The sequence below is a fragment of the Arthrobacter sp. V1I9 genome (genome assembly GCF_030817075.1).
Classification (GTDB): Bacteria; Actinomycetota; Actinomycetes; order Actinomycetales; family Micrococcaceae; genus Arthrobacter.
This window is the reverse complement of the sequence record NZ_JAUSYU010000001.1, coordinates 3,879,602-4,049,210: the sequence shown is the minus strand read 5'-3', so window position 1 is coordinate 4,049,210 and position 169,609 is coordinate 3,879,602. Positions and strand designations below refer to the sequence as shown.

Genomic DNA, 169,609 nt, shown 5'->3' with positions numbered 1-169,609 from the left:
GCTTTGCAAATCAGCGTTTCCGCGATACAAACTCCAGGAACCCGACCCCACCCAAACCGGCACGCCCAAAAGCGAACCATATTCCAGGCTGTTGAAAAAAGGGGGGTTGGCCGCAATCTTTCCGCATCAGCGGCGGCGACTCAGAAAACAATACACGCCCTCGGGCCCCTCCGCAAATCCACCCCCACAACCACCCCACACCCCCCAAAAACCCCGCCCCAACACGGAACCAAAAGGCACACCACCACGACCGGCCAACCCACAACACCACTCAAACAACTATGGACTGGCTCACACCCCCACCACCCCCCAACCACAAACTCTGCTCGTCTTGGTGGATTGCGCAGTCCATACGTGCCGGCTGTTCCTGCCCCCAGGAGATCCGGGACAAGAGCCCGGGTTTATGAGCCCTAAATTGGGCTGAAGCCGGTGTGTGCTTTGACTGCTGAGTTTGTTGTCACGGAATTTGGAGGGCCGGCATCCATCACGGCATTCAAAGCCTGGATCCGCAAAGGCAGAAAGCCCCGACCTGTGATGGTTGGGCCCGCCCCTGGCAGTCTGGCCATGACCCGCGCTCCGACTCCGCCCTCAGTACAGCGACCGGGTTCTCCCCTGCGGCTCGGGGCTCGAGGCTCGCGCCAGGCCGGCCTGGAGGGCCACGTGTCGGCGCGCAGAGGACGCCTGCACGGATCCGCTCTGCCTTGACCGCAGCACGCGCGTCAGAGCCATAATCGAGCGGGGCACCAAAGCGGTGCCGCAAACAAGAGCCGACGGTGGCGCCGCCAAAGCAGAGGAGTCCTCGAATGACAAAGTACCTGATCTCGTTCCCCAGTGAGGCCATGGTGATCCCCGAGGGCGATTTCGAGGCAGTGGTCGAAGCCTCGCATGCCGTCATCGAGGAGGCCAAGGCGGCGGGCGTGTACGTTTTCGGCGGCGGAATCGATGATGAGATAGACCCGGTACGCGTCGCCGGTGACGGCACCGTCACTGAGGGCACGTACCAAGGCCACAAGGTGCCCAATGGCGGCTACACCGTTCTCGAGCTGCCTTCGCGGGAGGCAGCACTCGAGTGGGCCGCGAAGATCGCGGTCGCCTGCCGATGCCCGCAGGAGCTCCGCCAGTTCGGGTACGACCCGGCCAGCTGACGAGGACAACCTGGCTGTTCCTGTCCTTGGTGGCGGGGTGGTGTGTGGTGGTTAAAGGGCTCTTCACGGTTGATGGTGAAACAGGTTCCGTGTCTTGAAAGCTGAAGGGCTCGTAGCCCTGCTGTGATGGATGTTCTCTACGCATTCATCAAGTCAGGAGCTACGAGCCTTGATTGAGCCTACTTCCCCGCGCCCCGATGCTGCCACCGCCATCTTCAACCTGCCCGACTACCGCGTCACCGGTGCCAAGATTCTTGCATTCGGTCAGCGACGGATTCACGTCGATGCCACCGCCGAGGCCGGCTGCCCGTCGTGCGGAGTGATCGGCACCCGCGTGCATTCTCGCCGACCCCAACGCCTGCGTGACATCCCTGTCGCCGGCCCGGTCGAAGTGGTCTGGGCCAAGCGGAGATTCTTCTGCGATGAGTACCTGTGCCCGCGCAGGACATTCACCGAGGAAACAGCCCAGGTTCCGCGCCGGGCACGGTCCACCCGCCGGCTCCGGGACGCCCTGGTAGCCGCAGTGATCGGATCCGGCAGAGCCGCCGCGGAGGCGGCCTCCTCGTTCGGTGTCTCATGGTGGCTGGTGCAGCGGGCTCTGGACTCCGCAGCGTTGACGCTGCCTGACGTCGATGCCCTGGCACCGCGGATGCTCGGCATTGATGAGCACCGCTACCGGTCGATGCGGTTCTTCCGCGACCCAGTCACCAAGGCTTGGAAACGCTACGAACCCTGGATGACCACCATCGTCGATCTGGACACCGGACAAGTCCTGGGAATCGTGGACGGCCGTGACAGTGAGGGCGTCGGCGACTGGCTGTTCGCCCGGCCGCTTCAGTGGCGCCTGGGCGTGCAGGTCGTCGCCATCGACCCCTCGGCGGCGTTCCGCAAGGCCCTGCGGATGTGGCTTCCGCGCACCGCTGTCTCGGTCGACGCGTTTCACCTGGTCAAGCTCGGCAACGACATGCTCACCGAGGTCCGGCAGCGGCTCACCCAGCAGGTCCATGGTCGGCGGGGACGGTCCATCGATCCGGTCTGGGCCAACAGGAGGCTGCTCCTGCGCGCCGGCGACACACTTTCGGACCGGGCACGGGACAGGCTCAACACGGTGTTCACGACTGACGACGCCACGGGGAAGATGCAGGCGGCCTGGCTGGTCAAAGAGCAGCTCCGGACACTGCTAGCCACCGGATCCCTCGCAGACGCGGCCGCTGCAAAAGACCGCCTGAAGGAACTCGTCGAACGTGCCGCGCAACCGGAAACGACCCGGCTCTGGCGCACGGTCTGCCGTTGGTGGAAAGAGATTGAAGTCCTCATCGTCACCGGTGCGACAACAGCAAAAGTGGAAGCCAATAACACCGCGATCAAACACATCAAAAGGACAGGCCGGGGATTCACCAACGCACGCAACTACAAAACGCGTATCCTGTTGCGCAGTGCCGCCAGAACAGCGGCATGAACACCCATCACGGCAGAACGTTCACCACGAACCGTGAAGAGCCGGTTAAAGTGGTGGGGCCCTGACGTGGTGTGTCAGGGCCCCTGGGGTGTTTTTAAGTGTGGGAGGCCCCAACCAGTGACTGGTTGGGGCCTCGACCGAATGGTTGTCCGGCGGTGACCTACTCTCCCACACCCTCCCGGGTGCAGTACCATCGGCGCTGTGGGTCTTAGCTTCCGGGTTCGGAATGGGACCGGGCGTTTCCCCCACGCTATGACCGCCGTAACCCTTGCTCCGCACCCTGGCACCCGGGGCGTGCCCGGGCGGGTGGGAAAATTTTTGGTTACAACATCGCTCCGTGTGTTGGAGCTGTGGTGTTGTTATTCAGTTATCGGTTCTCAAGCAACGGGTTTGTTGTTCGGGAACCACATAGTGGACGCAAGCAGTCTTGTTTATCTTTTACCACCCTCTTGGGTGCAAACCTCTTTTGAAGGATTGGTTTGCGGGGGTGGTGTGTGGTGTAAGTTATCGGCCTATTAGTACCGGTCAGCTTCACGAGTCGTTAGTCCTCGCTTCCACATCCGGCCTATCAACCCAGTGGTCTGGCTGGGGGCCTCTCACACACAAGGTGTATGGAAATCTCATCTTGAAGCGAGCTTCCCGCTTAGATGCTTTCAGCGGTTATCCCATCCGAACGTAGCTAATCAGCGGTGCACTTGGCAGTACAACTGACACACCAGAGGTTCGTCCGTCCCGGTCCTCTCGTACTAAGGACAGCCCTTCTCAAATTTCCTGCGCGCGCAGCGGATAGGGACCGAACTGTCTCACGACGTTCTAAACCCAGCTCGCGTACCGCTTTAATGGGCGAACAGCCCAACCCTTGGGACCTACTCCAGCCCCAGGATGCGACGAGCCGACATCGAGGTGCCAAACCATGCCGTCGATATGGACTCTTGGGCAAGATCAGCCTGTTATCCCCGAGGTACCTTTTATCCGTTGAGCGACGGCCATTCCACAATGTACCGCCGGATCACTAGTCCCGACTTTCGTCCCTGCTCGAGATGTCTCTCTCACAGTCAAGCTCCCTTGTGCACTTACACTCGACACCTGATTGCCAACCAGGCTGAGGGAACCTTTGGGCGCCTCCGTTACTTTTTAGGAGGCAACCGCCCCAGTTAAACTACCCATCAGGCACTGTCCCTGACCCGGATTACGGGCCGAAGTTAGATGTCCAAAGTGACCAGAGTGGTATTTCAACGATGACTCCACCCGAACTGGCGTCCGGGCTTCAACGTCTCCCACCTATCCTACACAAGCCACTCCGAACACCAATACCAAACTATAGTAAAGGTCTCGGGGTCTTTCCGTCCTGCTGCGCGTAACGAGCATCTTTACTCGTACTGCAATTTCGCCGAGTTTATGGTTGAGACAGCGGGGAAGTCGTTACTCCATTCGTGCAGGTCGGAACTTACCCGACAAGGAATTTCGCTACCTTAGGATGGTTATAGTTACCACCGCCGTTTACTGGGGCTTAAATTCTCAGCTTCGCCTTGCGGCTAACCGGTCCTCTTAACCTTCCAGCACCGGGCAGGAGTCAGTCCGTATACATCGTCTTGCGACTTCGCACGGACCTGTGTTTTTAGTAAACAGTCGCTTCCCCCTGGTCTCTGCGGCCCCGATCCCCTCCCACCAGCAAGTGGTGTTCAAGGTTGGGGCCCCCCTTCTCCCGAAGTTACGGGGGCATTTTGCCGAGTTCCTTAACCATAATTCTCTCGATCGCCTTAGTATTCTCTACCTGATCACCTGTGTCGGTTTGGGGTACGGGCGGCTAAAACCTCGCGTCGATGCTTTTCTCGGCAGCATAGGATCACCAAATCCCCCCAAACGGGGGTCCCATCAGATCTCAGGCATCATGAACAGCGGATTTGCCTACCGTTCGCCCTACATCCTTAGACCGGGACAACCATCGCCCGGCTTGGCTACCTTCCTGCGTCACACCTGTTAATACGCTTGCCTCCCAGGATCAGGTCCTGCGCTCCACCAAAACCCTCACACCACAAGGGTGATCGGGCAGGTCTCGGGCAGTTAGTATCCCCTGTTCAGCATGGGCGGTTTTTCGCCGGTACGGGAATATCAACCCGTTGTCCATCGACTACGCCTGTCGGCCTCGCCTTAGGTCCCGACTTACCCAGGGCAGATTAGCTTGACCCTGGAACCCTTGATCATTCGGCGGACGGGTTTCTCACCCGTCTTTCGCTACTCATGCCTGCATTCTCACTCGTGTAGGCTCCACCGCTGGTTTACACCGCGACTTCACTGCCCACACGACGCTCCCCTACCCATCCAGACGCCTGAACCACAAGGGCTTAGCTAATATCTGAATGCCACAACTTCGGCGGTGTACTTGAGCCCCGCTACATTGTCGGCGCGGAATCACTTGACCAGTGAGCTATTACGCACTCTTTTAAGGATGGCTGCTTCTAAGCCAACCTCCTGGTTGTCTTCGCAACTCCACATCCTTTCCCACTTAGCACACGCTTAGGGGCCTTAGTTGGTGGTCTGGGCTGTTTCCCTCTCGACTATGAAGCTTATCCCCCACAGTCTCACTGCTGCGCTCTCACTTACCGGCATTCGGAGTTTGGCTGACGTCAGTAACCTTGTAGGGCCCATTAGCCATCCAGTAGCTCTACCTCCGGTAAGAAACACGCAACGCTGCACCTAAATGCATTTCGGGGAGAACCAGCTATCACGAAGTTTGATTGGCCTTTCACCCCTACCCACAGCTCATCCCCTCCATTTTCAACTGAAGTGGGTTCGGTCCTCCACGACGTCTTACCGTCGCTTCAACCTGGCCATGGGTAGATCACTTCGCTTCGGGTCTAGATCACGCCACTGCAACGCCCTATTCAGACTCGCTTTCGCTACGGCTTCCCCACACGGGTTAACCTCGCGACGTAACACTAACTCGCAGGCTCATTCTTCAAAAGGCACGCCGTCACCAGAATCAGACTGGCTCCGACGGATTGTAAGCACACGGTTTCAGGTACTGTTTCACTCCCCTCCCGGGGTACTTTTCACCTTTCCCTCACGGTACTGGTCCGCTATCGGTCATTAGGGAGTATTTAGGCTTATCAGGTGGTCCTGACAGATTCACACGGGATTTCTCGGGCCCCGTGCTACTTGGGATACTCATCCAGGCGGTACACAACATTTCGGTTACGGGGCTCACACCCTCTCTGGCCGGCCTTTCAAGACCGTTCACCTATGCCTGCACATCACACCCCACCAGCCCGGCAGAACTGGTATGGAAAGTCCCACAACCCCGACCATGCAACGCCCGCCGGCTATCACACATGGAACGGTTTAGCCTGATCCGCGTTCGCTCGCCACTACTAACGGAATCACTATTGTTTTCTCTTCCTGCGGGTACTGAGATGTTTCACTTCCCCGCGTTCCCTCCACGCACCCTATGTGTTCAGATGCGGGTCACCAGGCGACTCGCGCCCCTGGCGGGGTTTCCCCATTCGGACACCCTGGGATCACAGTCCGGTTATCGACTCCCCCAGGCTTATCGCAGATTCCTACGTCCTTCTTCGGCTCCTAATGCCAAGGCATCCACCGTGTGCTCTTAAAAACTTGACCACAAAGATCAAAAAACTACTTCACGAGAGAACCACGAAAACCAACCACACCCAACAACCACCAACCCCGAAAGGTCAGCCATCATCACGCGCAGCCAGATCCAGGTTCATATTCTTGGAAATTGCTTCTTATAAAAGATGCTCGCGTCCACTATGTAGTTCTCAAACAACAACCCCAAACCACACACCCCACACACAAACGTGCATGATCGGTACGGCCAGGAAAACCAGAAACACAAGTCCCGGGCAAAAACCCGGTCCTGTTGCCTCAGGACCCAACAGTGTGCCAAACACCACCCAACAACCCGGACCAGCAAGCGTTCCTGAACCAACCCCCCAAAGGAGATCAACCCGTACTAACCACCAGACCGCGCCACCAGGCACCTATTCATTGATATTCCACCCTTGAGCACCCGCCGCAGAACAAACGTCTGCGCAACGGGCATATACTCCTGACAAACCCCACCACCCACATACATGAGGACGGCGCTTGTAGGTGCTCCTTAGAAAGGAGGTGATCCAGCCGCACCTTCCGGTACGGCTACCTTGTTACGACTTAGTCCCAATCGCCAGTCCCACCTTCGACAGCTCCCTCCCACAAGGGGTTAGGCCACCGGCTTCGGGTGTTACCAACTTTCGTGACTTGACGGGCGGTGTGTACAAGGCCCGGGAACGTATTCACCGCAGCGTTGCTGATCTGCGATTACTAGCGACTCCGACTTCATGGGGTCGAGTTGCAGACCCCAATCCGAACTGAGACCGGCTTTTTGGGATTAGCTCCACCTCGCAGTATCGCAACCCTTTGTACCGGCCATTGTAGCATGCGTGAAGCCCAAGACATAAGGGGCATGATGATTTGACGTCGTCCCCACCTTCCTCCGAGTTGACCCCGGCAGTCTCCTATGAGTCCCCACCATCACGTGCTGGCAACATAGAACGAGGGTTGCGCTCGTTGCGGGACTTAACCCAACATCTCACGACACGAGCTGACGACAACCATGCACCACCTGTAAACCGACCGCAAGCGGGGCACCTGTTTCCAGGTCTTTCCGGTTCATGTCAAGCCTTGGTAAGGTTCTTCGCGTTGCATCGAATTAATCCGCATGCTCCGCCGCTTGTGCGGGCCCCCGTCAATTCCTTTGAGTTTTAGCCTTGCGGCCGTACTCCCCAGGCGGGGCACTTAATGCGTTAGCTACGGCGCGGAAAACGTGGAATGTCCCCCACACCTAGTGCCCAACGTTTACGGCATGGACTACCAGGGTATCTAATCCTGTTCGCTCCCCATGCTTTCGCTCCTCAGCGTCAGTTAATGCCCAGAGACCTGCCTTCGCCATCGGTGTTCCTCCTGATATCTGCGCATTTCACCGCTACACCAGGAATTCCAGTCTCCCCTACATCACTCTAGTCTGCCCGTACCCACCGCAGATCCGGAGTTGAGCCCCGGACTTTCACGGCAGACGCGACAAACCGCCTACGAGCTCTTTACGCCCAATAATTCCGGATAACGCTTGCGCCCTACGTATTACCGCGGCTGCTGGCACGTAGTTAGCCGGCGCTTCTTCTGCAGGTACCGTCACTTTCGCTTCTTCCCTACTGAAAGAGGTTTACAACCCGAAGGCCGTCATCCCTCACGCGGCGTCGCTGCATCAGGCTTGCGCCCATTGTGCAATATTCCCCACTGCTGCCTCCCGTAGGAGTCTGGGCCGTGTCTCAGTCCCAGTGTGGCCGGTCACCCTCTCAGGCCGGCTACCCGTCGTCGCCTTGGTGAGCCATTACCTCACCAACAAGCTGATAGGCCGCGAGTCCATCCAAAACCACAAAAAGCTTTCCACCCCCCACCATGCGATGAGGAGTCATATCCGGTATTAGACCCAGTTTCCCAGGCTTATCCCAGAGTCAAGGGCAGGTTACTCACGTGTTACTCACCCGTTCGCCACTAATCCCCCCAGCAAGCTGGAGATCATCGTTCGACTTGCATGTGTTAAGCACGCCGCCAGCGTTCATCCTGAGCCAGGATCAAACTCTCCGTTGAAGTAAAACAAAAACAGAAACCACCCGGAAACCACGGAAATAACGCAGCAACCAGACAGCAAAAATTTGAAACCAGCTGTAAAAACCAGACCACCCACAGGGGCGGGCAGCCCGATCAATTCAACCAATCACTAAAACAATTGGTATCAACAAACTTGGCACACTATTGAGTTCTCAAACAACAGACACACCCGGCACCACCACAACAACAAGTCAAGGATCGCTCCGGAGCAACTTTTCAAACTTACCCGAACCCCCGAAGCTTTGCAAATCAGCGTTTCCGCGATACAAACTCCAGGAACCCGACCCCACCCAAACCGGCACGCCCAAAAGCGAACCATATTCCAGGCTGTTGAAAAAAGGGGGGTTGGCCGCAATCTTTCCGCATCAGCGGCGGCGACTCAGAAAACAATACACGTCCACAACCCAACCCGCAAATCCACCCCCACAACCACCCCACACCCCCCAAAAACCCCGCCCCAACACGGAACCAAAAGGCACACCACCACGACCGGCCAACCCACAACACCACCCACACACCTATGGACTGGCTCACACCCCCACCACCCCCCAACCCACAAACCCGAAGTGTCAGTTTGAAGTCCGCTTCCCGCGGCTTTAGGCGGTACTGCTCCAGGACGCCGGGGCCACAGGCAGCGGTACCTACACCCCGCAGCGCATGGTCAAGGTACACGTACGTACGCCCGTCGGCCTGTAAGTCCGGGCGGTGGGCCGCCGCATCCAGAACCGTCATGTCATACGGCCGGACAGTCAACGCAAAGGGATCACCGGAAATCACGAGCGTCCTGCCACCCACCTCGAGGGCGGCCGAGCGCACCCCGGACCGGGCACCGCACTCCTGTGGCCGCACGTACTCAACGTCCATGTCGGCCAGGGGATTCGAGAACCAACCCGTCCGCGTCCCCTGCCCCGTGTCCGGATAGCTCTGATGGGGGCCCTGACCGAACCAGCTCACGGTCGCCGTCTCTTTACCCAGCACGAGTTCCAGCCCTATCCGCGCCCATTCCACTTCAAAGCCCCGGTTGACCCACTTGCCGTCAGGCCGGACCTGGGTCCGGAGGCCAACCGTTTGGCCGTCGCTGGTCCAGGTGTAATCCACAAAAACCCCGTACTGCTTGTCCGCAGCACTCACGCGGGTACGGACCGTCAGGGCGTCCCCGCCTTCCGGGCTCGCCCCCGCGCTGATGCCCAGCAGCCGGGCGTGGAGCAGGTCCAGCCGGGCGTCCTTCCATTGCGTGGCGAGCGGGCGCTCATCTGTGCCGCCCCATTCACGGCCGAGGTCGTTGTCTGTAGGCGGCCACCACAACGTCAGCCCCGTCTTCTCCACGGGCAACCCACCAATTGAGGTGGGCATTCCGGTAATCCGGCTGAACACTACAGGTCCCAGGTGAAGTTCGCTGTCCCGGACGAGCACGGGTTCAAGGGTTGCCGGCTGTACTGCGGAACCAGTCTCCCGGACCGATTGCCCCCAAGCGACCTCATGCCCGGCTGAAGCCCATACTGAATCAGCGGCGAGGACTGCACTCACCGTGAGCACCGCCGACTGGCCGTCAGGCAGGCTTGCCGTGAGAGAAGCAACACTGCTTGGGAGCCCCACAAGCGCCTCGGTGGAAGGTGCCACGGACGCGACTTCCACTGTCCCTGCGCCGAGGGTGCCGCCGTCGGCCTCCACCACGTAACGGAAGCTGAAGGTGCCGGTGTCTTTGAAGTCGTGGCTGTTGCGGACGGTAAAGCCGGACCAGTCGGCGGCCACGGTGATACGCAGCGGTTCGATGACCTTTTTGAAGTCCAGAAGCCCGGGCCGGGGGTTGCGGTCAGCATCCACCAGCCCGTCGGTGACAAAGTTGCCGTCGTGGACTTCCTCACCGAAGTCCCCGCCGTAGGCGTAGTGCTCGCCGCCGTCGGGCGACGCGAGGGTGATGCCGTGTTCCAGCCATTCCCACACGAAGCCCCCCATGAGGCGGGGGTACTTCTCGAAAAGATCCTGGTACTCGCTCATCCCGCCTGGGCCGTTGCCCATGGCGTGGACGTATTCGCAGAGCACAAAAGGCATGGCCCGCCGTCGGGCGTCCAACTGGGCGTCTTCCAGTGGCGGCTCTATCCCCTTCCCGATCAGTGCTGTTTCAGCCTGGCTGGCGTACATGCGGGAGTAGACGTCGACGTACGCCGAGGACCAGTCGCCCTCGTAGTGGATTGGCCGGGACGGGTCCCGGTCCTTGGTCCAGCGCGACATGGCGGCGAGGTTCCTGCCGGTGCCGGCCTCGTTGCCGAGGGACCACATGACCACCGCGGGGTGGTTTTTGTCCCGCTCCACCGTGCGGCGCATGCGATCCACGAGTGACGCTTCCCATTGGGGATCGTCGCTGGGGTTCCGGGCCCAGCCAGCGCCCTCAAAGCCGTGCGTTTCGAGGTCGCACTCAAGCACAACGTAGAAGCCAAGCTGGTCCGCAAGCGCCAGGAACTCCGGGTGCGGCGGGTAATGCGACGTCCGGATGGCGTTGATGTTGTGCTGCTTCATGAGCCGCAGCTCGGCCTCCACCACATCCCGGGGCACCACCCTGCCAAGGCGCGGGTGGTGCTCGTGGCGGTTGACGCCGCGCAGCAGGATCCGCCGGCCGTTGACCTTGAACTGCGCGTCTTCGATGGTGATGCTGCGGAAGCCCACCAGCAGGGCAACAGATTCCCCCTCCGTGCTGACTGTTGCCGTGTAGAGCCGGGGCATCTCAGCTGACCACGGCTCGACGGCGGGGACCCGCACCTCGGTGCCGGCGGGGAGTTCCAGGTTCAGTTCCGGAACCCGCACGACGGCGTCAATCGCCTGTCCGCCCCGGCGTGCCTCCACCTTGAGGACGCCGCTGCCGCTGACGTGGTCGAAGTCGGCGTGGACAAAAACGTCATCGACGCCCTCAGATGGACGGGCCTGCAGGGTGACGTCGCGGAAGATGCCGGGGAGCCACCACATATCCTGGTCCTCCACGTAGCTGGCGGCCGAGAACTGGGCGACCCGCACGGCCAGCGTGTTCTGGCCTTCCTCAAGGATCCCGGACACGTCGAATTCGTGGGCCAGTCTGCTGCCTCGGGTGGTGCCGAGTTCCACCCCGTTCAACCAGACCGTTCCGGCAGACTCGATGCCGTCGAACCGCAAAAGTGCCTGCGGAAAGAACTCGGGCCCGGCCTCGAAGACCAGCACATGGTCACCAATCGGGTTGGCCTCCGGCACGTGTGGCGGTTCAACGGCGAACGGGAACTGGACGTTTGTGTACGCGGGAGCACCGTGACCGTGCATGGACCAGCTGGACGGCACGGGCAGGCTTTCGAATCCGTTCAGATCCTCCCCCAGCTGCCAGCCGTCATCAGGTGCCGTTCGGATTCCCCCGCTGAGGCGGAACTGCCACTCCCCGTTGAGTGACAGCTTTGGAGCGTCACTGTTCAGGTAGGCCCGCGCAGGCAGGCTGCCGGTGCCGGGCTCCAGGGAGGACAGCTCCCGGACGTCCTCGGCGCCGAGTTCGAGGCTGGCAACAGGTGAATCCGGGGTGCGTTCCGGGCTGCTGCCGGCCCGCACAGAGGACGATTGAACTGACATGGGCTTCCTTGCTTCATGGGTTTATTGGAGGGTTGCAGGCTGGTCCTAATTCCCCGCCCGCTCTGCGTGAACGTTCACGAACCGCACACTGCAGCCTAGTCGACTTTGCCCGGGCTGAGTAGGGTCAGGCCGACTGACGAAGGACGAGCTGGTGTTGGAGCACCAGCGTGGCACCTTCGCTTCCAGCCTCCACGGTGCCGGTCAACAGGCCATCAACGAGGTCGACGGCGGCCCGCCCCACCGCGCGAAGGTCGAGGGACAGGGTGGTCAGCTCGGGTGTCACGAGCTCCCCCAAAGGGATTCCGTCCATCCCGATCACGGCGCAGTCCCCCGGCACCGTTCTGCCCGCTTGGTGCAGGGCTTTGAGCACCCCTGCTGCCATGAGGTCATTGAACACCAAGAGCCCGTCGATGCCGGCATGCTGTTCAATCATCGATTGCACAGCTGCCCCGGCCGCAGCGGCGGAGTCAGCAGCCTGCCGGACGGTGAGCTCGATGCCGGCGCCAGCTGCTGCTTCTGCGACTGCCCGGCCGCGGGTGGTGGCGGGGCCCTCCTGGTCCGAGTCAAGATAGGCAATCTGTCGGCAGCCGGCTTCCTTGAGCCGTTCCAAGGCAATCCGCGCTCCGTGGGAGTAGTCAAAGGAGATGCCCCCGGCTGCTTGGCCTGACGGGTAGTCGAGCACCACTACCGGGCGCCGGCCCATCAATGCCTGGGCATCACTCGAGCAGGCGCCGAGATAGCCGACCAGGGCATCGACTTGGGGGGCCAGGCGGGTCACGGCGTCCAGGCCGTTCCCGCTGCCGTGGCCAAAGTCATCAACCACCACGTTCCAGCCACGCTGGGTGGCCACTTCCACCACACTGGAGGCGAAGGCAGGGAAGTACGGGTTGGTGAGGTCCGGGATGGCGAGCCCGAGGGAGACCCGGGCGCCCTGCACCAGGCCCTTCGCAAACCGGCTGGGGGTGTAGCCCAGCTCTCCCGCCAGTTGTTGGACGCGCTCACGCGTGGCCTGGCTGATTCCAGACATGTCATTCATGGCGCGGGTCACGGTCTGACGTGAGACACCGGCAGCGGCCGCCACATCAAGAATGGTGGCCCGACGAATGCGCGGCTCGCGGGAACTCGGGGTCATGCCGTAAGTCTAGGCGCCGGCTATGACCCGGCGATCAATAGTGGTTGTGTGGGCCAGGATGAGGGGCTGTTCCTGTCCTTGGTGGCGTGGTGGTGTGTGGTGGTTAAAGTGGTGGGGCCCTGACGTGGTGTGTCAGGGCCCCTGGGGTGTTTTTAAGTGTGGGAGGCCCCAACCAGTGACTGGTTGGGGCCTCGACCGAATGGTTGTCCGGCGGTGACCTACTCTCCCACACCCTCCCGGGTGCAGTACCATCGGCGCTGTGGGTCTTAGCTTCCGGGTTCGGAATGGGACCGGGCGTTTCCCCCACGCTATGACCGCCGTAACCCTTGCTCCGCACCCTGGCACCCGGGGCGTGCCCGGGCGGGTGGGAAAATTTTTGGTTACAACATCGCTCCGTGTGTTGGAGCTGTGGTGTTGTTATTCAGTTATCGGTTCTCAAGCAACGGGTTTGTTGTTCGGGAACCACATAGTGGACGCAAGCAGTCTTGTTTATCTTTTACCACCCTCTTGGGTGCAAACCTCTTTTGAAGGATTGGTTTGCGGGGGTGGTGTGTGGTGTAAGTTATCGGCCTATTAGTACCGGTCAGCTTCACGAGTCGTTAGTCCTCGCTTCCACATCCGGCCTATCAACCCAGTGGTCTGGCTGGGGGCCTCTCACACACAAGGTGTATGGAAATCTCATCTTGAAGCGAGCTTCCCGCTTAGATGCTTTCAGCGGTTATCCCATCCGAACGTAGCTAATCAGCGGTGCACTTGGCAGTACAACTGACACACCAGAGGTTCGTCCGTCCCGGTCCTCTCGTACTAAGGACAGCCCTTCTCAAATTTCCTGCGCGCGCAGCGGATAGGGACCGAACTGTCTCACGACGTTCTAAACCCAGCTCGCGTACCGCTTTAATGGGCGAACAGCCCAACCCTTGGGACCTACTCCAGCCCCAGGATGCGACGAGCCGACATCGAGGTGCCAAACCATGCCGTCGATATGGACTCTTGGGCAAGATCAGCCTGTTATCCCCGAGGTACCTTTTATCCGTTGAGCGACGGCCATTCCACAATGTACCGCCGGATCACTAGTCCCGACTTTCGTCCCTGCTCGAGATGTCTCTCTCACAGTCAAGCTCCCTTGTGCACTTACACTCGACACCTGATTGCCAACCAGGCTGAGGGAACCTTTGGGCGCCTCCGTTACTTTTTAGGAGGCAACCGCCCCAGTTAAACTACCCATCAGGCACTGTCCCTGACCCGGATTACGGGCCGAAGTTAGATGTCCAAAGTGACCAGAGTGGTATTTCAACGATGACTCCACCCGAACTGGCGTCCGGGCTTCAACGTCTCCCACCTATCCTACACAAGCCACTCCGAACACCAATACCAAACTATAGTAAAGGTCTCGGGGTCTTTCCGTCCTGCTGCGCGTAACGAGCATCTTTACTCGTACTGCAATTTCGCCGAGTTTATGGTTGAGACAGCGGGGAAGTCGTTACTCCATTCGTGCAGGTCGGAACTTACCCGACAAGGAATTTCGCTACCTTAGGATGGTTATAGTTACCACCGCCGTTTACTGGGGCTTAAATTCTCAGCTTCGCCTTGCGGCTAACCGGTCCTCTTAACCTTCCAGCACCGGGCAGGAGTCAGTCCGTATACATCGTCTTGCGACTTCGCACGGACCTGTGTTTTTAGTAAACAGTCGCTTCCCCCTGGTCTCTGCGGCCCCGATCCCCTCCCACCAGCAAGTGGTGTTCAAGGTTGGGGCCCCCCTTCTCCCGAAGTTACGGGGGCATTTTGCCGAGTTCCTTAACCATAATTCTCTCGATCGCCTTAGTATTCTCTACCTGATCACCTGTGTCGGTTTGGGGTACGGGCGGCTAAAACCTCGCGTCGATGCTTTTCTCGGCAGCATAGGATCACCAAATCCCCCCAAACGGGGGTCCCATCAGATCTCAGGCATCATGAACAGCGGATTTGCCTACCGTTCGCCCTACATCCTTAGACCGGGACAACCATCGCCCGGCTTGGCTACCTTCCTGCGTCACACCTGTTAATACGCTTGCCTCCCAGGATCAGGTCCTGCGCTCCACCAAAACCCTCACACCACAAGGGTGATCGGGCAGGTCTCGGGCAGTTAGTATCCCCTGTTCAGCATGGGCGGTTTTTCGCCGGTACGGGAATATCAACCCGTTGTCCATCGACTACGCCTGTCGGCCTCGCCTTAGGTCCCGACTTACCCAGGGCAGATTAGCTTGACCCTGGAACCCTTGATCATTCGGCGGACGGGTTTCTCACCCGTCTTTCGCTACTCATGCCTGCATTCTCACTCGTGTAGGCTCCACCGCTGGTTTACACCGCGACTTCACTGCCCACACGACGCTCCCCTACCCATCCAGACGCCTGAACCACAAGGGCTTAGCTAATATCTGAATGCCACAACTTCGGCGGTGTACTTGAGCCCCGCTACATTGTCGGCGCGGAATCACTTGACCAGTGAGCTATTACGCACTCTTTTAAGGATGGCTGCTTCTAAGCCAACCTCCTGGTTGTCTTCGCAACTCCACATCCTTTCCCACTTAGCACACGCTTAGGGGCCTTAGTTGGTGGTCTGGGCTGTTTCCCTCTCGACTATGAAGCTTATCCCCCACAGTCTCACTGCTGCGCTCTCACTTACCGGCATTCGGAGTTTGGCTGACGTCAGTAACCTTGTAGGGCCCATTAGCCATCCAGTAGCTCTACCTCCGGTAAGAAACACGCAACGCTGCACCTAAATGCATTTCGGGGAGAACCAGCTATCACGAAGTTTGATTGGCCTTTCACCCCTACCCACAGCTCATCCCCTCCATTTTCAACTGAAGTGGGTTCGGTCCTCCACGACGTCTTACCGTCGCTTCAACCTGGCCATGGGTAGATCACTTCGCTTCGGGTCTAGATCACGCCACTGCAACGCCCTATTCAGACTCGCTTTCGCTACGGCTTCCCCACACGGGTTAACCTCGCGACGTAACACTAACTCGCAGGCTCATTCTTCAAAAGGCACGCCGTCACCAGAATCAGACTGGCTCCGACGGATTGTAAGCACACGGTTTCAGGTACTGTTTCACTCCCCTCCCGGGGTACTTTTCACCTTTCCCTCACGGTACTGGTCCGCTATCGGTCATTAGGGAGTATTTAGGCTTATCAGGTGGTCCTGACAGATTCACACGGGATTTCTCGGGCCCCGTGCTACTTGGGATACTCATCCAGGCGGTACACAACATTTCGGTTACGGGGCTCACACCCTCTCTGGCCGGCCTTTCAAGACCGTTCACCTATGCCTGCACATCACACCCCACCAGCCCGGCAGAACTGGTATGGAAAGTCCCACAACCCCGACCATGCAACGCCCGCCGGCTATCACACATGGAACGGTTTAGCCTGATCCGCGTTCGCTCGCCACTACTAACGGAATCACTATTGTTTTCTCTTCCTGCGGGTACTGAGATGTTTCACTTCCCCGCGTTCCCTCCACGCACCCTATGTGTTCAGATGCGGGTCACCAGGCGACTCGCGCCCCTGGCGGGGTTTCCCCATTCGGACACCCTGGGATCACAGTCCGGTTATCGACTCCCCCAGGCTTATCGCAGATTCCTACGTCCTTCTTCGGCTCCTAATGCCAAGGCATCCACCGTGTGCTCTTAAAAACTTGACCACAAAGATCAAAAAACTACTTCACGAGAGAACCACGAAAACCAACCACACCCAACAACCACCAACCCCGAAAGGTCAGCCATCATCACGCGCAGCCAGATCCAGGTTCATATTCTTGGAAATTGCTTCTTATAAAAGATGCTCGCGTCCACTATGTAGTTCTCAAACAACAACCCCAAACCACACACCCCACACACAAACGTGCATGATCGGTACGGCCAGGAAAACCAGAAACACAAGTCCCGGGCAAAAACCCGGTCCTGTTGCCTCAGGACCCAACAGTGTGCCAAACACCACCCAACAACCCGGACCAGCAAGCGTTCCTGAACCAACCCCCCAAAGGAGATCAACCCGTACTAACCACCAGACCGCGCCACCAGGCACCTATTCATTGATATTCCACCCTTGAGCACCCGCCGCAGAACAAACGTCTGCGCAACGGGCATATACTCCTGACAAACCCCACCACCCACATACATGAGGACGGCGCTTGTAGGTGCTCCTTAGAAAGGAGGTGATCCAGCCGCACCTTCCGGTACGGCTACCTTGTTACGACTTAGTCCCAATCGCCAGTCCCACCTTCGACAGCTCCCTCCCACAAGGGGTTAGGCCACCGGCTTCGGGTGTTACCAACTTTCGTGACTTGACGGGCGGTGTGTACAAGGCCCGGGAACGTATTCACCGCAGCGTTGCTGATCTGCGATTACTAGCGACTCCGACTTCATGGGGTCGAGTTGCAGACCCCAATCCGAACTGAGACCGGCTTTTTGGGATTAGCTCCACCTCACAGTATCGCAACCCTTTGTACCGGCCATTGTAGCATGCGTGAAGCCCAAGACATAAGGGGCATGATGATTTGACGTCGTCCCCACCTTCCTCCGAGTTGACCCCGGCAGTCTCCTATGAGTCCCCACCATCACGTGCTGGCAACATAGAACGAGGGTTGCGCTCGTTGCGGGACTTAACCCAACATCTCACGACACGAGCTGACGACAACCATGCACCACCTGTAAACCGACCGCAAGCGGGGCACCTGTTTCCAGGTCTTTCCGGTTCATGTCAAGCCTTGGTAAGGTTCTTCGCGTTGCATCGAATTAATCCGCATGCTCCGCCGCTTGTGCGGGCCCCCGTCAATTCCTTTGAGTTTTAGCCTTGCGGCCGTACTCCCCAGGCGGGGCACTTAATGCGTTAGCTACGGCGCGGAAAACGTGGAATGTCCCCCACACCTAGTGCCCAACGTTTACGGCATGGACTACCAGGGTATCTAATCCTGTTCGCTCCCCATGCTTTCGCTCCTCAGCGTCAGTTAATGCCCAGAGACCTGCCTTCGCCATCGGTGTTCCTCCTGATATCTGCGCATTTCACCGCTACACCAGGAATTCCAGTCTCCCCTACATCACTCTAGTCTGCCCGTACCCACCGCAGATCCGGAGTTGAGCCCCGGACTTTCACGGCAGACGCGACAAACCGCCTACGAGCTCTTTACGCCCAATAATTCCGGATAACGCTTGCGCCCTACGTATTACCGCGGCTGCTGGCACGTAGTTAGCCGGCGCTTCTTCTGCAGGTACCGTCACTTTCGCTTCTTCCCTACTGAAAGAGGTTTACAACCCGAAGGCCGTCATCCCTCACGCGGCGTCGCTGCATCAGGCTTGCGCCCATTGTGCAATATTCCCCACTGCTGCCTCCCGTAGGAGTCTGGGCCGTGTCTCAGTCCCAGTGTGGCCGGTCACCCTCTCAGGCCGGCTACCCGTCGTCGCCTTGGTGAGCCATTACCTCACCAACAAGCTGATAGGCCGCGAGTCCATCCAAAACCACAAAAAGCTTTCCACCCCCCACCATGCGATGAGGAGTCATATCCGGTATTAGACCCAGTTTCCCAGGCTTATCCCAGAGTCAAGGGCAGGTTACTCACGTGTTACTCACCCGTTCGCCACTAATCCCCCCAGCAAGCTGGAGATCATCGTTCGACTTGCATGTGTTAAGCACGCCGCCAGCGTTCATCCTGAGCCAGGATCAAACTCTCCGTTGAAGTAAAACAAAAACAGAAACCACCCGGAAACCACGGAAATAACGCAGCAACCAGACAGCAAAAATTTGAAACCAGCTGTAAAAACCAGACCACCCACAGGGGCGGGCAGCCCGATCAATTCAACCAATCACTAAAACAATTGGTATCAACAAACTTGGCACACTATTGAGTTCTCAAACAACAGACACACCCGGCACCACCACAACAACAAGTCAAGGATCGCTCCGGAGCAACTTTTCAAACTTACCCGAACTTCCGCTCCGAATCAAATCCGTGTTCCAGGATTTTTATCGGCGGGAGTTCGTCCCCACCTCGTCAGGAAGCGCTCGAAAGCCCTACCAGGATTTGGTATTGATTTTGGGGGTTTTGGCCGCCCGGGGTAACCAGCTCTTCGCTGTCTCCCTCGCGGCGACTTAGAAAACAATACACCCCCTCGGGCCCCTCCGCAAATCCCCTTTCACTTGGTCCCGTTCCGCGCCATCCCGCGGCAAAAGCGGCCATGGGCATCCAAAGCTGCCATCCGCCGTCGAACTTTCCTACTGTGCCGTGCGACACCCTAATTTCGAAGGGCTCAGTCACCAAGCACAGGCTCAATCATCGGGGCAGGCATGAGCCTTAAACGCAGAAAGGGCCGGCAACCGTGAGGTTGCCGGCCCTTTCTCAAGCAGCTGGTATCAGCAGGGCTGGATTACCAGGAAGACTTGGTGATGCCCGGAAGTTCGCCCCTGTGGGCCATGTCGCGGAGGCGGACACGGGAGATGCCGAACTTCTGGAAGGTACCGCGGGGACGGCCGTCGATGATGTCGCGGTTGCGGACACGGATCGGGGACGCGTTGCGGGGCAGCTTCTGCAGGCCCAAACGGGCTGCTTCGCGTGCTTCGTCGGTTGCCTTTTCGTCAACCAGGGTCTTCTTCAGCTCGAGGCGCTTTGCAGCGTAACGCTCAACGATGACCTTGCGCTGCTCGTTGCGAGCAATCTTGGACTTCTTAGCCATGTTTAGCGCTCCTCTCGGAATTCGACGTGCTGGCGGATCTTGGGGTCGTACTTCTTCAGAACCATGCGGTCCGGATCGTTACGACGGTTCTTGCGGGTTACGTAGGTGTAACCCGTGCCCGCAGTCGACTTGAGCTTGATGATCGGACGTACGTCCTTGTCCTTAGCCACTAGAGCTTCACCCCACGAGCGAGAATGCTGGCGACGACAACGTCGATGCCGCGTACGTCGATGGTCTTGATGCCCTTTGCAGAAACCTGCAGCGTGACATTACGGCGCAGGGACGGAACCCAGTAGCGCTTCTTCTGAATGTTCGGATCGAACCGACGCTTGTTGCGGCGGTGCGAGTGCGAAATGCTGTGCCCAAAGCCCGGCTCGGCTCCGGTCACTTGGCAGTGTGCTGCCATGACTTCTCCTCAAGAATTGAAAGTAATGATCCGCATATCTGCTGCTGGACCATGCTGCTAAGGGCGGCCCAAAAATAAGAGAAGGGCAACGGTTAGTCACGCAACTTGAGCCCCTAACTACCGGCCGCCCTGGAGAAATTACCGGGCAACCGGAGCAATTGCGCACGCTCCGCGCACTTAGCGCCTACCAAGTCTACGAGTTGACGCAATTAAAGACCAATCCGGCCTCGGAGGGTGTATAAGACAACCCGCGATTAGAGCTTGGTGAACTGGGAGTACTTCGGCTTCAGGCCGTCGCCAGAGGACTTCCCCGTAACACGGCGGACAACCCACGGGCCCGCGAACTCCCGCACCCAACGGGCGTTCGCGCGGACGGCCTCCATCCGGCTGAGCTCAGGTACAGGCGTCATCGGCGGAACCTCAAGGGAGTGGTCATGTTCCAGGACGTCCAGCACACGGTTGGCCATGTTGGCGTGCCCCGCGGCGGACATGTGCATCCTGTCCTGCGCCCACATGCCCCAGTCGTAGTACTCGCTGAAGCGCCAGTAGTCCACCAGCAAAGCGCCATGATCGCCGGCGATCCCGCGGACCAGTTCGTTGTAAATGGCCGTGCGCCCGCGGGTGGTACTGAAGACCTTCGATCCCCTGGAGTCGAAGCCGGTAAACATGACTACAGTGGCGCCGGTGGCGCGCAGTTTGGCGATGGCGCCGTCGTACTCCACCAGAAGCTCGTCAATGTCGATCCTCGGGCGGAGGATATCGTTGGCGCCCGCGTAAATGCTCACCAAGGTGGGTTGAAGTTCGACGGCGGCGTCTACCTGCTCAGCCAGAATCTGGCGGAGTTTCCTTCCGCGGATGGCGAGGTTCGCGTACCCGAAGCCGGGGTCAACGGCGCCCAGCTGTTCGGCCACGCGGTCCGCCCAGCCGCGGACACCGTTGGGACGGGTGGGATCGTCGTCGCCCACGCCTTCGGTGAAAGAGTCACCAAGGGCCACGAACCGGGTAGTGAAATCCATTCGGCCAGTTTGCCATCAGTTGCCGGGAGCAAACCAACCGGACGGTGCCTAGTTTTCCCGCAGGATCCAATGGTCGGAGTCCAATCGGCCCACAACCTTTTCGCCGATGCGCGCCAAATCCAACACGTCCTGCTCAGTCAGGGCGTCCAGGAACAGGTCCCGAACGGTCTCAACGTGACCCGGTGCCAGTCCCACAATGGTTGCCATGCCTTCCTCGGTGAGGTGGGCAGTGGTGACGCGGGCATCATGGGGGTGTGGGCGGCGTTCCACCCATCCGCGCTTCTGCAGTTTGGTCACCACATGCGAAAGCCGCGACAAGGACGCGCTGCTGCGCGCGGCAAGCTCGCTCATCGGCAGGAACCGCTCCTCCGCCTCAGACAGCATGGCCAGGACGGTGTAGTCGAAAAGGGACAGTTTCCCCGCTGCGTGGAGCTTGGTGTCGAGGGCCGCCGGCAGGAGCGTATTGATGCTTACCAGTGCCAGCCAGGCACGGCGTTCGTCGGCGGAGAGCCAGCGGGGTTCGGTCATATGCCCATTCTACGAGAAGGGGGCGGTTGATCCTTCAAGTAGCAGCGGTACCGCCGGTAGGCTGGGCGCATGTATGTTGTCTCCCTGAGCTACCGGGTTCCCCAGGACATCGTGGACTTCCACAACGATGCGCATATCGCCTGGCTGAAGAAGGCGTTCGACGACGGCGTGTTCATCGCCGCGGGGCGCAAGGTTCCGCGGACGGGCGGCATGTTGCTCTCCCGGGCCGACCGCGCGACCCTTGACGCCAGTTTGGCCCAGGACCCGTTCTACTCGAATGGTGTTGCCGACTTTGAGGTTGTGGAGTTCCACGCTGCGAGGGTTGCATCGGGTTTTGAGAACCTGCTGGACAGCTAGGACCCGGCACTTCCCGCCCGCTGCTTTGCGGCAACCTTTTTCAGGCCGCCTTTTCGCGGCACCTTGACCGGTTCCGGCCACCGCGGGGTGAGCTGGTCGCCCAACGTGACGCCGCGCAGTTTTCGGCCGAACAGCGGCAGGACCCAGTCGTGGATCCAGCGGCGCTGGTGCTGTTCCCACTCCCGCAGGCTGAGCTTCGCCGGCGGTTCCCAGTCTTTGAGCCGGATCTTGTGCGGCACTCCCAGCTGGTCCAGCACTTGGCCTGCCAGGTACTTGTGGCCGGCCTTGGACATGTGGAGGCGGTCCGCGTCCCACATCCGGCGGTCGTGGAACGCGTCCAGGCACCAGTAGTCCACCAGCACGGCGCCGTACTTGGCCGCAATGGCCCGGACCTGTTCGTTGTAGAAGTTGTTGCGCCTCTTCAACGGCTCGAGGAGCGCCGAAACTTTCACATCAAAGCCGGTGAAAAGCACCAGCGTGGCACCTGTTTCCGCGAGCTGCGCCACGAGCCCCTCGTAGTCGGCCATAAGCACGGCCATGTCCGTCTTCACGTCAAGGATGTCGTTGCCGCCTGCGTAGAGCGTGACCAAGGTGGGACGCATGCCCAGCGCTGGCTCCAGCTGCTCGCCGATGACGTGCCGGAGCCGTTTGCTCCTGATCGCAAGGTTCGCGTACCGCCATCCGGGCTGCGCCTTGGCAAGTTTTTCCGCCACCCGGTCCGCCCAGCCCCGCACCCCATTCGGCAACCGCTCGTCACGGTCCCCGACCCCCTCAGTGAAAGAGTCCCCCAGAGCAACAAACACCCGCCGCCCAGACTCAGGAAGCAAAGGTTGAGGACGCATCAGCCCACGGTAACCACCCAAAGAAAAGCAAGCACGACGCCGGAATGAACAGTTAGTGCGACGGCGTTTGGCTTTCGAGCGCCAAAGGTGAGCGAGCGTTTGGCTTTCGAGCGCCAAAGGTGAGCGAGCGTCGGGTTTGGACGGCAAAAGGTGAGCGAGCGTTGCAGGAAGCCGCATCGGGCAACGACGCACCTAACACCGGCTCAGGGAACCTAGCCCTCGGCTTTGCCCTGCCGCCAGTACCCCATAAAAGCAACCTGTTTCCGGTCAATCCCAACGTCCCGGACAAGGTACCGCCGCATGTCCTTGATGACGGCGGCCTCGCCGGCGATCCAGGCGTAGAAGGGCATGGCTCCGGCGGGCATGTCGGGGTTTTTGGTGGCCTGGATTTCGGCCGTCTCCATCCGCTGGGGAGTCTCCCAGAGGATGTCCACGTCCACGTTGACGTCCTCCGGCTCGGGGCCCGCGCCGCCGTCGGCCGTTTTGATTCCCACCCATCCGGGCACCGGGACTGCCTTCCGTACGGCATCCTGGAGCAGTTCCCCGTGCGGCCGGGACCGTCCGATTGCGGCGCCCCGCGCCAGCCAGGTGATCTCGATGTCCGCAGGTGAGGACAGTTCCTGGAAGTCGCCTGCTTCGGGGACTTCCAGGAACGCGTGGCCGGTCATGTACTCGGGCAGGCTTTCAAGGATGGCGGAGATAGCGGGGATAGCCGTCTCGTCGCCGGCCAGCAGGACACGCTGCGCCAGTCCGGGCCGCCATTCGACGCCGCCGTAGGCCTCCGCGGTGGCGCATTGCGCGGCGCGGTTGTTGGGGCCGATCAGGGTAAGCGCGTCCCCGGGCTTGGCGTTGAGGGCCCAGTTGGCGGCGGGACCGCCGTGGCCCTGGCTGTCGAAGTGCATCACGAAGTCGACGTCGATTTCAGGGTAGACGGTGTCCAAACGGGCCTGGCGGACGGTGTAGGTCCGCATGGAGCCGCGGACCGCCGGGTCCATGGCCAGCCATTCCCGGTACCAGCCGGACGTGCTCATTTCGAAGACGGGCAGCGGCAGCGGGGTGCCGTCTGCCGCGAGGGACGGGATCATGAGTTTGATCCGAAGGTCGAGGGTGTCCCCGTTGACGCCGAAGTCCCGCAGCGAGTACCCGCCGAAGGTGATCCTGCGGAAGTTGGGGCTAAGTTCCTGCACCGAGGAGACGGTGACCTCAAACGCGAGGGTCATCGGCTCGGTGGAGGCTGCGGCAATATCGCGTGTCTTCATGAAACGAGCTCCAGTTCGTTGGCGGGGACGTGGTGTCGGCCGATGGGAATGATCAATGGGGTCCCGGAAACGGGATCCGGGATGACGCGGGACTCGAGGCCGAAGACGTTGCGGACCAGTCCCTCGGTGACTACCTCCTGCGGCGCGCCGACTGCAACCACGGCGCCGCCCTTCATGGCAATCACGTTGTCCGCGTAGCGGGCGGCGAGGTTCAGGTCGTGCAGGACGATGGCCACGGTGGTGCCGCGTTGGCGGTTCAGGTCCGTCACGAGGTCCAGGACCTCCACCTGGTGCGCCAGGTCAAGATACGTGGTCGGCTCGTCCAGCAGCAGGACGTCAGTTTCCTGTGCGAGGGCCATGGCGATCCAGACACGCTGCCGCTGCCCGCCCGAGAGTTCGTCCACGTTCCGCTCGGCAAGGTCCAGCGTCTCGGTGGCTTCCAGCGCGTGCTGCACGGCGAGATCATGTGGGGACAAGTCCCCCTCCCTCCAGCTGCGGAAGAACCCTTGGTGCGGGTAGCGGCCGCGGCCCACGAGGTCGCGGACAACGATGCCGTCAGGAGCGGTGGGGTGCTGCGGGAGCAGGCCAAGGGTGCGGGCCAGTTCCCGCGCCGGAATGGCATGGATGTCCTTGCCGTCCAAGGTCACGACGCCGGCCGCGGGCTTAAGGAGCCGGGACAGGCCGCGGAGGAGGGTTGACTTCCCGCAGGCGTTGGCGCCTACGATCATGGTCACCTTGCCTTCGGGGATCTCGGCGGTAAGCCCGTCCACCACGCAGCGCCGATCGTATTTCAGCGTCAGGTCCTTGGCGTTGAGAACTGCCACGTCAGGCATCCTTTCGGTTGGCCGTGACCAGGAGCCACAGCAGGAACGGGGCACCGAGGGCGCCGGTGATGACGCCCACCGGCAACACCGTGCCGTCCAGCAGCAGGGGTGCAAGGTTGACGGCGGCGTAGTCCGCGGCCAGGACAATAACGGCACCAACCAGGGCCGACGCCGGGAGGCTGGCTTTGCCGGTAAAGCGGCGGGCGATCGGACCGGCCAGGAAGGCGACGAACGAGACCGGGCCGGCTGCCGCCGTCGCGACTGCTGCCAGGGACACGGCGATGATCACCAGCGCCAGGCGCGTGGCACCCACCCGGATGCCCAGCCCGGCGGCGGCGTCGGGGCCGAGTTCCAGGATGCGCAGGGGCCCGGCGATGGCAACCGCGGCGGGGAGCAGGACTGCGAGGGCGACTGCGAGGACCCCTGCGCGGTCCCAGCTGGCGGAGTTCAGGGACCCGTTGAGCCAGACGAGGGCGTCGGCCGCGGTGCGGATGTCCGCCCGGGTCATCAGGAAGTTGACCACCGCATGCAGTGCCGCGGCGATTCCAACCCCGGCCAGGATGAGCCGGTTACCGGCCGCATCGCCGCGGCCGGTTCCGCGAATGGCACCGCTGGAGATGGCGTAGATGATGGCTGCCACACCGAGCGCGCCGGCGAGGGCAGCTCCGGAGACCACCGCGCCCGAGGCACCGAAGATCACAATGGCCACCACGGCGGCAGCGCTGGCGCCGTAACTGATTCCGATGACGTCCGGGCTGGCCAGCGGGTTGCGCAGCATGGTCTGGAACAGGGCACCCGCCAGTCCAAACGCGAGGCCGATCATGGTGCCGATGACCGCCCGCGGCAGCTTGCTCTCCATCACGATGAAGCTGGCGCCGGGTATCTTTTCGCCGCCGGTCAGGTGCGCGAAGAGGATCTTGAAGAAGTCCGGGATGGTCACGGTGTAGCTGCCCAGCAGGACAGACACGGCGAACAGGACCACGACGGCGGCGGCAAGGAAAGCGGTCCGGTTCAGGTGCAGGCCGCGGCGTTGCCCTATCACTTTTGGTCCTTTAGACCCTGTTTTAGCAGCCAAATCTGATAGCGCAACGGTGTTTTTCGATGCGAGCGTCACAGCCCGGCCCCCTTGCCCCGGCGGATCAGCCAGACGAAGACAGGTGCCCCGACCAGGGCGGTCATGATGCCGGCCGGGACTTCGCCGGGCAGGAGCACCACGCGGCCGATGATGTCCGCGCCGAGGAGCAGCACCGGCGCCAGGACCAGTGAGAAGGGCAGTATCCAGCGGTAGTCGGGGCCGGTAAGGAAACGGACCGCGTGAGGGATGACCAGGCCCACAAAAGCGATGGGGCCGGCAAGAGCGGTGGCGGAACCGCACAGCAGCACGATTCCGAGGGCGGTGATGCCGCGGACCAGGCCAACGCGCTGGCCGAGACCGCGGGCGATGTCGTCACCAAGAGCCAGGCTGTTGAGGATGCGCCCGGTCAGGAGCACGATGAGTGCGCCGGCGGCCAGGAACGGGAGTCCGGACAGAATCACGGACCAGTCGCGCCCGGCGATCCCGCCCACCTGCCAGAAGCGGAAGCGGTCCAGGGTGTCCTGGCTGGAAACCAGGATGACGTTCATCAGGGAGTACAGGCCCGCGTTGAGCGCGGCACCCGCCAAGGCGAGCTTGACCGGGGTGGCGCCGTCCCTGCCCAGGGACGCGATGAGGTACACCACGACGGCGGCGGCTGCTGCTCCGATGAAGGCGAACCAGACGTAGCCGGAGAACGTGGCGATGCCGAAGACATAGATGCCGGTGACCACGGCCAGCGCAGCACCGGCGTTGACGCCCATGATCCCGGGATCGGCCAGCGGATTGCGGGCCACTCCCTGCATGGCTGCGCCCGCAAGGCCCAGCGCACCGCCGGCCAGGAGGCCAAGGACGGTGCGCGGGATGCGGGCGTGGACCACAGCATGGTCACCGTTCGCCGGATCAAACTGCGTGAGTGCGTCCCACACGGTGCCCAGAGGAAGGCCCCGGGCCCCGATGGCAAGGGATGCCCCGGCCAACAGCGCTAGTACAACGACGGCGGCCAGCAGCCAGGCGGCGCGCTTCCCCCCGAAAGCGCGGCCGCGGGAAGGACCAACAGGTTCCTTTGCCGGCACCGTGGTGCCGGCAACCCCCTGCCCGGAGGCCGCCGTCGTCGTACTGTGCGTCATGGAAAGGTGCTTACTTCTCTGCGCCGGTGACTTTATCCGCTGCGCTCGCAAGCTGCGGCAGGAACGTGTCAAGGGACCACGGCAGGCTCAGCGGGGAGGCGGCGGAGATGGACAGCGTCAGGGTGTTGTCCGAATCGGCAACCAGTGCGCCGTTCTTGATGGCCGGGATCTGGCTGAGCAGCGGGTCGGCCTTGATGGCGGCAGCGGTGGAAGCGTCCGGAACCCAGGTCACGAAGACGTCGGACTCAAGCTCGTTGGCCTTTTCCGCGGACCACGCGATGAAGAACTCCTCGGAGCCCTTGGACCTGTCTTCAACCACCGGAGCCAGCTTCATGCCAATACCGGAAAGGAAGCGGGGACGGTTGTCGTTGGCGGTGTAGACGTTGACGCCGTCACCTTTGGCGGGCTCGAGGTTGCCGTAGATGAAGCTCTTGCCCTCGATCTGCGGGTACTTGGACACCTTGTCCTTGATGGTGGCCTCGGTGTCCGAGATCAGTTTGGTGGCTTCCGCGTCCTTGCCGAGAGCCTTGCCGATAATGGATGTGGACTCCTGCCACGGGGTGCCGTAGGCCAGTTCCGGGTGGGCAACCACGGGAGCAATCTCGCTGAGCTTCTTGTAGTCCTCTTCGGTGAGGCCCGAGTATGCCGCGAGGATAACGTCCGGGGTGAGCTTGGCGATTTCGGTGAAGTTGATGCCGTCTGTCTCGGAGTACTGAACCGGGGCCTTGTCGGAGCCGGCGCCGGCACCGAGCTTTTCTAGGGCCGCGTCCTTCCAGGGGGTGGAGCCTTGGTCGTTGCCGCCCCACTCAACCTTGGGAACGCCCACCGGTACAACACCAAGGGCAATGGCGACGTCGTCATTGACCCAGGAGACGGTGGCTACCCGCGTGGGCTGTTTCTCGATGGTGGTTTTGCCGAACACGTGCTCGATGGTCACCGGGAACTGCGGGCTGCTGGAACTGGGAGCACTGGCGTCGGTGTTGGAGGACGCGGGGCCCGTGGCACAGGCCGAAAGGGTGAGCGCAGCGGCGGCCAGAACGGCCGTGGCCTTGCCTGCTGATTTGAACAGCGTTCGGCGGGTGGCGCCGGGCCCAGAGAAGAGGGGGGAAGTCACGGAACTCCTTAAGTGAATGAAGCGAACTCAAGTAAGGCTAGCCTACCCTCGCGTCCATTACGCAAGGTTTCCGTAACTTATTCCCCCTCGTGACGAAGGACACAAGAGGAGGGCCTCCCAACTGCCGGGTCAACGGTAGGAGACGCTCATCAGTATCGCCTTCAGGGTTCGGCCTTCAACCCCCCAGTACCAGTCTTTCGCCGCCTCATCGTTAGCAAACGGCGAATCGGTGAACAGCACATCTGCAGTGAGAACGCGGTCCCCGAGCATAATGAGCCCGTCCTGCACCTTCCCGTCAGGCGAGACGGGCAGTCCTGCAGTCAGCCCCATCCGGTAGTGGGCCGCGCCGTCACTGCGATCAACAAAGAACGACGAATGGGGCGTGGGGACAAAGTGCCCCACCAAGCCTGGTACCGGGTCCGTCTCGAGCACGGTCCTGCTGGCGGAGCCCGCCACGATGTCGGCGATCGTCCCGTAATAGATGTTGATCACATCATTACCGCTGGCGTTGTATATGGTCGCCGTCCCGACGTACGGGGACTGTGATGGCTCGAAAACCTCTACCCGCCAGTCCGCCGGATAATCGAAGGAAAGCCGCCCATCAGGGAACTTGAAGGTAGCCAGCCCGGCCGGCGCCGGAGGGGGTGTGGTTGTCGTGGCGACGGGAACGGTCGTAGCGGACACGGTTGCAGGAGGAGCACTCGCGGAGGAAGCGCTGGCTGCCGGTTGGCCGGCAGCCCCTGTGGACGGGTCACCGCTCCCCGCCGGCGCGCCTGCCGCGCAGCCGCCGAGGGCCAGCGCCGCTGCGGCGGTTGCTGCGAGAAAGTACGTAGGGCGATGTGCTGGGCGCATAGGTGTGCCTTTCGAGAGAAGGCCGTCACGGCCGTCGGGCGTCAGACGCAGGTCCCAGCGTTCCACGTCCGCCCATCGGGAGGATGATGGCGAGTATGTGATGCCCATCAGCATGGCACCGGCAAAACGCATCCACTAGCGGTGGGCTAATATATCCATCGATTTGTTATAGCAGGGTTCCCTAGGGTTACAGCTAGCGCAGGATGATGTCCACGGGATTGGCCTCTGACCGCCACGCGCCGTCTTGGCCCGGCCGCGGACGGATGACCGGCGCCGCCAGCACTCCTGACCGGTTGGTGCGCTTGTCACGCAGGATTTCGGTGACGGAACCAAGGTGCCGGGACAGGTCAATGACGTTTTCGGGGGCGGCTAGCAGCAGCTGGAACCCGAATTCGTGCAGCGCCTTGATTCCGGCCCCTGCGAATTCCTCGGACGCCAGCACAAAGGCCTCGTCCATCATCACGGTGCCGTAGGTGGTGAAGCCCTGCTCGGCGATGCCCAGCTGGTAGCTCAGCGCCGCGGCCATGATGAATGCAGTGAATCGCTGGCGCTCACCGCCGGACATGGAACCTGTGTCCGCGTGCATAAAGACCTCGGTCTTCTTTGCCCCGCCCTTTTTGCCCGGCGCGGGCGCGGCAACTTCCCGGTGCTCCTTGCACTGGATGAACAGGTGCCCGCGTACATCCAGCACCTCGGCCCGCCACCGCCGGTCCTCCGGCGCCTGCGAGCCCAGCCGCTTCACCAGGGTTTCCAGGGACTTATAGCGGGCGGTGAGCTCGGCGTCGTCGTCCCTTTCCCCACTCGCACCTTCGGCGCGGGAACCTTCGGACCTTGCCGGCCGCGTGTGCCGCGCCTTCAGGGCGTTCTGGATGGCGTCTTTGAACTGCTTGGCCGTGGGGGGCAGGGTCTGTTTGATGTCCAGTTCCAGGAAGCTGCCCTCGTGGAAGTTAACCTGCGAGAGGATCCCGTTCAGCGGCAGGATGCGGCTGGTGATGGACCGGCGCTCCTCGTCGAGGAGATGCAGCAGCGTGCTGAAGGATTCGTGCGTGCGCTGGTTGAAGAACTGCCGGAACTCCGCCTCTTGGGCGGGCAGGCCGTCGCTCACAATCGCGTGGTACCGCGTCTCGAACTCGCCGGCAGCCCCGATGGTGGTGCCATGGTCGGCAGAGATTGCGCTGCCCCACTCGCGGACGAAGCCCTCAAAAATCCTCGTGAGGCGCTCGGCTGTGGTTTGGCCGCGGGACTCCGCGTTGTGCAGTTCGCCCAGCAGCGCGGTCCGCACGCGGTTGGCGAGGTTTTCCAGCTCATGCATCTCCGTCACGTCGCCGAAATCAGCAAAGTAGGGTTCCAACGCAGCCACGGTAGCGTCCGACGGCGGCGCCTGGGAAAGGCGCCTGCGTGCAGCTTCCAGCAGGGAATCTACAGCGGTCAGTTGCCGGTCCAGGGCCTTGTACTCGCTCTGCAGCACAGCAGCGGCCTCGGTACTGGACTGGTGCTTCTGCCGCACCTCCTCAATAGTGGCCCGGAGGGGCTCCAGGTCTGCCTGCGCGGCGAGGGCATCCTTGAGCCGCTGTTCGATCCTGGCCAACTCCTCGGCCGCAACTGCCGCTGACACCTGTTCCCAGGAGCGGTGGTCCTCGGCAATGCGGCGAAGGGCGTCGAGCTGCCGGCTCATTCCCTGGTGCGAATCCTCACGGGCCTGCGCCAACTCCGCCGCTTTGGCGACCTCCTGCCGCAGGTCCTCCACCTGGCCGGCTACGAGTTCCAGCTTGGCGGCGTTGTCGAACCCGAGGACGTAATCCTGCCGGCTGGTGAAGCGGTCATCCTTCTCCACCGTGTGGCGGTTGCGCTTGACCACGCCGCCAAGGCTGAGGCCGCGGTCCAGCTGTGCCAGCTCATCCGGCTCCTCCACGCACGGGTAGGCAAAGTCAAGTGCGATGCGTTCGCGGATCCAGGCCCCGGCTTCGGCGGCAATGCCCGTGGTGAGGATGTCCAGCTTGGTGAGCAGGTCGCCGTCGTGCACGTCCTCCAGCGCCAGCGCGCCGCCGGAGAGCGGCTTGGACACGTCCACTGCGCGCAAGGCGCCCCGCACGTTGTGGTCGTTGAGATAGCGTGTCACTGCCGCGAAATGTTCGCCGGGTACCAGCAGGGTGGTGGCGAGGTTGCGGAGCGCGCGCTCGGCGGCGGGGCGCCATTTCTCCTCCCCCTCGGCGAGGTCCATCAGTTCGCCGGCGAACGGCATCCGCTCCTCCGGAATGCCTGTCGCTGCCGCGATGGCTGCCCGGTTTTCAATGCTCGACGGCGGCAGCAGCGATTTGCGCGTCTTCAGTGACACGAGCTCCTGCTCAGCCGCCGCCAACTCGCGCTTCTTCGTTGCATGAGCGTCGAAGGCTTCAAAGCGGAGTTCCTGCAAGGCCTGGGAATCGTCCTTGAGCTCGGCCGACCTCACTGCCGCCTGCTCGTGAGCCTGCTCCCAGCCTTCAGCGGTCCACTCCAGCTGGAGGCCGGCGTCGCTCAGGGCCTTGCGCGCCGCTTCCTCCACCTGCTGACGGAGCTTCAGTCCCACCCGGGCGTTTTCCAGCGACTGCTCGATGGCGGAGATGGCGTTGCCGCCCTGGTTGTTGTAATCCGTCTCCAGCTGGCGCAACTCCTTGGCCAGGCCGTCCCGGACCGATCGCTCGGCCCCCAGCTCCTTTGCCTTTGCCTGCGCGAGCTCCTTGAAGCGGGCCAGCATTTTCTCGTGGACCGTGACGGCCAGCTGCTGTTGGTAGGCCTCGAACTCCTCGCCGGCAAGGTCACGCAGCCGGTTCGCGTCCAGCAGCGCCTGCGCGTACTCCCTGTTCAGCCCGGGCACCGGGGCCAGCTGGTCCCGCTGCTGCCGGACGTCCTCCAGACGCTGCCGGATGGACATCAGGTTGCTGAACTCTTCCACGACGTCGTCCGCCGCAGCGAGCGTGGCCGGGGCGTCCAAAACCTGGTCCCGGAAAAAGGTGTTGACGCTGCCGCCCAGGCCCTTGCCCGCCTGGATGACGCGCAGGAGCGGTAGGGCCTGATCCGAGTTGATGCCCAGAAGACGGCGGAAGCGTTCCGCGAAGGCCTTGTGCACGTCGAAGACCTGGGCGTCCGGAAAGATCGTTTCCAGGGCGGCCTTCGTGAACCGTTTGCCGGCGATGCCCTCGAGCGCCTCCAGGTCCAGCGGCTCGTGATCGATCAGATAAAAACGTCCGACGCTCGACTCCGTGCCGTTCTTCGGCAGGTCAAACAGCGCCGACACCGTCACTCGCGTGCCGGCAGCGTTATCAAACGTGAGCGCGACGGCGGACCAGGTGGCACCCGCGCGCTGGAAGGCACTCGCCGAGCCCTCCCCCACGGCCTTGTCGCCCACCTTTCCGCGCATGTACGTGAAGGTGGTCCGCTTGTCCTCGACGGCCCCGCCGGAGCGCTGCGCAGCGGCTTCGTTCGACCTGGGCCTTGCATCGAAAACCCGCAGCATGGCGTCGAACAGCGTGGACTTGCCCACGCCGGAGTTACCCGTGAGCAGCGTGCCGTTGCGGTCCACATGCATCGTGTGCGCCCCGTGGAACGTGCCCCAGTTGACCACCTGCACCAGGGCAAGGCGCATCTGGCCCGGGTTCGTCAGGTCGCCCATCGGCAGCATGCTTGCAATGCTCACTGGGCGTCCTCCTTCGTGGCTGAGTACGACGACGGTGCTGCCGCACCGTCGTCGTGATGGTCATCATCGCCTTCGGAGTCGGCGCCATCCTCGTCGGATGAAGTATCGGCGTCGATGTCCAGCAGCGCTTCGGTGCCGGTGGGGTCTGTTGTGGCTGCCATCAGGGCTTCTATTTGGGCTGGGATGTCGCCGATGTTGTCGAAGGGGAGCGCCAGGGGCAGGGCGTTGGAGATGGTGTAGACGTCGTCCAGGCCGGTGGGGAGGAGGAGTTGGCGGGCCAGGAGCTTCGTGATGGCCCGGTTGACCACGTCCGAGTCTCGGAGCGCGTCCTGCTGGCCTGCGGGCTGGTAGTGCGTGACCAGGTCGGCGATTTCCTCGCGGGTGATGGTGGGATCTGTCTGGGCGGTGACGTGCCGGTCGAGCAGCATGCGCATCCTCAGCAGGACGATGGTTTCCACCCTGCTGAGGGCACGCTGCTGCCTCAGGATGCTGGAGCGGGTGCTGCCTCCGATAGCGTCCGGATCCACCGGGCGCAGGACGGCGATTTTCCGTTCGTGGTCCAGCTGCATCGTGAGGAACAGCTCGGACAGGCGGCTGCGCAGAATCACCTGGTTGTCCAGCAGGACGGTCCAGAGCTTCTCGTCCCGGCCGCCGTCCACGTACGGACCCTTGAGCAGCTTTACCAGCGCCTGCCGCACCTTCATCGACAGCACTCCCGTGTCGCCGGGGAAGAGGGCGGCCCCGTCGATGAAGGTGTCCCGGGGCGTGATGCCGCCGGTGAGTGGTCGCTCATCGGGCGCTGAGCTCGTAGCGTTTGTTACCTCAGTCATCAGGATCTTTCTTGAGCGTGACCAGCGGCAGGTAGGCCCTGCGCGTGGTGCCGTCGATCTGTTCGAAGTCCAGGGCGTCCACAGCCTGGGTGTTGAAGGCCGCGCCTTCGTGCAGGGCGTGCGAGAGGAGCGCCCGGATGGTGTTGATGTGCTGTTCCTCCGGCGGCAGCTGCTGCCACGCCCCGGAAAGGGTGGACGCCCCGGCCATGGCGGAGCGGATGACCTCCGGCTTGGCCTTGCCGGTCCTCGGCGAGCGCACGCGGTCCGAGTCGCTGAAGGCGATGGGGTCAGCGAGTTTGGGCGGTGCGGCGAACTCATCGGGGTCGAAGAGCTTCACCATGGACAGCGACTCGAAACCTGCGTTGTAGAGCACAGGTCCGCGGACGAGGCCCGGACGTTCCCGTTCGTACGGAAGGGACCGGATAGCCTGCTCGGCTTCCCGCAGGACCTGCCGGAGCCGGACGGACTGACGGAAGTCATCGCTTTGGACGTAGGTGTTGAGGCTTTCGCTGAGCTTGCCGTAAATACGCTGGATCTGGCTGTGCTGCTGCCGGAGTTCTGCCACCAGGTTCTTCAGGGTTTCCCGGTCATCCGGTGAGAGGTCGTCTGCGAACTGCCGGCTGAGGACCTCGCCAATCGCCGACCGGAACCTCGACTGCTGCTGCGGGTCCTCAAGGAACGCGGTAAAAGAACGAAAAGTCCTGCCCTCGGGGCTCTGGCGAAGGCGCTTGTCCGCCTCCAGCACCTGCGCCATGGTGGCGCCCTTGGTCAGCGACTCCTCGATGATCTGGTTGCGCAGCCCGCCCACCAGCTCCTCGATCCGGTCGCGCATCTTTTTGTAGTCGGCGGGCAGGCTCGCGGCGAGGTCAAGGATGTTTCCCGCAGCTTCCACGGCGTCGTCGTCATCCAGCAGGCCGTCGAACTCGCCGGAGCTGATGTCCTGGATCAGTTGCTGGCGCTCTTCGATCTCGTCTTCCAGGGACTCCAGGCGGGCGCTCTGGTCCGGGTTGGTCTCGTTGGCGAGCTTCTCGACGTCGCCCAGCAGTGTGCCGAGGCGCGATCCATTCAGGGTGGACCGCTCGCTGGACAGGCTGTCGAGGAACGCGAGCACGCGGGCTGCCGGTTCGGTGACTTCGTAAACGATCTGGCCCGACTGGTTCCGCCGTGTCAGGAACTGCCGGCGCGTCCACTCGTCACCAAACGCCTTCCCGTTGGCGCCGCCTCCCAGCCCTGGCTCCTGCCGGCGGAGCTCCTCAAGGAAGGAGTCGACGTCGGCGTGGAACTCCTCGAGCGGAAGCTGCGGCCGGGTGCGCGTAAAGGATGCCTGGAGCACCGCAATCACCCACGGGGCCGAGCGTGTCAGGGCCCACGCCGGTCCTTTGGTCAGGAGTTCGAGGTCCCGGAGCCGGGCGCTGATGGCGTCAGCCGATGACCTGGCGGAGCGGGGCACACACTCTCCTTGGACTGTTGAGGGGCTGGGGGTGGAGCTCCAAACGGAAAACCGCCAACAACAAGGTTAACGCAGGCGGCCGCGACCGCTCCGTGACCTACTTCGCCGTAATATCTCGATCCAATATCAAGAGCTCTTGAAGCCCGCTGCGGCTCTGGCTGGCCAGCCCGCCTGCCCCTACGCTCATGCTACTGACTTCAATCAAAGCAACATCGCAGCAGCAGGGGGACTTATGCAGTTCGATTTAAGCGCAGTGGAAACCGCCACCTTGGTATTCGCGGGCACACTGGTGTTCGCGTTTATCCTGGCCGCTTTCGTTCTCACCGCAGGACTGGTGGCGCTGGTGCTGCTGGGCACGGGAAAGCTGGGCTGGACAGTGGTTTCCAAGTCGCTCCTGGCCGTGGTCCACGGCATCAACGCCGGCTGGGACCGGCTGGTGCACCACGCCGCCACATTTGACCCCGCCGGGGACTTTCAGGGGCAGTCCTCCCCTAGCACGGGAACCTACCCGCGGGTAATATTGAGAGACAGCTGAAGGGTTCTCCAACCCGGCGGATCCTGGCTAAGAAAGCTATCCGGCCAAGGAGATAACCCATGAGCTCCGCCACTGACAGCCCCTCAAAAACCACCGCCGCCAGTTCCACCAGCAGCCCGGCAACAGACGCACCCCCGGAGGAAACCCCGGTTCCCGCCGGAAAGATCGGCGCCGGTGTCACGGCTGACCAGGCCAGGGCGGTTGCAGAGGCCGCCCGCGAAACCGGTTGGGAACGCCCCAGCTTTGCCAAAGGGCTCTACCTGGGCAGTTTCGACCTCAGCCTTGTCCACCCCTGGCCCGCCCCGAACCCCGCAGACGTGGAACGGGGCGAGGCCTTTATGGCCCGCCTGACGGAATATGCCCGCACCATGGATGGACGGGTCATCGAGCGCGAGGCCAAGGTCCCTGACGAATACCTGCGGGGCTTGGCAGACCTCGGCGTTTTCGGCATGAAGATCCCGGAAGAGTATGGCGGCCTGGGGCTGTCACTGGTGTACTACGGCCGGGCGCTGGCCCTGCTGGGCAGCGTGCACCCCAGCCTCGGGGCCCTCCTTTCGGCACATCAGTCGATCGGCGTTCCCGAGCCGGTCAAGGTTTTTGGCACGCCTGAGCAGAAGCGGGAGTACCTGCCGCGCTGCGCCGCCGGCGCGGTCACCGCATTCCTCCTCACGGAACCTGACGTGGGCAGCGATCCCGCCCGGATGGGCAGCACCGCAACGCCCACGGACGACGGCGAGGCCTACCTCCTGGACGGCGTCAAACTCTGGACCACCAACGGAGTGATCGCCGAACTGGTGGTGGTGATGGCCGTGGTGCCCGCCCGCACGGACCCGGACGGCACCAGGCACAAGGGCGGCATCAGCGCATTCGTGGTGGAGATGGACTCACCCGGCATCACGGTGGAAAACCGGAACTCGTTTATGGGCCTGCGCGGCATCGAGAACGGCGTCACCCGTTTCCACCAGGTGCGCGTCCCGGCAGCCAACCGGTTGGGACGTGAGGGCCAGGGCCTGAAAATTGCGCTCACCACCCTCAACACCGGCCGGCTTTCCATCCCTGGCTTGTGTGTCGGCTCAGGCCGCTGGAGCCTCAAGATCGCCCGCGAATGGTCCAACGCCCGGACGCAATGGGGCAGGCCGGTGGGTGAGCACGAAGCCGTGGGCAAGAAGATCGCTTTCATCGCCGCTTCCGCCTTTGCGCTGGACGCAGTCTTCGAGCTCTCCGCTGAGCTTGCCGACGCCGGTCAGAAGGACGTTCGGATCGAAGCTGCCCTTGCAAAGCTTTGGTCCACGGAGATCAGTTGCCGGATAGCCGACGAACTGGTGCAGATCCGCGGCGGGCGGGGTTTTGAGACGGCCGAGTCGCTGGCTGCGCGCGGAGAGCGCGCGGTACCGGCCGAGCAGCAGCTGAGGGACCTGCGGATCAACAGGATTTTTGAAGGTTCCTCGGAGATCATGCGCCTGCTGATCGCGCGGGAAGCGGTGGATGCCCATCTGGCCGCCGCGGGCGACCTTGCGTCCTTGGACGCGAGCCTGTCGGACAAGGCGAGGGCCGCCGTCGGCGCTTCCGGCTTTTACGCCCGCTGGCTGCCCAAGCTGGTGGCGGGCGCGGGCATGGATCCGCGCTCGTACAGCGAGTTCGGGCGGCTGGCCAAGCACCTGCGGTTCGTGGAGCGCTCGTCGCGGCGCCTGGCCCGGCAGACGTTCTACGGAATGGGCCGGTGGCAGGCGAAGCTGGAACGCAAGCAGGCATTCCTGGGCAGGGTGGTGGACATCGGCGCGGAACTGTTCGCCATGACGGCCTGCTGTTCACGGGCCGAGATGCTGCTGCACACCGCTCCGGAAAAGGCCGCGAGCGCCTACGAACTCGCGGAGGCTTACTGCCAGCAGGCCCGTGTGCGGGTGGACGAGTACTTTGACCAGCTGTGGCGGAATACAGACGACGGCGACCACCTCCTGACCCGGAAAGTGCTCGCCGGGAATTACACGTGGCTGGAGGCCGGCGTCCTGGACCAGTCGGAAGGCACGGGTCCATGGATCGCAGATGCCTCCCCGGGACCCGCCCAAAGGGAAAACCTGCACCGCAACTACCGCTGACGCCACTGGTCACAAGATAGTAAGCATCCTTGCTATCTCCATGGGTGGATGGTTGAGTGGAGCCATGAGCAGCTCAACGGACCCAGAGAACCTGCCCCCACGACGCGCCCGCGAGGACGCGGAGCGAAGCGGAAGCTACCCTGCCGCCGCGGCCGATCACGATGCCACGCGCACCTATGACCAGACGCCGGCGGCCGATGCCACTCCGACCTCTACCTACGAGCGCGTGCCGGACACCCGCACTGGCTCATCCGGTGCCTCTGCGGAACGGGACTATGTCCCGGCAGCCTCCGCACCTGCTGCGGGTCCGAACCTGACAGACCGGCAGACCGCCGTCGCCCGGGAAAAGGAACGGTTCGGCGGCATCAAGGTAGGCTCGGCGTTCTTCGGCTGGCTGACCGCCACGGGCATGGCTGTGCTGCTCACCGCCTTGGTGGCAGCGGCCGGGACGGCTGTGGGCCTCGCCACCAACACTGACGTGAATGAGGCAGTGAACCAGGCAACCTCGAACACCGGCACCGTTGGCCTGGTGGGCATCATCGTCCTGCTGGTCATCCTGCTTCTCTCCTATTACTGCGGCGGTTACGTGGCAGGACGCATGGCTCGCTTTAACGGGGCCAAGCAGGGCCTTATGGTGTGGATCTGGGCGTTGATCGTGGCTGTCCTGGTCTCCATCCTGGGCCTTGTGGCCGGACAGCAGTTCAACGTGCTGGCCAACCTCAACAGCTTTCCGCGAATCCCTGTCAACGAAGGGCAGCTGACCACCACGAGCATTATCGCGGCAGTTGTGGTGGCACTGGTGGCACTGGCTGGTGCCGTACTCGGCGGGCTGGCAGGCATGCGGTTCCACCGCAAGGTGGACAAAGCGGGCTTTACTCCCGATGAGGATTACGACGACGAGTAGTCAGGCGAGGATCTTTCCGTCCACGTAATACCAACGGCCGTCCTCACGGACGAACCGGCTCACCTCATGGTGGGTGCCGCGCTCACTGCCGTGCCGGAACCAGGCCTTGAACTCCACCGTCCCCTCAGCGTCCAGCGGGCCGCCGCGGCTGGTGGAGACGATGTCCAGGCGCCGCCATTGCAGGTCCGGATCAAGGTCCAGGTTCGCGGGAGCCTCCTTTGGATGCCAGGTGCGCAGCAGGTAGGACCCGTTCAGCAGCACGAACGCACTGTAGCGGGAGCGCATCAGCTGTTCTGCAGTGGCTGCCTCTGCCCCGCCGGAGTGGAACCGCCCGCAGCACAGGCGGTATTGCTCGCCGGACAGGCACATGCAGTTTTCGGGTCCCGGGTCTTCAGCCATGACCTGATGCTGTCATATCGGGTAACAGCTTCGAAACAACCCCGGACGCGCCCCTCCGCACGTCGGCACAGCTCCGCAAAACTCCGTATGGTGGAGAAGGAGCTGTTGCCTTGGCAGAGGGTGCAGGTGCGGGCTCGCGGCCGGCAGAGAGGAGAGATGACGTGGAAAATCCGGATACGCTCATCCTCAACCTGACCTTTTTGGGCACGGTGGGAGTGGCTTTCCTGATGTTCCTGGTCCTCTTTTTACTGGGCGTCATCACGCTGGTGCTTGCGGGGATGGGCAGGCTCGCAGCCGTCACCCTGATGGCTTTGTTCGGCCGGCGAACCAGCAGGGAAAGCATCCCCCTCGTCCGCTTGGGCGGACCGTTCAGGACAGCGCACGACGACGGCGCTCCGGCTTCTGTTACGGTCGACCCTGATGCAGGCCCGCCCGTTGCCAAAACCCCTAAAGCCAAACGCCAGCCCCGGGATTGGCGGGGCGCGCTGAAGCCGGCGCACCTGCGTTCGGCGCTGCGCACCGCCGTCGTACATCACCCCGCCGTGACGGCCGCACGGCCCGTGCCTCCCGTCCTTGCCGATGACTGGGCCTCAGCTGTTGCTGAGGCGGACGCAAGGGCAATGGCACGGGCGCGGGCGGCGGCACCGGAAATTAAGCTTTCCGTTCGGGATTTGCCGGATCCCCGCGTGCCTGCGGACAAGGTGGTGGAGGTCGCCCCGCTCGTGGAGTCGGCACTGGACACCCACGGCCCCGGCCGGGTGCCGCGGTCGTTTAAGAAGGCGCAGGCTCCGCGTCCGCTGGCGCCGCTGGACACGGGATCGCTGGTGTCGTTGTCCGGCCGGGCGCAGGTGCAGGCGCTCAAAGCTCGCAAAGACACTGCTACAAAGGGACCTGCTCCCAAGGGCTCTCCGTCCAAGGGCAATCCACAGAAGGGCAAACAGCCCTTACTCTGAGCAACCATCTGGGTTAGCGTGAAACCCATGGAATTCAGATACCTCGGAAACAGTGGCTTCAAAGTCTCGGAAATCACCTTCGGCAATTGGCTCACGCACGGCTCCCAGGTGGAGAACGACGTCGCCTCCCAGTGTGTCAGGGCTGCCCTCGATGCAGGCATCAGCACCTTTGACACGGCGGACGTCTATGCCAACACGGCTGCCGAAACCGTCCTCGGCGAAGCCCTGAAGGGCGAGCGTCGCGAGTCCATAGAGATTTTCACCAAGGTTTTCGGCGCCACCGGCCCCAAGGGCAAGAATGATCTGGGCCTGTCCCGCAAGCACATCATGGAATCCATCAACGGTTCGCTGCGCAGGCTGCAGACGGACTACGTGGACCTGTACCAGGCCCACCGCTACGACTTTGAAACCCCGCTCGAAGAGACGATGCAGGCATTCGCGGACATCGTCCGGCAGGGCAAAGCACTGTACATCGGCGTCAGCGAGTGGTCGGCCGACCAGCTCCGTGCCGGGCACGCGCTGTCCAAGGAGCTCGGTTTCCAGCTCATCTCCAACCAGCCGCAGTACTCCATGCTGTGGCGTGTCATAGAGGCTGAGGTTGTTCCGGCATCGGAGGAACTGGGTGTGTCCCAGATCGTCTGGTCCCCCATGGCCCAGGGCGTCCTCAGCGGCAAGTACCTGCCCGGGCAACCCGCACCGGAAGGCAGTCGGGCCACGGACCAGAAGGGCGGCGCCAAGATGATCGAGCGCTGGATGCGCGACGACGTCCTGGCCGCGGTCCAGGAGCTCAAGCCCATCGCCGAGGAGGCCGGACTTTCCATGCCGCAGCTGGCCGTGGCCTGGGTGCTGCAGAATCCCAACGTGGCCTCGGCGATCATTGGCGCTTCCCGGCCGGAGCAGATCGCGGACAGTGTTGCGGCGGCAGGGGTGACGCTGGAACCCGAGGTGCTGAAGAGGATCGACGACGCCGTCGGCTCCCTCGCCGAACGTGATCCCGAGCAGACCAAGTCCCCGGCCAAGCGGGAACACTAGGTGGCGGGCTCCACCCCGGAACTGCCGGATCTTGCCGTCACTGGTTCCACAGGCGGCCTGGGCGGAATGGTGGCACGCCAGCTCGCCGCGGCCGGGTCCGCCCAGCGCCTGCTGGTCCGTGACGCCGGACGTGCACCTGAACTGGAGAACGCTTCGGCAGTGGTGTGCAGCTACTCCGATGCCCCTGCTGCCAGGACGGCACTGGAAGGCGTCAAGGTTCTGTTCATGGTGTCGGCGGCGGAGACGGAGGACCGGCTGCAGCAGCACCGCGCTTTTGTGGACGCCGCAGCGGACGCCGGCGTGCAGCACGTGGTGTACACGTCGTTCTACGGTGCCGCGCCGGATGCCACCTTCACGTTGGCCCGGGACCACTACGGCACCGAGCAGCACATCCGGGACTCCGGGATGGACTACACGTTCCTCCGGAACAACTTTTACCTTGATTTCCTGCCGCTTCTGGCGGGCGAGGACGGCGTGATCCGCGGGCCCGCCGGAAAGGGTGTGTTTTCCGGGGTTGCCCGGGAGGATATAGCGCACTGCGCCGTAGCGGTGCTGCGCGATCCCGCCATCCACAAAGGCATAACGTACAACCTGACAGGGCCGGAGCAACTCACCCTCGCGGACGCTGCCCGGATCCTCACCGAAGGTACCGGGCGCAGCATCAGCTACCACCCGGAGACGGTAGAGGAGGCCTATGCATCCCGGGCATCGTACGGGGCGCCGCCCTGGCAGGTGGACGCGTGGGTCAGCACCTACACTGCGATGTCAGCCGGGGACCTGGCAGGGATTTCACCCGACATCCATGGGCTGACGGGGCAGGATCCGCTCAGCCTCGCCGAGTTCCTGAAGCAGCCGCAGCTGTAGCGGCGGCTTGCCGCGCTTTGGGCGTTGACGGGTTTGGCGGGCGGGCGTAAACCTGAGGCAGGGGAGCGTCCAGCCCGCCAAGCAGATCCCACGTCAGAATCGCAGCGCCATGACCCAGATCCAGCCGAACCCGTCGTCTACCCGCCAACCCGCAGTGCGCGACGAGCACGCGCAAGCCCCCGCAGACCTTGCAGCAGGACCGACAACAGGGCCACTCACCCCGGAGGAACTCCAACTCGGCGCCCGCAACCACTCCATGCCCCTGGAGGCGCTCCGCCGCGACCTGACTCCCCCCGGGCTCCACTACGTCCTCACGCACTTCGACATCCCCTTTATTGACCCCGCCCACTGGCACCTCCGGATCAACGGCGCAGTAGAGCGTGCCCTGGAGCTGAGCATGCCGGCGCTGCGGAAGGACCCGGCCATCACCGTGCCGGTCACTCTGGAGTGCGCGGGCAACGGCCGGTCCCTCCTGAAACCGCGGCCGCTCAGCCAGCCCTGGGTCCTGGAAGGAGTGGGCACGGCCGCCTGGACAGGGGTTCCGCTCGCATATCTTCTGGGGAAGGCCGGGGTCCTGCCGAACGCCGCCGAGGTGGTCTTCACCGGCGCCGATGCCGGCATCCAGGGCGGCGTCACCCAGCGGTACGCCCGCAGCCTGCCGGTCCATGAAGCGATGCGTGCCGACGTCGTACTTGCCTACAAGATGAACGGCAATGAACTGCCGCCCCAGCACGGTTACCCGCTCCGGCTGGTGGTTCCCGGATGGTACGGCATGACGAGCGTGAAGTGGCTGGAATCCATCGAGGTGGTCACTGCCCCCTTCACCGGCTATCAGCAGGCGGTCGCGTACCGCTATCAGGATTCAGCGGACGACGCCGGGACGCCGGTTTCGCGGATCAGGGTGCGTTCACTGATGGTCCCGCCGGGCATCCCGGACTTTTTCACCCGCAAGCGGGTGCTGCCGCACGGTCCCGTGATGCTGGAGGGCCGGGCATGGTCCGGGCACGCGGCAGTGACTGCCGTAGAAGTGAGCATTGACGGGACCTGGCTGCCGGCGCACCTGGAGGAATCTGCTGGAGGGTTCGCGTGGCGGAAGTGGACACTGCCGTGGGTGGCCGACGCGGGCGAGCATGAGCTGGCGTGCCGCGCCACGGATGCCAGCGGCGCCACCCAGCCCATGGAGCAAAACTGGAACTACCAGGGACTGGGCAACAACGTAGTGCAGCGGATCAGTGTCCGGGTGGAATAGGCGTTTCATCTAAGGCGCAGATGGGCTGATCTGGCTGCCCTCTTGTGGCCGCGGTCTCTGAGCCAGGGTACCGGGGCTATACTCGGTGCCAGCCATGACCAGTCTTCCTTCCTCCCCCGCCAGCGTCCGCATTGATGCGTGGCTGTGGGCCATCCGGTCCTACAAGACACGCTCTGCGGCGACGGCGGCGTGCCGCGCGGGCCATGTGCGGCTGAACGGCAGCCCGGCAAAGGCGTCGGCAACGCTGGTCAGCGGCGACACGGTGACAGTCCGGATGTCCGGTTACGAGCGAATCCTCGAAGTCCGCCGTCTGATCAACAAGCGCGTGGGTGCGGAAGCCGCATCTCACTGCTTCACCGATCACACGCCCCCGCGGCCTGTTGCCCCGGCACTGGGCCTGCCGCAGCGGGACCGCGGCGCAGGCCGGCCCACGAAAAAGGACCGCCGCGAGATGGAACGCCTCCGCGGCGCTTGACCCGAGCTCGACTGGCGTTTCTGGATGACGGGCGTTGCCTCGCCTAGTTTCTGACCCGCGCCCGGACGAGGTTGGCGAAGGGCAGCTTCCCGTACTCCTCAATGAAGGCTGTGTGATACTCGGCCTCGGCCTTGTTCAGGGCTTCGGCGGGCACTTCCTTCCAGGCGATCAGCAACTGCCCGGTGTCCTTGAGTTGCCAGACCAAGCGGCCATCCCAATGCCCCGGCGGCTTGCCCTGCCCGAAGTCCAGGAACTCCTGGACTTGCCGCCGCAGGCCGCGGTTGCCCTTGCTGCCTGGTCCCGCTTTGCCCAGATAAAGAACCGCGGCGGCATCCACCCACTCCGCCGCCAGGGCCGGCTCTGGCAGCGATGGGTCCTTCTTCTTAAAGACCCCGGCGGTGCTTTTCTTCAGGAATACCGGCTGGAACTCCTGCGGGCGCAGGACTGCGAAGACGCCCGTTCCCTGCGGAACCCGCATTACCTCAAGGTCCTTGAAGGGCCTGAAGCCCGCAAAGCCGTCATCTTTCAGGCCCTTCCTGGTGAACTGCATCCCTATATTGAACAGCATCGCTTCGAAGCTGCTGCTTGCTTATCCACATAGGCTTTGAGGCGCCGGTTTTTGTCAGACCCTGCTGGAAGACTTTGGTTATGGAAGCGGATCAGGGGTTGGCGGGAGCAGTTGGGGCAGAGAACCGTGCTGCTCCTTCCATTGCTGATGTCCTTGAGTTGCTGGCTTCCGTTCCTGTCTCTGCCCGGGGATGATTGATCAGCTGCGGGATTTTGAGGATCTGAAGTCCGCGGCCGCAGCTAAGCCGGCGCGGATCGCGGTCGCGTACGACCTCGCAAGGAGGCAGGAGCAGGCTGCTGCAGGTGTCCCGGCCGGTGAGCTCGGCGCCGGAGTCGGGGCCGAAATTGCTCTGGCCCGGCGCGAGTCCCCCGCCCGCGGCGGCAGGGTGCTTGGGTTGGGGAAAGCCCTGGTCACCGAGATGCCCCACACCCTCGCAGCCCTCGAGTCCGGGCAGCTGAACGAGTGGTGAGCCACCCTGGTAGTGAAGGAAACAGCCTGTCTGTCCGCCGAGGACCGGGCCGCCGTGGACGAGGAGATCGCCGCCGACACCGGCACCCTGGCGGCGCCGGTGACCGCGCTATCATCGGAGCGGTCCGGGCAGCCTCGTACCGGCGGGATCCGCAGTCGGTAGTGAAGCGGGCTTCTCGTGCCGTCATTGAACGTACCGTCAGTCTGCGCCCGGCGCCGGACACCATGGCGTACCTGACCGCCCTGGTTCCGGTGGCCCAAGGGGTCGCCGCCTACGCAGCCCTCACCCAGCAGGCAGATACGCTGAAGTCCTCCGGTGACGAGCGTCCCAGGGGCGCCATTATGGCGGACTCCCTCATCGACCGCATCACCGGCACCCCGGCTGGCTACACGGGCATCGACATCCAGCTCGTCATGACCGACCGCACCCTCTTCCAGGGTGACAGCGAACCCGCCAGGCTCACCGGCTACGGAGTGGTCCCCGGCGAGTGGGCAAGGACAGCCATACGGCGCGGGGCCGATGAAACGAAGTCCGAGCTAGATATCTGGCTTCGCCGGCTCTACACGGCTCCCGCTGACGGCGAACTGGTCGGAATGGACTCCAAAGCCCGGCTCTTCCCGCCTGGACTAAAACGCTTCCTGCAAGTACGGGACGACATCTGCCGCACCCCCTACTGCGAAGCGCCCATCCGCCATTACGACCACATCGTCCCCTGGCACAACGATGGGCCTACCACCAGCAACAACGGCCAAGGCCTCTGCGAAGCCTGCAACCACACGAAGGAAGCACCAGGCTGGGCCTCAAAACCTGTCCCGGGCCCGCGGCATACCGTGGAACTCCGCACTCCCACGGGCCATACCTATTGCTCCATCGCTCCGCCCCTGCCGGGCGCTGCCGTGACTGCGGCTGCGAAGGCAACCTCCCGCCGTCGGCGGAAACTGAGGCACCGAGCAAAAGCTGTCAAAAGCACCCGCAGAGCACGACTGGAGGCATGAGAGCATGGTCGACCACAATTTCCCCTGCCCACCCCTTCGCCCAAAAGCGTAGAGTGGCCTAAGACGCCTGATTCTGGACGCCTAGCTGCTGAGGGAGAAATCGTGACGATTGACTGGGACGAAAAAAAGGCCCTGCTACAGGAACCGAACATCGCGAAGGTAACCCAGCTTTGCGACGAACTGATGGAAAAGAAGCCGGGCTCCACTGTCCCCTACATCGACCCGGTCCACGACGAAGATGAATGCCGGATCGTAAGCCTGCAGGTCAGCCCGGGCAAGGGCACCGAATCCGGTTTCGTCTCGCACTACAACGACGACGAAGCCGCACGCCGCGCCACCCAGATCTACGAGCTCGCCGAGCTTGACCCCCGCTACGTCATGCCGTGGAATGCCTACCCGTGGGTCCGCGATCCAGGTATGCCGTCGGCATTGAGCGTGCAGGAAAAGACCGACGGCCTGCGCCCCTTCCGCCAGTTCCTCAAGATCAACTCCCGTGTTTCCGCGATCATTGCCCACGGCACGGACGCCTCAACCTTCCTCACCCTGTTCGAGAAGACCTACCACTCCTCACTGAAGAACAGCGGCATCAAGGTGTACAAGGCCACCGCACTTGGCGGCCGCGCGTTCGCTGTCTCGGACGCTAAACAGGAAGAGCTTCTGGCCAAGAGCGTGGACATTTACAAGGACGCGATGCAGCGGGCAGGTATCCAGCACCTCTGAATTGGTAATGCCAATGCATGTGCTCGACTGGCTGCTGGACTCCGATCCCGCAATCCGCTGGCAGGTCCTCCGTGACCTCACGGACGGTTCAACTGAGGATATTCGGTCAGAGCGGGAGCGGGTTGCGAACCACGGCTGGGGTGCCAAACTCCTCGCCCTCCAGGGCACGGACGGACAATGGGCCGGGGCCACCTATTGGCCGGAGGACGACGATGATCCGGACAACCAGCCGTGGAGGCAAGCGATCGCGCTGGTCCGCGACAACAGCCGCTGGGAGGAGGGCAACCAGCCCTTCTTCGAAGGCGAAGTGGAACCCTGTATTAACGGGATGACCGTTGCACTTGGGTCGTACTTCGGGGAAAAAGTGGAGCCCGTAGTGCAGCGGCTGCTTCGGGAACAGCTCGCTGACGGTGGATGGAACTGCGAGGCAGAGAGAGGCTCCACCCGCTCTTCGTTTCACACCACCATCTGCGTCCTGGAAGGACTCCTCGAGCACGAGAATGCGACCGGCGGAACGGCTGAAGGGCGTGAGGCGCGGCATCGCGGGGAAGAGTATCTCCTGGACCGCGGCCTTCTCAGGCGGAGTTCGACCGGCGAGCTCATCAGCAGGGACTGGTTGCAGTTCTCCTATCCCACGCGCTGGTACTACGACGTCCTCCGTGGACTGGACTACTTCCGGACCGTCGGGGGCACACCTGACGAACGCCTCGAAGAGGCAGTGCAGGTGGTGCGATCAAAGGAGCAGCCCGACGGCAGGTGGTTGCTGGACAAGACCCACCCAGGCAAGGTCCACTTCGAGCTGGAAGACGGTGACGGACGACCAAGCCGGTGGAACACCCTCCGCGCCCTGCGGGTGCTGGGATGGTACGAGGGCGCGTAACTGCTCCCAGCGCCAGCTCAGACTTCCATCAGTCTTCGGCGATGCTTCAACTCCTTGACCCACGCTCTGGTGACCATGTCAGGAAACGGTGAGCCGGCGTCGACGTTACGCTTTTGCTTTGCCCCGCTCAGCCCATTGAAGGCGGTCCCGGACTCCAAGTCCGAGATCAAAGGGCCCGCTGCCTTTAGCGCGATCTCCACAACCTGGACAGCCGCCCGGTCGGTAAGACCCAGCCCTGTGGCCCAGCCAAGGAAGTGGCGGCGCGAAATCCCAGTCCGCTTCCCGTTCATGGTTAGGGCAAGAGTCTTATCGCCGTAAACCACTGTGGAGGGAATGTCGTACATCGGCGCGATCACCCACTCACCGGAGGGCTGCTGAACCATGGAGACGTTTTTGGCATGGAGATCGCCGTTCCCCGTCAGCCATGCGTATGCCGCTTGTATCGCCAAGTTTCGAAGAGCGGGAAGCGGCGCCGAACAGTAGTCTGCGAGCGCACGGCAAACCTGGCCGTACCCTACGTTGTACTTGTCCGCCGGGTAGAGCTTCAGAACTTGGGCCGCGTCTTCCACGGCCAGACGCTGTACGCCGTGGGGCCCGGCTTCCGCGCCTGGCACACGGTCGAAGCGCTCCACCAGCAGTCCAGGCCTGCCCGCGATATCGCGGATCAGCTGTACGGGGCTCAGGGGAATCCGAAGCTTGGCGGCGTAGCGGAACATCACGAATTCGTTTTCCACCACGTGCGGGAACTCGGGTGCGTTGAGTTTCAAGATGAACTGACGCCCTGTGCTGGCAACTGGCACCGAAATCATTCCGGCGGACAACTTGTCCTGCACCCCGGCCAGGGCCACAGGGTCAATCAGGTCCGGGTCACCGAGCAACTGGTCGAAGTCCACCGGCTGTTTTGGGTCCAGTTGCACTGCATGCCCGTCCGGGTTCAAGGGCTCGCCGTGGCCCACAATCTGGACGTCTCCAACAGGATTTCCACCTGCTGCGATGAGCAGGGACAGGTCGTCGTCAGCACTGGTCTTGATGGAACGGCGTAGGGCGTTGAGCCGGCGGCCCTCCGGCAGCAGCCCTGTGAAATAGGGCGGTGCGGCTCCCGCGCTGGACAGCACAGGTTCTGTAATGAGCGGCAGGGAAGTGGCGACGGCGGGTCCCCCTGACGTGAGGTACGCCGGCACATAGCTGAACTTGGTGCCGCCGTCTTGACGTTCAAGCCGAGCGGCGAGCGCACCTGCCTTGTAGATGTCAGCGACGCGGTGCCTCACCTCTCGGAGCCCCCGCACGAAGGCAGCTTCACCAGCGTGTGGGCCGCAGAGCCTGCTCGCGTGGTGATCTTCAGTTCGAGGCCGAGCGTCTCGAGCACCGCGACCAAGGAATCCAGCTGGACGCTCGGCTTTCCCTGCTCGACGAAGCGGACAAACCGTTCGGATACGCCCGCCAGCTGGGCGAGGTCGTGCTGAGTCAGCTTCAGAGACGCACGGCGTGCTCTAATTTCGGCCCCTAAGATTTTGGTAATGCCCCTGGACATGACTCTCCGATAGGTACGATCGTGCCGTTTGCGGTGCTTGTGTCCAGTTTAGTACTGGGAAAAGGCGAAGCCCAAGGCCTCAGCGGTACGATCATGCCGGGGGTTGGGTACAAATTCGAGCCCCAGATGCGCTCCTGCCCGTCCGGCATATTTAGCGCCGCCCATTCAAATGAGGAAAGCCTCAGAACTGCTGCGATCTTAAGCTTTTCTTGAGGAGGCCTTGTGCTTTCATAGGGAACATCTATAGGGCAAGCATTCAGGTTCCTTCAAGGTTCACTCCTCTTCAGCTATGAAGACCTGGCGCAAGGTCCTATAGAAGGCAGTAGATGAAGAATCTGATAATCACCACATTGGCTACCACAGCCTTGGTGGCCGGCTCCGTGGCAGTCGGAGCAGCTGCGAATGAAGACTCCGGGACGGTGGTGCGGGTCATTGACGGCGACACTTTGATCGCGTCGATAAACAACGGGGATCACACTATTCGGCTTCTCAACGTGGATACGCCGGAAACCAAGGACCCCAATCAACCGGTGGAATGCCTCGGCCCTGAGGCCACCGAATACCTGGAAGACCGGCTGCCAAAAGGCACCAAAATTACGCTGGAATTCGACGTCGATCGCCACGACAAATACGGCAGGACTCTCGCTGGTGTCTTCGCTCCGGACGGGTCCCTTGTGAATGCAGAGATTGCACGGGAGGGGCTCGGTATCCCCGTACAGTATGGCAAGAACGTAAAATTCCTACCGCCAGTTCAAGCAGCCTATGAGGAAGCGGGAACCGAGAAGACCGGCCTCTTTTCCGAGGGGATTGACTGCACCCTGCCCGCGCAGCTGGCGCAGACTACAGCGACGCTGGATGCGGCAGCCGCAGCAGCGCCGGCATCAACTTCTGCAGCCGCCGGCGCTGCTGCAGCTCTGCTAGTTACCGACCTTGCCGCCGCTAAATCTCTTAGGGCAGTTTATGCTGCCACCAAGGACGCCAACAGGGCCATCTACTGGGCCGGGCTTTCCGCCGTCGCCACTACGGCGGCCCTCACCACCTTGGACAAAAAGATCTATTCAGCTGAAATGAAGCAAGCCCAAATCAGGTCTCTGCACGCATCATTGATGGCAGCTGAAAAGAAGGCGGAAGAGGAAAGACGAGCCGCGCAAGCACATGCTGCGGCGAAGAAGAAGGCTGCCAAAGAACGAGCAGCCGCGGAAGTGAAGGCTGCTAAGCAGCGCGCGGAGGCCGAAAAAAAGGCCGCTGAAGAACGTGCAGTTGTGGAGAAGAAGGCCGCAGAGGAAGCCGCCCGGCAGGCCGCCATAGAAGCAGAGCGGCTTCGTAGGTTGCCAGCACCAGCGCCATACGTACCCCCCGCTCCCCAGCCCTATGTCCCACCGGCACCAGCGCCCTACGTACCGCCGGCACCCTCCAAGTACACGGGTCCAAGATGTTACGCACCTGGCGGGAAGAGCTGGACCCCCTGCTAAACACCTGAACATCGGGTCCGAGAGCTTGAGTGCTCTTCGGACCCGCTGTCGTATTTGCCGAATCAGGAGGTCGGTTGATCGTCCGAGATGGCGCTCTTGCGGCGTTCCTCGATGCGCTGGGCGACCTGCAGAATGCCGTCCTCCACACCTCCGGTGATGGCCTTTGGCGCCGCCGCAACAGTGCCAGCCGCAGCACCAACAGCTCCGGCCACGGCGCTTCCGGCTGCGTGGCCCAGATTGGACTCAAGCTGAACTTCGAGACTATGGACAGCGGAGCGGATGACCACGGCTGCGGCCAGCATCGCGGGGTTCCCCATGGCTACCCGCGCTAGGGTCAGTTAGCCACCCCCGCATTGACAGCAGCTGTGACCCCTGCCATATTTAAGGCGTGAACCTGTCAGACAGCCGGACAGCAGGACAGCCTGCCCCGTCCCCGCTCGCACGGCTTAGTGCTGCCGAAGCGGTGTTCAACGCAATCCGCGAGGACATCGAAGCGGGACGGCTAAGCGTGGGAAGCAAGCTCAGCTCCGAGGCAACCCTTTCCCAGCAGTACGGGGTCAGCCGGTCAGTCATCCGCGAAGCGCTCCGTTCCTGCACCGCCCTTGGCCTTACGGTGACCAAAACGGGCAAGGGGACGTTCGTCGTCGCCAATAAAGTGGCCAACGACCTCACCCTCGGCCAGTACTCAGCGCGGGACCTCACCGAAGCCCGCCCGCACATCGAGGTTCCGGCAGCCGGACTGGCCGCAGAACGCCGCAGCGACGAAGAGCTGGGAACCCTCCGCCACATCGTTGCTGCGATGAGCACCGAAGCCGATCCCGAGTCCTGGGTGGCCCTGGACTCCAGCTTCCATGCCGCCATTGCCCGCGCCAGCGGCAACAAGGTGTTCGCCAGCGTTGTGGCTGACATCCGCGGGGCCCTGGCCCACCAGTCCGAAACTTTGAACATGGTGGCGGACCGGCAGCATGCCTCAGACCTGGAACACCAGGAGATCCTGGCCGCCATCGAGGCAGGCTCAGCGGAGGCCGCAAGCGCAGCCATGGCCCACCACCTACGCGCCGTCGGCATCGCCCTCGACTCCATCCTGAACAACTAAAACGAGACACCCCACAAGGACCCCATGCCATCCCCTGCGCTTACTGCTGCCCACACTGCCGCGATGCTTCCGCAGCACGCACCCCTGGTGACCGCCATCCGCGACGGCCTCGTCGAAAGCGTGCACTACGGCTCGGCCGTTGCCATTGCAGAAGATGGCTCAACAGTGGCGTCCGCGGGGGATCCCTCGGCGCCGTTCTATCCGCGGTCCTCGCTGAAGCCGCTCCAGGCAGTGGCCATGGTGCGGGCCGGCCTCGAGCTGCCGACGGATCTCCTTGCCCTGGCAGCGGCAAGCCACTCCGGCGCAGCCAAGCACCGCGAAGGAGCCCTGCGGATCCTCGACCTGCACGGGCTCAGCGTCACTGACTTCGAAAACAGCACAGACCTCCCCTATGGCGTCCGCGAGCGCGAGGAATGGCTGCGCGGCGCCGGTGCGGCTACCCAGCTCACCCAGAACTGCTCCGGCAAGCACGCAGCCATGGCCGCCACCTGCGTGATCAACGGCTGGCCGGTCCGCGGCTACCTGGATCCTTCCCACCCGCTGCAGCAGCTCGTGGCCACAACCGTCAGGGACCTGACCGGCGAGGACCCGTCCATTGTCAGCACCGACGGCTGCGGCACTCCCCTGTTTGCCCTCACCCTGCGGGGCATGGCCCGTGCCTTCGGCCTTATCGCGCGTGCCGCCGCGGCCTCCGTTGCCACACCCGACGACGGTGGGCCCGCTCCCCAGAGTGCGGAAGCCGCCGTCGGGCTCGCCATGCAGCAGCACCCGGACATGGTGGCCGGGGAAGGCCGCGACGTCACGGAACTGATGCGCCTGCTCCCGGGCTCCGTGGCCAAGGACGGCTTTGAAGGCGTGCAGCTGGTGGGCCTTGCCGACGGCAGTGCCGTTGCCGTGAAAATTTCCGACGGCGGCGACCGCGCCAGGATGCCCGCCACCGTCAAACTGCTTGAGGCGCTGGGCGTGGACACCGTTCCGCTCTCCGGCATCGCCACCGCCCCCGTGCTGGGCGGCGGCCACCAGGTTGGCCTGCTGCAAGCCACAGACTTCCTTCCCCAACATGCCCTGTCCGCACCCGCCAGCGAAGCCCTGTAAGGACCCCATGACCACCATCGACACCACCACCCTCTCTGAAAAAGATGTCCGGTCCGAACACGACCTGCTCGGTGACCGCGACGTCCCGGCGGACGCCTACTGGGGTGTGCACACCCTCCGGGCCGTGGAAAACTTCCCCATCACCGGCCAGAAGTTATTCTCCAACATGCACCTGGTCCGCGGCCTCGCGGCAGTAAAACTTGCCGCAGCCCGCACCAACCGCGAACTCGGCCTGCTGGACGCCGAACGCTCGGACGCCATCGAGCAGGCCTGCCAGGACATCCTGGACGGCCGGCTTGCCGACCAGTTCGTAGTGGACGTGATCCAGGGTGGCGCCGGGACGTCGTCGAACATGAACGCCAACGAGGTCATCGCCAACCGCGCGCTGGAAATCCTCGGCCACCCCAAGGGCGACTACACCCGCCTGCACCCCAACGACCATGTAAACCTCTCCCAGTCCACCAACGACGTCTACCCCACGGCCGTAAAGCTGGGCACCATCTTCGCCGCCCGGGAACTGCTCGACGCCCTGGCCGAACTTGAGGAAGCCTGCGCGGCAAAGGCGCTGGAGTTCCGCACGGTGGTCAAGATGGGCCGCACCCAGCTGCAGGACGCCGTCCCCATGACGCTGGGCCAGGAATTCGGCACCTACGCCATCACCATCGGCGAGGACCGGCTCCGCCTTGCCGAAGCCGACCTGCTGATCCACGAAATCAACCTCGGCGCCACCGCCATCGGCACCGGGCTCAACGCCCCGGCCGGCTATGCCGAAGCCGCCTGCCGGCACCTCGCCGAGATCACCGGCCTGCCTTTGGTCACCGCCCCGGACCTGATTGAAGCGACCCAGGACGTGGGCGCCTTCGTCCACCTCTCGGGAGTGCTGAAGCGCGTCGCCGTGAAGCTGTCCAAAATCTGCAACGACCTCCGCCTGCTCTCCTCCGGCCCGCGCGCCGGATTCGGCGAGATCAACCTGCCGGCCGTCCAGTCCGGCTCCTCCATCATGCCCGGCAAGATCAACCCGGTGATCCCGGAAGTAGTCTCCCAGGTGGCCTACGAGGTGATCGGCAACGACGTCACCATCACCATGGCCGCTGAAGCCGGACAACTCCAGCTCAACGCCTTCGAGCCCGTCATTGTCCACAGCCTCCACAAGAGCATCTCCCACCTGGAAGCGGCCTGCCGCACCCTCACGGCGCGCTGCATCCGTGGCATCACCGCCAACACGGACCACCTCCGCCGCACGGTGGAGCAATCGATCGGCCTGGTCACGGCCCTGAATCCCCATCTGGGCTATGCGACCGCCACTGCCATCGCGCAGGAAGCCCTCGCCACCGGCAAGGGCGTGGCCGAACTCGTGCTCGAACACGGACTCCTGACGAGCACCCAGCTCCAGGAACTCCTTAGCCCCGAACGCCTCGCCAACCTCAGCAAATAGGACTCCCCATGACAAACTCCCCCATCACGGACCATACGGTTCCGCCCCAGGCGCATGCCTCTGAGGCTGCCCTGCACGCCGAGGACAAGGGTTACCACAAGAACCTCAAGCCGCGGCAGATCCAGATGATCGCCATCGGCGGCGCGATCGGCACCGGCCTGTTCCTCGGCGCCGGCGGCCGCCTCAACGCCGCGGGCCCCTCCCTCGTCATCGCCTACGCCGTGTGCGGCTTCTTCGCGTTCCTGATCCTCCGTGCCCTGGGCGAACTGGTGCTGCACCGCCCGTCCTCGGGCTCGTTCGTTTCCTACGCCCGCGAGTTCTTCGGCGAAAAGGCCGCGTTCGTGTCCGGCTGGTTCTACTGGATCAACTGGGCCACCACCACCATCGTGGACATCACCGCCGCCGCGCTCTACATGAACTTCTTCGGCAACTACATCCCCTGGATGGCTGCCGTCCCGCAGTGGGCCTGGGCCCTGATAGCCCTGGTGGTGGTCCTGGCACTGAACCTGGTCTCGGTGAAGGTGTTCGGCGAGATGGAATTCTGGTTCGCCCTGATCAAGGTCGCCGCCCTGGTGGTCTTCCTTATCGTCGGCACCTACTTCGTCATCTTCGGCACCCCGGTGGACGGCCGGCAGGTGGGCTTCAGCCTCATCTCGGACAACGGCGGCATCTTCCCCAACGGCCTGCTCCCCATGATCATCCTCATGCAGGGCGTGCTGTTCGCCTACGCCTCCATTGAACTCGTGGGCACCGCTGCCGGTGAAACTGAAAACCCGGAAAAGATCATGCCCAAGGCCATCAACTCCGTGGTCTTCCGCATCGCCGTGTTCTACGTTGGCTCCGTCATCCTGCTGGCCCTGCTCCTGCCGTACACCTCCTACGAAAAGGGCGTCAGCCCCTTTGTGACGTTCTTCGGTTCCATCGGCATCCAGGGCGTGGACGTCATCATGAACCTCGTGGTCCTCACCGCCGCGCTGTCGTCCCTCAACGCCGGCCTGTACTCCACGGGCCGGATCCTGCGCTCCATGTCCGTCAACGGTTCCGCCCCCAAGTTCGCGTCCCGCATGAACAAGGCAGGCGTGCCCTACGGTGGCATCGCCATCACCGCCGGCGTGTCGTTGCTGGGCGTCCCGCTGAACTACCTCGTGCCAGCCGACGCCTTCGAAATCGTCCTCAACGTCGCCTCCGTGGGCATCATCATGACCTGGGCAACCATCGTGCTGTGCCAGATCCAGCTTCAGCGCTGGGCAAAAAAGGGCTGGCTCAAGCGCCCCTCGTTCCGGATGTTCGGCGCCCCGTACACCGGCTACCTCTCGCTGCTCTTCCTGGTAGGCGTGCTGGTGATGGTGTTCATCGAATCCCCGCTCACCATGCTTGTCACCGCCATCGCCTCGGTCCTGATGGTCGCCGGCTGGTACGCCTGCCGCAAACGCATCCATGAGATCGCTGAGACCCGCGAAGGCTTTACCGGGATCTCCCCCGTGGTCGCCAACCCGCCGGCGGACACCTTCAAGAAGTAGCCTTACCTCAGGGAGTACGACGGCGGCACCCCAGGTTTTGGAGTTCCAGAACCTGGGGTGCCGCCGTCGTTGTTTTCTGTTCAGTTGCGGGGCTATGGCGAGGGCTTGACCACCAGCGCCGATCCGCCGCCACGCCGCGCTGGCTCGGCCGCCGCCACTGCCCTTCCGTCAGGGAGGAACTCGATGGCTGTGGCTGCGCCGAGTTCAGCAATGGGGCTGAAAGCCGGGTGTCCGTACTCCTTTAGCTGCCTCTCGTACGCCGCGATGAATGCCGGCTCGGCCTGCGGGGTTGCCGAATTCCGCTGCGAGGCCCTCGGCGCGGCAAGTGCGTCCGAGATATCCATGCCGAGGTCAATCCTGTTGATAAGTGTCTGCAGCACTGTGGTGATGATGGTTGCGCCACCTGGAGAACCGAGCGCCACGAACGGTTCGTCGTCCTTCAGTACGATGGTGGGCGACATGGACGAACGGGGACGCTTGCCCGGCTCGATGCGGTTCGGGTCGGTTGCGCTGTACACCGGCGAGAAGTCCGTCAGCTCGTTGTTCAGGATGAAGCCCCGGCCTGGAACCACAATGCCGGATCCTCCGGTCTGCTCGATGGTGAGGGTGTACTCCACCACGTTGCCCCACTTGTCTGAAACGGTGAGGTTGGTGGTGTTGATGTTCTCGGTGTCCGAATTGCCGGAAAGCGCTGCCGGTTCAACGGGGCAAGCGCCGTCGTAAGCGTTGACGGCACCTGCGGCCACAGGTTTCGGGGCCGCCGTCGCCGGGTCAATCTCGCAGGCCCGTTCCTTGCCAAAGACCGGGTCCAGCAGCTCCTCGGTGGGAACATCAACGAATGCCGGGTCACCCACGTACTTGCCGCGGTCGGCGAATGCCAGTGCGCTTGCTTCAAGGTAGTGGTGCAGGACCTTTGGCTTGTCCTTCGCCAAGGCGGGAAGATCGAACACCTCGAGGATGTTCAATGCCTCCCCCACCGTGGTGCCGCCGCTGCTGGACGGCGCCATGCCGTAGACGTCGTAGCCGCGGTAGTTCACGTGGGTGGGATCCTGGTCCAAAGCCCTGTACGCATCAAGGTCTTTGGTTGTCATAACGCCTGCCGGCCCGGGCAGCGTATTGGGATCCGGGTTAGTGGGCGCGTTCCGGACTGTCGTGACGATCTCGTCGGCGATCGGACCTTCGTAAAACTCATCGATGCCCTTCTCGGCCAGCAGCCGGTACGTCTCCGCCAAGTCCGGGTTCTTCAGGACAGAACCGACGACTGGAAGCTGCCCTCCCGGGAGGAACAGCTCAGTGGTTGCGGCGAATGGCCTGAACCGCTCATCGTTTTCATCAGTCTGCTGGCGGAATGTCTCGTCCACTACAAACCCGGCCGTTGCCACGTCAATGGCAGGCCTCAGGGCTTCACCAAGGCTCAGGCTTCCCCACCGGTCCAGCGCCCGCTCCCAGGTGGCCGGCGTACCGGGAACACCCACCGACATGCCGCTGGTTGCCTGCTTGATAAAGGGATACGCCTCGGTAGTGCCGGGCTTAACAAAGGCATCCCGGGGCATACCGGCCGGCGCAGTTTCGCGGCCGTCAATCGTGCTGACCTTGCCCTTCCGCGCGTCGTAAAACACGAAGTAGCCGCCGCCTCCGATGCCGGCACTGTAGGGCTCGGTGACACCGAGGGTGGCTGCTGCGGCAACAGCAGCGTCGACGGCGTTGCCGCCCTTGCTGAGGACTTCAATGGCCGCGGCGGAGGCGTCCAGGTCCACGGTACTCACGGCGCCGCCATAGCCCGTGGCGATAGGGGTCTTTTTGGTCTCCTCGGCAGGCCCGGAGTGGGCAGAGGCCGGGCTGGCCAACGCTCCTGTGGTTACGCTCATTGCCAGCGCCGCCGTCATGGCTGCAAGCCGGCGTCCCAGATTTGGCATGATTGCTCCTGAACCGGTTTGAGTGATGGAGGTCACGCTACTCCTCGGGCAGGGCACTCTCAACGGCTGCTGCTACCCCTTGTCGCGGCCCTTCAGAAGAGCCCCAGCTGCCTCGGTGGCGCCAATCCCGCTCTTCTCTAAGTACCAGGATCGGCGCTGGTGCGGAGTGGATACGCGTCAGGGGTTTTTCCTTGACCCGTGACAGGCTCAGGTCTATCATCAGCCCCATCTCGCCGCTTCAGCGGTGGGTCCAGGTTAAGGAGCATCAGTTTCATGCCGGAATTTATGGATGTTCACCGCAACATGACCGGAATCACCAAGGAGGCATTACAAGCGGCCCACGACGCCGATGTTGCCATTCAAAGCGAGGAAATGGTTGAGTTCAAGTCGGCTTGGGCCGATCCCGACTCAGGCCTCGTTTACTGCCTGTCCGAGGCCCCGTCAGCGGATGCCGTACGCCGTATCCATGAGCGTGCGGGCCACCCCGCGGACGAGGTCCACCCGGTTCCGATCAAGGTCTGAGCGGGCAGCAGAGTCCGACGGCGGCCCGCCAGGTTCCGTCGATACGGAGCCCGGGTGCCGCCGTCGTTCGTTTCGTCAGTCAGGAGGACGGTGATGAACAACCAGGAAGCAAAAATTGTTGTAGGGGTGGACGGCTCCGATTCCTCGGTGCAGGCCCTGCGTCTGGCAGCCCGGCTGGCGCCCGCACTCAACGCGCGGCTCCACGCTGTGGCTTGCTGGGATTTCCCGCAGATTTACGCCGGATACGTTCCGCCGGACTTTGCTGCCTATGAATCAGCCGTAACACAGACCTTGGCCGAGGCCCTCGGCAAAGCGTTCGGACCGGACGTCCCGGCGCACATCACTCAGGAATTAGTCCGCGGCCCTGCGCCCGCCAAGTTGGTCGAAGCCGGCGCTGATGCCGCCATGCTGGTGGTTGGCCGCCGCGGGCACGGAGGCTTCATTGGCATGCGCCTTGGTTCCGTGAGCTCAGCCTGTGTTTCGCACGCTGCCTGCCCGGTCCTGGTGGTGCACACCGACGGCAGCCACCGCCCACACCATCTGTGGAGAAGCTCCAAAGGCAAGGACGCCGCGAAGCTGTAGTCCCGACCCGTCCGGGCGTAACGCAACGCTCCCGCAACTCCCGGCTGCGAGCCGATCCCCTATGCTCAGCAGAGCGCCTTTCGGGCGCCGGCGCCCGAAGGGGTGGTGTTCAGGGAGCAGTTCAACGACGAACCAAAGCGGGAGACGGCATGACCAACTGGCGGATCAGGGACTTCCACTCAGCAGACCTGGACGGGATCCTGCATCTCTGGGAAACCCTCAAGTCCCACAACGTTGAACCCGTATACGCACTTTCCGAGGTCCTCGCGTCCTGCGAAAAGGACCACGCCGTGGTGGCGGTGCAGGGTGACCAGGTGGTGGGCGCCGCCGTCGGACGCGCTGCCCACGACCAGGGCTGGATCGTCTTCCTTGCCACCCTCCCTGAATATCGCGGTCGCGGCATCGGCACCTCACTGCTCGCCGCCGTCGAAAACCGCATGGCCCCGCACGGCTTGAACAAGCTCTCGGCTCTCATGCCGGAATCAGAAACCCGGGTGGAAGCGTTCCTGGGCCGCGGCTTCGCGTTGAAGAAGAACCTGCGCTACTTCGAGCGGACCATCCCCGTCCAACGGCAGGAACTAGGCGCCCTGGGCCAACTCGGCGGCCGCGTCCTGGCCAGGGACCTGTGGGAGAACGTCGCCGGCATGCGCAAGGAAAAGGAACTGCTCGAACGCCGGCTGGTCCTGCCCCTGGCCGAAGCCGACCTCGCCGACGAATTCGGTGTAGTACCGCCGCGCGCCGTCGTCCTCTTCGGCCCGCCCGGCACCGGCAAAACCACCTTCGCCAAAGCCATCGCCTCCCGCCTGGAATGGCCCTTCGTCGAAGTGTTCCCGTCCCGGCTCGCCGCCGATCCGCAGGGCCTGGCCGGCGCGCTGCGCGAGACGTTCCTCGAGATCGCGGAGCTGGAGCACGCCGTCGTGTTCATCGACGAAGTGGAAGAGATCGCCTCCCAGCGGTCCGGGGAGCCACCGTCGCCGCTGCAGGGCGTCACCAACGAGCTGCTCAAGATCATCCCCGCGTTCCGTGAACAGCCCGGCCGCCTGCTGGTCTGCGCCACCAACTTCATCCGCGCCCTGGACACTGCCTTCCTGCGCCATGGCCGCTTCGACTACGTCATCCCCATCGGGCTCCCCGACCGGCAGGCCCGCGAAGCCATGTGGCAGCGCTTCATCCCCGTGCCCGTGGTGGACGCCGTGGACGTGGAACTGCTCGTGGAAAAAACGGAGGGCTTCTCGCCCGCGGACATCGAGTACGCGGCCCGCAGCGCCTCCCAGCGTGCGCTGGAGAACGTTGTCTACGGAAGGCACGACGATGGCGGGGTCGCTTCCGGCGGCACGCTTGCCGATCGCGAGGCGGTGCGGAAGGGCCCCTCCACCCAGGATTACCTCGACGCCATCGGCGATACCCGGACCACCGTCAGCGCCGAAGTGCACCAGGACTTCCTGGAGGACATCGACGCCCTGGGCCGCGTGTAGTTTTGACCTATGTCCTCCAATCCCCTCCGGCATGCCATGGCGCGCATGGGCGGCCGCGATCCGCATGAAAAGCACCGCGCAGCCACGCCGCTTGAACTCTTCTTCGACCTGACCTTTGTGATTGCCTTCGGCGTCGCGGGCAGCCAGTTCGCGCATCAGGTCGCGGAAGCGCACTTCATTCCCGGCCTGATGGGCTTCTCCTTCTCGATGTTCGCCGTGATCTGGGCCTGGATCAATTTCACCTGGTTCGCCAGCGCCTACGACACTGATGACTGGATTTTCCGGGTAGTCACCATGATCCAGATCGTGGGGGTCCTGATCCTTGCCATGGGAATCGAGCCCATGTTCCGCTCGCTGGTGGAGGGCGATCATGTAGACAATGCGGTCATCGTGGGCGGTTACGTGATCATGCGGCTCGCACTGGTGGCCCAGTGGCTGAGGGCGGCAAGGCAGGATCCGGCACGCCGCGAAACATGCCTGCGCTATGCCAGGTACCTCGCGCTGGTGCAGCTCGGCTGGATTGCGGTCCTGATTATTGAGGCCGACGTCCTCACCACATTCCTCATGATTCTGCCCTTGATCGCGCTGGAGATGGCCACCCCCTATGCCGCGGAGCGCAAGGCCAGGACGCCTTGGCACGCACACCATATCGCCGAGCGGTACGGGCTGCTGGCCATCATCGCCCTGGGCGAATGCCTCATCGGCGCGATCGAAACCCTCCGCGCCATCGTTGCCAACCACGGCTGGAGCGTCGACGCGGCGCTGGTCGGCTTCGGCGGAACCGCCCTGGCGTTCGCCATGTGGTGGATCTACTTCATGCTGCCCGCCGGACGGGCACTGCACCTGCGCCGGCACCGGTCGTTCCTGTTCGGGTACGGGCATATCCCCATCTTCGCCGCGATTGCGGCCACCGGCGCCGGCCTGCACGTCGCCGCTTACTACATCGACCACGTGGCGCACATCAGCGCGGCGGTGGCCGTAGCCAGCATTGCGATTCCGGTGGCACTGTTCAAGGGCTCGTTGACCTGGCTGTACAGCGCCATGGTCGGCCCGGACCGCACCGTCATCACCGTGGCCGGCATAGTCCTGGTGGCGCTGGTTGCAGCAGTTGGCCTGGCTGCTGCAGGGGTTTCGGTCCCGGTGTGCCTGCTGGTGATTGTGCTGGCACTCGGCCTTTCAATCGTGGTTGATGAGCGCCGCGGCTCCGAGCGGCTGCATCACGCCCTGGAGAAGCTGGAGGCGGAGACTACCGCTCGCCGCCCGTCCTAGCGTCCGACGCCGCCTCACCCGCGGCATCCGGCTCCTCATAGGACAGGTTCTCGTAATCCGTGGTGTCTTCCTCGTCCAGCTGGTCGTCCAGCTCCTCCAGCAGCCACGGATTCACCCGGGCAAGGATCTTCCGGACCTCCTCCACCTCCACGGCGGCATACAGCACCGGACGCGCATCGCGGTACTTGGTGGCCGGCGGCTTGTCCGGCCATTTCTCAGCCAGCGCCTTGACCCTCTCGGGCAGCGAGTTGTGGGCGTTGTCCGCAATCTTGACCAGGGCGGCGTCATGGTCCTCGGCGATCTCGCGGATCCCGGCCTGGTAGTCGTCCGGGTTGCTGTGCAGCCGGTTCGTGACGCGTTCGATAATCTCCACCGCACGCTCCGAAACGCCCATGTCCAGCAGGGCCTGGCGGGTAATCGGGGTGTCCTCGGCAATGTCGTGCAGATATCCGGCGATCCGGATATCGTCGTCGAAATCGGCAAGGGCGTCACCAACGGCGAGGACATGCTCACGGTAAGGGCGCTTCAGCTTGTCCTTCTGCCGGTTGTGGGCCACCTCGGCAAGGACTTTTGCGGTCTCTACCGTGAATCTGGGCGCCGGGCTCTGCTCCGCGGCCTGCTGGTCTGACATGTCCTAAGCCTAGGCTGAACAGGCCGCCTGGGCTCAACCGGCCTCAGTCATTCCGGGCTACTGCTTGCCATACTTCCGATGAACTGCCTGCTTGCTGACTCCCAGGCACAACGCGATGGCTTCCCAGGACAATCCGGCCTGTCTTGCGCTCCGGACCAGCGAAGATTCGGTCCGGTTCACTTCCTTCTGCAGTTCGGCGACGGCGTGCAGCGCCTCTGCCGGCCCCATTCCATCCATTGATCCCACGAGTGTTTTGATGCGGTCCACCTCCATGGCGTCAACACTAGTTGACGTCACCCAATCCGTCAACGAAGTTTGACGAACCCTGCCGGGACGCGCGGCGAGGGCGGGGCGGGAGCTCAGCGTCCGGAGGGCCGCATCGCACGCCACACCCAGGGCCCGCGGGGCAGGGGAGCCGGATCGAAGGCCCGCACAACTTGTTCAAGCGGCCCAGCCGGCAGGCCCAGCGATGCCAGCAGCCGGTCCCGCACCCCAGCGGCAGAGTTTCCCGCCTCCGCCAGATCCCGCAGCGTCACCGCTCCGTCGCGCTTGGCCAGCCGGACGCCGTCGGCATTCACCACCAGCGGAACGTGCGCATATTCCGGAATGGGAATATGGAGCAGCGAGGCGAGGAATGCCTGCCGCGGGGTGGATGGGAGGAGGTCGTCGCCGCGGACCACCTGGTCGATGCCCTGCTCGGCGTCGTCCACCACCACGGCAAGGTTGTACGCTGGCACGCCGTCGTTGCGGCGCAGCACAAAGTCATCCACCATCGCCGTATAGGCACCGTGCAGCGCGTCATGCACGGTGTACTCGGCGACGTCGGCGCGCAGCCGGATGGCAGCGGGCCGAGTGGAGCGCTTGAACTCCAGTTCCGCGGGGTCGAGGTTGCGGCAGGTCCCCGGATACGCACCCTGCGGTGCGTGTGGTGCAGATGGAGCTTCCTGGATTTCGCGCCGCGTGCAGAAGCATTCGTAGGTCAGTCCGGCAGCCGCCAGCCGAGAGATCGCCTCGGCGTAGAGAGGGGCACGGGCAGTCTGGCGTACCACGTCCCCGTCCCAGGTAACACCGACGGCCTCCAGGTCCCGCAACTGCTCCGCCTCCGCGCCCGCCCGCGCGCGGTCCAGGTCCTCCACGCGGAGCAGGAACTTCCGGCCCGTGGAGCGGGCAAACAGCCAGGCAAGGATCGCGGTCCGAAGATTCCCCACATGGAGTTCGCCGGAGGGGCTAGGGGCAAAGCGGCCTGCGGACGTCATGGATCAACCCTATGCGGGACGGGAAGGTGTGCAGGGACAACACAAGAGCCCCTCAGCTACCGATGACTTCGGGAATCCGACGTCGGTAGCTCAGGGGCTCTTGCCGTGTTTGCAGAATGACCATGGTGTGAACAAGTGTCAATCAGCGGCGGCCTCCTTGCGGGAGGCGGTGTTCAGTCGCCGGGTGGTGTGCCGGGGAGTCTGTAAGCCTTCAGGATTCAGCGGTAGCTTTGCCTTCGTTGCCACAATTTCAGCAGAACCCCTACAGTTGGAACAACAAGCAGCGCCCCCATTGGTCAATCTGACCAAACTCCGCCCACTGCACCGACAGGAACTGAGCAGATTGCAGGAACTGGACGCCACCGACAAGCGCATCCTGAAGGGCCTGGACGAAGACCCGCGCGTTCCCGTCATGGTCCTGGCACAGCGGCTGGGCCTTGCCCGCGGAACCGTGCAGAGCAGGCTGGAACGGATGACAGCGTCCGGAGCGCTGCGCCCGAACAGCAGCAGGGTGCTTCCCGCCGCGCTGGGACGCGGGGTAGCGGCTTCCGTAAGCGCCGAACTGGATCAAAGCCACCTCAACGAAGCCATTGCCGCCCTCCGCAAAATTCCGGAGGTGCTGGAGTGCCATGCGCCGGCCGGAGATACCGACCTGCTGATCCGCGTGGTGGCCACCAGCCCGGACGACCTTTACCGGGTCTCGGAGGAAATCAGGCTGTGCCCGGGCATCGTGCGGACCTCCACCAGCATGTTCCTCCGCGAAGTCATCCCCTACCGCACCACCGGCCTGCTCAACGATTGACAGTCACACCGGCGGGCCGGCGTTGGACTTCAGGTTCTTCATCACCAGGGTGGAGGTCAGCCGCTCAACCCCAGGCAGGGACGTGAGTTCGGCGTCATAGAAGCGCTGGTAGGCAGGCAGGTCCTCAGCGATGACCTTCAGCAGGTAGTCGGGTGATCCGAAGAGCCGCTGGGCCTCCACGATGTTGGGGTTGTCCGCCACCCGGTTTTCGAAGACCTCCATGGTGGAACGGTCCACCTGGCGGAGGGTGACAAACACAATCGCCTCGAATCCCAGCCCTACAGCTGCGGGATCAATGTCTGCGCGGTAGCCCCGAATCACACCCGACTGCTCCAGATCACGCAGCCGCCGGTGGCAGGGAGCCACAGTCAAACCGACCTTCCCGGCGAGCGCAGTGGCGGTCATCCGCCCGTCCTCCTTGAGGTGGCGCAAAATGTTTCTGTCAATGTGGTCAATCACGCAAGAATCTTACCGCCAGAGCGGTCAACCGGGCTAAAAAGGACAGCACTTCCGGGGCGAAAGTATCTAGGGTTTTCCTGACGGACCCGCTGGCAGGAGAAACGATGAACCCCGAGCTGTTTTTGGCCTTTGTGCTGGTTGCCGCCGCCCTGGCCTGCACGCCGGGCGTGGACTGGGCATACTCCATCGCTGCAGGCCTGAGGCAGCGCAGCTTTGTGCCGGCGGTGGCAGGCCTGTGCGGTGGATACGTCCTCCACACGGTGCTGCTGGTGGCCGGGCTCGCTGCCCTGCTCACCGGGATGCCCGGAGTCCTTGGCTGGATCACCCTGGCCGGTGCCGGGTACCTGATGTGGCTCGGCGTGAGTACGCTTCGTTCCTGGCGCGGGGCGAGCTTCTCGGCAGGAGCCGGCAGTGACGCGAACACGCGGCTCCGCTCGTTCCTGCAGGGAATGGGAACCAGCGGCATCAACCCCAAGGGCCTGCTCTTCTACGTGGCACTCGTTCCCCAGTTCGTCAGCACGGAGGCGCCCCTGCCTGTCCCGGTCCAGTCGGGCCTGCTGGGCATGACGTTCGTGCTGCTTGCGGGGCTCGTGTACACCGCCGTCGCCCTCCTCTCCCGGACCCTGCTGCAGAGCCGGCCGGGTGCCGCCCGGATGGTGACCCTGGCAAGCGGAGTGATCATGGTGGCGCTGGGGGCCGTTCTCCTCGGCGAACAACTCCTGCCGCACTTCAATGGTGCCCACGCTGCCGGTGCCTAGCCAGCGAACCTAGTCGTCGCTGAGCTTCTTCCAGTCCTGTTCCCAGATCCGGCGCATCTCCTCGTCCTTGCGGATGGGCACCGGCGCCGCGATCTCCCGTTGCGGCACCGGGTCCTCGTGCCGCCGGCCCCAGTCCCGCGGGTTGAGCGACCTCCGGCTGGAGTCAAGGAGCAGCAGCGCCCGGTCCGTAAGGGCGTCGTTCCGCAGGGTAAGGTGCGTCTTCCGCCGGCGCAGGACCTCTGTAAGGGCCCGGTTCGCCGCCTCCAGCCGGCCCTCCCGCCGCAGCGCCCGGGCCCGGACGATTAACAGGGCGGCCGAGAGATCGTCTGCGTTGAGCAGGCCGTCGGTCCAGTCGATGACTGTCCGGCTGCGGCCCAGGGTCAGCGCCAGCGAGCAGCGTGCCAAGGCCATGGGGAGCGACGGCGGCAGCCCGGTGAGGGCGTCCAGCGCGGCCTCCGTGCGTCCCGTCTCCCGCAACGAGTGCGCCAGTGCCAGGAATACCGACTCCTCGCTGAACAGGACGGGGATCTCCACGCGCTCGGCCAGCTCGATGTTCGTGATGATCCTGGTGAGATAGGTGGACGAATAGCGGTTGGCTTCGTCTTCATTCCTGGTGGTGAGCCCACGCTGGAGAAGTTCCGATGCGCGCAGGTAGCCGCCCTGCTTGTAGACCAGGAGTCCGGCCATGAGGTAGCAGAGGCCGGCCCATCCGGGATAGGCGCGTGCCAGCGTGATCAGCTGTTCGGGCTGGCGGCTGGTAAAGACCGCCTCGTGCACAGCCTTGGCGGGTTTGGGCGGCATCCGTTTCAGCCGGGGAATCTCACCGTCCACGGAAAGCAACGCCGGGTGGCGTCCTCCGAGCACGCCGGTGAGCAGGCCGCCCACTCCCCCCGCGAGGTCATGGACGGGCGTGCGCAGATGGGGCTGGCCGAAGGGTGTGAGGTCACGGCTGTCCCAATAGATCGGTGCAGGGTCCCCGTGCGTCATCGTTCCATGCTAACCGGGACCTCCGACAGCAGGGACCGATCACCGCAGATGCCTGCCCAACACTCCCCGGGCAAGCCGGCACTTGTTGCGGCAGGAGATTTCCGCAAGGCTGGTAAGTGCCCTTAGCAGTTCCACGATCAGCAAGGAGAACGCCGTGCAAATCGATAAGTCCCAGATCCTCGAGCTCCTTCGAAACCAGGGAGACAACGACAAGGCTGCCCAGGCCGAGACCGAGCTGCCGGACCAGGTGGACACCGAGCAGCATGCAGGACTCCTGTCAAAACTGGGCATTAACCCCGCGGACTTACTGGGTAAGCTTCCCGGCGGCCTGGGGGACAAGCTTGGAGGGCTGGGCCTCTAGCTCAGTCTCGTTCCATGAACCACTCGGTGAAGGCGGAAGCCCGCCCCGAGGGGTCCAGCTGGAGGACCCAGAGGTTGTCGTAGGTCGGCCTGTCGCCGGAGTAGGTGGTGACGCCCTGGATAAAGGCGGTGGCGCCGTCCGTGCCCAGCAGTTCCCAGGTGAAGGTCCAGTCCCCGGGTTCATCACGGGCGGCGGTCCACCCCTTAACGATGCCGTCCTGCCCCTGCCACGCGTGAGGGTCATTGGGCCGCGTCTCGTACCGTGCATCCTCGGTGAAAAGGGCGCGGATGTCCTCGGGCTGGTTGCTGGTCCACGCGGCCTGGTACTTTTCCATCCACGCGGACACGTGCTCCCGCGCTGAACTTTGCTCGGTCATGGTGCCGTTCTACGCCCTTGTGCGTATGGGCCGCAAGCGCTTCAGCCGTTGGCGGCGGCGACCCAGACGCCGATCACCCAGGTGCTGGCCGCGAGGCAGGCCAGCCCGAACTCAGCGAGCATTCCCAGCCCTGTGGCTTTGAGGGCAGCCCAGCTGGACGTCGTCGCCGTCCCGATGTTCCGCGTGCGGAGGAATTCGCTGAGCAGCAGGCCCGCGGCAAAACCGACGAAGAGCCCCACCACGGGAATGATGAACATTCCCACCACGCCCGTGACCAGCGCGGCCGCAATGCTTCCGCTGGGTATGGCGTGTTGTTTGAGCTTCCTGCCCGTAAGGACGGCACTGGCGGCCATGCCCGCAACCACAAACACCATGGCGATGGCGAACACCACCCAGCCCGCGGTGCCGGCACCGCCCCAAATGGCCCACGCCAGCAGGCTGGCGCCGATGAGGATGCTGCCCGGAAGCACCGGGATCACGGTGCCTGCCACGCCTACAAGAATCGCCAGGCCGCACAGGACGGTCACCACGGTTTCCGAGTTCATGATCCCCAGTCTATGGTTGAGCCCGCTTAACCCCCGACGGCGGTGCTTCCCTCGCTGAGGAGGCACCGCCGTCGTCATTCCCGTCAGGGTTGGGGCTGCTACTCCGCTTCCACCGCAGCGGCGACTGCCGCGGTGACGGCCGGTGCGACGCGCGGGTCCAGCGGGCTGGGCACGATGTAGTCGGCGGCGAGGTCCTCTGCCGCGAGTTCGGCGATGGCATAGGCGGCTGCGAGCTTCATGGCGGGGGTGATCCGCCGGGCACCTGCGTCCAGGGCCCCGCGGAAGATGCCCGGGAAGGCCAGCACGTTGTTGATCTGGTTCGGGAAGTCACTGCGGCCGGTGGCCACCACGGCGGCATACTTCACTGCAACCTCAGGCAGGACCTCCGGGTCCGGGTTGGAGAGGGCGAACACGATGGCGTCCTGGTTCATCAGGGCCAGGTGCTCCTCGTCCAGCTTCGAGGAGGAGACACCGATGAAGACGTCGGCTCCGGTGAGGGCCTCGGCGGGGCCGCCGTCGACGCCACGGGGGTTGCTGCGGCCGGCGATGTCGGACTTCTTGCTGCCCTGGTCCGCGACGAGATCGGTCCGTGCGCTGTTGATGACGCCGCGGGAGTCCAGCAGGACCACGTCGGTGATGCCGGCGGCGAGCAGGATTTCCGCGACGGCGATGCCCGCCGCCCCTGCGCCGGAGACCACAACGCGTAGGCTCTCCAGCTGGCGGCCGGTCACCTTGGCGGCGTTGGTCAGCGCTGCAAGGGCAACGACGGCGGTGCCGTGCTGGTCGTCGTGCATCACGGGGCAGTCGAGGGCTTCAATAAGCTTTTCCTCCAGCTCGAAGCACCGCGGTGCGGAGATGTCCTCGAGGTTGACTGCGCCGAAGCTGGGGCGCAGGCGCACCAGGGTTTCCACGATTTCGTCCACGTCCGTGGTGTTGAGCACCAGCGGAATGGAGTCCAGGTCGCCGAAGGTCTTGAACAGGGCGGACTTGCCCTCCATCACGGGCAGTGAGGCGCTGGCTCCGATGTTGCCCAGGCCCAGGACGGCGGTGCCGTCGCTGACCACGACCACCAGGCGCTCGGCCCAGGTCAGGGTGCGGGCAAGCTCAGGCTGCTTGTGGATGGCGCGGCTGACTTCAGCCACTCCAGGGGTGTAGGCGATGGACAGGTCGCGCTTGTTGGACAGCGGCACCGTGCTGGCGATGGAGAGCTTGCCGCCCTGGTGGGCGTCGAAGATCTCGGCTTCGCTTAGTGCGGTGGCTGCGGAATTATCAGTGGCTGCGATTGCGTCAATGGACACGTCGTTGTCTCCTGGTGCTCGCCGTGGGCACACGGCACGTGGGGCTCGGGCCCGGACGGGCCTGAGGCGAAAGTGGTGCGGCGGAAAACCCAAGGGTGGCGGGTCCACAGGAGCTGCAGGGATGTGCCCTGTTGCTCCATTTCGACAATGGTAGGCAGCGGGCGGGGCGCTTGCGGGTGACTTGACGGCGGTCCGGCGTGCCAAAACGGTTTTTCACGGCCGATCGTGACTCATGTCACGGCAATAAAGCGGACTTAAGCAGCGATTGGTCTAGACCGATTACGCGCTTTGATGGAGTGTGTAGCTGCCCTCGGTGGCCGGAGCGAGGCGCGCGCAGGCCTTTTTGAGGTCTTCCTCGGCTTCGAAGAGCGAAAGGCGGCGGTTCCGGACAGCCTGGACCAGACCAGTGACAGTCAGCAGGAGCACCCTGGCCGCAGTGGCGTCACCGCAGGCGTTGGCCACAACGTTTTCACTCAGCGCGTCGATTTCGCGCAGCAGGACGGTTGTGTCCCGCTCCGGAAGGTAGACGCCGCGGCTCAAGCACTGCTCCACCGCCGGCTGCATGACCCTCATATGGAAGACCTCCATCACCAATCCGCCCAGGGCCCTGCCACGGAACCGCGAGGCAGTGGTCCGGCCGGCACCCCGCAGCTCCTCAAGCTGATGGCGGTAGAGCGCAAGCATCAGGTGGGTGCTCGTGGGGAAGTAGCGGTACAGGGTACCCAAGGGCACGTCAGCCTTGGCCGCCACCTCGGGCAGCTCCACTGCGTCCAAGCCCTTCCGGGCGAAGCCGGCAGCAGCCTCGAGGATGCGCGCGTAGCGGAGCCGCTGGCGTGGAGCGGAGGGCATGGCTGCCATGGGCGGATGGTCTGGAAAGGTCTCAGGCATCTGTATTCCGGGTTGTGTTTGACAGTGCAGCAGCCGGGAGCGTCCCCATCCCGGACCGCCTGCAATCCGGGTCAACTATACGGCACGGTAGTGTGGCGTAATTAGTCAGTTGCCTTAGTTCCGGCCCCCGGGCAGGGTCAGCGCACGCCCTTGATCTTGACGACGAACACAGCGCCCAGCAGCCCGATTACGGCCGCCGTGGTGAAGAGGGTGCCGTACCCGCCGAACTGCGTCACCGCGAGGAAAGCGAGGCCTGTCGCGAATACTTGCGGCAGCGAGGCGGCCACGTTAATGACCCCCATATCCTTGCCACGGTCCGAGGCCTGCGGGAGCACCTGCGTCAGCAGGGCGAAGTCAACGGCCTGGTAGGCGCCGAAGCCGATGCCTAGGATGCCGGCCCCAATCAGGGCGCCGGTCCACACGGGGAAGAACGCCATGGTGAGGCCTGCCATGGCGATCATGACGGAGGAGGCGATCACGAATGGCTTGCGCTTGCCCACCCGGTCGCTCCACGGCCCCGCGAACACCGCAGTAATCATCACCAACACTGCATAAATGCCAGTAAGGGTCAGGACCCCCAGCGCCGGGTTCTCATGCTTGATGACGTCCGTGAGGAAAAAGATCAGGTACACAATGGTCAGTTGGTTGCAGACGTTGACCAGGAAGCGGGTGAGCCACGCCCACGCGAAGTCCGGGTGGCGGGCCGGGCTGATCCAGAAGCCGCGGAGAAAATTGCCCCACGAGAACGGCGGGCGGAGCTCTCTGGGCAGCGCCGGGTCATTCCGGTGGAACAAGTAGGGCAGCACGGAGAACAGCAGGGCGGCCGCACACAGCCAATAACCCACCATGAAGTTGCCGGAAACCACCGCCCCGAAGACCGCACCGAGGAGGATCCCCGCCGTCTGGCCCAGGGCGGCCAGTCCCCCCACGCCGCCGCGCTGCAGCACCGGCACGCGGTCCGGAATGGCGGCGGTGATGGCTGCGTAGGCCGCGTTAGCGCCCAGTTGGACCAGGCACCAGAACAGAACCAGCAGGGCGACAGCCGTGGCCCCGGACAATGCCAGCAACGCTGCCGTGGCCAGGATGGCACCCGCGAGGACCCAGGGGGAACGCCGGCCGAAGCCTGAGACCGTCCGGTCGGACAGCGCACCGAAGAGCGGATTGGCAACCAAGGACACGGCGGCCCCGCACCCAAGCACGAGGGAGGCGATGGCTTCCTTGTTGGCTTCGTCGATGCCAGTGGCCTGCTGGGCGATAAAGATGTTGATGGGTCCGAAGAACGCGGCGTTTATGCCAACATTGACCAGCACCAGCCCGGTGACCCAGCGCGCGGTGACCTTCTGCGTCGGCTCGGCGAGCGCCGCCGTCGTGGTCCGCGGAACGTCCGGCGGGACCGGTGTGTTGGACAGGCTCATTGCTGGTTCCCCCCGGGGCAGGTGCTGATGCTGGAAATCAGACTATCGTGGGCCTTGCCCGGCGTCTGTGCCGCACGCCGGGGGCAGTTGCGAGCGCGCGGCACCCCGAGGCTCAAAGGAGAACCACATGAACGCTGCTTCTACCCCTGCCATCAACACGGCGGACCTCTACGACGAGCGCGGCGATGAGCTGGCATCCGTTGCGCTGCAGTTCCAGTCCCTGGGCGGCCGTTCCCAATTCAGTGGACGGGTACGAACTATCCGCTGCTTCCAGGACAACGCCCTGGTGAAGTCCACCCTGGCAAACCCGGGCAGCGGCAACGTCCTCGTGGTGGACGGCGGCGGCTCGCTGGGGACGGCTCTGATGGGTGACATGATCGCCGAAAGCGCCGTGGCGAACGGCTGGGCCGGCGTCGTCATCAACGGAGCGATCCGGGACCGCGAGGCGATTGCCCGGCTGGACCTCGGCGTGAAGGCACTGGGCAGCAACCCGCGCAAGAGTGCCAAGGCCGGCGCCGGCGAAGTTGACGTGGACGTGGAGATTGACGGCGTGACCATCCGGACCGGCGTGATGATCTGGTGCGACCCGGACGGGATCCTCGTGGAGCGCTGATCGCCTCCCGGGGGAAAGACCGGGAACTTTTCGCTCCGAGGGAATAGGCCGGGGCGTAGGATAGTTACTGAAAGCAACTATCGCTTGTCCCCCTTCTTTGGAGCACCCATGTCCAAACCCACTGCCGCGCGCGCCGCTGGAGAAGCCCTGACGCAGCGCCAAATTGTCACCGTGATGGTGGGCCTGATGCTGGGCATGTTCCTGGCATCGCTAGACCAGACCATCGTGTCCACGTCCATCTACACCATCGCCAACGACCTGGACGGGCTCTCGCTCCAGGCTTGGGCCACCACCGCGTACCTCATTACCTCCACCGTCAGCACCCCGCTGTACGGCAAGCTGAGCGACATCTTTGGCCGCCGCCCGCTGTACTTGACCGCCATCGTGATCTTCCTGGCGGGATCCCTGTACGCAGGCTCTGTCCACTCCATAACCGAACTGGCTGTGGCCCGCGGCGTCCAGGGCCTGGGTGCCGGCGGCCTGCTGGCACTGGCCCTGACCATCATTGGCGACATCGTGTCCTTGAAGGACCGCTCCAAGTATCAGGGCTACTTCATGTCCGTGTTCGGCGTCTCCTCGGTACTGGGACCCGTGGTGGGCGGCGCGTTTGCCGGTTCCGCCAACATCCTCGGCTTCGAAGGCTGGCGCTGGGTGTTCTTTATCAACCTGCCCATCGGCCTGGCCGCGCTGACTGTGGTGTTCCTGTTCCTGCACCTGCCCGCCAAGCACGTGAAGCAGAAAATCGACTACTGGGGTGCGGCCGCCATCACCCTGGCCATTGTGCCGCTGCTGCTGGTGGCGGAACAGGGCCGCAGTTGGGGCTGGGCGTCCCTGAACTCCTTCCTCTGCTACGGCCTGGGCGTGGTCGGCATTATCTGGTTCCTGCTGGCCGAAAAGCGAGCCGGGGACTACGCACTGATCCCGCTTCGGCTGTTCCGGAACGCCACGTTTGGCCTGTCCTCGCTGCTGAACTTCATCATCGGCATCGGCATGTTCGGGGCCATCGCCATGCTCCCGATGTACCTGCAGCTGGTTAAGGGCCTCACCCCCACCGAGGCCGGCCTGATGATGATCACCTTCACCATCGGCATCCTCAGCGGCTCCATCACGGCCGGCCGCACCATTTCATCGTCCGGCACCTACCGCATCTTCCCCATCATGGGCACGGCCATCCTCACTGCCGCCGCCGTGGCGATGGGACTGTCCCTGGGCGTGGACACCGGCCTGTGGGTTCCGGGACTGATCGCGGTGTTTTTCGGCATGGGGCTGGGCTTCTGCATGCAGCCGCTCACCCTGGCCATGCAGGTGTCCGTGCCGCGCCGGGACATGGGCGTGGGCACCTCCTCCGCCGCGTTCTTCCGCTCCATGGGCGGCGCAGTAGGAACTGCCGTGTTCATCTCCATGCTGTTCAGCCTGGCCGCCGGCCGGATTGCAGACACCATGAAGACAGCACTGGGAAATGCCGACTACCAGGCGGTCCTTCAGGATCCCGCGGTGGCCGCGGACCCCGCCAACGCAAAGCTTTACGAGTTCTTCCGGAACGGGGCCTCCAACGAGTCCCTTAACGACACGAGCTGGCTCCACACCGCCAACAGCACGCTGACCCGCCCCATCACGGAGGGCTTCGCGTACGCGATCGACACCGTGATGCTCACCGCAGCCGTGCTCACCGGCGTCGCCTTCCTGATCAGCTTCGCGCTGCCGAACAAAAAGCTCACGGACCAGAAGGCATCCACCGAGGACAGCGCGGCGGCCATGGCCCACTGAAACGCGCGCTCACTTGTGGCGCGATTTTTCCAGACGCGCGCTCATATTTAAGCGGCTAACGAACCCTCCTGCACCTCAAGTGCGGGAGGGTTCCTCCTTTCCCCGGTGAGTGGTGAGGACGGTCAGCGTCCGACGGCGGCGTCTCCCGCCGTCGTCGTCTTCTGCCTAAGGGGGCGAAAGTCGCCAAGTGGAACCTCGGGCGGTGGCGTGGAACACTGTGTAACGCGTGTGCGCCGGCCAGGTGGCCGGTTCCGCAGCCGACGACGTCCGCACCGCATCCACCGAACCCCAGACCAAGGGAGAACCATGCCCACTGCCCAGGAGCAGACAACCGCCCAGATACCGCGGCGGGTGATCTGGCTGGCGCTTGCAGGTGCGGTGGGCGGGTTCCTGTTCGGTTTTGATTCGTCCGTGGTGAACGGCGCCGTGGATGCCATGAAGGACGAGTTCGCTTTGTCGGAGGCTGTCACTGGTTTCGCCGTGGCCATCGCCCTGCTGGGCTGCGCCGCCGGTGCGTACCTGGCCGGCAAGGTTGCCGACCGCTATGGCCGCATTCCCGCCATGAAGCTGGGTGCGCTGCTCTTCCTGGTCAGCGCCCTCGGCACCGGCTTCGCCTTCAGCGTCTGGGACCTGATTTTCTGGCGCCTGGTGGGCGGGCTGGGGATCGGCCTGGCCTCGGTGATTGCCCCGGCGTACATCTCAGAGATTTCGCCGCGCAAGGTCCGGGGCCGCCTCGCCTCGCTGCAGCAGCTTGCCATCACCACGGGCATCTTCGCCGCCCTGCTGTCTGACGCGCTGTTCGCCACCAGCGCCGGCGGCGCAGACCAGGCGTTCTGGCTGGGGATTGAGGCCTGGCGCTGGATGTTCCTGGCCGCCGCCCTGCCCGCAGTGGTGTACGGCTGGGTGGCCTACACCCTGCCCGAATCCCCGCGCTTCCTGGTGTTCCTGGGCAAGGAGGACGAAGCCCGCGAGGTCTTTGACTCGATCGCTCCTGCCGAGGACACAGACCGGCACATCCGCGAGATCCGTGAAGCGATCGAAGAGGACAAACTGGCCGGCCAGAAGGGTTCGCTGCGCGGCAAGACCTTCGGCCTGCAGGCGGTCGTATGGGTGGGCATCATCCTGTCCGTCCTGCAGCAGTTCGTGGGAATCAACGTGATCTTCTATTACTCCACCACGCTGTGGAAGGCGGTGGGCTTCCAGGAGAAGGACTCGCTCACCATCTCGGTGGCCACCTCCGTCACCAACATCCTGGTCACCCTTGTGGCCATCGCGCTGGTGGACCGCATCGGCCGCCGCCCCATCCTGCTGGCGGGTTCGGTGGGTATGGCCGTGTCTTTGGCTGCCATGGCCCTGGCGTTCTCCTCGGCTGTCGGCTCCGGCTCGGAGATTTCCCTGCCGGGAGCGTGGGGTCCGGTGGCACTGGTGGCGGCGAACGTTTTTGTGGTCAGCTTCGGCGCGTCCTGGGGTCCGCTGGTGTGGGTCCTCCTGGGTGAGATCTTCCCGTCCCGGATCCGCGCCCGCGCCCTTGGCCTGGCCGCCGCCGCGCAGTGGGTGGCGAACTTTGCCATCACGCTAAGCTTCCCGGTCATGGCCGCGGGTTCGTTGCCGCTGACGTACGCCATGTACGCGCTGTTCGCCGCAGCGTCGTTCTTCTTTGTGATGTTCAAGGTGCCGGAGACCAACGGCATGTCCCTGGAGCAGGCCGAGACGCTGTTTGTGGCCAAGGGCTCTAAGAAGGACTAGCAACCTGCACCCCTACTCGGCGCAGTAGGGCACCCTCTAACAGACATTGCACCCCGGAATTCCAGGGTGCAATGTCTGTTTAAGGGTGCCCTGCGGTAGGAGCGAAGCCCGCGGTCAGGCGAAGTAGACGCCGATCCGGTTGCCGTCGATGTCTTCAATCCGGATGTCGATGTCATATACGTCGCGGAGCATTGCCTGCTGCATGATCTGCCGGGGGCTGCCCTGGTGGACCAGCCGCCCGTCCTTCATGGCCAGGATGGTGTCCGAGTAGCAGGACGCGAAGTTGATGTCATGGACCACCAGGACGATGGTTTTCCCGAACTCGTCGGCCAGCCGGCGCAGGAGCCGCATCATCTCCACCGAGTGCTTCATGTCCAGGTTGTTCAACGGCTCATCCAGCAGCAGGTACTGGGTGTCCTGCGCCAGAACCATGGCGATGAACGCCCGTTGGCGCTGGCCGCCGGAGAGCTCGTCCACGAATTTGTCCGCCATGGGCGTCAGGTCCAGGTGGGCGATGGCTTCCTCCACCTTGGCCAGGTCCTCCACCGTGGGCCGGCCGCCGGAGTGGGGAAAGCGGCCAAAAGCCACGAGGTCCCGCACGGTCAGCCGCATGGTCAGGTGGTTCTCCTGCCGCAGGATGGCCATGGTCTTGGCCAGTTCCCGGCTGTCCGTGGAGGCGATGTCCAGCCCGGCCACGGAGACAGCGCCGGCCTCCAGCGGCTGGAGCCTGCTGATCAGTGAGAGCAGAGTGGACTTTCCCGCCCCGTTGGGACCGATGATGGAGGTGATGCCGCCCTGCGGGATCACGCAGCTCACGTCGTCGAGGACTGCCTGGCCGCTGTAGCTCTTGGAGACGTTCCGGACGTCGATCATGGGCGGGCTCCCCGGGTTACGGCCAGGCTTCGGGCGCCGGGCAGAGGGCAGGTCATTTCAAGGACCCTTTCAGGAGGAGGTAAAGGAACAGGATGCCGCCGGCGAATTCGATGACCACGCTCAGGGCCGTGCCGAAGCCGAACACTTTCTCCAGCAGCAGCTGCCCACCCACCAGGGCGACAGCGCCGATCAGCACCACGATGGGCAGCAGCCAGGCATGGCTGAAGCCGCGGCACAGCTGGTAGCCCAGGCTCACCACCAGCAGCCCGAAGAACGTCACAGGCCCCACCAGCGCGGTGGACACCGCCACCAGCAGCGAGCACCCCAGCAGCACGCGCATCACCACTTTGCGGTGGTCCACGCCCACGTTGATGGCAACATCCCGGCCCAATGCCAAGACATCCAGCGTGTGCCGGGCCCGCCACACAAGGGAACAAACAACGGCAACCAGGACCGCCGAGACGCCCAGCAGCGCGGGGTCCACGTTGTTGAAACTGGCAAAAAACAGGTCCTGGAGGATGATGAACTCGCTCGGCTCCATCAGCCGCTGCAGCAGCGAGGACAGTCCGCGGAACAGGCTCCCCAGGATGACACCCACCAGCAGGAGCAGATGGAGGGACCGGGTGGCACCCGTGAACATCCAGCGGTACAGCAGCGCGCTGAATGCCACCATCAGCAGCACTTCGACACCGAACTGGAGCGTAGGCGGGGCCGTCACCACCGCGGCGGCCCCCAGCGTGAAAGCCATGGCCGTCTGCACCAGGATGTACAGCGAATCGAAGCCCATGATGGACGGCGTGAGTATTCGGTTGGCGGTGACGGTCTGGAACAGCAGCGTGGACACACCCACCGCAACGGCCACCAGGAGCATGGCGGCCACCTTCACGGCGCGGCGCGGCAGGATGTAGCCCACGTTGCCCTTGAGTTCATAGAACAGGAAGAAGAGTACGACGGCGGCTGTGGCCGCGAGCAGGACGCCCAGCACCAGGCGGGGCGAGGCGTTGCGGATGGCGGCTTTGAGCTTCTGCGGCATCCCCGCCGTCGGACCTTTTGCGGCCGGCTTCTTCACGGGCGGCAGCAGCGTTGTGCTTTCAGGCATTGCGCTTCCTCAGGATCAGGGCGAGGAAGAGAATGGCGCCCAGCACTGACATCACCATTCCCACGGGGACCTCGTACGGGTAGCGGATGGTCCGGCCGATGCTGTCGCACACCAGCACGAACGCGGCGCCGAAGAGGGCCGTCCAGGGCACGGCGCGGCGCAAGTTGTCGCCGAAGATGAGGGACACGATGTTGGGTACCACCAAGCCCAGGAAGGGAACGGCCCCCACAGTGGTGACCACCACCGCCGAGATCAGCGAGACGATGATCAGTCCCAGCCGCATGGTCCGGCCGTAGTTCAGTCCCAGGTTGGTGGTGAAGTCCTGGCCCATGCCGGCAACGGTGAACCGGTCGGCAGCGAGCAGTCCCAGCAGCATCAGGACGGCGACGATCCAGAGCAGCTCGTACCGGCCCCGCAGGACCCCGGAGAAGTCGCCGATCATCCAGTTGCTCAGGGTCTGCAGGAGGTCGTAGCGGTAGGCGAAAAACGTGGTGACGGCGGCGATGACGCCGCCCAGCATGATGCCCACCAGCGGGATCAGCAGGGTGTTGCGGGCAGGCAGCCGCCGCAGGATGGCTAGAAACAGCGCGGTCCCCAGCAGCGCGAAGGCGCTGGCCACGAGCATCTTCACCAGCACCGGCGCCTGCGGGGCGAAGACCGTGACCACCAGGATCCCCAGGGTGGCGGATTCAACCGTCCCCACCGTGGAGGGCTCCACGAAGCGGTTCCGAGCCATGAGCTGCATGATCAGGCCGGCCACGGCCACCGCCATTCCGGCGAGCAGCACGGCGAGGGTCCGGGGAACACGGGATATCCAGAAGACTTCCACCGTGGCCGGGTCCCCCGCCAGGAGGGCCGGAAGCGAGACGTCGCTGACGCCCACAAACATGCTGGCGGCCGCGAGGACAAGGATCGCAGCTGCGGCCACAGCCAGGCCTGCACTGTGGCGGGCCTGGCTGCGCGTTGCCGGCGCAAACGGGCGCACGGCGGTGGCGGTCATGGGCGTCGAACTGGGTTGGCTGCGTCAGGCCACGGTGTCGGCGACGGCGTCCACCATGGCCTGGACGTTGTTCAGGCCGTAGCCCACGATGTACCAGCCGGCGGGGTCGAGGTTGATGACCTTGTTGTTCTTGGCGGCGTTGGTGGACTGCACGAGTTCATTGTCGAGGATCGGGTTGGCGGCGGAGGCTTCGGTGCCAACCGCGGTGTCGCGGTTGATCACATACAGGATGTCCGGGTTGGCCTGCTTGATGTATTCGAAGGAGATTGCTTCACCGTGGCTGCCGTCAACCTTGACGTCGGCGGCGGTGGGAACGCCGAGGACGTCGTGGATGATGCCGAAGCGTGAGCCGGCGCCGTAGGCGGTCACTTCGCCGCCGGAGGTCAGGACGATCATGCCCTTGCCGGCATTGGCAGCCTTGGCCTTGGTCTCGGCGATGGTGGTGTCCACTGCGGCGAGCTTCTCTTCCACTTCCGCTGACTTGTCGAAGATGGTGCCGAGCTTTTCGGTCTGGGCCTTGAAGCTGTCCAGCGGCTGTTTCGCATCAATGGACAGGTCGATGGTGGGGGCGATCTTGCTCAGTTCCTCATAGGCCCCGGCTGTGCGGCCGGAGATGATGATGAGGTCCGGGTCACCTGCGCTGACAGCCTCAAAGTCAGGCTCCTTCAGGGAACCGATCTTGGTGTACTTCGCGTCGCCGTACTTGCTGAGCGCCTCAGGGTAGGCGGCTTCCGGCACACCTGCGGGCTCGACGCCAAGTGCGTCCAGGGTGTCCAGGACGCCGAGATCGAACGTGAAAACCTTCTCCGGGTTGACGGGGACGTTGGCGGTGTTGCCCTGGGCGTGCTCCACGGTGATGGTGGCCGCTTCCTCGGCGGGCGTCGCCGTCGCGCTTCCTCCGCAGGCGGTGGCGGTCAAAAGTGCCGCTCCCGCCGCAAGTGCCCCCACAAAGCTCGACAGCTTCTTCTTCACGTTTATCTCCGCTCGGCTAATACGTCACAACTTCGTTGCCTAATGAAACAGAGCCTATAAGTAAGGGAAGGCTAACTTCAAAACAGAAGCGACCGTAATCCGTCATAAGTGGGAGAGGTCACACAGAACGACGCCGGCACCGAGGTGAGTGCCGGCGTCGTGATGTGAGCGAGCGTTGGCCAGATGCCCGCGGGATCTGAGCGCGCGTCGCCTTAATAGCTGCAGTAAGTGAGCGCGCGTCGGGGCACGGCGAGGCTTAGGCGGAGGTGCGGGTGACCTCCGCCTGCCGCTCCTCCACAAGTGTGGAGACGGCGTTGAAAAGCGGGTGCCCGGGCTCCAGGCCGGTGATCCGGGCAGTGGCCTCTTCCGGGCTGGACGACGCCAGGATGCCGGCCAGCTCTGTTGCCTCGGCATCAGCAGGATCGGTAAACCGCAGGGCGCCGGCGATGGCGCCCAGGAGCGCCTCCGGCACCACACCGCGTTCGGCCAGTTCCGCGGCCGGTCCGATAAACCGCTCGTGCCGGCTCAGCTTGCGGAGCGGAGCACGCCCCACCCGGTTCACGGTATCGGGCAGGTACGGGTTGGAGAACCGGACCAGGATCTTCTGGACGTAGGCCTCCTGCTCGTCATTGCTGAAACCGTGTTTTGCCACCAGGAGCTGCTTGGTTTCCTCCAGCACCGCCCGGACGTCCTCGGCAACGTCCTGGTCCGCCATGGCGTCGGAAATTTTCTCCAAACCCGCCTCGTATCCAAAGTAGGCAGCCGAAGCGTGGCCGGTGTTGACGGTGAACAGCTTCCGCTCAATGTAGGGCGAGAGCTCGTCCACAAAGGTGGCGCCCGGAATTTCCGGGGCGGCACCGGCAAAGGCGGTGCGGTCGATGACCCATTCGTAGAACGTCTCCACCGTGACGTCCAGGCCCTGGCCGGCTTCCTGGTTGGGGACGATGCGGTCCACGGCGGTGTTGGCGAACACCGCTTTGCCGTCCAGCACCCCGGCGGTGGCACCCGGCTGGGAGGCCACCTCCTTGGCCAGGATGTCCGTGGCGTTAATGGCATTCTCACAGGCCATCACCTGCAGCGGGGCCAGCCCGGTCCCCCTGGCCACGATGCCCCTGGCGATGGCCGGAGCCACGAACTTGAGGATGTGCGGCCCCACTGCGGTGGTGACGATGTCCGCCGTCGCGATTTCCGCGATGAGCTCTTCCTCCTGCGTGTTGGAATTCAATGCCCGGAAGTTGTTCACGGTCCGCACCGCGGGGTTCTCCCCCACTTCGTGTACGGCGTAGCTGTCCGCTGTGGCGAGCTGGTTGATGAGCTCCTCGGCGACGTCGGCGAACACCACCTCGTAGCCTGCGTTGTGCAGGAGCAGGCCCACGAAGCCCCGCCCAATGTTTCCGGCGCCGAAATGTACTGCCTTCACTATGCGTTGACCTTTCCGAAGAGCTCCAGGACCTCGTCCTCGGACGTTGCGGCCTCCAGCCGGGCCACCTGTTCCTTGTTGGTGAAGACCTTCGCGATGGAGGACAGGATGTGCAGGTGTTCGTTGTTGATGCCGGCGACGCCCACGACGAACTTGACCTGCTTGCCGTTCCAGTCGATGCCTTCCGGATAGCGGATCACGGACACTGCGGACTTCCGGATGTGGTCCTTCGCCGCGTTGGTTCCGTGCGGGATGGCCAGGAAGCTGCCCATGTACGTGGACACTGACTGCTCGCGCTCGTGCATGGCCCGGACGTAATCCTCGTCCACGGCCCCGCGGGCCAGCAGCAGCCGGCCGGCTTCGTCGATGGCGGCGTCACGGGTAGTGGCCGTTCCGCGGAGCACTACGCTTTCCCGGGCCAGGATTTCGGCGGTTCCAGTTGCTGACGCTTCGGTTTCGGATGTTCCGACGGCGGTGCCTGCGGCAGCTGCGCCGGCTACGCCCGTCGCAGGTCCAGAGGCGGAGGCTCCGCCCGGCGTTCCCGCACCGGCGTCCGGGCCTTCCGTTGCCACTGAACCTTCGGTGTTGCTATCCCTGACCAGCTCCACGATCTCGTCGTATTCCGGACTGCTCATGAAATTGTCAACGGAGTAGTGGACCGCGCTGGACGTGGCCGGCTTGGCGCGTTCGGTCAGGTCCTGATGGGTGACCACAACGTCATAGTCATCCTTGAGGTTGGCGATGGAGGCGTTGGTGACCTTGACGTCCGGGAAGCCGGCGGCCTTGATCTTGTTGCGCAGCACGGAGGCTCCCATGGCACTCGAGCCCATGCCGGCGTCGCACGCGAAAACAATGTTCCGCACCGGTCCCGCCAGGACACCAACCCCGCCGCCGCCGGCAGCGGCGCCTGCGCCGGTGAGGGTGGACGAAACGGAGCTCTTCTTGCCCTTCATCTGCTCCATCCTGGAGGTGGCAGCGTTCAGGTCGCCCTCGTCGCTGTGGCGGGTGGTCTTCATGATGACCGAGGCCACCAGGAAGGACACCGCCGTGGCCAGCAGGACCGCGAGGATGACGCCGATGTAGCTGTCACGTGAGGTCTGGGCAAGCACAGCGAAGATGGAACCCGGGGCAGCCGGTGCAACCAGGCCGGAGTTGGTGATGGCCAGGGTGGCGATGCCGGTCATGCCGCCGGCGATGGCAGCCAGGATCAGCAGCGGGCGCATCAGCACGTACGGGAAGTAGATCTCGTGGATGCCGCCCAGGAAGTGGATGATGGCGGCACCGGGGGCGGACGCCTTGGCTGCGCCGCGGCCGAAGAACATGTAAGCCAGCAGGATGCCAAGGCCCGGGCCCGGGTTGGCCTCAAGCAGGAACAGGATCGACTTACCCTGCTCCAGTGACTGCTGGACGCCCAGCGGGGTCAGCACGCCGTGGTTGATGGCATTGTTGAGGAAGAGGACCTTTGCAGGTTCGATGAAAATGCTGGTCAGCGGCAGCAGGCCGTTGTTGACCAGGAACTGGACCACATTGCCGGCACCGGCGCTGAACGCCGAGACCACCGGAGCGATCGCATAGAAGCCAAGCATGGCAAGCAGTGCACCCCAGATGCCTGCCGAGAAGTTGTTGACCAGCATCTCGAAGCCGGGGCGGATCTTGCCGTCCCAGATCGAATCGATCTTCTTCATGGTCCAGCCGCCCAGCGGGCCCATGATCATGGCGCCGATGAACATGGGGATGCCGGCACCCACAATCACGCCCATGGTGCCGATGGCGCCCACCACGCCGCCGCGGACGTCGTAGACCATCTTGCCGCCGGTGTAGCCGATCAGGAGGGGCAGCAGGTACGTGATCATCGGCCCCACAAGGCCTGTGTTCGGCACACCGTTTGTCTCGCCGAACCCGCCCAGCTGCGGAACAGGCAGCCAGCCCTTTTCAATGAAGAGAGCCGTGATGAGCCCCCAGGCGATGAACGCGCCGATGTTGGGCATGATCATTCCGGACAGGAACGTCCCGAATTTCTGGACGCCAACCCGCACGCTGGTGCGGGGTTTCGCAACTGTCTCTGTTGCCATGTGATTTCCTAACCGTCATTCCCGCTGCTCCGCAGGATGGTCCGATACTTACAACGACGTACTGGTGGAACTGTGTGGCGCTTTTCAGCCGGCCGGGCTGGTGGAGATCCGGTGAAGCCATTCGAGGAAGAGTTTGAGTTCCGAGCTGGAGAGCTGGTCTGAGTGCGAGGCCTGAAGTGCGGCGTTCAGGGCGATCGCTGCCACCACCACCGAGGATTTTCCGGCGCTGCCCGGGGCCGCGCCGTTGGCGGGCTCCGCGGACACCGCGAAGATCATGGCGTCCCGGGTCATGGTGGACAGTTCTAGGTTCCGGTCGGAGGCGGGTTCCGCAATCAGCATCAGCGTCACGCCCACGTTCGCCGCCAGGATGGACCTGGCCGCCTCCCTGGGCTGGACGTTCAGCTGGCCCGCCACCGCTGCCTTGTTCAACATCTCCTCCATCAGCGCCTCGGCATCGGCAACGATGGCGGGGCGGCTTTCCGGGCGGATATTGCCGAACATCACCAGGTACAGCTCCGGCTGGTTGAGCCCGAACTGCACGTGGTTGTCCCACATTCTCCGGATATCCTCGAGCGGCTGTCCGGAGGGGGCGAAGTCCCTTTCGCCCGCAACATATTCTTCAAACCCTGCGGCGACGACGGCGTCAAACAAGCCTTCCTTGTCACCGAAGTGGTGGTACAGCGTGGGCGCCGTCACCCCTGCCAGTTGCGTGATTTGGCGGGTGGAGACGGGCGCTCCCGCAGAATTTGCCAGCAGTTCTGCCGCTGCACGGAGCAGCCGCATTTTGGGGGGAAGCTGGCCATCCAAACTCATAACCGCTACCCTAGCACCTATAGCATTGCTATATGAACTGAATCACATACAATTTTTTTCAGGCACGTTTCCCGCTTCCGGACGTAGCAGTCCTCCGGCGGACCGGCATGGCGCCGGACAACATCGGCGGGCCTGGCAACCGGCAGAGAATGAGGACCTTCAGTGCAGAACTTCCCAGGAGTAGGCGTCAGTCCAGGCCGCGTTATCGGCACCGTGCGGCAGATGCCCAAACCCATCAGCGAACCTCCCGCCGGCGAACAGCTGGCAGCAGGGACCACCGCCGAGGAAGCCACAGCAGCCCTGAAGGCGGCATCCCAGGCAGTGCATGACGAACTCAAGGCCCGCGCAGCCCACGCCACCGGCGACGGCAAAGCAGTCCTTGAAGCCACGGCGCTGATGGCCAAGGACACCATGCTGATCAAGGGTGCCGCCAAGCTCATTGCCCGCGGCATGTCGGGTGAACGCGCCATCTGGGAGTCCGGTTCCTCCGTCTCGGAAATGCTGCACAACCTGGGCGGCTACATGGCCGAGCGCGCCACCGACGTCCTGGATGTGCGAGCCCGCATCGTCGCCGAACTGCGCGGTGTTCCCGCGCCCGGCATCCCCGCGTCCAGCACCCCCTTTGTCCTGGTGGCCGAGGATCTGGCCCCGGCCGACACCGCCACCCTGGACCCGAACAAGGTCCTGGCCCTTGTCACCGCGGGCGGCGGGCCCCAGTCCCACACCGCCATCATCGCCCGCTCGCTCGGCCTTCCCGCCGTCGTGGCGGCCGTCGGCGTGGACGAACTTCCGGATGGCACCGAAGTGTATGTTGACGGCGCGGCGGGCAGCATCACGTCCGAGCCTGACCAGTCCCTGCTGGCAGCGGCGGAGGCATGGGCGGCCACCGCTTCGCTGCTGGCCGAGTTCAGCGGAACGGGCGCGACGGCGGATGGCCACCTTGTGCCGTTGCTCGCCAACGTGGGCGGCGGCAAGGACGCCGAGGCGGCCGCCAAGCTGGGCGCCCAGGGCGTGGGCCTCTTCCGCACCGAGTTCTGCTTCCTGGAACGGGATACCGAACCCTCCGTGGAAGAGCAGGCCGCGGCCTACAAGAGCGTATTTGACGCCTTCCCGGGCAAAAAGGTGGTCCTGCGGACGCTCGATGCCGGCGCCGACAAGCCGCTCCCGTTCCTGACCGACTCCACGGAGCCCAATCCCGCCCTGGGCGTCCGCGGCTACCGCACGGACTTCACCACGCCGGGCGTCCTGGACCGCCAGCTGGAAGCCATCGCGCTGGCGGAGAAGCAGTCGGAAGCGGATGTGTGGGTCATGGCCCCCATGATTTCGACGGCGGAAGAGGCTGCCCGCTTTGCCTCCATGTGTGCAGATGCCGGCATCAAGACCCCCGGCGTGATGGTGGAGGTCCCGTCCGCTGCCCTCACTGCTGAAGCCATCCTCCGCGAAGTGGGTTTCGCGAGCCTGGGCACCAACGACCTGACCCAGTACGCCATGGCCGCGGACCGCCAGCTTGGCCCGCTCGCCAACCTCAACACCCCTTGGCAGCCTGCAGTCCTGCGCCTGGTCGGGCTGACTGTGGAGGGCTCACGGGCCGAGGGCAGCAACAAGCCCGTGGGCGTCTGCGGCGAGGCGGCCGCGGACCCTGCCCTCGCCGTCGTACTGACCGGCCTGGGCGTGGCAACGCTGTCCATGACCGCCCGGTCCCTTGCCGCCGTTGCAGCGGTGCTGAAGACGGTCACCCTGGATGAGGCGCAGCAGCTGGCCAAGCTTGCCTTGTCTGCCCCCAGCGCCACCGAGGCGCGCGCGTGGGTGCGGGAGAAGCTGCCGGTCCTGGAGGAACTCGGGCTCTGACGCCCCTGGCCCCCGCCGTGATGGCGGGGGGCTCTGTCAGGCCGGGACGCCGAAGCCGTTGACGGCCCTGACCCAGCCGCTGATGGCCTGCGCAGCGGTTTCCGGGGCAGTGTGTTGGAAGACATGGCCTTGGCCCAGGATCTCGGCCATGGTTCCCTGCCGGGCAACCTCGGCGAGCTTCACGCACCAGGGGCGGCGGGCGATGGGGTCTTTGGTGCCGCGGAGCACCAGCACCGGCTGGGTGACCCCCGCGAGCCGTTCCTCCAGCGGGTATTCCATCATTACGGGCAATTCCGTCAGGTACCAGCGCGGGCCTGCCCGGAGGTAGTCGCTGAACACGATGGCGTTCGAGGTCAGCGACTCGCTGAACATCGAATCCCGCGTCAGTGCCATCGCCTGCCTGGCCACCGACTTCCTCCTGGTCTCCACCACCGGGCCCATCAGAACGACGCCGTCCACCCGCTCAGGTTCCTGCAGCGCCAGTTGCACTGCGAACTGTGTGCCCATGGAATGGCCCACCGGGACATAGTGATGGACTCCGGCTTCCGCGAGGACAGCGCTCACGAACGCCGCAAACTCTTCGACCTGCAACTGGCGTCCGGGTTTTGACGACTTCCCGAAGCCGGGCAGGTCGAAGGAGTAGACGTCCGCTTCTTTCGCCAGTTCCTGATGCAGCCGCGCCAGGTAGCGGTGGGAAACACCGATGCCGTGCAGCAGCACATAAGTAGGCCGCGCTCCAGCCTCCCCCGGATGGACGGAGGCGTAGAGCCTTCCCTGTAAACCGCCGGATTGCACGTCTTTGCCATCACCTAATGCCATTAGGCGAGCTTACCGCCGGAGCGCGGGGCACACCGGCAGGCGTGGACGCACCGGTAGGCTGGAGCCATGGCACTGATTGCTCCCAGGATGGCCGGCGCCCTCCCGCCCGAGGAGGCCGTGAAGCTCCAGCAGGCTCTGGCCGGCAGCGACGACATCACCGTTTTTGTGGACGGCACCGTCCACCGCCTGCCGCCCGTGGCGAGGGACGCCGTCGTCGACCTTCTGCAGCGGTTCAGCCGCGGCGAGGCGGTGACCGTGAGCAGCGTGGAGGACATGTTGACCACCTCCAAGGCGGCAGAACTGGCGGGAATTTCGCACACCTACCTCCGCAACATGACGGACCGCGGGGAAATCCCTGTGGAGTACCGCGGCAGCCACCGCCGGATCCCATTGGCGGCGATCATGGCGTGGCTGGAGGGGCAGAAGAAGGACCGGCAGAAGAAGGCTGCTACGGATCAGGCTGCCGGCAATGAGGCCGACGGCGGCTGATCCTCGCGTCAGATCCGGGGCCGAAGTGCCCAGCGGCGCATTTTGAGGGCCGCGTGGAGTTCCAGGCGGGGCAGCCCCTTCAGAGGGTCCACGCCCAACAGCTGGCGGATCCGGCCCAGCCGGTTGTAGATGCTGCTCCGGTGCAGGTGGAGTTTCGCAGCCACATCCTGGACGGAGCCGTCGTTGTCGTACAGCAGTTCCAGGACCGGGATGAGTTCACCGTTGCGGTCGTGGTCCTCGAGCATGCGGAAGTAGACGGATCCAGAGTCAGCCCAGGCGCCGGCCCCTCCTCCGGCAGAGGCCAGGAGCTGATAAACGCCGGTGGACCGGCAGTCCACCAGTTCCCCGAGCTGGGGATCAACGGCAGCGGCCTGCGCAGCCACTTTTGATTGACGGTAGGCCTCGGCGAGCTCCCGCGGCCTGGCAAACCCTTCGCTGATCCCCAGGATGACCCGGTGGACCGGCCGGCCGGAGCGCTTGGCCAACTCCAGCTGGTAATGGACCAGGACCTGCGCATGGTTCGCCCTTCCCGTTGACTCGCGGAACAGCACCACCGAGTGGGTTTCCGTGCCGGCGCTGAAGAGGGTTGCATCCACGCCGATCGTGGCCTGCAGCGCTGCTGACCGGTGGATCAGGGTGGACGCGATGGGATCGGGGCCGCCGGCCCAGCCGTCGGCATCGAGCACACTGACCATCTGCCACGGCCCGCGGCCCTGCACCTCATTCCACCCTGCCACTGCCGCCACCGCGTTTGCTTCCCCGGCACACGCAGCCAGGAACTCCCGCTCACGCCCCCGCCGGAACTCGGACTCCGCGGTGTTCGAGTCGAGCAGCAGCCCGGACAGCATCTCCAACTCGTTGTTGACTGACGGCAATTGGGTGAGGATCGCCGTCGGGTTTTCCTCCACGGAGTCCTGCTGCACCCAGAGATAGCCCACGCGGAAGCCACGAACCATCAGCGGGACACACACACGGCCGAGCATTCCAAGGAGCGGGTTCGCCGGAACCACCACCGGCCGCACCGCTGTCGCAATGCCGTGGGACAGCTGCCAGGCACTCACGTCCGCCGGCACTTTTTTGCTGAGCAGGAAGTTCACGCGCACGCGGTCAGCATGGGACTGGTTCGAGCTGTAAGCCAGCAGCACGCCGTCCAGGTCCTCCAGGGACAGTCCGCGGCCCAGCTTTTGCGCCACCTGCTCTACCAGTTGCTCCACGCCCTGCTGCATGGGCCAACACTACTGCCTTCGCAGCTTGGGGGACGAACGAACACCAGGCGACACCTGACGCTCCGTGACTATACAAATGTCGAGCACGCTAGGACGAAATCGGCGGAATTCCGGGGTTTCTCTGGTGCCCCGCTGACCACACCGTGTCAGCTGGCTCACAAACGGATTTATCGTGGAAATACGCAATCCTTCCGCACTTTCCGGCCTACCGGCCGAGAACCTGGAGCCCACGATGATCATCGGTGTCCCCAAAGAAATCAAGAACAACGAATTCCGGGTAGCCATCACTGCTGCCGGTGTCCACGAGTTCCGCACCCACGGCCACACCGTGCTGGTGGAGCGCGGCGCAGGGCTGGGGTCAGGCATCACGGACGAGGAATACGCCATCGCCGGCGCCGAGATCGTCAATGACGCCGATGACGTCTGGGCCCGCGCGGACATGGTCATGAAGGTCAAGGAACCCATCAAGGCCGAATACCACCGCTTCCGCAAGGGCCTGATCCTCTTTACCTACCTCCACCTCGCCGCCGAGCCCGAACTCACCCGCGAGCTCATCAACTCCGGCGTCACGGCCATCGCTTACGAAACCGTGCAGGAAGGCCGGACGCTTCCGCTGCTGGCCCCCATGTCCGAGGTGGCCGGCCGGCTGTCCGTGCAGGTGGGTGCCTCCTCCCTCATGGCTCCCGCGGGCGGTAAGGGTGTGCTGCTGGGCGGCGTCCCGGGCGTCCGCCCTGCCAAGGTGGTTGTCCTTGGCGCGGGCGTTGCCGGAACCAACGCCGCTGCAATGGCACTTGGCCTGGGCGCCGACGTCACCATCCTGGACATCAACATCAACCGCCTGCGCGAACTGGACGCCCAGTACCAGGGCCGCCTGAAGACCGTGGCATCGAACAGTTACGAAATCGAGAAGTCAGTGGTGGACGCTGACCTGGTGATCGGCTCCGTCCTGATCCCGGGGGCCAAGGCCCCCAAACTGGTCACCAACGATCTGGTGGCCCGCATGAAGCCCGGCTCGGTTCTCGTGGACATCGCCGTGGACCAGGGCGGCTGCTTCGAGGACACCCGCGCCACCACGCACCAGGAACCCACCTACAAGGTCCACAACACCATCTTCTACTGCGTGGCCAACATGCCCGGCGCGGTCCCCAACACGTCCACCTACGCCCTTACCAACGTGACCCTGAGGTACGCCGTGTCGCTGGCCAACCTGGGCGTCAAGGCAGCCTTCGAGCGCGACCCCGCCCTCGCGGCCGGCCTCAACATCGCCGCCGGCCACGTAGCCCACCACTCCGTCTCCGAGGCACACGACCTGCCGCTCGTAGCGGACTGGCACGAACTGGTCTCGGCCTAGTACCCCCTGCTGCCGTCGGGACGGCAGTCATCCAACGCGTGCTGCTCCTTCGTCGCTCTGACGCACGCTTTCTGGATGGCTGCCGTCCCGACGTTTAAGCTCTCGCCGCAGACAGTTCCCTTGCTTGTTCAATGATTTTTAAGGTTTCGACGGCGTCTTCCGGATTGACCGGCAGGGGCAGGGGGGACTTTGCTCCGCCGTCGAGGATCTTGTCCGCCAGCAGCCGGTAGAACTCCGGGTAACTGCCGCGCTCGGTGGGCAGGGCATCCAGGTGGCCGTCACGGCCCAGGAGGCCCGCCCACTCCGGCGCTTCCTCGCCGTACTCTGCGTCGAGGGGGCTGCCGCCCGCCACAATATAGGGCTCCTGCGGGTCCACACCGTTTTTAGTGAAGCCGCCGACGGAACCCAGCACGCGGAACCGCGGGCCCTGCTGCGCGCAGAGCATGTTCATGGTGAGGTGGCTCAGAACCCCGGATTGGTGCTGCAGCACCAGGAACACGTCGTCATCCGCGCGTTCATCCGCGCGCCGGGCCTTCAGCTCCGAATGGACCACGGTTGCGGGACCAAACAGCAGGAGGGCCTGGTCAATCAGGTGGCTGCCGAGGTCGAACAGGACGCCGCCGCCGTCAGCCGCAGTGGCGTGAGCCTTCCAGGCCTTGGCGATGGCGGGGGACCACCGCTCGAACCTCGACTCGAACCTAATCACCTTCCCCACGGCGTCCGCTGCCAGGAGCTTGCGGAGCGTCAGGAAGTCACCGTCCCATCGCCGGTTCTGGAACACCGTCAACACCCGGCCCAGTTGCCGGGCGAGGGCAACAAGCTCCTGCCCTTGCTCGCTCGTCACGGCGAACGGCTTGTCCACCACCACATCCAGCCCGGCCTCCAGCGCGGCCCTGGCCAGCGGGTAGTGCGTCGCCGGCGGCGTGCCCAGCACCACCAGGTCAAGGTCAGCGGCACGCGCAAGGACGGCATCGCCGTCGTGCACTGTCCTCACGCCCGGATACCGGGCAGTGGCCGCCTTCTGCCGTTCCACGTTGGACGTGGCAATGACCTCCAGCGAGTAACGACCGTCGGACCCGATCAGGGGCGCATGGAAGACGCTGCCGGACAGGCCGTAGCCGACGACGGCTGTGCGGATGGTGCGTGGAGCGGCGGAGTCAGTCATAGGGCTACGGTACCCCCGCGCACCGTCGGCCAGACCCCCAGAAGTGATAGAACGTCGCAGGAAAACCCGCAGTAAGTGAGAGAGCATTTGGGATGCGGCGAAGGCCGGCATCCCCTGATGTTCCAGGAGATGCCGGCCTAGCCGTGTTGCCTGTATTCAGTTGAACCTAGTCAGCGCGGGCTGTTACTTCTTTTCCCAGCCGAGGGTGGTCCAGTCCGGAACCTGGGACAGGCTCTGGAACAGGGAGGGGCCGTAGTTCGCCAGGCCGGTGCGGACGAAGGAGATCTGCGGGCCGTTCATGACCACGCCCATGGAGTAGTACTTCGCCATGTGCTCCTTCTCAACCTCCATGGCCGCCTTGTTGCGCTCGGCGTTGTCCTCGATGGACGCGAGGTCAGCGATCTTCTTGTCCAGCTCGGCGTCGCCCAGCTGGTTCTCGTTGGTCTTGGAGTCGTAGTACTGCTTGACGGCGGACGTTGCATCCGCACCTACCGTGTAGCCCGAGACGCTCATGTCGAACTCCCGTGCACCGAGGACCTTGCCAAAATCGGCAGAGGCACGCTGGTCGATGCCAACATCCATGCCGCCAGCCTGGAGCTGCTTCTGCAGGGTCTGGGCGAAGGCGAGGGTGGTGGGATCGTCACCGAAGTTGCTGATCTTGAAGGCGGCGGGCTTGCCGTCCTTCTCCATGATGCCGTTAGAATTCGCGGTGTAGCCGGCGTCCGTCAATACCTTCTTGGCAGCATCCGGACCGGTTTCCTTCACGGGGTAGTTGTCCTGGTAGTACTCGGAGAAGGGCAGCAGCATCATGGAGCCGGAGCTGGGCTCTTCCCAGTTCAGGCCGTTGAAGCGCACCTTGCGCAGGGCCTCACGGTCCACTGCCGCGAAGATCGCCTTGCGGACTGCAACGTCGGTGATGCGCTGGGCGTTCAGGTTCAAGCCGCCGGCGAACAGGCGCTGGCCGCGGCGGACCTCAGCGTCTTTGGTGCCTTCCAACTGCTTGTAGAGGGAGACGGTGTTGGCTGACACGCCGTCGATCTCGCCGTTCTTGAAAGCGGCAATCTGGGCGCTCGTCTCCAGCTGACGGAAGACGACGCTTTCCAGGACCGGCTTGGTGCCCCACCATTTTTCGTTGGGAACCAGGCTCACGGTCTTGGCTGCGGTGTCATACTGGTCCAGCTTGAAGGGGCCCGCCATCCACTCCGGGTGAAGTTCGCCGTTGAAGCCCTCGTTGAAGATCTGCGGCGTATTGACGGCGGGGTGGATCAGGCCAAAGAAGAGGTCCTCCAGCGGATACACCGGCCGGCTGGTCTTGACGATGACTTCTTTGTCGCTGCTGCCGGCCTCTACGGATTCAACAAATTCGTACGACCCGGAAGTGACGATGTCGTAACCGGCATCGGGGCTCTTCAGGATGTTCCAGGTGTTCCGGAAAGCCTTGACGTCAATGGGGGTGCCGTCGTTGTACGTGGCTTTTTCGTTGACCTTGATGGTGATGGTCTGCTTACCATCCTTGACTTCGTTCTTGACCTCCTCGCAGAAGTCCTTGTTGGGCGTGGCCTTGCCCTCGAAGTCGACCTTCCAGCAGCCGCCGATGCCGCCGCCCGAAACCGCAACAGGATTCATCGGGGCCATCAACGCGGAGTTGTCTGCGCTGTTGCCGTTGTTGGAGAAGCCGTTGAAGTCCGGGCCGATGTTGCCCAGGGGCAGGGTGACCTTACCGCCCTGTTCAAGATCAGCTGCAGGCTTCTCATTGACGCTGATGAGCTTGGACAGGTCGCTGCCTGCCTCCTGGCCCTTGGCCGTTTCCGGCCCGGTGGCCCCGCCACCGCCGCCGCCGCAGGCCGTCAGCGCCAGAGCCGCAGCAATGGCTGCCGCTCCGCCGATCTTGTTCAGATTCCTCATGGTGTTCCCTTCGTTGGTGCGGGTGATGATGCTGGTGGGTCGAAAAAACTTAAGGTGCATGGTGGTCCGTCGATTCGTGGACTACCAGCATGTCCTCGTCCAGTTCCCCGTCGGGGAAGAAACAGGCGAAGCGCTGGTCCAGGACCGGCAACGGATGCGCGGCGAGGGCCGGGGCCGCTGCCGAGGGTGCCACCGGTTCCAGTGGAGGTTCCAGGGTGAGGCACTTTTCCTGCTTAGCCGGCGGCAGGGCAGCGAAGACGGGGCAACGGGTGGCGAAGTTGCAGCCCCTGGGGGCGTCCAGCGGTGAGGGCAGGTCTCCCCGCAGGATGATCCGCTCCCTGGTCCGCTCCACCTGCGGGTCCGGCACCGGGATGGCTGAGAGCAGGGCCCGGGTGTAGGGGTGGCGGGGGTTATCGAACACCCGGTCCACTTCACCGATTTCCACGATCTTGCCCAGGTACATCACGGCAACGCGGTTGGAAATGTGCCGGACCACGGAGAGATCGTGCGCCACCATGAGGTAGCTGAGGCCCAGCTCGGCCCGGAGCTTGTCCAGGAGGTTGATGACGCCGGCCTGGACGGAAACGTCAAGGGCGGAGACAGGCTCGTCCAGGACCACCAGCTTCGGGTTCACGGCCAGGGCACGGGCGATGCCGACGCGCTGGCGCTGTCCGCCGGAAAACTGGTTGGGGAAGCGGTTGACGTGGTCCGGCTGCAGGCCCACCAGCTTCATCAGTTCCATGATGCGCTTCTTGATGGCCTGCTTGTCCATCCCAGCGTTCTGGAGCGGTTCGGCGAGCACCTCGTACACGGTGAACCGCGGGTCCAGCGCACCGGTGGGATCCTGGAACACCATCTGGAGCTCGCGGCGCATGGCGGCTTTGGTCCTGGCACCGGCCGCCTGCTTGTTGCTGATGCCGCCTATCACCACCTCGCCGTCCTGGTCCTTGTGGAACTCCATGATTTCCAGCAGGGTGGTGGTTTTTCCGGAACCGGATTCGCCCACAATGGAGAAGCACTCGCCTTCGCGGATGTCGAAGGTGACGCCGTCCACGGCCTTGACGGTGCCGATCCTGCGCTTGAGCAGTGCGCCTTTGGTCAGGGGAAAGTGCTTGCGCACATCCTTGAGCTGCAGGACAGCCGAGCGCTCCCCGCGTGGAATGGCATCAAAACGGGACACCGGCACCGGCGGAGCGGAGAAGACGTCATGGACGTCCACTTCGCCCCCCAAGGCCCCGGACTTGATGCAGGCGGCACGGTGAAGGGCGCTTCCGGGTACCGGCGCCAGCGCAGGCTCGCCGTCCAGGCAGGCGTCGGAGGCCAGCGGGCAGCGGGGCGCAAACGAGCAGCCGGTGGGCGTATGAATCAGGTTGGGCGGCATGCCCTCAATGGGAATCAGCGACGACTTCTGCGCAACGTCCACGCGCGGCACGGCACCGAGCAGGCCCATGGTGTACGGCATCCGCGGGTTGTAATAGATGTCATCCACCGCCCCTGTCTCCACGGGCTTGCCCGCGTACATCACCATGATGTCGTCCGCCATCCCGGCCACCACGCCCAGGTCATGGGTGATCATGACGACGGCGGCGCCCGTCTCCTCCTGGGCGGTATGCAGCACCTCCAGCACCTGGGCCTGGATGGTGACGTCCAGCGCCGTCGTCGGCTCATCAGCAATGAGGACGCGCGGATTGTTCGCGATTGCGATGGCGATCATCACGCGCTGCCGCATGCCGCCGGAGAACTCGTGCGGAAAGGCCCTCAGCCTGTCCCTGGGGCTGGGAATGCCCACCATTGCCAGGAGTTCGACGGCGCGGGCTTCTTTGGCCTGCTTGCTCATCGTGGGATTGTGGATGGTGAGTGCTTCCACGATCTGGGTGCCCACGGTGTACACCGGCGTCAGGGATGACAGCGGGTCCTGGAAGACCATGGCGAGATCGTTGCCGCGGTACCCGCACATTGCTTTGTCGGTGAGGCCCAGCAGCTCCTTTCCTCTAAGCCGGACGGACCCTGAAATCTCGGCCGTGGCGGGCAGGAGTCCCATGATGGCCAGGGACGTAACGGATTTGCCGGAACCCGATTCACCCACGATGCCCAGCGTCTTACCGGGCATAAGGTCAAAATCAACACCACGGACTGCGTGGACCACGCCGTTCTCGGTGTTGAAGCGGACATTGAGGTCCCGGACGGACAGGACTGCGTCCGTAGGGGCGTGCAGCCCGGCGACGTGCAGCCTTTCGACGGCTGACTGGGGCTGCCCGGCGGGTCCGGCGTCAAGGTTGCTGCTCATGAGGACTTCCCCTTGGCTCGGGTCTTGAGGGCTCTGCGTTTCCTGGCGCTGCCGCTTGAGCTGGAGCTGGGGTCGAAAGCGTCGCGCAGGCCGTCATTCATCATGGCCAGCGACCCCGTCAGCAGGAACATCACAGTCAACGGCACCCAGAACATCCAGGGAAAGGTCTGCACCTGCGACGTGGCGCCGCCAATGAGGACACCCAGGCTGACGTCCGGAACTTTGATGCCGATTCCGATGAAGGAGAAGGCCACCTCCGCAAGGACGGCGCCGGTAACGCCGCGGGTGATGTCCAGGACCAGCAGGGAACCGATGTTGGGAACCAGGTGCCGCCAGACGATCCGGCGCGGAGGGACACCCATGTACTGGGCGGCCTTTACGTAGTCGCGCTGCATCAGGGACATCGACAGCGACCGGATCAGCCTGGCGGTGCCCATCCAGCTGAAGACCAGCAGCACGATGATCAGCAGCAGCCAGGAGGGCAGGTCCCGCTTCAGGCCTTCCCCTCCGCCGCTGGTGGCAACCGCCACCACCAGCAGTGCGGGCATCATGATGAGCGCTTCAAGGATGAAGAGCATCACCTTGTCCACCTTGCCGCCGAAGTAGGCCATGGTGCAGCCGTAGACAGCGGCAATGAGGACGGAAACAAGGCCCACGATCAGGCCGATCAGGATGGAGATCCTGGTGCCTTCCACCGTCATGGCGTACAGGTCGATGCCTGCCTGGGACGTTCCGAGGTAATGCTCCGCGGAGGGAGGCATACCGATGTTGAACGGATCGATAGTCTCCTTGTCCCACTGGGTGAAGTAGCCGCCCACAAAGGAGAAGACGGTGAGGGCAAGGAAGATGGCTAGGCCCGCCACGGCCGTCTTATTGCGCATGAAGCGGCGGAAGATAATGGTGTTCTTGCCGATGATGACGTCGGCGTTATCCAGGTGCGCGTCCTGTGCAACGGCGGCAGGGTCTACGGCATTGAGGTTGGTCATGGCTACTGCACCCGCACTCTCGGGTCAACAAGCGTGGTGGCGAAGTCCGCCAGGATGGCCCCCAGGGCGAAGATAACGGAACCGTAGGCCAGCGTGGCAGTGGCGGCGTTGACGTCCTGGAGCGAAATGGCGTCGATGCTCCAGGAGCCCACGCCGGGCCAGGCGAAAATTTTCTCCGCGAAGAAGCCGCCGGCAAAAATGGCCGGGATGGTGAAGGCAATGCTTTGAGCCACCGGAATGAACGAGACCCGCAGGGCATGCCGGGAAATCGCCTGGTTGCGGGTGAGTCCTTTGGCGCGTGCCGTCCGGACAAAGTCGGCGTTGACGTTATCCAGGAGGTACTGCCGCTGCGCAATCTGGTACGAGCCCCAGCCCACCAGCGTGATGGCAATGGTTGGAACAGCGTAGTGCGCCAGCATGTCCACGAACTGAGCCCAGCCCGGTTCCATGCCGGGGGTGGATATGCCGGTGACGAAGAAGATGCGCTCCCCCACCGTTTCGTTGATGTTGATGGCGCCCAACTGCACCAGGAAGTACGCGATGGGGGCAGGCACGATGTAGGCGAGGTAGCTGTAGGACGTGATGACACGGTCCTGGACCTTGTACTGCCGCGCTGCCGAATAGACCCCGAGTGCCACTCCGATGACAAGCGTCAGGATGATGGAGGCCAGGAAGAGCCGGGTGGAAATCCACACCCGGTCCCCGAACTCGGCGTTGATGAAGGCACCGTTCGGGCTGCGGCCCCAGTCCCAGCGGGTGACGATGGCGGTAAGCCATTCCACGTAACGCTCCCATGGGCTCAGGTCCGGGTCCAGGCCCTTGAGGCGCATCGAGTTGGCCACCTGCTCCGGGGTGGGCCGGGGAATGCGTTCCTGTTCAAGCAGCGCGGGCTTGAGGGAGCTGACCGCCAGGAAGTATCCCGCCGAGGTGGTCAGGAAGATCATAAAGACGTACGTGATGCCGCGCTTTGCGAGGTACCTGAGCATGGCGCTGGTTCTACTTCGCCGCCGGCAGCTGAACGGTAAGACCCCGCGGTGTCAGCAGGGGGGCCAGGCTGTTGGGCAAATCAACAATCACGTGCTGGATCCTTCCGTTATCCCCGGGTCAGCGGGGGTTGTGCCGCCTCACCGGGTCCTTGCCAGCGGATAGCTGGCTCCCGCAGCCTCTGGAGGCCTGGCCCTTGTGGACTATGTCGCGGGTCACATTCCAGAGGAAACTATCACAAGCCGCTACCCGAAACGGGCCCGTTGTGGCCAAACCCACCCGCCCGTATCAGATCGTTATGAATAATTCTGTAAATTCAGTGTGACGGGGCGGAAAGAATCAGTTCGGCGTGACCTGCGCAGCGGTGACAACCCGTGTAACAAGCTCCTTCCAGGAGTCACTGAGGCGGTCAGCATCCACGCCATGCACACGGGCCAGGTTCAGGAGCCGGTCCGGAGCCAGCGTGGCCCCCAGGGAACGCGCCATCAGCCAGGGGTCCGCCGCGAAGCCTTCCTCCGTGAGCAGCACCTCGATATGGCGGTACCACAGGGCAGCGGCCGGTACTTCAACCCGGCCCCTTGAGGCATTCTCAGCGGCGAGGACCAGGTCGCCGAACTCCATAACGTAGGCAATCCGTTCAATGCCGAAAGCAACGAGGCGTTCCAGCCCTGGCGCGCCTGGCCCCAAAGGCGGCGGCCCGAACATAAAGCGCGCCTGAAAGGCAGCCTCGGATTCGCTCAGGAGGGTGAGCATAAGTCCGGCCCGGCTGCCAAAGCGGCGGAATACGGTGCCTTTGCCCACCCCGGCATGCTCGGCGAGCCGATCCATGGTGAGGGCTTCTGCCCCGCCTTCGCCGATCAGATCGCGGGCCGCCTCGAGCAGGCGCTCCCGGTTCCGCGCGGCGTCGCTGCGTTCCACCACCTCGCCCGCGGGTAGTCGGGGGCGCATTGGGATGAAGCTCACATTCCACATTCTAGACCCCGGGAATAAGAAGCGGACCGCAGTCCGTTTAGATGGGTGAAGGCACGAACAAGCCTTAGCTGTCACCGGCCGGCGGACCCCTCCCGCCGCCCCTACCCCAGGAGTTTTCATGACCAAGAGCACCGTACTCACCCTCGTCGGCAGCCTCCGCGCCGAGTCCACCAACCAGAAGCTGGCGGAAGCCATCCAGCTGAACGCACCGGAGCAGGTGGATGTTGTCATCCACGAGAACCTGGGAAACATCCCCTTCTACAACGAGGACATCGACGTCGAAGGCCAGGTTCCCGTGGCCGCTGCCGCCCTGCGCGCCGCAGCCAACGACGCCGACACGCTCCTCCTGGTCACCCCCGAGCACAACGGCACGGTCCCCGCCGCGCTGAAGAACGCCATCGACTGGCTGTCCCGCCCCTACGGCGCCGGCGCCCTCACCGGCAAGCCCACCGCCGTCGTCGGCACTGCGTTCGGCCAGTACGGCGGAGTGTGGGCCCAGGACGAGGCACGCAAGGCAGCAGGAATTGCCGGGGCGCAGATCCTTGAGGACGTCAAGCTCGCAGTGCCGGGTTCCATGGTGCGCTTCGCTGAACTCCACCCGAAGGACGACGCAGAGGTTGTGGAGCAGATCAAGGGCGTTTTCGATGCCCTCACAGCTGCCCAGCCTGCCGCCTAAGCAGACTTCCCTGTGCCCGGCGCGGATCACCGTGCCGGGCACCGCTGTTTCCCAGGACCGTTGGTCCGCCGGGAACGCGGGCATCAGCCCGTGCTCTGGCTGTGACATTCAATCGTTGCTAGCGTGACGGAATGAGCCCCTCGAAGACCCCGGCCGAGATCCTCGACATCAACGGCGCAGAGGTCCGCATCTCAAGCCCGGACAAGGTGGTGTTCCCGGAACCCGGGCTCACGAAGCTGGACCTGGTGCGCTACTACCTCACGGTCGCGGACGGTGCGTTGCGCGGCGCCGGCGGGCGGCCCATGGTGCTCAAGCGTTTCCCGAAGGGCATCGACGCCGAACCGTTCTTCCAAAAGCGCGTGCCCGAGAACCGCCCCGAATTTATCGACACCGCAACGCTCCACTATGCGTCCGGAACGTCAGCCGAGGAGGCCGTTATCCGGGACTCCGCAGGCCTTGCGTGGGTGGTGAACCTCGGCTGCCTCGACCTCAACCCACACCCCGTCCGGGCAGAGGACCTGGAGCATCCTGACGAACTTCGGGTGGACCTCGATCCGATGCCGGGGGTCGACTGGGCACAGATCGTGGATGTTGCCTATGTGGCGCGGGAGGTGCTCGACGACATGGGACTGGTGGGCTGGCCGAAAACAAGCGGCTCCCGGGGACTCCACATCCTGGTGCGCATCGCGCCGCACTGGTCCTACCGCGACGTGCGGCTCGCCGCCGAGACCCTCGCCCGCGAAGTCGAGAACCGCGCGCCCGGCCTCGCCACCGCCCGGTGGTGGAAGGAGGAGCGCGGCGAGAGTGTGTTCGTCGACTTCAACCAGAACGCGAAGGACCGCACCGTGGCATCCGCCTATTCCGTCCGGGCCCTCCCCGATGCCCGGGTCTCGACGCCGCTTTCGTGGGACGAAGTGCGCTCCGCCCGTCCCGATCAGTTCACGGTGCGCACGGTACCCGGACGCTTCGCGGACATTGGGGACCCCCATGCCGGCATCAACGAAGCTGCGGGCACACTGGATGGCCTCCTCGCACTGGCAGCCGCGTTGGGCCCTGCTGAGAAAGCGCCGCGCAGCGGTGACGGCTCCGGCCGCCGGCAGTCAGCGATGCCCCTCATCGAGGTGGCACGCACCAAAACCAAACCCGAGGCACTCGCGGCGCTCGACGAATGGAAGTCCAGGCATGCGGACCTGATCCCCGCCTTGCACCCCGCGGACGTGCTCGTGGACGGAATGCGCGGGTCGAGTTCGCTCTGGTACCGGGTCAGGGTAAACCTGCAGCACATCCCCGATGCCGACCGTCCCGCACAGGAGCAACTCATTGCAGACTATGACCCTTGGGCGGGCAAGGAGTGGCCGGGCCGCCCCGGATCCTGAGTCATGTGGCGCGCGCCCGCGTGGTGCTGCCGTGACCAACTCTTGTCCCAACCGGTACCTGGCGGACATCCTTTGGCAGACCGGCCAGCCGTAACGTTAATCCACGGACGTACCGGGACGGGATTGCGGTGCAGCAATGGCAAAAAGGCCAACGGCTGGAAGGCGGATGGCGGGGGTGCGCGCTGTGATGGTGGCATCCGCCCTGTCACTTCCACTGTGGGCGGCCGCCTGCGTCACCCCACCTCTCCAGGACACACCGCCCTCCCCGGCGCCGCCCCTCGTTGACGCCCGCACCACCCCCACCCCGGCAGCCGCGCCCCCTGTACCCGCCCCCCAGCCGCAGGCGCCGCCGCCCGCAACGGCAGTCACGCCCCCGGCTCCTGAGACCAAGGGCGGTGCACCCGCGGCCCCGGCCGAGACCGCACCAGTCGGCACGGCCACAGCACCTGCGCCGGAAGTACCGGCGTCCGAGGATCCCCTTCCTTCCGCGCCGGCTCCATCAGGCAAGGTGGCAGGACCGCAAACTGTGACCGCCTACTACGTACTCCTGGACGACGGCGGCAGCAACGGGGTGCGGTTCGGCTGCAATGACAGCCTGGTGGGGGTTTCCCACCCCAGTTCGGCCGGGGAGGATGCGCTGGCTGCTGCCGTTCGCGCCCTGCTGGACGCGCAGGCTGAGCCAGAACAGTCACAGCAGCCGCCGGAGGTCTATAACGCACTTTCGGAATCCGACCTGAAGTTTCTGTCCGGAAGTTTCGACGGCACCACCGTCACGGTATACCTCGCCGGAACGCTCAGCATGGGAGGGGTCTGCGACCTTCCCCGGGTGGAAGCGCAGCTGACCCATACTGCGGTTTCGGCGGTGGGGGCAATCCGGGCGGAAATCTATGTCAACGGGCTGACCCTCGCTGAGGCCCTGAGGCTGGACTGACCGTTCCACCACCGCAGGTACCGGGCGTGCATGGTGACTCAACAGCTGTTGCCTCAGCAGCAACACTCGGCTGTATCCTGTTTGTTGTGAGCCACGAGACACTCGACGCCGCAGCACGGACGCTGCCTGCCGAAGCCATTGACGCCATCGAACGGGCGGCGACGTCCGCCCACCGCCATGAGGAACTCTTCTCAGAGCGCGCCGCCAACATCCGGCAGTCCGCCGTCAGGGATGTCTTCGACATATCTTTGCGCCCCGGGCTGGTTTCCCTTGCGGGTGGAAGCCCCTACCTGCAGTCCCTCCCCCTTGACCGGCTTGCGACCACCGCAGCAGCCATCATTGCCGAGGACGGACTGACGGCCCTGCAGTACGGCGGAGGCCAAGGCACGGAGGAGCTTCGCGCCCAGATCTGCGAAGTGATGGCCGCCGAGGGCATCGTGGACGCGCTGCCCCAAAACGTGGTGATTACGGCAGGGTCGCAGTCAGCCCAGGACGTTGCCACCAAGGTTTTCTGCAATCCCGGGGACGTGGTGCTGGTGGAGGACCCCACGTATGTGGGCGCGCTGAACACCTTCGAGGCCTACCAGGTGCAGGTTGAAACAGTGGAGATGGACCGGGGACGGCCTGGTTCCGGATCTCCTTGAGGCCAAGATCGCGGCCCTGCAACTGGCCGGCAAGAGCGTGAAGTTCCTGTACACCATCCCCAACTTCAACAATCCCTCCGGAATCACCCTCGCCCGCGAGCGGCGGCAGCAGGTGGTAGATATATGCCGCAACGCGAATATTCTTGTCCTTGAAGACAACCCTTACGGCCTCCTGCGTTTTGATGGCGAACCACTGGCACCACTGCGCGCCGGCAACCCCGGGGACGTCATCTACATGGGGTCCTTCTCGAAGATCTTCGCCCCCGGCCTTCGCATCGGCTGGGCCCTGGTGCCCGAGCACCTGCAGCGCCGCTACTACCTGGCAGCGGAAGCTGTGACCCTGTGCCCGCCTGCACTCAACCAGATGCTGGTATCTGCCTACCTGCGCGACTTTGACTGGCGGGGCCAAATCGAAACGTACCGCGGACTGTATGCAGAGAGGTGCCGCGCCATGCTCGCAGCCCTTGAGGCCCACATGCCTGCCGGGACCAGCTGGACCAGCCCGGAAGGCGGATTTTTCGTCTGGGTGACGCTCCCGGAAGGGGTGGACACCTACCCGTTGCTGCAAAAGGCGATCGACGCCGGTGTGGTGTTTATCCCCGGAGCCGCCTTCACGCCGTCGGACGAGCCGTCCAATAAGCTGCGCCTGGCCTACAGCGCCGTGCCGCCGGAAGCCATCACTGAAGGCGTTCGGCGCCTTGCGCCGGTACTGCGGGAAGCCATAGCGGAGCTGTAGCCTTGGGCTCACTGACTTAAGCCGCACACACAAAGCAAAGGAGCAACACATGAGCGGAATCATCGTTGTAGGGGTTGACGGCAGCGGTACGGCCAAGAAGGCAGCGGAGTCCGCACGGGACCTCGCCGCAGCACTGGGCGCCTCGCTTCACGTGGTCTCAGCCTTCGACAGCGACCGCACCGAGGTCTTCGGCAGCGGCAGCGACCAGTGGATTGTGTCCGACGCCGATGCCGCCGAGCACGTAGCGCGCACCGTCGCGGATTCCCTCGGCCGGGACATCAAGGTGACTTACTCGGCAGCCCGCGGCCGCCCGGCGGACGCCCTCATCAAGGAGGCCCTCCGGATGGAGGCCCGCATCATCGTGGTGGGAAACCGCAGGATGCAGGGCATCGGGCGCGTCCTCGGAAGCGTTGCCAACAGCGTGGCCCACAACGCTCCCTGCGACGTCTACATCGCCAACACCTACGACGCCGACTAGCCCGGATAGGGTCACCATGGGGCGGCATTCCCCCGCCCCATGGTGTCCGTTCTCACCCTAAAAGCAGGGTTTTGGAGCTGAAGCCGGGGATAAAATTGGATAAGCCCTCAATGGTGCGGACATCCGGCATTCACCATTTTCAAGGGGCTCCATTGATAACTCTCCAGCGCCGCCAGCTCGTAGGGCACGACATCCTCCTGGCCCGCCACGGAAACCACATCTGTTCCATGCGCGTTGACCGCAGCAGCGGCAGGGTGGTGGCGCTGCTGGACGACGGGACCGTTGACAGCGCACCGAACCTCATTGCCCCGGGCCTCGAACTTCCCGCCACGGTGGGCAGCGTACTGCGTGAAGACTGGAAGATTCTGGCCGCCTCCGGGGCGGTGGCCGCGGGAATGTGTGCATTGATGGTGACAGCAGCGGTTGCGCTCGGATCAATGACGGATCCAACCACTATTGAGATGCTCTCGGCCTACACCATCTATTAGGCCTCCCTGGGTTAGGAGACCATCCAGCCCTGCAGGACCCACCAGATCCCGGCCATCACCACGCCGCCGAACAACGAGCCGGCAACCACCTGCGCCACCGTGTGGGCGCGCAGCACCACCCGGGACCAGCCGACGGCGGGGATGAGCAGCAGCAACGGAAGCCACGGCGCCCCGAGCATCAGAACCGCAATCACAGCGGACGAGGATATGGCGGCAGCGTGCCCGCTGATTTTCCAGAACGGGCTGACTGCTGCCAGGACCACCACGCGCCGCCCACCACACCAAGAACCATGGCCACAACGCTTTGCGGAGCCCCGACAGCATTCAGGACCAGCAGTCCGGCCGCGATGGAGGCCAGCGCCATCAGCAGCACTGGTGCCCGCTGCTTGCGGTCGCTGACGTGATGGTCGGTGACTTTACCCAGTTTCACCAGGACCAGCAGCAGCAACAGCGGGATCACGCAGACGAACAGGGCTGCCAACGCACCGTAGGCCATGGTTCCGGGAAAGCCGGCCTGGGTCAGCGGGCTGATCAACAGCTGCACGCTGACCACCACTGGTGGCTGGAGCGTCTCCGTGATCCATCTGGCTGTCCTGTTTTTGGCACGGATGGCGCCGGCGTTCATCACCATGTTGTCGGTTTCCTAGTCCAGCAGCAGTGCCGGTTCCTCCAGGATGGCGGCGACGTCGGCCATAAAGCGGGCGGACAGGTCGCCGTCCACCACGCGGTGGTCGAACGAACCGCCAAGGGTGGTGATCCAGCGGGGAATCACTTCGCCGTCCAGGACCCAGGGCTTCTGCTTGATGGTTCCGAAGGCGACGATCGCCACCTCGCCGGGGTTGATGATCGGCGTACCTGTGTCAATGCCCAGCGCCCCAATGTTGGTGATCGTGAGCGTGCCGCCCTGCATCTCCGCAGGCTGTGTTTTTCCGGCCCTGGCGGTGGTGGCGAGGTTGTTCAGGGCCAGCGCCAGCTCCTTCAGGGAGAGGTCCTGGGCGTTCTTGATGTTCGGGACCATCAAGCCGCGGGGAGTGGCCGCTGCGATTCCCAGGTTCATGTAGTGCTTGACCTGGATTTCGGCGGTGCCTTCGCCGTTGTCCATCCAGGTGGCATTGACGCTGGGGTTACGCGCGGCCGCCCAGATCACTGCCTTTGCGAGGATGAGCAGCGGCGATACCCGGATGCCTTCGAAGTCGCGGGAGGACTTGAGCCTCTTGACGAACTCCATGGTGCGGCTGGCGTCCACGTCCACAAAGATGCTCACGTGGGGTGCCGAAAATGCCGACTCCACCATCGCCTTCGCCGTGGCCTTGCGGACGCCCTTGACGGGAATCCGTTCTATCCGCTGGTCCTGCGGCTTTCCTGCCTTGCCCCAGAACCCGTCCGCCTTGTCCAGCTCTGCGTCGCGCTGGGCCTGGTAGCTGACCAGGTCCTCGCGCGTCACCTCGCCGCGCAGGCCGGTTGCCACCACGTCTGCGAGGTCGATGCCGAGGTCGCGGGCGATCTTGCGGACCGGCGGCTTGGCCAGGACCTTGTTCACGAGGCCGGTGATGGCCCCACCAAAGGTGGGCCGGTTGTCCATCCCTTCGGCGGACCGGGCCTCGTCATGCGCCGCCACCTCAGCCGGCGTGTGGGGCTGGACAGGCTCCACCTCGGGAGCGTTGACCGTCAGGGAACCGGCGGCAGGTGCCGCCTTCCGCGGGCGGCGCTTGACGGCGTCGGCCTTGGGACCCGAGCCCACCAGCGGACCGCCGGCCAGGGCACTGTCTGTTGAGCCGGCGTCGGGCGCTTCATTTTCTGCCGGCAGCTTGCCGTAGAGCGGCTGCACCGGGGTCTCCGGGGCCCGCACGTCCGCGGGCGTGGGATCGCCCGCGACGTCATCGCTGACGCTGATGATGGCCGTGCCGACGTCGATGGTCACCCCTTCCGGGACCAGCAGATCCGTGACGGTCCCGGCAAAGGGGGACGGCAGTTCCACGATCGACTTGGCAGTTTCGATCTCGCACAGGACGTCATTGATGGCGACGGCGTCACCGGGCTTGACCTTCCAGGAGACAATTTCCGCCTCGGTGAGGCCCTCGCCTACGTCAGGCAGGTTGAACTTGTTGAGAGTCATGGTGTCCTCAGTAGGTGAGGGCGCGGTCCAGCGCCTCGAGGATGCGGTCGATGTCCGGAAGGTAATCTTCCTCCACCTTGGCAACGGGATAGGGCATGTGGAAGCCACCTACGCGGATCACGGGCGCCTCCAGGGAATGGAAGGCCCGCTCGCTGATCCGGGCCGCGATTTCACCGCCGATACCGCCGAAGGTGGGCGCCTCATGGGCCACGATCAGGCGCCCGGTCTTTTCCACCGAGGCGGTGACGGTATCGAAGTCAAGGGGCGAGATGGAGCGCAGGTCAATGACCTCAACGCTGCGTCCGTCCTCCTCCGCGGCGTTGGCCGCAGCCAGGGCCACCGGAACCAGCGGGCCATACGCCACGATGGTGGCGTCTGCCCCCTCCCGGAGAACGTGGGCCTTGAAAGGGTCATCCGCCCGGCCCGGTGACTGGACGTCAACGTCACCCTTGAGCCAGTAGCGGCGCTTGGGCTCGAAAACGATCACCGGATCCTGGCACTCCACAGCCTGCTGGATCATCCAGTAGGCATCATGCGGGTTGGACGGCGTGATGATGCGCAGGCCTGCCGTATGGGCGAAGAGCGCTTCCGGGGATTCCGAATGGTGCTCCACGGAGCCGATGCCTCCGCCGTAGGGGATGCGGATGACCACTGGAACGGTGAGGTTGCCGTTGCTGCGCGCGTGCATCTTGGCCAACTGGGTGGTGATCTGGTTGAAGCCCGGGAAAACGAAGCCGTCGAACTGGATTTCGCATACCGGCGTGTAGCCGCGCAGTGCGAGGCCGATCGCGGTGCCGATGATGCCGGACTCTGCGAGCGGGGTGTCCACCACGCGGTCCGGGCCGAACTCGCGGATCAGCCCGTCCGTCACGCGGTACACGCCGCCGAGGGCGCCGATGTCTTCGCCCATCAGCAGGGATTTCGGGTTGTCCGTCAGTGCTGCGCGCAGGCCCTCATTGATGGCCTTTGCGATGGTCATGGTGGTCATCAGTGGCCTGCCTCTTGGGACGCCGGGGCTGTTACTGCCTGCCGTTCTTCTGCCTGCCCTTCGCCTGCAAAACCCGCTGAGTACTCCTCAAACCAGGCCAGCTCCTCTGCCACCAGGGGGTGGGCCTCCACGTAGGTGTTGGCGAAGGCGGACCGGATATCCGGCGTCTCGAGGTCGTGCGTGGTGCGCCGGACGTAAGCTGCGAGCTCGTCACCGTCGGCCTTGACCTTGGCGAAGAACGCTTCGTCAGCCAGGCCTTCCGCACGCAGGTATTTCTCCAGGCGTACCAGCGGATCCTTGGCCCGCCAGGCATCCTCCTCCGCTGACTCGCGGTATTTCGTGGGGTCGTCCGCCGTCGTATGCGCACCCACCCTGTAGGTGAAGGCCTCGATCAGGACGGGGCCTTTGCCCTGGCGTGCGTGCTCCAGCGCCCATTCGGTGACGGCGTGCACGGCAATGACGTCGTTGCCGTCCACCCGGATGCCGGGGAAGCCGTAGCCCTTGGCCCGGTTGGACAGCGGCACCCGCGTTTGCACGTTGGTGGGAACGGAGATGGCCCAGTGGTTGTTCTGGCAGAAGAACACCACGGGGGCGTTGTAGGAGGACGCAAACACCATGGATTCGTGGACGTCCCCCTCGGAGCTCGCGCCGTCCCCAAAGTAGGCGATAACTGCCGCGTCCGGTTCTGAAGTGGGCGCACCGGAGGCGGCAGAGTTGGCGGCGGCAAGCTTCTGGTCCCGCTGGATGCCCATGGCGTAGCCCACTGCGTGAAGCGTCTGCGCCGCCAGGACCAGCGTGTACAGGTGGAAGTTGGTGTCCTTGGGGTTCCAGCCGCCGTTGGAGACCCCGCGGAACTGGCGCAGGAGCTCGGCCAGGTCCACATTGCGGGTCAAGGCGACGCCGTGTTCCCGGTAGGTGGGAAAGATGTAGTCCTGCGGCTGGCTGGCACGGCCCGAGCCGATTTGGGCGGCTTCCTGGCCGGTCAACGGAACCCAGAGCGCCAACTGGCCCTGGCGCTGCAAGGCGGTGGCTTCGACGTCGAAGCGGCGGATGGCAGCCATGTCAGCGTAGAGTCCCTGGAGTTTCTCCGGGGTGAGTTTCTCGGCGTATCCGGTGAAGACGGGATCAAAGCCGAGTTTCCCGTCAGGGCCGAGGAGCTGGACCATCTGCGCCGGGGGTTCGCCCATGATGGCTTCGGCATCAGCCTCGCGCTGGTCGTCTACAGCTGTTCCGTCGAACTCGGTGGCAGGCAGATGTGTGCCCATACCGTCTCCTTGCTTGCCGCATCCGGATGCGGATGCAATGTCGCTGGGATATATGCCGCAAAAGGAATGAATTCCTGCTGCGGCATATATAATGGCTTACTGATCCTAACTTTATCTTCAGTAAGTAACCGCGGGGCTACTTGTTAAGTGCTAGGAAGCGCGTGGGGCCTTTGTATAGTTGGCACACAGCTTGAGGAACCGCGTATTTGCTTCGGTCTCGCCGATGCTTACCCGCACTCCCTCCCCGGGAAACGCCCTGACGGACAAGGCCTGCGTAGCCGCCAGGTCTGCGAATCCGGCGCTGTCGGCTCCAAGGTCCAGCCAAACGAAGTTGCCCTGCGCGTCCGGAACAGCCCAGCCCAGATTCCTGAGCCCCACCGTAACGCGTTCCCGCTCATCCACGAGTTTTTGTACCCTCTCTACAACTTGCGGGTAATTCTGCAGGGAAATAATTGCGGCAGTTTCTGCAATCTGCGACACGGCGAACGGCGTGGCAGCGACCCTAAGGTGTTGAGTCAACCCGGGGTTGGAGATGCTGTAGCCAACCCGCAGGCCGGCAAGCCCGTGGGCCTTCGAGAAGGTCCGGAGCACAACCACGTTGGGGTACTTGCGGTAGAGCGCAATCCCGTCCGCCGCCTCCGCGTCCCGCACGAACTCCTGGTAGGCCTCGTCAACCACCACCACCACGCCTGCCGGCACAGAGCGGATAAACGCCTCTGTCTCGGCGGCTGTCAGCGCAGGGCCCGTGGGATTGTTTGGGGTGCAGAGGAGGATCACCTTGGTGCGGGCTGTAACTGCTGCAGCCATCGCCTTGAGGTCGTGGCGGCCGCCGGCAGCCAGGGGAACGGGGACACCCTGCGCACCCGAGAGGCCAACGCTGATGGGATACGCCTCAAAGGAGCGCCACGCGTAAACCACTTCGTCGGGTTCGCCGTCTTCGTTCCGCCCCGCGAATGCGGCCAGCAGCTGGTTCAAAGCCCCCAGGCTGCCTGCGCCAGTGACGATATCCTCGGCGGGAACATCCAGGAATGCGGCCAGCTCTGTGCGGAGCCTGCTGCTCAGAGGATCAGGGTAGCGGTTGAAATCTGTCTGCTGCGCAATTGCCTCAACGACCGCAGGGATCGGGGGCAGCGGGTTTTCATTCGAGGACAGCTTGTAACTGGCCAGTCCGTCCACGGCGACAGGCGGTTTGCCGGCGGCGTAGCGGGGCAGTTTTGCCACCACAGGGCGCGGCTGGATGCCCCCGGCGAGGGTCTCTGATGACGTCATGGAGACCAGCCTACTTCTCCGGCCGCACTGCGTAACGCGGCATTCCTGCGCGAACTGCGCTCCACGGCACGCACTGGGCCGGTGGTGGGTGGACGGGCACTGCACCCGTCCACCCACCTGTTCCTTCCATCTTGCCAGCCAGGGCCTCCCTACACCCGCGGGGTGCTGTCTGCCCGGGTGCCCGCCAGCTGGGGAGCCCAGCCGTCGGTTCCGTGGAGGTAGGCCTCCACGGTGAACTCCTTCGCCAGTGCCGGTTCAAGCTGCGGCCTGCCGGCGGTGACACGGGACCCGGGGCCGTTGTTGTTGAACTCGTGGAACCGGGCTTCCCGCCAGGAAAACCCGCTCATGTCTGTCCACGGAACGCTGGAAATGTGCGCATCCAGCCACGAATCCCGGATCAGCACCTGGGCGATGGCGTCCACGTCACCGCTGGGGTGCCAGGGCCGGCCGAGGTGGACGGATCCCGGTGCAGCGTCGGACACAAAGCGGCAGCCCGTGAACAGGAACCCGTGCTTGATTCCAATATTCAGGCTGCCGGCCGAAACGTAGCCGTTGTTGCTGCTTGATCCGCGGTCCAGGGAGCGGACTTCGGTTCCGGAGAAGACCGCCGTGCCCCGGCCGAAGATGAAGTCCACGTCGCCTTCGATATAGCAGTCGCGGAAGAAGAACCGCGCCTGTACGCCGCGGGACGGTGAATCAACCAGCAGCGTGTCCTGGTTGCCCAGGCACCGGACGTTGCTCAGAACTGCACGGTCTCCCGTCAGGAAGAGTGCCACTGCCTGCCGGTTCTTCATGTCCTGGTTGGCGGCCTCGTCAAAGTCGTTGCTGAACGTGAGGTTTGCGGCCCTAAAGTCCGGCCCGTCAATCCGTACGCTGGCACTTCCACCCGTGCCATAGGGTCCGGTGCCATCTGGCTTGGGCGTGCCGGAGGCGTTGTTGTAAACCAACACAACATCCTTCGCCCTCTCCCCCTGCCCCAAAAACGAGATTCTGGGCTTGCTGGCCGGCACCCTGATGGCCTCCCGGTAGATGCCTGGCTGGATCCGGATGTGGGTCCGGCGGGTGCTGCCTTCGGGCACCGCGTCGATGGCCGCCTGCACCGTCGGGAACGCCTGCCCCTTGCCCACGCTGACAATAGCGGGCCTATCCACGGGCCGTTCGCTTGGCCAGTAGATGCCGGCGATGGCGTCCAGTCTGGCGTCGAGGTGCTGTAAGTACCCAGGCGGCAGTGTCTGTTGTGACCGGAGTTCCGAGGCAACCAGCCGGGCCACGGCCAGGGCCCCTTCCGCCTGGAAATGCGTATTATCTGTCACGCCTTGCGGATACTGCGGATACTGGCCCGGCGAGGCATACAGGAAGTGCGACTTGGTTCCCTCGGCGCCGAGCTTCTGCCAGAGGCCCTTGGAGGACGCGGTGAGGTCCACAAGCGGGGTGCCGGTGGCAGCTGCGAGTTCCCGCACTGCCTGGGGGTACGCACCATGGGAGTCCTGGGCGACTCCAAGGGCGCTGAACCGGCGGCGTTCCACCGGGGTTATCAGTACAGCCTTCGCGCCCCGGCCCTCGGCACCATCGATGTACTTCTGCAAATACTCCTTGAAGGTGGTCTGCGGGTCGGTGCCCCTGGCCGGGTCTTCAACCTTTTCGTCGTTGTGCCCGAAGGAGATGAGCAGGTAGTCGCCAGGCTGGAGGAGGGCCACCACCTCGTCCAGCAGGCCGGCGTCCGCGAAGCTCTTGGACGAAGCGCCGGACCACGCGTAGTCGAAAACGTCGGCCTGTGGCCCTACCAGCAACGGGAGCGCCTGCCCCCAGCCGGCCCGTGGACGTTCCGAGTGCTGGTAAGCGGAGGACGTGGAATCGCCCACCACGAAGATTATTGGCCTGGTGCGGCCCTGCGGTGGTACCGCTGCGGACCCGTCCGTGGCCTCGGAGCGCGTAGCCCCGGGCCCCGCGAGCCCTGCGGCAGCAGTGAGGGCTCCTGCGGCCACTGCCGCCAGCATCGAGCGGCGGCTGGGTTCGAAACGGCGCATCAGCGAGCATCCCCCGCCGCGAAGACGGGCCCGACGGCGTCCGCCAGGAGGGCGGGAACGGCCTGGGCTGCGTTTACGTGCGTCCGCAGCACTGGTGTCCAGGTACCGTCGGCACCCAACTGCCTGTCAGCAGGCGCGGCAGCGTTATAGGCTGCGCGAAGGTCAACGATCTTGCCGTTGACCGCATTTCCGCTGGTGCTGATGACCTTCCCCTTGAAGTAGGAGATCAGGGACTCCGCCGGAATGTCCGCCGGGAGGGTGAAGGCATTGGCCTCGGCGTACAGGTGGGATTCAACGCCGGTACCGAAGGTGTACCCGTACGGGATTTCCGAATCGGTGGTGGTTTTGAAGTGGTTGTTGTAAACATCCACCTGGCCGTAGCGGACGCGGGGTGCCCGCTGTCCGACGTTCTCGAATACGTTGTGGTGGATGGTGACCCGCAGCTTACCGGCATCTCCCCGGTTGGTGGAGTCCGTGGACCCGATGAGCAGGAGTTTGTCGTGCTCCGAGAACCGGTTGTAGGACATCGTCACCAGGTCCGAGCCGTTGGTGACGTCCACTGCTCCGTCATGGACCTGGTACGGCCTGCCGAAGTAGCTGGGCTGGGCGCTGTCCAGGTTGGGCTCATCGGTGAAGTGTGAGTGGTCCACCCAGACGTGCTTTGAGCCGTTGATGATCTGCAGCAGGTCATACTCGCTGTTCCAGTTACCGGTGGCACCGTCCGTGGGGTCCCACGACGGGAAGCAGTCGGCGGCGTCCCGAACCGCGAGGTTCCGGACGATGACGTTTTCGGCGCCATTGACCCTCAGGGCTGCACCCGTGATGCTGCTGTCCGGGTCGGCACCCACGATGGTGGTGTTGCTGGGGATGTCCCACCGGATTGCGGCGGCCTGCTTGGATGCCGCCAGCCGCCGGGCGTTCTCCTGTGGGCCCTCCGGCTCCTTCGCAGTTCCGTACCGGACCGGGTCGAAGTCGTAAAGGTACTGGGCGAGTGAGTAACCGGTACCGCTGGCGTAGTCTTCACAGCTGATCGGTGAGCCGTCCGCGCTGGCGTTGGCCGCAATGTCCCCGTGGACCCTGATGATTTTGGGTTCGCTGCCGGTGGCGAGGGCTGCGAGAAGCTGTCCCTTGTTGGAGACGTCGTAAATCCGGTCATCCGCTGCGGCCGAGCCGCCGGTGGTGCCGGCTCCCAGGGCTGCCCAGCCGTCATTGGGTGCGAGTACCTGGCGTTCAAGAACCTGGCGGGCGGTCTGGGCAGTTGGATCCGCTTGTGGCGAGGGAGCTGCTGACGAATGGGCAGGGACTGCGACCAGGGATACGGCGATGGCCGCCGCGACCGATATGGGCACTAATGGCATCTTTTGACGCATGATCTCTCTTCCTCCATTGGAATGAACCACGCTTCGGTGCCGGCCCGTGGAAACGGACGGCATCTGCAGAAAGCGATTTCTCAACTACGGGAAACCGGTTTCTAACTGTCAAGGGTTTAGTTGATTTTTGACAGCCTCTTACCTTGGAAGTCATCTCGGGACCTGCTGGTCCCGTCTCGGGCCAAACAGGCAAAAGAGGCCAGCGGTAGGGCCGAAAACCCTGCAAGGACGCTCAGGGACGTGTGCAACCATTGGCCTATGCGACTGATTGCGCGGGTACTGATCAACGGCCTTGCCCTCTGGGTGGCGAGCTGGATACTGCCAGGGCTGGAGATCTCCAGCTCCGCAGCCACCGATGCAGTGGCAAAAACCGGTGTGACGCAGGGGACGGACACCATCGGAATCGTTCTCGCCTACCTGTTCATCGGCGTTATCTTCGGTTTGGTGAACGCCTTGGTCCGCCCGCTGGTGAGTCTCCTCGCGCTGCCAATCACCATCCTGACCCTCGGCCTGTTCACTATCGTCATCAATGCGGCGATGCTTTACCTGACATCCTGGATCAGCAGCTACACCCCGGTTCGATTCACCATTGACTCCTTCTTTTGGACTGCCATTCTGGCTGCCATCATCATCACCCTGATCTCGCTGGTTGCGGGGCGCATTACCGGAACCCGGCGGTAGCTGGGAACTTGTGGCGCTGCGCCGGGCTTCACCGCGCTGCGCGGAGTTCCACGCCAGCCCTCGCTACCGTCCGCCATATTCGCGCTCCTGCCTGCGGGTGTCTGCCGTGTGGAGACTTTGCCCGGGAGTCGTGGCCCGGGTGAGGGAGAAACGGGTGGCAGTGGCTGCGCCGCCCGCTCCAATCACAGCGCCCAACGCGGCCGTGGATGCCACCAGCGAGGGATCGTTGCTCGCTGAAACGAGCCGGGCACCGTCCTGGTAACCGGCAAGCTGGTGGCCGGGACCGATTCCGACGCGCTCTCCCGTCTGAAGGTACAGGTCATTGGTCATTGTCGCCGTGACCTGGTTTTTGGTGTCCCGGTTGGCTGCGCCGTCGGTGCCGGGTACCCAGTCGGCTCGATGCTCCAAGTGGAGCGTGCTGACGTCCGAACCCGGCGTGATTCCCGCGACCGGCGATCCCGCGGTCAACACGTACTTCAGGTTGTATTCATCCTAAAAGTCCTCGTTCGCTGCCAGATTCATGGCGTGTATGCCTCCCTGGCTGTAGCCGACACCCACAACCGGGGCTCCTCTCTCGGCGCCGGCTTCCTTCAGTGCCTCCCGTATGGCCACATTGACGTTTGCAGAAGCGTTTCCTACTCCTTCCACTATCCCGTTCAGGCCAAATGGATTCTCGTCCACACCGTCGAGTTGCGTGCCGGGAATCACCACCACGTAGACCTTTTGCCCTCCGTTCTCGATCTCGATGACTTCAACGAAGCCGCCGCCGCGTTCATCAATGAGTTGGATCCGCGCAAGCAGCCCGGCAGGAGAAGGATCAAGATCGATGGGAATACGTTCCTCCCGCCGGACCTCAAGCGGGCGGGGCCGCATTCCTGGAAATGCACCTTCCACCAGGGCCGTGAGGATGGGGGTGGCCGGCCCCACACCTGTGGTCATGTCCTCAAGTGCTTGTCTGCTAAGGACGCCTGTCCTCCAGAAGTCCGCGTGACTTTCCAGCTTAGTTCCCAAATCCCAGATGCCAACCGTGCGGGTCGTGGCCGCAAAGGCCTCAGCCACTTCGTACTCCTCCGTGCAGGCGCGGACCTGGCCGCTGATTCGCTGCAGCTCGGTGCGCACTGCCTGGACACTCCGCCCGGACTCACCCACCGAGCCCAGGGCCACGGTCCCGGACCAGCGGGGCAGGTTTTGGAAGGGAACCAGGTCCTCCCAAATCCGTCGGACTTCAACCTCCAGCTCGGAGAGTGCGCCCGCCAGGTCATCCAGCTTCTTCGCGCCCGCTGCCAACTCTTCCAGCTGGAAGCTTATGCCGCCCACGCCGCCGCGGATGGTGAGGATCCCGTCATCGGGAGGACTGAACACTCTGATCGGGCCGCTGCCCGACGGCACAACCTCGGCCATCAGAAGCTGCCCGGATAGGCGCAGCCAGCGGTAAAGGTCTCGCGGGCATGCCGCTCCACAGCAGCCTTTGCTTCAATCAGCGCTTCCAGCGCACGCCGCAAGGCGGCAGACTGCAGTGAAACCGTGTCGCGGTAAGCACGGCCGGCCGGTGACTCCCATTCCAGCAACTGAACATCCCGGAAGCCGGCCAGCACCTCCTCTCCGCGGCCAACGCAGAATGCTATGCGGCCCGCCAACTGCTCCACTTGCGAAGCGCGCAGCATGTCCTGCTGCAAATCCACCCCTGCCAGTTGGTTTCCCATCACTGTTCCCTCTCCAGAAGCAGCCTGCACCCACGGCGCCGGCCAACACGCCCTTGCCTGGAATGAACGCTACGGAGGACAGCCCACCGGCCCTACCACCGCCGTCACCTATGTGGACAAGTAACGTCCCGGGAAGGGCTAAAGCCGCCGCGGGAGTTCATGAAAGAATCAGCACATGCCTGAAACCGCCGCCACAGCTGACACCCGTACGCCCTCAGGACGCCTGGCCCTCGCCGCGTCCCCGGAAAAAATCGCGCTCGGCCCGTTGGACGGCCGCTACCAGTCCGCCGTCGCCCCGCTGGTGGATTATTTGTCGGAAGCCGCGCTCAACCGCGACCGTGTGGCAGTGGGAAGTTGAATGGCTCATCCACCTGACCGGCAACAACGTCCTTCCGGGCGCCGGTCCCCTGACGGCCCGGCAGCAGGACCAGTTGCGCGCCATCGTCACCGAGTTCGACAGCAATTCAGTGGCGGAACTGGCCGACATCGAAGCCGTAACGGTCCACGACGTCAAGGCCGTGGAGTACTACATCGGCCGCCGCCTCCCGGCCATTGGCATCGAAAACCTCACGGCCATGGTGCACTTCGGCTGCACCTCCGAGGACATCAACAACCTCTCCTACGCGCTGGGTGTCAAGGGCGCTGTGGAGGACGTGTGGCTTCCGTCGGCGCGCGCACTCGTGGCCCAGATCAGCAAGATGGCCCTGGACAACCGCGCCGTCCCCATGCTGTCCCGCACCCACGGACAGCCCGCCACTCCAACCACCCTCGGCAAGGAACTAGCGGTCATCGCGCACCGCCTGACGCGGCAGCTGGACCGGATCGAGAAAACCGAATACCTGGGCAAGATCAACGGCGCCACCGGCACCTACGCGGCCCACGTTGCATCCGTTCCCGGCGCCGACTGGCAGCAGGTGTCCAGATCCTTCGTGGAAGCCCTGGGATTGAGCTGGAATCCGCTGACCACGCAGATCGAAAGCCACGACTGGCAGGCGGAACTCTATGCAGACGTCGCGCGCTTCAACCGCATCCTGCACAACGTCTGCACGGACATCTGGAGCTACATCTCCATCGGCTACTTCGCCCAGATCCCGGTTGCCGGCGCCACCGGATCCTCCACCATGCCGCACAAGGTAAACCCCATCCGCTTCGAAAATGCCGAGGCGAACCTGGAGATCTCCTCCGGGCTGCTGGACGTGCTGGGCTCCACGCTGGTCACTTCACGCTGGCAGCGCGACCTCACCGACTCCTCGAGCCAGCGCAACATCGGTGTGGCGTTCGGCCACTCGCTGCTGGCCATTTCCAACGTGGCCAAGGGCCTGGAGCGGCTGGACGTTGCGGAGGACGTCCTGGCCGGGGACCTGGAGACCAACTGGGAAGTCCTGGGTGAAGCGATCCAGATGGTCATGCGCGCCGAGGCAATTGCCGGGGTCGAAGGCATGGACAACCCCTACGAGCGGCTCAAGGACCTTACCCGAGGACAGCGGGTGGACGCAGCCCGCATGCAGGAATTCGTCCAGGGCCTTGGCCTTTCCCCCGAAGCCGAAGCGCGGCTCCTGGCGCTGACGCCCGGCAAGTACACCGGCATCGCGGACCAGCTGGTGGACCACCTGAGGTAGAAGTACGACGACGGCGCCGGGCTGACAAGGCCCGGCGCCTTCTTCCCCCCCTTCCTCGTGGCCCAGCAGGCGGCCCGCCTCAAAGTGCGAAACTGGAGGCATGAAGCTGCTCCTGATCCGCCACGGGCAAACCCCGGGCAACGTGCTCGGACAACTGGACACCGCCCACCCAGGTCCCGGACTCACCGAGCTGGGTGAGCGGCAGGCGGAGGCCTTGGCCCGTTCGCTGGCCAACGAACCAATCGAGGCACTTTATGCCTCCACGCTGGTGCGAACGCAGATCACCGCGGGGCCGCTGGGCCGGCTGCACAGCCTTGACGTCGAAGTGATGGACGGCCTTCATGAAATCGAAGCCGGGTCACTGGAAAAGCTGACGGACCACGAATCGCACAAGCGGTACATGGGGACAGTGATTTCCTGGGCAGCCGGGGATCTTGACCGGCGGATGCCTGCCGGGCCGGACGGCCATGATTTCTTCGAGCGGTTTGATGCCGCCATTGCCCGCGTTCTCGAACGTACGTCCGGGGAGCAGGCAACGGCAGCAGTCATCAGCCATGGTGCAGCCATCCGCACGTGGGCCGGACGCCGGGCCCAGGACGCAGACCACGAGTTCGCTGCGAAGCATGTGCTGGCCAATACCGGGATCGTCGCATTGGAGGGTGATCCGGACAGCGGGTGGCGGCTGATCCATTGGGACGGCAGCCCGGTGGGCGGACTGGCACTTGCCGATCCGACCGCGGAGGACCCGATGGGACGGAATGTGGCGGAGCCCTAAACCAGCTGCCTGATCCGGCGGGCCGGGAAGACCGCCATTCTCCGGCAGGCGCTGTTGGTCTGCTGGTCTGCCGGAGGTACAAGCCTCTCTGCCATAACTGCCGCCTCATCCGCCGTCGGCCGCGCAGCGCTGTCCATTGCGGTCAGCGCGCTGAGAAAGGTGCACCATCCCGGCCCCAGGGACTCCGGGATTTCGGGACTCCGCAGTGTCCTGGCTACCAGGGATTCTATGGCTGTGCCGGGAAAGGCCCTGGCGCCTGTGAGAAGCTCCAGCAGGACCAGACCCATGGCGTAGACGTCCCAGGAAGCCTGGGCTGGTCCGCCCGAAGCCTGCTCGGGGCTCATGTAGTGCACCGTTCCGGACGAAATGCCTGGCTCGGGAGCCGCACCGGCAGCAACCGCAATGCCGAAATCGATGATGCGCACCGGACTCCGTCGCAGGCCGCTGAGCATCAGGTTGGCGGGCTTAATGTCCCGGTGGACAAGCCCCTGTCCATGCAGGTGGGCAAGCGCTCCGAAGAGGCCGCGGGCCCAGCCGGCAACGTCACCGGGGCGGGGCAGGCCGGTGCGGGTTGCCGCGGCCAGGCTTGCGCCGAGCGCCAGTTCTTCAACAAGGAACGGACGGCCGGCGAGGGGGGTCGCGGCAGGGATGATGGACCGGCTGATGAATCTGATGATGGAGGGGTGGTTCATTCCTGCCAGGACGGCGGCTTCATTACGGATCCGCTCGAAGTGCTGTTCCGAGTCGCCAACGGCCACCTTGACGGCAACATCAGGACCACCCTCAAGGTCGGCAGCGCGGAACACCTCTGCCAGCGAGCCCCGGCCCAAGCGTTCTTTGAGCTCGTAACGGCCAGCCACCACCACCTCCCGGGAAGGAAGGCCAGCACCGCGATGCTGCGGTGCCGCGGCGGTGGAAGTCATGCGGAGAGGGCCGCAGTATGCACCGCTCCCGGACCAGCACCCAGGTCAGGGGAAGCGTAAGGCGAGAAAAACCAGGCGTCGAGCTGAAACCCGCAGCCGCAGCGCCAAACCGGAGGCAGCTGGACAGGCCCGCCGCCGTCCGGCTCGAAGCTGTAACCGACGGCGGCCGGCCCCACAGCAGGCGTCACCAGTTCCATGGCCGTTCCGCAGTGCACGGCGGCGCCGTCCGCATCCTCCGCGCTGTCCTGCGAAGCCTTGTTGGACAAGGCTGCAGGGGCGCCAAGCTCTGTAAAAGTTACCAAGACACTCACGACTCCAGCTGAGGGAATTTTCCAAGACCGATCGTAAGCATACATATTACTAGCCCATCTAGCTAGTCCCGCTAGTTACTTCTGCTCGTGCCCTTTATCAACGTCCGCAAGGGCATCAGTCATCCGTTGCAGGAAACCGATCACGATATGCGCCTCGTCAGCAGTCAGCTCTTCCGCAACCGCCATCATGCGCCGGTGCATCGCCCCCAGGGTCACCCGGACTTCCTTATCGGATTCCACTGTTGGCACCACCACCACGGAGCGGCGGTCCGTTGGGTGGGCCTCACGCCGTACGTGGCCGCTGCCCACCAGCCTGTCAATCAGCGAAGTGGTGGACGCGCTGGTAATCCCGAGGAATTGACTCAGGTCCTTCGGCGCCGTCGCCTTACCGGAGGCCTGCATTCGCAGGAGGTAGCGCAGGGCGAGGATGTCCGTCTCGCCCATGCCCATGGAGTCGCGGGTGGACCTCCGTACGGCCGTCTCAGCAGCACGATAGTCCCGCAGGGACTTCAGGACTGCCGCGCTGTACTCCAGCTGCCCGTCCGGCCCATACCAATAGCCAGAGCCTTCATTACCGGTTGAACCCATAAAAACATTCTAGTCCAGCATGTATCTAGACAACCAAGCGAGTTGGAATTAGGCGTTCTCCCAGCGCTTACCGGGCAGAAACAAGAGCGTAACCCCACCCTTCTACGCTAGGTGTGCATATCCCTTCGGCGAATCGAGGCAGACATGCAAACCAACCCGCGCCTGAACATCCGGCAGGTTGCCTGGTCCAACCCGGTGGGCGCGGACCTGCGCCGCGCGCAACAGGCCGAACTCGATGCCCGCTTTGGTACCCCTGACCATGAACCCGGCAGCCCGCCGTCGGACGCTGACTGCGCTGTGTTCCTGGTGGCGTATGACAAGGGATCCGGTCAGCCTGTTGGCTGCGGCGGCTTGCGGCTCCTGGATGACATGACAGCAGAGATAAAGCGCCTGTACGTTCTCCCCTACACACGGGGGTCAGGCGTAGCCAGCTCCATCCTGGCAGCCCTGGAAGCGGAGGCCTTCAAGCAGGGGATCGCCCGGATCAAGGCGGAAGCCGGTTCCGCCCAGCCCGACGGGCGGAACTTTTACGAGAACTCCGGCTTCGAGCCCGTTCCGAACTTCGGTGCCTACGCCGGCGTGAAGCACTCCTACTGCTACGCCAAGAGCATCAACGCCCGCAGCGCTGCCCACACTGCCATGGCGTAGTGCGGGCGCGACCGGGACGTGTGGACGAAACCGTCACACTCGGTGCTGCCGGCGCCGCCCGGCTAACCTCGGGCCTATGGAATCAGCAGACATCACCTTCCGCACCCGAAAGTGGGTCCGGCCTGAGGATCTCAATGCCAACGGCACCCTTTTCGGCGGCAGCCTGCTGAAATGGATTGATGAGGAAGCGGCGATCTACGCCATCCTCCAGCTCGGCAATGGACGCGCCGTCACCAAGTACATCTCGGAAATCAACTTCGTCAGCTCTGCGGTCCAGGGCGACCTGATCGAGATGGGCCTGACCGCCACCCGGTTCGGCCGGACGTCCTTGACCATGCGCGCCGAGGTCCGGAACATGATCACGCGGCAAAGCATCCTCACCATCGAAGAGATTGTTTTTGTGAACCTGAGCCCTTCAGGCAAGCCGGAGCCCCACGGCTACACCGACATCACCTACGACCGGGACCGGATCCCGACGCATCACCTGACAGACACACTCCAGCAGGACTGACGGCGGAGCAGGACTCAGGGCAGGTATCGCCACAGAGCAGGGACGGCCGACGGCGGCGCGGCAGCTGCAGCATTTACCTTTCGTTCACGTAGGCGGCACCAGCCGTTCCTGCAACTGGACCAGAGTGGACAGCCCGGCTGTTTATCGAATCGATAGCAAGACAGCCCGACTTTTGGCTTGCCCGGCTATAGGCTGGCCGGACATGCTCCGATTCCAGTCCAGAAATGAGTCCTGATCGTGCGTAAATTCCAGACTTTGGTTGCCGCGGCCGTCGCCGCCACCCTCCTCGCCGGATGTGGCGGCGGAGGTACAGCAACACCAGCGGCCTCCGGTGACGCCTCGTCGGCACCGGCAGGCGGTTCAGGGGAGACCCTTGTTGTCTACACCAACTCCAACGGCGAAGGCCGCGGCGAGTGGTGGACCCAAAAGGCCGCCGAGGCGGGCTACAAGATCGAGATTGTGGGTGCCGGCGGCGCAGACGCCACCAACAAGCTGATCGCGGAAAAGAACAACCCCATCGCCGACGTGGCTTTCGGCCTGAACAACATGTACTTCTCGCAGGTTAAGGCCCAAAACGCCCTCGAGCCGTATGAGCCTGCCTGGGCCGGCGAAGTGGACAAGGAACTGGGTGACGGCGAGACCTATTGGCCGCTGGTCAAGCAGGCCATCCTCCTGGGCTACAACTCGGACAAGCTTTCCAAGGACGCCGCCCCGCAGGACTGGACGGACCTGTGGACAAAGGACGAGCTCAAGGACCGCTACGAGCGCGTCACCGGCCTGGGTACTGCCACGGCGCAGCTGGTCTTCGCCGGCATCCTAAGCCGCTACCGGGATGACGCCGGCGATCTCGGCATTTCAGATGAAGGCTGGAAGCAGGTTGAGCAGTACTTCCAGAACGGAAGCCCCGCCGTCGCCAAAACAGACCTTTTTGCCCGCATCGCCTCCGGTGAAGTGGACATGGGACAGATGCCGTCCTCGATCATCGCCGAGCGGGAAAAGTCCTTCGGCGTCAACGTTGAAACCGTGATTCCCTCCGTCGGAGTACCGCTAGCCGTGGAGCAGATCGCCTTGGTGAAGGGCACCGAAAAGAAGGAGCAGGCGCAGAAGTTCATCGACTGGTTCGGCAGCGCCAAGATGCAGGGCGAGTTTGCCAAGAAGTTCAACTCCATGCCGGTGAACAAGGCTGCCGAAGCAGAAGCCAACCCGGAGGTGGTGGCCTTCTTCGCAGACCTCAAGCAGCAGGACATCGACTGGGAATTTGTCCAGGAGAACATGGGCGCCTGGGTGGAGAAGATCGAGCTCGAGTACATGACATAGGACCCGCTTACCCGCCATCCCACCCGCTTCCCAGACAGGTTTGCCATGATCCGCTTGGACAACATCAAAGTGACCTTTGGTGACTTCACCGCCATCCCGCACCTGGACCTGCACGTCCAGCCCGGAGAGTTCTTCACCCTGCTGGGTCCGTCAGGGTGCGGGAAGACGACGGCGCTCCGCACCCTGGCGGGCTTTATCCAGCCTTCCGGGGGGAGTGTCCATGTGGACGGCAAGGATGTGACGCGGCTTCCGAGCGACAAGAGGCAGGTGGGCATGGTGTTCCAGAACTATGCCCTGTTCCCCAGCATGAGCGTGTGGGAGAACATCGCGTTCGGGCTGCGGGTGCGGAAGGAGAAACCGGCGGACAGCGACCGCCTGGTCCGCGACATCGCAGGGCGAGTGGAGCTCAGCGATGAGCAGCTGTCGAAGAACGTGGCAGAGCTGTCCGGAGGTCAACAGCAAAGGGTGGCAGTAGCGCGTGCACTGGTGCTGCGGCCCAAGATCCTGCTGCTGGATGAGCCCCTGTCCAACCTGGACGCCAAGCTCCGGCACCAGCTGCGGCAGCAACTCAAGGACCTGCAGAGCCAATTTGGCATCACCACCGTCTATGTCACGCACGACCAGGACGAGGCACTGGCGATGAGCGACCGCGTGGCTGTTTTCAACAAGGGCGTGGTGGAACAGGTGGGCACCCCGCAGGAGATCTACGATCACTCGGCCACCGAGTTCGTGTGCAACTTCATCGGGGACAGCTCCGCATTGACACCGGAGTTCGTAGCGGAGCTGAACCGGCTCGCCGGGGCAGGGCTCAGCACGGATGCCAATTCCTATCTCCGGGTGGAAAAGGCGTCCCTGAGCCCTGCGGCGGACGGGAGCGGCGCCGTCGGACTTCCCGGGACGGTGATCTCCCGCACCTACCACGGCCTCCACAGCCGGTACGTGGTGCGGAGCCATGGCGCGGACATCCGTCTGCTGGTCCGGGAGGACGGCGCAGCCCACCCCGGGCCCGGCACGGAAACCACCGTCTACGTCCAGCCTGCCCATGTCCTGCAGTACCACCCCGGCACCGGCACCGCCCTCACACGGGAAGACCAGGCGGTAGCCCTGTGACGGGCGGGACACCGGCCCGCAGCATGGCCCGCTCCCCCTTCGTCCTGGTCGTTGGGGTTGTGCTGACCTGGTTCATCGCGGCGTTCCTGGTGTGGCCCAACGTCAACGTCCTGATCGCCACCTTCTTTCCGGACGGCAATTTCTCCGGCCGGGCTGCAGAGAAGCTTTTCTCATCGCAGCGCGCCATGACAGCCCTGGGGAACAGCTTCCTGCTGGCGGTGGCGCTGTCCGTCACGGTGAACCTGGTGGGGATTTTTATTGTCCTCGTGACGCATTACTTCCGGATCCGCGGCTCCAGGATCCTCTTCCTGGGCTACGCCTCCACCTTTATCTACGGCGGCATCGTGCTGGCAGCCGGTTACAAATTCATCTACGGGGACAAGGGAATTGTCACGTCGCTGCTGGTGAAGATCTTTCCGGCCATGGACCCGGCGTGGTTCTCCGGGTTCTTTGCGGTCCTGGTGGTGATGACTTTTGCCACCACCACCAACCACATGCTGTTTGTGGCCAACGCACTGAAGGGCATTGACTACCAAACCGTCGAAGCCGCCAAAAACCTTGGCGCTTCAACGTGGACCATCCTGCGGCGGGTGGTGTTGCCCATGCTCAAGCCGACGCTGTTCGCCGTGACAATCCTGTCCTTCCTCACCGGTCTCGGTGCACTGAGCGCCCCGCAGGTGCTGGGCGGGCGGGACTTCCAGACCATCACGCCGATGATCCTGACATTCACTAACAGCCCCACTTCCCGGGATCTGGCGGCACTGCTCGCAGTTATCCTGGGCGTGGCCACCATCCTGATGCTCGCGGTGATGTCCCGCCTCGAAAGGGGCGGCACCTATTTTTCGGTGTCAAAGGTTTCCTCTGCCCTGCAGAAGCAGGACATCACCAACCCGGTAGCCAACGTGGCCGTCCATTCCGTGGCCTACCTGCTTTTTGCCGTGTACACCCTTCCGGTGGTGCTCATCGTCCTGTATTCGTTCGCGGACGGCGCCGCCATCCAGACCGGACAACTCACCTTCGGCAACCTGACGCTGGACAACTACGTGCGGGTCCTGACCCAGCCATCCGGACTGCGGCCGTTCATCGTGAGTGTTGTGTACAGCGCCCTGGCAGCCCTGATCGCCGTCGGAGGCCTGCTCTTCGTGGCCCGGCTGCTGCAGAAGTACAGGAACTGGGTGGCCAACGTCTTCGAATACCTGCTGCACATTCCCTGGATCCTGCCGTCGGCGCTGCTGGCCCTGGGCCTGATCATCAGTTACGACCACCCGAATCCATTGGTGGGTGGAGCAGTGCTCACCGGAACCACCGTGATTCTGCTGATCGCTTTTGTCACGGTGAAGATCCCGTTCACGCTCCGCATGCTCAAGGCCTCCTTCGCCTCGGTGAATTCGTCGCTCGAGGAAGCGGCGGCCATCATGGGGGCCAAGACGCTGTACGTGTTCCGGCGGATCCTCCTGCCGCTGGTACTGCCGGCGGCCGCCGCCATCGCGGCCCTGAATTTCAACAGCCTGCTGGATGACTACGACACCGCCATCTTCCTGGCCCACCCGCTGGTCCAGCCCTTGGGCCTGGTCATCAAGAACAACACGGACGGGGCCGAAGGCGTGGAAGGTGTGGCCAACACCTTCGTCTACACCGTGCTCCTGATGGTCATCACCGGCGTCACCATGTACCTGGTGTACGGCCGGTCCCGCCGTCAGGGGTCAACGAAGAAGCGGCTCCCCGCGGTTCCACCGACTGCTTCCGCCGCGGCGCCCCCTGTTTCCGGCGCTTCCGTAGCCGGTGAGGACAGTAAGCTCCCGGCCGCGCCGGTGCGCTGATCAGCCGCCGGAACCGCTTACGACGGCGGCACGCGCCTGCCGCCGTCGGGCCAGGTTGAGCAGGCGGTCACGAAGGGGCTGGCCGCCCTCGGCCAAAGCGATGCGCCCGAGTGCCGAGGACGCCAGGCTCAGGGCTCGGGTCCTCAGCCGCCGCTGCCGGTCGTATTCGCGGAGCGCCTGGCTTTCGGGCAGCGTGTTGAGCAGGCCTGCCAGTGTCACTGCGTCCACCAACGACTCGCAGGCGCCGCGGCCCAGGGTTGGCATCATCGCGTGTGCGGCGTCGCCAATGAGCACATTCCTGCCGCGGACGTAGGAGCGCAAGTGCGGAACTGTCCAGAGCCGCTGGACCAGGCAGGATTCCGGAGTGGCCGCGGCAAGCGCACGGCGAATGGCGGGCGCGTGAGTGGCGTAGCGCTGCCGGGCCTGCTCCAGCGTTGTCGCCACCTCAATTCCGTAGGGGCCAAGCCCGGACCGGTAGCTGGCGTACCAGAAGGAACCGCCCCGGGCGGCGGTCATGCCGAACAGGTCGCCGCGGCCCCAGTACTCGCCCACCTCGTCCCGGCTGACAGGAGAAGGGAGAGTGCCGCGGAGGGCAAGGTATGGCGTGAGGCGGGCATCTGTACGAGCGCCCCAGACCTGGCGGCGGACCACGCTATGAACGCCGTCGGCGCCAACCACCAGTCCCCCGTCAGCGGGCACCTCGCGCAGATGACTGGTGGTCCGGCGGACGGTCGCCGGCACAGCAGCGTGGAGCAACCGCAGCAGGTCAATGCGGGAAACGCCGAACATCTCCCCGGCATCGACGGTGACCCAAGGCTCACCATCCGGGCTGCGCACCGATCCGCTGCCGATCACCGGACTAACGGACCGTGCCTCATCCAGCACGCCCACCCGGGCAAGCGCCCGTTGCGCGTTTGGCCACATGCCCAGCGCGCTTCCCACAGCAGGCAACTCAGGCCGCTTCTCGTAAACGGTCACCTCGAAGCGCTCCGGGTCCAGGCAGGCAGCCAGAGCCAACCCTGCGATGCCGCCTCCAACGATCGCGATCGTTTCCATCCCGCTATTTTACTACTTTTGTAGTGAATTGGAAGAGTGTCATTTAGACTGGCTCCATGCCCGACCGCCGCCCCCACCTGCTCGATGCCGCGCTGGCCGTGGTGGCGGATAAGGGCATGAAAGGCCTTACCCACCGCGCGGTGGATGCGGCCGCAGGCCTTGCCGAGGGCACCACGTCCAACTACTACCGCAACCGGGCAGCCCTCGTTGAGGCGGTGCTGGACCGCCTGCTGGAGCTGGATGCCGACCTCCTCCGGAACGTCGGCCCGGCCGGCCCGCCGTCCAACGTCACAGAACTGGCGGGGCAACTGGCGGCAATGGTGCTGGCGCTGGCCGGGGAGCACGCGGGTCTCACGCGGGCCCGGCTGGCCCTTTCGCTGGACCGGCCCGAGACAGTGACCGCTGGCCATTACCTGCTGGTGGGCGGCCTGGAACAGGCCCTTGCCGCCTTGGGTTTAGCCGACGCAGCGGCCCGGGCACGCGACGTTGCGGACTACGGCGACGGCCTGATCCTCCACCTGCTCACCGTCAGGCGGGACGAGGAGCCGGACGCAGCCGCCATCGCGGCGGCGATCCGGCGGCTGCTGTGCTAGCTCGGGCCCGCGCTCGACGGCGACCGTCCGCCACAGCCGGCGCAGCCCGCCGTCGTGCTTTGAGGAAACGGCTCCCGGCCAGCCGGTGTAGGCCTCCTTCGCCGTGCCCAGGGGCGCTGGCGCACCCGCTAAAGCACCGCCGTCGTCCGTTCCCGAACACGGCGCCATACCTCCGGCGCCAGCACCACGGCGATCCCAACGGCAGCCCCGATCACCGTCTCGATGATGCGGTCCCGCAGCAGGATGGCTGGCGGTGACGGGACCACCAGGAGGGTGGAAATCAGGGCCAGGGGCGTGACGAAGAGCTGGGCGAGCAAGTACTGGCGGATGATGAACATTTCCGTGCCGAACTGGCACAGGGCCATCACCAGCACCGTCTGCCAGGGTTCCAGGTTCAGCAGCACAATCCCGGCCAGGATCACCAGGCCCAGGACGGTGCCGATGATTCGCTGGACCCCGCGGCGGACGCGGTGCCTGGTGGTATGCCCCACCAACGGCACAACGGCCGCCACCATGGCCCAGTAGTTGTGCCCGAAGCCCAGCAGCTGTCCCGCCCAGGTTGCCAGGACGCCGGCCAGCCCGGCAGCCAGGAGGTAGCCGAGGCCCTCCAGCAAGGCGGCCCGCTTCTCGTTCGGCGTGCGACGGACCGCCAACGGCCGGATCCAGGGGGCCCGGCGGCTGGGCAGGATCCTGGCGGAGAAGCCGATGAGCAGGCAAAACACCGTGGTGAGGACGGCCACCAGCATGGCCTGCCACAGGGGTGGCTGATGGGGAATGGACGCGATGGCCGCGAACGCAAAGATGTGGAACAGCGAGCCGGCCGGGCGCATCCGCCACCAGGAGATGATCAACGAGCACGCACCGGCCACCAGGGTGGTGGCCGGAACCAGAAGCCACGCGGCGCCGGCACCATCCGGCTCCAGGGCGGCCGCGGCCCTGGCAGCGAGGGTTGCGAGCAGGATGACCGCGAGCATCAGCAGTCCCGCCCGCAGTTGCAGTGCGAACCGGGTTCCGTGGGCTTCGCCGCGGCCATAGATGCCAGTGAACGCGCCAAAAGACGCAAAAATCGCCAGATCCAGCCGGCCCAGGAGTACCAACGTGAGGAGCGGAACGAAGACGCCCACGGCGCACCTCAGCGCCGGGTGGTGGTCCTTATTGCCGGGACCGATGCTGAACATCTCAACGAACAGCTTCACGGGGCGGCCTTCCTGCGGGGTGGGCTTCTGGCGGGCGGCCGCGCTGACGTTCCTGCTAAATCCTACGTTGCGTCGCTCCACTACCGGTCGCAGCGTTCCCCTGAATGGAACGGCAAGGCAACACAGCTGAAACAGCTCCCGCTGATGCTTGAGGCATGAAGCCTTCCGCACGGAACACGCCCGCGGCTGAATTGAGCTGTGAAGTCTGCGGCCTGATGCCAGAACCTCCCAAGGCCCGCCTGACCCTCGCCAACGTGGCGGTGATGCTGCCCATCGAACTCCTGGTGCACGCCATGGTGGTGGAAACCCACCTGCCCTACGTCGCGAAAGTCCTGGTGCTGACCCTGACCGCCACGGTCCTGGTGATCTGGGTGGCCGAGCCCTCGGCTGCCCGGATGCTGCGCGGCTGGCTGCACGCGCCCGCCTTGAGCCACCGAAGGAAGCTGGGTACGGCCCCTGCCCTGTGGCGGGCACGCACCGTCCTGCGCGACGAGCCCGGTTCCCTGCAGCGGGCCACCCAGGCCCTGGCCCGTACGGGCGTCAACATTTTGAGCATCCACGTCCATCTGGTGCCGGGCGGGGTGCTGGACGAGTTTGTCCTCTCGGCGCCGGGTTACCTCGGCGAGCGCGCGCTGATGGACGCGCTGCACGACGGCGGCGGCACCCGTTCGCACGTCTGGCCCACCACCGCACTGGCCATGGCGGACGGGCAGACCAAAGCGCTGAGCCTCGCGGCGCGGATCGCGGACGCACCGGACGAGCTTCCGCTCGCTGTGGCCGAACTGCTCCGGGCGCGGATCCTCACCCCGGGAGAAGCCGCCCTGGAAAAGCACGACGCCGGCACCCGGCTCAAGATTCCCACCGCGTGGCACGGGCCCATCACCTTCGTCCGGCCCGGGGAACCGTTCACTCCGGCCGAGTCGGCGCGGGCCCACAGGCTCGCAGAGCTCGCGGAGATCCTGGCCCACCGGCCGGCGGTCTCCCCCAGCTGACCGCAGCATCGGGCAGCCGCGCCGCACCACCCAACCAGGTCGCACTTGTTGTCGTTTTGAGCCCTGAAAACGACGTTAGGTGCCGCTCAGTTGGGAATTACATCCGGATGGTCAGGGCGCTCGGATCCATGGTCATCAGGATGTGCTTGCCCTGGCCCTCGTGGTCGCCGTCCAGCTGGTAGTCATCCTTATGTTCCAGGGTGATCTCCACAGTCTTGCCCTGGTAGTACTCCACCGCGGTGTCCTTGCCCCGGCCCTTGCCGATCATTCCGGCAACCACCGAGAGCCAGCCCAGCCGGCCATGGTGGGGAGCCAGCACCGCCACGTCCAGCAGCCCGTCATCCATCTTGGCCTCAGGGAAAATCTCCAGGCCGCCCTGGACCTTGCCGCAGTTACCCACCATGACGCTGCGCACCCCACGGCGCACTGCCCGTTTGCCGTCGATCACGATGGTTGCCTTGATTGGTTTGCCCGGCAGGTTGCGGATGCCGGCGTCAACATAGGCCAGCCAGCCCACCTTGTGCTTCAGCTTTTCGTCGGTGTCGGCCATGATGGTGGCGTCGTATCCCACGCCGGCCATCACCAGGAAGAGCTGCTCCTTGTCCGGGTCGCTGCGGCGCGCGCGGACGACGTCGATCTTCCGCTCGGTGCCGGCGAGCGCGCCGGCCATGGCGCCGTCGAAGTCCGTGACATCCATGCCGAGGTTGCGGGCCAGGAGGTTGCCGGTGCCCAAGGGAAGCAGGCCCATGGGAACATTCCCCCCGGAGAGGACTTCGGCCACGCAACGGACCGTCCCGTCGCCGCCGCCGGCGATGACGATGTCCGCCCCCTGCGCAAGGGCCTCCTTCGCCTGGCCGACGCCGGGGTCCTCCTTGGTGGTTTCGAACCATAGCGTTTCGCCCCAGCCGTTTTCGGCGCTGTGCTTGGCCGCCAGTTCGCGCACATCGATGTCCACCGGCTTGGCAGGATTGATGATGATGGCTGCGCGCTGGGGGGCAGTGGAGTTGGCAGTCATGGCGTCCTTCGGTGGCGATTGGAAAGGGTACTTCTCAAAGAAGAGTAGCCTGCCTGCTGAGGGCCGGGCAGCAGTTGGGCGCCTACAGCGTTTTCACTGCTCCAAGCACCTGGGCAAGCGAGTCCTTGGCGTCACCGAACAGCAGGGACGTCTGGGGTTCGTAGAGGAGGTCATTCTCGATCCCGGCAAAGCCCGGCCGCATGGACCGCTTCAGGAACACCACCTGGCGGGCGTCGGCAACTTCCAGGATGGGCATGCCGTAAATGGGCGAGCCCGATGAGGTCTTCGCTGCGGGGTTCACCACGTCATTGGCACCCACCACCAGCGCCACGTCGGCGGTCTTGAACTCCGGGTTAATCTCGCCCATCTCCTTCAGCGATTCGTAGGGCACGTTCGCCTCAGCCAGGAGCACGTTCATGTGCCCGGGCATCCGGCCGGCCACGGGATGGATGGCGAAATCCACGTCGATGCCGCGGGCTTCCAGCGCCTGCGCCAGCTCAGCGGCGGTGTGCTGGCCCTGCGCCACCGCCAGGCCATAGCCGGGAACAATGATGACGCGCTGCGCGTAACCCAGGAGCACCGCCACGTCCTCGGCGCTGGAAGACCGCACCGGACGCTCGCTCACGGCGGTGGATCCCGCCGTCGAACCTCCCCGGAAGGCGCCGAACAGGATGCCGGACACGCTGCGGCCCATTGCAGCTGCCATGGCGCGGGTCAGGATGGTGCCCGAGGCGCCCACCAGCGTGCCCGCCACCACGAGCAGCACGTTGCCGAGCACCACACCAGACGCCGCCACGGCCAGGCCGGTGAACGCGTTCAACAGCGAGATAACGATCGGGACGTCTGCGCCGCCCACCGGCAGCACCAGAAGTACCCCGGCGGCGAGTCCCAGGACCAGGAGCAGCACCGCGAGCGCGGCAGAGCCCGTCATGATGACGGCGACGCCGGCGGCCACCGCAGCGAGCAGCACTGCGGCCATCACCGCCGGAAGGCCCCGGAAGACCACTGGCCGGGTGGTCATCAGTTCCTGCAGCTTCGCGAAGGTCACCCCGGATCCGGCAAAGGAAACGGCGCCCACCAGCAGCGTGAACACAATGGCCAGGCGGACCCAGGGATCGTCCGCGTGGTTGAGCTCCAGGAGCGCGACCAGTGCCGCCGCACCGCCGCCCACCCCGTTAAAGAGGGCTACAAGCTGCGGCATCTGGGTCATCTTCACCCGCCTTGCAACGGGGGCGGCCACCACTGTGCCTACGGCTATCGCGCCAAGGATCCAGGGGATGTTCTCCAGCCGCGAGGACAGGAACACCGTGACGACGGCGATCAGGGCACCCAGCGCACCAATCAGGTTGCCCCGGCGGGCGGTCCTTGGCGAACTGAGGCCGCGCAGGGCCAGGATAAAGAAGACGGCGGCTGCAAGATACAGGAGCGAGGTCCAGACGGGGTTGAGGAGGCTCATCTGCCGTCGACCTCCCCTGGCATCGCTTTAGTGCCGGCCTCCTTGCCGGCTACCTGTTTGCGCGCGTGGAACATGTGCAGCATCCGGTCGGTGACCACGAACCCGCCCACGAGGTTTGCCGTGGCGAGGACGACGGCGAGGAGCGCCACCGCGAGCATCCACGGGTCCGTTGCCTGGCCGGTGACGATGATGGCTCCTACCAGGATGATGCCGTGGATGGCGTTGGCGCCGGACATCAGCGGCGTGTGCAGGGTGCTGGAGACCTTGGAGACCACCTCGAAGCCCACAAAAACCGCAAGTACCGTGATGGTCAGCAGGCTCATTCCGTCCATCAGATCACCTCTCCCCGCCGGCTGCCGGCCCTCGCGGCCAGCAGTTCCGCCGTGGGTTGGTGCCGCACCGTGCCGTTATGGGTCAGGCAGGCGCCTGCCAGCACGTCGTCGTCGAAATCGGTGGCCAGGGCGCCGTCCCGGATCATCAGCGCGAGCAGGTTGGCCACGTTTTTTGCGTAGAGGCGGGAGGCATCGAACGCCATCGCGGAGGGCGCGTCCTTCAGGCCCACGAGGGTGACGTAACCGGAACCGTCGGCCGTGGGCACGTGGATGTCCTGGCCTGGCACCACCCCTTCCACGTTGCCGCCGGACTCGGCGGCAAGGTCGACGACGACGGAGCCGGAACGCATGCCCTGCACCATTCCGGTGGTGACCAGGAGTGGGGCGCGCCTGCCGGGGACGGCCGCCGTCGTAATCAAGACGTCCGCCTGGGCCACATGCGGGGCGAGCAGCTGCCGTTGCCGGGTGCCGGCATCGGAACTGAGCTGGCGTGCGTAGCCGCCCGCTGCCTCGGCGGTTTCAAGGTCCAGCCGGATGAAGGTGCCGCCCATGGATGCCACCTCGTCTGCCGAGGCGGGCCGGATGTCGTTGGCGAAGACGCGGGCGCCGAGCCGTTTTGCCGTGCCGATGGCCTGCAGTCCGGCAACTCCGGCCCCGAGCACCAGGACGCGTGCAGGGGGGACGGTGCCGGCGGCGGTCATGTAGAGCGGGAAGAAGCGGGGCAGCCGGATGGCCGCCTCCAGGACGCAGCGGTACCCGGCCACCAGCGCCTGCGAGCTGAGGGCGTCCATGGACTGGGCACGCGAGATTCGGGGCACCAGTTCGAGGGCGAAGGAGGTGACGCCGGCTTCGGCGAGTGCCTGGACGGTGGGCAGTTCGGACGACGGCGATGCCAGCCCCACCGTGACCGCTCCCCTTTTCAGGGTGGCCACGATGTGCGGATCAAGCGGCCGGACGTGGGTGAGGACGTCCAGCTGGGCTTCGACGAGTTCCGGGACGATGCGGGCTCCGGCCTGGCGGTAATCGGCGTCCGGGTACCCGGCGGCGGCACCGGCGCCTGTTTCGAGGAGTACTTCCATGCCCAGCGCCGCCAGTTGCTTTACCGTTTCCGGCGTGGCGGCCACCCGCCGTTCGCCCTCATGGCGTTCCCTCGGTATGCCCAGTTTCACCCCGCCAACTCCCCTCGCCGCACGAGTACGGCAGCGCCGCCCTGCCGGGCCGTATTCTGGTTCGTCTCATCAGTGGGCTTCGCGGAGCGGCGCTGCTGCACGTAGTTGGCTAGAGTCTATGGCCAGCACCGTTGCGGCGGGAGTGGCGCGGCGGCCTTGGGTGGCAAACAGTTACCTTACTGGCCCCCGGGCTGCCGGCGTCGGTGGCGTTCCCCTCCCGCGAGCCGGTAGGAATCCGCCAGCAGTTCTGCCAGCAGCTGCCCATCGATCCGGTCGAGCCGGACCAGCAGCAGTTGTGGCGAGCGCTCGTGATGGGGAGTCCAAAAGTAGGTTTCCGGTTCCGTGCCGGCCAGGGCCTCGCGCTCTTCCGTTTTGACCGTCAGGACTCCGGGCTCCCAGATCCGTGCCAGCAGGGTCTTGGCAAACCACGCCGGCTGGCCCCAGCTCAGCCGCTCTGTGACCCCCGGCAGCGCGAGGGCAGCGGTCCTGACGTCATCCTCGGTGGCCATGAGCCACAGTCTGCACCGTGGGAGGCCGGTGGACAACAGCTGGCCATACCGGGGAGTTGTCAGCCCCGGGCGCTGAGATCGGCGGAGATGAGTTTGGCCGTCGCCACGATTTCCTGGGCTACCGAGGCGAGGTAGGATTCCGGGTCGGGCTTCGTGGCCACGGACTGGGCCTGCAGGGATACGTTCACCGCAGCTACCACCTTTGATCCGTCGTACACGGGGGCAGCGCCGTCGAATACTACGACTTCTTTATCTTCGGTTCCGCCGCCGCCCTGATCTTCCCCACGGTCTTCTTCCCGGATGCTGACGTCAACGCGGCCATCATGTCCTTCGCCACCTTCGGCTTCGCCTACGTGGCCCGGCCCCCGTGGGCGCCGTGCATCAAGCCTGGAGGCTGGGTGCAGATCAGCATCTTCACCGCCGTCACTTGCACTGTGGCAGCCGTCTCCGCCCTCACCGCCAAGGAAACGTTCAGGGTTCCCACGAAGCAGCTCGGCCTGAAGTAATGTGCCGGGGGCCGCGCTGCTCCCCCAATCCTTCCGCGCAAAGCCCGCCCTTCTTCTGAAGCGGCGGGCTTTCCGCTGCCCGGGGCAGCTACTGAGCAGCCACGTCATCAATTCACGCTTTGCCGGAAGGGAAGGCTACCCTAAGTCGTCCCCTTTTTTATTTCTGCCCTTCCCACGGCAGCCCTGCAAGGCGGTTTTCTGTGCGTTCCTACCTCCGTCCCCGCGTCCTGATGGCCGCGGCGGCTGCCCTGACCCTGACCGGCTGCGGTTTCAGCGGCACCCAGACCCAGGCCTCGCAGCCCGCCGCAGCTGCGGACACCAGCCAGCGGATCGTCGTCGACAACTTCCGCGCCCCGGTCGCCAACTGGGCTGTGGAGTCCGACGCCGCCTACATCCTGTCCCTGTCCGGCTGCCTGGAGACGCTGACCACCTTCAACCAGGCGGAGAGCAAGGTCCTCCCCTCGCTGGCCACCGAGTGGAAGCAGACCTCACCCCTGGACTGGGACTTCAGCATCCGCCAGGGCGTCAAGTTCCAGGACGGCACGGATCTCACTGCAGAGTCAGTGGTGTCAGCGCTCAACCACGTGCTGGACGCAAAGGTTCCCGCCCGCGCCTTCAACCGCACCATGATCAGCAGCGTCACGGCGGTGGACGAGCAGACCGTCCGCGTCAGCACGCCGGCCGAGAACCCGCTGGTGCCGTACCGGCTGGCCAGCGTGAACACCGGAATCCTGGCGCCCGCAGCCTACAAGGCCGAAGGCCTGGACCCGTTCGGCCACTGCACCGGCCCTTTCACTCCCGTCTCCGAGAAGGGTAAACAGTCCCTCACTTTGGACCGCAACGAGAACTACTGGGGCGGCGACGTGCAGCTCGCCGGCGCTGAGATCCGCTTCATCACCAACGGCGCCACCCGCGCCGCCCAGGTGCAGACCGGCGAGGCGGACATCTCCCTGTCCATCCCGGTCGCGAGCCTTGCCGCGCTGAAGGCGGACGACGGCGTCTCCGTGCTGGGTGCCGATTCCCCCCGCACTGCCACGATGTACATGAACAACGGCCGCGCACCGCTGGACAAAGTGGAGGTCCGCAAGGCAATCCGCGACGCGCTGGACCTGGACGCCCTCGCTGCCAGTGTCTACGAAGGTGCCGCCCTGCCCGCCACCGGCCCGTTCGCACCCTCCGAGCCATGGGCCGGCGAAAAGCAGGACAAGCAGAAGCAGAACGTTGAGGAAGCCCGCAAGCTGCTCGCCGAGGCCGGCTACACCGCCGACCGCCCCCTGGAAATCATCGCGATCGTGGAGCGCGCCGAATTCGCCGACGTTGCCGCCGTCGTGCAGGAAAACCTGAAGAACATCGGCATCCCGGTCACCATCGCGTCCAAGGAATACGCCTCGGCGGAGCCGGACGTCCTGGCCGGGAACTACGACATGCTGCTCAGCCAGCGGAACCGGCTGATCGACATCGCCGACCCCATCGGGTTCCTCACCGCGGACTACACCTGCAAAGGCACGTACAACCTGAGCCACTTCTGCGACCCGGAGTACGACCGGATCATCGCCGAAGCCGCGACAACCGTGGACACGAACGAGCGCTACAAGCTGTACGCGGAGGCAGGCCAGATCCTCCAGGACAAGGCAGTCAACGCATGGCTGGTCAACGAACAGGCAACCGACGCGATCCGCACCAACGTCCTCTCCTACGTCCAGGACCCGCTGTCCCGCTACGTCCTGACGGCGAAGACGGCCAAGGCCGCGTCCTAGTCACGTTCCCCGAAGCTCCCGCGAATGCTGCAGTTCATCACCAAACGGACGGCCACCCTGGTGGCCGCCGTTGTGGTGTCCTCTTTCGCGGTCTTCCTGATCCCGTACTTCACGCCAGGTGATCCGGTTCGGAAAATCATCCGGTCACGGGTGGCGGGGGACGCCGTCGACGAGTCCGCGGTGCAGGGCCTCAGCGAAAGCCTCGGCCTGAACGACCCCCTGGCCGTCCAGTACTTCCGTTGGCTGGGAGACTTCTTCAGTGGCGACATGGGGCTGTCCTTCGTCAGCCGCACGCCCGTGGCCGAGCAGGTGCTTCCGGCGCTCTCCGTCACGCTCAGCCTGGTCACCATGGCACTGGTCCTGGCCGCGGCGGTATCGCTGCCGCTGGGGATCATTGCCGGACTGCGGCCGGGAAGCGCCCCGGACAAGGCCATCACCGCCGTCACGCAGGCCTTGATCGCCATGCCGGAGTACTGGGTAGCTCCCGTGCTGGTGCTGGTCTTCGCCCTGAAGCTGTCCGTCCTGCCCACGGCGGGCTGGAACGACCTCTCGTCCGCCGTCCTGCCAGCCCTGACCCTGGCCCTGCGCCCCATCAGTTTCTTCACCTCGGCCGTCCGGGCCGGCATCATTGACGCAGCCGCCGCGGAGCACGTGCCGGCCGCCCGGGCGCGCGGCCTGAGCCAGGGCCAGGCCATCCTCCGTCACGTGGTGCCGAACGGCCTGGTGCCGCTTTCCACCCTGTTCGCCGTCTGGTTCGCGGGGCTGCTGGGCGGATCAGTGATCGTGGAAGTCATTTTCGCAGTGCCCGGCATGGGCCGGCTGCTCTTCGACGCCGTGATCAACAGCGACATCCCGCTCGCCCAAGGGGGCGTGGTGGTAGTGGTGGCACTCGCGGTCGGCGTGACCACACTGGCGGACTTCGTGCACCGGTTCCTCAGCCGCACGGTGGGAGCCTCCCTTGCGTAAACGGTTGAACGTCAGCACCCTGGCCGCGGCGGTGCTTGCCCTGATTGTGCTGGCGGTGCTGCTGGCCCCGTGGATCTCGCCCTACCCGCCGGCGGAGCAGAATTTGGCGGAGCGCCTGGCTCCGCCCTCGGCCGGGCACTGGCTGGGAACGGACAACCTGGGCCGGGACACCCTCAGCCGGATCCTCGAGGGCGGCCGGTTCTCCATGTCCGTGGCCGCACTGGCCACGCTGCTGACGTGCTTGCTGGGCGTGGCCATCGGCATCATCAGTGCACGGCGACGGGGCTGGGTGGATGAGTTCCTGACCCGCACCAACGACGTCCTGCTCGCCCTGCCGGAAATGGTGGTGGCGCTGTTCATCGTGGCGGCGCTGGGTACGGGCTTCGGGCCGTTGCTGCTCGCGCTTGTGGTCACCGGGTGGACGCCCTTTGCCCGGCTTGCCCGCACCCTGGCGTACGACGTCTCGGCCCGCGGCTTCGTTGACGCCGCGCGCGTGGTGGGCTGCCCGCCGTCGTTCATTGTCTTCCGGCATGTCCTGCCACACCTCGCAGCCCCGATCCTGGGCCAGGCGACGCTCCGGTTCGGGCACCTCCTCATCAGCGTGGGCGCCCTGTCCTACCTGGGCCTGGGCGTTCAGCCGCCGCAATCGGACTGGGGTTCCATGCTGGCGGCAGCGCAACCGTTCGCGGACCGTGCCCCGCTGGGAATCCTCGCCCCGGGCCTGGTCATTTTCACCGTGGCCTTGTGCGTGACCCTGATCGGTCAGCGGGCCGCCCACATGGCTGCGGCGCCGCTGCTGATGCCGCAGGCAGCAGGCTCATGAGTGCGCGGCTGGTCCTGGAGGACCTGGCGGTGAGCCATAGAGTTTCCGATGGCGGGAACTCCGGCAAGCGCATCCTCTCCGGAGTCTCGCTGTCCGTTGATCCGGGTGAGTTTGTTGCGCTTGTGGGCAGTTCCGGTTCGGGCAAGACGCTGACCGCGATGTCCTGCCTGCAGCTGCTGCCGCCCAGCCTGGACATCACCGGCGGTTCCATCAAGCTCGGGGACCTCGACCTGACCCGCGCGTCCGAACAGGAGCTTAACTCGGTGCGCGGCGGCCGGCTGGGGATGCTGTTCCAGCAGCCCAAGCGGATGTTCAACCCGAACCGGACCGTTGAGCAGCACCTTAGGGAGCCGCTGCGCCTGCACGGGGGCCTGCGGGGCGGGAAGGCCCGCAGCAAGGCGCTGGAGCTGCTTGAGGAGGTGGGCTTCACCGATCCCGTGAAGGGGATCCGGGCGTACCCGCACCAGCTTTCCGGCGGCATGGCCCAGCGGGCGATGACAGCCCTGGCACTGGCCGGACAGCCGCGCATGCTGCTGGCGGATGAGCCGACGTCGGCGCTGGACAAGGTGCTGGAACGCCAGATCCTGCAGCTGCTGGACCGTGAACGCCGGGAACGCGGCCTGGGCATTCTCTACATCACGCACAATATCGCCTCCGTTGCCGCCTTCGCGGACCGGGTCCTCGTGATGAACTCCGGCAGCATTGTGGAGGCCGGACCCGCCGGTGCGCTCCTTACCCGGCCCAAGACTGCCTACACCCGCGAACTGCTGGCGGCCGCCCGCCTGGCGCCGGAGTCCCGCCGTCGTCCGCCGTCCAGGGAACGCGAGATCCTGGTACTGAAGGGCGTGGGCAAGCAGTTCGGGTCGAGGCGGAAGCTGGGCCATGCCGCGCTGCAGGACGTCTCGCTGACTCTCCGGCGCGGGGAAATCCTGGGCGTGCTGGGCCAGTCGGGGTCCGGCAAGAGCACCTTGGCGAAGGCGATCGTGGGCCTGGAAATGGCCAGCGCTGGGACCATCACGCGGCGGCTGGACCCTGCCGGACCACGTGAGTCCACCGCCGTGCAGTTGGTGTTCCAGGAACCGCACGGCGCCTTCGACCCGAGGATGACACTCCGCGCCAGCCTGCAGGCCCCGCTGCGGGCGCACCACGACCTTTCGCCGGAACAGCGGGATGAGCGGATCACCGCCGCCATGGCAGAGGTGGAGCTGGATGTCGCGCTGCTGGACAAGCGGCCGGGGCAGTGCTCAGGTGGCCAGCTGCAGCGCGCCACGATCGCGCGTGCCCTGCTGCTGGAACCCCAGGTCCTGATCTGTGATGAAGCCACCTCAGCACTGGACGCCCTCACGCAGCGCACCATCCTCAACTTGCTTCTGCGGCTGCAGCGGGAGCACAGCCTGTCCCTGATCGTCATTTCGCATGACATGGACGTGGTGCGGTACATGTGCGACCGGGTTGCCGTGCTGCTCGAGGGCCGCGTAGTTGAGGTGGCCGAAACCAAGGACTTTTTCGCGGCGCCGCAGCACCAGCACAGCCAGGCGCTCGTGGAGGCCTCGATCCCTTGCCGGGCGGATGGGATGTGGAGTGTGCTGGATGTTGCCAAGCCGTAGGGGGTTGTCCGCGGTCCGGTAGGGTGCGTAGGCGAGCACTTATTGGGGGAAAGTCATGAAACTGCTTCGTAGTGCGTTGGTCCTGGGCTTGCTTATGGCAGGGCTTAGCGGCTGCACCTACACCGGCCAGGCCCCGGAGGGACCAAATGCGCCCACCGTGGTGATTTACGACATTGCGGACCGGACTGCGTTCGGCACCGCGAACTTAGTGGCCTTGCCGCCAACTCCGGACAGCTAAGCAAGCGCTACCGATTTGTTATAACCGCAAGTCAGGGGAACTCCGGCGCGGTCTGCAGGGGTGGGAACCGTTCTGTCAGACCCCCCTGAGATGCTTTCAGTATGGAAAGCGGAGCGGTGCAGGGCGCGGAAGACAGGGACGTGATCGCCGCTGCCGTTGCTTCCATGGCCGGCTTCGTGGATGGACTTTCCGCTGTCGTTGTCGGTCGTTCCGCTGATGATTCTGACGCCGTTGCTGCCGCGGATCCACTGCAGCAATTCGCGGCATTGTGCTTGGACGGATTATCGCTGATCGCAAGGATCGAAGCCGCAACTGCTGCGGTGAAGGTGCAGCTGGTGGCCGGGTATACAGCGGCGGATGCCGCCCTGCAGGACCCTGCTTCCACTGCTCACTGGACTGCCGCGCAGGAGCGGAGCCTGGTGGCCGAGGTCGGGTGCGCCCTGGCGATCGGTGAACGGGCCGCCGGTGCCATGCTCGCTGAAGCGCGCGCCCTGACCACCTCCCTGCCCCGGACCTTGGCTGCCCTGCAGTCGGGGACGATCTCCTGGGCGCACGCCCGGGTCATGGTGGACCAGACCGCGAGTCTGGACCTCGCCGGGGCAGCCGCGCTGGAGGCGCACTTTCTGGACCCGGAGACGCCGCACCGGGCCCGGGAGTGCCCTGCCGGGGAGATGCCGGCGTACCGCTTCAAAGCCAAAGCCCGGAGCTGGCGGGAACGCCACCACCCGCAGAGCCTGGAGAAACGGCACGCCAAGTCGGTCGCGGACCGGCGGGTGGAGTACTGGCCGGACTGCGACGGGACGGCCTGGATCTCCATGTGTCTGCCTGCTGACCAGGCGTCCGCGCTCTGGAACCGCATCACCGCCGCCGCCCGTGGATTGCAGGGCCCGGAGGAATCCAGGACCCTGCCCCAGCTGCGGGCGGATGTGGCCGCGGGCTGGCTCCTCGGCGGCACAACTAATGAGGTGCCTTCGCCCCGGTCGCAGGTCCTGGTCACCGTGCCGGTGTTCTCCCTGATGGGCCTGACCGAGGAACCCGCGGTGCTGGACGGGCACGGCCCGATCCCTGCATCCATGGCACGGAAGCTTGTGGCCAACGGGGCCGGCTCGTTCTACCGGGTGCTGGTGGACCCGCGGGACGGGGCACCGTTGGAGATTGGCCGCACCAGTTACCGGGTCAGCAAGGCGATGCGGAACTGGCTCAGCTTGCGGGACGGCAAATGCCCCTTCCCCGGCTGCAGCAACAACTCCCTCGACAACGAAGCAGACCATATCCTCGCCTGGCACAAGGGCGGCACCACCGGCATCAGCAACCTCGGCCAGCCCTGCCGCAAACACCACAAACTCCGCCACACCAGCGGATAGAAACCCACCCCGGCCATCCAGCACGAACCACCCGGCTGGACCTCACCGTCAGGCCGGCACTACAAAAGCGAACACCAGGACTGGGAACCACCCCACTGGCCACACGAACTGCAACCGGAGATGAAACGGAACCTCAGATCGGAGCTGGGATCGACCAGGCATGGGCCGCCGTCAGGACCCGATGACCCTCCAAAGGGCTGCCCGGACATCGCTTACATCGGACTGTCCCCGGGAGAAGAAGGCATCGATCGGTTCCTCCGTGCCGGGCCCTAGTGCGAACCCAGTCTTGATGCCTGCCCATTCATGACGCGCGCCCGGCCCGGCACAGCCAATGGTGACCCACTCCCGCTACGGCCGCCCCGTCTCCAGCACGGACGCCAGGTCAAAGTTGACCGGTTCCTCCAACTGCGCGTAGGTGCACGATTCCGGGTCCCGGTCCGGCCGCCAGCGGTTGAACTGGGCAGTGTGCCGGAACCGGTCGCCTTCCATGTGGTCGTACCGGACCTCCACCACCAGCTCCGGGCGCAGCGGCACGAAGGAGAGGTCCTTGCCGGCGCTCCAGCGGCTGCCTTCCGCTTTGCGCGGGGTCCGTTCCCCTTCCTCCTGCTGGCCCCACGCCCACGGGTGGCCGTCGAAGTCGGTGACCAGTGGCTGCAGCTGTTCATACAGCTCCTGTCGCCGCTTCATGGGGAAGGCACCGATCACGCCCACGCTGGCCAAGCCGCCGTCGTCCGTGTACAGGCCGAGCAGCAACGAGCCGATGGCGTCGGGTCCGCTCTTGTGAACGCGGTAACCGGCCACCACACAGTCAGCGGTGCGTTCGTGCTTGGTTTTGAACATCACCCGCTTGTCCGGCTGGTACCGGCCGTCCAGCTGCTTGGCGACAATCCCGTCCAGGCCTGCCCCCTCAAACTGCCGGAACCACTGTTCGGCCGTGTCCTTGTCCGTGGTGGCGGCGGTGAGATGGACCGGGGCTTTGCTTGCCGCAAGCGCCTTCTCAAGCGCCGCCCGCCGCTCGGTGAAGGGCCGGTCCGTGTAGTCATCATCACCCAGGGCCAGCAGGTCGAACGCCACGAAACTGGCCGGTGTCTGGGAAGCGAGCAGTTTTACCCGGCTGGCCGCGGGGTGGATGCGCTGCTGGAGGGCGTCGAAATCCAAGCGGTCCCCTGAGGCGCCCACCAGGATGATTTCGCCGTCGACCACACAGCGCGGAGGGAGGTTTTCCTTCAGCGCCTCAACGAGCTCGGGGAAGTAGCGGGTCATGGGTTTTTCGTTGCGGCTGCCGATCTCCAGGTCGTCGCCGTCACGGAAAATGATGGACCGGAAGCCGTCCCATTTCGGCTCATAACTGAGGTCCCCATCCGGGACGCCGCTGACGGCCTTGGCGAGCATGGGCGGGACGGGCGGCATCACGGGAAGTTCCATGTGCCCATTCTTGCCCGGAGGCGGCCGCTCGCGGAACCCCGGCGCCCTGGCAGCCGGCTGGCTTACCCCGCCAGCAGCCAGACAATCAGGACAAGTACAGGGGCAGCCGCCGCCGTCGAAATGAGGATGCTTTCCCGCGCCACCGCGACTCCCGTGCCGTATTTGCTGGCAAACAGGAACACATTCTGGGCGGGCGGCAACGCCGCCATCAGCACCACGCCCAGGGAGCATGTGCTGGTCCAGGTTGAACAGGAAGCGGCCGACGACGAACGCCACCGCGGGCATCACCGCGGATTTCAGCGCGGTGGCAGTGAGGATATCCGCCGTGTGCCCGCCGCTTTGCAGCATGCGGGTGCCGCGCAGGGACATGCCGAAGGCGAGCAGCACCACCGGGACCGCCGCGCCGCCCAGCAGGGTGAGGGGTGCCATCACTGGATCGGGAAGTTCCACGTTGAACGCGGCCAGGACCACGCCCAGCAGGGAGGCGATGATCATGGGGTTCCGGAACGGCTGGGTGAGCAGCAGCCGCGGCGAGAACCGGCCGGCCTCGGAGAGGTCCAGCACGGTAAGGACCAGCGGGGCAAACAGAAGCAGCTGGACCAGCAGGACGGGCGCCACCGGGGTGGCATCTCCCAGGGCATACAGCGTAATGGGGATGCCGATGTTGTTGGCGTTCACGTAGGAACTGGCCATCGCGCCGATAGTGGTTTCAGCCAGCGGCCGGCGGAACCACAGCCTGCTGGCAAGGACGTACAGCAGGGCGGTGGCGGCCGCCGTGATCAGCGCAAGCGGTACGTAAGCGGAAAACACCGTGGTGATGTCCGATTCCAGCACCACCGTGAACAGCAGGACGGGGTTGGTGATGAAAAAGGCAGTACGGGTCAGCGCTGAGACCGTGGGCTCCCCGCCCAGCCCGCACCGTGCGGCTATGTACCCCACTGCAATGACGACGCCGATCACCGCCAGCCCGATCAGCACACCGCCCACGAGTGGTACTTCCTTCCAGTCCGCCGCCTGCGCAGGAGATCCTGGACGCGCAGTACTACAAGTTACAAACTTATCTGACAAGTGACATGGCCCCGGCACGCGTGCCCCGCCCCGGCGACGAAGGTTAGAAAATCCTCGACACAGCACCACGACGGACGGTAGAGGTTAACGATGGTTACTGTCGGCTTCCACGCCTCCCACGAACAGATCAGTCCCGGCCAACTGCTCAAAGACGTCCAGCACGCGGAACGCGCGGGCTTCGACGCGGCCATGTGCTCGGACCACATTGAGCCGTGGTCCGCCCGGCAGGGTCACTCCGGGTTCGCCTGGTCGTGGCTGGGGGCTGCGCTGGCCACAACAAAGCTGCGCTTTGGAGTGGTGACAGCGCCGGGGCAGCGGTACCACCCGGCCATCATCGCCCACGCCTCGGCCACCCTGGCGGGCATGTTCCCGGGCCGCTTCTGGATGGCCACGGGGAGTGGCGAGAACATGAATGAACACATCACCGGGGACGCCTGGCCGCCTAAGGAAACCCGCCAGCGGCGGCTGGAAGAGAGCGTGGAGGTCATCCGGCGCCTGCACCGGGGCGAGGAGGTCACCCATCATGGCCTCGTCACCGTGGAACAGGCTCGGATTTGGGAGGTCCCGGACACTCCGCCGCAGCTCATTGCCCCTGCCATCAGTGTGGAGACCGCCCGTCGCGCTGCGGCCTGGGCTGACGGCCTGGTCACCGTGAACCAGCCTGCGGGCAAGCTCAAGGAGATGCTTGCCGCCTACCGCGGCAACGGGGGCAGGGGAAAGGCCATCCTGCAGGTGCACCTCTCCTGGGCTCCCGGCGAAGATGAGGCCACCGCCGTGGCGCTGGACCAGTGGCGCACCAACACCTTCGATCCGCCCATCCCGTGGGACCTCCCCACTGCCGGGCATTTCGACGGCGTAGGGAACCACGTGGGCGAGGACCAGGTACGCAAAACGGTGAACATCTCCGCCAGCCTCGACCGGCATGTCGAGTGGCTGGCCGGTTACGCGGACCTGGGCTTCGACGAGCTCTACCTGCACTTTGTGGGCCAGGAGCAGGAACGCTTCATTGATACGTTCGCGGGCGAAGTCCTGCCGCAACTGCGCCCTTCCCCCGCTTTGGCCACGTCTGCCGCAGCGACCGGAGCGGCAGCTGATCGCGGGACCGGCGCGTGAGGATCGCCGAGACCTCGGACCTATGGTGGAAGAACGCGGTCATCTACTGCCTGGATGTTGAGACTTTCTTTGACGACGACGGCGACGGCACCGGTGATTTCGCCGGCCTCACCCAGCGCGTGGACTACCTGGCAGCGCTCGGGGTGACCTGCATCTGGCTCATGCCGTTCTACCCCTCCCCCGACCGGGACGACGGCTACGACGTCACCGACTTCTTCACCGTGGATCCCCGGCTGGGCACCATGGGGGACCTGGTGGAGTTCATCCGCGCCGCCAAGGACCGGGGAATGCGGGTGATCGCGGACTTCGTGGTCAACCACACCTCGGACCAGCACCCGTGGTTCGTGGAGGCTCGGAAATCCACGGACAACCCGTACCGGGACTTCTACGTGTGGCGGAGCGACACTCCCCCGGACACGTCATCGGAGGTGGTGTTCCCCGGCGAAGAATCCTCGTTGTGGACCCGGGATGACGCCACTGGGGAGTGGTACCTGCATATGTTCGCGAGGCACCAGCCGGACCTGAACGTCGTCAACCCGGCCGTGCGGAACGAAATCGCAAAGGCGATGGGCCTGTGGCTGGAACTCGGCCTGGACGGTTTCCGGCTGGACGCGGTGCCCTTCTTTTTGGAGACCCGCGGCCAGCCCAAGGACGAGGCCGCAATCCTGGATCCGCACGGCTACCTGACGGCGCTGCGGAGTTTCGTCAGCCGCCGGAATGGAAGCGCGGTGCTGCTGGGCGAGGTAAACCTGCCGTACAAGGAGCAGCTGGAGTACTTCGGCGGGCCGGAGGGCAACGAACTGAACATGCAGTTCGACTTCATGACCATGCAGCACCTCTACCTGTCGCTGGCGCGGCAGGACGCGAGGCCGCTGGCCGAGACGCTCAAGAGCCGCCCGGGGCTCCATCCGGACAACCAGTGGGCAATGTTCGTGCGCAACCATGACGAACTCACCCTGGACAAGCTCAGCGACGGCGAGCGCGGGGAGGTTTTCGCCGCCTTCGGCCCGGAGAAGAACATGCAGATTTACGGGCGCGGCCTGCGCCGCCGGCTTCCGCCGATGCTGGGCGGTGACCCGGAACGCCTGCGGATGGTGTACTCGCTGATGTTTTGCCTCCCCGGCACCCCGGTGCTGTTCTACGGCGAGGAAATCGGCATGGGCGAGGACCTCAAGCAGAAGAGCCGCGCCGCGGTGCGCACCCCCATGCAGTGGAGTGACGAAAAAAACGCCGGCTTCTCCAGTGCCAAGGTCTCGGACCTGGTGGCGCCGCTGGTGCGCGGGGACTATGGGCCGGACCGCGTCAACGCCGCCGCCGCGAAGCGCGACCCCGATTCGCTGTTCAACTTCATGACCACCCTGATCCTGCGGTACCGGGAATCGCCGGAACTGGGCTGGGGCGAATTCGCCGTCATCGACCAGCCCGAACCCGCCGTCTTCGCGCACACCTGCAGTTCCGACGACGGCACCCTGGTCCTCCTGCACAACCTCGGCGAGGAACCGGTGAAGGTGGCCGGCAAGGCCGGCCCGGAGGACGGGCCGCCGCAGGCGTTCAAGGGCGCCCTCCTGCTGGACCTGTTCGACGGCGACAACGTGCCTTTGGAGCCTGACGGCGGCTTCACGGTGGAGCTGGGACGTTACGGTTACCGGTGGTACCGGGTGCACCGGAAAGGTGACCGGCTGGCGCCCTGAGCGTGCAGAGATTGGCGCGCGTGAATCCGGCGGGGCGGCGCGGCAGCAGTTAGGAAGCCCCAAGTCCCGGTCACTACGGCGGTCAGCGGGCGGAGGACGCCGCCAGCAGGCGTTCAGCTTCGGCCAGGATGCGCTCCCTCACCGGCAGGGACGCCGTTACTGTGCGCCGGCCTTCCTGCTCCTGGTCGCGGATGCCCACCGCAAGGGCGCTCATCAGGTCCGCGTCCTCCTTTGTGGCAAGGTCGCTGCCGATGAGCTGGACCAGCACCTTCAGGCCGGCCAGGCGGCGCTGCGGGTCGGCGTCGTTAAGGGCTGAATCGATGGCCCATTGCGCACGCTTCCACCACTGGTCGCGCCTGTCCGCCCGCGAGCGTTGCCGGTACGTCAGGTAGGCCACCAGAACCACGCCGAACGTGGCCAGCGGCGCTATGGCCGCCGCACCCAGCAAGGCGGCCCGGATCCCTTCGAAGATCTCCATGGCACCACCTTAGGGCCGGGCTGTCCTGGCCCGCCGCCGGGAAACAGTACCGGCTTCAAGAACTAACCAGCGCCTAACCCTCACGAAACCAGCGCGCAACATTGGCGGTCCACACTGGGTAGTGCAGGCAAGAGCCGGCACCAGCTCCAGCCAGGAGGCCCCCCATGTTGAAGGAAGCAGCAGCCCATGTAACCAGAGTCCGCGCCCTGGACCAGCTCCGCCGCGGCGATGAAATTGAAGCCCGCCTCTCGGTGGGCCCGTCCTACGATGACGTAGTGGTCCGGCGCGGCAGCGTCCAGGAAACAGCGCCAGGCATCGGCGTGGTGTGGATCCTGGACCGAATCACCGGCCTCCGCAAAGCAATCAATACCGACGAATGCAGCGTATGGCGGATCGCCTGACAAGTTCGCGCGCAGTTGCGCTTCCCAGGGCCCTCAGTTTCCCAGCGGCGGGTGTAGTCAGTAAGGACTGCCCGCTGCCCACGGAGCATGGCCCCGCAGAACCGCGTTTCAGCCTCCGGCCACTGACTGGATGACCAGCACCTCCTGGCCGGGCGCCACCTCCGTTTCCAGGCCCTGCAGGCGCCGCACCTCGTCACCGCCCACATAGATGTTCACGAATCGGCGCAACGCGCCTGTTTCGTCGCGAAGCCGCCTGGCCAACACAGGGTAGCCGGCAGTCACGGAATCCAGCAGTTTCACCACCGACACCGGCCCGTCGGCGGGCGCAGTCAGTACGGACTGCCCGCCGGCGAAGGGTTGCAGGACGCCGGGAAGAACAACGCTGATCTCAGGCACCGGCCACCACTGCTGCCCGGACGCACAGCACATCCGGCAGATGGGCCACCACCTCGGCGAACGTCTCCCCCTCGTCCGCGCTGGCGTAAACGGTGCCGCCGCGGGTGCCAAAGTAGACACCGGCGGGTTCCGCTGTATCCACGGAGGCGGCGTCGCGCAGCACGCTGTTGTACTCCCCTGTTGGCAGCCCGTTGCTGAGCCTCTTCCAAGTGCCGCCGGCGTCGTCCGTGCGATGGACTGCCAGCTCGCCGTCGGGCGGGATCCGCTCGCCGTCGGCCTTGAGCGGGACAACCCAGGCGGTACCTTCCCGGCGGGGATGGGTCAGCATCACGAATCCGAAGTCGGCCGGCAGGCCTTCGGCGATGGAGTTCCAGCTCTCGGCGTTGTCATCCGTGCGGTAGACGCCGTGGTGGTTTTGGGCGTACAGGCGGCCGTCGACGGCGGCGTCCGCGGCAATTTTGTGTACGCACTGGCCGAACTCGGGGTTGGGGTCCGGCATGAAGTAGGCGGAAATTCCCCGGTTGCGGGCTTCCCAGGAGGTGCCGCCGTCGAGCGAGCGGTACACGCCTCCGGTGCTCATGGCCACATGCACGGTTTCCCGGGCGGGGTGGACCACGATGGAGTGCGCGGCGGCGCCGCCGTAGCCGGCGCCCCATTCACTCCGGTGGGGGTGGTCCCACAGGCCACGGTTAAGTTCGAAGTGTTCGCCGCCATCGGTGGACTTCCAGACCGAGATAGGCTCGGCTCCTGCCCAAACCACACCCGGACGGGACTCGGCATCCGGAGAGATCTGCCAGATCCGCTCCAGTGCGGCGCCGGTATCCTCGGGGAATTTTATGGCGCCCTGCTCGGGCTCCGTCCAGGTGGTGCCAAGGTCATCGGAATGGGCAACGGTAGGTCCCCAATGCTCGTTCCGGACCCCGACCATGATCCGGGTGCGGCCTTCCCGGGTGTCGATGCCGATGCTGGGGATCTCAGCCATCAGGAAGTGCGGGCCGGTGAAGGACCATTGGCGCCTGTCCTGGCTGGTGGCCAGCCACAGGCCTTTTTTGGTCCCGATCGCTAAGACAAAACTCTCTGCGGTTGTCATGCCCCCCATGCAACCACCGCCCCGCGCGGCCCGCAACGGTTTTCTTTGCCATCCGGGCAATCCTGGAGGGTGTTAGTCAACGAACTCCGACTGGGTTTCAATGAAGTCCCAGTCCGCTGCTGTCAGGGCTGCCGCCGGGCTATCCGGGTGGGGGCCACCTGCCTCCGCGATGCCTTGCAGCACTGGGAGCGGAAGTTCCTCGGCGCGAAGGTTCTCCCGCAGCCATTCCTTGCTTGCAAGGTCCAAGTCCAGCCACCACATGAAAATTTCCATGCCCTCACGCCCTTTCATCGGTTGATTCAACGGTAGGCGCGGGCAGGACGGGCTACAAGGTATGGGGGCGGTACCAAGTGGCGCATCCGATTTTTTCGGGTACCGGCAAGTAACCAGGCTGCCAGGAGCCCGCCAAAGACGAGTAGTGCCTACTCGCGACTGGCAACAGCGACCCAACCTAGCCTGAAAACTCAAGCAAGCTGACCGTGCTGCTGGGGCAATCGGTGCATTCGCTGGTCCTCCTCCTCATGGTCAATTTCACGCCAAAAACTGGGGAGAATAAGTATGAAACGAGCCATAACAACCTTGGGGGTGCTGGGCCTGGCGGCACTTGCCGTCGCCGCTCCGGCCGTGGCGGACCGCGGGGGTGACGACAACGACAAGGTTGTCGTCTGCCACGCCGGTTCGGGCTCCAACTCCGGGCACTTCAGCGCCATCACCGTTGCCGTCCCGTCGCTGAACGGCCATGACGAGCACGGCGCAGACATTATCCCGCCCAACGTTGGAATGGACTACGGACAGAACTGGGATGCGGTGGGGAGGGCCATCCATGCCAACGGATGCGTAGTTGCCGACGTTGACGTCCCGCCTGTGGTTCCGCCCGTCGTCGTACCACCCGTAGCGCCGCCGGTTGTTGTGAGCCCACCCGTCGTCAATCCACCCGTCGTCAACCCACCCGTCGTCAACCCACCCGTGGGCAAGCCGCCGGTAGTGCACGCGCCTGTAGTTCCTCCCGTCGTGGTGGTTCCGCCCGTGGAACCGCCGGCGGTCGCGCCTCCCGTCGCAAACCAGCCTGTCGTCGAGAACCCGCCCGCGGGTGCACCTGCAGTCAACCCGCCCACGGTTGTTCCGCCGTCGACCGTCCCGGTGCAAGCCAACGCGCCTCACGCCGCAGCAGCGGCCCCCGTTGCCGGAGCCACTGCCAACGCAAGCCCCGGAACCAACCAGGGGTACAACGCCCAGACTGCCGTCGGCGGGTCTGACAGCGCACCGTCCTGGCTGGCCGGAGCAGGTGCACTGCTCGCAGCGGGAGGGGCAGTGGCATTCCGCCGCAAGTCCCGCATGCTGCCCTTGGACGGCTGACAAAGGCTAAGCCGCAATTTGTGGCCACGACAAGGAAGGCGTCCCGCCAGTGCCCGGCGGGGCGCCTTCCTTCCTTTCCCGATTCGCCGTTGCAACAGGTGAGGAGCAGCATGTCCAAGGAACGCAGCAGGCACGCAGCCGCGAAGGCACGCGGGTGGAGGGGCTGGAACCGTGGCGACCTGGTCATTCTCCTGTGCGGCATCCTGGCCTTTTTATCCATCACTTTCGGCGCCCCCTTGTTCCAACCGGCTGGATTGTCCCCCGGCGTTGGGGGGACAGCCGCTGCCTCGCATCCCGCCGCCGGCAGCTCCACGGAACCCGAGCCCACGGCCGTCACGGGGATACCGGCAGGAGTAACGCCAGCTCCCGCCGATTCCACTGTTCGGCAGGCGCCGGCTCCTGTCCTGCCGGCAGCATCGGCTCCGGTGCGCATCCGCTACACGGCCGCCGCGTTCGACGTTCCGGTGCATGCGCTTGAACTGGACTCCAGCGCACGGAGCAGCCAAACGATCGTACCCCCGGCCACTAAGGACGGCTACTGGCTGACCCCGTTCGGCACCCCGGGAAACGGCTCCGTCAACACCACTTATGTCATCGGCCACAGCTGGGAAGGCGCAGACGCACCTTTCAACCATCTGAGCTCAGCCGCCACCGTGGGCGACCTGTTCGAGGTGGACACCTCCGCTGGCACCATTCCGTATCGGGTGGACAGCGTCACCACGTACCTGAAGTCCGGCCTGAAAGACAGCCCCATCTGGGACATAGTGCCCAACCGGCTGGTCCTGATCAGCTGCTATACCGAAGATCCCTGGGGCAAAAACGTGGTGGTGACCGCTTCGCCTGCCAGATCCTGATCCTCCTTAGCGGACCGGCGCTGTTCAAGAGGGTGCGGGCGGGCTGAGAATAAGCTATGTCGTCAGAACACATCCGCGGCACCTCACCCCTGCTGGTAGGCGTGGCCCCCAACCAGCATCCAGAGGTCCTGCAAACCGCCGCCAACCTCGCCGCACGGCTGGGGACCCGCTTGCTCTGCGCTTACGTGGATGAGGCCAGCTACCTTGTGGAATGGGACCCGGCGAGGTCCGCCCACAGACTCTCCCTGCACCCGGACGCCGACGCGGGGAACATCGGCGGCGTGACGTTGGAGCTTAAGATTGCGATAGAGGCCGCGGTGGCCCAGGTGCCGCCCGGAACCGCGGCGGCGGAATGGACCCTGCAAACGCTCACAGGGGATCCGGCCCGCGCCCTGGCCCAGCTCGCAGCGGAATCCAACGCGCCGATGATCATCGTGGGAACTTCCGAGCGGGGCTTCTCGCATCGCCTTGCGGAAGCACTCAGCGGGTCGGTGGGTGCCTGGCTCACGCATCACCAGAGCAGGCCTGTCCTCATCGTCCCCTACCGGATGGCAGCCCACGAGGACCGATCCTGACCTTCCGAAGCCCTCCCGTTGGCGCAGAAATCACGGGGAAGAAAGTAAAGCGAAAGTAGTTATTCCGGGCGCTGGCGGACCGGGCTACCAGCCCGTAAGCTGATGTGAGCAGGCCAATCCCAGCAGTGTGGAGGCTGGCCTTGCCCAAGAGCTGCTCCGGAGTGCGTATCCCCCAATAACGCACTCCGGAGCTTTTTTGTGCCCAAAGTTCTCAGCTTGTTTGTGCCCAAAGTTCTCAGCTTGCGGTGGTTGCAGGTACCCCCAGGGGGTACTTGCGCTTATACCCCCGCGGGGTATAGGGTGAAGGCATGAGCGCAACGGATGAAGCTGTTACGGGAACCCCCATCGACCAGCCGGAGCACGGGTACACCGGGAACAAGGATGCCTACCTCCGCCGGCTCAAGCGCATCGAAGGCCAGGTGCGGGGCATCGCACGCATGGTGGATGAGGACAAGTACTGCATCGATATCCTCACCCAGGTCTCCGCTGTCACCAAGGCATTGCACGCCGTCAGCCTGGGACTCGTTGAGGAGCACATTGGCCACTGCGTAGTGGGTGCCGCCTCCGAACCTGACCCTGCACTTCGCGCAGAAGCCATCGATGCCAAAGTCAAGGAAGCCGCTGACGCGATCGGCCGGCTCCTCCGGTAACAACTGCCTGCCTTCGACGCATCCAGAACTTTCCCCAACAACGCCGTCCCACCCAACAAGGAGCAGCACATGAGCACCATTTCCCCTACCACCACCACTGTCAGCGTTTCCGGAATGACCTGCGGGCACTGCGTCTCGGCCGTCAGCGAAGAACTTGAGGCCCTCGCAGGCGTAGAGGCAGTGGACGTCGAACTGAACGCCGGCGGTATCTCCACAGTCACCATCACCTCCAGCAACGAACTGTCACCGTCCGAGATCGGCGAGGCCGTTGCAGAGGCGGGCTATCTGGTCGTCGCCAACGAAGCGTAAACACGACCACTGACTCGAGGAGCCGCATGAGCAGCCACGAACTTCTCCACCAACCCAAAACCCGGGTGGTGGAACTCGACATCGAGGGCATGACCTGCGCCTCCTGCGTCAACCGGGTGGAAAAGAAGCTCGGAAAGCTCCACGGCGTCCAGGCCCTGGTCAACCTGCCCTTGGAATCCGCCCACGTAACAGTCCCGGCGGCCATCACGGACGAACAGTTGCTGAATACGGTTAATGCCGCCGGTTATAAAGCAACCGTCCGCCAACCCACTCCGGCAGCGGAGACCGAGCATTCACCCGGCCGGCTCCGCCCCCGCCTGATCCTGGCTGCTGCCCTCACGGTGCCGGTGTTCCTGATTTCCATGGTCCCCGCGTTCCAGTTCCCGCAGTGGGGCTGGGCTGCGGCCGTGTTGGCACTGCCTGTGGTGACGTGGGCAGCGTGGCCGTTCCACCGTGCCGCCGCCATCAACGCCCGCCACTTCGCCTCCACCATGGACACCCTGGTGTCGATCGGCGTTGTCGCAGCGTACCTGTTCTCGGCCTGGCAGCTGTTTGCGGATCCCCTGCTGACCCAGCACCCCGGCATGGAGGGGATGGAGCAGGGCGGCCTCTATTTTGAGGTTGCGGCCGTCGTCACCACTTTCCTGCTCCTGGGCCGCTACCTTGAAGCCAACGCCAAGCAAAAGGCCGGCGACGCCCTGCACGCCCTCCTCAGCCTCGGCGCCAAGGACGCCACCGTTCTCAACGACGGAACGGAACACAGGGTCCCCGCCGGCCGGCTGCAGGTGGGCGACGTCCTGGTGATCCGGCCGGGCGAGAAGATTGCCACTGATGGCGTGGTGATTGAGGGGACCTCGGCAGTGGACGCCTCCCTGGTCACCGGAGAATCGGTACCCGTGGAGGTGGGCCCGGACAGCCGGGTCACCGGCGCAACCATCAACGCTTCCGGCCGGTTGCTGGTCCGGGCCACCCGTGTGGGCTCCGAGACCACGCTCGCGCAGATGGCGCGGCTGGTGTCCCAGGCCCAGACGGGCAAGGCTCCCATCGCCCGCCTCGCAGACCGCATCAGCGCCGTGTTCGTTCCCGTAGTCCTGGTGATTGCCGCACTCACGTTTGTGCTTTGGCTGCTCTTCGCGGGCGTGGAAGAAGGAGGGCTGCGATCGGCCTTCATTGCCGCCGTCGCCGTCCTGGTGATTGCCTGCCCGTGTGCGCTGGGGCTGGCGACTCCCGTCGGCCTGCTCACGGGCACCGGGCGGGGCGCCCAACTGGGCATCCTCATCAAGGGCCCGCAGGTCCTGGAGGACACCCGCACGGTGGACACCATCCTGCTGGACAAAACCGGGACCGTCACCACCGGACTGCTCGCCGTGCACACCACCCTTGCCTTTGAAGGGTTTGAGGAGCGTGAGGTGTTGAGGCTGGCCGGGTCGGTGGAAGCGGCTTCCGAGCACCCTATCGCCCGGGCCATCGCCGCCGCGGCATTGGCCCAGCAGGCGGGGACAGCCACTCAATCAGATTCCGACGGCGGGCGCTTGCCATCGGTGCAGGCCTTCCGTTCCGCGCCGGGCGGCGGAGTCGCCGGAACCGTCGAGGGCAGGCAGATAACCGCCGGACGCAGCGGCTGGCTTGAGGAAAACGGCATCACCTTGGCTCCCGGGCAGCTGAAGCTGCTGGCAGCGGCGGAAGCAGCAGGCGCCACAGCCATCTGGGTTGCCGTGGATGGTACTGCTGCCGGCATCATCAACCTGCGGGACACCATCAAGGACGGCTCGGCAGCCGCCGTCGGCCGGATGAAGTCCCTGGGTTTGCGGCCCATCCTCTTGACCGGGGACAACGCCGCCGTCGCCGCCCAGGTGGCTGCCGCCGTCGGCATTGATTCCGCAGACGTCTATGCGGGGGTCCTGCCCGAAGGCAAGGTGGAGGTGGTGCGCACACTGCAGTCCCGCGGCGAGACCGTGGCCATGGCCGGGGACGGCGTCAATGATGCCGCAGCGCTGGCCCAGGCTGACCTCGGGATCGCCATGGGGTCCGGCACTGATGTGGCCATCGAGGCGGCCGACCTCACCGTAATGGGAAACGACCTCTCGCAGGTGGTCCAGGCCATCGCGCTGTCCCGCAGGACCCTGGCCACCATCAAAACCAACCTGTTTTGGGCGTTCTTCTATAACGCGGTGGGCATCCCGGTGGCGGCCCTGGGACTGCTCAACCCGATGATCGCCGGCGCCGCAATGGCAGCCAGTTCCGTCCTGGTGGTGGCCAACTCACTGCGCCTGCGGAGTTTCGGGAAGCAGGGCTAAGGCTGGCGTCAGGCAGCCCCATACCTCAGGGCTGCCCGTGCCCGCGCCTTGGCGGCCTCGGCGTCCCGGTCCTTGGGTGGCGCCTGCGTCACCAGCGCATCCAGAAGGTGCTGGGTGATGTGGGCGATCTCGTGGACCGCTTCCTCGAAGGCTTCCTCGTTGGCCTTGGAAGGCTTGGTGCTTCCGCTGACCTTGCGCACGTACTGCAGCGCTGCGGCGTGCACTTCCTCGGACGTGGCGTGGGGTTCGAAGTTGTGAAGGGTTCGGATATTCCGGCACATACAGCCATGCTAGGCTCTGAACCGCCTGGGATCGACCCCTCCGCTACGGGTTTAGGGGCCCCGCAATGAATACTCCGGAACGCGCACCACCATGCTCACCAAGGTGGCGGAAGCACGCAAGGAAGCCGGCGGCCTCCGCGCCTAAGGGACAGGTTCGACGTCGTTCGCGTGTTCCAGCGGGGACGCCGCCCTGGGTGCCTCCATGGCCCCTCCGGCGGGCAGGACTGCCGGGCGCCGCAGCTCGTCGAGCCGGACGAGGATGACGCCTCCCACGATCAGCACGCCGCCGAGGAGCTGGATGGCGCCGGGGAGTTCGCCCAGCAGCAGCCAGGCCCACACCACGGCGAACAGGACCTCGGTCAGCGACACGAAGGACGCCACCTTGGAGCCGAGAGCACGGGCGGCCACAATGCCGGAGACGTAGGCCAGCACCGTGGCCAGGATGACCAGGCCGGCCAGCGAAACCCACCACGGAGTGACCCACGGGCCCAGCTTGGTGTCGGCCGTGCTGAAGGCCATGGGCAGCAGGCCGGTTGCCGCCGCCAGCCACATGATGGCAGCCCCCACCAGAAGTCCGCCGGAGGCCAGGACGATGGGTGGAAGGGAGTCGTTCTCCTTCGCGGTGATGAAGAAATAGACGGCGAGGCAAACTGCTGCGGCCATGCCCCAGAAAACACCTACCAGGTCAATCCTGACCGCACCCGTGAGGTCAAGGACCAGGACCAGGCCGGCGAGGGAAAGCAGCGTTCCGGCGAAGGTCAGCACCCGCGGCCGCTTCCGGCTGGCCGCCCACAGCCACAGCACGATGATCACCGGCGCCAGGTACTCGAGCAGGAGCGCCACGCCTACCGAAAGCCTGGCCACGGCGTTGAAGTAGAACAGCTGGCAGGCGGCGACGCCGATCAGTCCGAAAAGCAGAATGGTCAGCCAGTTGTCCCGGAGCTGGTGCCAGCGGCCGCGCAGGGCGGGAACCGCGGGGACAGCGAGAATCAGGGCAGCGCCGGTGAGCCGGGCAGTGACGGCAGCCCCGGGAGACCACCCCGTTTCCAGCAAGGCCTTGGCGAACGATCCGGAGAGGCCAAACACTGCGGACGAGAACAGCGCGATGCCGAGGCCGGAGGCCAGGAAGCTGCGCTTGCCTGGGGGCACCCTCAGGTTGGGGGTGCGGTTGCTCACGGCAGACATCGTTGCCTCCTGTCAGGAGTAAAGTGGGGTGATGGTCATGACAGTACGGGAAGCACCGTAAGGAGTCAAAATGGTTTTTGCCCCTGACACTGAGGTGGCTCTGCGGACCGTGGTCCACCTGGTCAATTCAGCAGCCAATGGAAGCGAAGGGCTTGGATCGGCAGCGGATTTGGACAGCTTCCTGGCAGCTGAAGGATTTACCGGTTCGCGGACCCGGGATGAGGACGAACTGGCCAGCGTGCGCCAACTGCGCCAACAGCTCTGGGCGGTGTGGACCGCGGACGAAGATGCTGCCGTGGAGACGGTGAACCGCCTGCTGCGGGAGGCCCGGGCCCTGCCTCAACTGGTGAAGCACGATCGCTGGGACTGGCACCTGCACGCCACCACTCACGAAGCCCCGCTGGTGGACCGGATGAGCACGGAAGCGGCCATGGCTTTGGCGGACGTGATCCGCGGCAAGGAGATGGACCGGCTGCGTATCTGTGAGTCGGAGGACTGCGACGCTGCGGTGCTGGACCTCAGCAGGAACCGGTCAAAGCGGTACTGCGATACGGGGAACTGCGCCAACCGTGCGCACGTGGCAGCCTACCGGGCACGCCAGGCGGCAACCGGCTAGCAGAAGACTAGCGGGAGCCCGGAGTGTCTGGCTCGTCAGGGGCACCCGGGTCCTGCGGGCGTGGAGATCCAAACCCGTGGGATTGCTTGGGTGCTGAGCTGAGGTTCACGCCGGATCCCTTGCCCAGGTAATCAGCATTGTCCTTGTGGCTCATTGAGAGCATTGCGGCAATCACCAGGGTGACAATGAACGCAATGCCGGCAGCGGTGAAGGCCAGATCGAAGCGGGGGGCCCGTGCGCTGCCGCCGGAGGCGAAAATCACGACGGCGACGAAGGCAACTATGGCCCAAAACGCGGAGAACATCAGCGGGCCCCTCACCGAGGTCCGCATCTTGCGCGGATGTCCTGGTTGCTGGTCTGCCACGGTGATTCCTCCCTGCAGGCGGTGCGGGGGCCGCCTGGGTCAATGTCTTTCGGTAGTCCGCCCGGCTATTTTCTACGAGAAGTAGAACCGGACACCCTCCTAGTTTACGGGTTCCCCGCTTCACTGCGGGCATCGTGCCGAATGGTCAGCCCGGCAAGGGCCCAGAGCACGCCGGAGATGATGGCCCCGCCGCCGGCAACGCCCAGCAGCGCATGCGCGCCGAGGCTGATAAAAAAGGGCAGGATGACGGCGGTACCTAGGCCAATGAGCCCCGACGCGATCCAGTCCCGGGCTAACACGTGCTGGCCCCGGGATCTCAGCCCGCAGGTCAGCTCGAGGGCCCCCGCTACGCCCAGGCCGAGGGCGGCAATCACACCGAACAGCAGGTCCCCGTGCAGCACTACCAGCGCGAACCCGGCACCGGCCAGCACGGAACCGGCGGCGGAAAGCATCTTGCCAACCGCACTGTCCCGCTGGAAGCCCGTCGCGGGAATGCCCCTCATCAGGAGCAGGCCTGTTGCCAGCAGGTAAAGCCCGCCGGACCAGCCCATAACCTCTACGGAGGGCGCCGCCCAGAAAATGGTCACGGCCCCGAAAACCAGCGCCGCCGCAGAACGGAGCAGCACCGGCTTCCAGAGCTCAGCCGTGGGAGCCGTTCCGGAAGCAGCGCCGGCGGGAGTTTTCGGTTGGGTCACCGGTCCAGTTTAGTGGGGGCCCGGCCTACGGCGAACCGAGCACCATCCAGCGGTCAGACCGGGCGCGGGCACCCAAGGTGACGGCGCGTGCCGCCATGTAACCGAGGGCGAAGGCTGCCCACAGCCAGCCAAGGCCCGCCGCGCCGCCTGCACCCGTCAGGGCCACGGCGAGCAGCAGCGGCGCGTACACCGCGAGGTTAACCACACCTGCGAGCGCGAGGTATTTAGCATCCCCGGCGCCAATCAACACCCCGTCCAGGACAAAAACATAACCGGCGATGGGCTGGCCGGCGGCAAGGATCCACAGCGCCACGGCCAGGGCCGAGTGCACTTCGGGATCGGAGGTGAAAAGTGAGCCGGCCCAGGGCGCGGCAACGGCGAGCAGCGCCCCGGTAACCGCTCCGAAGCCGAGTCCCCAGCGGGTCATGGTTCCGGTCAGAAGCCGTGCCCTAGCAGGGTTCGAGGCACCAAGCTCCTTGCCGATCAGCGCCTGCGCGGCGATGGCGAGGGCGTCCAAAGCGAAGGCCAGGAACGAGAAGATGGTCATGGCCAGTTGATGGGCAGCGAGGTTCACGGGCCCCTGCGCGGTGACCACAACAACCGTTGCCAGGATGGCCACCCGGAGGCTGAGGGTCCGCAGCATCAGCCAGGACCCTACCCGCGTCATGCTCCTGATGCCGCGCCAGCTCGGCAGGAGGCTGACGCCGTTGCGCCGGGCATTCCGCTGCACCATCACCAGGTAGACGGCGGCCATGGCCCATTGGGCCAGGCTCGTACCCACGGCGGAACCGGTAACCGACCAGCCCAGACCGTAGACGAGCCACAGGTTCAGGACGATGTTGAGGCCAAACCCGGCGGTGGCCACCACAAGCGGCGTCCGGGTGTCCTGCAGGCCGCGGAGAAGGCCGGTGCCGGCAAAAATGAGCAGCATGGCCACCAGCCCCGGCATGGACCAGCGAAGGTAGTCGACGGCGAAAGTGCGCACCTCGCCTTCCGCTCCCAGAAGGCCGATCAGCGGGTCGGCGGCCAGGAAGCCTGCCACGGCCAGAACTGCGCCGAGCAGCAGTGCCAGCCAGACGCCGTCGCGCCCGGCAGCGAGGGCCTTGCCCAGCTGGCCGTCACCGATGGCGCGGGCCACGGCCGGGGTAGTGGAATAGGCGAGGAAGACCATCAGGCCGACGGCTGTATGCAGCACCGCCGACGCCAATCCCACTCCCGCCAGCTGGGCGACGCCAAGGTGACCCACGATGGCCGAATCCGCCAGCAAAAACAGCGGTTCGGCGACGAGCGCACCAAAAGCCGGAACAGCCAGCCGGAGGATTTCGCGGGCATGCCCCTTCGGCGGCGCGGCCGGTGCGTGGGCAGGTAATGGGGGCATCCAGCCAGCCTAATGCGCCGCGTGTGGATGACCGCGGGTGCATGACAAAGCCCACATTATGACGCCAATAGTTGACACTTCAACTATTGGCGCGGAAGACTTAAGTCCCATGAACCAGTCACGACTTACCACCACCGCCATTACCGCCCTCCGCATCATCCTGGGTTTCCTCTTCGCCGCCCATGGTTGGCAGAAGTTCAACGAGTGGACCATCGCCGGCACGCAGGCGTCATTCGCCAAGATGGGTGTCCCGGCAGCTGAGATTGCCGCGCCGGCCGTGGCCGTTCTCGAACTGGCCGGCGGAATCGCCCTGATCCTCGGCATCCTCACCCGCGTGGTCGCGGCGCTCCTGGCATTGGACATGCTGGGCGCCCTGTTCCTGGTCCACGCCTCCGCCGGAGTGTTCGCCGCGAACGGCGGCTACGAACTGGTGCTGCTCCTCGCGGCGGCAGCCTTCGCCCTGGCGCTGACCGGCGCCGGCCGCCTCTCCGCGGACCGCGCGCTCTTTGGCCGCAGCAACTCGAAACTGGCCCTCCTGGCCTGATCCTTCCAACCGGCCTCAGCCGGGAAGCGTACGACGGCGGATGTGCACTCAGGTGCGCATCCGCCGTCGTGCGTTGGAGCGCGAGACTGCGGCGCCGATGCGTCGTGTGGTCTTCAGGGGCAGGGAAACAAACTGGAACATACAGCACCAGAAACTCACGGGAAAGTTGGGAAAACGCTTGCCACCAAGCCTTCGGAGCTGATAAACCATTGAATGCTGCAGTGAGAGCTGCATCACCCATCCCAGGTCTCAGCCATTCCCGCTTCACTTGGAAGCCCTCAAGCGCGCAACTTCGCCGCAGTTTGCGTACCTTCGCTCTTGAATCGTTCCAATCCTCCTGGGTACCGCTTTGCCACCGCTCATCGAAGGAGATGTCCGTGAACACACCCCCGCAAGTGACACCGCTACCCCAGGAAGCACCACCACCCCGCCAGCGCAGGCTCCCCGCCGGAGCGAAAGCAGTCACAGCGGCCGTGGCTTCCGCTGCCATCGCCTTCACCGGGCTCCCGGCAGTCCAGGCCGATACCGCCCTGCCGGCGGTGGGAAGTGGCTTCAAATTCGATTTCGGCCCCGGAGCCCTGGCAGACGGTTACACAGCTGTAGGCGCCGGCACGCAGTATTCTTCCGGGACCAAGTTCGGCTTCACAGATACGGCGGTCACCTCCGGCGTGGACCGCGGCACGGGGGACCCGCGGCGGTCCGACTTTGTCCAGGCCCAGGGCAGCTCATTCCTGGTGGACCTGCCCAACGGTGACTACACCGTCAAGCTCATCGCCGGTGACGCAGCTGAAGCCACGAACATCGCGATCACGGCGGAGAAGATGGCCAAGGTCCAGGCAACCGACAAGCCGGCCGGCCAGTACCTGGAGATGGAATTCCCCATCTCCCTGGTGGACGGCCAGCTCAACCTCGATTTCACGGGAACCGCCGCGAAGATCAAACTCCCTGGTGGTCACGGCCCGCGCTCCCCGGACCGCTACGACAGATCCCGGCGTCTATCTCGCCGGCGACTCCACCGTGCAGACCTACGATCCCGGTTTTGCGCCCCAGGCAGGGTGGGGCCAAATGATCGACCGGTACTTTGATGACAGCGTCTCTTTCAAGAACCACGCCATCGGCGGCCGCAGTTCCAAGAACTTCATCAGCCAGGGCCGACTGGACGAGATCCTGCGCGTTATCAACCCCGGCGACTACCTGCTGGTCCAGTTCGGCCACAACGATGCCACCATCGGCGTCGACGACCGCTACGCCTCCCCCGCTGACTACAAGGAATACCTCCGGACGTACGTAAACGGCGCCCGCCAGCGAGGGGCCACCCCTGTGCTGGTGACCCCCGTGGGCCGCCGCGACTTCGACGAAACCACCGGCAAGTTCCGGGTCAGCTTCCCGGAGTACGTGGCCAAGATGCAGGAACTGGCCGCCGAGGAAAACGTGGCATTGGTGGACCTCTCCGCCTCGAGCCGCGCCTACTATGACGCCATCGGCCCGGAGGACACCAAGTCCGTATTCCTCCACGTCGATGCCGGCGTCTACCCCGGCCGCCCCACCGGCACGGTGGACAACACCCACTTCCAGGAATACGGCGCCATCCAGATCGCACGCCTGGTGGCCGGCGGAGTACAGCAGCTCAGCGTTCCGCTGGCGGCACGCGTGAAGGAAGTCGCACCGCCGTCGTCCGTTCCTGCAAAGCCCCGGGGACTGGTGGCCGGAAGCGTGTCCAACGCAGGAGCGCGCCTGTTGTGGCAGCCGGTCGAAGGCGCGGACATCTATAAGGTGTACCGCAAACTGGCGTCCGAGCCGGACAGCGCCTACAAGCTCACTACCACCGCCACCGTCCCCACCGCCAACCTGGCCGGACTGGCCGAAGGCACCGCCTACAGCGTCCGCGTCGCAGCCATGAACGGCAAGGGCCTCTCCGAGCCCAGCGACACCCTCACTGTGACCACCAAACAGGCGAAGTACAAGTTCGATTTCGGGCCGGTGGGAGCACCGCTCGAGGCCGGTTACACCGAGGTCAACCGGACCATGGCCTACACCCCGGAGCGGGGCTTCGGCTTTAAGGACATCGCTGTGCTCAGCGACCGGGACCGCGGAGCGGTGACCAGCAACCTGCTGCGCGACTTCGTGCTCAGCGGCTCCAGCTTCGAGTTCCAACTCGACGTCCCCAACGGCACGTACGCCGTGAAGACCTACCACAGCGACTGGATCGGCTCCACCCGGACGGACGTGGCCGCCGAGGGCACTCCCTTCGGCCAGGTTTCCTCCAGCAGGGCATCCTCGGCCACCAAGATCATTAACCAGGTCCTGGTTTCCGATGGCCAGCTGAACCTGGCCATCAGCGGCTCCGGCCAGCGGCTCAACGGGCTGGAGGTTACCCCGCTCCTGGTGGGCCCCACCAACCTGCGCACCGCTGCGGTTGACGCCGCGGCCGAGCCGCCCACCGTGGACCTCGCCTGGGATGCCGTGGCAGACGCCGCCGGTTACAAGTTGTTCCGGCAGGCCTCCTTCGAAGGTGAGCCGCAGGTGATCGCCGAAAATGTCACGGCACCATCCTTCCGGGACACCACTGCCTTCGCCGGACTGAAGTACAAGTACTTCGTTACGGCGCTGGACAGCACAGGACTGGAATCCGTCCCTTCCAACACGGTGCAGACCGCCCTGGTGGATCCCAACACCCCGGTCCCTGCAGCCACCGGCAAAGTGGACGTCAAGGCAGTGGAGAAGACCAGCGTCACGCTCAAGTGGCAGAAGGTCTCCGGCGCTGCCGCGTACCAAATTTACCGGTCCACGGCCCCCGATGGCCCCTTCGACTATGTTGGCCGCGCCACCGAGGTGAACTACACCGACTACAGCGTGCTGACCACCATCAAGTACTACTACCGCGTGACCACCGTCAACAAGGGCGGCGAATCCGTGCCCTCCCCTGTGGTGGGAACTGGGAAGGTCACCGTAATCAACCGCCAGATGGAGAAGCTGGACCGCGCCCCCGTGGCCCTGCTGACCGGTGACGGTGTACGCGTCGGCTGGCGGATGCTTGGCCTGGACCCGGAGCAGATTGGCTTCCACGTAATCCGCGACGGCGTCCAGCTCACCGACGAGCCGATCCGCAACAGCACAACCTACCTGGATGCCACCGGAACCGCGGCCTCCAGGTACGTCATCAAGGCAGTGGGCAACGGCGGGGACCAGCTCACCGCCGAGTTCGCACCGCTGGCCCAGGACTACCTGGCCATCAAGCTGGACAAGCCGGCGGACGACTACACCAAGGACGGCCAGCCCTACAGCTACTCCGCAGGTGACTCCAGCGTGGCGGACCTGGACGGCGACGGCACCTACGAGGTCATCCAGATGTGGTCACCGTCCAACTCCAAGGACAACTCGCAGGCAGGCTACACGGGCACGGTCTACGTGGACGCCTACAGGATGGACGGAACCAGGCTCTGGCGCATCAACATGGGCCCGAACATCCGGGCCGGCGCCCACTACACCCAGCTGCTCGCGTACGACTTCGACGGCGACGGCAAGGCGGAAATCGCCATGAAGACGGCGGACGGAACCCGGGACGCAGCCGGCACAGCGGTGGGCAACCCAAGCGCCGACCACCGCAACAGCACCGGCTACGTGCTCACCGGTGATGAATTCCTGACCGTGTTCCACGGCGCCACCGGCACTGTGATGGATACCGTGAAGTACGATCCGACGCGCGGTGACGTGGGGGCCTGGGGAGACACGTACGGCAACCGCGTGGACCGCTTCCTTGCAGGCGTGGCCTACCTGGACGGCGAGCACCCCTCCATGATGTTCAGCCGCGGCTACTACACCCGTGCCGTACTGGCCACCTACGACCTGGTGGCCGGCAAGATCGTCAAGCGCTGGGTCTTCGATTCAGATGCTGCCGGCGCCCAGTACCGGGGCCAGGGCAACCACAACCTCTCCGTCGCGGACGTTGACGCCGACGGCAAGGACGAGTTCGTTTTCGGCTCCATGACCATCGATGACAACGGCAAGCCGCTCTACAACACCGGCCTCGGCCACGGTGACGCCATCCATACCAGCGACCTCGATCCGTCCCGCCCGGGACTGGAGACCTTCGCCGCCCACGAGGACATGGGCTCAAGCGGCAACAAGGGCGCCACATTCCGGGATTCACGTACTGGTCAGCTGCTTTGGAGCATCCCGGCCACCAAAGACACCGGACGCGCTGCGGCCGGAGATATAGACCCCCGCCACGCAGGTGCCGAAGGCTGGGCCATCGGCGGCGACGCCGCCTGGAACTCCCCTGTCGGCGAGCTCCGGTCGGCCAAGGGTCAGCTGATCGCCAACAACATCCCGGCGGCCAACTTCCTGGCCTGGTGGGACGGCGACCTGCTCCGCGAAATCGTGGACCACGACTGGAACGCCGCAGCCAACACGGGCACGCCCAGCATCGCCAAGTGGAACTGGGAGACCGAGTCCAGCGACCGGCTGCTGACGGCCACCGGCGCCAAGACCAACAACAGCACCAAGGGGAACCCGGCTCTCCAGGCCGACCTCCTGGGTGACTGGCGGGAGGAACTGGCGTGGCCTTCGGCTGACAGCACGGAACTGCGGATCTACACCACCTCCGCGTCCACGGACGTCCGGCTCCGTACCCTGATGCATGATCCGGTGTACCGCCTTTCGGTAGCACGCGAGAACATCGCCTACAACCAGCCGCCGCACCCCGGCTTCTTCATCGGCGAGGGGATGGAGCTTCCGGCCCAGCCGGACATCGTGTACACCCGCGTCGGCTAGGCTGCCGCGGCCGCACTAAGGTGACCAAGCTCTGCCCCGTCCGCCCTTCGGCGGACGGGGCAATGCTGTTGGCTCCAATGTTGCAGGCCCAACTCATGGGTAACCGGTGGCGTCAGTAAGATCGCAGCATGACTGAGACCGGCACCTCCAACTCCGTGACCCTCCGCTTCCTGGCCGCCCCAATGGACGTAGGCCACAGCGGCTCGGTGGACGCGGGAACCGTTCTGGAGTGGGTAGACAAGGCCGCCTACGCTGCGGCCGTGGGCTGGGCAAAGTCCTACTGTGTCACCGCCTACGTAGGGAACATCCACTTCGCCGACCCCGTCAACAGCGGCGACATGGTGGAGGTGGAAGCGACCATCGTCTACACCGGCCGGTCGTCGATGCACATCCGGACCGTCGTCTCCTCAGGGGATCCCAAGGGCGGCCCTGCCACCATGCGTAGCCAGTGCATGGTGATCTTCGTGGCCGTCGGCGAGGACGGCAAACCCATCCCGGTGCAGCAGTTCCAACCTGTCACTGCTGGGGAGATCGAGCAGCGGGACCATGCCCTGGCGCGCGTCAGAATTCGCGAGCAGATCGTGGAAGCTATGAACCGGCAGGAATATACCGACGCCGGTACAGCTGAGCGCGTCATCTTGCGGTTTATGGCCGCTCCCACGGATGTGAACTGGGGCGGCAAAGTCCACGGCGGCATTGTGATGAAGTGGATTGACGAAGCCGCCTACGTCTGCGCGTCCCGCTACTGCGGGATGGACACCGTGGCCGTGTTCTCGGGCGGCGTCCGTTTCTACCGCCCGCTCCTGATCGGCCACGTTGTAGAGGTGGAGGCCCGCCTCGTGTACACGGGGACGAAGGGCATGCACATCGCCGTACACGTCAGGTCCGGCGACCCCAAGGGCGGCGAGCTGAACCTCACCACCTACTGCCTCACCGTCATGGTGGCGCGCGACGGCGAAGGCAACTCCGTGCCTGTCCCCGCCTGGGTGCCGGTCAGCGAAGAGGACAGGAGGCTCCACGCCCATGCCCGCGAGCTGCTGGAAATCAGGGGAACGGCGCCAGGGAACCGGCTGCCGAACCACCTGCTCACGCAGGCCTAAAGGCCATAGTCCCCCACGGCTGACCCGCCCCCACCAGGGCGGGCATGGCCCTAGAAGCCTCCGCCGCCGGCGTCGGCTGCCATGTTGGCAAAGCGGGAGTAATGGCCCTGGAAGGCCACCACGATGTCCTTAGTGGGGCCGTTACGGTGCTTGGCAATGAGGATGTCCGCCTCTCCGGCGCGCGGAGATTCCTTGTCATAGACATCCTCGCGGTGTAGCAGGATCACCATGTCGGCGTCCTGCTCGATGGAGCCGGACTCGCGAAGGTCAGAAACCATGGGCCGCTTGTCCGAGCGCTGCTCGGAACCACGGTTCAGCTGGGACAGCGCAATGACCGGAACCTGGAGTTCCTTGGCCAGCAGCTTCAGGGCACGGGAGAACTCCGAAACCTCCTGCTGGCGGGACTCCACCTTTTTGCCGGAGCTCATCAGCTGCAGGTAGTCGAGGATAACGAGTTTCAGATCGTGCTGCTGCTTCAGCCGCCGGCACTTGGCCCGGATTTCCATCAGGGACATGTTGGGGCTGTCATCGATGAACAGCGGGGCGTCATTCATCCGGCCCATGGTGGTGGCGATCTTGGACCACTGCTCGTCCTTGATGGTTCCCTTGCGGAGGTCCTGCAGGCCGATGGTTGCCTCGGCGGAGAGCAGCCGCATGGCGATCTCGTTCCGGCCCATTTCGAGCGAGAACATCACGGTTGCGAGGTTGTTCTTGATGGCGGCGGAGCGGGCGAAATCCAAGGCGAACGTGGACTTGCCCACTGCGGGCCGGGCTGCGATGACAATCATCTGGCCGGGGTGGAGGCCGTGCGTGAGCTCGTCCAGCTCGTAGAAACCGGTGGGCACACCGGTCATGCCCTCCCCGCGGTGGCCGGACGCCTCAATTTCGTCCACCGTGGACTCCATGACGTCCTTGAGCACCACGTAATCCTCGGCAGTGCGCCGCTCAGCCACGGCATAAACCTCGGCCTGGGCCTGGTTGACCAGGTCCTCCACCTCGCCGTCCGAGCCGTAGCCCAGCTGCACGATCTTGGTGCCGGCATTCACCAGGCGCCGAAGGACCGCGCGTTCAGCAACGATCTCGGCGTAATACCCGGCGTTGGCTGCGGTGGGTACGGTTTGGATCAGCTCATGCAGGTACGCAGGGCCGCCGATCCGGTTGATCTCGGCGCGCTTGGTGAGCTCGTCGGAGACCGTGACAGCGTCAGCCGGTTCGCCGCGGCCGTAGAGGTCGATGATGGCTTCATAGATGGTTTCATGCGCCGGCCGGTAGAAGTCCCGGCCGCGGAGGATCTCCACGACGTCGGCAATGGCGTCTTTGGACAACATCATGCCGCCCAGGACGGATTGTTCGGCGGGAATGTCCTGGGGAGGCTTCCGGCTCACGTCCGACCCGCGGGTGGCCTCGATCGGGTCCAGATGCGCTACTGACAAAGCTGCCGTCCTCCACTGTGCACCGGGGACCAAAGTGCCCGGTGGCTAACCATCCTGCCAAAGGCGTCGCGCCGCAAAAGCCGCGCTCCGCCACCTGTCCAGGTTTACCGGCGGGGTCTGACAATCCTGCGATGCCCGCGTGCGCGGGCTTTCGCCAGAGTTATCCCCACTATCCACAGGTTTTCCACATTGAGCCGTCCGCGCACGTTGCTGCGGTCCGCCCTGTACAGTCGCGGCGCCCCTTTTGAAAGCCGTCCGAGGCGCCGAAGAACAGGTACCCCGCTACGCTAGCCGCCTTGGGTTCAGCCTCAAAGCCAGCATGCCGGAAGGGGTGTGGATAACCTGTGCAGTAACGGGCATAGCTTGTGCACAGCCTGTTGAGAAAGCTGTGGAAACAAAAAAACTTTGTCACCCACATGCGCTCTGACCTGCGAAAACGTTCCCACTGGGATGTGGAGGAAATATTTCTTTTGTGGAATTTCATCCACAGCTTGGTTCCGGCTCTGGGCGGGAAAAACGGCTTCGAGGAGACGTCAGAGAATAGCGTGGCCGCCGTTGTGGCGGTCCTCATATTCCCCTGCGCTGATTTGCCCCGGCCCCCGCACCGCCTCCATGCACTATTCCGAATACTGCTGTGGATAACCGGGATCTGGCATAAGCTCTATGCATGGGCGAACTACTGCTGGTGCTGTTGCCTGCGATCGTTTTGGTGGCGCTCATCTGGGGTCTTTTGACAGCCCTGAGCCCGCGCGATTCGGGCATGTCCGACGCCGAAAAGTACCAGCGCGACCTCGCGGAGCGTTCGGCGCAGCACTACGCGGCCCAGGTCCAAGCTGCCACCGCCGCACGCGCCCGCCTGGAACGGACCATAAAGCCCAGCCAGAACGCTGCCCAGGCAAAGCAATCAGATCTGGCTGCTGCCAGGAAGCACATAGAACGGCTTTAGACAATGGAATCGCTTGTGGCCCCCGTCCTTATCCTCCTGGCAGTCATTGCAGGAGTAACGCTGGCTGCCCGCGCCATCAGCAGGCGGAAGGCCGCCCGCAGCGCCGAACCGGCGGAGCCGGCCGTGACCCCCGCTGAGCTCGCGCGGACAGCCGCGGCCAAACTTTCCGAGGAAGAGCACCGCCGGCTTTATGCCCTGATCGCCCAGGGCCAGGCAATGGCGGCCATCAAGCTGTACTACGAGAGCACGGGAGAGGGCCTGCGGGCGTCCCGGGACGCCGTCGGGGCGCTGGCAGCCCATCCGCAGCCCTACCGGGGCGCGGAGGCTCCGCCAGCCACCATTGAGGACGACGAGGACGAAGAGCCGCAGCGTTTCCCTTACCGTTACCGCGCCATCGCCAGCAAGGGCGACGTGACCCGGGAAGTCAGCAGCAACATGCTCAATGACGAGATCTACGGCAGGATCCGCACGCTGGCCCGGAGCGGGGACACCGAAGCTGCAGCAACCGCCCTGACGCGGCACTCGGACATCACTTTGAAGCAGGCGCGGGAATTCATCGAACTGCTGGACGACTGACGCCTGAAGAGCTGCCCCTTCCAAAGGGCACGGCGCCCCGGATACCAGGCCTAGAAGTCGAAAATCTCGCCCAGCCAGCCTTCCTTCTTTTTGGACCGCCGCCGGTCATGGTCCCGGTCATAGTCCTGCTTGCCGTAGCGGCGGTCGTCGTAGCTGCGCTGCTCGCGGCGCGGTTCGAAGTTGGGATACAGCGGCGGGGGCGCCAGCCCGGGAGCCGGGGTTGAGGGACGTGCGGGTGCGGGACCGGACATATCTGCCGCGCGGTCCAGAATCTTGTCCAGCTCCCCGCGGTCAAGCCACACGCCCCGGCATTGGGGGCAGTAGTCGATCTCCACTCCGCTGCGTTCGGTCATCATCAGTTCCACGGAATCCACAGGACATTTCATGCCCACACAACGTCCGGCATTGTCCGAAAGTTCGGCGCGGCCGGCCTACGGCATTCCCGAAATGCCCGCCAGCAGCTGTTCGAAGGGCCGGGACTCCATCGGGGCCGGCTTCCGCCCAGGCTGCGGCCCTTCAAGCAGGCGCGCAAATTCGCCTGCAGCCCGGTTGATCCGCTCGGTCAGGCCGGAGCCGCCGTCGTCCGTGGTGCCCCAGTCCTGGGGGCCGGCGAAGACGCCGGTGGCGGCCATCCGTGTGCGGAGGTAGCTGAACAGCGGCCGCATGGCGTAGTCCAGGACCATTTGGTGGCGGTCCGTGCCGCCGGTGGCGCCGAGCAGCACCGCTTTGCCGTCAAGTGACTTGGGGTCGAGGACGTCGATGAACGACTTGAAGAGGCCGCTGTAGGAGGCGCTGAAGACCGGCGTTACAGCGATGATTCCGTCCGAAGCTTCCACGCCCGCGATGACCTCAGCCAGGCGGGGGGCCGCATAGCCGGTGACAAAGTTGTTGGCGATGTCCACTGCCAGATCGCGGAGTTCGACTACGTCCACCTGCACGCTGAAGCCTGCGGCGCTTAGTTCCCGCTCGGCGGATGCGGCCAGCTGGTCAGCCAGCAGGCGGCTCGACGACGGTACGCCGAGTCCGGCGGAAAGGACTGTGATGCGGCGGGTCTCCATGGCGTTCTCCTGTTGCTCGTTCGTTCCAGCGTACATGCATATGCATCTACCTACTGAACCGGGCGGGCTCCCCGGGTATTCCCATTTCCGCTTTTACAGCAGTACAGTTCCCCGAATGCACGTGGTGGAGTGTCCCCCTACCCAGATATCACCGTCTTCGGTCGTGACGTGGACGCGGCCGGCCCGGCCCAGGACCGTTCCCTGGGCCGCGACGTACTGGCCCGGGGCCCTGTTGCTGTTGATCAGCCACTGCGCCACCCCGGCGTTGAAACTACCGGTGACCGGGTCCTCCATGATGGAATCACCGGGGAGGAATGTGCGCACCTCAAAGTCCGCCTCGGCCCCCGGCCTGTGGGCTCCGACGACTCCCACCTTCAATTCGCCCATCGCCGCAAAGTCCGGCTCGATCGCCAGCACCTGGTCAGCAGACCCGAGCAGCACGCCAATCCACTCCGGTCCGTTGACCAGCCAGGAGGCATCAAGAATGTCGGATTCGGGAACACGGAGACCGGCGGCCAGTTGGCTTCGAAGCTCCCCCTCGGCCGGACCGAAGCGGGTAAGGGGCGGGGCCGCGAAGGCCAGCCGGCCGTCGTCGTGCTTCACCCGGACCAAACCGGCCCCGCATTCCTGCATTACGAAGCCTTCGGCTTTGGGCACACCCCCGGACTCCAGCCAGGTGTGGGCCGAACCAAGTGTGGGATGCCCGGCGAACGCAAACTCCTCACTGCCCGTGAAAATCCGAACCCGGTAGTCCGCGCGCGGGTCCGTGGGGGGCAGCAGGAATGTTGTTTCGGACAAGTTGGTCCAGTTGGCGAACTGCTGCATCTGCTCCGCGGTCAGTCCCTCGGCGTCGACGACGACTGCGAGCGGGTTGCCGCGGTATGCCTCGCGGGAAAAGACATCAACCTGATGGAAGGGGCGGCTGCGCGGGGAAGGTGAACTCACCGCTGCATGCTATCACCGGTGCTGGCAGGCAAGCAGCTGTTCTGCGACACTACGTCCATGGCCGAGAACAAGACCCAGCCCACAAGTGTGCCCGTAGCGGAGTTCCTGGGGGCGGTGGAGCACCCTGGGCGGCAGGCGGACAGCATTGAGCTGCTCGAGCTGATGCGCGGCATCACGGGTCAGGAGCCGGTGATGTGGGGACCGACGATTATTGGTTTCGGCAGCTACCACTACCGGTACGGCAGCGGGCGGGAGGGGGACGCAGCCGCCGTCGGCTTTTCACCCCGCAAGGCCAATCTGGCACTCTACGGCCTGACGTACGGCCCGGACGCTGACCGGCTGCTCCCCGAGCTGGGCAAGCACAAGACCGGGGCTGCCTGCCTTTACATCAACAAGCTGGAGGACGTGGACCGCACGGTGCTCACGGAGATGATACGGACCGGCTACGAGCATGTCATGGCGGAACTGCACCGTCCCTGAGCGTCCCGCGAGGGTGGCGTGCAGACAAAAGACCCCCGCCGCCGGAATCCGGCAACGGGGGTCTCTTGAGCAGTTCAGGAATGCGTAGCCGTGAAGACTACTTGCCTGCCACTACGTCGAGTTCGATCACAGCAGCAACGTCGTCGTGCAGACGGACGTTGGCCTGGTAGGAACCAACCGACTTGATGTGTGCGGGCAGTTCAACCTTGCGCTTGTCGATGCGGCCAAGGCCAGCGGCCTCAACAGCGTCGGCGACGTCGCCCTGCTTGACGGTGCCGAACAGGCGTCCGGTCTCGCCAG

General features: G+C 64.6%; 148 protein-coding genes, 6 rRNA genes and 8 pseudogenes (1 of these 162 only partly in view). 71 read left to right on the top strand and 91 right to left on the bottom strand.

What is annotated here, in order from left to right; all coding sequences use genetic code 11:
* Positions 1-803: 803 nt before the first annotated feature.
* Together QFZ70_RS18890 and QFZ70_RS18885 are read left to right on the top strand one after the other, a co-directional pair.
* Complete coding sequence (locus QFZ70_RS18890; protein WP_307097752.1) at positions 804-1,145, top strand: YciI family protein; 342 nt, start codon at positions 804-806, stop codon at positions 1,143-1,145.
* A gap of 169 nt (positions 1,146-1,314) precedes the next feature.
* Positions 1,315-2,604 (top strand): ISL3 family transposase, encoded by a 1,290-nt coding sequence (locus QFZ70_RS18885; protein ID WP_307097751.1) that lies wholly within the window; start codon positions 1,315-1,317, stop codon positions 2,602-2,604.
* A gap of 147 nt (positions 2,605-2,751) precedes the next feature.
* On the opposite strand, the gene rrf (QFZ70_RS18880) is transcribed toward QFZ70_RS18885, so the two are convergent.
* From rrf (QFZ70_RS18880) to QFZ70_RS18820, 13 genes are all read right to left on the bottom strand, one after another.
* Positions 2,752-2,868, bottom strand: a 5S ribosomal RNA gene (gene rrf / locus QFZ70_RS18880).
* A gap of 230 nt (positions 2,869-3,098) precedes the next feature.
* A 23S ribosomal RNA gene (locus QFZ70_RS18875) occupies positions 3,099-6,225 on the bottom strand.
* Positions 6,226-6,731: 506 nt separating this feature from the next.
* Positions 6,732-8,256 (bottom strand): 16S ribosomal RNA (locus tag QFZ70_RS18870).
* The 16S, 23S and 5S rRNA genes sit together here, the layout of an rRNA operon.
* 270 nt (positions 8,257-8,526) lie before the next feature.
* Positions 8,527-11,859 carry a glycoside hydrolase family 2 TIM barrel-domain containing protein gene (locus QFZ70_RS18865; RefSeq protein WP_307097750.1) on the bottom strand — a complete coding sequence of 1,111 codons (3,333 nt, stop codon included), beginning with the start codon at positions 11,857-11,859 and terminating at the stop codon, positions 8,527-8,529.
* Between the two features lie 124 nt (positions 11,860-11,983).
* Complete coding sequence (locus tag QFZ70_RS18860; protein WP_307097749.1) at positions 11,984-12,991, bottom strand: LacI family DNA-binding transcriptional regulator; 1,008 nt, start codon at positions 12,989-12,991, stop codon at positions 11,984-11,986.
* Between the two features lie 205 nt (positions 12,992-13,196).
* A 5S ribosomal RNA gene (rrf, locus tag QFZ70_RS18855) occupies positions 13,197-13,313 on the bottom strand.
* 230 nt (positions 13,314-13,543) lie between these two features.
* A 23S ribosomal RNA gene (locus QFZ70_RS18850) occupies positions 13,544-16,670 on the bottom strand.
* Between the two features lie 506 nt (positions 16,671-17,176).
* Positions 17,177-18,701 (bottom strand): 16S ribosomal RNA (locus QFZ70_RS18845).
* A gap of 688 nt (positions 18,702-19,389) precedes the next feature.
* Complete coding sequence (gene rpsN / locus QFZ70_RS18840) at positions 19,390-19,695, bottom strand: 30S ribosomal protein S14 (RefSeq protein ID WP_307097748.1); 306 nt, start codon at positions 19,693-19,695, stop codon at positions 19,390-19,392.
* Positions 19,696-19,697: 2 nt separating this feature from the next.
* Entirely contained in the window at positions 19,698-19,865 is a 168-nt protein-coding gene (rpmG, locus tag QFZ70_RS18835; protein WP_013602737.1) for a 50S ribosomal protein L33, read from the bottom strand.
* A complete protein-coding gene (gene rpmB, locus QFZ70_RS18830; RefSeq protein WP_104043693.1) occupies positions 19,865-20,101 on the bottom strand; it encodes a 50S ribosomal protein L28 in 237 nt (78 codons plus the stop codon). The genes rpmG and rpmB overlap by 1 nt, the downstream gene beginning before the upstream one ends.
* Before the next feature lie 254 nt (positions 20,102-20,355).
* The gene (locus QFZ70_RS18825; RefSeq protein WP_307097747.1) at positions 20,356-21,117 is read right to left on the bottom strand and encodes an SGNH/GDSL hydrolase family protein; all 762 of its coding nucleotides are present in this window, start codon (positions 21,115-21,117) and stop codon (positions 20,356-20,358) included.
* Positions 21,118-21,165: 48 nt separating this feature from the next.
* Positions 21,166-21,645, bottom strand: coding sequence for a MarR family winged helix-turn-helix transcriptional regulator (locus tag QFZ70_RS18820; protein ID WP_307097746.1), 480 nt, complete (start codon positions 21,643-21,645; stop codon positions 21,166-21,168).
* A 69-nt stretch (positions 21,646-21,714) separates the two neighbouring features.
* Between QFZ70_RS18820 and QFZ70_RS18815 the strand changes: the two genes are divergently transcribed.
* Positions 21,715-22,002 (top strand): YciI family protein, encoded by a 288-nt coding sequence (locus tag QFZ70_RS18815; RefSeq protein WP_307097745.1) that lies wholly within the window; start codon positions 21,715-21,717, stop codon positions 22,000-22,002.
* Here the strand turns inward: QFZ70_RS18815 and QFZ70_RS18810 are convergent.
* The 10 genes from QFZ70_RS18810 to QFZ70_RS18765 all read right to left on the bottom strand — a co-directional run bounded on the left by QFZ70_RS18810 (position 21,999) and on the right by QFZ70_RS18765 (position 35,048).
* On the bottom strand, positions 21,999-22,844 hold the full coding sequence (locus QFZ70_RS18810; RefSeq protein WP_307097744.1) for an SGNH/GDSL hydrolase family protein: 846 nt from the start codon (positions 22,842-22,844) through the stop codon (positions 21,999-22,001). The genes QFZ70_RS18815 and QFZ70_RS18810 overlap by 4 nt on opposite strands.
* A 212-nt stretch (positions 22,845-23,056) precedes the next feature.
* On the bottom strand, positions 23,057-24,103 hold the full coding sequence (locus QFZ70_RS18805) for a siderophore-interacting protein (RefSeq protein ID WP_307097743.1): 1,047 nt from the start codon (positions 24,101-24,103) through the stop codon (positions 23,057-23,059).
* Positions 24,100-24,927, bottom strand: coding sequence for an ABC transporter ATP-binding protein (locus QFZ70_RS18800; RefSeq protein ID WP_307097742.1), 828 nt, complete (start codon positions 24,925-24,927; stop codon positions 24,100-24,102). The genes QFZ70_RS18805 and QFZ70_RS18800 overlap by 4 nt, the downstream gene beginning before the upstream one ends.
* Position 24,928: 1 nt before the next feature.
* Positions 24,929-25,969: a FecCD family ABC transporter permease gene (locus QFZ70_RS18795; RefSeq protein WP_373461654.1), complete on the bottom strand. Its 1,041-nt coding sequence runs from the start codon at positions 25,967-25,969 to the stop codon at positions 24,929-24,931.
* Between the two features lie 68 nt (positions 25,970-26,037).
* Positions 26,038-27,129, bottom strand: a complete 1,092-nt coding sequence (locus QFZ70_RS18790) for an iron ABC transporter permease (protein WP_307097741.1) — start codon at positions 27,127-27,129, stop codon at positions 26,038-26,040.
* 10 nt (positions 27,130-27,139) lie between these two features.
* On the bottom strand, positions 27,140-28,243 hold the full coding sequence (locus QFZ70_RS18785) for an ABC transporter substrate-binding protein (protein ID WP_307097740.1): 1,104 nt from the start codon (positions 28,241-28,243) through the stop codon (positions 27,140-27,142).
* A gap of 129 nt (positions 28,244-28,372) precedes the next feature.
* Positions 28,373-29,095 (bottom strand): hypothetical protein, encoded by a 723-nt coding sequence (locus QFZ70_RS18780; RefSeq protein ID WP_307097739.1) that lies wholly within the window; start codon positions 29,093-29,095, stop codon positions 28,373-28,375.
* Between the two features lie 193 nt (positions 29,096-29,288).
* The gene (locus QFZ70_RS18775) at positions 29,289-32,768 is read right to left on the bottom strand and encodes an ATP-binding protein (protein WP_307097738.1); all 3,480 of its coding nucleotides are present in this window, start codon (positions 32,766-32,768) and stop codon (positions 29,289-29,291) included.
* Positions 32,765-33,598: a DUF4194 domain-containing protein gene (locus tag QFZ70_RS18770; RefSeq protein ID WP_307097737.1), complete on the bottom strand. Its 834-nt coding sequence runs from the start codon at positions 33,596-33,598 to the stop codon at positions 32,765-32,767. The genes QFZ70_RS18775 and QFZ70_RS18770 overlap by 4 nt, the downstream gene beginning before the upstream one ends.
* Entirely contained in the window at positions 33,591-35,048 is a 1,458-nt protein-coding gene (locus QFZ70_RS18765; protein WP_307097736.1) for a DUF3375 domain-containing protein, read from the bottom strand. Before QFZ70_RS18765 ends, QFZ70_RS18770 begins: the two co-directional genes overlap by 8 nt.
* Before the next feature lie 232 nt (positions 35,049-35,280).
* On the opposite strand from QFZ70_RS18765, the gene QFZ70_RS18760 reads away from it, so the two are divergent.
* The 3 genes from QFZ70_RS18760 to QFZ70_RS18750 all read left to right on the top strand — a co-directional run bounded on the left by QFZ70_RS18760 (position 35,281) and on the right by QFZ70_RS18750 (position 38,583).
* Positions 35,281-35,583: a hypothetical protein gene (locus QFZ70_RS18760; RefSeq protein WP_307097735.1), complete on the top strand. Its 303-nt coding sequence runs from the start codon at positions 35,281-35,283 to the stop codon at positions 35,581-35,583.
* Between the two features lie 59 nt (positions 35,584-35,642).
* Positions 35,643-37,679, top strand: a complete 2,037-nt coding sequence (locus tag QFZ70_RS18755) for an acyl-CoA dehydrogenase family protein (RefSeq protein WP_307097734.1) — start codon at positions 35,643-35,645, stop codon at positions 37,677-37,679.
* A 64-nt stretch (positions 37,680-37,743) separates the two neighbouring features.
* The gene (locus QFZ70_RS18750; protein WP_307097733.1) at positions 37,744-38,583 is read left to right on the top strand and encodes a hypothetical protein; all 840 of its coding nucleotides are present in this window, start codon (positions 37,744-37,746) and stop codon (positions 38,581-38,583) included.
* Here the strand turns inward: QFZ70_RS18750 and QFZ70_RS18745 are convergent, their stop codons facing one another.
* Positions 38,584-38,982 (bottom strand): YchJ family protein, encoded by a 399-nt coding sequence (locus QFZ70_RS18745; RefSeq protein ID WP_307097732.1) that lies wholly within the window; start codon positions 38,980-38,982, stop codon positions 38,584-38,586.
* 161 nt (positions 38,983-39,143) lie between these two features.
* On the opposite strand from QFZ70_RS18745, the gene QFZ70_RS18740 reads away from it, so the two are divergent.
* The 5 genes from QFZ70_RS18740 (at position 39,144) to QFZ70_RS18720 (ending at position 43,555) form a co-directional block, all read left to right on the top strand.
* The gene (locus tag QFZ70_RS18740) at positions 39,144-39,935 is read left to right on the top strand and encodes a hypothetical protein (protein ID WP_307097731.1); all 792 of its coding nucleotides are present in this window, start codon (positions 39,144-39,146) and stop codon (positions 39,933-39,935) included.
* A gap of 27 nt (positions 39,936-39,962) precedes the next feature.
* Positions 39,963-40,967 (top strand): aldo/keto reductase family protein, encoded by a 1,005-nt coding sequence (locus QFZ70_RS18735; RefSeq protein ID WP_307097730.1) that lies wholly within the window; start codon positions 39,963-39,965, stop codon positions 40,965-40,967.
* On the top strand, positions 40,968-41,831 hold the full coding sequence (locus tag QFZ70_RS18730; protein ID WP_307097729.1) for an SDR family oxidoreductase: 864 nt from the start codon (positions 40,968-40,970) through the stop codon (positions 41,829-41,831). It abuts the gene before it with no gap.
* A 109-nt stretch (positions 41,832-41,940) separates the two neighbouring features.
* Complete coding sequence (locus tag QFZ70_RS18725; protein WP_307097728.1) at positions 41,941-43,080, top strand: sulfite oxidase; 1,140 nt, start codon at positions 41,941-41,943, stop codon at positions 43,078-43,080.
* A 94-nt stretch (positions 43,081-43,174) separates the two neighbouring features.
* On the top strand, positions 43,175-43,555 hold the full coding sequence (locus QFZ70_RS18720) for an RNA-binding S4 domain-containing protein (RefSeq protein WP_307097727.1): 381 nt from the start codon (positions 43,175-43,177) through the stop codon (positions 43,553-43,555).
* A gap of 43 nt (positions 43,556-43,598) precedes the next feature.
* Here QFZ70_RS18720 and QFZ70_RS18715 read toward each other — a convergent pair whose 3' ends face one another.
* Positions 43,599-44,105, bottom strand: a complete 507-nt coding sequence (locus tag QFZ70_RS18715; protein WP_307097726.1) for a hypothetical protein — start codon at positions 44,103-44,105, stop codon at positions 43,599-43,601.
* 208 nt (positions 44,106-44,313) lie between these two features.
* Between QFZ70_RS18715 and QFZ70_RS18710 the strand changes: the two are divergent.
* The 3 genes and pseudogenes from QFZ70_RS18710 (at position 44,314) to QFZ70_RS18700 (ending at position 47,187) form a co-directional block, all read left to right on the top strand.
* Positions 44,314-45,587: pseudogene (locus QFZ70_RS18710) on the top strand (HNH endonuclease).
* Between the two features lie 102 nt (positions 45,588-45,689).
* Entirely contained in the window at positions 45,690-46,307 is a 618-nt protein-coding gene (locus tag QFZ70_RS18705) for a uracil-DNA glycosylase (protein WP_307097725.1), read from the top strand.
* A gap of 13 nt (positions 46,308-46,320) precedes the next feature.
* A complete protein-coding gene (locus tag QFZ70_RS18700; protein ID WP_307097946.1) occupies positions 46,321-47,187 on the top strand; it encodes a hypothetical protein in 867 nt (288 codons plus the stop codon).
* Between the two features lie 17 nt (positions 47,188-47,204).
* On the opposite strand, the gene QFZ70_RS18695 is transcribed toward QFZ70_RS18700, so the two are convergent.
* Positions 47,205-48,455, bottom strand: coding sequence for a type II toxin-antitoxin system HipA family toxin (locus tag QFZ70_RS18695; protein WP_373461695.1), 1,251 nt, complete (start codon positions 48,453-48,455; stop codon positions 47,205-47,207).
* Entirely contained in the window at positions 48,452-48,718 is a 267-nt protein-coding gene (locus tag QFZ70_RS18690; RefSeq protein WP_307097723.1) for a helix-turn-helix transcriptional regulator, read from the bottom strand. Before QFZ70_RS18690 ends, QFZ70_RS18695 begins: the two co-directional genes overlap by 4 nt.
* Before the next feature lie 326 nt (positions 48,719-49,044).
* Here QFZ70_RS18690 and QFZ70_RS18685 point away from each other — a divergent pair, with 326 nt between their 5' ends.
* Entirely contained in the window at positions 49,045-50,190 is a 1,146-nt protein-coding gene (locus tag QFZ70_RS18685) for a thermonuclease family protein (protein ID WP_307097722.1), read from the top strand.
* Positions 50,191-50,252: 62 nt separating this feature from the next.
* Here QFZ70_RS18685 and QFZ70_RS18680 read toward each other — a convergent pair whose 3' ends face one another.
* Positions 50,253-50,507 carry a hypothetical protein gene (locus QFZ70_RS18680; protein ID WP_307097721.1) on the bottom strand — a complete coding sequence of 85 codons (255 nt, stop codon included), beginning with the start codon at positions 50,505-50,507 and terminating at the stop codon, positions 50,253-50,255.
* 71 nt (positions 50,508-50,578) lie between these two features.
* Here QFZ70_RS18680 and QFZ70_RS18675 point away from each other — a divergent pair, with 71 nt between their 5' ends.
* From QFZ70_RS18675 to QFZ70_RS18660, 4 genes are read left to right on the top strand one after another with little or no spacing between them, the layout of a single operon-like run.
* A complete protein-coding gene (locus QFZ70_RS18675) occupies positions 50,579-51,286 on the top strand; it encodes a FadR/GntR family transcriptional regulator (protein ID WP_307097720.1) in 708 nt (235 codons plus the stop codon).
* Positions 51,287-51,310: 24 nt separating this feature from the next.
* Positions 51,311-52,381 carry an asparaginase gene (locus tag QFZ70_RS18670; RefSeq protein WP_307097719.1) on the top strand — a complete coding sequence of 357 codons (1,071 nt, stop codon included), beginning with the start codon at positions 51,311-51,313 and terminating at the stop codon, positions 52,379-52,381.
* Between the two features lie 7 nt (positions 52,382-52,388).
* A complete protein-coding gene (locus QFZ70_RS18665) occupies positions 52,389-53,816 on the top strand; it encodes an aspartate ammonia-lyase (protein ID WP_307097718.1) in 1,428 nt (475 codons plus the stop codon).
* A gap of 8 nt (positions 53,817-53,824) precedes the next feature.
* On the top strand, positions 53,825-55,336 hold the full coding sequence (locus QFZ70_RS18660; RefSeq protein WP_307097717.1) for an amino acid permease: 1,512 nt from the start codon (positions 53,825-53,827) through the stop codon (positions 55,334-55,336).
* 92 nt (positions 55,337-55,428) lie between these two features.
* On the opposite strand, the gene ggt is transcribed toward QFZ70_RS18660, so the two are convergent.
* On the bottom strand, positions 55,429-57,252 hold the full coding sequence (gene ggt / locus QFZ70_RS18655; RefSeq protein ID WP_307097716.1) for a gamma-glutamyltransferase: 1,824 nt from the start codon (positions 57,250-57,252) through the stop codon (positions 55,429-55,431).
* Positions 57,253-57,525: 273 nt separating this feature from the next.
* Here ggt and QFZ70_RS18650 point away from each other — a divergent pair, with 273 nt between their 5' ends.
* From QFZ70_RS18650 to QFZ70_RS18635, 4 genes are all read left to right on the top strand, one after another.
* On the top strand, positions 57,526-57,774 hold the full coding sequence (locus tag QFZ70_RS18650) for an SCO4226 family nickel-binding protein (protein ID WP_307097715.1): 249 nt from the start codon (positions 57,526-57,528) through the stop codon (positions 57,772-57,774).
* 93 nt (positions 57,775-57,867) lie between these two features.
* On the top strand, positions 57,868-58,356 hold the full coding sequence (locus tag QFZ70_RS18645) for a universal stress protein (protein WP_307097714.1): 489 nt from the start codon (positions 57,868-57,870) through the stop codon (positions 58,354-58,356).
* Between the two features lie 149 nt (positions 58,357-58,505).
* A complete protein-coding gene (locus QFZ70_RS18640) occupies positions 58,506-59,831 on the top strand; it encodes an ATP-binding protein (RefSeq protein WP_307097713.1) in 1,326 nt (441 codons plus the stop codon).
* 9 nt (positions 59,832-59,840) lie between these two features.
* Positions 59,841-61,100, top strand: coding sequence for a low temperature requirement protein A (locus tag QFZ70_RS18635; RefSeq protein ID WP_307097712.1), 1,260 nt, complete (start codon positions 59,841-59,843; stop codon positions 61,098-61,100).
* On the opposite strand, the gene QFZ70_RS18630 is transcribed toward QFZ70_RS18635, so the two are convergent.
* The 3 genes from QFZ70_RS18630 to gluQRS form a co-directional block, all read right to left on the bottom strand.
* On the bottom strand, positions 61,078-61,731 hold the full coding sequence (locus QFZ70_RS18630; RefSeq protein ID WP_307097711.1) for an HD domain-containing protein: 654 nt from the start codon (positions 61,729-61,731) through the stop codon (positions 61,078-61,080). The genes QFZ70_RS18635 and QFZ70_RS18630 overlap by 23 nt on opposite strands.
* Before the next feature lie 57 nt (positions 61,732-61,788).
* Positions 61,789-62,004 carry an AsnC family protein gene (locus QFZ70_RS18625; protein ID WP_307097945.1) on the bottom strand — a complete coding sequence of 72 codons (216 nt, stop codon included), beginning with the start codon at positions 62,002-62,004 and terminating at the stop codon, positions 61,789-61,791.
* An 86-nt stretch (positions 62,005-62,090) separates the two neighbouring features.
* The gene (gene gluQRS, locus QFZ70_RS18620; protein ID WP_307097710.1) at positions 62,091-62,987 is read right to left on the bottom strand and encodes a tRNA glutamyl-Q(34) synthetase GluQRS; all 897 of its coding nucleotides are present in this window, start codon (positions 62,985-62,987) and stop codon (positions 62,091-62,093) included.
* A gap of 343 nt (positions 62,988-63,330) precedes the next feature.
* Here gluQRS and QFZ70_RS18615 point away from each other — a divergent pair, with 343 nt between their 5' ends.
* Entirely contained in the window at positions 63,331-63,789 is a 459-nt protein-coding gene (locus QFZ70_RS18615) for an Lrp/AsnC family transcriptional regulator (protein ID WP_307097709.1), read from the top strand.
* Positions 63,790-63,792: 3 nt separating this feature from the next.
* Here QFZ70_RS18615 and QFZ70_RS18610 read toward each other — a convergent pair whose 3' ends face one another.
* On the bottom strand, positions 63,793-64,248 hold the full coding sequence (locus tag QFZ70_RS18610; RefSeq protein ID WP_307097708.1) for an Lrp/AsnC family transcriptional regulator: 456 nt from the start codon (positions 64,246-64,248) through the stop codon (positions 63,793-63,795).
* 104 nt (positions 64,249-64,352) lie between these two features.
* On the opposite strand from QFZ70_RS18610, the gene QFZ70_RS18605 reads away from it, so the two are divergent.
* The gene (locus QFZ70_RS18605) at positions 64,353-65,006 is read left to right on the top strand and encodes a LysE family translocator (protein ID WP_307097707.1); all 654 of its coding nucleotides are present in this window, start codon (positions 64,353-64,355) and stop codon (positions 65,004-65,006) included.
* A gap of 9 nt (positions 65,007-65,015) precedes the next feature.
* Here QFZ70_RS18605 and QFZ70_RS18600 read toward each other — a convergent pair whose 3' ends face one another.
* On the bottom strand, positions 65,016-65,993 hold the full coding sequence (locus tag QFZ70_RS18600; protein ID WP_307097706.1) for a hypothetical protein: 978 nt from the start codon (positions 65,991-65,993) through the stop codon (positions 65,016-65,018).
* A 154-nt stretch (positions 65,994-66,147) separates the two neighbouring features.
* Here QFZ70_RS18600 and QFZ70_RS18595 point away from each other — a divergent pair, with 154 nt between their 5' ends.
* Positions 66,148-66,354, top strand: a complete 207-nt coding sequence (locus QFZ70_RS18595; RefSeq protein WP_307097705.1) for a hypothetical protein — start codon at positions 66,148-66,150, stop codon at positions 66,352-66,354.
* Between the two features lies 1 nt (position 66,355).
* Here QFZ70_RS18595 and QFZ70_RS18590 read toward each other — a convergent pair whose 3' ends face one another.
* From QFZ70_RS18590 to QFZ70_RS18570, 5 genes are all read right to left on the bottom strand, one after another.
* Positions 66,356-66,730, bottom strand: a complete 375-nt coding sequence (locus QFZ70_RS18590) for a nuclear transport factor 2 family protein (protein ID WP_307097704.1) — start codon at positions 66,728-66,730, stop codon at positions 66,356-66,358.
* Positions 66,731-66,771: 41 nt separating this feature from the next.
* Positions 66,772-67,275, bottom strand: coding sequence for a DUF456 domain-containing protein (locus QFZ70_RS18585; protein ID WP_307097703.1), 504 nt, complete (start codon positions 67,273-67,275; stop codon positions 66,772-66,774).
* Positions 67,276-67,373: 98 nt separating this feature from the next.
* Complete coding sequence (locus tag QFZ70_RS18580; protein WP_307097702.1) at positions 67,374-68,573, bottom strand: NADP-dependent malic enzyme; 1,200 nt, start codon at positions 68,571-68,573, stop codon at positions 67,374-67,376.
* A gap of 279 nt (positions 68,574-68,852) precedes the next feature.
* The gene (locus QFZ70_RS18575) at positions 68,853-69,461 is read right to left on the bottom strand and encodes a TetR/AcrR family transcriptional regulator (protein WP_307097701.1); all 609 of its coding nucleotides are present in this window, start codon (positions 69,459-69,461) and stop codon (positions 68,853-68,855) included.
* A gap of 137 nt (positions 69,462-69,598) precedes the next feature.
* The gene (locus tag QFZ70_RS18570; RefSeq protein WP_307097700.1) at positions 69,599-70,876 is read right to left on the bottom strand and encodes an MFS transporter; all 1,278 of its coding nucleotides are present in this window, start codon (positions 70,874-70,876) and stop codon (positions 69,599-69,601) included.
* Positions 70,877-71,003: 127 nt separating this feature from the next.
* Between QFZ70_RS18570 and rraA the strand changes: the two genes are divergently transcribed.
* The 3 genes from rraA to QFZ70_RS18555 all read left to right on the top strand — a co-directional run bounded on the left by rraA (position 71,004) and on the right by QFZ70_RS18555 (position 75,002).
* On the top strand, positions 71,004-71,489 hold the full coding sequence (rraA, locus tag QFZ70_RS18565) for a ribonuclease E activity regulator RraA (RefSeq protein ID WP_307097699.1): 486 nt from the start codon (positions 71,004-71,006) through the stop codon (positions 71,487-71,489).
* 108 nt (positions 71,490-71,597) lie between these two features.
* Positions 71,598-73,256 carry an MDR family MFS transporter gene (locus QFZ70_RS18560; protein ID WP_307097698.1) on the top strand — a complete coding sequence of 553 codons (1,659 nt, stop codon included), beginning with the start codon at positions 71,598-71,600 and terminating at the stop codon, positions 73,254-73,256.
* A gap of 306 nt (positions 73,257-73,562) precedes the next feature.
* The gene (locus QFZ70_RS18555) at positions 73,563-75,002 is read left to right on the top strand and encodes a sugar porter family MFS transporter (RefSeq protein ID WP_307097697.1); all 1,440 of its coding nucleotides are present in this window, start codon (positions 73,563-73,565) and stop codon (positions 75,000-75,002) included.
* Between the two features lie 114 nt (positions 75,003-75,116).
* Here QFZ70_RS18555 and QFZ70_RS18550 read toward each other — a convergent pair whose 3' ends face one another.
* The 7 genes from QFZ70_RS18550 to QFZ70_RS18520 form a co-directional block, all read right to left on the bottom strand.
* Entirely contained in the window at positions 75,117-75,875 is a 759-nt protein-coding gene (locus tag QFZ70_RS18550; protein WP_307097696.1) for an ABC transporter ATP-binding protein, read from the bottom strand.
* A 52-nt stretch (positions 75,876-75,927) separates the two neighbouring features.
* Positions 75,928-76,908, bottom strand: a complete 981-nt coding sequence (locus QFZ70_RS18545) for an iron chelate uptake ABC transporter family permease subunit (RefSeq protein WP_373461694.1) — start codon at positions 76,906-76,908, stop codon at positions 75,928-75,930.
* Between the two features lie 58 nt (positions 76,909-76,966).
* Positions 76,967-77,974, bottom strand: a complete 1,008-nt coding sequence (locus QFZ70_RS18540) for an ABC transporter permease (protein WP_307097694.1) — start codon at positions 77,972-77,974, stop codon at positions 76,967-76,969.
* A 24-nt stretch (positions 77,975-77,998) separates the two neighbouring features.
* Positions 77,999-78,946: a siderophore ABC transporter substrate-binding protein gene (locus QFZ70_RS18535; protein ID WP_307097693.1), complete on the bottom strand. Its 948-nt coding sequence runs from the start codon at positions 78,944-78,946 to the stop codon at positions 77,999-78,001.
* A 256-nt stretch (positions 78,947-79,202) separates the two neighbouring features.
* Positions 79,203-80,366 (bottom strand): mannitol-1-phosphate 5-dehydrogenase, encoded by a 1,164-nt coding sequence (locus QFZ70_RS18530; RefSeq protein WP_307097691.1) that lies wholly within the window; start codon positions 80,364-80,366, stop codon positions 79,203-79,205.
* A complete protein-coding gene (locus tag QFZ70_RS18525; RefSeq protein ID WP_307097690.1) occupies positions 80,366-82,438 on the bottom strand; it encodes a PTS mannitol transporter subunit IICBA in 2,073 nt (690 codons plus the stop codon). Before QFZ70_RS18525 ends, QFZ70_RS18530 begins: the two co-directional genes overlap by 1 nt.
* 84 nt (positions 82,439-82,522) lie before the next feature.
* Entirely contained in the window at positions 82,523-83,251 is a 729-nt protein-coding gene (locus QFZ70_RS18520; protein WP_307097688.1) for a TetR/AcrR family transcriptional regulator, read from the bottom strand.
* Positions 83,252-83,413: 162 nt separating this feature from the next.
* Here QFZ70_RS18520 and ptsP point away from each other — a divergent pair, with 162 nt between their 5' ends.
* Positions 83,414-85,099, top strand: coding sequence for a phosphoenolpyruvate--protein phosphotransferase (gene ptsP, locus QFZ70_RS18515; protein WP_307097686.1), 1,686 nt, complete (start codon positions 83,414-83,416; stop codon positions 85,097-85,099).
* 36 nt (positions 85,100-85,135) lie between these two features.
* Here ptsP and QFZ70_RS18510 read toward each other — a convergent pair whose 3' ends face one another.
* The gene (locus QFZ70_RS18510) at positions 85,136-85,918 is read right to left on the bottom strand and encodes an alpha/beta fold hydrolase (protein WP_307097685.1); all 783 of its coding nucleotides are present in this window, start codon (positions 85,916-85,918) and stop codon (positions 85,136-85,138) included.
* Between the two features lie 66 nt (positions 85,919-85,984).
* Between QFZ70_RS18510 and QFZ70_RS18505 the strand changes: the two genes are divergently transcribed.
* On the top strand, positions 85,985-86,407 hold the full coding sequence (locus QFZ70_RS18505) for a helix-turn-helix domain-containing protein (protein ID WP_307097684.1): 423 nt from the start codon (positions 85,985-85,987) through the stop codon (positions 86,405-86,407).
* Between the two features lie 8 nt (positions 86,408-86,415).
* Here the strand turns inward: QFZ70_RS18505 and QFZ70_RS18500 are convergent, their stop codons facing one another.
* The gene (locus tag QFZ70_RS18500) at positions 86,416-87,633 is read right to left on the bottom strand and encodes a CdaR family transcriptional regulator (protein WP_307097682.1); all 1,218 of its coding nucleotides are present in this window, start codon (positions 87,631-87,633) and stop codon (positions 86,416-86,418) included.
* A 232-nt stretch (positions 87,634-87,865) separates the two neighbouring features.
* On the opposite strand from QFZ70_RS18500, the gene ald reads away from it, so the two are divergent.
* Positions 87,866-88,984: an alanine dehydrogenase gene (gene ald / locus QFZ70_RS18495; protein ID WP_307097944.1), complete on the top strand. Its 1,119-nt coding sequence runs from the start codon at positions 87,866-87,868 to the stop codon at positions 88,982-88,984.
* A 94-nt stretch (positions 88,985-89,078) separates the two neighbouring features.
* Here ald and QFZ70_RS18490 read toward each other — a convergent pair whose 3' ends face one another.
* The 6 genes from QFZ70_RS18490 to QFZ70_RS18465 all read right to left on the bottom strand — a co-directional run bounded on the left by QFZ70_RS18490 (position 89,079) and on the right by QFZ70_RS18465 (position 97,274).
* On the bottom strand, positions 89,079-90,149 hold the full coding sequence (locus tag QFZ70_RS18490; protein WP_307097681.1) for a Gfo/Idh/MocA family oxidoreductase: 1,071 nt from the start codon (positions 90,147-90,149) through the stop codon (positions 89,079-89,081).
* A gap of 183 nt (positions 90,150-90,332) precedes the next feature.
* Positions 90,333-92,054 (bottom strand): ABC transporter family substrate-binding protein, encoded by a 1,722-nt coding sequence (locus tag QFZ70_RS18485; protein WP_307097680.1) that lies wholly within the window; start codon positions 92,052-92,054, stop codon positions 90,333-90,335.
* A gap of 49 nt (positions 92,055-92,103) precedes the next feature.
* Complete coding sequence (locus QFZ70_RS18480; protein ID WP_307097678.1) at positions 92,104-94,341, bottom strand: ABC transporter ATP-binding protein; 2,238 nt, start codon at positions 94,339-94,341, stop codon at positions 92,104-92,106.
* A complete protein-coding gene (locus QFZ70_RS18475) occupies positions 94,338-95,327 on the bottom strand; it encodes an ABC transporter permease (protein ID WP_307097676.1) in 990 nt (329 codons plus the stop codon). The genes QFZ70_RS18480 and QFZ70_RS18475 overlap by 4 nt, the downstream gene beginning before the upstream one ends.
* Before the next feature lie 2 nt (positions 95,328-95,329).
* Positions 95,330-96,313: an ABC transporter permease gene (locus tag QFZ70_RS18470; protein ID WP_307097674.1), complete on the bottom strand. Its 984-nt coding sequence runs from the start codon at positions 96,311-96,313 to the stop codon at positions 95,330-95,332.
* A 337-nt stretch (positions 96,314-96,650) separates the two neighbouring features.
* Positions 96,651-97,274: a TetR/AcrR family transcriptional regulator gene (locus tag QFZ70_RS18465; RefSeq protein ID WP_373461640.1), complete on the bottom strand. Its 624-nt coding sequence runs from the start codon at positions 97,272-97,274 to the stop codon at positions 96,651-96,653.
* A gap of 127 nt (positions 97,275-97,401) precedes the next feature.
* Here QFZ70_RS18465 and QFZ70_RS18460 point away from each other — a divergent pair, with 127 nt between their 5' ends.
* The 6 genes and pseudogenes from QFZ70_RS18460 (at position 97,402) to QFZ70_RS18435 (ending at position 102,612) form a co-directional block, all read left to right on the top strand.
* On the top strand, positions 97,402-97,959 hold the full coding sequence (locus tag QFZ70_RS18460) for an NAD(P)H-dependent oxidoreductase (RefSeq protein WP_307097670.1): 558 nt from the start codon (positions 97,402-97,404) through the stop codon (positions 97,957-97,959).
* 131 nt (positions 97,960-98,090) lie between these two features.
* Complete coding sequence (gene ligD, locus QFZ70_RS18455) at positions 98,091-99,335, top strand: non-homologous end-joining DNA ligase (protein ID WP_307097669.1); 1,245 nt, start codon at positions 98,091-98,093, stop codon at positions 99,333-99,335.
* 166 nt (positions 99,336-99,501) lie between these two features.
* Positions 99,502-100,266 (top strand): hypothetical protein, encoded by a 765-nt coding sequence (locus QFZ70_RS18450; RefSeq protein ID WP_307097668.1) that lies wholly within the window; start codon positions 99,502-99,504, stop codon positions 100,264-100,266.
* Positions 100,267-100,352: 86 nt separating this feature from the next.
* Positions 100,353-101,646: pseudogene (locus QFZ70_RS18445) on the top strand (PLP-dependent aminotransferase family protein).
* A gap of 49 nt (positions 101,647-101,695) precedes the next feature.
* Positions 101,696-102,124, top strand: coding sequence for a universal stress protein (locus QFZ70_RS18440; protein WP_104043756.1), 429 nt, complete (start codon positions 101,696-101,698; stop codon positions 102,122-102,124).
* Between the two features lie 152 nt (positions 102,125-102,276).
* Positions 102,277-102,612, top strand: a complete 336-nt coding sequence (locus QFZ70_RS18435) for a hypothetical protein (protein WP_307097667.1) — start codon at positions 102,277-102,279, stop codon at positions 102,610-102,612.
* An 11-nt stretch (positions 102,613-102,623) separates the two neighbouring features.
* Here the strand turns inward: QFZ70_RS18435 and QFZ70_RS18430 are convergent.
* The 7 genes and pseudogenes from QFZ70_RS18430 to QFZ70_RS18400 form a co-directional block, all read right to left on the bottom strand.
* Positions 102,624-103,243: pseudogene (locus QFZ70_RS18430) on the bottom strand (phosphatase PAP2 family protein).
* A 12-nt stretch (positions 103,244-103,255) separates the two neighbouring features.
* Positions 103,256-104,728: a dihydrolipoamide acetyltransferase family protein gene (locus QFZ70_RS18425; RefSeq protein WP_307097665.1), complete on the bottom strand. Its 1,473-nt coding sequence runs from the start codon at positions 104,726-104,728 to the stop codon at positions 103,256-103,258.
* A gap of 7 nt (positions 104,729-104,735) precedes the next feature.
* Complete coding sequence (locus QFZ70_RS18420; RefSeq protein ID WP_307097664.1) at positions 104,736-105,716, bottom strand: alpha-ketoacid dehydrogenase subunit beta; 981 nt, start codon at positions 105,714-105,716, stop codon at positions 104,736-104,738.
* Entirely contained in the window at positions 105,716-106,981 is a 1,266-nt protein-coding gene (gene pdhA / locus QFZ70_RS18415; protein ID WP_307097662.1) for a pyruvate dehydrogenase (acetyl-transferring) E1 component subunit alpha, read from the bottom strand. Before pdhA ends, QFZ70_RS18420 begins: the two co-directional genes overlap by 1 nt.
* A gap of 150 nt (positions 106,982-107,131) precedes the next feature.
* Positions 107,132-108,250 carry a histidinol-phosphate transaminase gene (locus QFZ70_RS18410; protein ID WP_307097661.1) on the bottom strand — a complete coding sequence of 373 codons (1,119 nt, stop codon included), beginning with the start codon at positions 108,248-108,250 and terminating at the stop codon, positions 107,132-107,134.
* Between the two features lie 149 nt (positions 108,251-108,399).
* Entirely contained in the window at positions 108,400-110,277 is a 1,878-nt protein-coding gene (locus QFZ70_RS18405; protein WP_307097659.1) for a pectinesterase family protein, read from the bottom strand.
* Positions 110,277-111,635 (bottom strand): polysaccharide lyase family 1 protein, encoded by a 1,359-nt coding sequence (locus tag QFZ70_RS18400; protein WP_307097943.1) that lies wholly within the window; start codon positions 111,633-111,635, stop codon positions 110,277-110,279. The genes QFZ70_RS18405 and QFZ70_RS18400 overlap by 1 nt, the downstream gene beginning before the upstream one ends.
* Positions 111,636-111,905: 270 nt before the next feature.
* Between QFZ70_RS18400 and QFZ70_RS18395 the strand changes: the two genes are divergently transcribed.
* A complete protein-coding gene (locus QFZ70_RS18395; RefSeq protein WP_307097658.1) occupies positions 111,906-112,328 on the top strand; it encodes a phage holin family protein in 423 nt (140 codons plus the stop codon).
* 63 nt (positions 112,329-112,391) lie between these two features.
* Here the strand turns inward: QFZ70_RS18395 and QFZ70_RS18390 are convergent, their stop codons facing one another.
* The 3 genes from QFZ70_RS18390 to QFZ70_RS18380 are packed head-to-tail and all read right to left on the bottom strand — an operon-like array spanning position 112,392 to position 114,031.
* Positions 112,392-112,799 carry a hypothetical protein gene (locus QFZ70_RS18390; RefSeq protein WP_307097657.1) on the bottom strand — a complete coding sequence of 136 codons (408 nt, stop codon included), beginning with the start codon at positions 112,797-112,799 and terminating at the stop codon, positions 112,392-112,394.
* 21 nt (positions 112,800-112,820) lie between these two features.
* Entirely contained in the window at positions 112,821-113,729 is a 909-nt protein-coding gene (locus QFZ70_RS18385) for a hypothetical protein (protein WP_307097656.1), read from the bottom strand.
* Complete coding sequence (locus QFZ70_RS18380; protein WP_307097655.1) at positions 113,729-114,031, bottom strand: hypothetical protein; 303 nt, start codon at positions 114,029-114,031, stop codon at positions 113,729-113,731. Before QFZ70_RS18380 ends, QFZ70_RS18385 begins: the two co-directional genes overlap by 1 nt.
* 175 nt (positions 114,032-114,206) lie before the next feature.
* Here QFZ70_RS18380 and purB point away from each other — a divergent pair.
* Positions 114,207-115,650 (top strand): annotated as a pseudogene (gene purB, locus QFZ70_RS18375) (adenylosuccinate lyase).
* Positions 115,651-115,750: 100 nt separating this feature from the next.
* A complete protein-coding gene (locus tag QFZ70_RS18370; protein ID WP_307097654.1) occupies positions 115,751-116,425 on the top strand; it encodes a histidine phosphatase family protein in 675 nt (224 codons plus the stop codon).
* On the opposite strand, the gene QFZ70_RS18365 is transcribed toward QFZ70_RS18370, so the two are convergent.
* The 3 genes from QFZ70_RS18365 to QFZ70_RS18355 all read right to left on the bottom strand — a co-directional run bounded on the left by QFZ70_RS18365 (position 116,422) and on the right by QFZ70_RS18355 (position 118,247).
* Positions 116,422-117,348 carry a serine/threonine-protein kinase gene (locus QFZ70_RS18365; RefSeq protein ID WP_307097652.1) on the bottom strand — a complete coding sequence of 309 codons (927 nt, stop codon included), beginning with the start codon at positions 117,346-117,348 and terminating at the stop codon, positions 116,422-116,424. The two genes, QFZ70_RS18370 and QFZ70_RS18365, sit on opposite strands and share 4 nt — an antisense overlap.
* Positions 117,345-117,659: a hypothetical protein gene (locus QFZ70_RS18360; protein ID WP_307097650.1), complete on the bottom strand. Its 315-nt coding sequence runs from the start codon at positions 117,657-117,659 to the stop codon at positions 117,345-117,347. Before QFZ70_RS18360 ends, QFZ70_RS18365 begins: the two co-directional genes overlap by 4 nt.
* A 75-nt stretch (positions 117,660-117,734) precedes the next feature.
* Positions 117,735-118,247: a MarR family winged helix-turn-helix transcriptional regulator gene (locus tag QFZ70_RS18355; RefSeq protein ID WP_307097648.1), complete on the bottom strand. Its 513-nt coding sequence runs from the start codon at positions 118,245-118,247 to the stop codon at positions 117,735-117,737.
* A 144-nt stretch (positions 118,248-118,391) separates the two neighbouring features.
* Here QFZ70_RS18355 and QFZ70_RS18350 point away from each other — a divergent pair, with 144 nt between their 5' ends.
* The 5 genes from QFZ70_RS18350 to QFZ70_RS18330 all read left to right on the top strand — a co-directional run bounded on the left by QFZ70_RS18350 (position 118,392) and on the right by QFZ70_RS18330 (position 123,653).
* Positions 118,392-118,895, top strand: a complete 504-nt coding sequence (locus QFZ70_RS18350) for a GNAT family N-acetyltransferase (RefSeq protein ID WP_307097646.1) — start codon at positions 118,392-118,394, stop codon at positions 118,893-118,895.
* 76 nt (positions 118,896-118,971) lie between these two features.
* Positions 118,972-119,406, top strand: a complete 435-nt coding sequence (locus QFZ70_RS18345) for an acyl-CoA thioesterase (protein WP_307097645.1) — start codon at positions 118,972-118,974, stop codon at positions 119,404-119,406.
* 237 nt (positions 119,407-119,643) lie between these two features.
* On the top strand, positions 119,644-120,723 hold the full coding sequence (locus tag QFZ70_RS18340; RefSeq protein ID WP_307097643.1) for an extracellular solute-binding protein: 1,080 nt from the start codon (positions 119,644-119,646) through the stop codon (positions 120,721-120,723).
* Positions 120,724-120,768: 45 nt separating this feature from the next.
* Entirely contained in the window at positions 120,769-121,833 is a 1,065-nt protein-coding gene (locus tag QFZ70_RS18335; RefSeq protein ID WP_307097641.1) for an ABC transporter ATP-binding protein, read from the top strand.
* Positions 121,834-121,856: 23 nt separating this feature from the next.
* The gene (locus QFZ70_RS18330) at positions 121,857-123,653 is read left to right on the top strand and encodes an iron ABC transporter permease (RefSeq protein WP_307097942.1); all 1,797 of its coding nucleotides are present in this window, start codon (positions 121,857-121,859) and stop codon (positions 123,651-123,653) included.
* Here QFZ70_RS18330 and QFZ70_RS18325 read toward each other — a convergent pair whose 3' ends face one another.
* The gene (locus QFZ70_RS18325) at positions 123,654-124,709 is read right to left on the bottom strand and encodes an FAD-dependent monooxygenase (RefSeq protein ID WP_307097640.1); all 1,056 of its coding nucleotides are present in this window, start codon (positions 124,707-124,709) and stop codon (positions 123,654-123,656) included.
* A gap of 56 nt (positions 124,710-124,765) precedes the next feature.
* On the opposite strand from QFZ70_RS18325, the gene QFZ70_RS18320 reads away from it, so the two are divergent.
* Positions 124,766-125,302, top strand: coding sequence for a TetR/AcrR family transcriptional regulator (locus QFZ70_RS18320; protein ID WP_307097638.1), 537 nt, complete (start codon positions 124,766-124,768; stop codon positions 125,300-125,302).
* A gap of 128 nt (positions 125,303-125,430) precedes the next feature.
* On the opposite strand, the gene QFZ70_RS18315 is transcribed toward QFZ70_RS18320, so the two are convergent.
* A complete protein-coding gene (locus QFZ70_RS18315) occupies positions 125,431-126,498 on the bottom strand; it encodes an FUSC family protein (protein ID WP_307097941.1) in 1,068 nt (355 codons plus the stop codon).
* A 155-nt stretch (positions 126,499-126,653) separates the two neighbouring features.
* On the opposite strand from QFZ70_RS18315, the gene QFZ70_RS18310 reads away from it, so the two are divergent.
* Entirely contained in the window at positions 126,654-127,490 is an 837-nt protein-coding gene (locus QFZ70_RS18310) for an amino acid-binding protein (RefSeq protein ID WP_307097636.1), read from the top strand.
* A gap of 97 nt (positions 127,491-127,587) precedes the next feature.
* Here the strand turns inward: QFZ70_RS18310 and QFZ70_RS18305 are convergent, their stop codons facing one another.
* The 6 genes from QFZ70_RS18305 to QFZ70_RS18280 all read right to left on the bottom strand — a co-directional run bounded on the left by QFZ70_RS18305 (position 127,588) and on the right by QFZ70_RS18280 (position 132,159).
* Positions 127,588-128,505 carry a diacylglycerol kinase family protein gene (locus QFZ70_RS18305; protein ID WP_307097635.1) on the bottom strand — a complete coding sequence of 306 codons (918 nt, stop codon included), beginning with the start codon at positions 128,503-128,505 and terminating at the stop codon, positions 127,588-127,590.
* Between the two features lie 82 nt (positions 128,506-128,587).
* Positions 128,588-129,961 carry an NAD(P)(+) transhydrogenase (Re/Si-specific) subunit beta gene (locus QFZ70_RS18300; protein ID WP_307097633.1) on the bottom strand — a complete coding sequence of 458 codons (1,374 nt, stop codon included), beginning with the start codon at positions 129,959-129,961 and terminating at the stop codon, positions 128,588-128,590.
* The gene (locus tag QFZ70_RS18295; protein ID WP_307097632.1) at positions 129,958-130,293 is read right to left on the bottom strand and encodes an NAD(P) transhydrogenase subunit alpha; all 336 of its coding nucleotides are present in this window, start codon (positions 130,291-130,293) and stop codon (positions 129,958-129,960) included. The genes QFZ70_RS18300 and QFZ70_RS18295 overlap by 4 nt, the downstream gene beginning before the upstream one ends.
* Positions 130,293-131,462 carry a Re/Si-specific NAD(P)(+) transhydrogenase subunit alpha gene (locus QFZ70_RS18290; protein ID WP_307097630.1) on the bottom strand — a complete coding sequence of 390 codons (1,170 nt, stop codon included), beginning with the start codon at positions 131,460-131,462 and terminating at the stop codon, positions 130,293-130,295. Before QFZ70_RS18290 ends, QFZ70_RS18295 begins: the two co-directional genes overlap by 1 nt.
* 176 nt (positions 131,463-131,638) lie before the next feature.
* Positions 131,639-131,971 (bottom strand): MmcQ/YjbR family DNA-binding protein, encoded by a 333-nt coding sequence (locus QFZ70_RS18285; protein WP_307097629.1) that lies wholly within the window; start codon positions 131,969-131,971, stop codon positions 131,639-131,641.
* Between the two features lie 59 nt (positions 131,972-132,030).
* Positions 132,031-132,159, bottom strand: coding sequence for a hypothetical protein (locus QFZ70_RS18280; protein ID WP_373461633.1), 129 nt, complete (start codon positions 132,157-132,159; stop codon positions 132,031-132,033).
* Between the two features lie 33 nt (positions 132,160-132,192).
* Between QFZ70_RS18280 and QFZ70_RS18275 the strand changes: the two are divergent.
* The 6 genes and pseudogenes from QFZ70_RS18275 to QFZ70_RS18250 all read left to right on the top strand — a co-directional run.
* Positions 132,193-132,336: pseudogene (locus QFZ70_RS18275) on the top strand (MFS transporter); the annotation flags it as partial.
* A gap of 371 nt (positions 132,337-132,707) precedes the next feature.
* Positions 132,708-134,234, top strand: a complete 1,527-nt coding sequence (locus QFZ70_RS18270) for an ABC transporter substrate-binding protein (RefSeq protein WP_307097940.1) — start codon at positions 132,708-132,710, stop codon at positions 134,232-134,234.
* A gap of 24 nt (positions 134,235-134,258) precedes the next feature.
* On the top strand, positions 134,259-135,200 hold the full coding sequence (locus QFZ70_RS18265) for an ABC transporter permease (protein ID WP_307097627.1): 942 nt from the start codon (positions 134,259-134,261) through the stop codon (positions 135,198-135,200).
* Positions 135,193-136,023, top strand: a complete 831-nt coding sequence (locus QFZ70_RS18260) for an ABC transporter permease (RefSeq protein WP_307097625.1) — start codon at positions 135,193-135,195, stop codon at positions 136,021-136,023. Before QFZ70_RS18265 ends, QFZ70_RS18260 begins: the two co-directional genes overlap by 8 nt.
* Complete coding sequence (locus QFZ70_RS18255) at positions 136,020-137,630, top strand: ABC transporter ATP-binding protein (protein WP_307097623.1); 1,611 nt, start codon at positions 136,020-136,022, stop codon at positions 137,628-137,630. Before QFZ70_RS18260 ends, QFZ70_RS18255 begins: the two co-directional genes overlap by 4 nt.
* 339 nt (positions 137,631-137,969) lie before the next feature.
* Positions 137,970-139,505, top strand: a pseudogene (locus QFZ70_RS18250) (DUF222 domain-containing protein).
* A 75-nt stretch (positions 139,506-139,580) separates the two neighbouring features.
* On the opposite strand, the gene QFZ70_RS18245 reads toward QFZ70_RS18250, so the two are convergent.
* Together QFZ70_RS18245 and QFZ70_RS18240 are read right to left on the bottom strand one after the other, a co-directional pair.
* Positions 139,581-140,657 (bottom strand): ATP-dependent DNA ligase, encoded by a 1,077-nt coding sequence (locus tag QFZ70_RS18245; protein ID WP_307097621.1) that lies wholly within the window; start codon positions 140,655-140,657, stop codon positions 139,581-139,583.
* Positions 140,658-140,719: 62 nt separating this feature from the next.
* A pseudogene (locus tag QFZ70_RS18240) lies at positions 140,720-141,644 on the bottom strand (AEC family transporter).
* A gap of 171 nt (positions 141,645-141,815) precedes the next feature.
* On the opposite strand from QFZ70_RS18240, the gene QFZ70_RS18235 reads away from it, so the two are divergent.
* Complete coding sequence (locus tag QFZ70_RS18235) at positions 141,816-142,838, top strand: TIGR03885 family FMN-dependent LLM class oxidoreductase (protein ID WP_307097620.1); 1,023 nt, start codon at positions 141,816-141,818, stop codon at positions 142,836-142,838.
* Positions 142,835-144,529 carry an alpha-amylase family protein gene (locus tag QFZ70_RS18230; protein ID WP_307097618.1) on the top strand — a complete coding sequence of 565 codons (1,695 nt, stop codon included), beginning with the start codon at positions 142,835-142,837 and terminating at the stop codon, positions 144,527-144,529. The genes QFZ70_RS18235 and QFZ70_RS18230 overlap by 4 nt, the downstream gene beginning before the upstream one ends.
* Positions 144,530-144,611: 82 nt before the next feature.
* On the opposite strand, the gene QFZ70_RS18225 is transcribed toward QFZ70_RS18230, so the two are convergent.
* A complete protein-coding gene (locus QFZ70_RS18225) occupies positions 144,612-145,007 on the bottom strand; it encodes a hypothetical protein (RefSeq protein ID WP_307097617.1) in 396 nt (131 codons plus the stop codon).
* 164 nt (positions 145,008-145,171) lie between these two features.
* Between QFZ70_RS18225 and QFZ70_RS18220 the strand changes: the two genes are divergently transcribed.
* Positions 145,172-145,408 (top strand): hypothetical protein, encoded by a 237-nt coding sequence (locus tag QFZ70_RS18220; RefSeq protein WP_104043805.1) that lies wholly within the window; start codon positions 145,172-145,174, stop codon positions 145,406-145,408.
* A gap of 108 nt (positions 145,409-145,516) precedes the next feature.
* Here QFZ70_RS18220 and QFZ70_RS18215 read toward each other — a convergent pair whose 3' ends face one another.
* From QFZ70_RS18215 to QFZ70_RS18205, 3 genes are all read right to left on the bottom strand, one after another.
* Positions 145,517-145,837: a MoaD/ThiS family protein gene (locus QFZ70_RS18215; RefSeq protein ID WP_373461630.1), complete on the bottom strand. Its 321-nt coding sequence runs from the start codon at positions 145,835-145,837 to the stop codon at positions 145,517-145,519.
* Positions 145,797-146,903: an exo-alpha-sialidase gene (locus tag QFZ70_RS18210; RefSeq protein WP_307097615.1), complete on the bottom strand. Its 1,107-nt coding sequence runs from the start codon at positions 146,901-146,903 to the stop codon at positions 145,797-145,799. Before QFZ70_RS18210 ends, QFZ70_RS18215 begins: the two co-directional genes overlap by 41 nt.
* A 63-nt stretch (positions 146,904-146,966) precedes the next feature.
* A complete protein-coding gene (locus QFZ70_RS18205; protein WP_307097614.1) occupies positions 146,967-147,167 on the bottom strand; it encodes a hypothetical protein in 201 nt (66 codons plus the stop codon).
* 285 nt (positions 147,168-147,452) lie between these two features.
* Here QFZ70_RS18205 and QFZ70_RS18200 point away from each other — a divergent pair, with 285 nt between their 5' ends.
* From QFZ70_RS18200 to QFZ70_RS18175, 6 genes are all read left to right on the top strand, one after another.
* A complete protein-coding gene (locus QFZ70_RS18200; protein ID WP_307097613.1) occupies positions 147,453-148,250 on the top strand; it encodes a hypothetical protein in 798 nt (265 codons plus the stop codon).
* A gap of 110 nt (positions 148,251-148,360) precedes the next feature.
* A complete protein-coding gene (locus QFZ70_RS18195; RefSeq protein WP_307097610.1) occupies positions 148,361-149,104 on the top strand; it encodes a class F sortase in 744 nt (247 codons plus the stop codon).
* A gap of 56 nt (positions 149,105-149,160) precedes the next feature.
* Positions 149,161-149,679, top strand: coding sequence for a universal stress protein (locus QFZ70_RS18190; protein WP_307097608.1), 519 nt, complete (start codon positions 149,161-149,163; stop codon positions 149,677-149,679).
* Between the two features lie 308 nt (positions 149,680-149,987).
* Positions 149,988-150,329, top strand: coding sequence for a metal-sensitive transcriptional regulator (locus QFZ70_RS18185; RefSeq protein ID WP_307097606.1), 342 nt, complete (start codon positions 149,988-149,990; stop codon positions 150,327-150,329).
* A 69-nt stretch (positions 150,330-150,398) separates the two neighbouring features.
* Positions 150,399-150,638, top strand: coding sequence for a heavy-metal-associated domain-containing protein (locus QFZ70_RS18180; RefSeq protein WP_307097604.1), 240 nt, complete (start codon positions 150,399-150,401; stop codon positions 150,636-150,638).
* Positions 150,639-150,664: 26 nt separating this feature from the next.
* The gene (locus QFZ70_RS18175; RefSeq protein ID WP_307097602.1) at positions 150,665-152,935 is read left to right on the top strand and encodes a cation-translocating P-type ATPase; all 2,271 of its coding nucleotides are present in this window, start codon (positions 150,665-150,667) and stop codon (positions 152,933-152,935) included.
* Positions 152,936-152,943: 8 nt separating this feature from the next.
* On the opposite strand, the gene QFZ70_RS18170 is transcribed toward QFZ70_RS18175, so the two are convergent.
* On the bottom strand, positions 152,944-153,216 hold the full coding sequence (locus tag QFZ70_RS18170) for a DUF2277 domain-containing protein (RefSeq protein ID WP_307097600.1): 273 nt from the start codon (positions 153,214-153,216) through the stop codon (positions 152,944-152,946).
* Between the two features lie 141 nt (positions 153,217-153,357).
* Positions 153,358-154,401, bottom strand: coding sequence for a DMT family transporter (locus tag QFZ70_RS18165; protein WP_307097598.1), 1,044 nt, complete (start codon positions 154,399-154,401; stop codon positions 153,358-153,360).
* A 70-nt stretch (positions 154,402-154,471) separates the two neighbouring features.
* Here QFZ70_RS18165 and QFZ70_RS18160 point away from each other — a divergent pair, with 70 nt between their 5' ends.
* Positions 154,472-155,017: a CGNR zinc finger domain-containing protein gene (locus QFZ70_RS18160; RefSeq protein WP_307097597.1), complete on the top strand. Its 546-nt coding sequence runs from the start codon at positions 154,472-154,474 to the stop codon at positions 155,015-155,017.
* A 7-nt stretch (positions 155,018-155,024) separates the two neighbouring features.
* On the opposite strand, the gene QFZ70_RS18155 is transcribed toward QFZ70_RS18160, so the two are convergent.
* From QFZ70_RS18155 to QFZ70_RS18145, 3 genes are all read right to left on the bottom strand, one after another.
* The gene (locus tag QFZ70_RS18155) at positions 155,025-155,381 is read right to left on the bottom strand and encodes a hypothetical protein (RefSeq protein ID WP_307097595.1); all 357 of its coding nucleotides are present in this window, start codon (positions 155,379-155,381) and stop codon (positions 155,025-155,027) included.
* A gap of 104 nt (positions 155,382-155,485) precedes the next feature.
* Positions 155,486-156,076 (bottom strand): hypothetical protein, encoded by a 591-nt coding sequence (locus QFZ70_RS18150; protein ID WP_307097593.1) that lies wholly within the window; start codon positions 156,074-156,076, stop codon positions 155,486-155,488.
* 25 nt (positions 156,077-156,101) lie between these two features.
* Positions 156,102-157,454, bottom strand: a complete 1,353-nt coding sequence (locus QFZ70_RS18145; RefSeq protein WP_307097592.1) for an MATE family efflux transporter — start codon at positions 157,452-157,454, stop codon at positions 156,102-156,104.
* A gap of 109 nt (positions 157,455-157,563) precedes the next feature.
* On the opposite strand from QFZ70_RS18145, the gene QFZ70_RS18140 reads away from it, so the two are divergent.
* From QFZ70_RS18140 to QFZ70_RS18130, 4 genes and pseudogenes are all read left to right on the top strand, one after another.
* The gene (locus tag QFZ70_RS18140) at positions 157,564-157,998 is read left to right on the top strand and encodes a DoxX family protein (protein ID WP_307097590.1); all 435 of its coding nucleotides are present in this window, start codon (positions 157,564-157,566) and stop codon (positions 157,996-157,998) included.
* A gap of 371 nt (positions 157,999-158,369) precedes the next feature.
* Positions 158,370-158,858, top strand: a pseudogene (locus tag QFZ70_RS19030) (G-D-S-L family lipolytic protein); the annotation flags it as partial.
* A gap of 88 nt (positions 158,859-158,946) precedes the next feature.
* Positions 158,947-162,771 (top strand): GDSL-type esterase/lipase family protein, encoded by a 3,825-nt coding sequence (locus tag QFZ70_RS18135; RefSeq protein ID WP_307097589.1) that lies wholly within the window; start codon positions 158,947-158,949, stop codon positions 162,769-162,771.
* Between the two features lie 128 nt (positions 162,772-162,899).
* The gene (locus QFZ70_RS18130) at positions 162,900-163,871 is read left to right on the top strand and encodes an acyl-CoA thioesterase (RefSeq protein ID WP_307097587.1); all 972 of its coding nucleotides are present in this window, start codon (positions 162,900-162,902) and stop codon (positions 163,869-163,871) included.
* A 50-nt stretch (positions 163,872-163,921) separates the two neighbouring features.
* On the opposite strand, the gene dnaB is transcribed toward QFZ70_RS18130, so the two are convergent.
* Positions 163,922-165,304 carry a replicative DNA helicase gene (gene dnaB, locus QFZ70_RS18125; protein WP_307097585.1) on the bottom strand — a complete coding sequence of 461 codons (1,383 nt, stop codon included), beginning with the start codon at positions 165,302-165,304 and terminating at the stop codon, positions 163,922-163,924.
* Between the two features lie 667 nt (positions 165,305-165,971).
* Here dnaB and QFZ70_RS18120 point away from each other — a divergent pair.
* Together QFZ70_RS18120 and QFZ70_RS18115 are read left to right on the top strand one after the other, a co-directional pair.
* Positions 165,972-166,250 carry a hypothetical protein gene (locus tag QFZ70_RS18120; protein ID WP_307097583.1) on the top strand — a complete coding sequence of 93 codons (279 nt, stop codon included), beginning with the start codon at positions 165,972-165,974 and terminating at the stop codon, positions 166,248-166,250.
* A gap of 3 nt (positions 166,251-166,253) precedes the next feature.
* Entirely contained in the window at positions 166,254-166,826 is a 573-nt protein-coding gene (locus tag QFZ70_RS18115; protein WP_307097581.1) for a hypothetical protein, read from the top strand.
* Positions 166,827-166,876: 50 nt separating this feature from the next.
* On the opposite strand, the gene QFZ70_RS18110 is transcribed toward QFZ70_RS18115, so the two are convergent.
* The 3 genes from QFZ70_RS18110 to QFZ70_RS18100 form a co-directional block, all read right to left on the bottom strand.
* Positions 166,877-167,200, bottom strand: a complete 324-nt coding sequence (locus tag QFZ70_RS18110; RefSeq protein ID WP_307097580.1) for a zf-TFIIB domain-containing protein — start codon at positions 167,198-167,200, stop codon at positions 166,877-166,879.
* A 57-nt stretch (positions 167,201-167,257) separates the two neighbouring features.
* Positions 167,258-167,884, bottom strand: coding sequence for an FMN reductase (locus tag QFZ70_RS18105; RefSeq protein ID WP_307097939.1), 627 nt, complete (start codon positions 167,882-167,884; stop codon positions 167,258-167,260).
* 93 nt (positions 167,885-167,977) lie between these two features.
* Positions 167,978-168,829, bottom strand: coding sequence for a PhzF family phenazine biosynthesis protein (locus QFZ70_RS18100; RefSeq protein ID WP_307097578.1), 852 nt, complete (start codon positions 168,827-168,829; stop codon positions 167,978-167,980).
* Between the two features lie 57 nt (positions 168,830-168,886).
* Here QFZ70_RS18100 and QFZ70_RS18095 point away from each other — a divergent pair, with 57 nt between their 5' ends.
* Positions 168,887-169,309 carry a DUF1801 domain-containing protein gene (locus tag QFZ70_RS18095; RefSeq protein ID WP_307097577.1) on the top strand — a complete coding sequence of 141 codons (423 nt, stop codon included), beginning with the start codon at positions 168,887-168,889 and terminating at the stop codon, positions 169,307-169,309.
* A gap of 97 nt (positions 169,310-169,406) precedes the next feature.
* On the opposite strand, the gene rplI is transcribed toward QFZ70_RS18095, so the two are convergent.
* A protein-coding gene (gene rplI, locus QFZ70_RS18090; RefSeq protein ID WP_050057159.1) for a 50S ribosomal protein L9 crosses the window boundary here: on the bottom strand, positions 169,407-169,609 show its 3' end. The gene runs 250 nt beyond the window's last position; the window shows 203 of its 453 coding nt (coding positions 251-453); its start codon lies beyond the right edge, outside the window — the gene reads right to left on this strand; the stop codon is at positions 169,407-169,409.

Coding starts and splice junctions, on each gene's coding strand:
- QFZ70_RS18890 (WP_307097752.1), top strand. CDS start 804: ATGACAAAGTACCTGATCTCGTTCCCCAGTGAGGCCATGGTGATCCCC.
- QFZ70_RS18865 (WP_307097750.1), bottom strand. CDS start 11,859: ATGTCAGTTCAATCGTCCTCTGTGCGGGCCGGCAGCAGCCCGGAACGC.
- QFZ70_RS18860 (WP_307097749.1), bottom strand. CDS start 12,991: ATGACCCCGAGTTCCCGCGAGCCGCGCATTCGTCGGGCCACCATTCTT.
- rpsN (WP_307097748.1), bottom strand. CDS start 19,695: ATGGCTAAGAAGTCCAAGATTGCTCGCAACGAGCAGCGCAAGGTCATC.
- rpmB (WP_104043693.1), bottom strand. CDS start 20,101: ATGGCAGCACACTGCCAAGTGACCGGAGCCGAGCCGGGCTTTGGGCAC.
- QFZ70_RS18825 (WP_307097747.1), bottom strand. CDS start 21,117: ATGGATTTCACTACCCGGTTCGTGGCCCTTGGTGACTCTTTCACCGAA.
- QFZ70_RS18820 (WP_307097746.1), bottom strand. CDS start 21,645: ATGACCGAACCCCGCTGGCTCTCCGCCGACGAACGCCGTGCCTGGCTG.
- QFZ70_RS18815 (WP_307097745.1), top strand. CDS start 21,715: ATGTATGTTGTCTCCCTGAGCTACCGGGTTCCCCAGGACATCGTGGAC.
- QFZ70_RS18810 (WP_307097744.1), bottom strand. CDS start 22,844: ATGCGTCCTCAACCTTTGCTTCCTGAGTCTGGGCGGCGGGTGTTTGTT.
- QFZ70_RS18805 (WP_307097743.1), bottom strand. CDS start 24,103: ATGAAGACACGCGATATTGCCGCAGCCTCCACCGAGCCGATGACCCTC.
- QFZ70_RS18790 (WP_307097741.1), bottom strand. CDS start 27,129: ATGACGCACAGTACGACGACGGCGGCCTCCGGGCAGGGGGTTGCCGGC.
- QFZ70_RS18780 (WP_307097739.1), bottom strand. CDS start 29,095: ATGCGCCCAGCACATCGCCCTACGTACTTTCTCGCAGCAACCGCCGCA.
- QFZ70_RS18770 (WP_307097737.1), bottom strand. CDS start 33,598: ATGACTGAGGTAACAAACGCTACGAGCTCAGCGCCCGATGAGCGACCA.
- QFZ70_RS18760 (WP_307097735.1), top strand. CDS start 35,281: ATGCAGTTCGATTTAAGCGCAGTGGAAACCGCCACCTTGGTATTCGCG.
- QFZ70_RS18755 (WP_307097734.1), top strand. CDS start 35,643: ATGAGCTCCGCCACTGACAGCCCCTCAAAAACCACCGCCGCCAGTTCC.
- QFZ70_RS18750 (WP_307097733.1), top strand. CDS start 37,744: ATGAGCAGCTCAACGGACCCAGAGAACCTGCCCCCACGACGCGCCCGC.
- QFZ70_RS18745 (WP_307097732.1), bottom strand. CDS start 38,982: ATGGCTGAAGACCCGGGACCCGAAAACTGCATGTGCCTGTCCGGCGAG.
- QFZ70_RS18735 (WP_307097730.1), top strand. CDS start 39,963: ATGGAATTCAGATACCTCGGAAACAGTGGCTTCAAAGTCTCGGAAATC.
- QFZ70_RS18725 (WP_307097728.1), top strand. CDS start 41,941: ATGACCCAGATCCAGCCGAACCCGTCGTCTACCCGCCAACCCGCAGTG.
- QFZ70_RS18720 (WP_307097727.1), top strand. CDS start 43,175: ATGACCAGTCTTCCTTCCTCCCCCGCCAGCGTCCGCATTGATGCGTGG.
- QFZ70_RS18715 (WP_307097726.1), bottom strand. CDS start 44,105: ATGCAGTTCACCAGGAAGGGCCTGAAAGATGACGGCTTTGCGGGCTTC.
- QFZ70_RS18700 (WP_307097946.1), top strand. CDS start 46,321: ATGCATGTGCTCGACTGGCTGCTGGACTCCGATCCCGCAATCCGCTGG.
- QFZ70_RS18690 (WP_307097723.1), bottom strand. CDS start 48,718: ATGTCCAGGGGCATTACCAAAATCTTAGGGGCCGAAATTAGAGCACGC.
- QFZ70_RS18685 (WP_307097722.1), top strand. CDS start 49,045: ATGAAGAATCTGATAATCACCACATTGGCTACCACAGCCTTGGTGGCC.
- QFZ70_RS18680 (WP_307097721.1), bottom strand. CDS start 50,507: ATGGGGAACCCCGCGATGCTGGCCGCAGCCGTGGTCATCCGCTCCGCT.
- QFZ70_RS18670 (WP_307097719.1), top strand. CDS start 51,311: ATGCCATCCCCTGCGCTTACTGCTGCCCACACTGCCGCGATGCTTCCG.
- QFZ70_RS18665 (WP_307097718.1), top strand. CDS start 52,389: ATGACCACCATCGACACCACCACCCTCTCTGAAAAAGATGTCCGGTCC.
- QFZ70_RS18660 (WP_307097717.1), top strand. CDS start 53,825: ATGACAAACTCCCCCATCACGGACCATACGGTTCCGCCCCAGGCGCAT.
- ggt (WP_307097716.1), bottom strand. CDS start 57,252: ATGCCAAATCTGGGACGCCGGCTTGCAGCCATGACGGCGGCGCTGGCA.
- QFZ70_RS18650 (WP_307097715.1), top strand. CDS start 57,526: ATGCCGGAATTTATGGATGTTCACCGCAACATGACCGGAATCACCAAG.
- QFZ70_RS18645 (WP_307097714.1), top strand. CDS start 57,868: ATGAACAACCAGGAAGCAAAAATTGTTGTAGGGGTGGACGGCTCCGAT.
- QFZ70_RS18640 (WP_307097713.1), top strand. CDS start 58,506: ATGACCAACTGGCGGATCAGGGACTTCCACTCAGCAGACCTGGACGGG.
- QFZ70_RS18635 (WP_307097712.1), top strand. CDS start 59,841: ATGTCCTCCAATCCCCTCCGGCATGCCATGGCGCGCATGGGCGGCCGC.
- QFZ70_RS18630 (WP_307097711.1), bottom strand. CDS start 61,731: ATGTCAGACCAGCAGGCCGCGGAGCAGAGCCCGGCGCCCAGATTCACG.
- QFZ70_RS18625 (WP_307097945.1), bottom strand. CDS start 62,004: ATGGAGGTGGACCGCATCAAAACACTCGTGGGATCAATGGATGGAATG.
- gluQRS (WP_307097710.1), bottom strand. CDS start 62,987: ATGACGTCCGCAGGCCGCTTTGCCCCTAGCCCCTCCGGCGAACTCCAT.
- QFZ70_RS18605 (WP_307097707.1), top strand. CDS start 64,353: ATGAACCCCGAGCTGTTTTTGGCCTTTGTGCTGGTTGCCGCCGCCCTG.
- QFZ70_RS18600 (WP_307097706.1), bottom strand. CDS start 65,993: ATGACGCACGGGGACCCTGCACCGATCTATTGGGACAGCCGTGACCTC.
- QFZ70_RS18590 (WP_307097704.1), bottom strand. CDS start 66,730: ATGACCGAGCAAAGTTCAGCGCGGGAGCACGTGTCCGCGTGGATGGAA.
- QFZ70_RS18585 (WP_307097703.1), bottom strand. CDS start 67,275: ATGAACTCGGAAACCGTGGTGACCGTCCTGTGCGGCCTGGCGATTCTT.
- QFZ70_RS18575 (WP_307097701.1), bottom strand. CDS start 69,461: ATGCCTGAGACCTTTCCAGACCATCCGCCCATGGCAGCCATGCCCTCC.
- QFZ70_RS18570 (WP_307097700.1), bottom strand. CDS start 70,876: ATGAGCCTGTCCAACACACCGGTCCCGCCGGACGTTCCGCGGACCACG.
- rraA (WP_307097699.1), top strand. CDS start 71,004: ATGAACGCTGCTTCTACCCCTGCCATCAACACGGCGGACCTCTACGAC.
- QFZ70_RS18560 (WP_307097698.1), top strand. CDS start 71,598: ATGTCCAAACCCACTGCCGCGCGCGCCGCTGGAGAAGCCCTGACGCAG.
- QFZ70_RS18555 (WP_307097697.1), top strand. CDS start 73,563: ATGCCCACTGCCCAGGAGCAGACAACCGCCCAGATACCGCGGCGGGTG.
- QFZ70_RS18550 (WP_307097696.1), bottom strand. CDS start 75,875: ATGATCGACGTCCGGAACGTCTCCAAGAGCTACAGCGGCCAGGCAGTC.
- QFZ70_RS18545 (WP_373461694.1), bottom strand. CDS start 76,908: ATGCCGCAGAAGCTCAAAGCCGCCATCCGCAACGCCTCGCCCCGCCTG.
- QFZ70_RS18540 (WP_307097694.1), bottom strand. CDS start 77,974: ATGACCGCCACCGCCGTGCGCCCGTTTGCGCCGGCAACGCGCAGCCAG.
- QFZ70_RS18525 (WP_307097690.1), bottom strand. CDS start 82,438: ATGGCAACAGAGACAGTTGCGAAACCCCGCACCAGCGTGCGGGTTGGC.
- QFZ70_RS18520 (WP_307097688.1), bottom strand. CDS start 83,251: ATGAGTTTGGATGGCCAGCTTCCCCCCAAAATGCGGCTGCTCCGTGCA.
- QFZ70_RS18510 (WP_307097685.1), bottom strand. CDS start 85,918: ATGGCATTAGGTGATGGCAAAGACGTGCAATCCGGCGGTTTACAGGGA.
- QFZ70_RS18505 (WP_307097684.1), top strand. CDS start 85,985: ATGGCACTGATTGCTCCCAGGATGGCCGGCGCCCTCCCGCCCGAGGAG.
- QFZ70_RS18500 (WP_307097682.1), bottom strand. CDS start 87,633: ATGCAGCAGGGCGTGGAGCAACTGGTAGAGCAGGTGGCGCAAAAGCTG.
- ald (WP_307097944.1), top strand. CDS start 87,866: ATGATCATCGGTGTCCCCAAAGAAATCAAGAACAACGAATTCCGGGTA.
- QFZ70_RS18490 (WP_307097681.1), bottom strand. CDS start 90,149: ATGACTGACTCCGCCGCTCCACGCACCATCCGCACAGCCGTCGTCGGC.
- QFZ70_RS18485 (WP_307097680.1), bottom strand. CDS start 92,054: ATGAGGAATCTGAACAAGATCGGCGGAGCGGCAGCCATTGCTGCGGCT.
- QFZ70_RS18480 (WP_307097678.1), bottom strand. CDS start 94,341: ATGAGCAGCAACCTTGACGCCGGACCCGCCGGGCAGCCCCAGTCAGCC.
- QFZ70_RS18475 (WP_307097676.1), bottom strand. CDS start 95,327: ATGACCAACCTCAATGCCGTAGACCCTGCCGCCGTTGCACAGGACGCG.
- QFZ70_RS18470 (WP_307097674.1), bottom strand. CDS start 96,313: ATGCTCAGGTACCTCGCAAAGCGCGGCATCACGTACGTCTTTATGATC.
- QFZ70_RS18460 (WP_307097670.1), top strand. CDS start 97,402: ATGACCAAGAGCACCGTACTCACCCTCGTCGGCAGCCTCCGCGCCGAG.
- ligD (WP_307097669.1), top strand. CDS start 98,091: ATGAGCCCCTCGAAGACCCCGGCCGAGATCCTCGACATCAACGGCGCA.
- QFZ70_RS18450 (WP_307097668.1), top strand. CDS start 99,502: ATGGCGGGGGTGCGCGCTGTGATGGTGGCATCCGCCCTGTCACTTCCA.
- QFZ70_RS18440 (WP_104043756.1), top strand. CDS start 101,696: ATGAGCGGAATCATCGTTGTAGGGGTTGACGGCAGCGGTACGGCCAAG.
- QFZ70_RS18425 (WP_307097665.1), bottom strand. CDS start 104,728: ATGACTCTCAACAAGTTCAACCTGCCTGACGTAGGCGAGGGCCTCACC.
- QFZ70_RS18420 (WP_307097664.1), bottom strand. CDS start 105,716: ATGACCACCATGACCATCGCAAAGGCCATCAATGAGGGCCTGCGCGCA.
- pdhA (WP_307097662.1), bottom strand. CDS start 106,981: ATGGGCACACATCTGCCTGCCACCGAGTTCGACGGAACAGCTGTAGAC.
- QFZ70_RS18410 (WP_307097661.1), bottom strand. CDS start 108,250: ATGACGTCATCAGAGACCCTCGCCGGGGGCATCCAGCCGCGCCCTGTG.
- QFZ70_RS18405 (WP_307097659.1), bottom strand. CDS start 110,277: ATGCGCCGTTTCGAACCCAGCCGCCGCTCGATGCTGGCGGCAGTGGCC.
- QFZ70_RS18400 (WP_307097943.1), bottom strand. CDS start 111,635: ATGCCATTAGTGCCCATATCGGTCGCGGCGGCCATCGCCGTATCCCTG.
- QFZ70_RS18395 (WP_307097658.1), top strand. CDS start 111,906: ATGCGACTGATTGCGCGGGTACTGATCAACGGCCTTGCCCTCTGGGTG.
- QFZ70_RS18385 (WP_307097656.1), bottom strand. CDS start 113,729: ATGGCCGAGGTTGTGCCGTCGGGCAGCGGCCCGATCAGAGTGTTCAGT.
- QFZ70_RS18380 (WP_307097655.1), bottom strand. CDS start 114,031: ATGGGAAACCAACTGGCAGGGGTGGATTTGCAGCAGGACATGCTGCGC.
- QFZ70_RS18370 (WP_307097654.1), top strand. CDS start 115,751: ATGAAGCTGCTCCTGATCCGCCACGGGCAAACCCCGGGCAACGTGCTC.
- QFZ70_RS18365 (WP_307097652.1), bottom strand. CDS start 117,348: ATGACTTCCACCGCCGCGGCACCGCAGCATCGCGGTGCTGGCCTTCCT.
- QFZ70_RS18355 (WP_307097648.1), bottom strand. CDS start 118,247: ATGGGTTCAACCGGTAATGAAGGCTCTGGCTATTGGTATGGGCCGGAC.
- QFZ70_RS18350 (WP_307097646.1), top strand. CDS start 118,392: ATGCAAACCAACCCGCGCCTGAACATCCGGCAGGTTGCCTGGTCCAAC.
- QFZ70_RS18345 (WP_307097645.1), top strand. CDS start 118,972: ATGGAATCAGCAGACATCACCTTCCGCACCCGAAAGTGGGTCCGGCCT.
- QFZ70_RS18335 (WP_307097641.1), top strand. CDS start 120,769: ATGATCCGCTTGGACAACATCAAAGTGACCTTTGGTGACTTCACCGCC.
- QFZ70_RS18330 (WP_307097942.1), top strand. CDS start 121,857: ATGGCCCGCTCCCCCTTCGTCCTGGTCGTTGGGGTTGTGCTGACCTGG.
- QFZ70_RS18325 (WP_307097640.1), bottom strand. CDS start 124,709: ATGGAAACGATCGCGATCGTTGGAGGCGGCATCGCAGGGTTGGCTCTG.
- QFZ70_RS18320 (WP_307097638.1), top strand. CDS start 124,766: ATGCCCGACCGCCGCCCCCACCTGCTCGATGCCGCGCTGGCCGTGGTG.
- QFZ70_RS18310 (WP_307097636.1), top strand. CDS start 126,654: ATGAAGCCTTCCGCACGGAACACGCCCGCGGCTGAATTGAGCTGTGAA.
- QFZ70_RS18305 (WP_307097635.1), bottom strand. CDS start 128,505: ATGACTGCCAACTCCACTGCCCCCCAGCGCGCAGCCATCATCATCAAT.
- QFZ70_RS18300 (WP_307097633.1), bottom strand. CDS start 129,961: ATGAGCCTCCTCAACCCCGTCTGGACCTCGCTCCTGTATCTTGCAGCC.
- QFZ70_RS18295 (WP_307097632.1), bottom strand. CDS start 130,293: ATGGACGGAATGAGCCTGCTGACCATCACGGTACTTGCGGTTTTTGTG.
- QFZ70_RS18285 (WP_307097629.1), bottom strand. CDS start 131,971: ATGGCCACCGAGGATGACGTCAGGACCGCTGCCCTCGCGCTGCCGGGG.
- QFZ70_RS18270 (WP_307097940.1), top strand. CDS start 132,708: ATGGCCGCGGCGGCTGCCCTGACCCTGACCGGCTGCGGTTTCAGCGGC.
- QFZ70_RS18265 (WP_307097627.1), top strand. CDS start 134,259: ATGCTGCAGTTCATCACCAAACGGACGGCCACCCTGGTGGCCGCCGTT.
- QFZ70_RS18255 (WP_307097623.1), top strand. CDS start 136,020: ATGAGTGCGCGGCTGGTCCTGGAGGACCTGGCGGTGAGCCATAGAGTT.
- QFZ70_RS18245 (WP_307097621.1), bottom strand. CDS start 140,657: ATGGAACTTCCCGTGATGCCGCCCGTCCCGCCCATGCTCGCCAAGGCC.
- QFZ70_RS18235 (WP_307097620.1), top strand. CDS start 141,816: ATGGTTACTGTCGGCTTCCACGCCTCCCACGAACAGATCAGTCCCGGC.
- QFZ70_RS18225 (WP_307097617.1), bottom strand. CDS start 145,007: ATGGAGATCTTCGAAGGGATCCGGGCCGCCTTGCTGGGTGCGGCGGCC.
- QFZ70_RS18220 (WP_104043805.1), top strand. CDS start 145,172: ATGTTGAAGGAAGCAGCAGCCCATGTAACCAGAGTCCGCGCCCTGGAC.
- QFZ70_RS18215 (WP_373461630.1), bottom strand. CDS start 145,837: ATGTGCTGTGCGTCCGGGCAGCAGTGGTGGCCGGTGCCTGAGATCAGC.
- QFZ70_RS18210 (WP_307097615.1), bottom strand. CDS start 146,903: ATGGGGGGCATGACAACCGCAGAGAGTTTTGTCTTAGCGATCGGGACC.
- QFZ70_RS18205 (WP_307097614.1), bottom strand. CDS start 147,167: ATGGAAATTTTCATGTGGTGGCTGGACTTGGACCTTGCAAGCAAGGAA.
- QFZ70_RS18200 (WP_307097613.1), top strand. CDS start 147,453: ATGAAACGAGCCATAACAACCTTGGGGGTGCTGGGCCTGGCGGCACTT.
- QFZ70_RS18195 (WP_307097610.1), top strand. CDS start 148,361: ATGTCCAAGGAACGCAGCAGGCACGCAGCCGCGAAGGCACGCGGGTGG.
- QFZ70_RS18190 (WP_307097608.1), top strand. CDS start 149,161: ATGTCGTCAGAACACATCCGCGGCACCTCACCCCTGCTGGTAGGCGTG.
- QFZ70_RS18185 (WP_307097606.1), top strand. CDS start 149,988: ATGAGCGCAACGGATGAAGCTGTTACGGGAACCCCCATCGACCAGCCG.
- QFZ70_RS18180 (WP_307097604.1), top strand. CDS start 150,399: ATGAGCACCATTTCCCCTACCACCACCACTGTCAGCGTTTCCGGAATG.
- QFZ70_RS18175 (WP_307097602.1), top strand. CDS start 150,665: ATGAGCAGCCACGAACTTCTCCACCAACCCAAAACCCGGGTGGTGGAA.
- QFZ70_RS18170 (WP_307097600.1), bottom strand. CDS start 153,216: ATGTGCCGGAATATCCGAACCCTTCACAACTTCGAACCCCACGCCACG.
- QFZ70_RS18165 (WP_307097598.1), bottom strand. CDS start 154,401: ATGTCTGCCGTGAGCAACCGCACCCCCAACCTGAGGGTGCCCCCAGGC.
- QFZ70_RS18160 (WP_307097597.1), top strand. CDS start 154,472: ATGGTTTTTGCCCCTGACACTGAGGTGGCTCTGCGGACCGTGGTCCAC.
- QFZ70_RS18145 (WP_307097592.1), bottom strand. CDS start 157,454: ATGCCCCCATTACCTGCCCACGCACCGGCCGCGCCGCCGAAGGGGCAT.
- QFZ70_RS18140 (WP_307097590.1), top strand. CDS start 157,564: ATGAACCAGTCACGACTTACCACCACCGCCATTACCGCCCTCCGCATC.
- QFZ70_RS18130 (WP_307097587.1), top strand. CDS start 162,900: ATGACTGAGACCGGCACCTCCAACTCCGTGACCCTCCGCTTCCTGGCC.
- QFZ70_RS18120 (WP_307097583.1), top strand. CDS start 165,972: ATGGGCGAACTACTGCTGGTGCTGTTGCCTGCGATCGTTTTGGTGGCG.
- QFZ70_RS18115 (WP_307097581.1), top strand. CDS start 166,254: ATGGAATCGCTTGTGGCCCCCGTCCTTATCCTCCTGGCAGTCATTGCA.
- QFZ70_RS18105 (WP_307097939.1), bottom strand. CDS start 167,884: ATGGAGACCCGCCGCATCACAGTCCTTTCCGCCGGACTCGGCGTACCG.
- QFZ70_RS18095 (WP_307097577.1), top strand. CDS start 168,887: ATGGCCGAGAACAAGACCCAGCCCACAAGTGTGCCCGTAGCGGAGTTC.